The sequence below is a fragment of the Acinetobacter sp. 102 genome, assembly GCF_037028485.1.
In the GTDB taxonomy this organism is placed as follows: domain Bacteria; phylum Pseudomonadota; class Gammaproteobacteria; order Pseudomonadales; family Moraxellaceae; genus Acinetobacter; species Acinetobacter higginsii.
In genome coordinates, this window is record NZ_JAZEZK010000006.1 from 1 (window position 1) to 225,195 (window position 225,195).

Sequence of the window (225,195 nt, forward strand, 5' to 3'; positions counted from 1 at the left end):
AGGTTTTCAATCAGAATTATATAAAGGCGGGATTTTATAATTTTTAAAAATTTCTTTTTTATCATTCACATTATTTCATATTGATGAATATTGGCTGTTTTTAAATCAATTTTTAAAAATATTTTCAAAACATGATAAAAGGTCAAATAATGCCTCAAATTAGTGCATAAAAATCATAGGAACATGTGTCAACATGTATTGAACTTCAATTTATTTTTTAGTTAAAACTATTTCAAGAATCATTTAGATGAAAAAAACAGCTCAATGATAAACATTAAAATGAATATAGAAATGATCACACCACAACTAAAAAGAAGAGAAAAACTAACTAAAAAATAATAATCACTCATTTTATCAAAAATATAATTCAGAAAATATAAAAATAAAAAAGCATAACCAATATTGGAGTTCCACAAACACATAATCATCAAAAAAAATAAATTTTTTTTTAGATATTTTTTATTTGCATGAACTTCAATTTCTTTACTTAGCTTTCTGTAATCAGATACTGTAATTTTTTTATATACCACATCTACGCCTTGGCTATATAATTTAGGATAAAACATAAACCCTTTATTTATAAAATAATTAGCATTTAATACATGAAAACTATCCATTTCTTCAAAAAACCACACTTACACAAACTATTTTTTTAATTTTTTCAACTTAATATTCAACCACATACACGTAGAACAGCATAAGATTGACACACTATCTCAAGTTTACAAACAGACACTGAATCATTTCGTAAGAATGTAAAATAAAATTTATTTAAAGATAAAAGATCACATCTATTTAAAACAACAACCATACATAAAATTTTGATTAACTTTATTATATAAATAGCCCATAATTGCCCCTTATCAAGAATATATGGCTTATTGAATATTTTTAATGAGAAAGATAAAAAAGACCTAAAGCTATCTGATTCAATAGAGTGCAGATAGATTAGATCTTTATTTTCAGAAGAGATATTGAGGACTTAAATAATCTCAGCAATCCTTGTTTCTACCTGACAGGTCTCTCCCTGAGCTATAAGAATTTGAAGTTTCCCACTTCGATGCGCAACAACAGACACTTCCATTTTCATAGCTTCCATAATAGCGACCACTTGCCCTTCTGTGACTTGCTCACCATTTTCAACTTTCCAAGCACTCATCACACCATTAATCGGTGCCAATAAATGCTCTGTACTTACCTCAAGCTCAACAGTTTGTGTTTGGATTGCGGTTGCTGACCCTTGTGTAAACATGCCCGCAGGTAGACCTAAACGGTGTAACTTGCCATCAATTTCAATATAGCTCAGTAGCATTGGTTGTTGATGGTTTGGAATGCCACGTTTAGTTGGCTTCAACTCTTGTTTAAAGTCATTTTCGATCCAACGGGTATGGACCTTAAACTCATCACTAAAATCAGGTTCATTGAGTACTGCACGGTGGAAATCTAAAACTGATGCGATACCTTCAATTTTAAATTGCTTTAACGCACGTTTAGCACGGGCAATGGCAACTTCACGGGTTGGGCCCGTCACAATCAGTTTTGCCATCAGTGAGTCAAAATGACTGGAGACCAATGACCCAGTTCGGACCCCTGTATCGACACGTACACCATGACCAAATGGCGCTTCGAATAAGCTCAGCACACCAAATGCTGGAATAAACCCACGTGCTGGGTCCTCGGCATTGATACGAAACTCAATGGCATGACCTTGTGCTTTTGGAGTTTCTTGAATCGAAAGTACTTCACCTTGTGCGACACGGATTTGTTCTACCACCAAATCGACTTTTGAGGTTTCCTCAGTGACAGGATGCTCAACTTGCAAACGGGTGTTTACTTCTAAAAATGAAAGCTTGCCGTCACGACTGAGTAAGTATTCAACTGTTCCTGCACCCACATAGTTTGCAGCCTGACAAATGTTTTTTGCCGAGCGTAAAATTTGCTGATAAATCTCATCGCTAATAAATGGCGCTGGCGCTTCTTCAACTAACTTCTGGTTACGACGTTGCAAAGAGCAATCACGCGTTCCAAGTACCACAATATTGCCATGTTGGTCAGCAATCACCTGTGCTTCGACATGACGTGGTTGATCTAGATATTGCTCGACAAAACATTCACCACGACCAAAGGCAGCTTTGGACTCTCGTACAGCTGAATCATAAAGCTCTTTGACATCTTCAAGTTTCCACGCCACTTTTAAACCACGGCCACCACCACCAAATGCCGCTTTGATGGCAATTGGCAAACCAAATTGTTTGGCAAACGCTAAAGCTTCTTCTGCATTATTGAGTGGGTCTTGCGTCCCCTGAACCAATGGTGCACCGACTGAAGCGGCAATTTTTCGAGCTTCAATTTTATCGCCTAGTTTTTCAATCGCACTTGGAGATGGCCCGACCCATTTTAAACCTGCATCAATCACTGCTTGTGCAAATTCAGCACGTTCAGATAAAAAACCATAACCTGGATGCACCATGGTTGCTTTGGATTTCTTTGCAATCTCGATAATGGCAGCAATATTTAAATAAGTTTCGCTTGCGGTTGCACCAGCCAAACCCCATGCTTCATCTGCAAGTTCGACATGCATACTGCCAATGTCGTCATCAGCATATAACGCGACCGATGCAATTCCCATATCACGGCAAGCATGGATAATACGAACGGCAATTTCACCACGATTGGCAATCAGTAATTTTTCATTTTTCATCATTTATTCTCAAAATCTGTAAATTCGGCAATTTTTTTAAATTTAATCCAGCAACCCGCAGGAATCTGTGCCACCAAATCCCAATGATGTTTTGCAACAGCAGCAATGACGGGATATCCGCCCGTTAAAGGATGATCATTCATAAACAAAACTGGCTGTCCACTCGGTGGAATCTGCAACGCACCGATACACGTGCCTTCACTTTCCAATTCATGGATAATTTTGCGAGTTAGAGACTGCTCACCTGACAATCTGAGCCCAATGCGATTGCTTTCATTGGTCACCAACCATTCTTGCTGACAGAGCAGTTCAATACCGTCTTGTGCAAACCAGTCGGTACGTGGTCCCATCACAATATCGAGCTCAACCACGTCACCCACTTTGGGCAAATCGTTTTTGCCTACTTCATTGACACTAATGTTGGCTACCTTCACTTGCCCTTGGTAAATGGTATCTCCAAGCTTTAAAGGTTCTGGCCCTAACACCGCCAAGCTGTCAAACGAAGTACTATTCAGTACAGGTTGAACGTCGATGCCTCCACGAACTGCCAGATAGTTTCTTAAGCCTGCTGTGGGTTGCTGAATGTGAAATTCATCACCTTCGTCTAAATCAATCGGCTGATAGCTTGCAAAATCTGTGGTTTGACCATCAGCAAATTTCACACGAATATTTGAAATGGCACCTGCAATTGCAATAACACCCGCAGACTGCATTTTGGCTTTTAAGCCACCATTTAAAACTTCAATAACGGGTGTATCGGTTGGATTACCGACAATACGGTTAGCACTATGCATGGCAGATAAATCCATTGCACCTGCCATTCCAACACCAATCTTGGTCTGATTTAAACGCCCTTCATCTTGAATCAGCATTTGTAAGCTTGGTGCAGTGATCGTAAACAGCGGTACCGATTGTTGAGGTTCAACTGTGCGCGTGATCTGCTGTGGTACAGTCACAGTCGTTGGACGATGCGTGACATCTTCAAAATGTATGGTCATGCCTGGTAACAGCAAAGCAGGATTTTTACGCTCTAAATCCCACATTTTTTCCGATGTGGTACCAATCAGCTGCCAACCACCCGGACTGTCTTTTGGGTAAATACCAGAGTATTTTCCAGCCAAACCCAAAGAACCTAATGGTATCTTTTTACGTGGAACCGTTAAACGTGGAATATCGGTAAAAGGCTTATCAGGACTACTCATATAAGCAAAGCCCGGTGCAAAACCAATAAAAGCTACATTCCACACGCTTTGCTGATGCATTCTAATCACATCCGAGATCGATAACCCTTGCAACTCTGCCACCTGAGCAAGGTCTTCGCCATCGTAACGAATCGGCACAATCACTTCTTGGCTGCTACGCTCAAATCCAGCATCAACTTTAAGGCTTTGAATTGAAGCAAGCAGCGTTTTAAAGTTGGTTTCGATTTCGTTAAAAAAAACCAAAATTGTTTTTGCAGCAGGGACTAAGTCTTTAATTCCATTCAATTGCGTATGTTGCAATTTATTGTACAACGCCAATGTTTCTTCGAGGCTCGCAAGCTCAATCAGAAAACAATCGACGTTTACCGATAAAAAACGCATTTGCTTATCCTTATTAATTGTTCTTTAGTCCAATTAGCCCATCCAAGCGCGGTCAGGAATGTCGGTAATCAACATATGACCTGGTGCATGACTAATCGCAAAAGGAATTTTCGAGTTCATCACTGCCGCTTGCGGTGTTACTCCACATGCCCAAAACACGGGAATTTCACCCAACTCAATACGAGAAGCATCGCCAAAGTCAGGCTTATTTACATCTGAAATTCCTAAGCTTTCAGGGTGCCCGATATGTACAGGTGCACCATGTACACTTGGCATACGTGCGGTGATTTTTACCGCTTCACTAATTTGATGCGATGGAATGGGGCGCATGGAAACCACCATATTGCCTGAAATACGCCCTGCTGGCTGGCACTGAATATTACTGAGATACATCGGCACATTGGTGTTGTCATGAATATGACGAACTTCAATCCCCGCTTCTTGCAAAGCGGTTTCAAACGAAAAACTGCAACCAATCAAAAAAGTCACCAAATCAGGATGGGCGTTGTAAATCTCGCTCGCATCGGTCACTTCATCGACCATTTCACCCTCTTTCCAAATGCGATAGCGCGGGAAATCGGTGCGGATATCTGAGTCTGCTGCAAGCTTAGTTGCATAGATGCCTTCTTCGAGCACATCAAGCACTGGGCAGCTTTGTGGATTACGGTGTGCGTAGAGTAAAAAGTCATATGCCCACTCTTTTGGCACCGAAATCATATTGACCTGCGTCATACCCGCCGCCATCCCTGCTGTCGGTTTATCAAAACCTGCACGGATTTTTAAACGCGCATCTAACGCGGCTTCAAGTTGAGCTGGGTCGACTTTAATATCCTTATACATTGTGCTCATCCTTATGCATTGTTTACAAATGGGCAAATTTCAATATTGTTTTTTACAAGCTCGGCTTTAATGGCTGCCGACATCTCTAATGCACCGTCAGTGTCGCCATGTAAGCAAATGGTGTCAGCTTGAATTGGGGTAAATACGCCTTCAATTGACTCTACCCCACCATTTTTAAGCATTGAAACCACACGGCTCGCAACAAATGCCGAGTCATGTAAAACCGCACCTTCGAGACGACGAGACACCAGTGAACCATCACTGTTATATGCACGATCTGCAAATGCTTCTGACACAACTTTTAAACCAGCCACACGTGCCTGCTCGACCAAGCTTGACCCCGCCAAAGCCACTAAAACCAGTTCAGGGTTATACATTTTAATTGCATCAATCACTGCTGCTGCCTGAACTTGATCATGGGCAATGGTGTTATACAGTGCACCATGTGGTTTCACGTATTGCACTTTCGAACCTGCCACTTTTGCCAAACCGTCCAATGCTGAAATTTGATACAACACATCAGCAATCAGTTCGTCACGGGACACATCCATATTACGGCGGCCAAAACCAACCAAATCTGGATAAGAGACATGTGCCCCAATCGTGACGCCCAATTCAACGGCTTTACGAACTGTTTTTAAAATCCCCAAAGGATCACCTGCATGAAAACCACATGCGATATTGGCACTGGTCACGACAGGTAAAATCTGATCATCATTACCCATTTTCCATGAGCCAAAACTTTCACCCAAATCACTATTTAAATCTACAAACATGGCATTATTCCTTTATTACTTCACGCAGTCTGGCTTAAAGTTTGGTCAAATAGTTAAACACGGTCGTAAATGACATATAGCCCATCCACCACGTCAATACACATGTAAGTGCACCTAAAACAATTAACCATTTTGGATAGTTATAATGACCCATCAAATCTTTACGGCAAGCCGCAACATACACAAAAATTGTAAGACCAATTGGCAACACTAAACCGTTAAAACCACCGACAAAAATGAGTAGACCTGCTGGTGTTGCCCCCAATACCACATAAAGTAATAAGGCTAAGGCAATAAAAGTGATGGTGGTATAGTTACTTTGTTTTGGGGTTAAATTCTTTTTAAATGCACTAAAGAATGAAACCGAGGTATAGGCTGCACCAATGGTGCTACTAATACCCGCTGCCCAAAAGATCAGGCCAAATAATTTATAACCAAATGTGCCTGCAGCATACTGGAATGCTTGTGCCGCTGGATTGGCATTATGACTAGCGAGATCGATGCTTGCACCGCTCACCACCACACCCAAGAAGGCTAAAAATAAGACATAGCGCATGATGCCAACTACAACAATGCCCTTAGTCGCTGCTTTGGCCACTTCATCAATATTTTCAGGGCCAACCGCACCTTTATCGAGTAAACGGTGTGCACCTGCATAGCAGATATAACCACCCACCGTACCACCGACAATGGTGGTAATAATGGCAAAGTCGATCTGATCTGGCGCAAAGGTTTGCTGTACCGCCTGCCCAACAGGAGGCATCACAATGACAGCCACAATGATGATCAGGATGATTTTCAACAATCCTAACACAATCATGCTTTTATCCATGGCAAGCGTGGCTTTTCTAGAGGCAAAAATCAAAATCGCCAATGCACCGCTGAGGATACCACCCCATTTGGTATCCAGACCAAACAGTGCATTTAAACCTAATGCAGCACCCGCAATATTTCCGATACTAAAGAAGAAACCGCCTAGAATCACCAGAAAAGCAAGTAAATAGCCACTACCAGGTAAAGCCTTATTGGCAATATCGGATGCACGCATTTGCGTGAGCGTCACTACACGCCAAATATTTTGCTGCACCACATAATCAATCAAAATTGAAACTAAAATGGCAAAACCAAATGCGGCACCTAATTTCACTGTAAATACAGCAGTTTGGGTTAAAAATCCGGGTCCCATGGCAGAGGTTGCCATCATAAAGATCGAGGCGACAATGGCCCACTGGCGATCTGATAGCAAAGAAGATTTCAGTAAAGACATATTAATGCGTTCCTCATCCATTTGAGCTCAATAACGCTATTTTCAACTTGATCCAAGAGCATCATTTTGTTTATAAACGATCTTCTTTAATCCTTTTTAAATCACAAAGATTCCCTGTTCTCCCACTCAGCGATGGGTAATCAAATCTTCTCGTTCAAATAAAAACATATGCAAGCCAACTGAACAATACGACTTTTTAGATATAAAATTTAAGCCAATCCATTGAATTTAATTACTTTTTATTTATAATTGGTTTAAAGATAAATTTTACTTATCACTCCTGATAAGCTGCTTTTATAATTTTTTAACTCAGCAGCTGTTGGATTCGACATACAAGGTTCTCACAGAAGCTTACCTTAACCACTTCAATTTTTTATTTTCTCATTCAAGCTTTTCATCGCGCTTTCAGAAACCATCACGGCGACATCGGTTAATTTTTCTTTCAATGCAGCATCATTGCCTTGAATATAAATCGAGGTAAAGTGAAAGGTCTTTAACTTAATTGGCGTATTTAATATTTCCAATCGACCATCGGTAATTTCTTTTAAAGCAGTTAAGGTCGGTACCACAGCGATCCCCAAACCTTGCTCGGCAAGACGTAATAAGGTTGCCAAGGAATAACTGGTGATCGAAAGCGGCTCATCTAGCCCCTGTTCCTTCATTTTGGCTTTCAGCTCTTTATAGGGGTAGGTAATTTTTGGATAGGTTAAAATGGTATGTGACATTAAGGTCTTAAAGGACATTTGAGCAATTCCCCCTTTAAATGAAGGTGAAGCCAAAAAGCTGAGTTCAAAATCACACAGTGCCTGTTCAATACATTCAAAAGCCAGCGTCGGCCCGAGTAAAAAGGCCATATCGAGATCGCCTGTGCGTACGCCTTCTTGTAAATTCGGCGTCAAATCAACCACGATTTCTACAGAAACTTTAGGGAATTCCTGCTGAACTTTCTCGATATATTCCACCAACCATGTATAGACAATGGTTTCCGAAACGCCCAAACGAATTGTGCCAGTCAAATGCTGATTTTCAGTTAATTCTGCGATCAGTTCTGTTTCTAAACGCATCAACTTTTCAGCATATTTAAATAAAGTCATCCCTTTATGGGTCGGCTTGAGTTGGCGAAAACTTCGATCTAAAACTTTAAATCCAAGGTCATTTTCAATCGCGGTAATTTTCTGTGATACCGCAGGCTGGGTGGTTTGTAATTTTGTCGCTGCCTTATTAAAACTATTCAGCGTCACCACCCAGTAAAATGCTTCCAGATTCTTTAAATTCACGTTTAAATCTAAGCTCGCTATCCCTTTCTCGCTGTATAGTATGAGAGTGAAAAGCCTGATTAAGCTACCTATTTATTAATTTTTGTTGCAGTTATTTGCGAATTGACTCATTTCACTCTTACAAAAATAATATCCAAATCCTGCTTGGGAACGAAGTTACGCTTGTTCATCTGAAATTGAGTTGGACTGATTTTTTCGACTTTGCCATTCCAACAAAATGAAACCAATTCATTCTTATCACGCTCAATCGTCAATTTAAAATTTTCAATCGGTTTGGCCCAATTTGCCCCTGTGGTCAGAATATAGCTTAAAGCGTTAAACGGTGAATTTTCTGCTTTGGCTTTTTTTAAGCCCTGTTTAAATTGCGCATCCATACAAAAGTTCTGATTGTATTCATCAGGATATAGCGCAACAGAACCACCCACCAAAGGTTGATATTGATGCTGAATTTTGGTCAAAGCATTGGCTTTAAAGGTCTGCTTCCAACTATAGATCACTTGAGATGACCATGGAATTTCATCATCTTTTTTAAAGTTCGCCAATATCTTCTGTATTTGTGGCTGCTTACATCGCTTTAATTTATCGACAAAATAGCTATAGTCATCATTGTTACGCATCCAAGGATTAAGCATCTCTGTTTGGCTAAAACCACATTGTTTAAATACATCTGTTGCATCAATTAACGGTGACTTTTCATCTCTTTGGATAAAGGTGCGCACATGCATTTCTGGCTGAATATTTTGACCATCAACAATAATTTTAAAGCTTTTTAATAGTGCTTCGGTATGGGCAAAATCCGAATCAAAGAAGTTATCAATACGTGGTAAGGGAAACAAAATGGTTTCCGTCACATCTTTATTGCTTAAATTTTTATAAAGGTAATCCACTTTAATCAGCTTCTTACTAATAAATAAGTCTTCACTTTGCATCGCAACATGCGCATTTTTAAGATAGGCCACTCCGCCTGTACCCACATAGCCCGTTGAATCATTGGCTAGGCTATAGGTCGGTATTTGCAGCAAAATAGAACATGCCAAGATGATTTTTTTCATTTTTTTAGTGTCCAATTTAAGACTGTCATTATCAGGCTCAATCATAGCGGCTTAAAGGCGCATATGTTTACTTTTTTACTTATTGTACATTTAAAAAAGGAGCAGTCTGTTGATCACAAACTACTCCCATGATTCAGACTTTTATATTCAAGTTCAAAATTTTATCAAACCCTGAACGCTGCTTTTAGCAAGATGATTTACTTTAATCGAATCATTACCGTTTTAATCCGATTGCTCTCCATCTCGACCACGTCAAATTGTAAGTCTTGATAGTCCAGCATTGAGCCGACTTCCACTAGGCCATTACTTTTATCGAGAATAAGTCCCGACACGGTAATATAAGCGGTCTCTTCATCGACTAAATCGACACCTAGCTGTAATTCAAGTTGATACAAATCTAACGTGCCTGCAGCTTTCCAAGTGCTTTCATCGACTTGAATCAAATCAAGCTGTTCATCTGCATCTGGAAACTCACCTGCAATCGCTTCAAAAACATCCAGCGGTGAAATTAATCCCTGCACATTTCCAAACTCATCATTAACCAGTACCAATGAGCCTTTGGAAGTTCGCAACGTATTGATCACATCAATCACTTTCATTTTTTCAAAAATAAAGATCGGACGCTGTGCTTTGATCAACGATTTTAATTGTGCTTCATCATCCAGCACATCCAAAATTTCCTTGGCGCGAACCACACTCAGAACTTTATCTAAGCTGCCTCGGCAGACTGGAAATAAGCTATGCGGTACAGATAAAACCTGCTCTCGAATTTTCTCTGGCGTTTCATCAATGTTAATCCACGATATTTGACTACGTGGCGTCATAATTGATGCGACAGATCGTTCTGCCAGCATTAATACCCCACCAATCATATAACGTTCTTGATCATCAAATGTGTCTTGCGCTTCCAAATGCTGCAGCGGATTGGCCGCAGTGGTTTCAGACTTGCCACCCATGAGCTTTAAAATCGTGTCTGCAGTTCGATTACGTAGTGGAATCTTCGACTCATGCTTTGAACGATTACGTTGCGTAAACTGATTAAATGCCTCAATGACAATCGCAACACCAATACCCGAATAGATATAACCTTTAGGAATATGGAAACCAAAGCCTTCGGCAATTAAGCTAATACCAATTAACAGTAAGAAGCTTAAGCAGAGAATAATGACAGTTGGGTGTCGATTGACGAACTCCGTTAATGGTTTAGACGCAAGCAACATCACCAGCATGGCCACAACCATCGCCACCATCATGACGTAGATATTATCCACCATACCAATGGCAGTAATCACCGAGTCTAATGAGAACACGGCATCCAATACCACAATCTGGGCGACAACTGCAGTAAAGCTTGCATATACCACATTGGTGGTAATTTTGACTTCGGCTTTGCCTTCCATCCGTTCATGTAATTCACTTACCGCTTTATAGAGTAAGAATAAACCACCGAATAAAAGAATCAGATCTCGACCCGAAAAAGACCAATCAAAAATGAAAATAAGCGGTTTGGTTAAAGTGACTAACCAAGAAATGGCGAACAATAAGCCCAAACGCATGATCAATGCGAGAGACAAACCAATGACTCTGGCTTTATCACGTTGGGAAGGAGGAAGTTTATCTGCCAAAATGGCAATAAAGACGAGATTATCAATCCCTAAAACAATCTCTAAAACGATCAGAGTAAGCAAACCTACCCAAATCCCTGGATCTAATAAAAATTCCATTATTTACTCCTTAAACAAAAACAAGGAGTCATGAAATTGTATTTTAACTTTGTACCCGGCGAGGGATCCATTTATGTTGACCTTTTTGACAATAGTTGCTCCGATTATGCCTAATCTTTCAGGATTAAGTTTATTTTTTTAAGAATTATATACAACTTAAATAAAATTAAATAAATAATTTAAATATCAATATGATATATAGAATTAAAGTTTATCATTTAATTATTTTTTGAATAATTTGTTACATATTTTTAGCGCTGAGATTCACAATAAAACCCAGACAACCAAACAATTAAGGACATTATTTTTCAGCTTAAAAAGAGACCTAAGCAAACAATCTAAGCTATTTTTGCTTACCAATTTTAATGCTATAGCGACACTTGGCCGATTGCTCTAGTTCATCGAGTACCATTCTTTTGCTGTTTATTTCTTCACACATCGCGGATTCCTTTTTGTGAATCTTTCTCAATTTGTTAAGATGAGCGACTGAGGAAGTCATTCAATTTCTCATACCCTGTTGACTTAATTTTGACAGAAAAGAAGGCCTTAGAAAGGTATACTTTCTTGGCAATTAAGTCGAATTTTACAGTGGTTGTTAGAATTGGCGAGACAGCCAAACGTTCAAACTAAACTTATTTATTATTTAAATTTAAGGATTTAACATACATGAATAGCGCTGAAATCATGGCTGACCTTTCATCTCATACGCCGATGATGCATAAGTACCTTTATACTGATTTGTAAAATAATTTTCTATTAAATTCTTAAAACCTACACAATAACCTACACTTTTTCAAAATCATTAAAACAACCTATACCACCTTTTTTTATGTCTATCTAATAAGCGATCAGATTTAATAATCAGGATGAGTTGATTCAAAGATTTATTTGACTCATTTAGTGAGTCGAATATAGACTACAATCTACTCACTTCTCCATGTTCTCTAAAGGAATGACCATCATGTATGATGACTGGATTTGGAAACAGCCTAACTGGACAACCTTTATATGGAAAGATGAAAACATTCTTCCACTCACTAGACACATTCATCAGAAAATTGGAATCCTGCTTGGGCAAAGCCAGCATACCCCTGAAAAAGAATACCTTACCCTAGACAACCTAATTGCCAATCTTGTCTCATCATCAGCTATCGAAAATGAAACTCTCAATGTTTATTCGCTTCGTTCATCTCTGGCAAAACGTCTAGGTGTATCACTGGAGCAACCCTATCCAAGCTCAGAACGCTCAGATGGTCTAGCCAACATCATGCTCGATGCCTTAAATAATTTTGAGCAGGACTTAACTGTTGAAAGGTTGTTTCAATGGCATCAATGGTTGTTCAATGAAACTGACTGGACGATGCAGCGTATTCGTATTGGACAATTACGTGGACATGAACCCATGCAGGTTGTTTCAGGTCGCATGGACTATCCTACCGTGCATTTTGAAGCCCCCCCAAGAGATGGACTGGAACAACGCTTAAATGATTTTATCCAGTGGTTTAATCAGAGTAAAACCGATAACTTACTTGACCCGTTAATCCGAGCTGGTATTACTCACCTATGGTTTGTGACACTACATCCTTTTGATGATGGTAATGGACGTATTACACGTACACTGACAGACTTAGCTTTAGCTCAAATGGATCAGCAAAGTATTCGTCTATATGCGATGTCACCTATAATTTTAAATAAGCGTAAGGGCTATTATGAAATTCTTGAAGCTACTCAAAAAGGCGGTTCTGATATTACAGATTGGTTGCTTTGGTTTTTACACGCACTCTATGAAAGCCTTGAGCAGACATTAGAGCGTATTGAAAGGACTCTTTTAAAAAGTAAATTTTGGCAGTTTTTTTCAGAATTGGATTTGCATGAAGGACAGCGCAAGGTTTTAAATCGGCTGCTTGATGGTGGGGGGAATGATTTTGAGCATGGGATAAGTGCATCCCAGTATCAGAAAGTAGCGAAAGTCAGTCGAGCGACAGCAACTCGCCATCTCACTGATTTATTAGAAAAAGGCTGTATTGTGAAACTTGATGGTGGTGGAAGGAATACGAGATATCGTATCAAGAAATGATAAAACTAATTATCAGGAAATAAAAATGAATGAATTCAATGAATACTTGATAGAAAAAATTAAAAACCTAGCTGAAACTCTAACCACACTTACCAAGTTAATGCTTGGGTTTGGAGTTATTTGTTTAATATTCTATCTATTCAGAATTGGGTACTTCCCGACAGAAGTAACTATAGGTGATAGCTTAGTGTTTTTTATTATTGCCTTTTCATTTGGATTAATTTATTTCATTTTCATATTATCAAATTTCTCTCTAGGTTATTTAATTTTTTTAATTATAAAAATCATATTTACTTCTTTTTCAAAAAAGAATTTAATCAATTTTATAATAAGAAATTATAGCTATCTATTAATACAAATAAATCTAAATTTCTTTAAGAGCAATATTTTTTTTGATATTTTAGCAAAATTAGGCAACTTTCTCATACTCAGCTTTCTATCTCTATTTATTGTTTTCATATATGATTTCAACCCATTTAGCATTTTTGTAATTTTAATTTGTAGTCTAGCAACTTTTATTTTTTTAAAATTTTTCCATGAAGAATACACCAATAAAAGAAATGAAGATTTATACAATGGAGTACTTATACTACCAGAAAGTGAACTTGAAAAACTTAGAGCTACCAACTTGCTTAATAAAAAAAGACGAATGATGGCTTTCCTATGTATTGGTATTTTCACACCTTTGTGGGGTTATATATCAGATCAAGAAAATTTTAGTCTTTCTACTTTCTCTGTAAATTCTCTAGTTGTTAACAAAAAAAATAGCTCCGTATTTATTAAAAAAGAGTTTTCCGACCTTATTCCAGAGAATTTCATAAATAAAGATATTAAGTTAGAAAATTATATACAAGTTAAAAATACCACTATCCTACTTAAAGGACTTGGTAAAAATGCTCTGTTAAGTTTCACATTTGACAATGGCGATGAGATTAGACGAGAAGTCCCAAATGAAGCTATATCGACAGAAAAGCTTATTCTAAATAAAAAAAAAGCTAAGTAAGGATGTAAGCATCCGATGCTCCTCACTTGAACTCAAACAGGGTACCATTTATGTGGCAGTAAGGGTTAGTAATCTTGTAAGCACATCGTTTAAATAAACAATGGGAACCTGATGGGCTCGGCTGAAAATCATATACTACCGTCTGAGCTGCATTGTACTGTGGTAAGGCCCAATACCCTTTCTTGGGCTTCTTCGCGCCACTTTTCATCATGGTCTCAGGTGTTTCATCTGCATGAATCACCTGTTGCTGTAAATATGGTCTGCTCAAGTGCTTCAGCTAGGTGTCCACTTGTTTGTTAGTGGACACTATCGGAGGATTGAACCCCTAATGAAACTGGAGTTATCTGGGACTTAGTTATTATTTACAAATCATCACAACAATAAGACTAGCTAATTGATTAAATGATAATTTTTAAAAATTCAAGAATCAATCACCCTATATTTCTATAAAATAAACTAGGAAATTAACTTATTCATATCAATCTCATAGCCTAACATTCTGATCTCTTTAGCTAGGTCAATTTCCCAATTTCGTTCAGACATATATACGACCCCACTAATATCATTAGGTAGCTCAATACTATTATCTGTAACTAATGGGAATACTCTCTCACGACCTAATTTACCGATAAGTAAACCATGCTCAAATACTACATTTTGTCTAGCACGAGGTCTGAGGTCATTCTTTTTAATTTTTGTTTCACCGACATCATCTGGTGTATATAAGATAATACCAAAACCGACATCAGTATATTCTTCAAGTTTTTCAATAATGGTTTTCCCTTTACTTGCCTGTTCATGCAGAATAATAGCTTCAAAACCTAATTTTTCTAATAGTCGAGCAGTGCTAAGTTTAGCAGTATCATCATGCCCATGCACAATAAATACCTTTCTTAGTAACGGTATTAATTTTATATCTTTAACTTCATCAACGTTGTTTTCACCAAAATCAAATTCATCATTTTTCACATCTAGAATCAAAGAGTCTAAATAAGCCAATATCGGCGTCCGTTTAAAATGATCAAAGTCATGACCTTCATGGTAATCACCATCAAGCGACCATGCCATCCTATAACTAGGTTTATCTTGTAATCTTTCATAAATTTCAGGTGAAAAGGGATCTAGCTGTTTCTTTGCGAACCTCATCCATGAAGTTAATCTTTCCTCACCCGTACCATCATCTCGATAGTATGCTTGTCTAACATCATTATCCAATCTCTCTTTTAGCTTCTGCAATATACTTAAAAGTTGATCCTTATTCATCTTCAAAATGACCAATAGTATTAATAAATAATCAAGAATATTAGAAATATTCTCATAGATAGTTGCTAAAAAAGCCTTTAATATAAATATCTTATATTAAAATATAACAACATAAATTGACGCGCCCAACCAGAAATGTCAATAGAAAATTTCAATCAATGATAGTACCGAAAACAACATCAACTTTTATACTTACTTCATGAATAGCGTACTTGCAAATCTTGATCAGATTCACCAGCCATATCACACAAACTACTTACCAATATAAGGCTCAGGTTTTGTGATAACTTGCTAAATGCCCTAGCTATCTTTTTCAAGGGCTATTCTTATCCATAACTGGTATTAGACTATATAACTTTATTCATATCAACATTATAACCAGCAGCTTTCAATTCTTTAGCCAAATGAAACTTCCAAGCCTCAGTTCTATCCATTTCGGTCCAAACAACTCCAACATAATCACTAGGTATTTCTAGTTCAGCAGATTTTAATGCACAAACCCTATCTCTACCAAGCTTGCCAATAAAATAACCTAACTCTAAGATGACATTTTGCCTCGCCCTTGGACTATAATCATTAGCATCTTTAGCTTTACCAAGGTCATCAGGCGTTAAAAGAACTATTGCAAAGCCTACATCTGAATTTACTTCAATTTTCTCAATAATTGTGCGACCACTATTTGCTTGCTCATGTAAGATAATCGCTTCAAACTTATGTTTTTCAAGGTAACGAGCTACACTTTGTAATGCACCATGATCATGACCATGGACAATAAAAATTTTATTATTAGATACTGACATCTTTAACTCTACTTGAGTTTCTCCATGAGATTGAATATATATTTTATAATCCCTCACAAATGGAATAATAAGGTTTCTTACCATATTGTGAACATGATTAATGATCTTACCATTTGCATAGAAATAATAATGACTAAAAGTTGAAGCGTAGCCATCAACCGTACCTAGTTTTTGAATCAATAGGTATTGTAAAGCCAGATTTTTCTCATCATCGTTTGTCCACTCCAAACGAGCGCTTCCAAGCATTCCTCTTCCTGACTCTTCACTTTCTTGCAAAAATTGCTCAATATCCACATTTTGTACTAATTTTTCATTATAGACCTCTAAATCAGGATGATTTAACAGTCTAGCCAATTTTTGTAAGGATGCTTCATAGGTCTGAAAGTGTGATGCTTGCAAATCTAAAACTGTATTATCTATTTTTTTAAATAAATCATTCGCCATCTTGGGCATCCTTATCTTTTTCCATTCGCACCTCAGTAGCTCTATCAATTATCTGCTGGCGATAACTCTCTTTCATATTAGCAACTAGCTCAGTAATCATTGGATTTGAAGAATAACCATCAGCTTTCTGATCAATTAAATTTTCCATATTAACAATAGCAAGCTCAATACTTTCAGCATCAAAAGGGTCAAAACTAACATCACCAAATGACCCATCAATTTCTTTTGTAAATTTTTCAATTTGTTGAAGTTGTTTGGCTAACCGATCTAACCCACTATTTTTCATAATTATTCCAGTTTTAAATAATAAAATTTAAACTAAATTTGATAACTTTATAAATAAAATATCAAATACCATTAATTTTAAATGTAGTAATAAAAATAGCTGAATACAATAACTAACTTAAAGATTAGCGACATAAACTGACGTACTCAACCAAAAATACATATAGATCATTCTAATCAATGATAGACTACTCAAAACTGCATCGACTTTTAAACTCATTTCATGAATAGCGTACTTGCGAATATTGATCAGATTCGACAATCATACTCCACACAGACTACTTCCCAGCATAAAGCAAACTTGGGACAGTATTTTACGCCTACTGACATTGCTGTCTTCATGGCATCACTATTTGAGCTTAAAGACAAAGAACAGTACGAAATTTTAGATGCAGGTGCAGGTATCGGTTGTCTAAGTAGTGCTTTACTCCAAAGAATTCAGGACACCTACCCTAACAGCTCTTGTAATGTAACCGCAGTGGAGTTAGATAAACAACTCGTTGCTACACTTCAGCATAATTTAGAAATGTTTGAACCAGCAAAACTTGAAGTTTGTAATGAAAATTTTATAGATTTTGCTTTTCTAAACCTTTTAGAAAAAAGACTGCGTTATGATCTAATTATCCTTAACCCGCCCTATAAAAAAATTAATGCCCAATCTAAAGAGCGTTTATTATTACGGAAATTAGGCATTGAGGTCGTCAATCTCTATGCTGCTTTTGTTGCCTTGTCTCTGGAATTGCTGGCAGAGCAAGGTGAACTTGTTGTCATTCTACCCCGTAGCTTTTGTAATGGAACTTACTTTAGACCCTTTAGAGAATTCATTTTAGAACGTTCCGCAATTAAAGCCATTCATACATTTGAATCTCGACAAGATGTTTTCCAAGATGAGAGTATCTTGCAAGAAAATATCATTCTGCATTTACAAAAAGGATCTGGTCAAAATATTGACGTGTGCATAAGCCATTCTACTAATTCCAGTTTTAAAAACTTAAAGAAAGAATCTTATCCATTTTCTAAAATTATATACCCTGATGATAAGGATAAATTTATTCATATCCCCACCACAGTCCAACCTGATACTCAACTCAACCAGCTATTTTCTTCCAGTTTGGAAGAATTAGGTTTACAGGTCTCTACAGGTCCAGTTGTAGATTTCAGGGTTAAAGAGGAGTTATGTTTTGATCTTCCTAAAGATCAGCATGTGCCCCTATTTTACCCTAGCCACTTTGATGGTATTTCATCTCTGGTCTGGATAAATTCTCAACATAAAAAACCGAACGCACTTAGGCTCAATGAGCAAACAATGAAAATGGTTTACCAAGCTGGTGACTATTGTATTGTTAGACGTTTTTCACCAAAGGAACAAAAGCATCGTATTGTTGCTCATTTCCTTGATCAAAACCTCTTAACAGATTATTCACATTTCGCTTTTGAAAACCACCTCAACGTGTTTCATATCAAGAAATCGGGCTTAAATGCTAAAATTGCCCTAGGTCTAACTATTTACCTAAACAGCAATATCGTAGACCAATATTTCCGTCAGTTTAGCGGACATACACAAATTAATGTCGGTGATCTAAAAAAACTTCCCTATCCTAATCTTGAACAGTTAAAAACATTGGGATTGTGGGCACAAGAATACAAGCAGATACAGCAAGATCAAATTGATCAGAGAGTCATGGAGTTAGTTCAAAATGTCTGAAAGCCACCAATATATTTCTGATGCAATTTCCATTTTAAAACAATTGGGCTTTCCACCTAAACAGCAGCAAGAGCGTTCAGCTTTAACGCTCTTGGCTCTTTTAGATTTACAACCTGATGGAAAATGGCATGATTTAAAAGCTCCATTGATGGGTGTCACGCCTATCATGGACTGGATGAATTTGAACTATCAAAAGCAGTACGCACCTAATTCTAGGGAAACAGTAAGAAGACAAACTTTACATCAGTTCGTTAGTGCTGGATTAATTCTTTATAATCCAGATGAGCCTAATCGCCCTGTTAATAGTGGAAAAACAGTTTATCAAATTGAGCCTAGTGCCAAAGCATTATTGCAGAACTTTGGGACAGATCAGTGGGAAAACAACCTTGAAAAATATTTGGCAGATCGAGATACATTAGTTTCTAAATACGCAAAGGAAAGAGAACATTTATTAGTTCCTGTACAGATTGACAGCAGCACTGAAATTCTTCTTACACCTGGTGCTCATAGTGAGTTAATCAAAAACATTATTGAGGATTTCGCGCCTCGCTTTGCACCTAACTCAACGCTGATCTATGCTGGTGATACAGGCTCAAAAGTCGGGCATTTTAATGAAGCCTTATTAGCAGAGCTAGGAGTAACAATCAACAAACATGGTAAAATGCCAGATGTCGTTCTGTATTTTTCTGAAAAAGATTGGTTAATTCTCATTGAGTCAGTTACCAGTCATGGTCCTGTAGATGGCAAACGTCATGAGGAACTCGCTCAGTTATTTGCAAAATCATCTGCTGGTTTAGTGTATGTCACTGCCTTCCCTGACCGTGCTATTATGCGTAAATATTTAGGTGATATTGCGTGGGAAACGGAAGTCTGGGTCGCAGATGCCCCAACTCATTTGATTCATTTTAATGGTGTAAGGTTTTTAGGGCCTTATTAAATGAGCCTCTCAAAAACAGAATTTAAGCTCAGTTTCTTAAAATTTTTATTTATTTTTCAATATGGGACATCACCTGTCCTACTGACTCTGCATCATAACTCCATAAAAAAACAAAACATACTTGTTCAACGTGGAGTCAAACATGAAAGGTACAATTTTAGATTTTTCAGTTCAAACCAATACTGGGGTTATTTCAGGGGATGATGCTGCTCGATATCATTTCCTCGGTAGTGAGTGGAAAGAAGCAGCATTACCTCAACGTGGTATGAAAGTAGATTTCGATGTCAACAGTTTGAATCAAGCTACTGCCATTTATAAAGCTTTGGGAACAAATAACCCCACTAATTTAAGCACGTCTTACTCAGAAAAATCTGAAGAATGTTTTAATCTTTTTGACTGGTTTATAAAGTGTTTAAAAAATTATGCCAATTTTAATGGTCGTGCGAGACGAAAAGAATTTTGGTTTTTTTATCTGGGTTTAGTGATATGTAATGTTCTATCAATGATCATTGATGCTATTTTAGGAACAGAAATTTTATTTTATGTCATTACAACCCTAGCATTAACTATTCCATTTTTAGCCGTTTCTGCTCGTAGACTCCATGACACAAACCGCTCTGGATGGTGGTATCTTATTAGTCTAACAATTATTGGAATCATTCCTTTAATCATTTGGTGGGCTCAATCTGGGGAAAGCAATAATAATCAATATGGTGAACCAACAAAATAATCACAAATAACGCCAATTCTTTTCTATCAAGAGATATTGGCGTAAGGGCTATATCTTAAAGGTGAATCTATGGCTTTTATCATTTTATTGTTCTTTTCAGCACTGATTGCTTTGTATGCCAATAGTCAAGGTCGATCTTTTTTATTCTGGTTTTTGGTATCAGCAATATTTACACCTTTTATTGGTTTTATCGCCCTTTTAATCATTTCACGATTAGCCCCGTTACCTTTACGGCAACATAACGAACGTGTCATTAGAACCATTCACCCTCCAAAAAACTAAATATTTACCAATGACTTATATCACGATATTTTAAATGATATAGGTCATTTTAATGGAATCCTACATGAAGCCTTTAATTTTTACTCTGGTGCTACTCAGCAGCGCAACGCTCTTAACAGCATGTGACAATATTAAAAAAGTTCTGCCACAAGCTGAAAATGAACAATCAGTTAAAGTTCAAGCAGAAATGGCTATTCAGAATAAGTCCCCTCTTCAAGGCATTGAAACTTTGGTTGACAATAAGGTTACTGAATCTATCAAATTCCTAAATGAAGAATCCCGACGTTCTGCTTCTGACGATGATTATTATAAATATGCCTTAAACTCAAAAAATATTATCAAGTCTGATCTCAATCAGGATGGAAAGACTGATTACGTTGTTGAGGCTAGTTTTTGTGAGGAAACAAACTGCCATTCAACAACCATGACCTATGAAGTTTTTATTTTTACCACGAACCAACAAGATCAGATTAATTTTATTACTGATCTCAATCTGGGTTTGGATGCCAAAGTAACTAACATTAGTAAAGATGGTATTATTACAATTGAGAATCATGAATATGCAGAGGATGATCCCTCTTGCTGCCCATCAATTGTGAATACCCAATCCTATGCCTTGGTTGGTAAAAAGCTAGCTTTACTTGCCAATTCATAATTAAAAAAAGGGGGGAATGCCAATATTGGTATTCCCCCCTTTTTTATCTTTTGAATGTCCAGTTACCTAAATTTGTATTAATCTGAATTTCAATGATTTTATCCAAGCTACAGTTATTAATATAGCCTCGATAAGTATGACCAAAGCTCAAAGTAACAGGCATTTTAATTGAATTATCAATTGCACTACACTGTCCCCGATTGAGAATAACTTTGTCAATCACCACCTGATCTGTTGTGGACTGCACATCAATCATACCTAAGCCATATTCAGCCCATGCGGGATTTAATTGTAAGTCGATTCGTACAGGTGCTTCTTCGGGAATTTGTGGTATTTCCATTTCCTCTACACTTTCATTTTCATAACGGGTTAAGCCGTCTGCACTATATTGATCATCGGTATCATTAACAGGTTGTGTTTCCTGAATCACTTCAGCTTTTTCAGTGGATTCTACATTTGGCTTATTGTTTGAGGCATCCTGACACCCAGCGATAAGCAACAGACTCCCGATAAGATAGTATAATCTCATTGGATCACCTTTTATTTTTAAAGAGAATTAGAGTTCTTATTTCGAGAAAATGAAATAAGAACTCATAGAAAAATTAAAAAGGAATTACATTTCAGGACGAAGTTTGATGCCCTGAATTTTACTGGTTATTTTTTTATTAGCAGCACATTCTACGGTAGCAAGTAATTTGTCATTATTGCTGACTTCAACACCAGCAGTATATTCTCTCGTCATTTTATCCAGACTGTCATTAACCCGATATATAGTTTTTCCATTTGGGATATTAATTGCATAATTTTCATATCGCCCAATACCCTGCCATTGAAAAGTGGTGACGTTATTGCGAGGAACTGTGATCGCCAACTCAGGTTTAGTATTTGCTTTACCAAATGAATAGCTGATGGTATTGCCTGCATCACAGACCTGAATCACTTTGTTATTGGTCGTTGTACAGTTGAATACCATTTTGCTCTGGCTTGGACAAGCTGCAAATACTGAATGGCTACAGAAAGCAACGGCGAATCCAATGATTAATTTTTTCATGTCAAAAGTCCTTTTAGTTATTTATCGATAATGACAATATTTTTGTTCACCAAATGGTTCATCATCACCCAAGCTGAGTGCTGATACTTTCTGGCTTTTTAATTGCTTGGTTGTGATATCTCCACCCCAAGTATTAAAAATTAAATTGATTGAACCCTCTGGACCACTTCTCACTACATAGTCTGCAATTGCGCCCTCACCCCATCCCTCATGATAGCAACCATACTTAAGTTTTTTCTCAATGCTGTTGATGCTTTCTTTATTGAGGAAAACCTTAATGCCATCCGTATATAAATAATCAGTAGACACATTTCCACTTAATGTTGCATTGCTTAGACCATATTGGTCAAAACTAGCTGCAACTTTATTACCATTTTTTAGTTTCCAGATAATCAACCCTGCTGCTTTCTCTGAAGGTTTCCCTAGTTTGCTTGTAACTGTTTTTAGTGAATCACCTACTGTAAGCTTCACCCCATTGGCAGAAATAAACTCATCTGCAAGAACAGATGTAGTTGCAGCAAGTAAACTTGCGAACAAGACAGATTTTGATATTTTCATTGAATAAGCCCCTTATTGAATTATCATTTTGATAAGGCTTTATTATTGGGCATGGAGTGGACAGGTTGTGTCCTTTTATAAAAAAGAAGTAATGAATTTCATTTCATTACTTCTTTTAGCATAAGTTAAAATATAAAATTTAAAAATCAATACTTGCAAATGGTTTTAATTTCTCTTGTAACTCTGCTTGCTTTTGTTTTTCACGTTCAGCCTCGACACCGTCCTTAGAATAAGTGATGAAACGCTCAACCCAAGCTCCATTACGGAAAGTCTCTACATTAAATTCGCTATTACCGCTCCCACTAATATAATCGTCCGTATTCAGAATAACAGTACCATCATCTAATGTTATATCAATCCACTCATGGTAGCTGTGAGCACTCTTAACTTTGAGGTTAATCGTACATTTCTCCCACTTTTTTGTAGCTTCATTCATGTCTACATAGCTTCCCTCATTTATCCAATTTTTATTAATTGGCCGCCCATCCATTGCAATAATTAGAGCAGCATCATGCACTTTACGCGCTAATGCTTTAGCTTCAGCTTTTGCTTGTTCAAATTCTTGATCTGACACATTTAACTCCATAAAAAATTTTAAAGTATAAAATCCGTACTATCCATCATGAAATCATCAAACTTTTTTTCATTTTTAAATGGTATGGACTTTCCTAGATATTGATATAGCTCTTGATTGATGTGTGCTTCTTCCCAATAAGTTAATCTCTGTTGCACTTCATCTGACAATCTAATTAATATAAAAGTTAAAAATCAATATTTGAAAATGGCTCTAATTGCACCTGTAGCTCTGCTTTCTTTTTTCAAGTTAAGACTCAATACTTTTCAGTGGTTTAAGACTGATATAAGTATCCTTGGCTATTAAAATGATCAATCAATTTAGTCCGCTCGTTATAACGGATATAAACCGCACTTAATTTTTAGCAACCACACTAAACTGAATTTCAACTCTTCGATTTCGCCCATCAGTGGAGTCCATTCCTTGCAAAGGATGTGAATCTCCAAATCCAGCAACGATTAGCTTTCTTGACTGAGTCTCATCAAGCTGTGAAATTAACAATTTCCGTGCCTCTCTTGCCCTTGCGGCTGATAAAGTAAAGTTATCATCATAAACTGTACAAAAGCGAGCAAAGTCAGTTACTGGACGAGATACTGGAAGACTATCTGTATGTCCTTCAACATAAATTGCAGCATAAGGATTTTCTTTTAAAAATGTTGATATTTTTACATCAATATTCTTAAAAGCTTGTGCCGCTAAAGGGGTAATACAAGCACTGCCTTTTTCAAAAATGTTATCTTTCAAAGTTATGCGACCATCTGCAATATCAAATAAAATTAGATTGCTAGCACCATTTTCTTCAACAGATTTTTTGAGTTCATTTAACATTTCAGCAATACGTTTTTGTTGTGCTGCCCCACCCTGCTCAAGTTCTTGTTTGTGCTTTAACTCAGCATACGACTTTTGAAGCACCGACATAACGAGCAGTAACATCACTACTGCCATCACTCCAGCCATCAAATCGGATATAGAAATCCATTCATTAGGCTTATCCTTCACCATTTTCTCCTTTTATACCAAATAAGCTTTTAGTTATATTAGTAGAACGGTTAGATTTGTTTAAGGATTTATTTTTCTGATTAGCTAACGTTGAAAGAGCTGTATTATTGCCTAATCGTTGTAATACATCTTTTTGTATTTCTAGACTTTTCGCCAAATTATCCAAAGTTGGTTTTAATTCTGCAAGTACCTCAATACTTTCTATAGACTCTAAAATACTATCTGTTTTCTTTGCTAGACTAATCATATTACGATTACTTTCAGACACTGCTTTTAACCCGCCAGTAATATCACCTGAGAGTCTCTCGACAAGCTGAGTCATGCCGATGACATTTTCATTTAAATGCTCACTAGTTTCAATAAAAGTTGCATATGATTTTTTCTGAATATCCATCGATGTATTAATTGTGCTAGTTACATCCATCATAGTTTTATCAACACTAACCGACAAACTATCAACTGCCATTGAAATATCTTTAGTTGCTGTACTTAGCCCATTTGACATCTCCGCCATGTTTTTACTAAAACTCGTATTCATGCCTGCAATAGTTGCATTTAGGTCTTTTTTCATTAGGTCAACTACATCTTCCATATTAGTACGGAAAGAACTAATCACATCCTGTAGATGTGTTGCAGAAACGCCCATGTCTGATGCTGCCTTAGACATACCTGATGCTGCCAATCCCAACTTATCAACAGTCAATTCATTTTTTTCAATAAATCCCACCATAGCATCTCGAGTATCTTTACCTTGTTGAACTAAATCCTTAAAAAAGCATTTATTTTCGTGATGTTGTAAATCTATACTTTTAATCATTTGATCATATTTTTCAGATAAACTATTTAGAATTTTTTCAAATGATAATGCTTGATATTTAATAAGCTTAATATGTTCAATCTGATTGCTCTGAGTCTGATTAAGTAATTTTGATTGATCTTCATGGCTTAATCGAATAGCCGAAACAGTATCTTGGCTAAACTGTGATAACTGTTTCAGTTGCTCTTTATTGGAATCCTGATTAATTTCCACCGTTTTTTCAAATTGCATAGCAAGTGTTTGCATACAATCAATAATTTTTTGATTATTTGCCCTATCTTCTTGTACTTTTTGCTCACGAACAACGTCTAGTTCGCTTTTAACTTTTTCAATTGACCAGCGCAATCTGCGCTCTTCATAGCCATTTTTAGATAAGATGACTTTTAATAAAATAAAAGCTAACAGCCCCCATGTTGATGTTTTAAATTTTGTTCCCAGGCCTTCAAGCATACCCATCAACTGTGCCATTGATGCATCCATATTACTAATGGCATTAGCATTTGTTAAAATTGAAGATGCCTTATCAAGGGCTAAACCTAGACCTAAAAAAGTTCCAAGCAAACCAATAATTAAAATCATACCAGGCATAATATCAGCCAATTTTTCTGAAGAAGTCGCTACTGCTTCACTGATTTCCATTACCGAACTATGTTCAGCATCTAGTTTTTTCCCTTTATCACCTTTATTTCCGCCATACCAGTTATTTTCCCAGTTCTCAGGTTTAGCCTTTTTATAGACATGGAATACGGTCCAAATAAACAAAGACCAAATTATAATAAAAAATAAAATAGGTAAAGTTTCTACTTTTATTGGTGATACATGAATTGGTAATAAAAAATTTAAAATACTTAGAATATCCATTACGCAACCTCAGCTTCTATCAAATCTTGATTACGTTTTTTACTATCTTCTGCAAAAATATTAGCATAATCAGTAATTAGCATTTGCTCATCTTCTGTTAATTCATCCCACTGTTTATTATTTTGAGCACAGTCGATTAATAATTTACCTACCTCTGCAACATCTTCAACAATGTAATCCCTTCCTTCAGCTTCAAATTCCTCTGCTGATTTTTCTAAGACTTGTAGAAATCCTTCAGCAGCATGCACATAGCTTTGCATAGCACGGTTTTCTTGGGCTTGGTACTTTAAATTATTATTTGCTATTGCAAGTTCATTTTTAAAGTCAGTTAATTTAATTTCTTCTTCAGAAGTCAAAGGCTCAATTTTCAGTTTTACTTCTAATTGTTTCATTTCACGTTTTAAAGCAGCTGTATCCCTATTAAGTTTTTCCCATTTAGCTTCCATGTTTTGATATTTAGTTTCCCATGCACGAATTAACTCCTCAAATACAAAAGGAATTAATGACTTACCATTAAAACGTCGTTTAATAATCTTGTCTAGACGTTCTGCATTTGCATCTGATAATTGTGGATTATCTGCTAGAAGATCTGCCCCAACAGTCAGTAAGAATGAATCATCGGCTGTAATTTCACTCAAACTCTGCGCAGTACTTAGTGTTTTTTCCGCTGCTTTGAGTAATTTCTGGGTTGCACGTAAGCGTAGATAATGTTCAAAATCACTGATTTCATCTCGAGCTAAAATACCTTGGATGCGCGTTTGGACTAAAATATAGTCATTAATGACCGCAGCAAACCTAATAGACTGTCGTTGTTCTTCGTTAACCATTGCATCCATTGCTTCTTGCATATCACGTTTACGTTGTTCTGCTTCTTCAACTTCTTCTTTATCTAAGAATTTCTCACGAAAATTTTGAGCGGCCTTAGATGCCCATATGATCGCTTGTTCGACTTTTTTTAGAATTGGGCTATTTTCTAAAGCTAGTAAATCTTGAATGCCTTTTTCGACAGCCTTTGCAACACCTTCTGCCCAGGGAAAAGGTAACAAGGCAATCCCTTTAGCAATATAAGGTGCTAGCATTTCCACCCAAGGTTTTGCAGTTTTCCAGATATCTTTAACAGTACCAACGAAATTCTCTGCTTTATCAGCGAGCCAACCTACCGCACTACTAGCCGCACTTTTGGCTGTATCCCAAACCTTACCTGCAAGTGATGTCATGCCTCTTCCTACAGATGAAACTGCTGAACTAACACTTCTAGCCGCCGAAGAAAACGCTGAACCAACAGAACTCCAGAAACCCATAATTACCCCCTTCTAAAAATTAATTTTTAATACCAAGTAACGATTTTGCTGAACGTACTTCATCACTACTTATTGCATTATTTTTACTTGCAACTTCTGATTTGGCATGGTTAACACGATGGATGACTTCTTTTAACTGCTCCAGCTTTAACTTAGGCTCTTCTTGTCCAAGCTCTGCTTCCAACAGGGCTTTTGGTAATACCAATCGCATACAAGTGCGAATCTCACGTCCGGAAAAACCTTCTGATAATTCAGCTGCCCAACTAATAAGTTCTTCTCGTGTTTCATGTAATGGAATTTGTTCCACTAGCATTTTTGACCATAAATGTTTACGTGCATCCAAATCAGGTAAATCAAAATGTATATGATGACTAATTCTACTTCTGAAAGCTTCATCATAATTTTTAGCAAAGTTAGTAGCAAAAATAGCGATTCCGTTAAATTTTTCCAATTCAATTAATAAAGTTGAACGCATGGCATTCACCTCATTGTCAATCCCTTGCGTTACCGCAGATAACCGCTTTCCTAATAACGTATCAGCTTCATCAAAAAATAGAACCGCATTTGCTTCTGTTGCAGCCTTGAAAACAGCTTGAATATTTTTTGAAGTTTCGCCCATAAACTTACTTTCGAGTTCAGCTATTCCCAACTTAATAATATTTTGCTTTAAACTTCCAGCAAAGGCTTCTGCTGTTAAAGTTTTTCCTGTCCCTGGCGCACCAAAAAAGTTTAAAATAACACTGCGTCCTTGCTTATCAACTGAACCAAAGTTCCATTCTTCATATATAGTTTTATGAAATTTTAATTTAGCAATACCCTCATCCAACTGAACACGAGTTGTAGCCGATAAAATCACGTCATTATCTAAGGTTACAGTAGGTTCTGTTATTGCAAAAAAGTCTTGAATTTTATCTTCTGAGACAACATTTTCTATATTTTGATCCACCTTTTGCTCACGTTCAGATTGAAACTGTTGTAAACGCTGTCTAGCTTTTTCCAAATCTGTTTGTTCATCAACAACAGTCAATAGCTCAACTTTATTATTGCTCATTTTCCAGAATCCTTTAAAAAATCTGATCTTCATTAAAACCATCTCTTTATATTTTTAAATATGTCTAAAATATCCATAAATCCATCAACTTACATCTTTACTTATTGGAAAATATAGAATGTCATCCCTCTTAGTACAAAAACACAAACTTCGGTCTATCAGAATCGCCATAACACTTTCATCGTTTGTGGTCGTGCAGGCTTATTCTTCTTCTAATATTTAATATCTAAATATTCTTTGAGCCCCATTTCTATCTCATCCTGTAGCCCCTCTGGATTCACAATTTTAAGATGTGGAATCCAATAACGAACCAAAGGCAAAATTTGGGTAATATGCGTAATCCGACTAGACAACAATAATCCACCATCATCCAGTTTTTTAATGATCTGCTGTTCAGGCAAGAGTTGCCTTTGCTGAAAGTGCAAAGCGACATCAACATGAACAGTTAAAATAATTTCCTGCTTCTCCTGACCAAACCAAATACTTTCTTCATCCTCTAGTTGAGTCAAAATTTTTGCATTAGGTTCAAAGCCTAAAAGATCATGTGGATGTGCTGATAATTCAATGCGACTTAAACGATAGGCACGCAAAATATCTTTACGCACTGCTGCCAAATACCAACAACCGTGATGATGAACTAATTTATAAGGTTCAACGACACGAGGTTCACCTTTATAAATAAAACCTATTTGTTGATGCTTACGAATAGCTTCACCAAATACTTCAAATAAGGTTTTAAACTGTGAGGCATCTTCAACAAAATAACCTTTGGCATCATAAACACGACTATCCAAAAGCTCACGTATAAACGAAACATCAAGCTTAGGATATAGATGTCGAATCCCAGATATACGAGCAAAAGACTGAATATCTTTTAATTTCAACTTACCTAAATAAGTCGGGTCTAAATAAAAATATTTGCCCTCTTTTTGGATAGGTAAATTACAGCTTTCTAGGCGAACCAGATCACGTCGAATCGTTTTAGGATGCGCATCATAAATTTCTGCCAACATATTGATGGTCAGTTTTTCCCCTGAGTTTAGCCTTGTAAGAATATCGATCAAACGGTTGGCTAAAGTCTCATTTTTATTTTGCATGATTACTTGCATATATAAATCTATCTTTTCCTATCTTTTAATCATTATGTTGATCAAATAGACAGGTTATGTCCCTTTTTCATTTCAAAGTCTATTTTTTAGTTATTTGTATAACTGCACACAAATTAACATAAAATGAACATTTTACAAACACAACAAAAACAATACATCAATGTACCCAATTTGAGTACAAAGGTCAATGTATCATAAATAGGTACAATGACTAAAAGCATTCATACAGACGAAATGATTGCTTTACGAGACTGGCTCAAAAGCCAGCGTAAAGCGCAGAACCTAACAATGCGTAGCCTTGCTCACCGCATTAAAAAACCACATTCATTTATTCAACGGATTGAAGATGGTGAACGTCGATTAGATGTTGTTGAATTTGTCTGGTATTGCACTGAACTCGGCATTGATCCCCATTTAGGTATTGATTTAATTCTTAAACATTCTCTTGCAAACCAATCTCAAAAAAATTAGATTCCGCGATATCCTAACCTCTACTAGGGACAGGTCGTGTCCCTATTTCAAAATAACTTTAAAAATAATGCTTTTTCTCAACACTTAATAATTATAGATCAACTCAATGATTCAAGTACGTCAAACTATGACCTACTCAACACGTTATCCTATTAATCTTATTTAAAAAAATAATTACACTTAGTAAAAACTATTTGAGCAAATCATGAGCCAACAATCATCAAAGGTCATCACTCGGCAATGGAAAATTATTCAATTCCTATTAAGTAATACCTATGTCACTACTACCGAAGTTGAAGAACATTTATATCAACAAGGGATAGAAACTACACAACGTACTGTCCAACGTGATCTAAATTTACTAGAAAAATTATTTCCTTTAGAGTGCCGCCGTGACTGTATGCCACATAACTGGCGTTGGAAAAAAGTTGAAACCACCATAAAAGGTCTAAGCCTTCCCCAAGCAGTTATTCTACATCTGGTCAATAAAGAGCTTCGAGATGTCTTGCCAGAACATATACTGACTGAATTAAATCCTTTATTTGAAAAAGCAAAATTGATCACTGCCAATAAAACTATGCAGAACCCAGAAAAAAGTATTTTAGATATTTTCAATTCAGACGGTCATTTGGGCGCAATGCGTCCTTCAATTGTTGGGCAACTTATCAATCATATTGGTGATAGCGTCAATGAAATATATCGAGATGCGTTTAATCTAGATGAAAAAGAAGCACAATCTGTGTTGGAACAACTTGCTGTAATTTTAGAATCCCATGAATTGCCTGAACTTGCTCGAGCACTAAAAAACCAGAAACAATAACCATCGTGACTGACTATCTTTAAGTTGAGTGAGTATCATGCAAAAAATAAGGGGATCATTTTCCCCTTACTTTTCTCGCTGAGCGATTTTCAGCTCCAACCAATCGTAAATTTCCTGCGAAATCCAACCAATCCGATTCTGGGTCAAATGGAGAGGTTTAGGAAAACTTGGATCGTAATATTTGGATTTAGGATTGATCAGCTCATAAATCGTTGAACGACTTAAATCAATAATTTTACTCACTGTTTCGATCTTAAAAATCTGATATGGGTATTTATTGGATGACATTATTTTGTTACTCCCAGTTTGTGATTGAGAGGTCGTTCTCTCAATACAAAACCGAGCTCTGTATTTTTCTACCAATGACTCAGACCTAATTTACTGCCCGTACACTTTGTTTAAGCCCTTGTTTTATATCATTGGCAGTTTTAGCAATTGAGACGGTTGATTCCACATTGGGCTGTACCTCAACCGCATTTTGCTGATCATTATAAAACTCCTCAACAATATCCAATCCCTCTTCACCTCCCACCTCAAAGCTAGCATTACCATAACCCTGCCGCGCGACATGATCTAAAGCTTCTTGATAAAACCCTGCTGCCTTGCTTTGCTGATCAATCTGATGGGCTGAGGTAATGGCATCCTGCAAATTAGTACCATCACGTAAAGTTAAGTCCACGTAGTAGATAGGAGTTCGATAACTTTGTGTGGTGCTCTTGCCTCTCAGAGTGAGTTGCAAAGGCAAACATGACAGTAAATCACCTGATGCAGCATGGTAATAACTCAATCTTGCCGCCAAAGTACGAATACTATTAAAACCTGTGGTTCTAAAGATAAATGTGCCAAATTCATCGGATTCATCTAAGTTGACGTAGAGTCTGCCATAGGGTTTACATAGTCCGCCGTGTGCCAGTGGACATAAGTCAGGAGATGGGCATGGATGTTGCTCAATACCATTCTGCCCAAGTCGCTGACAAGTTTCACCGTTGCCTGTACACAATGGTCGTCCTGTCTGTCGGTCAAATAAAGTGTATTCTGCTCTTAGATTTAGATCGGGATCATTAAAGATCATGCGGACTGGAATGGTCCTCAATTTCTGGTTTTGATTGGGAGCTTTGGCACGAAGCTGTTCATCGAGAGGATGTTTAACCCAACCATCCTTATTTTGGATTTGGCTGGTAATGGTAAATTGATCATCCTTTTCAGGGAGTCGTTTGCCATTCTTTTCAACGATCTTGCCAATACTAATACGTCCAAGTACAGGCGGAGTGATTGCTAGACCTTTAATCATGAGGTGAATCCTTGTTTTGTTTAATATTTACGAAGTCACGGTATTTACCGTAAAGCACCGCCTCTTCACCTATTTCTGTTCAGCCTGATCAATCACCTTTCGTTATTCTTCGGTCATAAGAGATTGAGTGCATCAAAGATTTACGCAAAGCTGCTCCAACGCCCTTTCTCCGTTACATGGAGGGAGGGCAAGTGGGGTGGCTTTGCGCTTTTTTAGGTTTAAGGGGTTTTACTAGGGTTGTTTAGGGACGTGGATGAATGTTAAATCTGCGGCTACCAATACGAGATTGGGGGTACTGTTGTAGTAATTCGGGCTGCGCTTGGAGCAATGCTTTCTGGTCTAAAACCACACTATCCTTGGATTTCTTCCATGTCACACTGCCCTGACTAAATATGGCTTTTTCTGCATCCTTCATTAATATCTGAATACGATGTTTGAGATAGTCATATTTGGTTTGATGATGTGCCAGATGCTTTTCCTCAGTGAGTAGATCAGTAAATAGTTGATCTGCTCCCGACAAAGTAGACAGATCTACTGTTTGTAAAGGAATATGCTGCGGATATAAAAGCTGCAAGGCTTTTGCTGCTGAATCACTGGCATCGATATGCGGTGGTATATCGTTTTCTACACAGGACCAGAAGATTCTTTCTGAAGCAATCAGTCGATTGATCACAATTTCATTACGTTCAACTTTAAATATCTTGGCTTCATGTCCGCAGACTAAGGTACAGATATGTGCTGCTTGTTTACCTGTCACTGCCAATTGATGCTGTACCTGAATAATCACGTATAAAGGTACACCTTCACGCCAATGTTTGGTTCCCCACTCTCCTACAGATTTACATTCCAGAAGCTGCACTTCATCACTGCCCACTACTGCATAATCCAGATTGGCTAACATAAAGGCTTTGTCTTCATCAGGATGCTGTAATACAGCATTGACCCGACGAACCTTATTGCCTGTACGCTGCCGATAGTAATCCGCAATCAATGGTTCGAGCTTATTGCCCCAATACAGCGGTGAATAACGGTTTTTAAGCGGTTGATCTGGAGGGGCTTGCATTCGACCTGTTTTAATCATCCACAGTTCTAGCATCGACATATGAGGATTTAAACCACATGCTGCTGCGGCATCGCTACTTCCAATGCCTTGTTTTCTTATCTGTAACCATTGTTCTCGATTCATACCTTTGGTTTTAGCCAAACGTTTAGCTGAAGTTTGCTGTGATCTAGAAGTCAAAGCCGTTTGTGGTGGATTTATGGTTAAAGGTAAATGACCGATTGCATGACTTGACGGGGTTTGTGTATTTGGATTCATCATATTCTCCATATCTGTAAAAAATTAAAATTTGGGCATAAAAAAAGCCGCACCTGGGGGAGGTGCGGCAAAAGGAAAAATGACTCATTGAAATTGATTAATTTAGGAAAGTTCAACTTAGGCTATTTATTCACTCCCCCCTTACTTATGCTGAGTTAAATTTAAGCTACCATTCTTAACGCTTGTTCCAAGCCTCGTTGCTTAATCGCTGCCCCCATACCAAACCAAGCAGAATCCAGTCGATGGTCGGTACTCATCGCTCGTCGTTCGTGGTCACAGAACTCCGTAATGGCACAAAGTAAACCGTAAGCTGTATCTTTAGCTGAACTGAGTTCTGCCCCACGCCCATGTCCATTAAACATCGTCATGACTTTAGACATAGCTCGTCCATTCGGTTCGGTTTTACTGTCTGATCGAGATGAGTTAGTTTGATTGGGAACTGCAACATTGCGATAAAACTGAATAATGCTTTCATCCTGATCCGCAATACTAAGACTGGTATTATTAAACACAGCATCAAAGTAAGCTGCGGCCTCCTGCTGCGTCACTTTCCGTTGACTGAGCTGCTTCATCTCGTACATATGCTCATCCCATACACGAACAGATATACCCAGTTGCTGTTTAACTTTTTCTGCATCAAACTTGGTACTGTGTGGAACTTTAATAACGCCTGCGCTGCTCTGTCCTTTTAGAGCAATTGTCAAAGTATTATTACAGACCACTCGAATTGAAGTGAATTGAGCCGTTGTAGCAAGTGTTCCGTCACAGGCAGTTGCTAATAGGATATAACCATTACTGACATCCTTGCCCTTTAAGGCTGTGGTCTGCCCTGTTCGAGCCAATGCCCAGAATTTCTTGCCGCCTTTAAGTACACCTGCTGTTTCAAGCTCAAAGCCTGATTGTTCAGTTAAGTCTCTATAGAACTCCAAGATAGAACTCGGTTGTACTTCCTGAAAGCGTTGGCTAACCACAGATAACGGTGCATGGGTATCTGATCGATACAAAACCCGCTGCTCTTCAAAAGGCATAATAATACTCTGACCTTTCTCATTCTGAGCCATATAGCTAACATCAGATGATTCAATTCGCCAGTCCATACCTGCCTGTTGTGCCCAGACTTCGATTGGCTGATCTTGGGTAAGCTGATTACCTAGACCATGCCAAGGGGTTTCACCGACATACGCCATTTGTTCAAGTTGATGTGCCATGATGATTTCTCCTGTCCCTAGTTGAAATTGCATTGACAATTGTTGCAATGGAAATAGCCAGTGGGCTGCTGTGGTTGGGATGGTTGAACCAGACTATCTAGCAAACCACCCAACACTGCACCTGCCAATCCACCCAGTAATGGTGGAAATGGTGTAGGCAAACTTTTTGCAATGCTTGCACCAATGCCTGCACCTGCCATAGATGAAAAATTGTTAATGCCTGATGGCTGTGCGCTTGCACGGCTGACATTGTCTGAATAGCAATATGGACATGTAATATTCATAAGATCATCCTCATTAAATGAAAAAAGGCTTATCGATTAATAAGCCTATGTTTTTGAATGTAAGGAGAAAAGAAAACATTCAATCTTCATGTTAATGATGTATATCTATGATTTTTTGGGATCAGTGTTTGGATTTATGGCGAGCGGGTGGTTTGAACAGTGCTTTGCTAAACGCTCTCATCTTGTTCAGACGTACTCGTAGATATTGATGATTCTTTTCTGGCTCTGCCAAGTATCGAATGGCTTTCAGGGCATTAGTCAAGCGAACATTCCCTAGACCCTCTGCATCCTTGCGCTCAAGCTTGCCAATGCCCAACTTACCCTGTGATTCATAATATTTCTTGTGCGATTCTTGATTACCATTATAAAAATAACCACAACCCTGTGTAATGTGATCCTGCCATAATTCACCAATCGCCTGCCCATAATAACTATCCCGACGACGAATAGAACCATTATAAATAACCAATAAATGACAATGATATCCTTTGCTCTTGCCACCTTGCTCCAATCGATAGGCATAGCCAACTTGATCTTTAAAAATAGTATCTTTATTTTGGATACGATTGATCAGCTTTTTGATATCCCGATCAAACTCCCGAATAGATGGACTATGTTCAAATAAATAGTATAAATCTACCCGCACCAGTAATAGCTTACAATGTTTCTGAAACAGTTGATCAAAATAGGACGAGAACTGAGCTAAATTATCCTCAACCTTATCTGTAAAATCATTGAGGAAATACTGCTGACGCATTCTAAGACTTCCCTGAAAATTCTTGAAGGTACAACGATCATCAAAAATATCCTGATTACACCAATCTATCCGCTCAGGCATCAGATCAAAATAAGCTTGAATCAAAGGGCTATATTCAAGCTCATCATCATAAACAAACCGTGCATCATCTAGCCACTGTCCATAATCAGATGCAAAGTCTTTCCAGTGATAATTTCTTCTGCTTACTGATAACATGAAGTTTTCAATATCAAGTAAAGTTTGTGCTTCGTTCATGTGAGTACTCCTATGGTAACGTTCATAAGAGTGTTGGTTCTGTATTTTTATAATTCAGATCAATTCATAGGTTATTCTTTTCATGATAATCCATCATCATCTTGGGTATGATGATGGTGTATATAGATTTAAGTATTTAATAAATAATATATTATAAATTATTCCTAGTAAAAACCAGCTTACAAAACATCCATCACCATGCCTAAAAATCAGTAATCTCTACTTCTATAGCAAATGGGTAAAATCACACTGATCCGCATGATTTTATAGAGGAAAATGGAAGCTAAAGTTAAGTTATTTTTATTGCTGATTTTCTTGCTTTCGGTTTATTGGCTGTACCAGTTTTCTTGATTAACCATTTTGGCAATTGTTGATAAATCTCATCATCCAACAAATCTTGATAAACCATAAAGTTTGAGAAATGATGAATAATGTCTTTTACTAATTTCTTATCAGTTGTCTCAGCAAACAACTGCTCACAATTCAACCCCTCAATCGAATAGGCTAAAATATGCGGTTCTACATTCCCAACAATAGATTCCAATAAATTTGAGTCTCGTTCGTACTGTCTACAAGCAGTTCTCCAAGCATTAGCTATTTCACTTAATATGTCTGGGAAATCAATTAATACTTGAGCCTTAAACATGAACATGACATTTGCAGCGTAGTCTTTAATATGGTTACCATCAGAAGTTCTTCTGGCTCCCTCCCAGTAGCCTAAATAGGCAGTTATGGAAGAAAATGGTGCATTCTTTTTATTGGATTGCAGCATACTTGAGAAAATTCGACTAATTCCTCCATGTTCCAAAGTTTTAGAGGAATCACAAGAAAATATACAGCGTAGGATGACTACATCTGTTTTCATGGCATTTTTAAGCATCATTTGAACTTTTGTAAGCCGACTGCCATGACGTTGCATATGAATTAGTCTATAACCTTGATCATCAAAATTCCTAAGTGTTTCTTTTTTTTCAGGTAACTTAACAATATTCTGTTTATCCAATTGCTCAACAAATGAATCATCCTGATTTTCAATATTTAGCTTTTCTTCTGTAACATCTATCAATTGGTCAGATGAAATTCTTTCCAATACCTCACTTGATAAGTGAGTATCTTGAAACTCATCCATTGGCATTCTTTGATTTTTAGTTGTAAGTTTTTGTTTAAAAATATCTGAACCATAAAATATTGGTTCTTTAAATTTATACTCCCCTACAAGCTTGTCTAATTTATCTCTAAATCTTTCATTTTCAATATCTTGCCCAAGAAATAAATCTAGCGTTCCTGAAACACGATAATCCTGTTTTTGGCTTTGATAAATCCCTAGAAAGAAGTTCAGCGTTCGAGTTAGAGTGTGATTTTTTAGTTTCTGCTGTAAATTATCTAAGTCGATTCGATTTTTGAATATCTCACAAAATTGTAAAAGCTGGCGTGTAACGGTTCGTTCAAAATCTATCAACTGCCTAGCTCTTTTCCGTGTCACCTCAAGCATTGGACTAAAAGCATCATAAGGACTTTCTCGTAAAGACATAATAAAAATTTCAATTTGAATCGCCAAATCAAAATAATATTCCACACCCCACGCTGCAAAATGCTCTCGATATATCATTGCGACATGTTGAATATAGGTTTGAGTTTGTAAAGACAAATGGTCTATGTTCCAGATATGCTTTATTTTGATTGTTAGATCCATAGATAAGAGTGTTTGAAACCTATCATTCTTTGAGTCCAAAATATATGTTATTTCAAAAGAATTGCTTTTTGAACAACGTGGATCAACGTACAATTCAGCAAGCTTTTTAGGGGATATATGTTGATTTGATAAACATCCAAATCTTACTAATTGATATAGGAAATCAAAGAACCATTTTTTTACAATTTCATTTGAATCAGACAAAGCATTCACCAGAATAAAATTCTTTTCTTGAAATGGTGTCAAGGTAGTCTGTCTAAAGTTATCGTTTAAATTTTGACAGTCTACACCTAGCATCAAATTCTTTTTTTTAAGTAGAACAACCTCTTTTTCTAATTCGCTTTTTATTTGTCTTATAAAATATTTTTCATCAAGAGGTATTGGTGATTGAACCAAAAAAATCACAAAATATTCTGAATGACCATTTGCATTGTAGAATGGTAAGTAGAGTATCTGAACAATACTTTCTATATTTGCCAAATTTCCTATCAAAATATTTATTACTTCACTAAGCATCTTAAATTTTTCAGGATCACCTGTTAAATCTTTAAAGCTGACTTTGGCAGCTACAATATAAAGCATACCTGTAGCGGTAATTAGTGAAGCAGTATCTTGCTCAAATCTAAGCTTGAGTTTTTCAAGTTTCTTATCCTGTTCATCACTAAGTCTTTTTCTACTGCTGGACGAATTTGATACTTTTAGGCGATTTTTATACCGCTCATAAATATATGCTTTTAAAAATTCTTTTGCATAGTTTCCTTCCGAAAAATTCCAACAGTCCTTTGTTTCATCAAATAAAAGAATATTACCATTCGCTACTTTTATAGTTTTTTTGGAACGCACTTGAGAGGCAAATTCTAAAAAGGTTCGATATTCATAAAAATAATTTTGATTGATCTTATACAAATTTGTATTGGGGAAAAATTTTACATTTTTTATAGCACTGATCAGTTTCTCTACTCGTTCATTTTCAAAACATTTATCTAGGCTCTCATCACTTCCATCATAACTCGAAACCAGTAAAGGCATAGTGCCATCCAATAACTGATAAACATTCAGAGCGTCATGAAAAGTAAAAAATTGCTCACCATTGCTACCTAGTATACTAGTACCTACATAGAGATTTTTTAGTTGTTCAATAAAATTAGAATGTTCAATTCCTGTATTTTTATTAGATTCCATAACCAAAACTCAAATAAGTAATTGATTTAAATATATTACAATTATTTTTAAATACAAGTTTAGAACTTAAAATTTTTCCAAAAAAATCAAATTTAAAACATCTTTTTTATCCAATATTTAACAAATCAAAATGATCAATATTTTCCAAATTCATGCAAATTTATATAGCTTATTTTTAGGAATAAAAGCCCTTGTACAAATAAGGGCTCTGATAAATCTTTTGTGATTGGTGATAGTCAAACTGTAGTGAATAACTTCCTCTCAACAATTATTATTCATAATTCCATCCAAATAATCCGCCCACTTCTGCAACCACTCTGCACATTCCGCTTCATAATTATGCAGGTTGTATGTCCCCTCAATCCCTTTTTTAGAATGCCCCAAAACTGCTTCGGCAATATCTGTAGGACAACCTAATCTGGATAAACCTGTTCTAACCGTCCGCCGTAAATCATGTGGATTCCAGTCATCCATGTTTTCCAACCAAAGTTGCTCAGGACGATATTTGGTTTGAACTTTATCTGGATTTTTCAGTTGCCATTTCATTTCGCTCAAAGACTTCTGTTGAATAGGAAGACCTGTACGAGAAGATGTAAATAAATATTCCCTGTCTGATCGATATAAAGAACGTAAAAAATTGACACACTGCCTTGATAACTGCACATAACGCTCAGTACTATTTTTTGAAGCTTTTAGATGCCATGTACACTTATCTAAATCAAAATCTCTCCATTGAGCATCACACAATTCTCCAGTACGACAACCTGTCCATAACGTTAAATAAAGGATATGTTTTTGATGTGTTGTAAATCCTGATGTTGGTAACCAAGCCAATACACGTTTTAATTCCTGATCATTTAAAACTCGTGTGCCTTTTTTACAAGTTACTTTCAGCCTTGACTGCTTAATACTCATTTTGGCTAATAAGGCAGGATTGGCAAAATTGGCAGGGAATCGCTCTAGACCAATGGCATATTCATAAGCCAATGTCAACTCGGACAATACCCGTCCAGCCTGCACATTAGAACCTCGATCAATAATTTCCTTGGTTAAAGCCACCACATCTTTTCTGGTCACTTCCAAAGCAATACGATTTCCCAAAACTCGTACCGCATCGCCATACAGGGTGCGTCGTGTTTCAGATTGACCTTTGGGCTTACGCACCCCCATGACCTTTTTCCTTTCCCCTGTTCGAGGGTCAATAATCCAGTGATCTTCAATCACCTCAGTCAAATACATCTCTATCATTTGGTGTACAGTAAGTTGAGAAATATCTTTTTGTGCAAGCTCTTGCTCAATCTGTTGATGAAGCTTTCCCTGCTCTTTTTTATGTTTTGGACAAATCCCCTGATTTCTTTCAGCCTTTAAACGAGTGAGTTCTATCCTTGCCTCTGCCAATGTAACTTGGGGAAAATTTCCAATCTTATATTGTTTAATGGAATCATCCACAGGACTACGATAACGGTAGAAAAAAGTCTTCATTCCAGTTTTGCCACAATGTACCCGTAGCCCTACATATTCCCCAATATCTGCCTTGTCAGGATCACCAATTTTCATCTTCTCAATAGCTTTTGCTGAAAGTGCTTTTTTTATTGTCGTTTGTTGATCTATTGAACGAACCACTTTAAACCTCACAAGAAGATTGAATTATTTGTTATCCTTTCAAGCTGCCCATTTTCCAATATTGATAAGGAATGATGGCTAGTTTAAACTAAAACAACCTATACTAAAACCTATACTAATGTTTTGGCTTAGGCTGTATTTGCTTAGATTCCATCCAACACCCTCGGATACTCTGTTTATGTTACACACTATCAAACACATTGAAAGTAAAGGATTTAATACCAATGAAAGATAATAATAGCATAGCAGACTTTTCCAACCACACCCCTATGATGCAGCAGTATCTCAAAGTCAAAACAGACTATCAGCATGCATTGCTGTTCTACCGTATGGGTGACTTTTACGAGCTATTCTTTGAAGATGCGCATTTAGCAGCCAAACTTTTAGGTATTACCCTGACTCATCGTGGCAAAGCCAGTGGTCAACCTATCCCTATGGCTGGCGTTCCTTATCATGCAGCAGAAGGTTATCTCGCGCGTTTAGTCAAAGCAGGACGTACTGTCGCGATCTGTGAACAAGTCGGTGAAGTCACAGGCAAAGGTCCTGTAGAACGTAAAGTTGTCCGTATTTTAACGCCAGGAACCTTAACCGATGATGCGCTGCTCGGCAGTTACCAATCATCAAATCTGGTCGCACTGTGCATTCAACAAAATCAAATTGGTTTTGCTTTGCTCGACTTGAGCGCAGGTATTTTTAAAGTTCAACAACAAGACTATAAACCGGAACAACTTGCAATAGAGCTGGCGCGTTTAATGCCAAGCGAAATCCTCATTGACGAAGATCTTATTGATAAAAATATTATTGAACAGATTAAGAAAAATCTGGACTGTCCAATCACCAAACGTCCAAACGTTGATTTTAATTTAAATAACGCGCAAAAAACGTTGTGCGATCAGTTGAGTGTTTCAACGTTATCTGGGTTTGGATTAGATCCGATTCCACTCGCGAAAGCAGCAGCCGCGGCATTGATTCACTATGCGAAAGAAACCCAAAAAACAGCTTTACCGCATATTCGTTCAATTCAAATTGAACAAAGTACAGACTTCATTGCACTTGATCCAATTACGCGTCGTAATTTAGAAATTATTGAACCGTTGTTTGATCATGGTACATCGCTGTTCCAATTGATTAATGACTGCCAAACTGCCATGGGCGGACGCTTACTAAGCCGCACGTTAATGCAGCCTATCCGTGACACTGCGGTTTTAGATGCGCGTCTTGATGCAACTGAACAATTGTTAAAGGGCTATCATGAATCACCGCTTCGTCTAGTTTTAAAAGAAATTGGCGATATTGAACGTGTACTGAGTCGTGTTGCGCTAGGCAGCGCTCGTCCACGAGATTTGGTACAACTGCGTCAAGCTTGTGCACAAATCCCTTTCCTACGCCATGCCTTAGATCCTGTTTTAAAAACCCAGCAATCTAAGTTATTAGTTCAATTAGATGAAGAGCTTGGCGACTTTAAGAGCCTGCATCAACATTTGATGGCTGCAATTGTTGAAAGTCCACCCGTATTACTACGTGATGGCAATGTAATTGCAGAAGGTTATGATGATGAACTGGATGAGTTACGTAAAATCCGTGATCATGCGGGACAATTCCTGATTGACTTGGAAATAAAAGAGCGCGAACGTACTGGGATCAATACCCTTAAAATCGGATACAACCGTGTCAGCGGTTATTATATTGAACTCACCCGTGCGCAGGCAGAACAAGCTCCAGCGGACTATATTCGTCGTCAAACCCTCAAAAATGCAGAGCGTTATATCACGCCTGAACTGAAAGGCTTTGAAGATAAAGTTCTTTCTAGCGAATCACGTGCCCTCGCCCGTGAAAAGCTTTTGTTCGAATCATTACTCGATGAATTGCGTCAAAATATTGCGCATTTACAGATGATGAGTGCTGCAATTGCCTATATTGATGTGCTAGCAAACTTTGCACATCAAGCTCGACTCAACAATTGGGCTAGACCTGAATATACGCCTGAAACCAGTATCAAAATTCAGGCAGGTCGCCACCCTGTTGTTGAAGCTTTAAATAAGGCGCCTTTTACACCGAATGATACCTTCCTGGATAGCCAACATCGTATGGCGATTATTACAGGGCCAAACATGGGCGGTAAATCGACCTTTATGCGTCAGACTGCCTTGATTAGTCTGCTTGCGTATTGCGGTAGTTTTGTACCCGCTAAATCGGCAAAACTAGGTTCGATTGACCGTATCTTTACTCGTATTGGTTCTGCTGATGATTTATCAACAGGTAAATCTACCTTTATGGTGGAAATGACTGAAACTTCTCAGATCCTGCACCATGCCACCAGTCAGTCTTTAGTGCTAATGGATGAGGTTGGCCGTGGTACCAGTACCTATGACGGTCTCTCTTTGGCTTGGGCCTGTGTAGTTGATTTAACCAAACGGGTGAAATGTTTATGTCTCTTTGCTACGCATTATTTTGAATTGACAGAATTGGGTGGCGAAGCGGGCATTGATAACTATCATGTCACCGCACAAGAACTCAATGGCAATTTGATTTTGCTGCATAAAGTTCAACATGGCCCAGCTAGCCAAAGTCATGGTTTACAGGTTGCCAAATTAGCTGGTATCCCTGCTAACGTGATTAAAGAAGCACAAAAACGTTTGAAGATTCTGGAAAAACAACAGCATCAACATTTGCAAAGTAGCGTGCAGAATGATTTGTTTAGTGCTGTTGAACATGAGATCGAAACTCAAGTCATTGAGCGAGTTATTGAGGTTGAAAAACCATCACCTGCTTTAGAATTATTGCATCAAATTGATGTCGATGATTTAACACCACGTCAGGCATTAGAGCAGCTTTATTCTCTAAAAGCTGCTCTGAAATCTTAAATGTACTTTCTGGAACAAGTTGATCATTTCAGCTTGTTCCAAAACCATTTCCTGTTTATTTTTGACTGATATCACTCAACCTAAAAAGACTGAATAGATTTTTGTTCAGTATCCAACTTAAGGGAAAGCACAATTAATATTCTGTTTAAGCCACTAGAACACTCAGAAATTGATTTAATCTGGCAACAGATTAGTCGGCGTGAACTGATCACTCAAATGTATATACAGCAGAGTTTAAATTTACAATTAATTGATTGTTTTTATGATGAGCAAAATTGGGATGCCTATCATTTGGAAAATGATCCCCCTTTACTCAAAAATTTACATCAACAAGGAGCTTTATGCGTAGGTGGATTTGACGAATCTAATCGACTGATTGCTGTACAGGTCGTTTCCAATCAGCACATTGCTGATTATCCTGAAGCAAAGTTACTGCAATATTTTTATGTGGATGCCGATCACCAAGGTTTAGGTATCGGTACTCAGTTGATGCAAGCTGCTATCGCATCTGTAAAGCAACTCAATGCAAAACAACTCTATATTTCCGCTACCCCAAGTAAGCGCACTGTAGACTTTTATCTTAAACAAGGTGCTCAACTTTTAGCACAACCTGATCAACAGTTGTTTGAACGAGAACCAGAAGACATTCACTTGCTCTACACGCTTTAAGTTCTAACCAAGCAGAAATGAAAGCATGAAGATGGCTCAACCTCGTTAATTAGCTGTTTTAACTGAGAATAAAAATAAGATTCAGTTGCAATGATTAGGTCAATTAAGGTGACCATCACTTTATTTTTTAGTCAAAAAATCTTAGCACCCGAAAATATTTTATTTATTATCAATATATTAATTCATTTTTCATATGTATAAATAAACAATATCAATAAAAGCAATTGTTTGTTTACCCCTTTTTTGCCTACAATACCTCATTCCAAACAAAAAACCGTATTTTTAGGTAGCTGTCGCCATGACCTTTGTTGTCACTGAAAATTGTATTAAATGTAAATATCAAGATTGTGTTGAAGTTTGCCCTGTAGACTGTTTCTACGAAGGTCCTAACTTCCTTGTTATCAATCCAGATGAATGTATCGACTGTGCTCTATGTGAACCAGAATGCCCAGCAAATGCAATTTTCTCTGAAGATGAATTACCAGAAGGTCAAGAAGTCTTTATCGAACTCAATGCTGAATTATCAGAAAAATGGGTGGGTAATAACATCACGCAAATTGGTGAACAGCCAGCAGACCGTGAAGAATGGAATGGTAAGCCAGACAAGCTACAATATTTAGAAAAATAATTCAAAAGGCCAGTTTTACTGGTCTTTTTTATACCTGAACCACACATTTCTTTGCAATTACATCATTATTCATGCGCTATTTTGCATTAAAATAGTACGCCTACAGATTTTGAACTGCCTTTTTATGATGCGAAATAAATTACAGGGTCTATTATCATTATTTATCATCCCTGTGATGATGGCGGGCTGTACCAGCTCAACGACAAAAGTAAATCAGCAGCAAGGTAAAAGAATTTACATTCCCCAAGAACAAGTCACTTTTACCCGCCCCATCCCAAACAAAGTTGAACCTGCCTCTTATCGCCAATGGCTGAATCAAGGTGAAAACTATGCACGTGTTCGAGAATATGAACAATTTCTAACCCGTAATAATGTGGCACATATTATTCCAAGTTTTGAATTATTACGTACTGCCCGGGACTGGCAAAAATGCGGTCGTACTGAATATATGGTGCCTAACCGTGAATTGTGGAACAACTCCCTTTCGACCTTACGTGTCTTTAAATACTTAATTGCAGCCAAAATCTTGACCGATTTTGAGGTGACTTCTGTCTATCGAGACTTGCCACTCAATCAATGTGCAGGTGGTGCTGGCTCGTCGAAACACTTATTCAATTCAGCCATCGATTTCCGTATTGGACCTGAATATCCTCAACCGCAAGACTATGCCTATATTGAACAAACCAAGTTTAAGCTATGTCAGTTCTGGGCCCAGCATGGTCAAAGCCTAGATTTAGGCATTGGTTTATATAGTTCTGGTCAAATCCATATCGATACTCAAGGCTATCGGACATGGGGACCTGACTTGACCCGTAATAGTTCAATGTGTAATTTCTAAAACAGATATCTGAATAAAAAGAGATCAAAATGATCTCTTTTTTTGTTTCAATCATGCGGATTCATGCCGTAATAAAATTGCACTCTGAGCATAAACGTTTAAAATGCAGAGCTAACAAATTGGTAGGTAAACTTGATTATGCAACAGATGTGGACCGAGATTGATGACTATATCAATTCACATTTAATTCCCACAGACCCTAGACTTCAACATGCATTAGATAATACTGATACTCAAGGCTTTTCTAATCATTTGGCTGTTGCACCCAATCAAGGTATGTTTTTGCAAATGTTGATTCAGATGAATCAATGCAAACGCGTATTAGAACTCGGTACATTCGGTGCCTATAGTACCATTTGGCTAGCCAAGGCCCTTCCTGAGGATGGCTATCTACTGACGGTTGAAGGACGCGATACTCACGTGGTTATCGCTCAAGAAAATATTGATTATGCCAATATGCCGACCAATATCGAACTCAAAAAAGGTCGTGGTGCCGATATTATGAATCAGCTGATTGCTGAAGACAGCGAAGCATTTGATTTGATCTTTATTGATGCCGATAAGCAAAGCTACCGAGAGTATTTTGAACTCAGTCTAAAACTGTCTCATCCAGGCACCATCATTGTATTAGATAATGTGATTCGTGCAGGTGCGATCATTGATGAAAATAACAAGAAACCTAGTATTGAAGGAATTCGTGAAGCATTCACCGCTTTGAAAGACCATCCTCAGCTGCTTTCTTGCACGGCTTTGCAAACGGTTGGTTCAAAAGGCCACGATGGTTTTGCCATTGCAATCGTAAAATAGAGATTAAAAAACAACCTATTTAATTTAGTTGTGCAATATCAATAAATTATATTTATCTCCAGTGCTTTTCCATACAGTTATCCACAGGAATTGCGGATAACTATATGGAATAAAATGAATCACTTAGCAACTAATAGTGGAACATTGGCATTTCGGAAGATCGTCGTCGTGATACTGCCCAAGAAGAATTGATGAATTTTACTGTGGCTAAATGCACCTAATACAATCAATTGAATATCATGTTCTCTTTGATATTCAAGAATATTTTGTGCTACATCACCATAACGATAGACTGAAACCACTTCCAGACCTGCATCAGTGAGATACTTTTCAGGTTCGGTCAACATTTCCGGATGATCACCTACATAGAGCAAATGGCATTGCAATGTTTTCAACAAGTCACTCTGTGCTATGCGTTGCAACATCTTTTGGCAGGTCGGTGAATATTCATAAGCAAAGATAAAGCGTTTCGGTGACTGGAAATGTTCCCCAACGGTAATAACCGTACAATTTGCACCACGAATAAAGTTTTCAACATTACTTCCAATCGGCTTGTTCTTCTCAGCAGCTCTCTCACCCACTCGGCCGATAATCACCACATCATTTTCATTGAGAAGATTAAAGCTTTGCTCAAGAAAGTCGCCTTTTTCCTGAATTTTGGTACTGCTTAGACCGTATTGTTTTTCGATCAACTCAGAAATGTGATTCAGCAAATTATTACTATAATCGAGTGCTAACTCACTCTGTTTTTGTTCCAACTCTGCGAGTTCTTTAAGTAGCATGGCATTACTTTCAAAGCCAATCACGCCACTGATTTCACCTAAATGGTAACTAGCTGGGTAATAGTCCAAGATTTGCAACAATACCAACTCTCTTTGCGTTTGTTTCGCAACCCATACTGCTGCTTCTGCAACAGCATCAATGCAGGGTGAAGAATCAATACATGCAATTACACGGTTCATTTTCGCCTCTCTCTAGGTATGTACCTTAGGTCTTCTACTTATTTTTAACTTAACATAGATAAAAGCATGGTGGGTTAAATTTATGTATCGAATCTCATACACTTTTTTATTCGCTTCGGTAACGAATTAATTTTGCCGGGTTCCCTGCAACCACCGCATAATCCTCAACATTTTTGGTCACCATACTGTTCATACCTACCACAGCATGATCACCAATTTTGATTCCATCTTTGACCCCGACATGCGCTCCTAGCCACACATCTCGACCAATCTCAATACCTTTAGACGTAACGGGTTGTTGATAGATCGGACGATCCATTTCCATGCCATGATCAAATGCATATAGATGACTATAAGCCGCGATTCGAACTTGATCATGCAACTTAATCCCGGTACGACCGCCATCTAAAATACAATGATGGTTAATTGCCACTTCATTGCCAATTTCTAAAGGGCCATGCAAAGTACAATCTGCAGCAATAAAAGTATTATCTCCGATACTGATCTTGCGACCACGCTCAGCAAAGATATGAGCCAAGGGTGAAATAAAGCAGTTTTGACCGATTTCAACCGTTTCCATATCCATCAAATAGGCTTGGTACTCGGCTTGCCATGCTTCTGCCCATTCTCGATGTTTGGGTTTCAGTGTCCAATATAACCACGGCATATAATTTAGACGTTGTTTATGCTGCTCTCGGTATTTTAATAAAGGATCATTCATCTATCTTACTCCTCAACCAATACCAATTGCTTACATGCTGAGAGGTATCGCCTCGCGAGAGAGGATGGATAAATTTCAGTCATCGCATACATGTAATTTCTCACGTCCTCTACTCACGTCCTGAAGTTTTAGTCTTAAAGGTTCAATTTGATGCACTTGAACACGCGCCTCAATAATCACGCCTGTTTCAGTATATTGTTCTTGATATTCGATCTGCTGCTGCATCAGCTCATATTGAATAATCGCCCATTCATTGAATAAACAAGCAAAGCGAATTTCTTTCTTTTCAATCAACTCAATTTTTTCAGCCAAGACCAGACATTGTCCTGCACAGCCACCATAAGCACGAACTAATCCACCCGTGCCTAACTTAATCCCACCATACCAGCGATTCACTAATACAATAACATTGGTCAACTCATTGCCTTCAATGGTGGCAAGTATAGGGCGCCCTGCTGTGCCTGAGGGTTCACCATCATCATTAAATCGAACCTGATGTCCAATTTTCCACGCCCAACATTGATGCGTCGTCGACAGATCTTTATGCGTTTCTAAAAAGTTTTTAACCTGCTGTTCATTTTCAACAACAGCAGCAATCGCTTGAAAACGACTTTTTTTAATTTCTTCTTCAAAAGTAACTGTAGTAGCAATGGTGAATGGCATAAAACATAAATACAAATTTAAAGCGCGATTATAGCTTTTTAGCACCCAAATAAAAAACCTCGCACTAGGCAAGGTTTTTTATTAGCGGAAAATTAGCGTTCGCGTAAAGCTTCTTTGGCTTTATTAAACGGTTTCAACAAGTAATCCATAATGGTTTTTTGTCCAGTACGAATATCCACTGTCGCTACCATCCCTGGGGTAATACTGAATGCCTTACCCGCTTTGTTATATAAATGGTCAGAATCAGTACGAATGTATACACGATAATAGAACTGATCTTGCTTTACTTCATCACGAATGGTATCTGGTGAAATCACAGTCACTTTACCGTCTAAACCGCCATAAATTGAGTAATCATAGGCGGTAATTTTGACTAAAGCTTCTTGCCCCGGGCGAATAAACGCAATATCACGCGGTGAGATACGCGCTTCAATCAGCAATTTATCCTCTAAAGGAACAATAGTCATCAACTTACCATTCTGAGGAATGACACCACCTAGGGTCGTAACATCGATTTCTTTCACTACACCACGGACTGGTGCTTTAAATACCGCACGTTCTAAACTGTCATTTCGACCATTCACAATCTGCTGCTGAGTTTGAATATCTGTATTGGCCTTAGACAATTCTTCTCGTGCTTTGACATAGTACTGGTTGCGCGTATCATTGATTTTATTGTTTAAATCATTGGCCTCACGCTTTAAACGCAAGACTTCTACTTCACTGGCCGCACCTTTTGCCACCAATGGTTCTGTCATTGCCAGTTCTTGTCGTACCAGTTTTGCTGCTTGTTCATAGCCTTCAATGGACTGTTCCAAATTAGCACGTCGTGACAAATAGAGCGCTGTTTCTTCTTGCACCAATTTAGGACTCTTTTGCACGTCTTCAGGAAAACTTAATGGTGAACCCGTCACTTCAGCACGTAAACGTGCTGCAGTTGCCTGTGCTGAAGTCAGTAAAGACTTTGACTCTCCAACATTCGATGCAAATCGAGTTGGATCAAGTTGTGCAAGAATTTGCCCCTTTTCAACCACATCGCCTTCATTAACATCCAGTTTAGTTAAAATCCCTCCTTCAAGCGATTGAATAATCTGCTCTTTTGAAGAGGGAATCACTTTCCCCGTACCCGTTGAAACTTCTTCTAGATTAAATAACCATGCCCAGATTAAGAGTGAAAGTAAACCAATCCCAATCATCCAAACAACAAGCGTCGAACGAGGTAACTTTGGTTCATTATAAGTTACGTTCATGGGACGACTGCTGTTCTGTTGTTGTTCACTCATAAAATTTCCTCAAAGTATTAAACTATTTTTTGTTTTATTGATGATTGTTGTAAAACTTGATCTACAGGTCCATCCATGACGATCTTGCCTTCATTCATGACAATAATTCGGTCAACCAATTCCAAAACTGCACGTCGATGCGTTGCAACAACTAAAGTCCGATAGCCAAGCCAAGTCTTTAAGTGATCAATCAATTGCTTTTCGGCCACATCATCAATGGCAGCAGTTGGTTCATCTAGCAATAAGATATTCGGCTGACGAATCAATAAGCGCGCTAACAATAAAGCTTGTCTTTGTCCCCCAGAAAAACCAACGCCACCTTCTAATACCAAATGATCTAGGCCTTCTTTCTTTTCATGCACAAAACTCAGTGCACCAGTCACTTTTAGTACCTTTAATATATCCTCATCACGTGCTAAAGGTGCGCCAAGCGTCAGGTTTTCACGAATAGTGCCATAAAATAAATGTGCATTTTGATTAAGTAAGCCCATATCACGACGCACATCGGCAGGATCAATCAAACTAATATCCAGATCATCTAAATACACTGAGCCAGAATTCGGAAACTGCATCGCAGATAAAATCTGTAATAAGGTCGATTTGCCTGCACCGTTGCGTCCTAAGATCGCAATACGCTCACCTGCACGAATCTTAAGTTGTGGAATAACCAAACTTGGGCGTGGGTCATCTTCCGTATATTGGAACACCACTTTTTTCAACTCATAATCGCCATGCAACACTTCTTTATGTACCAAATGTGCTTGATCTGGTTGATCGACAGGTTTCTGCATTAACTCATCTAAGCTTTTCTTCGCCACTTTTGCCTGTTGCAAACGTCCCAAAATGCCCGTGATTTGTGAAATTGGTGCCAACATCCGTGAAGATAAAATCGAACACGCCACCAAAGCACCTGTGGTCATATCACCTTTCATCACCGCAAAACAACCGACTAGAATCACCGCTGCATAAGTCAGACCTTGAATCTTTTGCGTCCATGCAGTCAGCACGCCCACAATTTTGCGTTGCTGCATACTGATATCAGCAGACACTTCGTTCATATGGTTCCACTGGTTTTGGAAACGTGACTCCGCGCGTAATAATTTAATATCTTCAATACCCTGCACTGCTTCTACTAAAATTGCATTTCGAATCGAAGATTCACGCATCCCTTCTTGCGCAAGCTGTGCCAATTTATTCTGGGCTAAAATTGCAGGCAAAATCATTAAAGGAACCACCAGCAGCATCACCCAGAAGAGATTACCGCCAATAATTGCAAAAATGATCAGGAATAAGAAAAAGAAAGGTAAATCGGCAATGGCCCCCATTGTGGTTGACGTCACCAGATCACGAACACCTTCTAACTCACGGATCTGAGAAATAAAGGTTCCCGTTGACTTAGAGCGCTAACTATTCTTAATCCGAATTGCATGACCAAATACGCGATCAGAAATACGTAAATCTGCCCGTTTACCAATAATATCTGAGATATAAACCCGTGAAAGTCTTAATACAAACTCAAAAATCGCAGCAATGAGTACACCACTCGCAAGTACCCAAAGTGTTGGAATCGACTGTGATGGAACAACTCGGTCATAGACTTGCATTGAAAAAATAATCGTGGCCAAGGCCAAAATATTGGCAATCATTGAAGCCAACATGATATCGATATAGCGTTTCCAGTCTTGCAATACAATTGACCAAAACCAGCTTGCCTCGTACGGTTTGATATATTCATCAATACGCGCATCGGGTACTGATTGTTCAGGGCGGAGCACATATACATTTTTAATAATATGCTTCAATGCGCCAACAGCAAATTTTTGGGATAGACCTTGATCGCCACTTAGTTGAACACTGACATGGCCTGAACCATCTGCTTTATCAATAACACCAACCTGCCCGTCGGCTAATTCCACCAGTACAGGTAAACGCCAAGGGTTAATCACGTCGTCACTAAAGGCAACTCTTCTAAGGTTTAATCCAACCTGTCTGCTGATTAACACTAAAACTTCATCTAGATTCTGGTTTTGATTCCAGTCAAGCTGCAGGCGAATCCGTTCCTCAGAAGGTTCAATTCGATAATGCTTTGCAATGGTCAGTATGGCTTGTAACCAAGGCTGATAGTTTATTTTTGTAGTAATCATGGTTGTACCTCAAATCCTTGGATTTTTATATTATTGAGGTCATAGGCTTGGCGAGAACGTCCTGTTGCAGCAATATATTGAGCAATACTGCTGTAAATGTCATAACGTGCTGTTTCTGCCTCTGAATTCGCACTATGAATCGCCTGTTCTGCATTTAACAGATCAACCAGAGTCCGTGTTCCCAACTTATATTGTTCTTGATAAAGTTCTCTTGTTCGTATTGTTGTTGCTTGTTGTCCTGCTAAAACCTGCATTTGACGCTGTTTGTTTTCAATTTGTTCTCTGCTGGTTCGAATCTGATCCAACACTTTTAAATACACCGCATTGACTTGTGCTTTTGCTGCCTCTTCAGCAAAACTAGCCGCACGAGTTTTCGAGGATGTGGCCCCACCTTGATAGAACTGGCTACTAGCTTCCAACATAATCGCACTATCGAACCCACCCTCTTTATCATTTCCAGGGTTCCTACCATGTAAAGCTTGACTCAGTTCTCCTTTTACAGATAGTGTCGGATAATTACTAATCTGTGTCTGTAATTTTTGATTACGGGCAACCTCAATTCCAGCCTGAGCTGCGATCATTTGTGGAATGGTATTGAACTGCGGTGCAGCATATAAATCTGATTGTTTTACAAAATCTTCTGAAATCGCCCATTGTACATTTCGTGTATCAAAACCTAATAAGGTATACAAATGCTGCTGATATTGGCTCAGTAAAGATTGTTGCGCGATCATCGCTGATTGAGCGGATTGCAAATAAGATTGGGCCTGTATCGGATCAGCCTGACTACTAATTCCTGCATTAGCACGCAGATTAGCCATCTCTTGGATACGCTTAATTCCAGCAATCTGCTGATTCGCAATTTGGATGAGTTTTTGATAACGCTGAATATTAACAATTGTTTGTGCAACATCTAATGAAATATCATCAATTTTCACTAGAACATTCGCTTGCCCAACCACAACTTTGGCTTTTTCGACATCAACACCCGATTTAACTTTACCAAAGTCATAAAGCATTTGTGCAGCACTTAAAGTGAGTAACTGTTGGCCTCGAGTACTTTTTTTACCCAAGTCACCTGTGCTGACCCCACCACCTATCTGTGGATAGTAGCCAGATTTGGCAACATCAATATTGGCATTTTGTGAGGCTAATGATGAAATTCCTTGCGAAATTTCAGGGTTCCGCTGTACCGCAATCTGTACCGCATCTTTGAGTACTTTTCGCTGATTCTGCCAGAAAGCAGCCGGAACGGTATCGACTTGAGGACGGCCTGATCCAACCACAGGCAAATCACTTCCGAGTGAAGCATCAACAGAAAAATTACTTAATTTCTGCATTTGTGCCACTTTAAACTCATCACTACTTTTTGGGACAAAAAGCTGAGAAATATTGTTCTTTAAAGTGTGATACTGTTCACTTGGAGTTGTTGCATGTGTCATTGGCACAGACAAGGTTGCTACATAAAGTAACCACTTAAAATCCATACTTTTTTTCCATGATCCATTATTCACTTTTATATCGTTGTGCAAGTTCATATTTTTTTCGTATTGTTATCATTTCAGCATTTTCATTTTAAGCATTTTTTTATAAAAAACACTACGTTCCGCACATAATTTCATCGCTAGATATATGTATATTTTTGTAAAACAGTTCACATTTTAATAGATTATGCCTTTATAGTGGAATATATAAAATATATATTTATCAGTCAATTAGGCTAAAATATAAACCACCACTTCATCAACAACTCAATATTTAACCATTTATTATTTTATTTACCCAAAAAAAAGAACCATTCGGTTCTCTTTTAAAAGTGATAATCGGACGATTTAAACGACGAAATCATCACCTAAATATACTTTACGCACTTGTTCGTTATCTAGAATTTCTTGTGGTGTTCCCTCTGCAATCACTGAACCCTCACTCACAATGTAGGCTTTCTCACAAATGGCTAAAGTCTCACGTACGTTATGATCCGTGATCAGAACCCCAATACCACGATCCTTAAGTGTTTGAATAATATCTTTAATATCACCAACAGAAATTGGGTCGACACCAGCAAATGGTTCATCTAGAAGCATAAACTTAGGATCGGCAGCCAAAGCACGAGCAATTTCAGCACGGCGACGCTCACCACCAGACACACTCATCCCCAATGAATCCTTAATATGATTGATTTTAAAATCATTTAATAATTCATTAAGGCGTTGCTGACGTTGTTGCTTATTCAAATCTTTACGCGTTTCTAAAATTGCCATAATGTTTTCAGCAATCGTCAACTTTCTGAAGATTGAAGCTTCTTGAGGCAAATAACCAATACCTTTACGTGCACGCTCATGCATCGCCAGATCCGACAAGTCCAGATTATCTAAATGGATCTCGCCTTTATCCATACGAACCAAACCGACGACCATATAAAAGCTCGTCGTTTTACCTGCACCATTTGGTCCAAGCAGACCAACAATTTGTCCACTTTGCATAGTAAAAGAAACATCTTTTACCACCCAACGTTTATTGTAGTTCTTCGCTAAGTGCTTGATACAGAGTGTCTGTGGTTGCTGCATTGATTGTTCCATTAATCACGCGCCCCTGGGAAACTTTTTGAACTTGAAGGTGGAATAATAATTTGCACACGATTAGTTGAAGATCCTTGTGCCTCTACATCACCTTTATTCATGCTGTATTTTAAGCTATTACCACGAATGCTTGAGCCATCCTGATAAAGGTATGCTTTACCCGTTAAAGTAAGAATACCCGTATCTGCATTGTACACGATCGTCTGTGCTTCACCTCGGGCTAAGCCCTTATTGGTATCCATTTGCTGCTGGAACTTCGCTGGCTGACCTTTGGCGGTAATGATTTGAATTTCTTTTTTGCTATTTAAATTTGCAACAAGTGAATCAGCTTGAAGCTTCATGGTGCCTTGTTCGATCACAACATTGCCAGTATAGGTCGTTATACCTGTTTTATCATTATAGGTTGCACGATCCGCAACCAAAGAAAGCTGTTGGTTACGATCCGATGGCAAAGCAAAACTAGCTGCAGAAGAAAGTGCAACAACAGCAACGCAGCTTAGTTGTTTAAGGAAAGTAGAACGAGATTTGGAATTAAGAACTTGGCGCATACTTTCCTCGAATTTTATAAAACTCATATTGACCATTATTTAAATTAGCCTTGAGGCCCTGACTCACAAATTCAGCAGATGGTGATTGAACTATCACCTGATGTTGTGTTTCAAGCTCTCTTGTTTTTGGGTAACCAGTGAGTTCATCCGTATGAAACTCTAACTTGTTACCTTGATCGGACAGTTTCGTTGCAACAACATCTCCAAGCAAAATGACTTTAGTATTATCATCATAGCCATTTGCTTGTTTTGCATAGAATGTTGCATCAGGTTTGCCCTGTTTGTACATCACCGCATTCAGTTGATCAAGCTGGGAGGTTTTTTGTTGCATATTCTGTTGTAGCTGTTTAACTTCAGCTCGCATATACAAATTGCCCTGCTCGTCAGTTTGAGTTAAATGAACACCCTGAGCTGAATAGGTCATATTCTTGGCTGAATCAACATCCAACTTTTTTGCTTTGCCACTGTAGTAATAGTAGCCACCACTTATAGAAGCGACTACAACAGCAACAACATATAAAACTTTGGTATCCATAAACAGGGTTACCTAACCTTTGAGCGAATCAACACTATATTAATGTGGTACAGCAAGATATTTTTCAAGCAGTTCTTGGTAAACACCTTTTGCCATCAACAACATATCGCATACTTCTCGTACAGCACCACGACCACCCATCGCTTGGGTCACTAAATTAGCACGACGACGTACTTCTTCATGTCCATTAGGCACAGTAACTTTCATACCAGCGATAGCAAATGCAGATAGATCAGGCCAGTCATCACCCATATAAATACAATCTTCAGGCAATAGATCCAATTGAGCACAAGCTTCACGCAGTGCTAACCCCTTATCCTCGCGCCCTTGAAAGACGAGATCAACACCAAGATCAGACATACGTTTTTCAACAATCTGACTTTTTCGACCTGTGATAATAATTACTTTCATACCCGCTTGTTGAACCAGTTTCATTCCCAAGCCATCACGGATATCAAATGATTTAATCTCATCACCTGAATTGGTTAATGTAACAAAGCCATCGCTTAAAATCCCATCCACATCAAGTACCAGTGCTTTTAAATGACGTGCTTGTTCTTGTAAAGCATAAGATGCCATGGCTTAATTTACTCCTGCCTGAATGAGGTCATGCATACTAATCACACCAATCACTTTATTGGCATCATCAACAACTACAAATTGATTCACTTTTCTGTCATGCATTTTTTCTAAAGCTTTCACCGCACGCGCTTCTTGAGAAATCGTTAGTGGATTTTTAGTCATTACTTCAGAAACCGCTAAGTTCACATCGAAGCCTTGTTGCTGGTCAATCATACGACGTAAATCACCATCGGTAAAAATACCCAATAAGGTATCATTTTCATCGACAATCGTGGTTAAACCCAGACGCTTATCAGAAATTTCATATAACACTTTATTCATTGGTGTATCTGGGCGAACCTTTGGTAATTCTGAACCTGTATGCATCAAATGCTTCACATGCAAAAGCAACCGTTTACCTAGGGCTCCAGCTGGATGTGAACGTGCAAAATCATCTGCAGTAAAACCACGTGCTTCTAATAGCGCAACAGCTAATGCATCCCCCAACACTAATGTTGCTGTGGTGCTTGATGTTGGTGCTAAGCCTAAAGGACAAGCCTCGTCAGCTAAACCTAATGTCAATGCCACATCTGCATTTTGAGGCATTGGTCCTTTATTATCCCGGCTAATGGTAATTAAAGGCACAGCTAAATGCTTGATTAAAGGCATTAACATCATGATTTCATCACTCTTACCTGAGTTAGAAATTGCAATCAGTACATCACCACGCACTAACATTCCTAGATCACCATGGCCTGCTTCACCTGGATGCATAAAGAAAGATGGTGTTCCAGTCGATGCAAAGGTAGCTGCCATTTTACGACCGATATGACCAGACTTACCCATACCAGTTACAACAACACGTCCTTGGCATTGCAAAAGGATTTCGCATGCAATATCGAAGCGTTCATCAATTTGCGCAGTTAAGACATCTATGGCTTGTTGTTCGACACGCAACGTTTCTAATGCGCTTTTTTGGAAATCTATAGTGTGTGACATATGAGTTTGACTCAAAATAATACTCTATCCACCTGATGGTAGATGATTTTAATCAAAAGAATGGTGGCGATTCTAACATATCTGCAAATCATACACGTTTCTAAATGTATAAGTTTTCATGAAAAATGAAGAGATGAAGTATGAAATAGGACTCATAATATTTGGGCTATACACCCATATGTTGAATCCCAATTTAGTTAGGCATATGTACATTCATTCTTAATCGTAGATCCCTTCTATACTTCACAGGAAAACTTGCTTATTATTAGCTCAAGTTGTATATACATATATAAATAAGATCATACATGACCATACCTAAGCAACAATTAGGTATTTTTTATGACGAAAAGTGCTTCAAGGATACGGAGTAAAAAGATGACCTCAGTGGATGGGAAAGAAACACATCAATTTATTGAAAACCGCAGTATTGATTTCATTCCAGAACACGAAAGACATGGCAGTGTTTTTGGCCAATTTACCCTGTGGTTTGGTGCTAATTTACAAATCACAGCGATCGTTACAGGTGCTTTGGCCGTTGTACTGGGTGGTGATGTGTTTTGGTCGATTATTGGTTTATTGATTGGACAGTGCTTCGGTGCCATCGTCATGGCTTTGCATGCAGCACAAGGTCCCAAACTTGGCCTTCCTCAAATGATTTCAAGCCGCGTGCAATTTGGCGTATATGGTGCATGCATTCCGATTCTCTTAGTTTGCTTAATGTACATTGGGTTTACAGCCACTGGTGAAGTTCTCGCAGGTAAAGCGATCGCACAACTCATCAATGTCAGCAATAGCACTGGAATTTTAATCTATGCGGCTTTTATTGTGATCTTTGCCACCATTGGTTATCGCCTAATCCACTGGGTGGGAAAAGTTGCAAGCGTTATTGGCATAATTGCCTTTATTATTATTTTGACTCAAATTTTAACTCATTCAAACTTTTCAGAATTAATTGCCGTTCAAAAGTTTAGCTGGTCCTCATTTTTGTTAGCAATTTCGCTTTCGGCCTCTTGGCAAATTTCATTCGGTCCTTATGTAGCCGATTATTCCAGATACCTACCGTCAAACACCACCTCCACCCGTGTCTTTTTGGCTGTTGGTTTAGGTTCACTCCTCAGTTCGCAAATTTCCATGACTTTAGGTGTATTAATTGCACAGATTTCACAAGGCGGCTTTGTCGGAAATGAGGTGCAATATGTCGTGGGGATGAATGCCGTCGCACTGATCATTACTTTCTTATATTTCAGCATCGCCTTTGGTAAGGTCACTCTCTCCACGCTGAATGCTTATGGATGCTTCATGTGTATTGCAATCATTTGGAATAGCTTCAAACCGCACTATCAAATTTCAAGAATGACGCGTTTAGGTATTGTACTGGCTATGGTTGCCATTTCTACAATCATCGCAATTGCTGGTGAACATACTTTTTTAAACAGCTTTAAAGCATTCATTCTATTCCTCCTCACCTTCTTCATTCCTTGGAGTGCAATTAACCTCGTAGATTACTACTTCATTTCTAAAGAAGAATGTGATGTTGATGCGTTATACGATCCAGATGGGAAATATGGTCGATGGAACCGTATCGGCATTGGCTGTTATATCATGGGTGTGTTACTACAACTTCCATTTATTCATAGTAAAGTTTACACGGGTCACATCGCGACCATGTTAGGTGGTATTGATATCTCTTGGTTGGTCGGCATTCTGGCAACGGCTGTGATTTATTATTATTTCGCAAAAAAAGTTCAACTTCGGACAGCGAGTCAAATTGGTTTTGAATAAAGAAATATTGCAAATGAAAGCCATCTTTTTTCTGCTGATAACTTTATGAAATATGGTGCATACGTTATGATGAATAACGATTTTTGTAGAGTGTTTGAAAACCCTTATGCAACCTTTTGTTCTATATAACTCTGAGCAACGTAAAAAAGTTGAATTTGTCCCACGTAAAGAAGGTCAAATCGATATGTATGTCTGTGGTATGACGGTTTACGATTACTGTCATATCGGGCACGCTCGGGTTATGGTTGCATTTGACTACATCATTCGCTTTCTGCGCAGCCAAGGTTGGAAAGTTCGCTATATTCGCAACATTACCGATATTGATGACAAAATCATTGCGCGTGCCAATGAAAATGGTGAAAGCATCCAACAACTCACTGCTCGTTTTATTCAGGCAATGAATGAAGATGCGGCTAACTTAGGTTGTGCTGAACCAGATGAGGCGCCCAAAGCAACTGAATATATTGATCAAATGCAAAATATGATCGGTACATTGGTTGACAAAGGGGCTGCCTACCCTGCTAGCAATGGCGATGTTTATTTTGAGGTGAGCAAGTTCAATAAATACGGTCGTTTATCTGGTCGTAAATTGGATGATATGCAAGCTGGTGCATCTGAGCGTGTTGATGTCGAAGTTGAAAAGAAACATCCGTTTGACTTTGTACTGTGGAAACATGCCAAAGCAAATGAACCTGCTTGGGCTTCACCTTGGGGCAATGGCCGTCCTGGTTGGCATATTGAATGTTCTGCAATGTCGACTTGCTGCCTAGGCAATCATTTCGATATTCATGGTGGTGGTTCAGATCTAATGTTCCCGCATCATGAAAATGAAATCGCGCAAAGTGAAGCATCAACGGGTGAACAATATGTCAATTATTGGATGCATGTTGGTTTCATCAATGTTGATGGCGAGAAAATGTCTAAGTCTTTAGGCAACTTCTTTACTATTCGCGATGTCATGGAGAAATTCCATCCAGAAGTGATTCGCTACTTCATTGTGTCTTCGCATTACCGCAGCCCAGTTAACTTCTCTGATGTGGCTTTAAAAGAAGCAAAAACTGCTCTGAGCCGTTTTTATCATTCATTTAAAGCCTATCAACAGGTGTATGGTCAAAAAACGGTTGAGACATTAGAGCAAAACTTTGTTGAACGCTTTAACAATGCGATGTGTGATGATTTCAATACCGCTGAAGCAATGGCGGTATTGTTCGAACTGAATAAAGAACTTAATCGCGCGGTGAAAGAAGAGCAAGCGGAACAAGCAATGCTGCTTTACTCTAGTCTGCGTCATTTAACCAACATTCTTGGTCTGGTTCAGCATGATGTGGATGAATTCCTCAAATCAGATATTGGTCAGGAAGCACTTAGCCTTTCCGATGCTGAAATTGAAAGTTTTATTCAACAGCGTGTTGATGCGAAAAAGGCCAAAGACTTTGCTCAAGCTGATGGCATTCGCCAGTCTTTATTGGATCAAGGTGTGGTTTTGGAAGATACACGTCAAGGAACAATCTGGCGACGTGCTGATTAATTAAACACTTAGCATTATAAAGAGTTGACACTTGAATGAAACTCTCTATAATGCGTCCTATTGCGGGAATAGCTCAGTTGGTAGAGCATAACCTTGCCAAGGTTGGGGTCGGGAGTTCGAGTCTCCTTTCCCGCTCCAAGATTTTATTTATTAAAATCAATAAGCTGCACGGATTAATAGGTCTGTGCGGCTTGTTTTTTATTGTCGATGGGTCAGCTACAGTGGATCATTTTTACTGTATTTCACATTAAAAAACGCTTTATATTTCCGTAACGACACCAGAAAAGTTAAGGTCATTTGCCCTTTTCAAGTTTTTGGTGACGTTGCGACACCATGAAATTTGGAGTGTTCTTTCATGCAAAAACCCGTACAACGCGGCAACGCTTGGCGTATTACTTTACGCCACAATGGCCAACGATTCACAGCAACACGCGATACCGCTCAAGAATGCGAACAGTGGGCTGCTAAAAAATTATTAGAACTACAAGCAGGCGGTGACAAAACCCAAGAGCCTGATAAAATTCATCTCTCCTTTTACGCCCTTTTCGACATGTATTACAAAGAAGCCGGCAGAAATAAGAAAAGTAAAAATTTTATTGATCAACAATTAAAATTGCTGAAGAAACAATGGGGTCCAGCAGCTGATTTATCTATCCACGATTTATCCCCTCAGATTGTCAAAGAATGGCGCGATAAAAGATTGAAAGAAGTGAAGCCCGCAACTATTAGCAGACAATTCGCCGTATTCAGTGCTGCATTTAACTATGCACGAAAAGAGTTGTTTCTAACAAAAGAAAACCCTTTCAAAGAAGTGAATAGACCGCCCGAAGCTCAGCCCCGAAATCAACGAGTCAGTGATGAAGATATAGAAAAAATAATTACTGGTCTTGATTATCAACGCGGAATGGTTCCCACCAAACAGATGCACTATGTTGCCTGGGCTTTCCTATTTGCTTTGGAAACGGCAATGCGAAAAGGTGAGATATTAAGTATTGAAAAGAAGAATGTTTATGAAGATTTTATTCGTTTAGTAGATACAAAGAATGGTAAATCACGTGATGTGCCATTGACCAAACGAGCCAAAGAATTATTGACGGTACTTGACACCCCTTTCGATGACAGCCGCTTAATCCCTCATAATGCAAACTCGTTCCGTTTGATTTGGCAACGCAATCTCACCAAAACGGGTCTGGTTGGAAAGATCCGCTTCCATGACACGCGCCATGAAGCAATCACCCGCTTTGTACACAACTATAAATTACCTATCGAGATTCTATCTAAGATTACTGGACATGAGACCTTATCTATTTTAGTAAATACGTACTACAACCCGACAGCAACCGAAATTGCAAGAATGCTGGATGCTGCATAATTTCCGACCAAACACATCAAAAAGGGCGACATTATAAGTCGCCCTTTTGTTTATCCACAGATTTTTAAATTTGAATTCACAAAGGCACAGTTCTAACATTTAACTTGAATTTGTAACATTTTCAAGTTGACCATGAAAGACCGATTTTTTGCACTCGTTGACGTAAACAACTGCTACGTTTCCTGTGAACGCGTGTTTAATCCAAAGCTTAACAACCGCCCCGTCATAGTCCTTTCAAACAATGACGGTTGCGCCGTTGCACGTTCCCAAGAATCAAAAGATATCGGGATCAAAATGGGTGTACCACTTTTCCAAATTAGGGATATTGTTGAGCGCAATGACGTCGTTGTCATGTCGAGTAACTATGCCATGTACGAAGAAATGAGTAAGCGCTTTTACAACATCCTTTCAGGCTTTGTTGCTAACTCTGAGATAGAGCGATATTCAATTGATGAAGTATTTTTAGATTTAACGACATTTTCTAACTATATAGACTTTGTGCAGTACGGCCATGAAATGAAAAATACGCTTTGGCAATGGCTAGGTTTACCTGTCTGTGTAGGCATCGGTCGCAGTAAAACTGAAGCAAAAATTGCAAACCACATTGCTAAAAAGAATAAGCAATTTAATGGTGTGTGCGACTTAGCAAGAATGGATCTATGTAATAAAGAGGATTATTTAGCAAAGATCGATGTGTCAGAAGTTTGGGGCGTTGGTCGACAGCACACTAAAAAACTGCAATCCATGGGGATTAATTCAGTATTCGATTTAGCTTGTAGCAATCCTATTCAGATGAAAAAAATATTCAGTATCGTGATGGCTCGTACCGTTAGCGAATTGCAAGGAATATCATGCATTGAGATTGAGGACACCCCACCAAGTAAGAAGCAGATTATATCGAGCAGGTCTTTTGGGCAAAAAGTTACTGAACTTCAAGATTTGAAAGAAGCTATCGCCCTTCATGCCCAAGATGCATGCAAGAGATTACGTGTTGACAAATCACTTTGCGGGTGCCTCATTGTGTTCGCACAATCAAACCCATTTGATGGAAACACCCCTTTTTATAACAAGTCAGTATCTTTCGCATTTCCACAGCCTACAGATTGCGTTACTGATTTTGTTAAAGCTGCCACGATTATGATTACGCATGTGTTTAAACCGGGTATCAAGTTTAAAAAATGCGGTGTGATGTTTACATGTTTAGAGCCAAAATCATCACACATTTATGATCTATTAACAGATATGAATGAGATTGAAGAAAAAGAAAAGTTAATGAAAACCTATGAGGCGATTCAAGAAAAATTCGGTAAAAAGAAAATCGGTGTCGGGCCATGCTTTATGCCCAATAGGGCTTGGTCTATGAGTCGAGATAAACTGAGCAACAACCCTTTTACATGGGAAGGACTTTTGAGAGTTGGATAATTAGATTATTATATATCATCATTAAATACATTGAGTTATATCATAATGGATAAAGATATTAAAAAGTTTTTAGTGGGTATATGTGGCGGCTTAACCACAATAACAGTATGTTTTTTCTTTTTAGTATATTTTATTTTCTTTGAGCTGAAGAATACATCTGCATTTAAAGATGCAATGGATCTTAGTATTTCCTTCTTTTCAGCAATTGCTACCCTAGGCGCCGCAATTATAGCAGCTAAACTTTTTGAAACATGGAAAGATACACAATCTTCCTCTAATAGATCTGAACTTGCAAAAAATATTCAGATGTTACTTTTAAGACTCAAAAATTTATGTGATAAAAACTTCGAAACCGCCATGATATTTACAGAAATGAACGAGTATATTTGTAACCCTCCTGATAATACTCCTTTGAGCCCATCTCTTGTTACCAGACATGAAAATGAAAGACTAACACTACAGGAAAAAAATAATAATTTAAAACAAGAATATAAAGAGATATTGGATTTATTAAGAAATAACATAGAAATGTATAGAATCAACTATGAAGATCTAAATATAAATGATATTTCAATTTTTGAATTTAATGGATACCAAATGGCTATTTCAGGACTGCTTGCATACAATTTCAGTAATGAATCCCCCGAATCAATTAACACCTTAAAAATAAACCTAGAAAATAGAAGAAAGCACTTTATAAATGCCTTTTTTAATCCGATTTTAGATAAGACTTCCCCATATATTAACTTTAATAAAAATTAAATCTGATAGGCTATTTTAAAAACAAAATCAAGGCAACGCTCACAACTAATGAAGGCAATGAGCGTTTACAAGAATGGGTAGCCACTTCAGGGGCGCCTCAAAGCATATTCAAACGTATCTGCATAACCAGCAATTAGAATTGCCTTGTCAGAGCCATTGATAATGCGCCGTGCATTCACATAATCTTTTTTGCTTTGATAGATGTAGTCACTGAGTTTTTTACCAGTGAACCAACCTTCTTTCATACCCTCAAGCATAATTTTGATTGCATATTCTTTTTGGGTCGCAAGTTCAGGATTCTGAACTAAGTCAATGCCTATTTTCTTAGATGCCTTCTCATAGTTGGCATACCAAGTTAATTGCACATATCCACGACCATAATATAAATATGGACGGTCTTCACAAAGATACGCCGCCTGTTTACTGCTGTCTTTAAAACAATAGCGTTGATCTAAACTATTCAGATACCACGTGCCATATGTACGGTTTTTACCTTTTCCATACTCGATCACTGGAAGCATTGTTTTTGCCGTTTCATGCCACGTAGTAGCAAGAATATAAGCAGCTTGCGAATAGCTGATCAACTTGTCTTGGTTGATTGCTGAAACAATAAAATTGATTTCTTCAATCTGACTTTGGGTTAACTTCCCAAAAGCTTCACGAAGTACCGCAAAGCCTTTTGACGTCATTTTCATTGTATCTTCCCCCCGCTTATAACTGATTTCCAGATCAGCACAAAGGTGTCGATTGCTTTACCACCAAGATGCCCTGCGATACCTGCTAGCACCCCAATTAATACGAGCGGCATCTCCCAATAGATACACAACAAAACTGTGATAATTCCGGCAAATGCACTGATAATTAGTTCGCCAGTTAAACGCCAAAAAACAACACTGAGAGGTTGCGGCTCTTTGGCTTGATTGAGCCGTCTAATGAATGCTACTAGCCCCCCAAACATCGAAAGTGCAATTATCCAGCCGTATGTAATTAGGCCCGCTAAAACTTCTTTTATTGTTAATTTGTCCAAAGTAAGTACACCTTTAATGTTTTAGTTATTTTAAGAAAGTGCACTTGTGAAGTATCGAAATCTGTTGACAGCAAAAAGCCCCTTTAGGGGCTTATCTGACTTATTAACTAGGGGTTTAAATTGATTCTAAAAACGGCTTAATCTTATCAGCCATGACTCGTTGGCCTGCTGCGTTTGGGTGTTAAAGCAATCGTTCTATTGTTTGCATCAGCATATTGAATAATATCCTGCATTGCTTTGGTGCCAATGCCTTGGTTGCGTTGTGCCTCAGGAACTAGGATTTTATGCAACGACATAACAGAGCCTTTACCAGTTAAACCGAGCTCAATTCCATGGTTTTCGCGCATTGATTTTACAAAAGATTCAAGACTTTCTGATTGCTCTGGAATATCAGCTTGTTTAAAAGTAACTCCATTGTCTGTATTGGGTGTATCTGTAATTCGAATCGGATGAAGGTCAAACGCTTCTTTTGCACTTATACCTAATTTATCGCCTAAGGTTGAGTAAAATGCTGAAGCCAATTCGCCTGCAGCACGGTTGTACTTAGCATTAAAAGTTCCTGTTTTACCAAGTTGATTCTGGATCTCGGTTGCAACAATTTCCCGAGAATCTTCAGATACTTCGAACTTAGATTGTTCATCTAAGTATGTTTCAGCCTCTTGGCGCATTTGTTCTGTAGTTTTTGCCAGGTTCTCTTGGGCTTCTTTAAGTGTAGGCATATCTGGACGTGAACGAACATTTTCAACAAAAGCTGTTGCATCATCCAATGCAGACATGGACGACACAAACTCATCAATCGGGATCTGAACTGTGCCATCAAATTCTTGAGCATTGCCTAACTGGTCTTCGAGACTCGGAGCGCGTGAAAATAAATCCTCTGGTGCGATATCTCGATCACGCAACAATTGGTTAAAAGTCTGCCCATCGATATAGACTTCATCAATTGCGCCGTGTTCCTCAATTGCTTGGCGCAAAAAATCTTGGCTTGCAGATTCATCACGCTGATTGGTTTTGCTCTCTCGGTTACGATTTACCAGAGTGTTAAGAATTGCGGCAAGTGTGCTTGAACGTACTGCATCCTGTTGCTGATCTTGGCGTAACTGTTCCAAGGCAAATTCGGCTGTACGTTGGTTTTTAACCTTACCTGCTGACACTATGGCAACTTCAGGCGCAGCCATAATCATGCCCAACATGCCCTCTAATGCCATTTCAACCGGGTCCGCCTTTTCTCCTACTGCATCGGCTGCACCTTGCACAGAGTAAACCCCTGCGGCCGACTGGATAACCGCTTGCCCGCCTACCGTTCGCAATGCGCCTCCAAAGCTTACAGGCAGCAACAAACCGCCTAAAGCTGAATATTTAGCTGATCCCCATGTTTTAGCAGCTGCATAGTCAATTTGCTCTTGACGTGTTAGAAACTTTTCACGCGCTTCAGCCATATTTTGACCATAGGAAATTGCAACGTCCGCTGTGCCAGCACCAATGCCGCCCTGTATTGCACCTCCAACAAATGCTGCACCTCGGGTTAAGTTTTGAGCCTTCTCAATCGACATAAAAATGGGTGCATATTTAGCCGTGTTTCGGGTCAATGTTTGGCTTAATACACTTCCCGCACCTGCACCTATCCCGAAGCCGATCAAACTAGGCGGAAGCTGTTCAAGTGCTAATTCTGTTATTGTTCCGCCATCTGCTTTATTTATAAATTCTTGTGTAGCACCAAGCCAACCCGCCTCATTTGTTTTTGCGGCTTGCCCCATGTCATCCAAAAGGGTTACTAATTCTTGGGATTGAGGAAGGCGCTTTTTATAATTGGTGAATCGCTGCAGCATACTGTCATCACCAGTGGCTGCATATTTAGCTGCACCTATGGTTTGCCATAACGATGCGTAGCCACGCTTTGTTGCATCCCAATTTGTGCTGCCCTCACGTTCTTCTTGTGGCAGCAGTTGACCTTGACTATCCCAAAACTTACGATTTTCCATGTACTGATTGAAACGTGCGGCAGCATATGCGCCTTGTTCTTTTAGAATTTGGTCATGTACTTCTTTGATTTGTTGTTCAGGTGCTTTAGGAAAGAATGGTGCATTTAGTTGATCTGTTAATAAATTGCTAACTGTTGGCTTCACTGGATTAGGCTTTTGAAACACGCCGAGTTCTTGTAAGCGCTTTTGTTGTTCTGTAGAAGTTCCTTTTACAATCGCATTTTGCAAATCGTCATATGTGACTTGTTGACGAGGATCTGTGAGGCTTGAACCAAATAAAGAAACGCTGTCACTAATCTTTTTTAATGAACCGAAGTCATCAAGCGATACAGCTGCCTGATTCGGATTAATCGGTGAATACAAGCAAGTCCGTATGGTCATCCATCAACCACGCTTAGGCTATATGTCTGAGGCGGTTTGCCTATTGAGATTGCACAAGCCACAGAGCAAGTTGCGAATCACGAAAACACCAAGCTTGGGCAATTGTACGCAGCGATCCCCCTTCTTGAGTCGTGGATCAAAGCCATTGATTCAGCAGTTCACCAGAAGCTACATGCAGGTGAACAGGTTCAGGGCTTCAAGCTTGTAGCAGGTCGACAAGGATCTCGCACTTGGGCCGATGCTGAAGAAGCAGAAAAAATGCTTAAGAGCATGCGGCTCAAAACTGAGGAAATGTACGACCTCAAATTAATTAGTCCAACGACAGCCGAAAAACTCAAAAAAGCTGAAGTTATCGGCCCGCGCCAATGGACCAAAGTTGAAGCCCTTATTACACGTGCTGACGGTAAAGCTACTGTCGCACCGATTAGCGACAAACGTCCTGCACTGGATGTAAACCCACAAAACGATTTTGAAGACCTAACTGCTTAATGGAGCAATAACAATGAAATTAACTCTTAAAAATGTACGCCTTGCATTCCCTAACTTGTTCGAAGCAAAAACAGTTAATGGCGAAGGTGAACCGGCTTTTTCTGCATCTTTCTTACTTCCTGCGAATCATCCGCAGCTCAAAGAAATTAAAGACGCTATGGAAAAAGCAGGTTCAGAAAAATGGGGCGCAAAATGGCCTCAAGTTAAAAAGGAAATCGAAACCAAAGACCGCACGGCTTTGCACGATGGCGACACTAAATCTGACTATGAAGGATTTGCAGGCCACTACTTCATTTCTTCACGCAACAAAACACGTGTAACCGTAGTAGACCGTGACCGCACCCCGCTTGTTCAAGCAGACGGCAAACCTTATGCGGGTTGCTATGTGAATGCATCAATCGAACTTTGGTGCCAAGACAACAACTACGGCAAGCGCATTAACGCATCACTTCGTGGCGTTCAGTTCCTGAAAGATGGTGAAGCGTTTGCAGGTGGCGGTGTTGCCAATGCTGATGAATTTGACGACCTTGCGGCCGATGACATGGGCGAAGATCCACTTTTCGCATAACGACCGCAAAGACCAGTGTGTCACCAAATCCGACAAGCTATGAGTGTTGGAACTGGAAATAACCATAGCAGCTATTGATAAGGGTCCTCTATCTCCCCTTTAGGCAATAGCCGCCGCCACTGCGTCAGTGTGGCACTAATTCCGAATCAAAAGAAGGACAATTAAAAATGAGCCAAACCTCAACTGATGTACCAAATTTTTTTGGTGACCTAAACGCAGGTGTATTTGAAAAGCAATTAGGCGCTGTGCTCTCTGATGTTGCTGCAGGCGTAGTGCTTAACGGTAAACAAGGCGAAGTAACCATTAAGCTCAAGCTTAAGCAAATCTCAGATACATCACAGGTCAATATTAGCCACTCGATTGACTATAAAACCCCAACTGCAAAAGGCCATCGTACAGAGCTGTCAGAGGGTGCGACCCCAATGCACGTATTACGTGGCGGTGTGATTTCCCTTATGCCTGAAAAAGTACGCACTACGGACTATGCAGATTAATTCTGCATAGCTCTACACGAACTTTGATTTAAACAACACGAACCTAACCAAGAGTAAAAATCATGGAACAAACAGCAATCGAAAAAATCTCACAACTTGCAATTGCAGCGCAAGGAAAAATGCCAATCAACGTCGATGGTAGCGCTTCAATTGCAATCATCCCTGCCGATTTTAAAGTTCATTCGCTTGAACAATTTAATCAACAACGTGACCGTTTTCGCGGACGTTTTTCAACATTAGCAATTGCTGCATTTATTGCATATGTGTCTGATCGTGGTGTTAAAGGAATTAAATCATTTATCTCAACTAAAAACGGTTTATCTGCTGAAACCATTTTCAATATTGGTGATGAGGTTGCACCCGGTCATGGTGACGATACCGCACGCTTGAACTTGGAAAAGACTCCTGAATTTGAGGCGCTAATCAGTATTGACGGAAGCCGTTTCTCTCAACAAAACCTTATTGATTGGTTGGACGATTGGGCTGATTTCGTAAAGCCATATGCTGGCAATGAACAATTAACAGCAGAAAAGGCATTACGTGCAATTCGTAATGTGAAAATTGGCCGTAGCCGCGATGTTGATAGTGATGTACGTGATATGGGCCATAAGCTAAGCGTTACTGAAGCTGCTGAAGCGGAAGGCGTATCTGCTGACTTACCTACCCACTTTATTCTTACAACTGAAAGTTATAAAGGCTTGCCAGTTGAAGACATCAAAATTTCTTTCCGTATTTCAACAAAAGACGACGTACCAACGTTTGTATTGCGCTTTGTAGGTCGCGATGCACACAACCAACTTCGTGCAGATCAATTCACTGAAATTCTTGAAAGTGAATTAGCTGATTTAGGCAGTTTCTACCAAGGTTCATACCAAGCTTAAACCCATCATTGCATCCCGCACATAGCGGGTTGCTTTGGAAAGTGAATGTATTGCTGACCCTCTACGTTCACTTTACCAAAGCATAAATTGCTAAGGATTATAAAAATGAACTCTACCCTCTATCTCGATTTAGAAACATACAGCGAAACCCCTATTAAAAACGGCACACATATTTATGCTGAAAATGCAGAAATCATGGTTTTCGCATGGGCATTAGATGATGGTCCTGTTCATGTTTGGGATGTAACAGACGGTTCAAATATGCCAGTGCTTTTGATGAAGGCATTACTTGATAGTGATAAGAATATAAAAATTGTCGCGCACAATTCTGGTTTTGACAGAACGGTTCTACGTCACAGCAATCTAAAAAGCAACTTGGCCAACCAAGCCGCGCGAGATATTCATCGTTGGGAAGATACCATGGTTCAAGCCTTGAGCCATTCGTTACCAATTACCAACACGCCATTATCGAGCACATTCTTGATAATGAGCGTTGCGGTGTGTGGGCGGGCATGGGCACAGGCAAAACATCCTCTACCCTCACCGCTTTGGACATGCTTGATTTAATCGAACCTGGTGCAACTCTGGTTGTTGCCCCTTTGCGCGTTGCTGCTACCACATGGCCTGATGAGGCGAAGAAGTGGAAGCACTTAGAGCACTTCAAAGTGGTAGCGATAGTTGGTACTGCTGAAGAACGTGTACGTGCTTTAAAACAACAAGCCAATGTCTACACAATCAATTATGAAAATTTGCCTTGGCTTGTTGGCTACTTAAAAGAAAATTGGTTTTTCACCAAAGTGGTTGCTGATGAGAGCACAAAGCTTAAAGGTTTTCGCGTGAGCCAAGGTTCGGTACGCGCACGCGCATTAGGTAAGGTCGCTCATACTCGAGTTAAACGATTCATTGCTTTGACTGGAACGCCAAGCCCCAACGGGCTTAAGGACCTTTGGGGTCAAGTCTGGTTCATTGATCGCGGTCAAAGATTAGGTACAAGTTTTGGCGCATTTACTCAGCGTTGGTTTCAACAAATCCAAGTTGGTGCAGACCGTAATGCTGTGCAGCTTGTACCCTTTCCCCATAGTCAAAATGAAATCCAAACCAAGCTCAAAGATATTTGTTTGAGCATTGAGGCTAAAGATTATTTTGATATCAAAGATCCAATATTCAGAACAGTTGAAATCGAGCTCAAAGGCAAAGCGCGAAAACTTTATGACGAAATGGAAAAGGAGATGTTCATTGAACTTTCGGAAACCACAGAAGTCGAAGCATTCAATGCAGCATCAAAAACAATGAAGTGTCTGCAATTGGCAAGCGGATCTGTTTATACAGACGATCAAGGTAATTGGCAGGCGGTGCATGATTTAAAGCTACAGGTACTTGAATCAATTATTGAGGAAGCATGCGGGATGCCAGTACTCGTTGCATATCACTTTAAAAGTGACCTTGAGCGATTACAGAAGGCTTTCCCAAGCGGCAAGCATTTAGACAAAGACCCTAAAACAATTCACGACTGGAATGCAGGCAAAATCCCTGTGCTATTTGCTCACCCAGCAAGTGCAGGTCATGGACTGAATCTTCAGGATGGCGGGAATATTTTAGTTTTCTTTTCCCATTGGTGGGACTTAGAACAATACCAACAAATCATAGAACGTATTGGACCAACGCGCCAAGCGCAAGCGGGCCATGATCGTCCAGTTTACATTTACCACATCATTGCCAAAAACACGATTGATTCTGTTGTTATGGAGCGCAGAGACTCCAAGCGCGAAGTGCAGGATTTATTGATGGAAGCAATGAAACGCAGAGAGGTTTAATAAAATGGGTAAATATGTATTAACTTTTGAATCAGAAACGCCGCCACAAATATTTCTCAATCAAACCATTCCCAATATTGGAAAGGTTGTTGAAATGAAAGCGGAGGAATTGCCGCCGCGAGTGCCTGTATCTTTTTTAATGGAGCGGTTCAGTTTTTCACGTAAAACTATTATCGAAACCCTTCGACCTTTTAACCGTGGACGTGACGGTAAACACATGTACGATCCCAAAGAGGTCATGCCGATCTTAGAGAATCTAAATGCTCAAACTTTAGCAAGGCAATCACGACGTAAAAATTAGAAAAAGGCGCTATATGCGCCTTTAATTTTTATTTCTTTTTTAGAGCAGATTGCTGCATAACCGCCAATTCTTGTGGCAAATCAGTGCACAACTTTTCTACTATTTCCATAAAGAATCGGCTGCGTACATTGGCATTTATGTGTGCAAATACATTCACAAAATTTGTATAAGGATCGTATTCGTGAAATTTCCCATGAAAATCTATTATTTTCTGAGAATAGATAATTAAATTATCTTTATGTGTTTGAGTATTTACATCATCCGTTTCTTCCAAAAAAAATGTTGAATAAAAATGTAGGTTTTCGGACAGATCTTCTAAACAATTTAGCATATGCCCTTCAAGCCTCATGTACTCAGCAAAATATGGTCCTGCACTACTAGGTACGCCACCAGGGAAATTCAAAACATGAGAATTAAACTCATAAAAACTATTACGAAAACTCTTAGCTGTTACTCTTATAGCTGATCTCTCTTCATCAAGTTTTTGAGCGCTATATGGGTCTCTCCAATCGCTATAAAGCACCCATGCAATGAATGCCGCAAACAGAGTGACACCAGAACTTAAATAGTCACTGTCATAGCCAATTAGAACTTTTCCAAATATTGAGATTTCTAAGCATATAAGAATGCAACAAAGGAGTATTATAAAAATTTCATAATTTTTTAAATTTTTCATTTAAAATGTTTACTTAAAATATTAATTTGTAATTATTTTAAACTAAAAGCGCTTTAAGCGCCTTTAGTTATTTTAGGCCATTCAATAAATGTTTTCTAAAGTATTCAGCTGCCGCCTTTGCATGTAAATCGTTAAAACTTTCAAACTGAGTGTTATCACGAACAAACTTATCAATTTCCTCTTGAGGAATTGCTTCAAAATCTTCATGTGACTCTACTTTGAAACCCGCCGCCACAAATAAATCATCAATGGTTTGAAAATCTGTATGCGTTTGAAGAAAACCTTCGTTAAAAAGGGTGCCTAAAGACACATCGCGTTCCCCTTCTAAATTTTTTGCGTTTTCTAGAAGTTTATTTAAACCGTTAAAATCGTTTACCACTTCCTAACCCCTTATATAAAATGTAAGCTGAAAGAATAGATTTACCCGTTTTACTCAAAAAACGATACAAAATAAGCATTTTGTTACAATAATTTGGTTCGACACCACTTCGACACCACAAAAACGTAATTCATTGTTTTCTAAATAATTAAATAACCTTGCCAAGGTTGGGGTCGGGAGTTCGAGTCTCCTTTCCCGCTCCAGATTCAAAAAAGCCCTTATCGAAAGATAAGGGCTTTTTTATTATTAACATTTACTCCACCAAAGAATAAGACTAACTCTACATGCTCAAATAAGCGAAATATTATAACATAACACAAATTCATCAAGACCTAAAATGAAAGTCTGCTCATCCCTTAAAAGTGCAAAACGTCGTAGTGCTGACTGCCAGATTATTAAGCGTCGTGGCAAGCTATTTGTCATTTGCAAATCAAACCCTCGCTTCAAAGCAAGACAAGGTTAACTTGTCTTGCTTTACCAAAGGTTAAATAACCCTTACATTCCCTTACTACCATTTCTTTTTAAAATCTAATAACTTGGATATTAATGTTTTCACAAGGTTATATCTAAGATGAAAAAATCACTAATCGCAATTTCTTTGGCATCTATTTTTTTAGTTGCATGCAATAAAGCAGAAACCCCAAAAACTGATGAGCAAACACCCCCAGCAACCACAACAGAAGCAAGCTCTGAAGTCATCGCTGATAGTGCACATACCGCAGAAAATTCATTAGACTGGAATGGTACATATACAGGTGTACTTCCATGCGCAGATTGCGAAGGAATTAAGACTGAGCTTAAGCTCAACCTAGATAAAACTTACGAGATCAAAGAGACTTATTTAGGCAAAGGTGATGGCAAAGCATTTGAAAGCAAAGGTAGCTTCGCTTTTGACAGCAAGAACACTTCTATTATTGAACTCGACAAAGCAGGTGATAACCGCAAATACTTCGTTGCTGAAGGCTACTTAAAAGCCCTCTACACGGAAGGCAAAGAAATTACAGGCGAATTGGCTGACAAATACGAACTCAAGAAAGAAGCTGAATAAGTTATTTCTACCGATAAAAGCCCACTCAATATAGTGGGCTTTTTATACAGTCAATAAAAAACCCAGTCATAATGACTGGGTTTTTTTAGAAGATACGAATTACTTCGCAGCAGCTTGAGCAGCAGCAACTTCTTCTGCAAAACTCATTTCAGCTTTCTTCTCAATACCTTCACCCACTTCGAAACGAACGAATTGAGCTACAACTGTACCAGTCGCTTTTAATACATCAGCAACTTTCTTATCATTGTCGATAACATACATTTGACGATCAAGCGCAACTTCGTTCAAGTATTTTTCAACTGAACCAGTTACCATTTTCTCAACGATGTTCGCTGGCTTACCAGATTCTAATGCTTTCGCTTCAGCAATTTCTTTCTCTTTAGCGATCAAGTCAGCTGGAACAGCTTCAGCATTTACAGCAACTGGGTTGAACGCAGCAACGTGCATTGCAATACCTTTACCAGTGTCAGCATCACCTGTGTAAGAAACAACAACACCGATTTTTAAACCGTGTTTGTAAACAGCCAAGTTTTCGCCTTCAACGATTTGAGCACGACGAACTTGAATGTTCTCACCGATTTTTTGAACAAGTGCAACACGAGCTTCTTCTACAGTCGCGCCGTCTTCAAGCTTAAGTTCAGCAATTTTCGCAGCATCAGTTTCGTTTGCAGCAAGTGCAGCAGCAGCAACTTTATCAGAGAAGTTTTTGAAGTTTTCGTCTTTAGCAACGAAGTCAGTTTGACAGTTAACTTCAACAAGAATTGCTTTGTTACCGTTTTGAATAATAGTGATCGCGCCATCAGCAGCAATGTTACCTGCTTTTTTAGCAGCTTTTGCTTGACCTGATTTACGAAGGTTATCAATCGCAAGTTCGATGTCACCGCCTGCTTCTGTTAATGCTTTTTTGCATTCCATCATTGCAAGACCAGTACGGTCACGTAATTCTTTTACCATGCTCGCAGTAACTGCAGTCATGTTGATCTCCTAAAATCGGTAGAAAATAAATCTGTTCAACAAAAACGGCCCAAAGAAACTCTGGGCCGTTTGCACTCTCGACGCTTTAATTTGCCACCATTACATGTCGCAAAAATGACAAGCTTGCGTCAAAACGCATTAAGCCTCAGATGCGTCTTTCGCAGCATCGTCGCCTTTTGCTTGTGCATTAGCTTGTGATTGAGCGTATTCTTTACCAGCAAGAATCGCATCAGCCATAGCTGAAGCATACAAAGTTACTGCACGAATCGCATCGTCGTTACCCGGAATAACGTAATCAACGTTGTCTGGGTTAGAGTTTGTATCAACGATACCGATTACAGGAATACCTAAGTTTTTCGCTTCTTTGATTGCAATCGCTTCGTGATCAACGTCGATTACAAATAATGCGTCAGGTAAACCACCCATGTTCTTAACGCCGCCTAAAGCACGTTCAAGTTTTTCCATCTCACGAGTACGCTCTAAAGCTTCACGTTTAGTAAGCTTAGCAAAAGTACCGTCTTGAGATTGAGTTTGAAGGTCTTTTAAACGGTTGATAGATTGGCGAAGTGTTTTCCAGTTCGTCAACATACCACCTAACCAACGGTGATCTACATATGGTTGACCAGCGCGTTGAGCTTGTTCACGGATGATGTTAGAAGCAGCACGTTTAGTACCAACGAACAATACTTTGTTCTTTTTGCTTGCAAGATTGTTAACAAAGTTCAAAGCATCATTTAACGCAGGAACAGTGTGCTCAAGGTTGATGATGTGAATTTTGTTACGCGCGCCAAAAATGTATTGACGCATTTTTGGGTTCCAGAAACGAGTTTGGTGACCAAAGTGTGCGCCTGCTTGAAGAAGGTCGCGCATGCTTACGTTGTAATCTGCCATTTTCTTTACCTTAAAGTTTGGGTTAGGCCTCCATATATCCGCATTCTCCACCTATTGCTAGGCACCCAGAGTAATGTGTCGATATATGTGCGGATTTTTTACGACTATTGTTATCAGATATTTTCGTAAAATATATTCACGAAAAGCATTTGATAAAATAGGCGGCTATTTATACCATAGACACTTGCAAATTACCAAAAGTTTTTAGAGATCATGAATACAACTTATACAGCCCCACGCCGATTAATCAAAACACCTGAAGAAATTGAAAAGATGCGTGTTGCAGGGAAATTGGCGGCTGAAGTTCTAGACATGATTAAACCGCATATTAAAGCGGGTGTGAGCACACTAGAACTCGATACAATCTGTCGCAATCATATTGAAAATGTTCAACACGCGATTCCTGCCTGTGTAGGTTACGGTGCTGCACCTGGCCGCCCTGCTTTTCAACATTCTATTTGTACTTCGGTTAACCATGTAGTTTGTCACGGCATCCCTTCTGAAAATAAAACATTAAAGAACGGTGATATTCTTAATATTGATGTAACAGTGATTAAAGATGGTTATCACGGTGATACCAACATGATGTACATCGTGGGTGGTGAAACATCTATTCTTGCTAATCGTTTATGTTCAGTGGCACAGGAAGCGATGTATCGTGGTATGGCAACTGTTAAAGATGGTTCATATCTAGGTGATGTGGGCTATGCCATTCAGCAATATGTTGAATCTGAACGTTTCAGCGTTGTCCGTGAATATTGTGGCCATGGTATCGGCAATGTTTTCCACGACGAACCACAAGTTTTACACTATGGCCAAAAAGGTACGGGTATGCGTCTAGAGGCTGGCATGACCTTTACCATCGAACCAATGGTCAACGCAGGTGTTTGGCAAACCAAACTTTTAGGTGATAAGTGGACGGTTGTCACAAAAGATCACAAGTTATCTGCTCAATATGAACATACGATTTTGGTAACACAAACAGGGATCGAAGTACTCACTGCTCGACCTGAAGAAGATCTGTCTCGCTTTATGTAATTCATTCCCTTTGAATTATTTTTAAAAAGTCACTCCGGTGGCTTTTTTTACGCATCCACATTTTCTTCATCAATTTATTTAAATCAAACAAAAAAATTCATAAGCATAACAATTATAAAATTTAACTAAACAAAGCCTATTTAAAAATAGCGTTATGGTGGGCGCAAGAAAAATCCTAACAAACTTTTTGGACATGGAGTCCCACAATGATGAAGAAATCATTCGCTTGCCTGATTACAGGTGTATGTGCCCTACCTACACTTACTTTCGCAGACTCACCTTATTTCAGTCTGAAAGATGGAGATGGGTTTAAACGTTTTTCTGTTTCCGCAGGCTGGTTACATGCCATGCCGCAAGGATCTGCAAATCCAGTCAATATCAACACGAGTGTTGCTGAGGGTACTAAAGCCAAAGTTGGAGATGTCTCTAAACAAGCTGTACTTGCAGCAGCAGACCGAGACTCCAATAAGCTTCTTTATGATGCCATTAAAATACAACCCCTTGACCCAGTACCAGGCCTATTAACAGGCACTGCAACCGTCAACGATCTATCTAACTGGCAAAGCCAAGGAACAGGCTTAGAAGCTGATAATGTCGATACTGTTGGTATTATGGCTAATTACCATTTTACCGATAACATCTCTTTAGAGGTTAAGGCTGGTATTCCACCGAAAGTTGATATCAAAGGTAAAGGCGATATCTATGCACCCTTAACAGGTCAGGCAGAGACCGCTTTAGGAACAATTGGTTTAAAACAAGATATTCATATTACTGATCTAACCCAAGGTGACAAAGCTGCAACTGCACGTGCTTGGTTACCCGCTGTAGAACTACATTACCAGTTTGGTAAATCTGGGGTGAATAAGTTCCGTCCCTATGTTGGCGCAGGCGTCATGTATGCTTATTTTAATGATTTAAAAATCAACTCAGGGATCGAGTCAGATTTAATCAAAGCAGGTCATATGATTCAAAATATTCATGATGGAAAAGCAGGTGCAGCCTTAGATGGTAAAACATCCTCAGCAGACCCTGTAGTTAAACTCAAAGCAACGGACACCTTTGCCCCGATTGTGACTGTAGGTGCAACCTATGATTTTAATCCAAACTGGTTTGCTGTCGGTTCTGTTTCTTATTCCAAAATGAATAATGAGGCTAAAATCTCTGTGACTGACCGCAACACAGGTAAAGAACTCATCAAAGCAAATACTAAAATTGATATTGATCCATTGATTACCTATGTCGGTGTCGGTTACCGTTTCTAAATTCTACCAAATAAAAAAGCAGCACTCGCTGCTTTTTTATTATGCAATCTTTCAAAGCAGCATGATCAAAAATCACGCACCACGAGAACGCAATTTTCAGGAGATTGTCTAACATAGACACCTTCTATCTACTACCCCACATTTATACCAATATTCTTGGTTCACTTAATTCCCTTATAAATACCTTGATGATTAACATTTTAAATTGTTCATTTGGTTAATTTATTTTTCTGGCACGGCACTTGCTATATATCAAACACATTGAATCAACGACGATTCATAAACATATTTGATGACGGCCAACGACGTCCGTTCTGTTCGATTTGCTTAATCAGCGTAATGCCTAAGCAAAATAAATGACGTGCAGTTCAGGAGAAAGTTATGTCTTCACCAATGAATATTGATGCAAAAAAAGCCACCGAAATAAAATTATTTAGCTTTTCTACACCTGCTATGCGTGCGTTCCATATGACATGGTTGGCATTCTTCGTGTGTTTCTTCGCGTGGTTTGCCTGTGCTCCCCTCATGCCAGTCATCAAAGGCGAGTTCAATTTAACCAAAGACCAAATCGCCAATATCAATATTGCAGCAGTTGCGATTACCATTTTAATTCGACTCATCGTTGGCCCACTCTGTGATAAATACGGTCCACGTAAGACCTACACTGCTCTTTTACTGCTTGGTAGTATTCCTGTTTTTGGTGTTGCTGCTGCAAATACCTATGAATCCTTCTTATTCTTTCGCTTATTGATTGGTGCAATTGGCGCGAGCTTTGTGATTACCCAATACCATACCAGTGTGATGTTTGCACCCAATGTGGTGGGTACGGCCAATGCTGCTTCTGCAGGTTGGGGTAATGCAGGTGGCGGCGCAACCCAAGCCATCATGCCTTTGATTCTGGGTGCTATCGTTATGTTCGGTGTAGAACAAGCGATGGGATGGAGAATTGCGTTACTTGTACCTGGCATCATGATGCTAATCGTGGGTGTCCTGTATTGGAAACTTACTCAAGATTGCCCTCAAGGAAACTTTAAAGAGCTCCGTGAGCAAGGTATCGAAGTTGGTGCTGGCAAAAAAGGCGGTGTTGCGATTCTGATGCAAGCAGCCCGTAATTACCGTGTTTGGATTCTATTTGTCTCTTATGCTGCTTGCTTTGGTATTGAAATTTTCATTCATAACATTGCTGCGATGTACTATGTCGATCACTTCAATATGGGGCTCAAAGAAGCAGGTTTGACTGCGGGTATTTTCGGTCTGCTTGCCCTATTTGCCCGTGCACTGGGAGGTTATCTTTCAGATAAGGTTGCAATATCAAAAGGTTTAGATGGCCGAACAAAAGTATTGTTTATCATGATCCTATGTGAAGGCTTATTCCTCATACTTTTTTCTCAGATGAATACCGTAGCACTTGCAATTATCAGCATGACCGTTTTTGCCTTGTTTACCCATATGTCTTGTGGTGCAACTTACGCGCTTGTGCCATTTATTGATCGCAATGCTCTAGGTGGTGTTGCTGGTATCATCGGTGCAGGCGGTAATGTCGGTGCTGTTGCTGCAGGCTTCTTACTCAAAGGTTTACTCGACGTACAAACCTGCCTGATGATTTTAGGTGCTTTGGTGACCGTAGCCGCATTCAGTGTCATCCTCATTCGCTTCTCGGTCGAGCATAAAGCCAAAGAACAACAATTGTTCGAGCAAGCTGTATTAGAACGTAACTCTCTCGCTTAATCACCATACATTTTGTGTGGGATAAACCATCCCACACGATTTTCAAATTAAATACTTCAACACCATTTTTCAGGGGTCTCAATATGAAATTGAATCTTCTTGGCTTTGCCATGCTTGGATGCTTAACCACTACTACTTTTGCAGCACCTACACTTTATGGGGAAATTGATGCAAGTATCGATTACTTGCCAGAAAAAAATGCCCATAGTTCTGATAAAGATGTCTGGGAAGTGAGCTCTAATAGTTCCTATCTTGGTATTAAAGGAGATGAGAAACTAACTGAACGCCTAAGTGCGGTCTATGCAATTGAATGGGGATTAAGTGCTGACGGCGATGGAACAGACTGGACGCAACGAAACCGCTTTGTCGGATTAAAGGATAGTCAACTCGGCACCATCAAAGTGGGTAAACATGATACGCCTGTCAAACAGCTCTCAAGTACAGCTGATATTTTCAATAATTATGTGGCAAATAAAGCGGATATTGGTGGGATTCTGACTGGAGAAAACCGTATCGATAACGTCGTTCTCTATGAATCGCCAGTTATCCATCTCTCTGAAGGCGTGGTTAAACTCAATGCTCTGCTCGCCACGGGAGAATCATCTGGCATTAAAACATCCAGTGGCGGTGCAAAAGTCGCAGGTCGTGGTTTAGGTGATGCGTGGTCTGCCAGTCTGGTCTATGAACATCCATTTTTTGTGGCAGGTCTTGGCTATGACAAAGCCATTCCGAGTACCTTTGCAGGGCGTGGCTTTCTCAATGTTGCCACAGGACAGGCATACACAGCCGACACACAAGCTTTTGCCGCAGCAAATACCATACGTGCCATCGGGCGTTTAAATCCGATTGATGGTTTGGCGATTAAAAGCTTGTATCAACGCTCCAAAGTAGAACAAACCAGCTATGCAGACCCAGCTGAAGCGATAAAATGGGCTACAAAAGCCAATAATATTGATGATGCTCAAGGTTGGTTAGTGGGTGCCGAATATATTCTTCCAAATGCAAAAAAATGGATACTCAAAGCACAATATAGCCAGAATGATACTCGCTTTAAAAACACCACAGCTGATTTTAAAGCCAAACAAATCATGGCTGGGGCTGATTATGCCTTTAATAAGCAGGTGAAAAGCTATGGCTATGTAGGTTATTTAACGCTTGAACAAGCAGATAAAAAAGACAAACAACCTGTCGTCGGATTAGGCTTGGAACTCAAGTTCTAAATTATATCCTGCCATTTGAAACAAAACGGTCAACTTACAGTTGACTGTTTTGATGACGTTGCATCTTGTCACAATAATTTTTGCAGGGAATCGAAATATGGCGAGAAGTATTTTAGAATACTTTTCACTTATTCCAAGATTACAACAACAATGTCAAACCCTCAATTTTCCAAACAATTGGTCTATATGCTGATCGGAAGTGCGCTGATTCTTGCCCTTTCATTGGGTGTACGCCATGGCTTTGGTTTATATCTGGTACCCATGAGTGATAGTTTTGGTTGGGGTCATCATATTTTTAGTTTTGCGATTGCCATGCAAAACCTGATCTGGGGGGCTGCACAACCCTTTACCGGTGCGATTGCTGACAAGTACGGTACTAAAAAAGTCGTGATGGCGGGGGGTATACTCTATGCTATTGGCTTAGTCCTTATGGCATTTAGCTCTACGGGGCTATTACTTAACCTCAGCTTAGGACTCGTGATTGGACTCGCCTTATCTGCGACCTCTTTTACCGTATTGCTTTCTGCGGTTGGTCGCGCTGCGCCACCAGAGAAACGCAGTATGGTCATGGGGATTGCCAGTGCTGCGGGTTCATTTGGGCAGTTTATTATGCTGCCTTCAACCTTGTTACTCCTTAAAACCATCGGTTGGTCTTCTGCTTTACTGGTAAGTGCCTTTGCTATTGCATTCATTGTCCCACTGGCTTGGTTATTGAAATCCCCTTCATCTACAGCACCTAAAGCGCTGAATCAGCCCAACTTAAGCTTTAAACAGGTTTTACACATCGCAAGAAAACACAAACCTTTTTGGTGGTTATCGCTCGGCTTTCTGGTCTGTGGTTTCCAAGTGGTATTTCTAGGCGTACACCTACCTGGTTATTTAATAGATCATGGCTTTGATGCCACAACAGGTACGATATTCTTGGCACTGGTCGGACTATTTAATATTGTGGGAACCTATGGTGCTGGCTGGTTAGGTGATCGCTATTCAAAACCTAGGCTACTCATGCTGCTTTATGGTTTGCGCGGCATTGCCATTATTGCTTTTCTCTTGCTCCCACTGAGCACATTGACCGTTTATAGTTTTGGGATCATTATGGGACTACTCTGGCTTTCCACTGTTCCGCTCACCAACGGGATTGTGGCCAATATGTTTGGGGTCAAATATTTATCCATGCTCAGTGGTATTGTGTTCTTTACCCATCAAATCGGCTCATTCTTTGGTGGCTGGCTCGGTGGGGTCAATCATGATATCGCAGGCAACTACAATATGATCTGGCTCGCCTGTTTAGTGCTGAGTGCTTTTGGTGTTGTCATCCATCTTTTCGTGAATGAAGAGGCTGTGATTCATGACTAATATAGAACGTCATTTTAAGTTGCTATTGTTTGTCACGCTTCTGTGCTTGATGAGTCTTTCGATCTTGGTCTGGTTTCAAACCCCTGATTTATTTGAGTACTTCAATCAAGCATTTTGTGCACATTAAGGCAAATAGCACATATTTAATCTTTGTCATATAAACATCAAAGCGCTGTCATCAAACCATCAAATTTCGATGCTTTAATGAAAAATAAAAACGTCGATAAAATGCAAAAAGCGTGTTGATCAGTCGATCAACACGCTTTTTTTTATGACTTCAAATAAATAAAGGCTGCTCATTGGCAGCCCTTATTTATCATCTAAGCGACCCTACTGTTGTTGACGCTTAGGCAATGGAATATATTGCGATTGTGCATTTTGTTGCACTTTACGCTCTCCAACTTTAACCTGCAAAGTTTGTTGTTTGCCTTCACGCTCAATCACCACATCAATTAAACTTTCTGGTGCTTGTAACGCAACATAATTGATCAAGTGTGATGCAGATGAAATTTGCTCATTATTCACTTGAATAATCTTATCGCCACGCTTAATCCCTGCAGAATCAGATGGTCCGCCACGTAATACATCTGCAACAGTGACACCAACTGGTTTAGCAGTCAAAACATCTTCATCAATGTTATTTGGAATTAAGCTAATTCCTAACCAACCGCGTACCACACGCCCATCTTTCAAGATTGAATTAAGAACTTGCTGACACACTTTGGCAGGTATCGCAAAACCAATCCCGAGTGAACCACCCGATTGCGAGAAGATCGCCGTATTGACCCCAATCAAATTACCCGCAACATCAATCAATGCACCGCCCGAGTTACCTGGGTTAATTGCAGCATCGGTTTGAATAAAGTCTTCATAGGTATTAATACCCAAGTCAGAACGCCCAGTTGCAGAGATAATCCCTTGAGTCACAGTTTGACCGACACCAAATGGGTTACCAATCGCGAGCACAACATCACCCACTTCATTACCACTTAATTTAAATGGCAACACCGGTAATTTATCCAATTCAATTTTGATTACCGCCAAATCGGTGTCCGGATCAGTGCCAACCACGGTCGCTTCAGCACGGCGCCCATCTTGTAAAGCCACGACAATATGCTCAGCCTGCGCAATCACATGATTATTCGTTAAAATATAACCATCCGCACGTACAATTACGCCTGAACCCAAACTGTTTTCGTTTTGAGGTTGTTGTGGCATTTGATTGCCAAAAAACTCACGAAACACAGGATCATTCAATAATGGATGATTCATCTGTTTCACTTTCTGTGTGGTAAAGATATTCACCACAGCAGGTGCCGCCACTTTGACCGCAGCACTATACGAAACCACCCCACCTGTACGCGTGGTATCAATCAGTGGCTCAACCTTTTCTGCTGGCATTTTGACGCCATCAGCAGCCACCGTCGGCTTCGGTTGATGTGATTTCTGCCAAGCCAGAAAACTAAATATAACAAGAATGAGTAATACCCAAGGTAACCATGTAAATGCACGGCGCACGTCTATAATCCTCTAGGCGAAATTATGTGATGAACGTAATTTATTGAAGAACTGGAAGTTTCCACCATTGTAAAGTAAATTGCTTAAAATCAATGCAAAAGTTAAAAAAGTTTTGTCTAGCTTTAGTTACATTTGAAAATATGTTCTTATTGTTGCTGAGAAAAGATGTAAATCATTTGAGGAATCGCATGGCAAATTTGCATGAAATTGTGCAATGGTGTAATCAAACTTTAAAGGCCAACGAATTTAAAGACTATGCACCAAACGGCTTACAAATTGAAGGCAAGCTTGAAGTCAATAAAATTGTGTGTGCCGTCACTGCGTCTGAAGATGCAATTGATGCCGCGATTGCACAACAAGCCGATGCATTACTGGTCCATCATGGTTATTTCTGGAAAGGTGAACCCTACCCAATTACAGGCATGCGCGGCAATCGTATTAAGAAACTGATTCAAAATAATATTTCCCTGATCGCGTATCACCTGCCTTTGGATGCACATCCAACTTTGGGCAATAACATCGCCATTGCCGATTTGATCGGTCTAAAAGATTTAGAAGCTTTGGATCCAAGTGAAAAGCATCCAATTGGCAACATTGCCTATTTAGACAATCCACTAAGTCCAGAACAATTTAAGGCGAAATTACAGAGCATTTTTGACTTTAATGTGATTCATTTGCCAAGCGATAAAACGCTAATCAAAAAAGTTGGCTTCTGCACAGGCGGTGCACAAGATTTTATTGCCAAGGCAGCTCAAGCAGATTGTGATGCTTATATTTCTGGTGAAGTCAGCGAACGTACATTCTATGAAGCAAAAGAACTCGGCGTACATTATTTCGCATGTGGCCATCATGCTACTGAACGTTATGGAGTACAGCGTTTAGCACAAGCCATTGCCAAACAGTTTTCAATCGAAACTGAGTATTTTGAACTCAACAATCCGATCTAGTTCGAGTCAACCATTTGAAGGAGTGGAATTATTTGCACTCCTTCTCTTCATAATTTTTAATTGAATCCATTTTCAACTTAAGATTTGCGCTAGCACCACCAGCATTGCGACATCTTTACCTTTCCTTTGGGCTTATCAAGCCTAACTCAGACACATCCCCTTTCTTTCATTGGCAAGTCAATTCAATACCCAACAAAAACCAATGATAAATAAAATTTATTCTTTATCCCTTTTTATATAGATAAAAGCAAATTAAAAGATATTGATTCTCATTTGCTTTTAAATAAATAATGAAGACGCTTTAATTTATGCCAAAAAAATCATTTTGATTAAAAGGAATCAAACACATGGCTTATTCTTTACCGGCACTTCCTTATGCTTACGATGCACTTGAACCCAATATTGATACCAAAACAATGGAAATTCACCATAGCAAACACCATCAGACCTACATCAATAATATTAATGGTGCAATTGAAGGGACAGAATGGGAAAAACTCCCCGTAGAAGAATTGGTTACCAGAGTGAATGACGTCCCTGCTGGTCTTAAAAATATGGTGATTAACAATGGTGGCGGACACGCCAATCATTCACTTTTTTGGACGGTCATGAGCCCACAAGGCGGCGGACAACCAACAGGGCCTGTTGCAGAAGCAATTGATCAACAGCTGGGTGGTTTCGATGCTTTTAAAGATGCATTTACCAAAGCGGCAATCAGTCGTTTTGGCAGTGGCTGGGCATGGCTGAGTGTGACACCTAAACACAAATTAGTGGTCGAAAGTAGCGGCAATCAAGACTCACCCTTAATGCATGGCAATACGCCTATTTTAGGTTTGGATGTATGGGAACATGCCTACTACTTAAAATACCAAAACCGCCGCCCTGAATATATTGCTGCATTTTATAATGTCGTGGATTGGAATGAAGTCAATCGTCGTTATCACGATGCATTACAAGCCAAAACTCAGTAATTTTCATAGCAGTCCAAGTTAAATCAGCATCTCTTAAAATGAGTTAGAGTTTTTTTGCAACGTTCACCAAGCGAGCTAAAAACTCTAATCATTGTTGTATCGTATATGTCTCATAACGAAATTTTTTGCATATTTTGTGTATTAAAAGACTGCCCTATTGTCTATAGAATCATTTACAATAAAGGCACTTAATGTAAAACCCAGCAAATTTGCAAGGAATGAAACATGACAACCATTACTTTACCTGCACTTCCATATGGCTATGATGATTTAGCGCCACACATCACTCGCGAAACTTTAGAATACCATCACGACAAACACCACAATACTTATGTTGTTAACTTAAACAACCTAATTAAAGGTACTGACCTTGAAGGCAAAACTTTAGAAGAAATCATCAAAGCGTCTGCTGGTGATGCATCTAAAGCGGGTATCTTTAACAATGCTGCGCAAGTATGGAACCACACGTTCTACTGGAACAGCATGAAGCCAAATGGTGGTGGTAAACCTACAGGCGCGATTGCAGCGAAAATTGAAGAAGCTTTTGGTAGCTACGAAAAGTTTGCAGAGGAATTTACTGCTGCTGCAACAACTCAATTCGGTTCAGGTTGGGCTTGGTTAGTTGCTGATGAAGTAAACGGTAAATTATCGATTACTAAAACTGCCAATGCAGACACTCCACTTGCTCATGGCCAAGTTGCAGTATTAACCATCGACGTATGGGAACACGCTTACTACATCGACTTCCGTAACTTACGTCCTAAGTACATCGCAACTTTCTTAGAAAGCCTAGTAAACTGGGACTATGCAAATGCAAAACTTGCAGGCCAACCAGCGGGTGTTGAGAAATAATTTATTATTTCCCAAACTAAAAAAACTGCTCATTATGAGCAGTTTTTTTATGCTTATATTTTGATGGAATCATTCAACTCAGCCATTCAATTCAGTTGCTCTTTTTAAATAAAGTCTCTTTTACATCGTCCTTAGATTAATAAAAATAGACCTTAAATTCTTTCAATAGAAAGCGTCTCATCACTAATAATTAGAAAGGCCATAATGAGTTTTCTTGAAACAAAGAATCAGTCTTAAATATTTATTTTAAAGCAATAAAAAAACCCTGCTTTTGCAGGGTTTTCTTTTGAATCAGTTCAGTGCTTAGTGAGCAGCGAATTGGTTCATTGTGTTTTTAGCATCATCGTGTGCTTTAAGAGCGTTGTCACCAGAGAAGATTTCTTTGTGATCATCACCGATGTCAGAACCCGCCATTGCTTGGTGTTTAACACAAGCGATACCACCACGGATTTCTTTACGTTGTACGCCAGCAACATAAGCCAACATACCTTCAGAACCGAAGTAACCTTGTGCAAGCTCATGAGTAGAAAGCGCAGCAGTGTGGTAAGTCGGAAGTGTGATCAAGTGATGGAATACACCCGCTTCACGAGCAGCATCTGCTTGGAATGTACGGATCTTAGCGTCTGCATCAGCAGCTAATTCAGTAGCATCGTACTCAGCGCTCATTAATTTAGCACGGTCGTAAGCAGAAACGTCTTTACCTTCAGCAACCCAACGGTCGTAAGCTTGTTGACGGAAGTTTAAAGTCCAGTTGAACGATGGGCTGTTGTTATAAACAAGCTTCGCATTTGGAACAGTTTCACGTACACGGTTAACCATGTGAGCGATTTCTTCTACGTTTGGAGTCGCAGTTTCGATCCAAAGAAGGTCAGCACCATTTTGAAGGCTAGATACACAGTCAAGTACAACACGGTCAATTTGAGTGTCAGCACGGAACTGATACAAACCAGAAGCTAAACGCTTAGGACGGTGTAATTTACCATTACGTTTGATCAAGATTTCATCTTCTTGAGCATCAGCAATGTCAATTTCAGTTGTATCTAAATAGCTGATGTATTGAGAAGCGATGTCGCCTGGCTCTTTAACCACTGGGATTTTTTGAGTCAAGTCAGCGCCTTCAGAGTCAGTACGCGCAACGATGATACCGTCATCAAGACCCATTTCTAAGAATGCATAACGTAATGCATGGATTTTAGAGATGAAGTCTTCATGTGGAACAGTTACTTTACCAGCTTGGTGACCACATTGTTTCGCATCAGATACTTGGTTTTCGATTTGAAGTGCACAAGCACCCGCTTCGATCATCTTACGTGCAAGTAAGTAAGTCGCTTCTTCGTTACCGAAACCAGCGTCGATGTCCGCAATAATTGGTACAATGTGAGTTTGGAAACCGTCGATTTGAGCAGTGATTTCAGCAGCTTTAGCAGAATCACCAGCTTCGTTTGCTTTTTTAAGCGCACGGAATAAATCGTTAAGTTCTTTCGCATCAGCTTGACGTAAGAAAGTGTAGATTTCTTCGATCAAAGCAGGTACAGAAGTTTTTTCATGCATAGATTGGTCAGGAAGTGGACCAAATTCTGAACGAAGTGCAGCAACCATCCAACCAGAAAGGTAGATATAGCGACGTTCAGTTGTACCGAAGTATTTTTTGTTCGCAATCATTTTTTGTTGCGCGATAAAACCGTGCCAGCAACCTAATGATTGAGTATATTTGCTAGAATCAGCATCATAAGCAGCCATATCACGACGCATAATCGCAGCTGTATATTTAGCAATATCTAAACCAGTTTTGAATTGGTTTTGCATTTGCATACGCGCAGCATCTTCTGGGCTAATATCGCGCCAAGTGTCGCCGAATTTTGCTTTTAGTTCGCGGATTGCATCAATCGCTGTTTGATATGTAGACATGATATATTCCTTTTGCGGATTGGCATCGAATGATCGCTAATAAATCCTGATTTTAATTAGTCTAGATTTAAAGCACCTCATCAACATGTATCACAGCTTAGTCTTTGGCAAGTGTTTTATCCAATATTCTGGCTTAATCTTCAGTATTTTCTAAAAAAATATATGTATAAACATTTTTCAAAAATACAAAAAATACATAATAAATATTTGTTTTTATTACTTTTACAATATACACAACTTGAACCAACCATCAAATTTCGGCCCAATTTTCTAGACTCATCAGTTCAAAAAAAACTAAAATTGGGTTATTAAAACTACAGAAAATGACAATTTTTCTGTGTATTTTCCTTCAATTTGAATACAAAACCACAGCATAAAAAGCCGTCAAAATTAAATAAATCGACAGAATGTGCCAAGTTGAAGCATAAGCATTGAGGCTGTTGCTTTTATGTAGGATTAAGTTACACAAATCCCTTTGGATATGTCATAATTCAAGGCAATTCAAGGATTTTATTTTCGGTATTTTTTTTATGAATCTGGAGCGCGTCGATCTCAATTTATTAATTTATCTTGACGTACTTCTTCGTGAAAAAAATGTCACCCGCGCAGCAGAGCAATTGGGTGTCACCCAGCCTGCGATGAGTAATATTCTGCGTCGTTTACGTAATTTATTTAACGACCCCCTACTCATTCGTTCTTCTGAGGGCATGACACCAACAGAACGTGCACTAGAATTACAGCCACGTATTCGAGATGCACTAGCTGATCTGTCAATGATCCTTGAACCGCGTACTGAATTCCGTCCTTATACCAGTAATCGTGTATTCCGGATTATGACATCCGATTATGCCGAAGCGACTTTGGTTCCACGTTTAGTAAAAGCTTTACGCTCAGAAGCACCAAATGTGGTCTTGGATTTCTTAACTCCAAGTGACGTGTCCTATCGTGATATGGAACAAGGTAAAGTTGACTTAGCCATTAACCGCTTCAACGAAATCCCACAAAGCTTCCATCAGGTTTTGGTATGGCGTGACAGTTTTAGCTGCATTTTAAATGATAAGCACCCTGCAGTGACTCATCTCAATTTAAAAAGCTATTTAGATGCACAGCATATTTGGGTATCTAAAACAGGTATGGGTGTCGGCTTTGGTGTCAATCCAGAAAAACAAGCTGGATTAGGTTGGATTGATCAAGCTTTAGAGCGTATCGGTCAACGCCGTAAGATTTCTGTATTTACCCGTCATTATCAAATGCCAGCACTGTTGGCACAAAATGTAGATTTAATCGCGACCTTACCGACTCGTATGGCACGCTTACAAACCCAAAATCCACGACTGGTTATAAAGGACCCTCCGTTCTATATTCCAGAATTTGAACTTAAAATGGCTTGGTGTCCGTTGTTGCATCATCACCCTGCTCATCGTTGGCTCAGACAATTGATTCTATTTGTTGCACGTCAAATGATTGAGGAAGAAAATCGTGAGTATTTGTTGAATAATGGCAATTCACAATTACCACATAGCTTTTTCTAAACAGACACATTAACAAGATGAAATTTCAGCCATATCTTCTGTGTGGCTGATTGTTTTAATAATAATATCAATAAAATTTTATTTCTTTTACTTATTGATAGTTTATATTCTCTTAAAGAATAAGCGAGTGAAATAATTCGTTACAAACAATTATTTGCATAAGCGACTTTATAGGCTGTGTCCTATCAACATAGGTGATGTATGGATATTTTACAAAGCATGATGATTCTAGTTCTTCTAGTCGCATGTTCATTCTTTTTATCCTTATCTGAAATCGCGATTGCTGGATCACGAAAACTCAAACTCAAACTCATTGCTGAAAGCGGTGAGGATAGAGCAAATAAAGTCATCGAGTTACAAGAAAACTCAGCAGACTTTTTTGCATCCACCCAAGTCGGCGTGAATGCTGTTGCAATCCTGGGGGGTATTGTCGGTGAATCCTCATTGCGTCCTTACTTCCACAACTTGGCGACTGAGCTTTATCCAGGGCCTTGGGCAGATACCATCGGATTCAGCTTATCTTTTTTAACAGTCACTTCCCTATTTATCTTATTTGCTGATTTGATGCCAAAACGTTTGGCCATGATTTTCCCAGAAAAACTAGCCATTAAAGTCATCAATCCAATTACGATCTTTATCAAAATCTGCAGACCATTGGCTTGGTTTATTAATATCATTGCAAATTCAATTTTTAGAATCTTTAAAATTGATACTAAACGCGATGATAGTATGACTTTTGATGATATTTCTGCCATTGTAAATGCCGGTGCACAAGCTGGTGTCTTACAAAAACAAGAACATCATTTCATTGAAAATGTATTTGAGCTTGAAGAACGAACTGTCCCATCCAGCATGACGGCACGAGAAAATATTGTTTATTTCACCTTGAATGAACCTGAACAGAGTATTCGTCAAAAACTGGCTGAACATCCTTATTCAAAATTCTTAGTGTGCAGTGAACATATTGATCAAGTGATTGGTTATGTCGATGCCAAAGATATTCTGGTACGCATCTTAAACAATCAATCCTTTACCCAACTCAATGAATCAACCATCCGTAATGTCCTGATTATTCCAGACTCTTTAACCTTGTCTGAATTGCTGGATCGTTTCCGTTCAACCAAAGAAAAGTTTGCTGTTGTGATCAACGAGTATGCTTTGGTTGTTGGTGTTATCACGCTCAGCGATATTATGATCACGGTTATGGGCGACTGGGTTACACCAATGGATGAGGAAAAGCAGATTATCAAACGCGATAATCATTCTTGGCTGATTGATGGCAGTACACCAATTGAAGATGTAAAACACGCATTAACCATCGAAGAATTCCCTGAAAATGAGAATTACGAAACGATTGCAGGCTTTATCATGTATCGTTTACGCAAGATCCCACGTCCTGCCGATGCTGTTGAATATGCTGGTTTCAAATTTGAAGTTGTCGATATTGACCACTATAAAATTGACCAATTGCTGGTAACCCAAGTTTTACCAAATCTCGAAGGTGAATCTCCAGTATCCCAAGATGATTAATCTTGAAAGCTAAAAAAAGCCCATATATGGGCTTTTTTTATTTCATAACAAACCAGATCACGGCAGCCAATATCAGTAAAATTAAAATAACGACTTTTATTCCACCACGACTCCGCTGCACCAACTGCTCTTGAATCTGCGCCTGTTCTTGTGGATGATCCTGCAAATACTGATCAATTAAATCTTTAGATTCCTTAAGACCTAAACCTGTTTTTTCTCGCGTGATCTTAATTGCATCAATCAGCTGCCCTGCACGAAGCATGGCTAAAGCTTCTGCAGGAATCGTCGGTGGTAAATTCATAAAAGTAACAATCCTTGTTATTTTCTATTGGCAACCGCATTAATCAGAACAGGAGGTTTATAATTCCTTAATTCCCACCATACATGGAGATGAGCTCATCCAAGGTCGCTTGATAGTGAATAGCAATGTCTTCTGCCAAAATTTTATAGGCATTATCAAACTGAACCATTGGCCAACCTTCTTTCCAAAATGGGAAAATATTGTGTAGACCTTCTGTCACGATTGCATCTTCACGGCTAATCGCTTGAGCAACCTGAGCCAAGACCTGAGCGGTTTCTGCACCATCAATCGCTAAATAATCAATACCACGCACTTTTAAAATACGGATACGATCTTTTTTATAGCGAATTTTCTTCGCCTGACCGGCATTCAAACCTAATGCCAGCGTAACCGCTTCTACAAACTTTTCTTCAAAGCTTGTATTCAGTGCAACCAAAGCTTGTTTATGTGCTTCTTGACGTCCAGCTTTCCCCCCATTACGGATAATCTCATTTGCTTCCGTATCCAGCTTATCTTTTTTCATAGACTGTAAAATGTCTAAAATTTCGATATCGCTTAAAGATTCAGGAGATTGCTCAATCATGGGAGTCCTAATACACAAAAATAAAAAAGTATTGTCTCATAAAAGCGATATCAAAGCAGAATAAAATTGAAAATTGGCATTCTATCTGCATCATTTTTTATGTCAGATTTGAGAGCTAGCTAGCTCTCCAACTGAATCAGATCTTTTGAAGCTATATTTATTTGCATAATTATTTTTACCCTGATAATATTATTTTACCCGTATAAAACAATCCGAAGAAAATGAATACTCAAATAACAACCTATACTGCCTTTTCAGGGAGTACCTTCATCGCAACTGGGCAACCTACTGAGCTTGCAATTAAGATTAAACTTACGCCCAAGACAACTGAAAATATTTTAATTTTCAATGATCAAACTGGCCGACAGGTTGATCTTGATCTTTCTGGTTCTGAACAAGAAATTCATCAACGTTATAGCGAGCCTGAGCCGACAAAGAAAGTTGGGCGACCGAAACTTGGGGTCATCTCTCGTGAAATTACCTTACAGAAAAAACATTGGGATTGGTTAGATCAACAGAGTTCCAGTGCATCTGCTGTGATTCGGAAGTTGATTGATAAAGAGCTGAATGATCCAACTTCTGAAAGCAATATCATGCTCGCCAAACAATCCACCGACCGCTTTATGTCTGCCATGTTGGGTAATATGCCAAATTATGAAGAGGCAACCCGTGCTTTATATCAGGGTGATCAAGCGAATTTCTTAAAGATGATTCAAGATTATCCTAAAGATATAAAAAACTATTTAGTTTTTAAAACACATCATATTTTCTAAATATATTCTTTTTATTATTTGTTAAAATAACTTGCTCTATCCGTCTTAGATGGTAGAGCATTTTTACAACCATCGAGTGAAAACCATAGTTTAGTGATCATATAAAACTGATATTCAAAGACCTAAAAATATAGATATTAAAAAGGATAAGTAAAATGGTCAAACTTAAGAATGAGAATTTCCTTTATATTGGCCTATTTGTTTTGCTCTGGGGAAGTGCTGCTATTTTTACCAAATGGGGACTTCATCATGGTGCTGCAATTCCTTTTCTGTTTTTCCGTTTTTTGATTGCTACCGCATTAATTTTATCCTTCTGTGTGATTTCAAAACAGCCTTTTTACCCACAAAACACCTCTTTTAAATATGTCATATTGACGGGTTGCTTTTTAATTACGGGTTATACCCTATTTTATTTTTTATCCCTTGAATTTGGAATTTCACCAGGGCTCCTTTCCACCATCCTTGCATTACAACCTATTCTGACCTTTTTTATTACAGAGAAAAGTTTTTCCAAAGTTAAGCTCACAGGGTTATTGCTTAGTTTTTTTGGAATTATTTGTTTGGTTTATAACAATATGTTTGTCAATAAATTATCTTTATGGGCAACGCTTGCTTCAATTATGTGCCTGACATGTATTACGGCAGGTGTGATTCTACAGAGAAAAATTTCTGAAAAACCATGGCACGTTTTACCACTACAATATGCAATTTCTTTGATTTTCATGATCTTAATCGTCCCATTTCAATCATTTAATTTTGAGATGAATTGGGGCTTTTGGATTCCAGTTTTATATCAAGGCATCATTGTTTCTGTAATTGCCCAACTGATTTTTTATAAATTATTACAATCAGGCAATCTGGTGAATACAACCAGCTTATTCTATCTTGTGCCCCTTGTGACTTTGATACTCGACTTTATGATTTTTGATACCCAACTTTCTACTTTCGACTACGTTGGAATTACAGCAATCTTGAGTGGTGTTTATTTAGTGTATAGAAAAGCAGTTAAACCAAGTTGCACAACATAATATCAAAACTACAACTGCAAAGAATACAATGAGTAAATATCCCACAGAACCAATTCCAGCTTTTTTTAGCCCACTCAAATAAAAAAACCCGCTTTCGCGGGTTTCCAAAATCAATTCAGCCGATTAAAGACGAACTAACTCCACCACTTTCTCAGCGGCTTCTTCAACCGTTTCAGCAGCAATCTCGGTATCTGTACCTTCAACAATCGTAGTGATAATTACAACACCTGTTTCACGCAACAATGCAATTTGCTCAGCAGTTAAATTGGCTTTCGCAATCGCAACTACACCCTGCTGGATCAACAAGCTTTCTAAAGCTTGAGCTTTCTCGATCAACGATGCAGAAACACCAATCACCGCAGGCTTCTGACCTAAACGAGCTGCACGATCTTCCGCAGTCACAGGATTGCTGTGTGCTGTCCATTCAACAGCAGCTTCAACCATACCAGCACCGACAGTCACATTGCTTAGACGGTCAATAAAGATAAATGAACCGGTGTAACGGCTGTCTTGATATTGATCGAAGACCACTGGCGCATCAAACTCAACTACAACATCCGCAATTGCATTCAACTCAAGCTCTTCAACTTGCGTGTGTTCCAACGTATTCACATTGACACGGAAGTTAATTGCAGTGACCTTAGCTGGAACAGTTTGAGTACCAATTTTAACGTTGTACAGTTTGCCTTTTACCAGCGGGTGCTCATTCATCCAAACCACTGATGCACGCACACTACGTGAAATCAATGGTTGCTCGCCTGCACGAACCAAAACGTTACCACGAGAAATATCAATTTCATCGTTTAACGTTAAAGTGACTGCTTGACCAGCAACGGCGTGTTCTAGGTTGCCATCAAAAGTTACGATTTCTTTAACTGTTGATTTTTTGCCAGATGGCAAGGCAATAATTTCATCACCAACATTCACTTGACCAAGCGCAATCGTACCAGCGAAACCACGGAAATCGAGGTTTGGACGATTCACATATTGAACAGGGAAACGGAATTCACGTTTATTTGATTCACGTTTAATTTCCACTGATTCAAGTAGGCTCATCAAGGTTTGACCCTTGTACCATGGCGTACTTGCAGATGGATTAACAACGTTGTCGCCATTCAATGCTGAGATAGGGACGAACACAATATTTTCAGGGCGACGATCACCAAGTTGACTCACAAAGGCATCATATTCAACTTGGATTTCATTGAAACGTGCTTCAGAGAACTCAACCAAGTCCATCTTGTTAATCGCAACAACGATATTTTTAATACCGAGTAAGCTTGCGATAAATGAATGGCGACGAGTTTGAGTTTGCACACCATAACGTGCATCAATCAAGATAATCGCAAGATCGGCAGTGGATGCACCTGTTGCCATGTTACGCGTGTATTGTTCATGCCCAGGTGTATCGGCAATGATGAACTTACGCTTTTCTGTAGAGAAATAGCGATAAGCCACATCAATGGTAATGCCCTGCTCACGTTCAGCCTGTAGACCATCGACCAGCAAAGCAAGATCAGGTGCATCCCCTGTAGTACCCACTTTCTTACTGTCACGCGTTACTGCTTGCAATTGATCTTCATAAATCAATTTTGAATCGTAAAGTAAACGACCAATTAAGGTACTTTTACCATCATCGACATTACCGCATGTCAAAAAGCGTAATAAATCTTTTTGCTCATGCTGTTTTAAATATCCCAAGATGTCTTGGCTAATAAGATCTGATTGATGAGACATTGCTCAAAACTCCACATATTCTTTAGAAATCGGTTTTAATCTCCTTAAATCCCTCTTTAAAAAGAGAGACTTGCTTAAGGAAATTAGAAATAACCTTCTTGCTTTTTCTTTTCCATCGAACCAGCCTCATCATGGTCAATCATACGACCTTGACGCTCTGAGCTGGTGGCTAAAAGCATTTCTTGGATAATTTCAGGCAAGGTATCTGCTTCAGACTCAACTGCACCAGTTAACGGGTAACAACCAAGTGTACGGAAACGTACCGATTTCATTTGTGGAACTTCACCTTCTTTTAAGCGCATACGCTCATCATCGACCATGATTAACGTACCACTACGTTCAACCACAGGTCGAACTGCAGAGAAATAGAGAGGAACGAGTTGAATATTTTCCAAATAGATATATTGCCAGATGTCTAACTCAGTCCAGTTAGACAATGGGAATACACGAATACTTTCGCCTTTGTTCACTTTACCGTTGTAAAGGTTCCAAAGTTCCGGACGCTGGTTCTTTGGATCCCAACGATGTTTATTATCACGGAATGAATACACACGCTCTTTGGCACGAGATTTTTCTTCATCACGGCGTGCACCACCAAAAGCAGCATCAAACTGATACTTATCCAAGGCTTGTTTTAAACCTTGGGTTTTCATGATGTCCGTATATTTTGAACTGCCGTGATCAAACGGGTTAATCCCCGCCTCACGACCTTCTACATTTTGATGCACGATCAGATCGAAGCCATGGGTTTTTGCCATGTTATCACGGAAAGCAATCATGTCTTTAAACTTCCAGCCCGTATCTACATGCAGTAGCGGGAATGGGAGTTTCGCTGGATAGAATGCTTTGAGTGCCAAATGCAACATTACCGCTGAGTCTTTACCAATCGAGTAAAGCATCACAGGGTTTTCAAATTCAGCTGCAACTTCACGAATAATATGAATACTTTCTGCCTCAAGTTGCTTGAGGTGAGTTAATCTATTTTCAGTCATGTACAATTTCCTCCTTATCCATGCTATCCATAAAATCTATAAGTGGGATTAAACCACCACTTTGAAGACTGTGTGGAGGAACGAGTGCCATAACAACTCCAATTTTTCATGATATAGATATTCTTACTGGTGGCAAAAAACCACTCAATAGCGGTTATTCATTATAATAATTTAGATCCAGTTCTTTAGCTTGTTTTTTCATATCAATATGCAAAATTATGATATAAAAATAAGATTATGGAATATCAATACAATCTATTCCTCACCAAAAAATATAAAAAAAGAAGCCAAAAGGCTCCTTTTTTCAAAGATTTAAAACCTATCAGAAACCGAACATTTTCCGTTCTAATGGAATTTCAACACCAACAGAAACACCACCATCACTGCCATTCAAATCAGAATCACTGACCCAACCATTCACTTTTAATGGAATTGTTGGCTTCAAATAGTGTGTCCAAGTCAAATCAAGCGCTTTTATATTGTCTTCTTTTGGAAATGCAGTATTAACAACCACATTTGATTGATTCAATTTGGCATAAATTACACGCCCATTTAAACGGTTCATTGTATCAAAACGAATATCACCACCAACCGAATACATTTGACCATCACCACCCATTGCATGGCCTAAAGAAAAACCATGTTGGTAATAGCCTTCTTTATAAATATGGTGAGTATAAGAAACACCTTTTACCTCACCATTGGTACGTGTATCCGTCCATTCTGCATAGAGCTGATACGGCATATCCTTATAACTTGAAGAAAAATCTGCACCTGCTAGATACATCCATTTTGCTGGTAAATATCCGGCCTCATCCTCACCAATCATTTGACTATAGATACTAATCGGTTGATTCAATAATGGTTGTAAAGATAAACGCGCATCAAAGCCTGCTAATTGATTTCCACCTTCGTAATCATTATAAAAATTATCATTGCCTTTAATCGCATCCCATAACGAGCTCAGGCTTTCAGGACGACCTTTTCCACCCCACTGCATGACACGTGAAGCACCCAACTCCAAATAAGGCAATGGCTGAGCAGTCAAACGCATCCCAACAAGTTTTGCATCTGGAATAGAAGTATAATCATCTAACTGACCTCCAAATAGCTGATACTGCCAAGGGCCAATCCAAGACAACCACTTGCTCTCAAATGCATTTTGGACAGCACGCTGCACCGTAACACCATAAACGGGGCGGCTTGCATCACCACGAATCAAACTTCCATCATGTCCAGGTCCCCAATAGGTTGGAATCTGACCTGCGATCACCCATTGATTCCAAAGCTTACCAGCAAGATAAGAACCTTCTACATTGACATCATGCCCATTATCAACCAATGGATCTTTCTCTCCATTCACACGAAGTTTCGCATCCCAATTTTCACCACCTGCATTAAACTCAGCAGCGACCTGATATTGTGATTTTTGGTTGTCACCAAATGTTTGAGGGACAGTTTTAAGATCAGAGCCAGCATGTAAACCAAGTTTAACCGTTTCATTATCAGCTTTTATTGCATTAACAACTGAGTTCACCACCTTTTGCTGAGTATTATTGCTCACTTTGGCTTGAGATAAAGCACGTTGTATTTCATCGCCACTCATTGGCCAAGTTGACGTACTAATTTGAATAACGCCTTGTTGATTCAGCCAATTTAAATCTGTGCGTAGATTTGCATCATTTAAGATGAGACCTTGTGCAAAAGTTGCAGATGCAAGCGAAGCAAATAATGCGACATAAAGCGATTTTTTTAGAAACATGTCTAAACTGTTCTCAAATTTATTTATGTGCACATGATCGTTTTTTTACGATCTCTTTTCAATCATCAAATGCAATAATTATATTTTTTTAACCATGAATATAAAAAGCCACTTCATGGAAGTGGCTTTTGAATAAATGGTAAATTAATCTTTACGGCGCATATGCGGGAATAACAACACGTCACGAATACTCGCAGCATTGGCAAACAACATCACCAAACGGTCAATACCGATGCCTTGACCGGCTGTCGGTGGCAAGCCATATTCCAATGCTTCGATAAAGTCAGCATCGTAGTGCATTGCTTCATCATCACCTGCATCTTTTTCTGCAACCTGTGCTTGGAAGCGCTCAGCCTGATCAATTGGGTCATTTAACTCAGAGAAACCATTTGCCAATTCACGACCACCGATAAAGAACTCGAAACGATCGGTAATATGTGGATTATCATCATTACGACGAGCAAGTGGTGAAGTTTCAGCAGGATATTCAGTAATGAACGTCGGCTGACGCAGTTTAGTTTCTACGGTTTCTTCAAATACGATGGTTTGTAATTTGCCTAAACCAAAACCAGGCTTCACCTGCTCTTTTAGAACGTCTTTGGTAAATTTCGCCAAGAATTCGCGGTCATTCACATTTTCAGGCGTGAAGTCTGGATTATTCTCAAGAATTGCATCAAACATTGAGATTTTCTTGAATGGGCCCTTGAAGCTATAGACTTCTTCACCATAAGGCACATCGGTAGAACCCAAGATATCAACTGCCAATTTTTCAAGCATGTTTTCAGTCAATACCATCAAGTCTTTATAATCAGCATAGGCTTGATAGAACTCGATCATCGTGAATTCAGGGTTGTGGCGTGTTGAAACCCCTTCGTTACGGAAGTTACGGTTAATTTCAAACACACGCTCAAAACCACCCACCACAAGGCGTTTTAAATAGAGTTCCGGTGCAACACGTAAATACAGTTCCATGTCCAAAGCATTGTGATGCGTTACGAATGGCTTCGCAGATGCGCCACCCGGAATCACATGCATCATTGGCGTTTCCACTTCCATGAAGCGCTCATTGGTCAAGAATGCACGAATACCTGCAACCACTTGGGCACGAATTTCGAACGTTTTACGTGTTTCTTCATTTACGATCAAATCTAAATAACGTTTACGATATTTAGCTTCTGTATCGGTTAAACCATGGAATTTATCTGGAAGTGGACGAAGTGATTTGGTCAGTAATTCAAAACCTTCAAGGTGTACATATAAGTCACCTTTACCAGAACGGCCAATATAACCTTCAGCAGCGATGATATCACCAAGGTCTAAACTTTTAATCGTTTCCAAAATATCAGCTGGCAAACCTTTACGATCTACATAAAGTTGAATACGACCCGTCATATCTTGGATCACCATAAATGACCCACGGTTCAACATCACACGACCAGCAACTTTTACATAAACTTTTTCAGCACCTTCAATTTGCGCCTTGTCTTGATCTTTAAACTGTTCTTGCAAATCAGCTGCATAGTGTTCACGTTTAAACGTGTTTGGCCACGGGCTCTTACCCGTTTGTTTTGCAGTCTCTTGGATTTGCTTTAATTTGGCATGACGCTGTGCGATTAAATCGTTTTCGGAAAGTGTTTGTTCAGAAGTCGATTGAGCGTTTTGTTGCGTCATCTCTGCCTCGATTAAGTAAAAAATGAAGTGACATAGAATAGCAGATCACAACTCATTTTCGTATTGTTTCAACCAGACAATTCAAAAAAATCAAGATTGATCCATTTTTGAATCGAGATAACGCAGCAATTTTCCGCTAAAAAACCGATCGGCTGTCGCTTATTTCTCCGCTAAATGCTTGACCATGGCAAGTCCCTGATCAAAGCCTTTATTCATAAATTCTGCATGTTCTGGTTGAATATCGACCTCTACATGCAATTGCGTTTCACCATTAAAATCAAACAACATATATTTTTCCAAAGCACCTGCCCAAGACTTCACAGTCTCACTTTCCAGATCCTCCTTGCCGTTCTCGATCATCCCAAGATGCTTAAAAACAATCTCTTTAGGCTCATCAATACTTTCAATGGTAGAGATCATGCCATTGCCTTTACCATCTCCGAAATAGGTTTTACCACCCACTTTCCAATCCGTGGTCATGGTTGAATCGCAGGCAAAGAATTTTGTCCATGCCTGATAACTTTCTGGGGTCCACAAGACTTCCCAAACTTTCTCAGGGGTCGCATAAATTTTTATATTATAAGATAAGGTTTCCATGCTTTATTCTCCTTGATCATTGTTTTCATCATCATATCTTGATTCTGAATGTTTGTTTTTTATACACACTATATTTATACATTTCGGCTTTTTTTAATTGTATAAGCGTTATATTTTTACAAAAAATTAGAGTAATTGCTCAAATAACAAGACTTTCAGATAGAATTGCCATATCACTTTTTGAATAAATGATTAAACTCTTGCATTTACTTTACTTAAATGTCGTTCTGCGTAAAAATCTAACTCCCGATTAGCATAAGTTAGTTCCTATTGCAGCGATCATAGCGACATTACGGAATAGTTTTACTGAAAGGCAACTTGAACATACCTATCAGTTTGGAGAGTCACATGAAAAAATATCAATGTATCGTTTGTGGTTGGATTTACGACGAAGCAGAAGGTTGGCCACAAGACGGCATTGCAGCAGGGACCAAATGGGAAGATATCCCAGATGATTGGACTTGCCCAGATTGCGGCGTTTCAAAAGCTGATTTTGAAATGGTTGAAATCTAAATAGATCGAGAAGGCCGTGACAATGATCATGGTCTTTTTTTTGCTATCGTTTGTTTTTAAATAAGAAAATATTGGAGAATAGAATGCATCCTATCGTTATCATCGGATCGGGCATGGCAGGTTACACCGTAGCGCGAGAGTTTCGTAAACTAAGTCCTGAACAAGAACTGGTTATGATCTGTGCAGATGATGCGGTAAATTATGCAAAACCAACATTATCGAATGCCTTTGCAGGGAATAAAGCACCAGAACAAATTGCTTTAGGCGATGCGACAAAGATGGCAACCCAATTGAATATGCGCATTGATGCAGACACATGGGTGAAAGCAATCAATGCCGAAAACCATGAACTTACATTAGAAAAAAATGGGAAAACCATTACCCAACCTTATTCAAAGTTAGTATTGGCTGTCGGTGCAAACCCTATCCGCTTAGCGATTGCCGGTGATGGCAGTGATGACATCCATGTTGTGAACTCATTGGTCGACTATCGTATCTTCCGTGAAAACCTTGCAAAACGTAAAGACAAACGTGTGGTTATTCTTGGTGCGGGTCTGATTGGCTGTGAATTTGCCAATGACTTATTGCATAGCCAATATGATGTTACGGTAATTGACTTAGCTCCTCAGCCACTTGGTCGTCTATTGCCAAACCATGTCGCTGAAGCCTTTAAGACCAATTTAGAACAAGCAGGCATTAAATTTGCACTCTCCACCACCGTGGAAAAAGTCACCAAAATTAATAATGGTGAAGACTACGAAGTCACTTTAGCCAATGGTAAAACACTGGTCGCTGATATTGTTCTTTCTGCAATTGGCTTACAACCGAATATCTCTTTAGCAAAAGCAGCAGATATTCAAACCAGTCGTGGCATTATTACCAACACGCTTTTAGAAACCAATCAAGCGGATATCTATGCCGTTGGTGACTGTGCAGAAGTGAATGGCACTTTATTGCCATATGTGATGCCAATTATGCAGCAAGCACGTGCTTTAGCAAAAACACTTAGTGGTCAAAGCACAGCGGTACACTACCCTGCTATGCCAGTTGCAGTAAAAACACCTGCTGCGCCATTGACGGTTTTACCTGCACCGCTTAATGTGGATGTGAACTGGGAAACAGAAGAGTTTGATGACGGTATGCTTGCCAAAGCAGCTGATGGCGAAGGAACCTTGAGAGGTTTTGTACTGTTAGGCCCAACTGCAGGCAAACAACGTTTAACACTCACCAAGCTGGTTCCAGACTTGATTCCAGCGCAAGTTTAAGGTTTAAATACGAGAGTTTGTTGAGAAAAGAATTTCCTCCAAACTCTCTAAGCAATAAGAAGAATTCAATTTGGAACGAAGATCATGAACAGTGCCCTCCAATTTAACGTGTCACCATATGCGTCTTTTATGCAGGAAACCAAAGTTACTTTGGGCAATGGCATTGAACTACATGTTGAAATGGGCGGAAATCCTGAGCATCCAACCATCTTATTGATCATGGGTCTAGGTGCACAAATGCTGTTTTGGCCTGATTTCTTCTGTAAAGCCTTAATCGATCAAGGTTTCCGTGTAGTTCGCTTTGATAATCGCGATATTGGTTTATCTTCTAAAATTCGTAATAAAGGCAAACGACTCAATACCATGAAACTGATGAGTCGTTTCATGTTTGGGCTCCGCAATGAAGGCGCACCTTATACCTTATATGATATGGCGGATGATGTGGCGATGCTGATTGATCAGCTAGGCATCGAGAAAGCCTATATTATTGGTGCCTCAATGGGCGGAATGATTTCACAGATTGTTGCTGCGAAATATCCAGAAAAAGTAGAAAAAATAGGTTTACTCTTTACCAGTAATAATCAACCATTTTTACCTCCACCTTTTCCAAAGCAGCTTTTTAGCTTATTGGGTAAACCTGAAGGACATGATGAAGAAACAATTATTAATCATAGTTTAAATGTTTTCCGTATTATCGGTTCACCTGGTTATGTCAATCCAGTCGAATCAATTCAAACCATTCGCAAATTATATCGACGTAGTTTTTATCCAGCGGGTGTACTTCAACAATTTTTAGCAATATTATGTACAGGTTCTTTGTTACCATTGAACAAAACAATTACTCAGCCGACATTGGTTGTACACGGATCAAAAGATCGCCTGTTACCACCAAGTCACGGGAAAGCTGTTGCAAAAGCAATTTCTGGTGCTAAGTTTGAATTAATTCAAGGAATGGGGCATGATATTCCTGCACATTTCATTCCGCAACTTAGTGGTTTGTTTACTCACCACTTTAGATCATCACACTAGGACACTATGGCTGCATTACCCTCATTAAGACAGCTATCATATTTAGTTACGTTGTCAGAAACTTTACATTTTACTGAAGCAGCGCGTCGTTCCTTTGTTACCCAGTCAACATTGTCTGGTGGCATCATGGAATTGGAGCGTTTATTAGGTGGGGTCTTAGTTGAGCGTGATCGTCAAAACGTCCGTTTAACCCCATTAGGTGAGCAAGTAGTGGCGCGAGCGCGAGTGTTGCTTGCCGATGCGCAAGACCTGATGCGTTTAAGCCGAGAGATGAGTGAACCATTAACAGGTGATTTGCATCTCGGTATTATTCCAACCATTGCACCTTTTATTCTGACTCAACTCTTAGATGAAGTTCATCAGCAATTGCCAAAAATCCAACTACACTTACATGAAGCACAAAGTGAGAAAATTGTAGAGAAGTTGGAACATGGTAATTTAGACATGATTGTACTTGCGCTTCCGTTTGATACGCGCAGTCTAAAAGTTGCTGAAATTGCCAAAGAACACTTATTCCTTGTGTATAACAAGAAAGATACCAATGCAGCCAATGCAAATTCTCTAGATGATTTGGATCTATCTCGTTTAATGCTGCTTGAGGAAGGTCATTGCTTACGTGACCATGCTTTAAGTGCCTGCCCTGTTGGTGAACGCAAAAATGATCATCGCTTAAAAGCAAGCTCATTACCAACGCTGGTTGAAATGGTATCGTCTGATTTAGGCTTTACCCTTTTACCTGAGATCGCGCTTAAAAACAGTATGATTCATTTCAATGAAGATATTGATGTGAAAGCGATTGAAGCTGCACCAAGTCGCACATTGGCTTTAGTAACCCGTAAAAGTACACCATTACAAAGTGAGTTTGATGTGATCTTGCAAATTCTGCAAAAAATCACGGCTCATTTATCGTAATAAAAAAAGCCTGTAATTCGGATCGAATTACAGGCTTTTCAATACAATTAAAATAATTATTAAATATCCAATAAATTCACTTGTTCAACTTGCACATCACTCATACGTAGACCTTGATCAAGTAATTCATCGAAATACGATTCCACCACTTTGGCTTGATCAGCCGTATTTTCAACTTTATACATATTCTGACGAAACTCGTTACTTGAGCGTAAGCCTTTGGTATACCAAGCAATATGCTTACGGGCAATACGACAACCTGAGTATTCACCATAGAAATCATATAGCTCAGCCAGATGCCCCAATAATACCGCTTTGACTTCTGCAATATCAGGCGCAGCAAGATGCTCACCTGTTTTTAAATAATGGGCAATTTCTCGGAATATCCAAGGTCGGCCTTGGGCTGCACGGCCAATCATAATGGCATCTGCACCCGTATAATCCAGCACATATTTGGCTTTTTCGGGACTATCAATATCACCATTGGCAATCAATGGGATATCAATCAATTCTTTAACCTGCTTAATCAACTCATAACGTGCAGTATTCAAATACATATCTTCACGGGTACGACCATGCAAGGCTAAGGCTGCAATTCCAGATTCTTCGGCACGTTTGGCCACACGTAAAATATTTTCATGACCATTTAAAAAACCTAATCGGGTTTTTAAAGTGACTGGTACATCCACTGCAGAAACTACGGCATCGAGAATACGCGCAACGAGATCTTCGTCTTGTAATAAAGCCGAACCCGCGAGTTTGTTACATACTTTCTTGGCTGGGCAACCCATATTGATATCAACAATCTGCGCACCATTCGCCACTTGATAACGTGCTGCTTCAGCCAGTTGCTCTGGATCAGAACCTGCGATTTGTGCAGAGATTGGTGCAAGCTCACCATCAAAATTAGCCCGATAAAGACTCTTTTTACTCATACGAAGTGTCTTGTCTGCGGTCATCATTTCACTGACCGCATGTCCCGCACCAAAGTATTTGCACAGCGTTCTAAAAGGACGGTCCGTAACGCCTGCCATCGGGGCGACAAAAATAGGGGAATGCTTTGATTTATCAAACAATTCTGCAATTACGTTGTTTTTACTCAATTTTCACTTTCCCATATTCTCAAAGGTTTTACATCATTTTCAATCATTCTTAACTATTCTTTACGCCTTATTTGCGCCATAATCACCCTTGTGGCGTAAATCCAACTTTATGGCGTAAATATGGGAACAATTGCAGAACGAACTACAGCAGATGGTAAAACTCGATACAGAGCTCAAATACGAATAACTCGTAAAGGCTTACCACCATTTATTAAAACAAGAACTTTTGCAAAAGAGTCATTAGCCAAAGAATGGATTAAGCGACTTGAAGCAGAGATTCTGGTTAATCCTGCTATTCTAAATCCAGAAGCTAAGGTTGTGTCAAAAACTTTAGAACAATTCATCACTCAATATTTAGATGAAATTAGTGACGAATTTGCTGATACCAAAACTGCAGCACTAAAAAATATCTGTAATTATGATATTGCCCATAAAGATGCTTATACCCTTTCACGACAAGATTTCTCATCATTTGCCATTGAACGACGAAAAGGCAATCCAATTGAAATGATAGATGGAGTTGCCCCAGCAACTGCATTAAAGGATTTATCCCATATTTCATCGGTTCTAAACCATGCTGAACTTGTATGGGGTGAAGATGTTGCACATGCAAAAAATGAATTGTCACATTCGCTGATTGGTCTAAAAAAAGCTCGTATTGTTACTAAATCAAAGGAACGTGATCGTTTAATCACATCAGAAGAACTTCATATTCTGACCAATCATTTTTATAAAGGCTGGAAACGAGTTCGCAATGCTATTCCCATGCACCTGGTCATGTGGCTTGCGATCTATACAGGTCGTCGTGAAGGTGAACTATGTGAAATGCGTTTAGCTGATTTTGACAAAAAAAATAGTCAATGGAAGATCAGAGACGTTAAAAATCCAGATGGATCCAAAGGAAATCATAAGTTTGCCCATTTAGAGCCTAATGCCCTCCTCATTATTGAAGAATTACTCGAACCTTCTACTCGAAAAAGAATGCTGGAGCTGGGTTATAGTGATGAGCTTTTATTGCCTGTCAATGTACAGACGGTCAGTGATTATTTTCGTAGAGCATGTCGTTTAAATGGAATTGAAGATTTAAGGTTCCATGATTTACGCCATGAAGCTGCAACACGCTATGCAGAGGATGGCTTTACGATACCGCAACTTCAAACAATTACATTACATTCATCATGGAATAGTCTTAAACGGTATGTAAACCTAAGAAAACGTGGTGAACGTTTAGATTATCAGACAGCTATTCAATTTGCCCGACAACAATATGACGATAATTATTCTAAATTTGCTTTAAAACAAAGGTATGTATCAGCTGCTGATATTGCGGATGCAGAGGAAGCTTATTCTCAAGTTCAAACACCTGACGTTATAAATACTGAATTTTCTTTTATTAAAGAACAGTTGGAAAGATTTATGAAATCATTCCGCCCGACTAAAAGTGTTAAAGATATGTATAAAGAAAAATCCAATATACAGAACATATTTGCATGGAATGATGTGCAACAGTCTTTTGTGGTCCCATACATACAAAATGCTTGGGAAAATTGGTTTAATGATAATGGGGCTATTGATTGGGAACAGCTTCCAAATGATACGACTCACTTTAGCATCAAAGGGTTAGACGTATTAAAAATTGAAAATGAACGTGTGTATAAATGGGAAAAAGAAATAGAAAAATGGTTTGATATTACTAAATATTTTGATGTCGATATTTCAAATCTTATCAGAAAATGATTATTACAAATTTTATGCTTAATAGGAGGAAATATGGATATTGAAGATCGGCTTAACTTATACAAAACTGATTATCTATTTCAAATAGATATGAAAGAAAAAATATATACTAGAATGGCAATTTTCTCTGTATTTATAACAGCATGTGTTACTGCGAATTTCACAATGTTTGATGCTTTATTAAAATTATCACAAACCCAACTTGCGTTAGTTGTTGGCATGTGGATATTTTGTTTATTCTATTTAGTGGCGATTATTATAAATTTTTATGGTATTTCAAAACATAAATACGATAAATTAGTAAATTCTAATATTGAAATGGAACAATATAGAATAGTTTTAAAAGATCATTTCACAGCTAATAGTACCACTCCACCAAGTCAGCAAGAAATTGAAGAATATGTAAAGGAACAATTTAATCTATATCTTATAAAACAATATGCGGAATGCTCTTCAGCATATTATTTAAATAATGTAGATCGTCAAACAAAACTGACTAAGATTGCAAGCAGCTCCTACTCGATTTTAGTCTTAACTTTAATTGTTAGTTTATTTTATGTTGGTCACAAACTTGAAGGGAAATTCGATGAGCCAAAATCAAAACATTCCACCACCACCACCACCACCACCGGTAAGAGTAATTAAGGGAGATAAATTGATTCCTTCGAAACCCACCTATCCCCCTCAACCACAAATCAAAAAATAAAATAAAACCCTCAATTGAGGGTTTTATTTAGTTCTGGCCAACTTTCATTTAGTCGCCTGACATCAATGACGTGTCCATCAGCTTTTTCTGCCAAGCTTCGATATTCTGCTGTGCAACTTTCGAGTAGCTCTGAGTTGGCAATGGTGTAGTTAATGATGGTTTGCTTGGGAGCACTGGACAAACGTTTGTTGGCTTCACTGAGTTGCTTTGACAACCCACTAGCAGCCAAGTCAGCACTACGAGCGGCAGCATTCGCATCTTGTATTTTTTTAATCGCATTTTGTTCTACCTCTATAATTTTAGCTGACCATGTTTGCATAATGGCGGCTTTTTCCTCTTGAGCCTGATCAATTGCATCTTGATAAGGCTTAATAGCATCAGCTACTGCTTTAGTTTTAACTTTTTCAGCATTTGCTAATTTTCCAGCAAGAGAATTGGCATAAAAAACATAGCCAAAGATAAATATCATTAAGCCTAAAATAATGTATTTGTAAAATTTACCTAACACGGCATCAATCATTTAAGCCACCTTTAGAAATAATGATTTTTCTCGTGCTCGACGATTGACTAAGCCTTGGATACGCTTTCCATTATCAAACACCCAACGATCAAATTGACTTGCAGCTGAGGTCAAACTGTTTTGATTAATAAGAGTAAGCATTGTGCTTTTTACAAATGCTGTTTCGCCTATGTTGTAGACAAAAGAAGCCAATGCATCAAATTGGTTTTGATTAAGATTGACTTTGACATTTTTATCAAGACAAGCATCAACCCATACACAATCGTTTTTAAGCCATTGTTCAGCTTCATTTCTCGTGCAAGTATCGCCTTTTTTAACTGATGTGCCATTTGGGTATTTAATGGTACCAAAGCCAATAGTCCAAACACCTCCTGTATCTAAATAAGCTGTTGAACGAAACCCCTCAGCATCTCTAATAATTGCATAACCGTTATCAGAAATATCTAGCTGTCCATTTACTAAAGGTTTAGGTATTTCAAAGCCAATAAGTTTTGCAAAAACATTTAAGCCATTTTTCTCAATAATCTGATCACCAGCCATAACCTGAGATTGACTTAATTTGCCACCAGACATAGCACGAAGCCATGAATATACCTGAGCAACTTGTTGTGATTGATCTGCGCTCATTGTTTATCACCTTTACCATTACTAAGTATTGAAATAAAGGCAGCTTTGACCTCACTAATAACCTCAGATAAAGGTTTACCATGCATCAATGCAATAGACTGATAAAGAATACCAATCCCTAATAATCCAAAAACTGCAAACATAAGCATCACAAAGCCTTGAGCCATGTGAGAATATTTTGATAATTCGTAATATTCAATAAATGCTGAACCGCCATAAAGGCTGACTGAAACGCTGAATAAAAACTTGCCTATAACACCCAAAGAAATTTGAATTTTTCCGTTTTTATCAATATCACCACTTAATACCAGGGCAAGAATAGCCCCCACTACGGCAGGCACAACTTTGATGATCCATGGAATTGTGTTTTCTTGCATAACTTGCCCCGAAATAAAACTCTACTTTATTTCGTAGAGTTTTATTTAAAGGTGGTTATTTAGCGAACCTTACAGGGGGTTGATACTGCTCTAAAATTAATCTATCGTAATTTCATATAATTATTATCTTTGAGATGCGCATGAGTGTATTAAAAATTACAGCATTTATTTTACTGTGTATTCCAGTAAATCTATATGCAGGGGTTTACAAATGGGTTGATGCAAAAGGTAATGTTACCTATTCAAGTAAGCCACCACCTAAGGGTGCTAAGCAACAGAATATAGAAACTTTACGATCGTTGGGTACAACCAGTACACCAGCACCTAAACAAACTTATCGCTCTAATTCATCCATTCCTGACACGTATGTAAATCACTATCAGGGCACTCGTCAAAATACTTATACTGTGCCTCGTCAGCCTACACGCTCTGCTGAAGATGAAGCATTGCGTCAAAAAATTATTCAGGAAGCTAGTACGCCATATAAAGGTTCTCAAAATGGTCAGTTAACCGCAAACCAATTAAGAACCCTAGCAGCAATGAATGGTGTAAATGTTTCAAGTGGTGATAGTTATTCAAACTCAAATAACTCTTACTCTGCACCTATGCCACAACGTCAACCATCCACAATAACCAACTGTGATGGTGCAGGATGTTGGGGTTCAGATGGCACACGCTATAATCGTGGTGCAGGTGATACTTATTTCCCTTCTACTGGTGGAATATGTCAGGGTGTTGGTGGGCAAATGCAGTGTAACTAAGTTATAAAACATAGAAGATTAAAGAAGCCACCATAAGGTGGCTTTTCTATCACTAATTATTCACCAAAAGCAAAGTAACCAGCTTCACGTGCATCTTGACGATTCCGTGACAAATATATGCCATCTTCCGCACGATCTATACGACGTTGGCGATTACGATAACTTTGATTAAGGTTCATTCTAGTTATACGACGTGATGGATTTTTGTCATTGAAACCTTGAATTTGTTCCCAAATTTCATCCATCTCTTGTTGGTCATCCATCATTTTCGCTCGTGACCATAAAGCCATTAAACGACTACGACGCTCATTAAGCTTTCGGTTAAGCTGATAAATTGCTGTTTTGCCTTCACTGGCTGTACGAACATCAGATGGTGAGAACCCCATACCTTGGACAAGTAAATCCATTGAACTAACTTCATCCATGATAGATACACCAGTTTTGTCTTGGACACCCTCATCAGCATAACGATAGGTTTTAGCAAAGTTTTTAAGAAACACTGGCAGCATACTTTCCACTCCACGTAGATTATGCCCTTCTGAAATTTCCTGTGCACCTTTTGCGATATTTGCCCCAATCCCGCCAATAGGCCCCAAAGCTGCTGATGCTGCAGAATCCCACCATTTTTTACCTTCTAACCCTTCTTGTACGTCTGGTAATAAAAGATTATTAATACCAACACGACTAGAAATATCCACACCAATACCGCGTGGCGCACCTTTCATCAGCATATTTGAAATGGTTGGATTAAATGCTTCAGCAAGATAGTTACGCAGTGCCACTTCCGCATCCCAAGGTTCGTCGTCATCCCCGCCCATCCAAGATGCAACCGACAACAACATTCCAACCATAGGCAACCCAAGCGCACCAGCAAAAGTTGCGTGCATTGCCAAAATAGCCCCAAGTGATTTACGAGCTTCTTTTCGTTCAGCTTCCGTTTCACCTTTAATGGACTGATAGGTCTGACGAGCCAATGTGTAAAGCATGTTTTGACCAAACTGTTTAAACAGTAAAAGAACCTTGGCAACGTTGCCTTGCATGATACGTGGACGGTTGCCAGAACTGTAATCAAAGTGTCCTTTGTAGGTCGCATCTACAGCTTGATCAAATGCTGAATCGTGATTTTCACCTGATTGACGCGCTAGACGATATGCTGCAATAAAAGTAACTTCACGGTTAAATCTTTCAGCACTATGGAACATGACACTCGCTGCACGCATAATCGGGCGTGTCTTCCACATCACACCACTATCTTCACCCTGTGCAATTCCTGCTAAATCATGTGCCTGAGTGACATCAATCACGCCACGCGCCACAGCATCTTCATAAGCCTGTTTTTCATCTTTATTTAGAAATTTGGAAATATCAGAACTAACAGCCTTATAAAGATCAGTTTTCGTGCCTTCCCACTTCACTTTATGAAACTCTACACCCTTCCTAAAATCATTGGATGTTTTCAGTAACTCATTAGCTGCTTTGTCAAAACCCCATTTAGCACCCATGATCGGATATGCAACCAATGCTGTCTGCGATAAGTTGACCATCGCTGCTGCTGGCGATAACCCCAGGTAATAAATAAAGCCTAGACTGGTTAAAGCACTTGATAAAGGTGATGACACTGGATTCATTAAATTTTTATGACGTTCTTCCATTTCATCAATGACACTTTGAGCTGTCGGTTGGTCATACCCAATGCCCTTGTTAAATTGCTCTTTAGAATACTTTTTCATCTCATCAAGCTGCTGTGCTAATTGGTCGCCATAGCGTAACTTAGCAAGATAAGCAGCACCGTGAAACATATTCTGTGCAAATGCCCGTCGTGCATCTTGGCTAAACCCTGCTGTACCCTTACGGTGAATCCCATGTTTCGCCCAAGACAAATCAGGCATAGAAGATAAATAAAGCTGGCTTAGAGTATCTTCAAATTCAGCTTGTGTTTTTGCATCCAATCCTAGATTGCTCACTTCATCAAAAAGATTGGACATAAATCCACGACCAACGCTGTCACGGCTAGAATTGAACTTTGCACTTTTTTCTACATCATTAACGATAAAATCTGGGTATTTCTTCATTAATTCTGATCGTAGACTTTGTGCTTCTCCCATAGTTTCAGCACGGCTCACGCTCTCAACATCACCATTTTGGTTACGCATCAACACGATATATTTACCAAAACGAGCTAAAGGAAAATAAACACCTTTAATTTGACCGAAGAAGTTGTCATCCATCTGTTTAAGTAAATCAGCTTTTTTCTGATTGGATAATTCAGAACGTAAGATGCGCTCTTTAATTGCCTGATGTACTTCTGCATAGTGCTTTTTATAAGCATCCCGTGCTTTTAAATACATTGCCTGTGCTTCTGGTGATAGTGAATTATAGGCATCACGCAATTGCTTATATTTTGAAATGCTATCTCCCTTGACATGAGGCTTTGTCGGATCAATTTTTGCTAAGGTCGAATCGTGCATTACATCTGCTAAAGCTTCCTCATCCTTTAAATTCGCCCACTCTCGCACAATACTATCGGCTTTAGCACCTGCATCATTCTTATCAGAATCCATTTGAGCCGCAAGATCGTTGTACTTGTTTAGTTGTGGCAATAACTTACTGTAGATTTCAGTTAATTGGCGACGACCCAAGGCGGACAAACCAATACCCAACCAATCAATCTTTCTATCATCTGCTTTATCCTTAATAGACTTCACCGACAAATTCTTAATGCTCTCACTTAAATTATTGATTGTATTATCAAAAAACTGACGGCTATACAGAGGTGAAGTAGTATTTTCAGCATTATATGAGGATTTCTCAATCATTCGCTCAGCAAGTGCAACTATGTCATTTGGATTGAGGTTGAGATTTATTCCAAAATTATCAAATAGCGTTGCTTTAACATACGTCACTAAATTGTTTATAAGTTTTTGTAGTGCATTACGCTGTAATACATTACGTTGCTCCATTGTAGATGATAGTGTCAACAGATACGGTAAATACTCTAGATGTTGACGCTCAGAACCTTGTTCACGTTCTGCAAGCATCTTTGCAGCTAAAGCAACAGGATTACCCTGCTCAACCAATTTATTAAATTGATTCATCAATTCATTATATTGTTTTTGGTTCATCATGTTTTGGAACCCAGCATGACCACCCAACTCATGTAAGAATGTTGGCACTGTGCTTTCAGCAGTCAGATTCGATGCAACGAGTACCGCTTTACCGTTGTAATAGAAGCCCTCAACACCTTCAACCTGATAATCCTGAATAATCTCAAGCTTACCTTGTCGTTCAAGCTCATCAATGGTCTCTTTACCAAAACGATCAATCAACACGTCTCGTACTTGTTGAGTTGTAGAGCCTAAATTACTTTTAGTGCGACGGCTATAAAGTGGAGTATCAGAATTGTTCTTAGATGAAAATTCTTGATTTTTATATTTACCAAAATAGCTTCGATCAACTACAGCCTTACGAGCTTCTGACAAAAACATCATCAAATCGGCATCATTGTAACGTGAAAGGAATTTATCAAAGCCACGATCACGGAACCACTGACGAATATAGCCAATGACCTCTTTTAATTTTTGACGTACAAAAGGACGAGATTTAGCATTTTGAGCGACAAAGGCAAATAGCTCACTTACAGTTGCTTGTTGCGCATCTAATGGATCGTAATAGCCTTCCTCAACGCCATTTTTAAATGGCTTAATATAGGCATTATCGAATTGATTCATATCCACGCCATTATCTTTTGCTATTTTACGAATACCCTCAAGCTTACCCAGAGCATTAAATAGTTGTTGAAATTTGGTCTTATACTCATTTCCAAATAGCTTTTGAACACCAAAATGCCCAACAATTTCATGGGTTAATAATTCCTCATAAACATCAAATGTAGTAAGCTGTTTATTGCTATCCCCATAAACCTGATCAGCAACCACATAGAGCGTGCCATCATGCCAAACACCGCTTACATCATAATTTTGGGTTTTGCCATTTTCATCTTTGTAGGTTGCATCATTTTGTATGACTTTCGGAAGATCGCTAAAACTAGAAATGACCTGAACACTAAACCCATTGGAATTCACATTCCCGACTTTGTTGACCCCGATCCTATTATTAAGACTGACATTGATACGCCCCCTAGAAGACGCATCTTGTGTAGCGGACATTTTGAGATGTTGAAGAATAGAAAGGACTCTACGAGTAGCACTGACAACGGATAAGGGAGTAAAGGTCGTGTCTAATGGTGAAGCACCTCTACGCTCGTTATCAGGTTTTAATTTGTCACGACTATAAAGTTTAATCCCTGTTTCTGTTTCTTCTGTTTTTAGTGTATCAACCAAATCAGAAAACTTTGCATTGATTGCTTTTCGTTCTGTACCAGTAGGAAATGGTCGCTTAAAACCCCATGGGGTAAAAATCGCAGCACTCTCAGGGCCAAAATTCAGAAACGGACTGTAGCCACTATTTTGAGAAATTTTATCTTCTACATACCCTTGGAATGCACGTGCTGTCATTTCAGGAGTAGTAATCCAATAATCTGTACCGCGTCCCTGATCTAACTCTTTTGCGTTCATAGCAAAATCCGTTGGTATCATTTTCGCTTTCTCTGTACCATTTTGAGCTTCTGCCAATAGTTTGAGGCGTTGGGCATAGGTATTCATGTATTGACGTAATCGGTCTAGTACACCCTTTTGTTCAGCATTAAACCCTGATCTACCACGGACAGATTTATAAATCACACTTAATTTATCTAGGGCATCATTAGACCAACGTGCACCACTAAATATATTTCGACTATTCTTATTATTGTTGTGACGTATTTCCGTAGTAAGTGCCGTACCTGTAAGCAATAACTCAGCAACCGTATCAAACTCAGCCAGCTGTTCAGCTGAGGCAGCTTTGTTAAAGCGCTTGTAATATTTTGGATCAAGCTCACGATTAAGATCAGCACGTAACTTATCTAATTGATCTTTTAAGTTGTTTCTCGCAGAACTAACGAAGCTTTCAACCTTAACAGTATCATCAATATAGTTTTCAGATTTTCTAAAAATTGTCTGTACCAATTGTTTATAGGCTTCTTGCACATCTTCACGAACATTTGATTTATAAGAGAATCCAGAAGTGACGCTCATATCTTCAAAGTGTTTTGCAATCTTTAATGATCGACTGCCATCCGCGTTCGTTACCCATTCAGATGGGGCTTTGCCATCTTGTCGACCAAAATAGTGATCTAATGCATGCCACCATTCATGAGCTAATGAACCTGCGCCATTCAATTTGGTCAAGTTAATCACAGCACGTTCGGGTTCATAGTGCGCCTTTGCACCACTTAATCCTTGCCCTCTGGCACCAAACGCTAAAGCGAGTTCCCCATTTAGGCTAATTGCTGCAGGTGGGATATTTAAAATCTCAGCCAAGTCCATGAGACCATCAAAGGCATCATTTAATAGCTCTTGGCGTTCTGCCTGATTATTCCAGTTCCCAAATTCAACACCACGGAAACCAAACACACGAATAAAATCGGCATCTTTAGCATCACCTTTACGGCGATCTAGTCCTTTTCTTACCGTATTTTCAGGTCGAGGAAGATCAATTTCCCCAAAAGTTGTATTGGTTTCTAGAATTTCAATCGCATGGATTGCCATATATTTCATAGCATCTTCACGTGTTTGAAATTCTTGTTCGACAACTTTAACGCGCTTCCGATCACTAATTTCACGATAGATAGAAAAGCTATCTTTTCCAGCAGCCCACACACGATGCTTTTGAGCTACAGCTAGAATTGGTAGTGCAAGTTCAGCATCTTTTTGAGAATCAAAAAATTGTTTGCCTAGTTGCTTGGCATTCCCCTTCCAATCCTTTTTTCTTGTATCCGTGATAATCCATTTACCAACTTCATTTGGATTACTTGAGGCAGCAATTTCAGTAATCTCAAATCGCTTGGCCCAAGTTGGACGATTGTCCTTTGTAGTAGTGCCAGAGGTTTTGGGGCCAGTCTTCACTGAAGTATCTTTACGAGCACCACCAATTTTTTCACCAAAATCTTGAATCGTTTCTTTTTCAGATGTTGGAGCTGTCTTCTTTAAGGCTTTTGTAGGCTCTGATTGTTCTTGCGCTGTTTCACTTCTTGGGCCAGTTCCTCGTCCTGATCGTCCACCGCCAACTGTGCCAGCGTCTGGTTCATTAGATTGCGGGCTAGTGAAGATGTCTTGTTGCTTTTCGGCTTCGCTTTGTTTAAGTCTGTCATTTACTTGTCCTAAAATTTGTTCATTGCTTAAAGGCGCATCACCGAAAAGATTTGGAGATGCTTTTGCAGTCATAGCCAATTGCGCATACGACTTTAATGCGTCTGCAACTTTCTGGCTGCTTCGTGCTTTGTTGAGTTTATCACCACTATAAAAAATACTAATAAAGTCTTTCGTAACCTGGTCAATGCTGCCGTCAAATATATCGTCCTGATTCAACATTTCAGATAAAGATAAGTTTTGCTGACGTGCCTTACGTACCAGGTGGACCGCTTCAACCAAATTGGCTTCGACGTTCACGCCTTCAACCAAAATGCCATCTTGCACACCTTTACGGACTTGTGCCCATTGTGGTGCCGCTTCAATCAAGGCATTACCAATCGCCTTAATATCGCTGTCTTTAGATTCAATCACCTGACTAATAATTTGAGCATCATTAAAAGCAGCTGCAAGCAAGGCTGATTCAATACGGCGGTATCCGTCCTGAGTGAGTGATACCCCATCTTTATCAAGCATGGTGCCGCGTTCATTCTTAGATGCTACACCGGTTAAAAAGGCGTTCACAAAATCACGATTGGCTGTGTTGTTAAAGCTGCCCCCTTGTACCAGGTGCAAAATATCCATCACCTTTGGCGCATCCGACATAGCTTGTTCACTTGGACTCATATCCAGTGTGTCACGCTCATTGGATTCTGTTGTGTAGGCTACACGCTCGGCCATGTTCATTGGCGTGATACGTTCACGGACCAATACTGGCTGCTGCATGTTGTCCACATCATAGCCCTGTTCAGCTAACCATGCTTTGTATGCGTCTGCTTTGCCTATTTGGTAGGCTTTGCGAATCGCCAGGGTACGACCATTACCGCTTTCAACTTCATTACCAGGCGATACGATAGGCGCACCATTGGTAGAGCTTGCACTATCACCCAATAATTTAGGGTTAAGTTTGTTGGCAATGTCATTGACCTGGGTAACGGATTTTAAAGTGGTACGGTCACGTGGCTGCAGTGCTTGTGGGTATTCAGAATTAATCGCACCGCTGTCCAGGTTTGATGTGATCAAGTCGGCAGCTTCAACAACTTTATGCTGCACCTCAAATTCACGACCTGCAGGTGTAACAACCGTTTCGGTTTTGCCTGTCATGGTACCTTCATCTGTGAGGGTACCATCAACATCAAAGTTTTCGACTTCTGCTGCACTACTCATTCCATCAAAACCGGATGCGCGTGGGTCGTACTTCACGCCCATATACCAGGATTTTAGGAATGGTTTTGAACTATCACCCAAACTTTCCGTCATAGCTTTTGCATAAGCAGCAAAGGTACGCACACCACGTTCAATATGGTACAGCGCAAGTTCGGTACCAAGCACAATCAGTTCAGGATCAACACCACTGTTAAGCTGTGATAGTTTGGCTTTAATGCGTTTTTCTAATTCAGCACGACGTTCATCGGTCACAAATTTGTTTTCAGATACTTTGACTTTCGGTTGTTCTGGTTCAACCTTTGGCACTTCTGCTTTTGGCGCATCGGCTTTCTTCTCAATCTCACGCGCCTGGCGTAATGCCACAGCACGATCAGAAACAGAGCGTAATCCGTTCTTAGCACTAGCTTGTAGTTTTTTAAAAAGTGGATGCTCAGGATCGGCCTTTTCTAAAGCCTTGTTCATTTCCTCTTGCCACTTGTTTACCGGATGCTGTGATTCTGTTTTTTGCTCAGGAGCATTCACCGGCTTAGTGGTATCACCAGTCTTAATCCAGGTCTTAAACTCATCCATAGTCATGCGTTTAACCGGACCAGTTTTCCAACCTTTGTCGAAGTTGGACTGATACGCTGCTACAGCTGCTTCCTGGCTATCAAAACCAAGCATCACCTTATGCTCATCAAATCCACCGCTTGCCTGGTCGATCTGGTCCACCACAAACACCTGGTCTGAATCGGGATTTTCACCGACATAAGTATCGATGTGTTCCTGGTCTGCGCCTTTGGTCCCCTTGATATATCCATAATGGTTGCTCATGGTGTGTGACCACGGCTTGCCATCTGGATCGGTACCACTGCGCTCGGATCCTTGCGGATTCTCCACGGCAATATCCAGGTTATTTACTTTGATGTGACCTTTCTTGTAGTTGCCGGCTTCGATCTGTGCCTGTGTCGGTGCAGGTAAATCATTTTGCACACTGGTCGCGGCTTCATGTGCTGCATTATCTAAATCAGACTGTTCGTTATTCCCTACCCATTCACCGCTATGTGGGTCCTTAACCGCAGTCACCTTGCCCATGAAGTTACGCGCATCATAGTCAATCTTGTAATTCGGATTGTTCTTGATCTTCTCGTATTCACGATCAGATAATTCATAACTGCCCGATGTTTCAATTTCGTCGGCAATAGAAGTCACACGCGCATTGGTCAGGCCATGCGTTTCACGGACACGATCATTTTCAGCTGTGAAGATTTCAGGATTCGCTTCACGCATACGCTGACGTGCTGCATTAATTCGGGTAGTAGATTCTTCTATTTTTTTAAATTCGCCACTCAGGTTTTCTACAGTAGTCTTTTGTGGTTGATTCAAACTTACACTGCTTTGCGCCTGTTCTGTCAAACCATTTTGCAACTCTGTAATCTGTTTACGGATCTGTGCCTTTTTCGCTACACTTTTTTCATTTTTAAACTGTTTTTCAAGTTCAGTAAGCTGCAACGCACTTTGTACATTCTTCGGTGTGCCGTTCTTGTCATCTTGTGACAAGTGCCAAATTGCTTGCTGTAGGACTTCATCCTTAGTTGGGCGTTTTGGCCATGCATCGCCTGAAACAAAACTTGAATCACCTTTGAAACTTAGGCTTGAAAAATGCGTATTACCACGACGACCTGCCGATGTAATTTCAGCGGTTTTTGCAAGTTCTTCTGCTCGCTTATATAAATCAGGTAATTGCTCCTTTACCTTTTCATTTGAACGTGCCGATGCTGTGTTTCCTAAATTTGCAATGTATTTGCTGTCCTCTGCATTGTTGGCTTGAGCTTCTTTACTTGCCTGTAAACTCAAATCACGCACTTGAGCACGCAACTTATTTTCATTGTACGGATTTGGAACATCATCCTGATTTGAACTTTCTGTTTTTGGTAAAGTATCTACATTTTGCGACGCACTTTGTAATTTTTTAGGCTGAATCTCAAAACGCTTACCATCCTGAACCACCTGATAATCATTGCCTAAATTTTTCTTATCAATGAATGCTTGTGCTTTATCCTGTGTACCAAACCATTTATTTTTACCATCTTGGCCTAAGATTGGTTGAACAGTTTGCGCTGTTGTTGTTTTCGCTCTATCTGTTTCAATTCCTCCACCAATTGCATCCACTGCATTGAGGTCATACTGTTGAGAAATTGATTCGCCTGCATTGTCAGCCTGTGTATTACTTTGATCAGGCGTATATCCTAATTGTGGAGTAACAGGTGATGCCCCACTATCCACCGCCAAAGCTGCTGCAGATGACATAGGCCCATCATTGGGATTAATCCCCATTTGCTGTGAAGGTGTTTGGCTGGCTGGTGGTACAGAATTCAACAAATCATCAAAGGCTGCTTCACTGCCATAATCACCATCAAAATAATTACCATTCGGTGCTGGTGGTGTATCTGGGCTGACTGGATTACCAGTTGCTGCACTGCCATAATCAAAGCCATTATTGTTTAATAAATTATCAGCATCCATTGATGGCTGATCATAAACAAAAGCTGTGCGGCCTTGGTTACCCCCCTGTGACACATCTTCACGTGGGATATATTCGCCAGTTAAAGCATTATCTGGACTTGAGCCTAATTGTGGAGGTGCCGATGGTAGATTAGGTGAGCCTGATTGTTGTTGGTTATCTTGGGATTCTGTACCTGTGTTACGACCAGATAAGATATTGGCAGCACCACCCATTGCCATACCAGCCAAAGTCCCCATGACAGCCGCATCCTCAATGCCATCATGCCAAGGCTTATCCAGGGCTAAATTTTGTATGACTTGTTCTGAAACTGTTTGAGGTAATTCTTCTAAAAAGCCTTCTGAAATTGCACCTTCAATTACACGACGAGGTAAAGACTTCGCAGGCATTGATGCAATCTCACCAGCGATTTCAGCTGGACCAGCACGCCCTGTTACAAGCATGGTATCAACATCACCAATACCCATTTTCTGGGCAAGACGACCACCAGCAAAACCAATCAAGCCACCTAATGCGCCAGTGCCGACACCTGCTAAAGACTGGTCTGCTGTTAAGCGTCCATCTACCGTTTGTTGGCGAATTTGTTCAGCTTGGCTACCCGCCATAACTGCACCTTCACCAACTGCACCAGCTACAACGGGATTGGCTATACCCGAAGCACGACCTAATGCACCGCCAGCTAACATTGAAGGAACAGATTCAACTACGGTATTAGCAATTAATGAGGGATTTCTTAAGGCAACTTTTGTTTTATCAACGACTTTATCTACCCAATTTCCATCTTTACCAGCATCAGCAAATTCTTGTTGTTGGGCTTTATATTGGTCTGTATGTAAATTACCTAGGGCTTGTTTGGCTTCTTTAGGTCGAAAGCCAACAGTACCATTTTTATTCTCAAGTATTTTACCGGTAGCACCATCAGACATGACATCCATGATACCAACGGCCAATTCAGGTACAGCAACCGCACCTTTTAAAGCAGATAAGCCAGTATCTTTTAAGTGCCCAATTACACCTTTCTTTTCACCATCAAGTGCACCTGTAAATGGTTTTAATGCTGGCTGTTGATTTGTATCAATATTTTCGTCAAGTTTACCTGTAAATGGTTTTAGGGTAGATTCTGACATGATGCACTCCTATTGGTATGTGCATAGCATGTATAAAGGGTTAAAAAAGGTCTAACCTTAGAGGGGGATAGACATTGTTAGGTAGTTCGAAATTTTTTGACATGCGGTTGATTGGCAAATCAAGGAGTAAGTATGCACGATATAATTTATGGTATTGGGTATTTGAGTATTATTGCGATGTTCTATTATGCTTTACACTTATACATGGAAAAAGACAAACGTACTGAGTTTGAGGAACTACGTGACGCATATCATCGCTTGAAAAAACCAAGCATCAACATTTACGATGTATTCGGTAAAAGTTCAAAATGGTATATTGAATATAAAGAAGTTGGACAACATATTTATGTTTATTTTAAAGACTATAATCGCTATTCTGAAGAGCTAAAAGAATACTTAAAATCGAATAATGTGAAAGTAATATCACATGGCACTGTTAATAAAAGCGATTGGAAAAAATGGTAATAACATTATTTTTAAAAAATCGATATAAAAATAGCCACCCGAAAGTGGCTACCCCAATTAATTGCCTATAAAGCGATTACCTTGAGCATCCTCATAAACAGGCTTACCATTGCTTGTACCTACTTGACGTGTCATACCATTTGGTAGATTAGTCGATGATGCAGCTGGTGTATTAACGAACTGCTGTGTCTGAGTATCAAATAATTGTTGAGGTCTGTTTACCATAGTACCTGATTTGTCATTCCACTCCTGACCACCACCCACAGTCATATAACGATCTTTACCAGTATCTGCTTTATTACCTGCATAACGATTAATTTTTTCTTGAATGGATTTACGATCTTCATCCGATTTCGCAGCATCATATTGCTCGTACAATTTCTCTAATCGTGCTGAGTTACGAATGCCAAAACCTTTTTCAGTGGCGTTAAGATTAAATTCTCGATTAGCTAAATCATTGGTAGCTTGGAATTTTTGTGCATCAAAGCCTAAATTTGCATTAAATCGGTTATTGGTACCTTGCTCACCTAGTTCCGTACGATAGTTCTGTCCAGCTTGCCCCATGGCTTCACGCTGTAAAGCAGCAACGTTGTTCGCATCGGTGGTATAACGTTGATTGGCACGATTATCCTCACCTTGCTGTAAATCAGACAAAGTACGGACTTGATTAGCAGTTAATCCTCTTGCCCCTGCAATCGGTGTACTTGCTGCACGAATTACAGCTTGACGTTCAGCTTCCTGTGCATCATTACGTTGAGGTGCTTGTACAGGATTATTACCATAACCTCGCATACCCAAGCCTAAATTCATTTCACGTTGAGCAATTGCATTTTGAATCTGTTGTTCAGTCGGTCCCATTTCTTGAGTATTGGCAAATAAATTTGCTACCCCACGAGGGTCATTCACTGGTCTTACTTTGAATCCTAGTCCTTCGCCTTCTCTAATACCATCTGCTCGTGCTTGAGCTGCTGCACTAGGATTAGCATAGCTAAAGCTGTTTCCTTTTTGCTGAATAGCATAAGGATCAGAATTTTGTCCAGAGTTTGATGGAGTCTGAGCTTCAGGCTGTGTTTGTGTAGTAGGTGGTGTTTTATTATTACCAAATGGATTGTTTACAACAGTATTTGGCTTATTTTGTTTATTATTAAATTCAGGTTGAGCTGCTTTTGCTTCACTTGCAATACGTTGTTTATCTGCATAAAACCGACCAGCTTGTCCAAAAGTTAAGGCATTACCCAAATCTGATGCATAACCTAATCCTCTGATACCGAAGTCTTTAGCAAACCCTTTTACAGTACCCAAATCTTCAGGTGACTGATCACCAAAACCAAAACGTTCTCGATAATCCTCACTTGGTGTCGCAGCGTTTGCGAACAAAGATGATGCAGCACCTAAATAACCAACACCTTTTACAAGCTTGCTGTTATTGACAAAATTTCTTATACCTCCGCCAAAACCGCCACCTTGTGTTGGTGCTGGATTCGCTGGACTAGATGATGGTGTGGAGTTGGATGTCACGGTACTCGATGCAGTGTTATTAACATTCGTACTAGGCATAGGGCGATTAACATCACGAGTAATGCCTGAAACATCACGCATTTGTGGTCCACCAACTCTATTTTGTTGTGCACGACGAATATCATCTGCGCTTGGGTAGGCACTTGGTACGAGTCCGCCATTTGCAAAAAATAACTCAGGTTTATTTTGACCAGGCTTGAAACCCAATTGAGGTTGATCAACAGGTACATGTGTTTGATTTTTCATGGCATCAAGTGTTTGCACACCAACCGAATGAACTTGGTCAGGCGAGAGTTGGAACTCACCGTTACTGAGATTAACTGGCGTGGGACTCCCCATATTTTTTAAATTATTGGTACCAATCTGCTGAGTAGAATCAGCAGGCATAATATAGCTACCTGCTGGAACATTTTTTTTAACATCATCAGAAGTGCCAGTACCTGCACCTTGAATTAGTCCATTTTCATCTTGCTTTGAACGTTTTTTTAAGCCGTACATGACACTTATTCCAATATAAATATCATGTATGGTTAATCAATACAGGCTGTAAGCGTTAGCCTTACAGGGTTAGTAGCTATAGTTGTGGCTTTCACTCTTGGATTCAGATTCACTTGCGCTATAAGACAATGAACTTGAACCGCTGCCACTGATACTTGCCGACACGTGCATGGCTGACATGGCACCTGCTGCAAGTTGTGTATTGAACTGCGCAATACCTTTCATGCTTTCCGCTGCAAGTTCGGCTTTCTTGATAGCATTACTGAGATCGACTTCATATTTTTTGATCTGCATTTCAGCATACGCCAGGTTGGTGCGGATATTCATATCGGCATAACGTGCCTGGGTTTCTGCATTGGCGATGCCTGTACGCATTTTCATATCAGCAAATTTAGATTGAGTATCTGCATAGGCCAGATTTGTACGCAAATTTAAGTCAGCATATTTGGCCTGGGTATCGGCATTAGCTAAGGCAACACGTGTACGAGATTCGATATAGCGGTTATAAATATCACTATTGGCAATCGTTGTCCTTAACGCCAGATCTGCATAACGCGAATGTGCTTCTGATACAGCGATTGCAGTACGTGAGCGCATATCAGCAAAGCGTGACAAGGTATCCGAATTAGCAATACCGACACGGATTTTCATTTCAGCATACTTAGATAAAGCATCAGCTAAGGCAATTCGTGTACGTGAATTAGATTCCACAATATTGCTTTGCGTATTCATCTTTTCAATTGAAAGCTGAATCTGAGACTTCATGGCTTCCAGATTAGCCGTGTATGCTTCTGTTTCAAACTGCAATTTCTTCGACTGCGCATCCATTGATGCACGATACGATTCTGTATTGGCCTGAAACTCTGCAATTCTTACACGTGCCGCTTCCAGCTTCATATCACCTTCTTTCATCTTAATATTTGCTTTAGATGAAAGACCTTCGATAGTGGTGGCATAAGTACGTGCCATTGATTCATAGGCTTGAACCTTGGTACCTTCGGCCTTGATCTGTGAATCAAACATTTCAACCTTGATCCGTTCTGCACCGACCTGCTCACTGTATGCTTGCACTTCGGTTTTATAGGCATCAAAGTGACTTTTCACTAGGTCAGCACGTGCAGTTGCACCTTGGATCAGTGCTTTATACACATCCACATTCGACATAACCGCATCAATCTTGGCTTTAAAAATATCAACGGTCTGTTGATTAATCTGACCAATCGCTACCTGTGCATCCACCTGGGAGCGAAATGCCGTGATCTTGGCAATGGTGCCTTCAATTTTGGTCTTATATACGTCAATCATGGATTTAAACGCATCGGTACGTGCATTAAAAATCGAGATTTGTGCATTGAATAGACTAAGTTTACTCTCGACTTGGAACTTGGCTGCATCCATCACATTGCTAACATAGGCAAGCCATAGATCTTGCTTTAGCCGTTCCAGGGCAATGCCTTGTTCTGTCAAAAATCGGATATGTTCAAGCTGCTTTTCAAAAGACTGGATCATAATGTCACGGTTCAGATCCGCAGCTTTTAAACGTGCATCATCCCGGATGGCATCGATCTGCTTTTGGGTGGACCCCTGTGGCAAGCTATAACCGCGACTGGCCCACTGATCAATCACCTCTTGTACTGCGCGTTCGGTTTCACGACTATTGCGTTCACGTGCACGATTGAAAAGTGAATTTTCAATCTCTGCAGGTAAGCCGGTACCGGTAGCAGTGCCATTCATCCAGGCACGAATTTCAGCGACTAAAGGCTGAATTGCGCTGTCCTTGTTGTAACTTTGATAGTCCGTTGCGGCAATCGCCTGGGCCTGGTGCATAATGCTATCAATATCGCTAGGTAGCTCCACACTAAATTCAGGTGGCAATTCATCGAATACTGGTAAGGATTCTGGCTCATATACTGGTAATGTAATCGCTTGAAGCTCTCCAATTTCAGGCAACACAATTTCAGGTGCATCAGGGATTTCTACACTGCCAATATCAATATCTGGTCGCACTGGCAAATCAAAATTACCCAGGCTTGGTAATGTTGGAAAGTTTAAGATTGGGTTTTCAGGTGCTTCAGGTAAATTAAGATCAGATAAATCCAGGCCGCCTAAAAGCTCTGAAACATCAATATTGACTGCGTTACGACCAATATCCAGCCCACTTAAACTGAGTTGTGGCAGTGTGCCGATTTCAATATTGGTATCGATTTCAGGTAAAGCAAAATTGGTAAGCTCTGATGGAATCTCAATCTCATTCTGCATGATCGGTGCATCAGGCAAATTGATCTCAAGACTAGGGATTTCAGGAGATGTAAGTGCAGCCGGCTTTTCAATATCCAAATCTAATAAATGTGGTGTAGGTACAGTCACATTTAATTCAGGCGTATCTGGCATATCTATCGTTGGAAATTGCGCATTCTCAGGGCGTGGCAATTCTGGTGCACTACCCACCGGTTCGACCGTAACACTAGATAGCGTCGTCATGGCATTACTCATTTCTCCGAGTAACTGATTGCTACGCCCTTCAAAGTATTTCATCTTGTCCTGAACTTCGGAAATCGCCTGATCAACGACATTGAGTGTAGGGATAATCATGTTTAAATTCTCCGTTTTGTTTTAGTGATGTTCACAACCATGTCGTTAATGTAGGCTGTAGATCCCTCGATATTGACTGCAAATTCAAAGTGTCTGCCACGTAAACCGCGACCAAAGACCACACGGCCATTGGTTAAATATTCGCTTGGTTCTTTTTGTAGAACATAATTAAATTTCTGAAGATATCCGCTTTGTGTGGTAACCACATCAATGGATAAATTACCCTCCAGGCTATATTCCAGGATCATGCTTTCTGGATGGACTAAGCCACCATCTCCTAGATCTAATCTTGCTGTCTTGATCTGTGCAGCGACTATACTGGCACCTTGTTTAAGTTCTTTAATACCGGTATCTGTCACACCATAAAGCCGGCCATCAATCACAATCAATTCTTCATAAGGGAAATCATAGTAGCGGCTCATGTTCCAACCATCGGCCGTTGCGGTCCATGCTCCGATAATTTCTCTACCATCGTGGTATTCATCATCCAGGAATAACAACTCACTCACACTAGATGAAGCACGTTTAATGCCTTCAATGGATTCTGAAAAACTTAAACTGGATTCTGCCAGGCTTCGTACTTTCCGATGCCCCGATACCTGATCTGAAAACACCAGGCTTTCAACCACCAGTTCAACCGTATCGGATAATTTTTGAAACTCATCACCAAACCGGATCGTATCTTCAATCGTGTCACTGACAATTCTTACAGCATGGTCATGCAGTTTAAAACTTTCTGATACCTGGCTATGGACAAGGTTATGTTGTTCAACCTGATGACCAAGTCCTAAAGTTTCAACAATCAGGGTTTTTAATTTGTCACGTGTGCTATCTGACAGGACCAGGCTTTCTTCAATCAGATCACTGGAACGTGACAGGGCATGTAGGCTATCGCTTAATTTCAGCCGATCACTGATACTTTGGAGTGCAGTTTTATAGGTGAAATGTGCATCGGCTACTTTAAACGGCTCGATGTGCATAACCTTATAGCTAACTTGCTCCACTTCTCCAAGGCCAAGATCCTCAGTGATTAGTTCAGATTGTTTCACAAAACTATGGTCAGCCAGGATAAAGGTTTCTTCAATCAGTTGAAATTTACGAACAGCATGAAACACCTGGTCAGCAAAACCGAGTTCAGTATCTAATCGTCCGATACGACGTGACAAATCAGCATCGGCTAACTGGATGATTTCTTCTACATTGTGGCGAATCTTGCTCAGGATCGTGGTGGTAAAGCCAAAATTCTCTACATCCCCTGATGTAACTTTTCCGAAAGCATCGGATGAAAGCACAATCGTTTCCTGAGTATCATCCCGATAGTTACTCATTGATCACTCCGATAAAGTGGTTGACCCGGTTATGGTTGGCCAGGTTTGAATACCCGGTATATTTCCAGGCACCGGCATCATTGGTTTCGTTAATATTGGCATAAGTCACCTGTCCAAGAAAAACCTTACTGCCTGCACGTTGCATGGTTAAACCGTACTGGTCTGGTGAAGGGAGAAAGTAGTGGTTTTGCGGTGGCTTGGTTAATATTGTGATGATCAGATCATTGACCACCCAATTTAGATTCCCGGTAGTTTCAATAGGTGTCGTAACTGTATTGGAATATTCCCTAACCTTTGGAGGTCCACCACCACCAGACTGCAGCCACTCGTTATTATCAGGATGAATCAGCCATCCATAGTCTGTAGGCATGGTAGGAATCCATGGACCTTGATCCGCAAAATCAGAACAGGTTAATGGTGTGTAGTTCTGAATTTCCACCCATACCGGGTTGCCATTTTTGGGATAGGGCTTTCCAGTCTGTTTGCTTAACGGTGTGTTCCAGGCAAATACTGCATCATAGGTCCAGTATTTATAGGTGTACGGATCCTGCACATATTTAAGCTCAAGAGATTCGGTATTGGTTTTATTGCCACCTGTTACACGGTTGGCATGAACTACGCAATTGCGGTTAAACATCGGCACCAGAACAGCCAGTTCTATATTTTTATCCCGGATCGTTTCCGTTTTGGTGAGATGGGTAAAATACCGGTTTCGCCATAACTCCCCTTGCATGGAATAGAAATGGGTAAAGGAGAAATGCGGTTGGGTGTCATACCCTTTATCCACTCCTTTAATCGTGGTATGCGTTACCGTTGGTGAGATTTCATCCCGATCATCTATATCAGTCAGATAAAAATGCCCTGAAATTTTGGTCTTGCCAGTGGTTTCGGTGCGGTGCCAGGATCCTACCGTCATACACTGTTCATAATCCGTATCGACCTGCTTGGAAAAATCCCTGGGTGAATAGAAATATTTAACGACCTTCAATGTATCATCATCAAAATAGGCATACATGATGGTGTCACATTCCGCAGCCGGTGCATTCGTGTCCAAAGGGCTAAAGTCAAACGAATAACAGAAGCCCATCATCATGTCTGGAAGCTTAATTTGTGGCTGCAGATTGGGCTTGGCATGGTGGTAAAGTTTACCGTTGTACAGTTTGATCACCTTACCCTTGTGCATGGCAATGGGCTCACAGACATAGTTATCCCAATAATTCACTTCCGCACCCATATCATTTGAGATATTTGCAGCACGTGCCAGGATTTCGGATTGTGGGATATGTCGAATCTTGTAGCGTATAGCTCGGGATAGGTTGTTTTCAGCAGGCAGACTGGCCATAAGATTAGCCAGGTATCGGCCCAGGTCCGAGCGTTGTGCGTCCGTCAAATCACTACTACCCACGTTAACCTTGTCGGTGCCATAGTGTTTGTCTGTGGACTGCAGGTCCAGTTGCATTCTAAAAGTTGTGCACTCAATGATGCCTTTTTCGTTATATCTAAAGCCGGTGTTATAACCAATCCGGCCAGTGTTATTGAATGACCAACCACACGCAGTAAACATGGCTGTATGCGAAAGGAAATCTGCAGTATCACAGATTTCAATAATCACACCGGCACGAAGCCATTGCTGAAATTCGTCAGATTTTTCTGGAAAGCATTCACCCGATGGAAATGCACCAAAGGTTTCCAAAACCTCTAACAACTCAGGATCACCCAATTCCTCTTGAACATACTGGTGAAACTTAGGATCTGCAGTAATCGGGATGATCGGTAATGGCATTGCATATACTTTACTACTGACCTGGATCAGCCACGGCTTATGTTCATTGTCAAAAGCTACCGCATGGGTCTTGGACCATTTGTAGTCATACTGAAATTCGCCACGCTTATCTGGTAGCCCACTGTAGCCAGGCAAACGTACATCACGATATTTATCCTGAAATTCAAGCAGTAACTTTTCTGGTAATTTCATTTGCACACGTTCAATGGCATCATCAGGCAGGGATTCAAATTCCTGTATTCCATAACCGCCTACAAACTGATGCAGCTTGGCCATAGTACCGCTATACCAACCTGGGTTATGTGCCAGGTATTGAGTGCGTTTAAACACACTTTCACCCTGAATCATAAATTCAGGGAATCTATAGCTTTGCTCAATGGTAAAGCGTTCCAGTTCAAGTTCTTTGGCAATATTGCGCTCAAGCTGTGCTTCCAGGCGACCACGACATTGCTCAGTGAGTTTGATTTTGACTTTTTCACCTTGGCGAACGGTGGCCTTTTCAATCACACCACTAAAAAACATCGGGATAAATGTTTTGACCAATCCATCATTGATGAACTTGAACTTTTCCGGTTCTTGCTTGTCTGCCAAAACCTTAAATACACCGCCGACGTGCTGCACAATGAAGTACCCACCATAGGGTAAATCATAGACCTGTTTTAAGTTTTCGAGTTGGGCTGCGTCCTTAAAACTAAGAAAGCGGTGAATCTCTGAAATGATACGGTCCGTATCCTTATCAGTGAGTTCACCGCTGATTACATGCAGCCCATAAGGAATAGGGCCAGTCATGTTTTACACCGTCGCGCTTAATCGATAACCGATTTCGTAAATATCACCATTCTGGAAGGTACGCGCTACCGCATACTTGCTTGCAGAAATAAGCGTACCGGTTGTACCGCCTTTGGTTGAGTTGGTCAGTAGTGCAGCACCAGTCACCGTTAATGTTCCTGACGTTGCAATAGTCAGTTGTGCTGCAGCTGCCATGTTGTCAATCGAATTACCATTGGTGTCTACTGGCACCCATTCAGGACGTGTGGCATTGGTATAGCCTTCGGTACCGCTGACAATTTCACTGGCTACTGCTGCAAAATTGGCTGCTGTCCAGGTTGGAGCCGGTGCAGTAGCACCACCAAATAGTGCCAGGAAGTATTTTGCGGTTTTTGCTTTTGCACCCAAGGCTACATTTAGGATATGGGAAATCCCTTCATTGACCACCAGGTTTTCATTGCGCTGCCATTCACCACCATTGACACGATCAAAGTATTCACCCTTAAAACTGATGCCACCGAGCTTATTAAAGGTGATTTGATTGCCATCTTCGCTATATTCACCACGCGCTAATGCACCTAACAGTGCGTCTTTATTTAAATTTTCCATTGTCATGACCGGATAGTTAAACCAGTCTTTACTGTAGAACAGTGACAATCCGATCATCAAACCTTACAGACTGTCCACCTTTTGCGGTGATGCCTTTCAAAGTGTTGGCATGTACTTCAACCAGATTTCCAGATGGTGTACCAATGCAGTAACCATTTTCAGCCAACCACAATACCGATTCTAAACCTGCAGATAATTCCCCAAGCAAATCACTATTGACACGTAAAGCCGTACCAGGCACCGGAGCCTTTGCACCAGTCTGAACCAGGCGCAAATCTCTAACATCGGAACCACTTAAAAAAACCACACTATTAGATTGACCAACCCAAATACCGGATTCAACCGGTTCCACAAAGGTCACACGTTGCGGTAAAGCAATAAAGTCATAACGCTCATCACATAAATGAAAGTTTAACGCCTGGGAGAAAAGTAAAAGGTTTTTATCTGCGGTTAGCAACCGACCACGCCAGAGCTTTAAAAACTTACCGGTGCGCATAGGTGACAGGTTTTGAAACTGTGCGGCACGTGTCAGGTCCTTATCATTGGTGACGGTGAATGTTGCAGTAATAACAGGCAGTGCAATCACCTTCAACAATTCAGATCCGTTTCGTTCTGTCATGTAAATCGTTACCCGGTCAGCATCACCGCTGTAGTTGTACGGCAGTACCAGATGAATGCCGCCTTCACCTTCAAACGTCACTATATTGGACAAGGCAGATTCACGGCCATTTTTGGACCATGAGATTGCTAGGTTATAAGTACCTTCAGACAAGGAGCCATCTACAGCATTAAGCATCGGTGTTGGTGGCGTACCAATGGTCAACTTCTCCACACTCAAACCATCGTATTTATAGAGTGCTGTTGCATCCGAGATCACAATGAAATTATTAACAACCAGGTAATTCACAGCACCTTGCACTTGAATATTCAAAGCAAGGTGCGACCAATCAGAAGTATCTATTTTTACCAGTTCGCCATTTAGGGTGCCAAAGGTGTCACCGTGTAATGGGCTTTGCCATAAGTTCTTATATGGTGTTTCAGTCACAACTGCACCGGTGTCGCGTAATTCCATGCGCCCGGCAGAGGTGATATTGACGTTCACAGCATCTCGAAGTTTAACAAAAGGTGTTTTGCCAAAACTTGACATGCTTTCATCATCAGAAACATTATCCATGCCACGTAAGGGTGTTAATCGTTTCATGTTGGTCCACCTTTCCTGTATTGGTCAGAGTTGCCATCCGGTCGAATATAGTGGACCTTTAAGCGTATGTTAGGTACACCATAAGCCGTATGACTAAATGACAATGGTGTTACTTCTTTTTGTTCAATAATGACTGGTCGCTTAACCTTAGCGACCTTTAAGCGTTGGCCAAAGTTTGAAATATCCCAATCATTACTCAGGCTATCAAAACCATCAGCCGAAATATCACGTACCTTATTGCTGATCCAAGTAGTACCAAACAGCTCGGATGCAAAGCCTTTAGGAATCGTAGGCATTTGTGGCCCTATCCATAAGCCTTGTGGCTTATATGGTGTATCGCCTGATCGTCCTGCACCCATAGCTAGGGCATTAAATCCATTTGCTTTAACGGTACGGTGGAAATGCTCTACCCAGTTATTACCAAATGCAACGGCATTAAATCCACCAGGACGAATATAGCGCGGTCCAAAATAAGGCGATGTTACTGTGGGTCGTCCGTATAAAGCATTATTACTGCTATCGAATTGCTGAAGCTCACGTGGCGAACCATCAGATAAGAAATGCCATCCCATGCGGAACGACTGAATACCATTTGGTTGGATGTAGCGTCTTTTTAGGGCGACTGTTGGGCGTGCTACAGCGGATTGATTTATCCCAAACATACTCACTGTGCGATGACGTAGGGTGATAGTAGTCCAACCAAATACCTCACCTGGTTGTCTGTTACCACCATCACTGTTGACGTAATGTAAACGGCCATGCCTGTAATGGTTTTGGATTGCTTGTGCCGGTGCTTCCATCACTGCATATATGGTATGTGGATTTAATCGTGGCCGTCCAACTTCCGTATTTGGTGGTATAGCGGCAACCGCAACTGTGCGGTTTTTTAAGCCTACCGAGTGATCACCAATCGCAAACTGCTGTATCCCCGGCTCAACCAGAATGCCGTTTGATTGGGTGTGATGGCCCCCCATTTGTGTTGCTACAAAACCACTCGCAAAAATCACATTGGTTTTTAAGCTTGGATTAGATACTTGGTCACGTGGCACCCCAATACCCTGTCCTTCAAAATCTTCCGGCCGCGCATCTTCACCAGTCCAATCTAAAGTAATTGTTTGCAAGCTATAGGGTGGCGCACCGGTTTTCACGACACGATGCAGACCAAACGCCATGTAGTTATTGCCGTTCACTTTCATGGACCGATTACGGAAAGCGATAATTGTCTTACCCCAAAGCTCGGAGCCGTAACCATCTACCGGTAGGTATTGTTTATGCAAACGGATGCTAGGCTTACCCATTTCTTCTGTGACATTACCTCGTTGTTTTAACTCAGGTGTGACATTGTGTACACGTGGCTCACCAAAATAATCGCGGTGTGTCCATCGTGGGGTAAAGGTGTTCCACTTGATATATAAGGATGGACCACCAAAGGCTTCCAGTTCTGGTCCTACCGGCTCGATATAGCGTGTATGCAGATCAATTTTAGGTAAAGGCATGGAGGGCTGATAAATACTATATCGGCTTTCCAGGGATAATTTACGGATACGGAAAGCAATCATCGGCTGACCAAATACCATTGAATCAAATGCCCCAACCCATCGGTATTGTCTGCGCGTATTCACCATGGCAGCATTACCCCATTGATCATGCCTTCCGGACACCGGTGCAATCACAAACGCTGAGTTATGCACACGCCCCCATCCAGAGATATAATGGGGTTCCATACCTTCCAGACGTAAATAACGCACACGATCTGCAATCATTGGTTTACCAAAGACTGTCATCAACATAGCTTCTGGCTTTAACAGACGAGCATTGTTATTAATAGCACTGTAGCCATAACGTGTGGCTGTGAACCCTTGCGTACCAATAACACGGTTGCGATTAGCAATGGCAGTCCACTGACCAAACTCGCCAGGATTCAAGCCATCCCCTGAATCGTAGTTGTGCTGAATATACTGGCGTTTGTTCCAGGCTCTTGCTGTACCGTAACGGTCCGAAGTTTGGGTTCCGAATGTCAGAAAGCCTGTTGCACGTACCCAACGTGTATGCAGTTCAAATCTATGGTTCTCGGGAAATCCTTGTGCATTAAACCCTGTGCCATATATGCCCTGATTTTCAGGAACGATACGCTCACCAAATAATGAAGCAACATAGCCAGAAGGTTTAATAAACTGTGTTCCACCGATCAAATGTTTGCTTTCAAATTCACGGTATATACTGGACGGTATTAACTTTCTAACCTTGAACCATACAGTCGGTGAGCCAAAACGCAGATGCGAATCACCCCGACCAAGTATGAAACGCAATCCATGCTCGACTTTAGGTTGTGCAAATCCAGGGATGCCAATACCAGTAGCCGAAAGATGGCGATAGCGGAACCAGACTAACGGCTCACTAAAGCGCAAGGTATTCATGCCAGGTGGCGGAATTTCGCGTGTCTTGTTGCTGATCCACGGCTCACCAAAACGCATTGCGTTAAAGCCGGAAGGTTTAATTTCTGGCGGCTTGGTTATAACATGCTTGCCGAATCGCTGTGATTCTGGCCAGTCGATGCCACGTGCATTGATCCGACGAATACGCTCACTAATAAAAGTGTTACCAAACGTGGCACTATCCCATGCACCAGGAATAACCGAAGGTGTTTTATTGCGGATCTCCGTGGTACCAAAAATATTGGCATCAAAAGATTGCACACCGGCTGTACTCAGGTTGGAACGAATCTCTGACCAGTCACCATAAAGAGATTGATCACTCCCTGGAACATTGACAATGCGACGTGTATTTTTGATCGCAATATCACCAAAAATACCACCTGGGGTATGTGGACTTCCTTCGTGATAAATACGCTGCTTCGGATCAAATACTTTGGCATATCCAGAAAGGAATGCTTCAACCTTAAATGGTGTTAAATATCGTGGGCTATGCGATATCCAGGCGTTACCATAACTATCGGTAGTAAAACCTTTTGGAGATGGATTACGCTGTACACAGGCTGTACCGAATGCACCGGGTAAAATACCCATTGGGTACAGGATACGTGGTGATACATTTGGACGATCTATTGTAGGTGGCGCAATACCTCGTGATGGTGAGCGCAAGTCAACATACTGATCTGCACGTGTGTTGATCGCTTTCGGTGTTGGGAATGCTAAAACATTAAAACCTGTTGCACGAACATACTTAACCCCACCTTGCATATACGCTGTACCAAATACAGCCGTGTGCATCCCACCGAAGCGAAGGTATTGACGTAAGTTATAGATCGTTGGGCGACCATACAGTGAAGCATTAAAACCTGCGGCACCGCTTGTTTGATTCTTATTTTTAAGTTGTGCTGTGCCAAATAGCGATGCGTTTAAACCTGTTGCCCGTATTGATTGTGTCAGGTTGTGTATTTTTGGGTTCGGGATATTGAGTGAGCCAAAACCAGCTGTACGAACATGCTGAGTGAATACAAGATTGCCAATCCCAAATTCTTCGTTTAAAAATGACAATCCATTAATGTACTGTGTAACAGGTAGTTCAGTATCAGGAACACCTAAAAATGTCGCATGTAGATCGTAAGAAACCGTCAGTTGTGATGGTTCAGCGTCTTTTAAATAATGCGCTGTGAGCGAATACGGTTTATCGTGCTCAAAATTGTCGCTCATCTTTCTCTCGACTAAACTCTGCGTAAGGTTAATTTTCTAAGCGAAAAGCCACGCCCCACTCGTGGGATACCCGCCACATGTGTCGCTTTATGTGTGCCGTACAGCACCTCAACATCATTGATAAACACCCTAAACTGCCGACTACCAAGATAGTTCACCTGTAGCGTATGATATGTATTTCTGGCCAACACAGGTGTTGCCAAACTACCTGCACCATATATACCTACAAAAATTTTATTATACGAATCTCCATTTAGCGTGTTACCAAAACTAATTTGCAAACTACCTGAACGCCAGTCGCCGGAATTCCTTAATAACTCAAGATATCCAAGACTGCTCGTTATCGGAACCTTAAATTCACACTTAAACACCCAAGGCAAGGTAAAATCAAAAACTTTATCTGCAATCATTCCCGATGTTGCTGATATTAAATCAAGCTCAAGACCTTCTGAGTAAATTGCACCGACAGGTTGTGTCCAAATATATTGATCAAAACCAATATCACTGACAGAACTAGACCCTATTTTGAGGCTAATATTGTTGAGCATGTCTAACAATTGAGTTTTTACCGAAACCTCATCACTCACAAAGCTCGTCGCACCACGCCATACACGTACTCGGTAATAATAGGTCAAACCTTCAACCACGTCAGCATCCACGTAGTACATGGTCTTTAATCCACTGGCGATGGGTGAAGGTAAATCCTCATCAGCAACCGAAGCCATACTAACCATGGAACGGATCACATCAAAGGAATCGAAGTGACCGAATTGTGCAAACTCAAGTCGGATGCCAGACTCAGTTGTCATAATAAATTCCCGTAATAATCTTCGTTCTTCCAATAACCTTTCGCATCATGCCAGGTGCAATACTGATCAAAGAAAACTCGCTCACCTTCCATCAACTTGTCTTTCACAAAGCCACCGATCCACAACTCCACTTCGCCATGGTGACGGCGGCTGAGTTCGACACAGTACATCTGGAATTTTGGTTGTGCCATCAAGTGTGGCCAATCAATCTTTTTTTCATCTGCGGCATAAACGTCTGCCTGAAATCCACTTACACCAACGCCTTGGGTTGGTGGTTTTTCCGCAGTCGGTTGTTTTACTTCTTCACTTGTCGCCATGAGCATCACCTTTATATGGGTTCAGCCCCATAAAACATGAGGCTATCAACGGATAAGAAATTCAGGTAATTACACCTTGAAGATTTTATTTGTTCCGTTATCCCAGGTCACAATGATGTCACCACCGTTCGGTGTGATCGGTAGACCTGTCGCAGTATCAATATAGGCAATCAATGGACTGGTAGCTTCAACACCGGTGTCCGCATAAATGATGATAGATTCAATCGATGCGCCAGTAACAGAGGTAAAGGTCACATCGGCTGCATCAGATGCGCCACCTGTCGTAGCTTTTGATGTAAGTGTGACCGGACCTGCAATACGCGCAGAAGTCGGAATATCCGACAAGTATTGGTGTACACCTGTTTGTGGTGTATAGGCACCGTTATCCACCAGGATCACTTTAATTGTGTCAGTCATCCAGTTAATCTGTGCTTCTAAAAAACGCTGACGTGCAAAGTCATAGAGTGTGTTTGCCATGTGCTTGAGTCTCCGTAGCTGAATCGGAAGCACTCATGCGCTCATGTTTAATTTCAATGTGATTATCTGCTTCAACACAAATTCGAGCCAATTGTCCTGATTTTTTGATCAATTGAACTTTGGCACCGCCAATGTAAAGCGTATCTTCGGTCTTTAAATCAATTGTACGTTTGCCCATCTTTGTGCATGATTAAATAAAATAAGTAAGATCATTATGTAAAAAACCCCTGAAAAGCTTTAGCCTTACAGGGGTGCTTATATCACAAGCAAGTCATGGCATGAATGGAATAACGTTATGCGGTATATCCTCACGAGTAATGCGTCGCAAATCACTATCAGGACGAATACCGAAATAGTCTGTAAATTCCTGTTCTGCTAATGCTGACCGATTTGGATCAAAGAATTCTGCATCTGGTACCTTAAACGCTTGGTGTAGAACCCACTGAATCAATTGAACATGGTGAATTTGGTTAATTTCTGGAACATCGGTATCATTTTCCATTGGTAACAATGGCACACGATAGCCTTCTAATTGTAATTCACCATCTACATCAGGAATTGGAACAAGGCGAATACCTGTATCATCCTGAACAATGTGTTCAGGTTTACCCTGTTTCACTCGCCAATTCTCAACATCATAATAATGATCGAGTAATTCAGCTGACATTAAAGTCAAGTATTGCCCTTTTGTTCCATCACTCGGCTGGAACCACACTCGAGTCAATTCGTATAACGATTCATGTAACTGATAACGAGATGAACCAATCAATATATTAATCTTACAAACATCATTGTTTTGGGATTCATGCAATAAACGACCACGGATACACGCTTCACTTACGGCATCATTAAGCCAATCAATGACACTGGCATCATCAATAAAATATGGTTCTACTTTATCGTTGGCCAGTGTACGAAAACGGCTGATCAGGTCATTTAGCTGCATTACACAACCCCATATTGATGAATCATTTGAGTAACTGATTCTTTTAATTCATCAAGATTTTTTTGTGGGCTAAGTTTCTGCTCATACTTTTCTAAAGCATATTGAACCAAGCCAGCCTTTGTCATTTTTCCAATTGTTTCAATTTCATCAAGAACCTGATTTTCTTTATCAATTTCTTCTTGCTGTTTTTCTTTAGAGCGATTGAGAATACTTGACGTATCATCATCTAAGCCTTGCTCAGTAGATTCACCAGAAATGGATTCAGGCTCACCCTCATAACGAGTAAACTCAGGATGTTTTAAAAACTTGGTTGCCAAATCACTTGGAATTGATCGCACTTGACCTTGTTCAAAGGTTAAAGCTGATTCGTATAAGTGGTCGGTATATAGAGATTTATTTCCAATATACTGAATTGATACACCAGCAGATTTTTGAACAACATTGGTTGGGGTGATTGTCGCTGTATTAATTGCGACATTCTTTTGATGCTCAACCTTTTGGCGTAGATTCACAACTTCCGCACTCAATGCCAAGTAATCTTCAGGATCAGGCAAGTGCTTAACCAAATGCACCGTTGTACGGAATAAATAATCCTTTGCCTTTTGTTCATCTGGTAATTCTTCATAAGGTAAAAAACATGGATGTTCTTTTTTCTCCATATCTTTTACTTCACCATACTTCCAGCCCTCAGCTTCTTTGACCTTATACCAAGACTCATGAGACTGTTCAGGTGTGGCATCAGGATTTGCCAAATGCATTTCAACGCCAGCAATCAAACTTTGTTTATGTGATTCTGGTGTGTCATCCCAAGTAGGTTGACTATCATCACCCATTGATTGGCAATATGCAGCATTAATCGCATGACACATCATCGCTATTGCAATCGTTTTCATCTTATCACCGTAATAAGTTAAAAAATAAAAAGAATGGTGTAGGTCTGTCTAAAACCTACACCATCAAAACATTAACGAGGACCTGTCAATTCACCGCTGACAATAACCTTGATGTCGCTTGCCTTGGCATTCGCTGCACCACCAGTGGTTAAAATCAATCGTGCAGCCTTAGGCAAGGTTACCAATTTACCTGTATTAGCACGTAATCGACCTGCCGTTGCAAGATCACCAGCATTGATAAAATATGCTGCATCTTGTGGTACTTCTGTACTATCACCATCAACATATTTAAAGCCAAGTGAACCTGTAACGGTGGCTGTCATACCTGTTTTAATCAGGATTTGAGCATCATCAAGGCGCATACCTTCTGGTAGTTCACCTAAATCGATAACATCACCACTTGCTACTGCAACAGTTGTATCTGAATCAATTACGGCACCTGAAGCATTCGTGGCAAGAAAAAATGCTAACGCTGTAACATTGCCATATGGTGAGAATCCACCAAACTGACCATAACCACTAGGCTTCTTCTTAATTGTCGCCATTTTAAAATCTCCAAGGATTAGAATAAGATGAGGTATGCCCATAACTGGACATACCCAAAACAATTACTGATTAGCACCAATGATTGGCACAGCGGTATCAACAACAGTTACACCATAGTCGGTAAATTCTGTACGCTCACCAGTATCAACAGCGAAACGGATTTTTGATGTACCACGAATGGCACCGATCAATAATTCCCATTTATCGCCATGATCAAGGTCTTTTTCAGACCAGAAGAAAGGCACACCAGACTTATCACTTGCAGCCATTGCTTCCGCAATTGCTTGTCCACCCAAAATAATTGAACGGTCAACAGCGAAAGTGCTACCAAAACTTGATGGTACGATTAAATCTGATTCAGCTTCACTGTCATACGAAGCACAATATTTAATTGTGTCACCTGCATAGAAACGAATCGGACGTGGCATTTTTCGGATAATAAATCCGTTCCATAAACCCACATCACCTAAGAAAAGCGGATGTTGTTTTGCCTGACTTGCTCGCGCAAATGCAGATGATTGGAAAGAACGGAAACCTGGTTGGGCAGCAAATTTGTTGTACTGTGCTGGCGATACAAGCCATACACGTAATGGTGAATCTTCCGCAGCAACATCACCTTCAAACTTACAAATAGGTGGTGGTAAAGCAATTTGATCCAGAACAGTTTTCATTGAATCAACTGAATCCATTGTAAATAGATCAGTTGTTGCAATATCAAACTCACCTGCATTGCTTTTAACGCTCTGTACACCAGAACCATCAACAACATAGTGACGGTTTTTAGTTGGTGCTTTAACACGGTTTACCATGATTTCATTGAAGTTTTTATGATTATCTTTAGGAATAACCCATTCAATGTTGTTATGAGAACCACGTGCACCAGCCATATGCACAAGTAATGACTGATCACAATAGCGATCCATCAAGTTCTGAGCGACTGGACGACCAAGTTTGCGTAAATCAGCTGGGCTACGAATCTGTGACATCACGTTACCCAAATCAACAGGGAAACGAGCTTGGTTCACACGTAGGCGATCTTCATTCAAAGACATCCCCACACCACGACCTTCAGCATACGCACTACCCATAATTGGATATGCACCGACTGGATTTAGTAAGTGGAATGTCACTTCATCACCACGCCCTTTTCCTAAGTCCTGAACACGAACAATAGGCATATGGGATGTGGTTTGTTTACGGAGAGTCGCTTCCGCACCTGCTTCGCCCTTAGGCATTTTCCCAGCCAATAGGTTTAAGGTGCTGTTACGATTCATGTGTGTAGCGAACAGACCTACCGCTTGGGTAACTAAATTGGTCTTATCGCCATAACTTGCGTTAGTTTTAGTAGTCATGTTTCAAATACTCTCATCACGTATGTTTAAACACGTCTATTGAGAAATTGCTCCACTTGGTCGGGTGTCCATCCTTGCATTTCCTCTGCAAGTTGCGCTGGCGACATTGCTGCCAAACGCTCATCACGAGAAACACCAGCAGGACTACCAGCAGGCAAATCACTCAGACTGTTCGGTGGTGGTGTTTGAGCCTGACTCACAGCTTTTAGCGCTACTGCCTTTACTGCATCATTGGCAGGTTGAGCAGCTTGTTGACCTGATTGGGTATTCGACTTATACAATCCTAGAAGTTCTACCACCTGAGCAGCTGAACCTTTATCCAAAACTGTTTCATACGCATCTTTCAGAAAACTTGGTTGTGCATTCTTCCAATCATTAAATTCTTTCGATTCAACAATAGATTCTGCATCTGGGTGTGCTGTAAAGATTTCGTTAAAATGAGCTTGCTCTACACTGACCTGCTGTTGTTGCTGAATTGGAGCTAAAGCAGTTTGTAATTGCTGTTGCACCAAAGTTGAAACCTGTGAATTAACAAGTTTCTGAATACCAGCAGCCAAATCTTTCTCGCTAAAATCCCCAAAGATTGCAGGGTCTACACCCTGATCAATCGCTTGTTGTGCGATATTTGCTTGGTTGTCCTGTGTAGTTGGAGCCTGTCCGTTATCTTTACGTTCCTGTGCATCAGCTTGAAGTTGTGCCAACTGTTGTTGAGCTTCATCAAACTTTTGCTTCCATTCCTTTTCACCGTTACGTGCTTCCACTAACTTGTCATAGGGAATGGTATGTTTTCCGTCTTTCGCTAAGATCACAGCATTTAACTGGCTTTCATCGACCTGTTGTTGCTGTTGTGTATCAGCTGGTTGTTGCGTACCGTCTTGACCTTCAACTTTTGGGGTGTTTTCCTCTGTAACTTGGGTAGTTGCTGGCTGACTACCATTTTCCGCAGTTGCGGTATCGCCATTTAACGCTTGCTCTAAAAGCTGCGCTGCAAGTTCAGGTGATGCTTTACCACCGTTAGCTTCAATCAACTCATTTTGTTGCTCTGTAATATCCATGTCTGTCCTATCACTTATCGCTGTGACCGCAAAGGCGAATGGCTAGAGTTATCTAGCGTTTAGCTGTTGATTGCTCAACATGAGACAAGTGTCTAGGATTTAGATATGATGTCGTTAGCCTTACAGGGGGTAGGATTAATGGCAGAATATTGTGCTCAATGTTCCAAACAATATGGAATGAGTAATGGGTTTATCAATGAATGTAAACCTAACTATCTAGCAAATGTTATTTGTGAAGGTTGTGGTGTAATTCAGGTCAATCATAAAGGTGAATGTGTGAGCCATGATTGCGATAATGGGAATCATGCTATCAGATGGCCAATGAAATAATAAAAACCACTCAATCGAGTGGTTTAATACTTGAATTAGGATGCCATCCTACATATAGCCATTTTTTGGGCTTTGGCACCCACTCATAGACATTACCTTTTTCATCCTTTTTAAAGAAAAGCGGACCAGAAAAATGAGTGGCATCCAATGGAATTCCTGTCATTAAGTCTAATAATGTTTCACCTGCGAGATTTTTACTAGCAATATCGCTCCAGTATCTTTGCGTGTACCACTTGCCATCCTCCCAACAATAAACATCATCAAGTGACTTTGTTTTAATAGCATCTTTTAACTTATTAATACCACCAAACTTACTTATAATCTCTGTTTTATACATATTGCACCTCTGCAATACCTACAATGGTGTTGGCAAATGCGGTAGGTAAACGCATCTTTCGGGGATCAGCCTAGCCAACTTTTAAATAATATCAAATTAATTAAATAACCTTTTGACTTTAAACAAAAAGCCAACATCATAAATGTTGGCTGTCTATGAATAATTAAATCAATTGATCCAATAATGCAGTCATTTTGGTTTCAGCTTTTTCGCGTAAATCTTTATTGATATTTGGTAAGCTCAATAATTGAGTAAGCAAGTATGCATTTTCACGATTATTTAAAAGTTTAGTTCGATGAATGCACTCACCAACACTACCACTGGAACATGCTTGGTTATCATTTGTAGGATCGGTGGATTTAACAGCATCACTATATTTAATTTCTAATTCAGGCAATTCAGAAACTATAGGGCTGTCTTGCAACTTCCCAGCATCCACACCTTGGCTTGCAAAATGTTCTTAGATTTTAATTTGATGGTTTAATTTTTCTTTCAATAAATAACCCTCAAGCATCCATACTTTGTTGCGAGCATTTTCACGAGCAACCTTTTTGCCAATTTCAGGATCAAAGTTTTCAGGACTTGCGCACGCTGATTCACCTGTGACTGTAAATCCATTTTTAAGAACTAATACGCAAAATGTTAGCGTACCAAGTACACTATGAAACCCCATAGCATCATAACCATTACAATTGTTCCCAACGCCTTGCGCTGCTGTAAAGTAATATTCGTCAACAATAGTGGCATCAATATCAGCAGGCGTTAAGCGTGGCGCATTTAAGTTTTTAGATTGGATTTCTTGCTCAATTTGTTGTTCTAACGTTTTGTGGTCTTCCTGAACCAAAATCACGACTGCACCGTTCGGAATACGATCTGTTTTATGGCTATAAGTTTCATTATTTGTCACTCGATAATCAAGTAATGGATTTTCGACAACCAAGTAATCACCTGAAATATGCCACGCACTAACGCCAATCATTCGTGCAACCTGTTCAGCATTACCAGTAGTGTCAGTGGTTGGATCAAGTTGTAAAGTAATTTGAGCAGTCATAATAAATTCCAATAAAAAAGACAGCCGATTCGACTGCCTTAGTATCTGTGAACAATGAAAATTACTCTTGCCTTACAGGGGGCATGTTGTCATTGGTTCGTGGAGTCTCAATCCCCTGCATTCCTGTAGAACCTTGTTGTGGTACTGGTGGGTTCATTGGACTTGTATTCTGTTGTACCTCTGCCAGTCCTTCACTTCCTAACTGTGCTCCTTCACCTTCTAAATATGGTGAGCGTACATCACGTACTGCAGTCTGATCTGCGGTTGGAAAGTTAGGATCATCACCCATCGGATTAGGACGCTGATAACCTGCACCTTGCATAACCACATCAGCAATCGGTGCAATTTGTGGCATCTGCGCAACCTGTGCTCCAGCCTGCATTGCGCTATAAGCAGCTTGAACTCCAATTTGTACAGAACGTGCATCAATTTCCTTGATTTCACTACCTGCCTTACGTTCCTTGAGCTCAAGTTCACGACGTTTTAGATCAATACCAGCATCGGCAAGTGCTCTATCAACCGCTTCTTTGATTTGTTGCTCAACTTGTTCTGGTGTCGGTGCCTGTGTAGCTTGGCGAATAGATTCAATAATATCTTTCTTGAATGGAATGTCAGTCAAGGCCATCACATAAGGCAATACTGCAACTTGAACCTCTTGAGGTAAGGATTTAACAATCTCAGACAAGGCATTAAGTTGTTGTTCTCGGAAAGTGCTGGTACTTGGAACATCATCAAGTACAACTTTCAAGCGTGTACGTTGAACATCATTACTAACATAAGGATAACCATGTTCATCAACCTCAGGTTTATTGATAACAACTGTACGATCCTCACGTACCGCATCACCTTCAATAATGATAGTCTGCTGCTGAGTGCCCATATCCTCAACGATCATTGATAGTAGCATTTCTCCCATGAGGGTACGTCCCTCACGGAAATTATCCATCATCTTCATTAAAGTTTGATTGGATTGCTCAACTTGAATCTGCTCTTGTTTACCCGAAGTAGCATTACCTTTTTTACCTTGGAACCCAGAAGTAATATTGCTTACTTGCTCAATAGCAGCACGATTATCACTAATCAGTTGGAAATGTTGCTGTGATAATTCATAGTCACGTTTAACATCAAATCTTGCACCAGGTCTAGCCATGTGTGCTGCATCCAATACAATATCAGCATCAGGACGCGCAACTTGACGACGTAATTGTTCGTCTGTCATCGCCACTGCACCTTTGGTACGTTCAACACGTGTAACACTCATCCCCCAACGTAACTTTGAGATACCAGAGTTAATGCTGTCTTGACTGTACTTCATGCCACGAACAAAGCCATACGGTATGCCAGTATTATCTTCACGAAACCCAAAAAAAGGTACATAAGGGAAATAATGGTGTGAATATGGCGAAGGACTATCATGTAAAAGGTGTGGTCCAAGCCAATATGAACGACGCAATTTTGATATGGTAGCCTGCTCTACACGTGCAACACCTTGATAAATTGCCAAATCATGAGCCATGTTATTGATGTCATACTCAACGATGCGACCATCACTGAACTTTAAAACTGGTACACGCACCCAACGACGGTACCAAACCTCAGTGACGTTTATCTCTTTAGATGTCGGGTTATACCAGTAGTTTTCACTTATCGTCCATGAACGTGCATCAAGCCAAGCGTTTTGTAAGCCTGTACTTGCTCCACCATCGAGCACATCAGGTTGCTGCCACCATGAACCGCCATAACGACCAACTGTTTGGATTAGCTCCTTGTGTTCAGGGAAAGCACTCATCAATCGTTTAGGATGAACCCAGCGTGTACGGCGTAACCAGCGTGCATCAGATAAGTCTGGTTCTGTAGACTTCATATCCCAATGAATTTCATTACGATGAACTACAACACAACGATAAGGATATTTAAATGGGTCTTGCTCACGCTTTACCTCAACCCATCCTAAACCACATGAAATTTGAGGACGAAAAGCATCACTACATGCTTTATCAGCTTTAGATAAACGTTCAGCTTGATTTAACTTGTAGTTCAAGGCATCGGCAACATCATCACCGCCAGTTTCACCATTGGCTTTTACACGCCAATCAGTACGAGTCTGTAGCTCATAACCCATAATCGACAATAAAGCTGGACTAATTCTGTCCTCTACAGCAGGTGGAATACCGATCTGTTGCATACGGTTAAGCAAATCTGTATCTAATTGATTGCCATCTGCATAATCCATCTCTTTATCTGCGATGTGACGCCAATGAGGTTGTTCCTCAATTTCGTGCATGATCTCCGTTAATTCTTCCAGACTGAGCGCATCATCATCGCTAATCTGCTCACTTGTAGCTGTATCTTCTTGAGTAAACATAGCTTTTCCTTATAAACGCCAATCTGTCGGAGGTGCTTCGACATAACCATGTGGATTTTGTTGTGTTGTACCTTGATTCATGCCAGTAAGACTAGCCGTATAGACGTAATCACCAAGCAACCCTGCATCTTTAGCCTGTGCCCACTGTCTAAGTGCATCTGCACCTTCTGAGCAACCATTGGATTTATCAGGCTGATCAATAAACATATTGGCTTGTTGGTTAAACTTTTTCTTATAGCCTTCAATACGTTCGATACCCAATTTGCATCGTTCTTCATCAAACCAAGCATTCTTTAAATGTCTACGAGTCTGTTGAATACCAGTTGTGAGTAACGTAATACGTGGAATGACCACAAAATTATGACCAGGTAATAATTCCTCAAGCATTTCTAATACTGACTTGTTGTAATCGCCAAGCCTTTGATGTGCTGCATCGTGCGGTAAATAATGAGTATGATAGATATAAGGTTTATCTTTAATCAGTTTCACGTAATGACGTAAATCTTGAAAATGATCTTCTTCATAATCAATAAAGCGATCTTGCTGATTCATCATTTGATGAAACCAAATTGCACAACCATCATGGTTGCCAATATCCCAAAACGTACACGTAGGTACATCTAAAACTTCAATTTGAGCAATACCACTACGTTTACGCAACTCAAGCATATCTTTTGCGTAGTAGTTCCCTTCTGTACTGACCTGAAATGCTTCGTCAGGAAATGAGGGATACTCTTGCCACATCAAAGCTTGATCACCAGATAGATCATTATCACGTGTCGATACATACCAAGCACGTTGATCAGGATCAATTTTGATCTTCTTGCCTAAGTTTCTGGATACAACAATTTCAATGTGATCAAAAATATTATGATCTTTTTTAGAAATAATGACTTCAGTTGAGTCAATACGGTACTTAGGTTCTTCCCACCAACCATAAAAATGTAGTCTGAAATCTTTTGGCGTGAGTTTTTTGCGTGAAGCAAAGTTCTTCTGTGCAATCTGAACCTTATCAAAGAAGTCACCACCACGACCTTCAGCAGTAGATTCAATGACACAGATACCTGTTGTTGGAACTGTTGGTAATGAACCTGTACGAACTTCTTTCGCTTTACCTGGTGACTGAGCACAAATTTTACCGTATTCAGAAATCAGTAAGCGGTGCATGGTACCGCCACGGAATGATGTGGCCACTGAAATTTTAGAACCATTATGGGCGAACTCCATCTCAGTTCCATTATTGGTTTTGAGTGGAAAGCGTTCTAATATTTCAGGTGGTAAGTTATCGTACGCAAATTTAATCTTATCGCTAAAAATATCACCAACAGTTTCAAGGTTCTGTGCAATAACACCGCAATGCTGATTGGCGTTAAATAAAGCGTGATCAAGCCATAAAATACAAATCAATGTGGTGAAACCTAACTGACGTGCTTTTAAAATAATATTGCGGTACCACAACCGATTTAAGAATTTCTTCTGTGCATCATTAGGCTGGAATGGTAATTCAAATGTTGGAGCTTCTTCTACTTGCCCCAACTCATTTACAAAGTCATCACCTTTAATTTTAATCTTATATAAACAGCCACTAAAAATACGCCAAACAGGGTCTGCCAAGCAGCGTTCAAGCTCCTCGGCATTTGTCGGTAGTGGCTGTAAGTTAGTGTTATAAATCAATTTTTACTCCATTTTGCACAACATTGGTGCATTTTTGAAGCGTGTACGTGAATGAAATTGTTTTGGTGTGGGTGATTAGTCGTTCCATTCACGTACATGCACTAATATTCAGGATCATCGGCAATTGGTTTAAATGCAGAACTATTTCCAGTGCTCACTCGTTCAAGTAATGCAGTCAGTGCATCGACAGGTTTATTGTTCTCATCATCAAGTCCAAACGCTTGACGTTCTAAAGCAATCAATGTTTTGAGTGTGTCGCTTAAATCTTTCATAGACTTCACACGACCAGGCATTGAGATGATCTTCATGTAAAGGTCATTTACTTTGTCATTGCCTTTATCATCAGGTGACCACATAAGCTCACCCAACATTTCCAGCAATTTGACATTCTCTTGACCGACCATCATTTCAAGCTCATCAAAAAGACTCATAGCAATCTTGCGTGAACGTTGAATATCCTTACGATGTGCTAAACGAACTGACGCTACTTCATTGGCATTGGCATCAATAGTGTCTTTTTCTGAAATGGTCGTTTTCGTGCGCACACTGCTGCGCACACTCTCCTTGCGCACAATGTCATCTGCTTTAGCTTTAATTTTTTCAGATAGATCACGAACCCATTCGTATTGCTTTGCTCTACGTCTAATGCCTGATTCTGCAATATCATGCTCACCTGCAATTTGACGTAGAGACTTAATACCTGCTCGATAATCGAGTTCGATCTTTTCCCAATCAATTACTTTTTTTTCAGCCATGATCACCAAACCTCATATTGGTTTAATGATCAGGTATATGGGTGGTTTTGGTCTAACCTTAGAGGGGGTGTAGCAGGTTGTTATAAAATTCCTTATATTCTTTTCTAGTCATGACTTTATATTCATAAATGTTTTGAATAATGACAGGTAAACCGTATAAAAATGGAACTACTTTTTCTGTAGGTGAAGAATTATCAAAGGCTACAAGATGTTTTGACTTAATTAACATCTCAAATTTTTCCTGTGAAAGTAAGATTGCGTAAGGATCATCTTCACTTTCTTTAGGTTGTTGTATTTGAGCAACCATCTCCTTTAATTTATCTATGGTCAAATTATTAAAACGAGTTACAGGTTCTGAGGTGCCGACAAGTTGATCTAACATTGATTTCATAACAACTCACCTTGCTTGCCTATATCCAATAAATCCCCTACTTGCTTCGATAATTTACGTACTTGACCTGAAACTTCACTCTGAAGTATTGCCATATGATGACCCATTTCAATATTTGCATATTGCATTGCTTCAGCAACCATGAGATTGCCAAGGTTACGTGCTTCACGTGGCGTTAATGTCAAAATCTGATCATCACCAATTTCAATTTTAACGGTACCATCAGGTAAAACCATCTTGGACATAATACGAGATGGACGATGTTTAGGGGCTGGAATGAATACACCACGCTGTACACGGATAATCTGACCACTATCGACAAGATGGCTTAAACGATCATCAACGATAGATAATTTTAAGCCTGTCAATTGTGACAAAGTTTCTCTAGTAACGATCTGCTCTTGATTATGTAAATCCTCAATGGCTTCAAGGATTGTTTCAGCGTTAGACTTCATTGTCATACTCCCCTAAATCGTTCTTAAACTTCAACTACGTCGATATTGTGAATTAACTTCATCAATTTACGTTTGATGATGTAATCCGCAGTTTTATGACCTTTTGCATCTTCACAGATGAACTGATCATCTTTGGTCCAATAAACAAAGTCTGCTATGTAATCTGTGCCACGTACTTTCACACCACAAATTTTCTGTGCTGGTATCAGGTTGTATCGAACCTGAGTCTGTAAATCCTTGATCTCACCTACACGCTGTAAGACCTTTAAATCATTTAAACGACGATATTCATGCTGTGAATCAGCAACTTTTTCGCCATCAACAACGACCTTGTGATTGCCATACTTTGGTTGCTTAGGCTTGTTGTCACGTTGGTGAACAAGTCTTTTGATTTGAGATTGTGATAAATAATTTGTCATGCTCTACCTGCATTAGAATTTTTATTAATACCCTTCATCTGAGCCATCAATTCAGGTGGACAGGTGGTGATTCTTCTCTCATCTTCCTTAGGTGCTTTTAATGCTCCAACTGGATCAGTGAATGCTTGAACATCTCCCATCAATTTCGCATTTGAAACGATACGGACGTACATATCCTTGAATGCTTTTGACTGTGATTCAGCACGAGGGTTTAACTCATCAAAACCTTTCTTAAATTCTTTAAGGGTTTTGAGTACATGCAAACTGATTGATATGGTCTGATTCGATTTCTCGTATGCCAATGCTTGTTGCCATGCTTCATTTTCAGTGAGCCAATGTGCACCTTGTAAACACCAGATTTTAAAATCCTGTATGCATGGTGGCCATGGTTCATGGCGCATACGGTTATACCCATTTTCCAACTGCTGAAATGTCAATCCCGAAAAGTCCTCAATCATTGCCTGTTCAAGATCAGCTTCATCAACTGCTGCCCAAAAATCTGTAAATTTCTTACCGTAACGAATACGCATTTTGTCAATTAAACGACGTGCTTCAGTAATGGTGAACTCACGCATGACCCACCTCCTCAATCAGAAAGTTCTTTGGGGGTTCAGGTACCACATCAATGAATGATGATTCCTGATGTTGTTCTTCACGGACTTTTTGACCATAACGCAACCAACGATTTACATTTTCCTGTTTAGCTTGGTATGCAGATGGTGTTTGGATAGGCTTATTTCGTCCTGATTGCTCAGTGACGTTATTTTTCGCCTTTCGGTTGATAAGTTTATGCTTGTTGTTGTTTACCCATGTCAGAAACGCTACAGCCCACTTCTGTGCTGTCTTGAAAGATTGCTTACCGTAATCATTCGGTGATGCAAACCAATCTCCAAATTCATCAAACAAGTTTTCAAGATCGTGTTGATCAAGATCAGGGTGTCTAGGTTTAGACAATTCGATGAAATCAGATTTCAATGTTGAATATTTCTGACCAAGTTCGATCACTGAGATTTTTGCAAGATCAAAATTGTGGTACTGAACAAATTGAGCTGGCGGTTGTGAAATTTTTTCCTCATGCGTATTACTACTACGTTCTATTGGTTGTTCTATTGGTTGTTCTTGGTAGTTAGTATGACCCTGCGTCACTGCTTTTTGCACCAGAGTCACTGGTTGTTGCGTGAGAGTCACTGGTTCACTGTCGTCAGAGTCACTGGTATTGTTATCAGAGTCACTGCTTTCATTATCCGAGCTGTGACCCTGCGTCACTGCTTTTGAAAGAATTTCCACATCAAAACGATAATAAGATCGACGACCATTTGAACGATCTACAACCAATATTCCTAAATTTTCGATGTGTTTAATGTGTAAGCCCACTGCTCGATTTGATAGTCCAGTATCGTCCATGAGCGTTTGAATAGATGGATAACATTCACCAGTTTCATAATCAGCGTATGTAGCCAAAGTGATTGCAACTAACTTGGTTGTTGGTGGCATCGAGATTTGACGTACAGCTTTAACAAAGTTGAAACTGCTCATATGCTCACTCCTTTCGTTGAATTACACGATTTGCACATGGTTTGCAGATTTTCAATTGTGGTAGCCCCACCTTTTGACTCAGGAACAATATGGTCGCAAGTAAGGTTCAAATGAGTACCGCATGTAACACAGCGATATAAATCACGCTCATATACTTTAGTGCGTAATATTTTAGAAATTTTCTGCTTAATCAAAATACTGGTGGCTGGTTTAACTTTTCCACTATCAAAACTTTCAGGCGTTATTTTGTAGCGATTATGGCGACCATTTGAGCGATCAACCTGAATAATTTTTACTTCTTCAAGCAAATCTATAGCTGTTTTAATCGCACGTACTGAAAATTCAGTTTCATCAGAAAGTAATGAAATTGATGGAAAACACTCACCATAGTCATTGGCATAATCAGCAAGGCGAAGAAGTACCGCCTTTGCTGTCGGATTACCCACTTTTAATTTGCGAATCTGGTCAGTTATTGCGTAGCTCATACCACCTCACCACAAATCTTCACTACATAGCCCCATACGTGAAAATTTCTTTTCACCCAAAGCTATTAGCTCTAAGTCATTTTCTGTCCATTCTTGTTGGCCACATTCGATAGCGTGTAAAGCTGCTTGTGGGCGTGTATAGAACTTTCCTTGCTCACAATAAAAACCTTGGTGTAATGATTTACCCCATTGGTTTTGAATATCTGGTACCAAACCAAGTGACAAAATAATATTGATACAATCTGCATGGCGATTAGGTTTTGGTAGAGCAACCATAAGCTCACCTGCTTTAACAGCAACTCCGATAATCATGCTGCCACCCATAACCCATTACCAGTAAGGGAGATCTGCACGGCTTTAAATTCGCGCTGACATGCCATGTTCTTGAATGCAGAAAAGCAAGTCACAATGTATGGCTGCTTTACAATTTTGAATCCCGGTCCCGCAACTTCATGGAAATATTCATCCATTAACTTGTTGGCACCTTTCCAGCGAGTTTTGACACCACATTCAACGATGTAAATCGGCTCTTGATCTTCTTCACAACCATTCAAAAACTGTCCATATGTCATGCGTTCAGGTACAGCTATTTCAAAATCGAGCTGTATAGATCGGCCATCTGGATGATCTGCGTATATGTCACAACTGATATGGAAGCTTTGCTCGTTGTCGATTAAATCCTTACGCATGGCAATCACAAGTGTACCCTTGGTCAAAGTTAGCAAATGGGCTAACTCAGGCGCTTGATCCTCAGATTTCCCATTTGTTAATTGCCAAAGTTCGAGAATGCGATTTTCTTCAATCGCTTCACCAATAAGCTGAAACTTGCGTACAGGATTTAAAGCAGGTTTATTGGGGTTGTATTTTTTATTACGTTTTTTAATCACGCCACACCCCCTAATCGAATTAAGGCAGCCCCAAAGAGCATGAAAATGAACAGCAAAGTTTTGTGGAGTTCTTTCATGCTGCCACCTTCTTTTCATGACTTGAACGAACTTTATTCACACCTTTTACATGATGTGGTCTATAAACACGGTCATAGCAGCCTTTACATGCTGATTCTGGTCGAAATGTAATGGTTCCATCCTTTAACTTTGATTTAATCATGAACCAAAACTCTGAATCTGTAGGCCAGTATTCATCACAGTGCTTACAAAGTTTTTCTTTACCTAGTTCAGTAAAGATATACATAGGTTTTTTAGCTTCATTTGATTTCACGCTGCTACTCCCTTATGTTTCTTCACATGCTGTGCCCAGCCTTTACATGGTTTCATGCGCTTGCGATCTGTAGCAGACGGACTATGCAAATTTTCAATATCTTTATGGCAATAAAAAACTGCATCCGACTCCAAGGCATGAGCCAAGTCAGATTGAGTAGAAAGACAATGATTTGCTAAAGTACCGCAGCGATAAGCACATGATTCGCATAGCACCTCTTGATTAGGTGCTTTTTGCGCCAAGATCAGCCCATTCAAGGCACCATGAAAACTAGGTGAAATAAGCTTATCTATTGCGTATGGGTGCATATCGCCTGTAGTGACGAGATGTAAATACAATGTTTCATCACACGATTGGGCATAATTCACAGCAACATTTAAAACATTGCCAAGTAAATTAAGTAATTCATCATGTGATTTTGTTGAAAACTTATCCTTGATTGCATGTAAGCGTTCAGCTTCAGGCAATTGGATAATGTCTGTTAGAGCAAGAATGGAGGTGTTATCAATCATGATGTCACCTCCACATTAAAAGGAGGTTCAATTACTTGTTTAAGTTCCTGCAACTGACGTTCAAGGCTGCTCATCGTAGATTGAACCTTTTTGCGCATTTCTTGAACTGAGTTATCAGCTTCCAGCAGTGCTATCTTTTCTTTTAATGCATATTGAATGGACCAAATTGAAGCATGTTCCTCTACACCTAATAATTTGCACAGGTCATTTTTAAGTTCTTCAAAGGCTTTCTGTTTCTCTAACTGATGTTCTGCAAGTCGAAAAACATCTAACACATCGTATTTTTTCTGTAGATGCTCAACTCTGTATTGAAGTTTTTCTTCCGTACAATCTCTCTGAGAAAGCAATATCGCTAGTTGCTGACCGTACTTTTTTTCAATCTGATCATGAACATGACGTTTATTAAACTCTTCCATTTTGATACGTCTGGTTGAACGATCTACACCATCAATTACCAGCTTAATCCAGCAATCGGCAGGAAAATTATCTTTAATAGGAAGTAAAGTTGGCCCCTTGACCATACGCCAACCTTTTTCACTGCGAACGATAAGCCCACAGCCTTTAGGAATATCATCCTTATTGATCAAGCCTTGTGGTACAGCGAATATCACGCCCGATGCAAATTTAAGATAGTTTTGCCACTTGCCTTTCGTAATATCTGATCTAAAGTCGGCAACAGATACCTTACATTCATAAGCCAATGGCTTGAAATTTGCATAAGACTTAGGGATCGTGTAAACGTCTGGACGTGGCGAACCAGAAGATCCAAGCTGCATATCGGTCCAGATAATTCGATCATTCTGATGGCCTAAATATTCCGCCAGGTCGAACATGAGGCCATCATGGGACCACTTTTTTGTACTCATACCGCACCACCTTTCACTACATACTTAACTTCACCATTTAAAATGGCTTGAATTAATCGCTTATGCTGTGGTGCCCAGTAAAGTGATTTAACATAAACTCTTAATTTTCCATAATCGTGCTGTTTACGATTTATAAACCAATCTGCTTCTTGTCGAGTTAAGAAAACACCTACATCAAACCATTCAACTTTAAAGTTTGTTTTATGAAGATGTAGATCATTTGATTTTGAAAAATCTTTTAATACTTCCTCTTGGTCGCTTTCATCTAAGTCAGTGAAAAGCTCACTATGATCTTCAACTGCTAAAGCATTCAATGCATGTTTATCTTCAGCATCAAGTTCATTAAAATAATCAAGTGCTGTATCAAACTCGGTACCTTCTTCTCCATCTATCCAGCAACTTTTATCTGAATATTCAGAATTTAGTCCATAAACCTTTTTTTCTTCCTGAACATGAAAGATAGGACTTGCAGTACCAACATTAAATTCAGTTTGCGATGTTTTAAGGTCAGCAACCAATTGCAACCATTCATCAAGTGTAAATTGGCTCATGACACTTCCCTCTGTGCATTGATTGCACGTTGGTGGTATTTCTCCACATCACTTAGGTCAGAAACAAACAAAGCTACTACTGGAGCTGTCTCACCCTCAGCAATCAAACAGTGATGGCACTGTTCCCCTTTAAATTCTGGACATTTGCCAGCGCACTTATGTTCTGTTAAATTACTCATGTTCATTTACCTGAATGTTGATGAATACTAGAAGCTCGACCTGCAACGTCGGGCTTTTTTAATGCCTGCCAAAAACTTTTCAAATTTCTGCATACATTCATAAATACACTCGTAGACGTTGTATTCTTTGATTTTTCTATGTGCTCAGATGATGATTGACCTGTCTCCAGTTCGATCTTTTTATCTATGGCATCTCTTAACCACTTAGCACGATCACTACCTTGGCTTTCAGCCAAAGTATCAATGATCTCTTGGACTTCCAGCGGTACACGTGTTGACATGGGTGCCAACAGTTTTTTGCTGAATACAAACATTATTTTTGTTTCCATAGGTTCACCTATTGAATTCGTTCAGGCTCTCTTAGTTCAATCCAAATGTCCTGATAATCTTCTGGGAAAAGGTCTTTACGTGTGCAGATTCCACGATCTTCCGCAATCACAGCTAGGCGGATTTTTCTGTCAGTTGGAATAGCTTTCCAACCACTCACTGAAGGTCCTGTGATACCTAAAAGCCGTGCAACTGCATTACATCCACCAAGGGCTTCTATAAGTTGGTTGTCATTCATGTTGCTCTCCTATAACAAAAGCAATTATTAGGCATTCCTTATAAATAATCAATAGGCACACCTAATTTTATTCATGTTAGGATTTCCTAATGATTTGAGAGTTATTTATGAAGACACTTGCTGAAAGACTGAAATATGCAATGGAAGTTTTACCACCAAAAAAAATTAAGGGTGTAGAACTTGCTCGTGCTGTTGGTGTTAAGCCACCATCTGTAAGTGACTGGCTTTCTGGTAAATCAAAAACAATGGAAGGTGAAAATCTTCTACGTGCTGCACATCACTTAAATGTAAATCCTATTTGGCTCGCAACTGGCAAAGGTTCACCTAAACCAGATGGTGAAATTAATCCTCAATTCACCCAAGTAAATGAATGGGATAGTAATACTCCAGTAGATGATGACGAAGTAGAAATTCCATTTTTCAAAGATTTTTCTTTTGCATGTGGTGATGGTTCATTTAATGAAGCTATTGCTAATGAAAGACGTAAATTAAGAATGTCCAAAGCGACTTTGCGCAATTTAGCAATCACAGAATCTAATGCAGTTGCTGCAACTGCATCCGGCGACTCAATGACACCAACCATTAATGATGGCGATACAATCCACATTGATCTTGGTCGAAAAGAGGTTAAAGATGGTCGTATCTATGTGATTTGTATAGGTGGTCTTCATTACTGTAAACGTTTATATAATCTACCTTTTGGTGGAATCAGATTGTTATCTGATAACTCAGAAGAATATAAAGAAATTGAACTAACAGCGGAAGAAAGAATCTCTCAACAATTTGAAATTATTGGTTGGGTTTGGCAGATTGCGAAATTGGAAAAATGGTAACACCTAAAGGTATAGGTGTTTTAAGCCCCAAACGATTATAAAAAAGGTTAAATCATTATAATTTAGGTATTTAAGAATGCATGACTTTATATACAACTTGGGCATTATTGGTTTAATTATTATATTTTTTTATATCATTTTTTGGTTAGATCGTCGCAACAAACCAAGCGATTATGATTTGGTTAGAAATCACTTACAAAGAGTCACGCACCCTAATTTAACTGTTAAGGGGTTTGGTGATTATCACATTGAGTACGTGATAAGAGGTTATCATACTTTTGAATATTTTAAATATTGTAGCCAATATGAAAAAAACTTAGAAATAATGAAAAAAGACTCATCTATTAAAATTTTGAAGCATGGCTTAACTGGCTATCGTGACTGGGAAAAATGGGGAATTTAATATTACAAATTTGGTAACCCACCTATCTTAATGATCTAACGACATTCCAAAAAACCTCACTCAACCTGCTCTATGCAGGTTTTCTTTTATCAAAAACAAAAAATTAGGTAATCCTAAAAATAAATTAGGAATACCTATTGACTAAATAATTAGGTTTGCCTAATATTTATCTCACACACCAACCCAATGTGAGGTAAAAAATGTCTACCAAACCAACCAACGCACAGCAATTTGTTGCTGACTTAGGTGCAGGAACCTTTGCTAACCAACTCGGTGCAGCTATCAGCATGGTTTCTCAAGGTGCTGTTCAGCACAACAAAAAAGGGCAAATCAAAATCACACTTGATATTGCTCGTATCGGTGATTCAAGCCAGGTCGAAATTGCACACACACTCGCTTTTGTTGAACCAACAGCAAAAGGTAAACGTGCAGAGGACACCACCTCAAAAACTCCAATGCATTTGAATGCCGGTGGTGATGTCACGTTGTTCGCTAACCATACAAGCCAATTATTCACCGAAGACGCTTAAACAGCCCCCTTCTCATTACAACAATTTTACCAACCATCCATAAGGTACTGAAAATGGAAAACTCTGCTAAAGAAATCGTTGAACTTGCGTTACCAGTAAATGATTTATCTCGTGGTCAACTTGTTGCCATTCACGAAAATTTCAAAGTTCATGATTTAGAACAGTTTCAAGCTGGTCGTAACCGTGCACGTGGTGTTTTAAAAACCCCATCTTTTGAAGATTTCAAAAGTTATGTTTTAGGTAATACGCAGTCTGAAAATTCTGTTCCTGAAGTAAAAGTTTATGCCCCTGTATTTGTTGACCACAAAAATGTATCAGCAACGGCAATTTTAAACTTCAAAGTTGTTGGATTGGCTCAAGGTCATTGTGACCATAAAGCAGTGTTACAGCTTGAACCAACTGTAGTTTGGGAAAAGCTCAATCAGCTTAAAGATAACAAACTTAATCAAAAGCGTTTTGCAACATTACTTGAAGATTGGGCAGGTGTATTCGCTGCAACAAGTGAAACTGGTGAAACGATCCATATTGCGGAAGCAATTAATGCAGTTCGCAACATGAAAGTTGGCGCATCTTCAACTACTGACTCGTCAGTATCAAACATGCAAGAAACTCGCTCAGTCTTTGACAAAGTTGAAGCTTCAAGCACAGCAGGGAAATTACCAAGTTATTTTGAAATCATTGATCCAGCTTATGTCGGTCTTGATGACAAAACTATTCGCTTGCGTCTTGTAGTAAATAGCTCAGATGGTGAGCCATCGTTTGCATTGCAAATCGTTAAAGAAGAACTCTTGCGTAATGAAATTGTTCAAGAATTCAAGGAAAAAGTGATTGCCTTGCTTCCTGAAAACCCTGTCCGTATTGGTACCTTTTCCGCTTAAAACTAAAAATTAAGCAATAAAAAGCCCCGAAATTTTGATCGAGGACGGGGCTTCTTTAAGGGGTATAGCAATCGCTATAAGGAGATTATGAACATGGTTTCATTAAATTTCAAATCTATTTTGTTCGGTTTAGGTAGTGCAGTAGCAATGACAGCAGTTTTTGCGTCTGTGCAAATGTATCAACCAGCCAAGCTGCCTGTTGAAGAACAGCAGCAGATCACAGTGGCATCAGACATCTACAAGGTGGATGAGCTCGATTTAGGCCCATACAACGACTGTCAACATGACTGTCATGCAACCTTATTAACAGCAAATAACCAGTATTACATCGAAGTGAATTTTGACTATTCAGGTTTCGATGATGGTAACGGCTTTAATCGTGCTGTAGGCATTCAGATTGATCGCTTAGAACCTGAATTGGTCGGTGATGAAGATGGCGAAATCAATGCATATCTTGATCGTTATGAAATCGACAAGATCAATGATGCCCTTGAAGACTCTATAGCTGTGAAATTACAGCAATTGAGAGGTTAATATGCTTGATTTAATTGAAATTAAAACAGCTACAAGCGGAAAAAATAATCCGTCTGAAAGCCTTCAAGCTGATGTATACCGAGCTTTATTTGGTGAGCCTGTCAAATACAACGAATTTGAATTCGATGTTGGAAATAAAACTGTTATTTGCTTAATGCATGGCTTTCCCTGGCATGTGGTTTCTAAAGATGAACCATTTGATCAGCATAACGGTGAATTTTGGGGTTGGAACCCACTCAAAGTCAAAAGTTCTGGACGCTTCGGTGGTGGTTGGGCTTTCAAATTTGGCATCACTTCAAATGAAAATTTTCGTGAATTAGTTATTGACGTAGGAATTGGTTCAATTCGTTTGGAAATCATGAATTCACGTAGAGGATTTAGAGCATGAAAATCAAAAAAATTACTTCTCAAATCCGTCGTGATTTCACAGCAATTTATGAATGTGAGCACTGCGGAAATACCGAAACACGTGATGGCTACGATGATGAATATTTCCATCGTAACGTCATACCAGCAATGGTTTGTGTGAAATGTCAGTGTACTGCTGATGATAGCTACCGCCCTTTGGCTCCTAAATATTCTGAAAATCAGGTGGTGTGATATGAATACACAAGTTAATCGTGACCAATTTCTCGCTGGTCGTAAAAAAGGTATTGGTGGTTCAGACGTTGCTGCAATCCTTGGTTTTAGTCCGTACAAATCACCATATCAATTATGGTTAGACAAAACAGGTCGTAGTGAGCGTAAAGAATCACAAAATGAGTCTGCACATTTCGGCAACCTACTTGAAGATGTTGTTGCAAAAGAGTTCTCACGTCGCTCAGGAATGAAAGTTCAACGTGTTACTCAGCAATTATCTCTTGAAAACATCGGAGAGTCTTGGGCTATCGGTAACATTGACCGTGCTGTTATAAATCCTGAAATAGCAGGTCGTGTTTATTTCGATAAAGAAGGAAAGCTGACCACAGACCAAGGCTTGGAATGTAAAACAGCTTCTGAATATCTTTCTAAATTATTCGGTGAAGAAGGTTCAGACCAAATTCCAGACTATTACCTTACTCAGTGTCTTTGGTACATGAAACTTACAGGCTTCCAAGTATGGCACCTTGCCGTTCTTATTGGTGGCAATAAGTTCCGCATGTATCGCATTGAACGTGATGACGATTTAATTGAATCAATCTTTAAACAGGTTAAAGCATTTTGGTTCAACCATGTCATTGCTGATGTTCCACCAGATCCTACTTGTTTTGATGATGTTTTACATCGCTGGTCAAATCATGTTGTGGGTAAACAAGTCGAAGCTGATTTTGAACATATCAAACTCGCTGAAGAACTTATCACTGTTCAAGGTCGTCTAAAAGCAGATAAGGCTCGTGAAGATGAAATCAAATTAAAGATTGTCTCAACGATGCAAGATGCGGAAATGATGATTAGCCAAGGCAAGTCTATCTGCACCTACAAAGAACAATCCTCTACTCGTATCGACAGTACGCTGTTGAAGAAAGAAGAACCTGATTTATTTGCGAAATATAGCAAAACATCAAGCACACGTGTTTTCCGCATTTCAAACAAGTTTAAAGAAACAATTTAAGGAATTTTATTATGAACGCATTAACAACCCCACAAAATGGTCAGATTGCCCACTTAACTGCTTTTGACATCATGATGAATCCTGAAATTATGGATCGTTTTGAGCGTATTGCAAGTGTCATGGCTTCATCAAAATTTGCAGTGCCGAAACATCTTCAGGGCAATACTGGAGATTGTTTAGCCATCATTATGCAATCAGCACAGTGGCAAATGGACCCTTTTGCTGTAGCTCAAAAAACTCATCAAATTAATGGTGTATTAGGGTATGAAGCGCAACTTGTGAATGCTGTGATTACCAATCGTGCACCTATCACAGGTCGTTTGAATTTTGAATGGTATGGCGATTGGGCAAAAATCAACGGCAAAGAAGATAAGTCTTGGGATAAAGGAATTAAAGTTTGGGCAACATTAAAGGGTGAAACTTCTCCACGTGAAATTGATATTTCTATGGGACAAGTAGGCTCAGTACGCAATTCACCTTTATGGGTAAGTGATCCACGCCAACAACTTGCGTATCTTGCTATTAAACGTTGGTCACGCTTATATACACCCGATGTAATTCTAGGTGTTTATACCCCAGATGAAATTGCTGAACGTGAAGAACTTGATGTTACCCCAGTTCAATCAACGGTAAAAAAACATCAAGGTTCGAGTGGGCTTAAAGCTCAGATGGCTGAACGTGAACAATCACAAGAAACTGTCATAGATATGGCTCCTAATAACTTTGATGTTAAAGGACTCATTAATCAAATTAATGCTCTAAACACAATTGAGGAATTAAAGGCTTTAGCTAAAACAATTCCTGCCGATCTTGGCGAACCTGCAAAAACAGATATTTCTACTGCGTATGCCAACCGTAAAAATTATGTGCAATTACTGGTTGATTTGGATAGTGCCGATACCATCGAATTAATCAACTCAATTATGGCTGAACGTTTTGAACCCAATACAAGTTCAATGAGTGATGAACAAATTGATGAAGTTAGCGCACTATTTGAACGTAAATCAGCAGAACTTACACCTTAACTAATGGCATGTGGTGCCCTCACACATGAGGGCACCAGTAGTGAGATAGAAATATGAATCCAACTATTGAACAACAATATGCCATTGATATGGCATTACATGGTCAGTCTTGTAAAGTGACCGCATACGCCGGTGCTGGTAAGACCTCTACCCTTAAACTGATTGGTAATGCAAAGCATCATCAACATGGCATGTACTTGGCATTTAACAAAGCTATTGCAACAGAAGCACAGTCTAAATTTAACCATAATGTTAAGTGCAAAACATTTCACAGCCTAGCTTATAACTCTGTTCCACGCTGGCTGACCAATAAATTAAAAAATCGTCGCTTGATGTCAAACCAATTGGCATCTCGCCATGATCTTGAGAATTATCAAGTACCAGTGGCATTGGTTAAACAGCGTGGTGAGGATGACCAGAAGCGTTTATTTAATTCAAAACGTATGGCCACATCTATGATGAATGCCGTTGGTTATTTCTGCCGTTCTAATTACAGCGAAATTCAACTATCACAAGTTTATGCTGCTTTACCTGATTGGATGGATGACACATACCGTGCTGAATTGGCAAATATCCTTTTACCTAAGGCACATGATTACTGGAATGACATTTTAAATCCTGCCGGCATTAACCGTCTCGAACATGACCATTACCTAAAATATTGGGCATTGAGCAATCCAGTGATTAATGCTGACTTTATTTTATTTGATGAAGCACAAGATGCTGATCCTATTATGTTGAATGTTTTGAGTAAGCAACGTGCTCAGGTAATTTATGTGGGTGATCGTCACCAGCAAATCTATGCGTTTCGTGGTGCTGTCAATGCGATGCAATCCCTAGATATTGCTGAAACACGTTTAAGTCAATCATTCCGTTTTGGTGAAAACATTGCTGATCTTGCGAATAAAATTTTGTTCAATGTTTTGGATGAAGAAATTCCATTACGTGGTTTTGAACAAATTGACTCCAATGTTGGTGAAGTCACCGATATGGTTGCAGATGCATTTATCTATCGTACCAATGCTGCTGCCCTTTCCAACATGGTTGAGCTGGTAAAAATTGGACGTGAACCACGTTTGGAAGTTGATACAGGTTCTTTATTAAAAAACATTGAAGATGCCAAAAAAGTTAAATCTGGAATAAAAGTCCACGATGGAAGTGTATTTGAAGGCTTTAGCAATTGGGAAGAAGTCATTGAATACACAAATGAAGTCTCTGGAAATGACTTAAAAGCACTTGTTAGCCTAATCAATAAAGTGGGTGAAGAAGCTCTAATCAGCTCATTACTAAAAAGTAATTCTAGTGATTATGACTGCATTGTGACCACAGCTCATAAGTCTAAAGGCTTGGAGTTTAACAAGGTCAAACTTGGTGGTGATTTCTTTTATAAAGAAGCTGCTGCACCTGGTGAAAAAATCCTAACCGAAGATGAAGCTCGACTTTTATATGTTGCTGCTACTCGAGCTAAAAAGCAGTTAGATATTTCTGCATTGAACCCACTGTTTAAAGCTATCGGATATAACACCCAAGCTGAGGTAAATGCCTTATGCGTCCAGTAGTAAAACAGAAAAACTTCTTAGGCTTCAAAATCTGGTTAGAAAAACTGGGGTATGAGGTGAAGCAGTTAGATGGTGGTTTTGTGGCACGAGCAAAAAGTCGAGAAGCACAACGAGCATATAAAAAGTCACATCATTATGTGCGTGTTGGCTCAGACCTTTCAGGTAATCAAGCAGCTTATGAGCTTGGGGCTGAATTTGAAAACCATCTTCGTGCACCTGAACAGACTTGTACAGCAAAAGCAGAAAAGGAAATTCTGCATATTGTTAAAGGTGAATCACATGGAATGGGTTATCTGGTGGCTTGAAATTATGTTGGTAGTGAACGGATTTGTATTTATTAACTTTGAATTATGGTGGCTGTGATGCAAACAAATGTAAATTTTGATTTAGAAACTGAGCTTAAAGCACATCTTAATTATTTTATTCAGGCAAATAACTTGCCAGCCGACTTTATATTAAAACAAAACCCTCAAATAGATCGAGAGTTTGAAGTAAGCGAAAAATCTTGGATTGCACGTGCAACCCCAAAGGTACCAGCAAAAGTGATTGTAAAGGCATCTGTTCGATATTGGGAAGATTCTACAATTAATGGTGTTGAAGATACTGATAGTGGTGACAGCACACCTTGTAAAAATGGCGATTTATGGTGTCCAGTCATTAATGTGGCTACTGGAATTATTGAGAATTGGGAAATTGGGAAAACTGCAAGTATCCATTTTAAAGTAGCGGATGGCTGTGGTTGGGAGTTGGTAGATTCAATTGGTAATACAATTAAATCCCAAGAAGATGGATATGTCCCTAGAACTCTGTGCCCTGCTGAAAATGGTTATGGCGATTACATCATTATGAATATTGATGAAAAAGGTCAAATTGAAAAATGGCGTTTTGATATTGATGATTTTCTGGAGGATGAATAATGGGAGTAGCTATCAATCGAAATGACCAAATCGACACATCAATGATGTTGATTCTGCGTTATAAAAGACCTGTTGTTGCCTTAAAAGATATTGTTGAAGATTACATGCCACATTTAGATATGGCAGCTGCAAAACAACGAGCAGCAAAATGTAAACTACCTTTCCCAGCATTTAAGGTAGATGGTAATAAATCTGAATACTTTGTAAACTTAACGGATGTTGCAGTTTGGTTGGATTCACTGCAAAAAGAGTCTCAGAGAAATTGGAGTGAGGTGAATTGATTTCACCTCATTTTTTACGCCAATTCTACGCCATACGCCACGCAAAAAACACTAAGATATTGATTCTAAATTATTATTATAAATAGTCTAACCCACCGGCCATCGGAGCAACGATCAAATTATTTGACAGTTGATATGAACCAATATACATATATTTTCTTACAATTTCTGATCAACATAGTATACTTCATTCGCCCGTTCGGCTCATCTTTTTGTGCGGTGTTGTCTTCATTATGAACCAATCGTTTTCGACTCGTCCTCTATTCAAAACATTTAGCCTCTTGGCAATCAGCATAAGCTTAGTGGCTTGTGGTGATAATGCTTGGTGGTCAAATAATAAAGAACCCGAAATGAAGGCAGAACAAATTACCAAAGTACTGCCACCGCGTGTGAATGATCGCCAGTCTTGGTCGCAAGATATCTTTGATATCATGCAACAGCTTAGTATTCCTAAAACCAAGCAAAATGTATGCAGCATTGTGGCTGTGGTTGATCAAGAGTCTAACTTTGTCGCTGACCCTGCTGTACCTGGCTTGGGTGAGAAAGCAGTTCAGGAAATCAATACACGCCTCAAAGAGAAGTTTGAAGCTAAGTTAGGTGAAACGATTGGCGGCACTGTGGCAGGTTATTTTGAGGATGTACTCAAAAACCAACCTTCCCCAGAAAATAACTATATGAGCCAAATGCGCAAAGTCAGAACTGAGCGTGAACTCGATTTGCTTTATCGCGAAATTTTTGACTATATGTCAAAGCATTATCATGTCAGTGCTCTCACAGGCGCAGCGAAATTGGTTGGACAAGATATTGGCGAGAAAATGAACCCAATTACCACACTGGGTTCTATGCAAGTGCATATTAATTATGCCAAAGAGCATAAACGCCAAAGCGGAAATATTGCTGAACTACGTAATGATCTCTATACCCAATACGGCGGCCTATATTATGGCATCCATCGTTTGATGGAATATTCTGTTGATTATGACAAAGCCATCTATCGATTTGCCGATTACAATTCAGGCATGTATTCAAGCCGTAATGCAGCTTTTCAAAAGATGCTTGAAGTCATACAAGGTAAAGACCTTGATTTAGATGGCGATCTCTTACTTTATAATAAAGATGGGAATGTCCAATCTGCACTGAGCCAATCTGAAAAAGAAGTGATCTCAGCGTTTACCAACAATAAAATTCTGGTTACTCCACGTCAAATTCGTGCGGATTTAAAGAAAGAAAAAGAGAAGAAGTTCGAAGATACACAAACTTATTTAGCCGTTCAAAAGTTGTATCAAAGTAAAACCAATAAAGAACCTATTTATGCAATTATGCCCGAGGTCGTTATTTCGGGCCCTAAACTGAGCCGTGACTACAATACCAATTGGTTTGCCAGTCGCGTTAATGGACGATATGAAACATGCATGCAAAGAGCGAAACGCATAAAACTCTAAATCTTGCTTTATTTGATTTCGATGGAACACTCTATCCAAGAGACAGTTTCACAGGGTTTATTTTCTTTGCACTATCAAAACGTCATATTGTCAAAAGAGGCTTGAAAATCCTGCCATGGATTCAAGCCTATTATTTACGCCTCTACCCTGCGCATGCCATGCGACCACGTTTATTTCAAAGTATGTTTAAAGACATTTCTGTAGATGTGGTCGAACAACTGGCCCAAGAATATGCACAGAAACTGATTAAAAGATTAGATCCCGATTTATTCCAGCAACTTCAATTGCATCAGCAACGTGGTGATCACATTGTTCTGGTATCAGCATCGGTTGATCTTTATTTAACTCCAATTTGTGAGGTTCTCAATATTGAATTACTGTGCACCCAAACTGAAAGTAAAGATGGACGCTTAACAGGTCGCTATCGCTCAGAAGATTGCAGTTGTGAGCAAAAGAAATTGCGCATTTTACAAAGCTACAATTTAGCAAATTATCAAACGATTTATGCCTATGGCAATAGTGAAGAAGATCTCGAAATGCTCTCTTTGGCAGACCATCCCTATATGATGGGAGCAGAGCAAGCACTTCCCACCTTAGAGCTAAAAAAATTAAATCAAGCAGACATAAAAAAGCCCGCTTAATGCGAGCTTTTTTATTTCAAACAATTTAGTAGATTGCCATATGATCACGATGGATCATTTCTAGCGATCGTGCTTCACCGAGTACCTGATAGACTTTTTCCGATGATAAACCTTTAATCATTTCGGCAGAACGCGAACTAAAATTCACACGACCTACTGCGACACGACCACCGTTTTTATCAACACATTCAACTACATCACCACGATCAAAATGTCCTTCAATCGCTCTGACTCCGACAGGCAATAAACTACGATGTTTGAGCTTAATCGCTTCAACCGCACCATCGTCAATCACTAAACGACCCGCAGTTTGTAAATGCGCTGCCAACCATTGCTGATGTGCTGTCACACGATCATTGTCAGTAGTAAATAAGGTACCCAACATCTCACCCGCCATTAGGCGAGCCAGCACATTTTCGCTTTCCCCACTGGCAATCAAGGTAGGACAACCCGACTTTGCCGCTAGACGCGCAGCGCGAACCTTGGTGACCATACCACCACGACCAAGCACGCCACCGCCACCTGCCATTTCAAACAAACGATCGTCGAGTGCTCGAACAGCGGAGAACAATTTTGCATTTGGATTGCTACGTGGATCTGAATCAAACATACCTTGTTGATCCGTTAAGATAATCAACAATTCTGCCTGTACCTGCCCCGCAACCATTGCTGCCAACGTATCGTTATCACCAAACCGAATTTCATCAGTAGAGACAGTATCATTTTCATTAATGACTGGAATGACATGCCAATCAATCAAGTTCTGCAAAGCATCACAAGAGTTGAGATAACGACGACGATCAGCGAGATCATCATGCGTGAGTAACACTTGTGCAGTTTGGATACCATGTTGATCCAGTACGCTTGACCATGTATGGATTAAACCCATTTGGCCAATAGCAGCACAAGCTTGTAGACTGGGTAGATCAGTGGGTCGACTCGCAAGTTTCATGCGTACCATCCCTTCTGCAACTGCACCTGAGGACACAAGAATAATCTCATGTCCAGCATTGTGTAGATCTGCAATTTGTTTCGCCCAGTGCGAAATTGCATTTAAATCTAGACCTTGCCCATTTGCAGTGAGTAAAGATGATCCGATTTTAACAACGATTCGTTTACACGCATTGAGCTGACGTTGCCCATCGACCACTTCTATCATTTTTCCCTCGGTTTACTAGTCACGAATGTAGACGCTTTCTACATCGCCTTCGTCTTCATCGTCATCAAAGTCTTCATCATCGTCCAAACCAGCTTCACGCTGTGCTTTACGCATGGCACGATATGCTTCTTTCGCTGCGATGGTTTGTTCACGTGTCTCAGCTTCAAGCTGCTCACGGAATGCTTTCACTTCTGCTGCATACTCAGGATCTTCAACTTCGCGCTCACGTTGTTGCTCGATTTGATCCATTAAGTAATACACAACTTCTTTGGTTCCTTCCGACATAAGACCAGAAGTTTTAAATACAGGGCCTTTCCATTGCAATTCATCAAGAATGTGCTGACACCATTCTTCTCTTGATTCTTCTGCAATTTGATCCAGTTTATTTAATACCAAGACCACTGGCAGTTTTGCCAATGTTGGAGAGAATTTTTCTAACTCACCTAAAATCGCTCTTGCATTATGTGCTGGGTCAGAACCATCAATTGGCTGAACATCAACAATATGCAAAAGAATACGCGTACGCGCCAAATGCTTAAGGAAACGAATTCCTAGACCAGCACCTTCAGCAGCCCCTTCGATTAATCCTGGAATATCTGCCATTACAAATGAGCGATGACGATCCGCATCAACCACACCGAGGTTTGGTACCATCGTAGTAAACGGATAATCTGCAACTTTTGGTTTTGCTGCGCTGACTGCACGAATGAACGTTGACTTACCTGCATTTGGCATACCGAGTAAGCCAACATCTGCAAGTACTTTCAACTCTAAACGGACTTCACGATATTCACCTTTGATCCCGTGCGTACACTTACGTGGCGAACGGTTAGTCGATGACTTAAAGTGAGTATTACCTAAACCACCATCACCACCATGGGCAACTTTTACACGCTGACCATCAGCGACCAAGTCACCAATAATGTCACCAGATTCAGTATCTACAATGGTTGTACCGACTGGCACTTTCAAAATAACGTCTTCGCCGCCACGACCAGAACAGTTCGCACCCGAACCATTTTTACCACGCTCTGCACGATAGCGACGCGTATAACGGTAATCTACCAATGTGCTGGTATCATCATCGGCTTGAATATATACACTTCCGCCACGTCCCCCATCACCGCCATCTGGGCCACCAAAAGGGACAAATTTTTCACGGCGAAAACTGGCTACGCCATTGCCACCGTCGCCAGCCTCTACGATAATGACTGCTTCATCAACAAAGCGCATGTGCCAATCCTCAAATTCTTAAAAGCGGACTATTTTGCCACATTTTAAGAAAATTCTCGAATAGAAAATTGAATGTAACAACAGTTTTTATTTCAATCTTAACCACATTAAGCAAAAATTTTCGTATTCTATTAATTTTATCAGTATAATTAATCACTTAAAAAAATTACAGGATAAAAATAAGTGTCATCATTATTTTATATTTGGGATGCGAAACAACATCATCCTGAAGTCACAATTGACTCATTGGCACAAGCAGAATATTACGCAACCAATTCTCAATGTACAGGATTCACAGAAAAGTTTAAAAATTGGCTGCTTAATGTAGAGAATATCGTCACCAATCCTGAGCTTGCCGCAAATTTTGATGAGGAAATTATTGGTTCTTTTACCAATGTAACACGTTACTTTGATGCTGCTGACAATGTCTTTAAGATTGAACAAGGTTTATTGGTTAAAAGTAAATATCTCTATAAAATCTTGATTGAGACTTTACGCCAACATGACCTAGTTGCCTTTGATGCAAGGTCTTATCTCTTTTTTAGTCAGGAACAAATATTCCCAGACCAACACAATATTGAAAGAATGCTGGATGCGGTGAGTCCTGTAACTCAAGAGCAACTAGAGCAATTTAAGGCTATTCCACCAAACGAAGATGAATTAATTATCTTTGCTAAGCAATGGCTGAAAAGTCATCTTGAAACATTAAATTTTATTGATCAAAGAAAAATAAATCAATATAACGAATCTATTGGGCGGTACAGAGATGTTAGGGAGAGTATATATGAAAATATTTTAATTATAACTTCACCCAATCCATTTGGTTATAAACATATTTCTTTAACAAGCTATGTTCAAGTTAAACCCAATATCACTATTAGACTTCTTAGAGAACACCCTATAAATAATTATACATTGCAATACGACCCTGTTATACATGGTATAAATAGTAAATTACTACCAATTACGCAGCCAGAACAGCTAAAAAATATTTTTCAACAAATATATGATTTTCTTATTTATGATGCAGAAAAGCATCAAGATATAGAAACATTAAACCAATGGCTCAATCATGGTGATGAAAAAGAATATATTACAGGCTTAGGTGCAATATCACGACTTGTACTGGCGAAATATGTAAACGATCCTTTATATAATCAATTGGTGGCAGAAGCCCTACCTTATGTTAATAGAAATAGATTCTTCAAAAATATGACAGTAGAAAAATTCCATGAGAGACTGGAGCAGGAAATAAAAAATATTCTAGAAAACTAAACTATCTCAAGTCCCCTTCCTCATTATCATTCGACCTTGATCTATCTCAAGGTCTCACATTCTTCAAAGGCAGTTCCATTTGCATATCTAAATTGGCTTTGGTCTGTTGCACCGAGTTATACATGATTGCATCAAAGGAAGAAATCTTACTCATATTAATCGCATCATTCATATAAAAACTCGGCTTAAATTGGTGCTTCACTGGCAAATCAACAGTTTCATCAAAAGCAAAATACACAGGCCCATCAAAAACAATTTTTACAGGAACGGTATAAGTACGTTTCAATTGAAATGGAATATCCAACTTCACTGGAATATCTAAACTCAAAGGAAACTTGGGCAATAATTTATTCTGATAGATCAAATCGGTGCTGGTTTCAATCGGTACGACTTCATCTACTTTCAGCGTAGTTTCATAGTTGATATCAACCGTAATCGGTGTTTCAACTTCAAAACTCAAATCAGCCAAATACTTGCCTTTTAAAGGCAATTGTAGAGTCCGATCAATGTCCAATACCGTATTTAGCTGACCTTCAGATTTCACTCTTAAATGATCACCTACTTGGATCTTGGTTCCCAAGGATTCAGGTAAACGAATATCCGCCTGTTGCGCAGAAACAATCAAAGATGCCTGAATATTTAAATAAAACCAAAATAGGATTGCCACCAGAGTTGTCACAATCACAAAGCTAATCAGCAGGCTTTTCAGTGTTTTGGGCATCTCCATTACTCACCTGCTTTTATATCGTTTTGAGCTGCTTGTACTTCGACGGGTTGAGCTTTAACACGATCCAAATACATCGTGGATAACGGAATCTTTAATTCACCCTGTGCAATTTTGACAGGTAAAGTATTTTTAACATCGACAGTAGCATTAAGCTCAGAAGTGATCGGTACATTCAAATTGCCTTGAATTGGAATGTTCGCATTCAGCTGTGCTTTCAAAGGAATATTCAAGTTCTCTTTAAGTTCAGTACGAACCGGTGCATCAAATTTCAAATGTACTTTTTGCTGTAGCGGCACTTGAATATCAATCGGCACATCCAGCTGTAAAGGGATTGAACCTTTCAATGGTAAGGTGACGTCCTTACCTAAAATTTTAACCTGTACCTTGGTATCAATCGGCAGGCTTTGATTGACCTTAATCGTTTCCTTTACAGGAATCGTGGTACTGATTGGAACTAAATTATCAAAATAAACCCGTGGCGTCAGGGTTTGAGTCAGAGGAACATTCAGCTGTTCATTAATTGGAATCTTGGCATCGACACGACCATTCACATCCACATTGAGCGCATCTTTAACCTTCACACGAACCTGCAAAGGCTCTTGTAAGTCGATGGCGACATCTTGATTCTTTAATGGAATATAAATATTAAAATGCTTAAATACCCACATCGCGATATACACACCACACAAGTTGGCAACCACAATTAAAGCAAATACCACGAATAAACGTCTGAACTGCAACAATGAACGATTCCTTATTAATTATTTCCCTTTTCCATTATTCTCATCGATTTTTATGTTTTATTCAGCATATATTCTGTACAGTCAATAAAAAAGCCCAGTTTATTAACTGGGCTTTTTATCATTCTGCAAACAAATTATGCATTTGTTTCAGCAGGGATTTTTGTATAGCTTACGCCACACATTTGTTCAGCGATACGTAATACTTGGCAGCTATAACCCACTTCGTTATCGTACCAAACATAAGCAGTTAAACGTGTACCAGAAGCAATTGTTGCTTGCGCATCAAACACACCAGCTGTACGTGAACCAATAAAGTCACTCGATACAACTTCAGTTGAGTTAGTATAACCAATTTGACCTTGTAAACTAGAGTTGATTGAGATTTGACGAATGTATTCGTTCACTTCTTCACGATCAACTTCTTTCTCTAAGTTAAGGTTCAAGATTGCAAGAGATACGTTTGGTGTTGGTACGCGTACAGAGTTACCTGTCAACTTACCTTTAAGACCTGGTAACGCTTTTGCAACTGCTTTTGCAGCACCAGTTTCAGTAATTACCATGTTCAATGTTGCAGCACGGCCACGACGGTCTGCTTTATGATAGTTATCAATTAAGTTTTGATCGTTTGTGAATGAGTGAACTGTTTCAACATGACCATTCAATACTTTGTATTTGTCATCTAAAACTTTTAATACAGGTGTAATTGCGTTGGTTGTACAGCTTGCAGCAGAGATGATTTTATCTTCATCTAAGATGTCAGAGTTGTTCACGCCAAACACAACGTTCTTCATCTCACCTTTACTTGGTGCAGTTAATACCACACGAGCAACACCTGCACATTTCAAGTGTTGGCTTAGGCCTTCAGCATCACGCCATTTACCAGTGTTGTCGATAAGAAGTGCATTTTCAATACCATAAGCAGTGTAATCCACTTCGCTTGGGCTTGACGCATAAATCACTTTAATGAATTGACCATTTGCAATGATTGCTTCGTTTTCTTCGTCTACAGAAATCGTACCATCAAAAGTACCGTGAATAGAGTCACGACGTAATAACGAAGCACGTTTCGCCAAGTCACCATCAGATGATTTACGAACAACAATTGCTTTTAGGCTTAAACCACGACCCAAACCAGATTGGCTGATGATTAAACGCGCTAAGATACGACCGATACGACCAAAACCGTAAAGAACAACATCTTTAGGTGCAGCAGCAGTCACATTGCCTTGAATTGGAGCAACTGCTTGAGCAACGAAAGCATCAACATCGCCACCTTGGTTTTTATATTCAACAGCAAGTTTACCGATATCAACTTCAGCAGAACCGATGTTTTCCACTTTCATTAACGCTTCCAAAATTGGGAAGGTATTTACAACAGAAAGCTCAACATCAAGCATACGTGTACGACGATGCGTTTTTAAAATTTGAATAACTGAACGGTTAATTAAAGAACGGCCGTAAACAGAAACAACAATATTTTTCTCACGGTACAATTGACCAATTAAAGTAATCATACGTTCCGCGATTTCTTCACGGTTTTTCCAACGACCTTGGTGTTCTGCGTGTAGGGCAATGATAGTGTCTTTGCTCACTGATACGTCCTCTAATTTATATATACTGGGCGTGAATTTTTAAAACGCCATAATTGTAATAGAATTATCATCAAGATTGAATCAAAAGCTGCTAAACGAGCTAAGATTTTGTCCTAATTGACTATAAATTCATAAAATACCTATAATTATTTTTGTGAATTTTGGTGGAAATCCATTTTCATCATCAAAATAGCTGAAACTTAGTACATTTACATAACAGTTTTATTGATAGTTCAGCGTAATGGACAAGCACTTTTAGCATTTATCCTTCAAATTCACCCGTTGCGAATACTGTTTTAAGTTCAATTCTAGATGTTGCTTGCGCTTCCTCTGTTGATACAAATGTATTGCCCCTTCAATCACCAGTACCAACACCGCCAGCCAAATCGGAATATAGGTTAACCATTCATCTGCCCCGATTTTTTCTCCAATCAGCAAAGAGACCAAGGCCAACAAAACAGGTTCTAAATAACCCAGTAAACCGAAAATAATTAAGGGTAGATAGCGACTCGCAAGAATATAACTACCCAGACCAATGGCACTGAGCAAACCTAGCCCTATCACCACCAAGATCAAACTCGGATGTTCTAAAAACTTGAGATAAGGTGTATCCCCTGTTTGAGTAAAGAAAATCGCAACTGGAAGAATCAGTAAAAGATCCCACCAGAATCCACCTAAATTATCAGTTTGAATCTTTTTGCGAAGAATAAAATAAGCTGCGTAGCCCAAAGCAACAAAGGCAGTTTCCCAAGCAATACTGCCTAAACGCCATACCTCATGTCCGACACCAAATGCAGCGAGTAATACCGCAACGTACTGCAACTTTGAAAGCTTTTCACCATATAGGATACTTCCAGCCAATACCAAAACCAGAGGTAATAGGAAATATCCCAATGAGACTTGTAATCCACGACCATGCATAGGTGCCCACAAAAACAACCATAACTGCGCTGATGTCAGTACCGATGTAATGATTAAAAGTAGTAATAACGAGGGCTGCGCGACAATTCTTTTAAAGATGTGTTTGATATGACTCAAGTCACCGCTGAACCACATAAATAGCGTTAAAACGGGTAAGGTCGCAATGATGCGCCAACCAAAGGTTTGTTCACTATCAAATGCACCAAGCAATTGAGTATAAAAGTACAAAACCCCAAAAGTAACTGAAGCCAAAACTGAATAAGCAATTCCTTTAAACATTTTAGGCCTCTAATTTTTGGGAATCTTCCAAAATACGTGATTTATCCACTATTTGAAATTAAAAAAACCATGCAAGCATGGTTCTTATTCAGTATATCGTATTTATTTAATGATGTTCAGGGTAAATCACATCACTAATATCATAACCTAATGATTTAGCGTAATTTAAATATTCATGAATAATTTCTTTTTTGGGATTAGGTATCCGTGAAAGTACCCATAAATATTTACGGCGCGGTTCTCCAACCAGTACCGTTTGATAATCAGCATCGAGTTTTAAAATCCAGTAATCACCACGGATCACAGGAACCCAACGCACAACCTCAGGCAAAAAACTTACCCGCAATTTGGTATTAAATGGTGCATTGGCAACAAATGCCTCACCTACACTTTGCTGTACGTTGCCTTCACTGTCATAACACTTGTTATCAACAACAATATTGCCATTTTCATTTAAGGTATAAGTCGCGGTGACGTTATAAGCGCACTTACGCTCAAAAAACATCGGTTTTCGCGCGACTTCGTACCAAACTCCCAAATACTTATCGAGTTCAACTTTATCGACTGTCGGTAACGGTTTTGCTTGTGCATAAGCAATCGTTCCAACAGCTAACCCAGTTAAGACAGCCCCACCAATCGCAATCTTTGCAAGGCGCCAACTCGCTTTCGGGAAATTTTTAATAAAAGGCATGAGAAATCCTCAAAACAGTAATTTGTTATCAATAGTCATATAGTTAGCAATTTAAAATAGCTTACTTTGTGAACAAAAACTGTTGCGATATGTATCCCTTTTGAGGATTTCTCTGTTTGATTATGACTGCAACATATGCGCTTTAAGACGGACAATCTCATCGCGTAATCTTGCCGCTTGTTCAAACTGTAGCTCTTTCGAGGCTTTTAACATTTCCTTTTCCAGTTTGCCGATATGCTTTGCAAACAATTTTGGATCAGATAACAAATGCTGCTCATCTGCACTGATCGACTGCGCTTGCTCAAGCACTTTTTCATCAATTTCATCATCACTGAGTACTTCACCCGTATCAATTTCCTTGATGGTTTGGCGCACTGCACTACGAGGGGTAATACCATGTAATTCATTAAATTCAATTTGTTTATTACGGCGGCGATCTGTTTCATCCATCGCTTTCCGCATCGAATCCGTAATACGATCGGCATATAAAATTGCTTTACCTTTGACATTACGTGCCGCACGACCAATGGTTTGGATCAATGAACGTTCTGAACGCAAGAAACCTTCTTTATCTGCATCTAAGATTGCAACCAAAGACACTTCCGGCATATCCAGACCTTCACGCAGCAAGTTAATCCCGACCAATACATCGTGCACACCCGTACGTAGTTCGTGAATAATTTTGACGCGCTCAACCGTATCGATATCCGAGTGCAGATAGGCCACTTTAACGCCATACTCTTTAAGATATGAGGTTAAATCCTCAGCCATCCGTTTAGTTAAGGTCGTAACCAATACTCGCTCGTTGAGTTGCTTACGAATATTAATTTCAGAAAGCACATCATCCACTTGGGTTAATACTGGACGTACTTCAATTTCAGGATCAATCAAACCTGTTGGACGTACCACTTGCTCAACAATTTGCTCTGACTTTTCCAATTCATAATGTGCAGGCGTTGCGCTAACAAAGACCGTGGTTGGAACAATCCGCTCCCACTCTTCAAATTTCATTGGACGGTTATCCAAAGCACTTGGTAAGCGGAAACCATAATTCACCAAGTTTTCTTTACGTGAACGGTCGCCTTTATACATCGCTCCAATTTGAGGAACGGTCACATGCGATTCATCAATAATCAGCAAGGCATCTTCAGGAATATAATCAAACAAGGTTGGCGGCGCTTCACCAGCCCCACGACCTGAAAGATGACGCGAGTAATTTTCAATACCATTGGTATAACCCAATTGTTGCATCATCTCTAAATCATAACGCGTACGCTGTTCAATCCGCTGTGCTTCTAATAACTTGTCATGTTCTTTGAAAAATTTAAGCTGATCTTTCAACTCATCTCTAATTGTATCAATAGCACGAGTTAAATGGTCTTTCGGGGTCACATAATGACTCTTTGGATAAATGGTCACACGCGGCACTTTACGTACCAATTTTCCAGTCAACGGATCAAACCAACGAATCGAATCAACTTCATCGTCAAATAATTCGACCCGAATCGCGTCTTTATCCGATTCCGCAGGGAAAATATCAATGATTTCACCACGGATACGATAAGTACCCCGTAAGAACTCCAGTTCATTACGGGTATATTGCATCTCTACTAGACGACGAATGATCTCATCACGGCTGACACGATCACCTTGCACGATATGCAACAGCATTTGCATATAGGCATTTGGATCACCCAAACCGTAGATTGCAGAAACCGAAGCAACAATAATCGCATCACGCCGTTCTAACAATGCACGTGTTGCAGAAAGACGCATTTGATCAATGTGATCATTAATAGCCGAATCTTTTTCAATAAAGGTATCTGATGACGGCACATACGCTTCAGGCTGATAGTAATCGTAATAACTGACAAAATACTCAACTGCATTATTCGGGAAAAAAGCTTTAAATTCACCATACAACTGAGCCGCAAGGGTCTTGTTATGTGCCATGACAATTGTTGGACGTTGCGTCTGAGCAATCACATTGGCCATGGTATAGGTTTTACCCGACCCTGTTACCCCAAGCAGTAATTGATTACGAAAACCTTGGTCAATACCACTAACCAATTTCTCGATTGCCTGAGGTTGATCTCCCGCAGGTTGATAATTGGTGACTAACTCAAAAGGTTGGTTTTCGCTCATATAGAGATACTCAACTGATTGGATGGCTATTTTCACTTTCTAATGGGGGCAACAAACTGCTTTTTAAAGTCTAACGATACTTTTGAATTGTTATGCAATTTCCAACACAGTCAAATCAAGAGATTGCCCTAGTCTTTAAAAAAGCGCGCAATTTATACTTATAAACCTAAAAAACTTAACAGAATGGGGTTAAATTTCAATCTCGTTTTGATATCAATTGTTAACTATAACGCCTAGACAATACATCACAGTATCAAGGAATCTGCCAAGAAAGCCATGATATATATTTTAGTGCTTAGCCATACTTGACTCTCACCGTCATTGGAATAGCGTCACGCAGAAACATGTCTTGAATAAATTAATCTCAAGCAAGACTTGACCCGCTACGCAATCAACTGCAACATGGACTTATACTCGATTTCAATGATAAGAATATGACTTACCAATATCACGATGAAACAATCGTAACGGAACTCCCAGAAGATACGGTCTTTGTTTTTGGTAGTAATTTAGCAGGGATACATGACAGCGGTGCGGCCCGTGTCGCAGCACAACACTTTGCAGCAGTCAAAGGTGTTGGTCGTGGTTGGGCAGGACAAACCTTCGCAATTCCAACACTGAATGAACACTTACAACAAATGCCATTGGCTCAGATAAAGCATTATGTCGAGGACTTTAAAGTCTACGCAAAACACCACCCTAAAATGAAATATTTTTTAACGGCATTAGGCTGTGGTATTGCGGGTTATAAAGTATCTGAAATCGCCCCATTATTTAAAGGCATTCACTCCAATGTGATTTTTCCAGAATCTTTTCGTCCCTATATCGAAGAAGATGCTGTTTCACAATTTCCAGACCTAACTGCTGATGCGGTACATGCTTTTATTTCAGATAAGGTCATTTTCTATTTCGATCATGGCTACGAGTCTTTCGAAGAAGCACTCGATCAAACTCAGTTAACCGCAGCTGAAAAAGCCATTGCTTTGGTTGTTTTAAATGAAGAGTTGTACCCGCGTGATCGCTATGGGCGCGGTCGTGAACATGAAATCAACGATATTTTAGGCAAGCTCAATGGCAAAATTTTCAACTTTCATAACAACGCTGAAGGTGCCATGACCTTTGTCAGTGTGATTATTGCCTTGATGGAACTTTATGATATTGATGAGTACGATTTTCTCAAACTTTGGCGTGGTGAACTAAAAATACAACATCCATTAAACCGCTATTGATAAGAAAAAAAGCCAATCAGATTGATTGGCTTTTTTTCTTAACGCTTACCCATCGAACGACGTGTACCGCGTGGTGGCATCCAAGTGCGATCAGCATATTGTTCAGGTTTTGGACGAACCTGATTATGCGTTGCATCCTCAGCATCATCCTGAGCAGATGGCATTGGAAACGGCAATTTCACCAAAGCTTTTTTGGCTTTAGGTTGTTGGGTACTCATTGGAATTCTCTCGAAATCTAGATTTCTAGCCGCATATTGTAATAGATTTTTGCGCTTTTGATAAAAATAAAATATGTAAAAAAACACAATGATTCTAATGCTTAAAATTTAGTAACTTTTTATGCGATTCTGGCAAGTTTCAGCCACAAAGAAGTCGATTTAGGCTAAGATAACCTGCTTTTTATTTTTTAATCCCATAAGAAGGAATAATGCCGTGGACGTACGTCTCTCTGATCGTGTCAATGCCATCAAACCGTCCCCTACACTTGCAGTGACCAATAAAGCCGCTGAGCTTAAAGCTGCTGGTAAAAACGTGATTGGTTTAGGTGCAGGCGAACCAGACTTTGATACCCCTCAACACATCAAAGATGCTGCAATTGAAGCGATTAATAAAGGCTTTACAAAATATACAGCTGTAGACGGTACTCCAAGCTTAAAAAAAGCAATTATTGCGAAATTCAAACGCGATAATAATTTAGATTATCAAGCCAACCAGATTCTGGTGTCTTGTGGCGGTAAGCAAAGTTTCTTTAACTTGGCACTTGCTTTGTTAAACAAAGGTGATGAAGTGATCATCCCTGCACCTTTCTGGGTAAGCTATCCAGATATGGTGATTATTGCTGAAGGCACACCCGTAATCGTGAAATGTGGTGAAGAACAACGCTTCAAAATCACACCAGAACAGTTAGAAGCGGCAATCACACCAAATACTCGTCTAGTGGTATTAAACAGCCCTTCAAATCCAACAGGTATGATCTACACCAAAGCTGAGTTAGAGGCTTTGGCAGAAGTATTACGTCGTCATCCACAAGTATTTGTTGCATCTGATGACATGTATGAACCAATTCGTTGGGAAGATGAGTTCTACAATATCGCGACTGTTGCACCAGACTTATATGACCGTACCATTGTTTTAAATGGCGTATCTAAAGCCTATGCAATGACAGGCTGGCGTATCGGTTATGCAGCAGGCCCTGCAAAAATCATTGGTGCGATGAAAAAGATCCAATCACAATCGACTTCAAACCCAACTTCGATTTCACAAGTTGCAGCTGAAGCAGCATTGAATGGCCCACAAGACGTATTACAGCCAATGATTGAAGCATTCAAACGCCGTCATGACTTAGTGGTTAACGGCTTAAATGACATCAATGGTATTTCTTGCTTACCTGCTGATGGAGCGTTCTATGCCTATGCCAATATCCGCCCGTTAATTCGTGCCAAAGGTTTAAAATCTTGCACAGAATTCTCTGAATGGTTACTTGAAGAAACAGGTGTTGCTGTTGTTCCTGGCGATGCGTTTGGCTTAGGCGGATTTATGCGTATCTCTTATGCGACTGCTGATGAAGTTTTAGTTGATGCTTTAGCACGTATTAAAAAAGCGGCTGATTCAATTGAAGGCGTTGATGCCGCAATTGCATCGATTGCAGCAGAAAAAGCTGCGAAATAATTTTTCCGCAATACAAAAGAAGCTTCTCAATGAAGCTTCTTTTTTATCTCTTAAATTTATACCTTAACTAAAATTGGGATTCCTAAAACGAGTACTATTGAGCTGATTCATCACTAAAAAGTGCAACCACTTCTGCCTCGGTCATCTTCTTGGTCACATTTTGAAAAGCATAAAACTCAGGTTTACAATCGATATAGATTTCCAAATCAAGATTTAAATCTTGTGGCGACTCATTCAATGCAAATGCATTGATATTGCAATAATTCTGATCTTTAGTCCGCCAAAATAAATTAGTACCACAAGCATTACAGAATCCCCGCTCGCCCCAAGCCGATGAATTATAAACAGAGAGATGGTCTTGTTTTAAAAATTTTAAGCTGCCCTGTTTGACATCAATCGTCATAATCACGCCACTGGTCTGTCGACGACAAATCGAACAGTGACAGGCATGTACATCATGATTACTTAATTCAACTTCAAATGTGGTTTCACCACAAACACATTGTCCTTTCATTATAAATTTACCTTTTATTCAAACTTGTTATTTATGAATTATCGTTAGCATAAAACAAAGCACGCATGCTGCAATCAATAATTTGTAAAACATGATATGGATCGATGAACTGTATTGACAGTCTCTGATGGAAAGACTACGTTATACACAAGTTCCTTTTTAGAACTATATAGGAAAAAACATGAAACACCCGAAAGAAATGAATGGACTTGAGTTTTTAACCGCGATGTGTGAAGGGAAAATTCCACCTGCCAGTATTAGTGAAACTATTCCGATGCAACCAGTAGAAGTTGCAGAAGGATTTATCAAATTTGAAGTTCAAGCAGATCAACGTCACCTTAACCCGCTGGGTGGTGTACATGGTGGTTTTGCTGCAACCGTACTTGATTCAGTGACAGGCTGTGCTGTTCATACGCTTTTAGAAGCAGGCGTCGGTTATGGCACCATTGATCTAAATATTAAAATGTGTCGCCCTATCCCTAAGAATCAAAAACTCACAGCGATAGGCAGCATGATCAATATCAGTAAAAATTTAGGTATTTCTGAAGGTAAGATTGTCGATGCAGATGGTAAACTTTATGCGCATGCAACCGCAACCTGCATGATCATTCGCCCATAAGCACAGATTAAGCAAATGGGCTATTTCATCATAGCCCTATGCAATGGCCTTATGCGCTTGAAAGTTTTTTGGTCGAATACATAAATGACTGAACACTGCGTATTGCCAAATGCTTTTCACTTGTACTGAAACAACCTTTTGCTCTGCCACAGACCAAGCCAAAGCAGTGTTTGCACCTAAAAATAATTCACCACCAAGTTGAAATAAATATAAAGGTGCATGCTCGTCGACAGTCGATGTATTTTTTTGTGTGAGTAGATCTTTAGCCGTTTGAATTTTCCATTTATTACCAAACCATAATTGCAGTAAATCACCCAGATACAAGGCTTGTTGCTTAAACGGGAAAGTATTTATAAATGAATGTTCAACTGGCGTATAATACTGCGCAGCATCTTGAATAATCTCGAGATAATGCTCTTGATAAAAAGACAAATTTGAAAAAATAGATTGAATATTTAGAATAGTCATTTCGACCTCCAGTTTAGCCATTTTAGTGCTGGCAAGTAGGGTTAAATCCACACTGTTTAGATAAATATCTAAACGCTCTTTCTAATTCGAATCTAGCAATAGCCTGTTCAAAGTTCAAGTTATTTTTCCTACTTTATCGTAATTGTGCAAATAAAAAGCATACGATGCAAAAATGAAAGAAACATGACAGTTTTATCTTGACCAATTCTAAAAGCTGCCTATAATGGCACTCAGATTCTCCCATAGCTCAGTCGGTAGAGCGACGGACTGTTAATCCGCAGGTCCCTGGTTCGAGCCCAGGTGGGAGAGCCAAGATTCTAAAAAGCCCAGATCACTGATCTGGGCTTTTTATTTTAAATATACAAAATACCTTTATAACGACAATTACGATTATTTTGTTCATTTCATGTTGAGTATCGTATAAATTTCAACCTACCTATTATTTTGACTATAAAATAAAACTTAGCGATGATGTTATGGAAAACACATAATGAAAAAACTTCTATTCTGTTTAATCATCTTTTGCAGTCCAGCAATGGCCGCCCAAACCACTTGGTATGCTGGTTCCTCTTATAAAGGCACAGTGACTGTACCCATTGAAAATGGACCTAATGTGGTCTGGAAATGTAATGGTCGTGTCTGTAGCATGTCTGGCCCTTGGGGCAATGCTCTCTCCTTAGATTCTTGTCAGAGTCTAGTCTTACGTATTGGCAAGATTAGTTATTATAAAAACTCAGCAGGTGCAATCTGGAATACCCGCTCCACTGAATTGGCACAATGTAATCAAGTTGCACGTTAATATTCAATATTTTGGTTAAGCGTTTATTATTCATACTGATTTTACTTGACGGACTGCCATTTAGGCCCTAAAATTCGCTCCAGATTCTCCCATAGCTCAGTCGGTAGAGCGACGGACTGTTAATCCGCAGGTCCCTGGTTCGAGCCCAGGTGGGAGAGCCAAGATTCTAAAAACCCACTCTTAATTGAGTGGGTTTTTTATTTGCTTTTTGATAAATACATGTTTGAATCGAATCACCTCTTATTTCTAACGATTGGTTTTATTAGTACAGCTATCTTGCTCTTTAGCTGTATACGCCCTTTCTTTCCCAAACAAAAGTTCTTTGCTCGACCTGTCATCACATCATTTGAATCAAGAATGTTTGTACGATTACAACAGGCCTTTCCACAGCATCATGTACTTGCGCAGGTAGCCTTTAGTGCATTGATTACCAGTGATCACTATAAAATCCGCAGTAAATTCAACCGTAAAGTGACTGACTTTGTGGTTTTAGATCAAGAGATGAATGTACTGGCGATTATTGAGTTAGATGACCCCAGCCATATCGGAAAAGAATTAGAAGATAAAAAACGAGATCAGATGTTGCAAGAAGCAGGTTATGTCGTACAACGCTATACACAAATTCCATCTGTAAAACAATTACAGATGGATCTTCGATAGTCAGCTAATTTAAGAAAAATTATTCCGCCTTTGTCGCTTGTTCAGCATTTTTCTGCTGTTCAAATTTCTTTGCCATTTCAGCGCGTTGCTGGTCATATTTTTTCTTGGTTTGCGCATCACTTTTCGCAGCAACAAAGGCCATACCTACAATAAAAATTGGAATTAACAATCCCAAACTCATTAATAACCAAGGGATTGATTTTTTCTCAACAGGTGGCTGGCTCATAAGTGATTTAAACTCAAATTGCATGGCTTTAAACTGTGCAACAATATAACAAAAAAGAGCCCCTATAAAGAGACTCTTTTTAAAAGTAAATTTCTTCTAAATAAGCAAAGAAATCTTAGAATTTACCAGTACAGTGAGGGCTTTGGCTGGCATCCTTCTGCGCATCCGTCAATACGATACCTGTACCTGCTGACATATTGGCTTGGATAAAGCCATAAGCATCCGCATTCTTACAAACAATTGCTTGAGTATGACTCGCTCCAACAACTGGCAAGAATGTGACTTTAGTACCCAATGCAATCAATCCTTTTTGCAAGGAATCTGTCACTGGATAAGGCACTGCCATATCTAATGTCCCCTGAATAATCATCACTGGACTGTTTATTTTCTTGGTCGCAGGTTGATTATCTGTTAGGAATTTTTTCACAGTTGGATTTTCTTGGAAGTTACCCGCTAAGCCTGGATAGTCCAAAACAGTTTTAGTGGTATCTTTGCTGATAAAGTCACGAATATCTGCTGCAAACTTATTATGCAAATCATCTAAACAGATGCCATTTTCACCTGTCGTACCTTCGGCGAATTCAGCAATTGAGCGAGAACGTTCCTGAAAAATTTCCCGATAATTAAATTTAGGATCATAAGCTGTAATACCAACAGTCGTATATGCAGCATAAGCAAGCAACTCTGCATAGACTTCAACAGCTGTACCCACTGGTGCAAGACCAGCCTGTTCTTGCTTAAGAATATTTGCAATTGCCTGTGGTGCAACAACAGAGATGATATAACCAAGGCTCGATGCAGGAGCGCCCGCAACCGCACCTTTATAATTTGCATCATTATTTGCAAATTCAGCAGTACCCAATGAAGCATGACCACCTTGAGACTGACCAATAGACATCCATTGTCCATTGAGTTTCGCCCCATAATGATCTTTTGCTGCTTTTACCGCTGCAATCGCAGATTTAGCTTCACTACCCAAGTTTAGATATGGATGAATTCCTGGAGTCCCCAAGCCTTCATAATCTGGCGCAATCACCACATAACCCGCCGCCAATAAAGTATCAGCGAGGATTTTAAAGCGAGGATTCACAGTATTATTACTTGGTGCACAGCTATCACCCACCCCAACCGTACCATGCTCCCAGACCACCACTCTATAACCATCAGCGGGCTGAGCAACTTTAGGGAACATCACCAGTGCGGTTGCTTTGGCAGTGCGACCTTGAACATTCTCCATGTTATAAGTCATTACCTTGAGTGATGAGGCATTATCCACTTTATCCTTAGAATAAGTCGTTTCAGACAGATAGGTTTTATTCGAATCTACCCCGGTATAATCATCATCATTGTCATTACACGCTGTTAAAAATAATGCAGAAATCGAGAAAGTAACTGCTAAAGCAATGTTTGACCGTTTCATAAAATATCCTTTTAGTCCTTGTCTTATTTTTGTGCATGAATCTACATGCCGTATTATTAAGGCATAAAAAAAGTGCCCTGCATAGGACACTTTTCAACTATTTAGTCAGATTAAAATATTAATTCTAAAAAAATTCCAAGAAAAATAATCAGTCCTACCCAACGATTGTGACGAAATGCCCAAAAACAAATTTGTGGATCACGATCTTTGGTTTTGAAAGCTTGATAGGCAAAATCTACCGCAACGATCAACAACGCAATCAATCCAAACGGTAACAACAGATTTTCTAAATATAAAGCCCCACCGATCAGCAATAAACTGAGAATCTGGAGTAACCCGATAATTTGTATATCGTAACGACCGAATAAAATCGCTGTCGATTTCACTCCAATTTTTAAATCATATTCTCGATCGGTAATCGCATACTGAGTGTCATAAGCCACCGTCCATGCCAAATTACCAAAATATAAAAGCCAACAAGTTAAATCTAAGGGCTTACCCATCGCGGTAAAAGACATGGGAATTCCCCATGAAAAAGCCATACCTAACACCACTTGCGGCAAGTGTGTATAGCGCTTCATAAAAGGGTAAATGAATGCCAGTACTAGACCAGCTAGGGCGCAATAAAACGTTGCAATCGGTAGAAAAAATAAAGTACACGCACTTGCTGCAACTAATCCCAAAAAAACATAAACCGCTTCGCGTGGACGAATGATGCCAGTGGCTAATGGACGTGTCTTGGTACGCTCTACATGGGCATCGACTTTACGATCAGCAAAGTCATTGATCGCACAACCCGCTGCACGCATAAAAATCGTACCCAAAACCATCGCAATGAGAATCTGCAAAGGTGGTAAACCACCAGCAGCAATCCATAGTGCCCACATGGTTGGCCAAAAGACCAGTTCTGTACCTACAGGCTTATCAAAACGGCATAGATAGTAATAGGCTTCTAAACGTTGCCGCCATGTTGTGTGTTGCACTGTTTCCATGATGAATCCTTAGAGTCAATGCTGTCGAATAAACTGTTCAAATGCGGGAAGAAATGTTTCTTGCACAATAAATTTGCAGCCATGCCAAGTATAGCAACTTTGTCTGGTCCAACCTTCTTCAAGATAAATAACCCGCCTTTCGCAGGCTGGGTTGGTTCGTTGAAATAAAAACCAGCCAATTGGCTTATTACGAATATGCCGAAATAAACGCGCTTTCTTGTGTAAGCTTAAGATTGGAAAAATACTTTTCGCTTTGACCCAAGCTTCTGTTTCACTACCATAAAGATTGGTTTCTCGCACCCATGCAATATGGTGTGCTGGCATTTGCATCCACTGGCTATCGTTAAAGGTGAGTCGTTGAAAATGTTCTTTAAGACGTTCGACATGAAACTCCCCCTCACCCAGATCAGTCAATTGCTGAGTAAGGGAACCAGATGCATACAACCATTTTTTCAATTCAGTTGGGATCTCTCGTCCCTTAATTCTGTTTGGTCGTAAATTTCGCATGCTTGGCTCACTAAAAACATCGCGATTAGTGTACATGAATTTCTTTGGAAAAAGAGCATGACTTTCAATTGAATCAAAAACATAAAAAAAGCTCGCCGAAGCGAGCTTTTTCAATCTGTATCTATTACAGGCTGTAGTACATATCAAATTCAACTGGGTGAGTCGTCGTGTTAAGACGGCGTACATCTTCAGTTTTAAGTTCGATATATGCATCAAGCATTTCTTTAGTGAATACACCACCTTTCAACAAGAACTCATGATCCGCTTCAAGTGCAGCAATCGCCATTTCCAAGTTGTGAGCAACTGTTGGGATTTTTGCTTCTTCTTCAGGAGGAAGATCATACAAGTTTTTGTCAGCAGCTTCACCTGGGTGAATCTTGTTTTGAATACCATCAAGACCAGCCATTAACAATGCAGCAAAACCTAAGTATGGGTTCATTAATGGATCAGGGAAACGCGCTTCGATACGTTTGCCTTTAGGGCTAGAAACGTAAGGAATACGGATAGAAGCAGAACGGTTACGTGCTGAGTAAGCAAGCATAATTGGTGCTTCGTAGTGTGGAACCAAACGCTTATAAGAGTTTGTACCTGGGTTCGTAATCGCATTCAACGCACGCGCGTGCTTGATTACACCACCGATGAAGAACAATGCCATTTCTGATAAACCAGCATATTCATCACCAGCAAACAAATTCTTGCCATCTTTAGAGATTGACATGTGAACGTGCATACCAGAACCGTTATCACCAACCATTGGCTTAGGCATGAATGTCGCTGTTTTACCATATTGATGCGCAACGTTCCAAACTGCATATTTGAACTGTTGAACTTCGTCCGCTTTACGAACTAAGGTATTGAAGCTCACACCAATTTCTAATTGGCAAGATGCAACTTCGTGGTGATGTACTTCTACACGACCAGGCCCCATGATGTCTTCGATACGTGCACACATTTCAGCACGCATGTCTTGATGAGAGTCAACTGGAGGAACTGGGAAGTAACCGCCTTTAACACGTGGACGGTGACCTGAGTTACCTGCTTCGTAGTCTTTACCTGTAGACCAAGCAGCTTCTTCAGCGATCAATGTGTGGCGTGCGCCAGACATGTCGATGTCCCATTTCACTTCGTCAAAAACGAAGAATTCTGGTTCTGGACCGAAGAATGCTGTATCACCGATACCTGTAGATTTTAAATATTCTTCAGCACGACGAGCAATCGAACGTGGGTCACGCTCGTAACCTTGACCAGTTGAAGGCTCGATTACGTCACAAGTCACAACAACTGTAGGCTCAGCAAAGAACGGGTCAAGAAAACCTGTTTCAGCATCTGGACGTAAGATCATGTCAGAAGCTTCAATGCCTTTCCAACCAGCAATTGAAGAACCATCAAACATTTTACCGTCTTCAAATGTATCTTCATCAATGGTATCAGCTGGGTAAGTTACGTGCTGCTCTTTACCCTTAGTATCAGTAAAGCGAAAATCGACCCATTTTGCGCCACTTTCTTTGATGAGTTGAAGGACCTTGTTCGCCATGCTCATTTGCTCCAATGAAGTTTTTATGCACTTGTTAAGTGCGTGTTAGTTGTTGATGTATAATTAGCAATTATCATACCAACAATTTCAAAGCATACCTAAAACATTGAAATTCTTTGCAGAAAAAATGCTTTAGGCTCCCTGTCCTATGCTTACTTTAATGTCTGCATTTTTAAATGCACCATATTTAAACATTCCTATTTCAGTTCGTCCCTAAAAAAGACATAATGAACCAAAATGGTGCAATACATATAACAAAGAACCAATGTAGTGCCAATTACGCTTTTATTATTCGCGTAAATTGGCTTTTTATATCATTCTTTTCAACATCATTCCAATCAATTCATTTAGACTTTCGATTCACTTTCAGCTTTTTTCCTCAAGTGTTTCAATTACAAAAATTTATGATCAATTACTGGCTCATTTCAACAAATAAAATTAGCCTTTCATTCAACCTTTAGTGCTTTCAAAATTTCCCACATTAATGATCGGTTTTGTTATGATGATTTCCCGTTATCGCTAGAATAATCTTTTCTCTATTCAAGATAGATGAAAAAATACAGCGCTCAGATCGGTTTATCGAATTCAATAGCACAATTAAGTGCATATTTTTCAAAAGGTTATAATCATGCTTCTAATGATTGAAAGGAAGCACTGATATACGCTGACGTTCGTTGGTGTTCGGTTCATTTACAACAGCTACAATTCAAAAATATTTAATGTCCGTTGGTGTTCGTTCATGTTCGGTGACATTCACAACTTTTGTGAGTAAGATTGTGAGTATTCATTTTTATTTTCAAGTTACTCACAGATAGCTAATGCTCAACGACACCAAAATAAAACAACTCAAACCACAAGATAAAGCTTATCGTGTTGCTGATCAAGGTGGTCTGTGCATCGAAGTGCGCACGAATGGTTCTAAACTTTGGCGCTTTAGATACCGCTTTCTTGGTACTGCAAAGATGATTAGTTTAGGCGAGTACCCACTTGTTACTTTGGCTCAAGCTCGCCAAAAGACTTTGGAGCAGAAATTATTATTAGATCAAAATATTGATCCTTCACAAAACCGCCAAGAGGAAAAAGCAAGAGCGCTATTAAATCAAGCATGCACTTTAGAGAGTGTGGCCACAGAATGGTACGACAAGCGAAAAGATAAAAAATCTATAAGCTATAAGCGATCTGTAGAAAAGGCATTTGAAAAAGACATATTCCCTTCACTTGGCAAGAAGGATATTAAAAAGATTTCTGCATTTGATGTTTTACAGATGCAAGAAAAGACAATGAAGCGAGTATCTAAACAGGGTAACTATGGCACTGGTGAAAGCACAGCAATCTTTAACCGGCAATTAGTCAGTCAGGTTATTGACTATGCTATTGCAACTTCACGTTGTGAGTTCAATCCTGTATCTGCACTAAGAAACACAGTAGAACGCCCACCAAAGATTACTGCGCGGCCTATGACTGATGATGAAAAAGCAGTCTTCAACTCTCGGCTATCTTCATACAATGGTGCAACAACAACTAAGAACGCGATCAAAACTCTAATCTATTCTATGTTGCGTACAGTTGAAGTTATTCGCCTGCGCTGGGAGTGGGTTGATTTTGATACTGGTATTATCTGCATTCCTCCTGCCACAGCAGAACAAAGAAAAAAAGGTCAACGGAATATTAAAAAAGATCGGGAGCATTTAGTCCCTATATCTAAACAGCTAAAGCAAATTTTGCTTGATCAGTTTGAGCAAACAAAAAACAGTGACCTTGTATTTTCAAGTGTGTTTGATGTTACCAAGAAAATGAATAATACAACTGTGAACCGTGCATTGGGAAATATGGGCTTTGAAAGCCTAACTGCCCATGACTTCCGTGCTACTGCATCTACAATGCTGCATGGTCTTAGTTACCCTTCTGATCATGTGGAGATACAACTTGCCCATGTTGATAAGAATGTAGTTCGTGGCACTTATAACCATGCGAGCTACTTAGATGAGCGAAGAGCGATGATGCAAGACTGGGCTGATATTGTTGATAGTTGGGGTAAGAAATGAAGTACTTCTACATCAAGAAAGGCAAGCAATACTTGCACATTCAGCAATCGCTTTTTGAAGATTACCAAGATTATTCAGATATAAATGGAATGGTCACTCAACAATATGTCTTTTTAGATACAAAGGATAAGGCTATAAAGTTTTTGGAGAAAAGAGAAGTTGACAAATTTATGGTGACGCGAGGAAGGAAGCTGAAAGGCGTGGAGATTGTGAGGGAGTAAGCTTGCTAATGTTGAACACACTGCAAGCAAACCGAAATACTGACATTGGTTTTAATTGAATTTGCTGTGCATCCTGAGAATAAAAGACACAGCACTGTGACAAGCGAAGCAAGTTTGGATCTTTTGCATCGCTTCTTAATTATCTTCTGCCGCATAGATTAGATTCTCCGCAACACGATTAGTCCAACCTTTGCCGTATGTAGGCCATTTACTCAACGATGTATAGAACTTCAAGCGCTCTGCATTGAGCTTTAAAAGTACATCATTCACATCCATGGCTTTGACTGCAGCTATTGTTTTGGGTCCAATAATTCCGTCATCTGGAACACCAGCAACTTGTTGAAGCTCTTTGATTGCACGCGACTTTCCAGCATTAACTGCAAAATCCCAAAGCTGAAAGACAATAGCTGAATGCAAACTATCTGCTCCCAATTTATCCCACCAATCCTTTTTATAGATCTGCTTTGCCTGATCAATGGTTAGATTTTTGATGTCTAGATTTGGATAAGTGTTTGCTGCAATGCCAAACTTGGTGCCTTTTAGAACACCAGCACCAACCTTTCCACCAGTCCAGTTACCAGGATCACGCTTATCAATTGAATACCCTGCTTCATGCCCAATTAGTCGCTCAAATGCTTTATCAAAATTCATGTCTCACCGCCTGAAATATCGTTCTTTGCTTTCTTGATTTCTTTGATCACTTCTACAATCGTTTTGCCTTCTTGCTTGTCTATGAAATTGAATATCCACCGGACCAATGCCCAGCCAGGTAAACCACACATAAAGAACAAACCGCCAATTGCAAACCATCCCCATGTATCTGTGGCCCATGCATGTAAGGTGAATTTCATAATGATGAAAGACCCACCTGCAAGACTAGATACCACTGTGCAAATCAAACCCACCGCCCACTCCTGAGGTGATCTTGGCATTCGAGTCATCATCACTACAGCTGCAACCAAAGCGACTGCTAAAGTCACCATGATTGCTACCCCGTAAAATTTTATAATTGCTGCAAAACCGCCAGTTGAAACTGGTTCCATTCACTTTTCTCCAGATAATTAAAAAGCCCTAGCTAGTGCTAAGGCTTGTATTGCGTTTATTTACAGTGATTCTAAGAACACTTTCATGTGATCTGCCATTACACGCTGACCTGCATCATTTGGATGCAAGCCATCAGGACTTGGCTGTCCCGGTGCTGTGAAATAGTAGTTGTTAGCAGCTGGCACCCACACTGGCAAGTTACTTGTTTCATATTGGTTTAGAACAGGCAAAGAGTAATGCTTTGCATATTTAACTAACATGTCGCAAATATCCTTAAGTGTGAAACCAAGAGAGTTCGGAGTTGCATTGCTTCCCCACTGACTTAACGCAGGAATCGGGGTAAGAATTGCAAGCTTAGCTAATGGGTACTTAACCAACAAAGAATTGATTACATAGTTCATTCGCCCAGACAAGGTCTCAGTATCATTACTCAAGAATGGTCCCATTGGGTATGTTTTACTGAAATCATTCACTCCCCAGAACAGTGTAATAATGTCAGCTTCCTCTGTGAGAGTGTCTGCCACATTAAGACGATTCCAGAATCCAGATCCACTAATACCTTTATTGTAAACAGTCATTCCACCAACATCTTCTGAGATAAAGTCGTGGTAGTTTTTGTTTGCTCTAAAGTTTTTCTCAGTAATCGAATCACCAATTGCAATCCACTTCTTACCTGTCAGTTTATTGAGGGTAGAAGCTGCAAGCGAAATACCATTGAGCTTATTAACCTTCTTAAGAGTTGGAGCATCTGGATTGGTTGTAATCTGAATAGTTGATGAAATATCAAAGCTTTGAGACGGCAGTTTAACAGTCAGTAAAGCGTATTCTGCCAAGCTGTCAGATGGTATTGTGAAAGTTTTATATGTTGAAGAAACTGTATTTAATGTAGCTAACCCCAATGTCGATCCAATTGCCATGCTTGAATCAGCTCTAAGAGCTACTGCAAATATTCCTGCTCGCAAATCAGGTGCCTTTACATGATAGGTCGCCCCTTTCTTAACTTTGATCTGAGTTAAGATGGCACCTGTAGCAGCAGCAATATTTCCGCTTACATGTACATAAACATCAGGCTTGTTACTGATTGGATTATATAGATTTCCAATAGATTCCATCCCGTCAGTTGTAAGCGCAGTAAGTCTTAATTGTTGATCAATTACATCTGCACCGTTAATTTTCACAGCATGCTTGTTAATTGCATTTAGGTTATTGGTGACATGCAAAGTAGAAATGAAGTTGGTATTTGCTAATTTCAAATCAAATGCTAAATAGCCAGCCTCTGTAACATCTACTTTTAAAAGTCCAGTGCTGACAACTGTTCTAGTTAGAATTGTATAATTGGTAGCATTTGGGATCGTGGAAAAGCCCACTGGAAAGGAGCCAGCAACTAAGTCTGCCCCAAAGTTTTTGAAGTAATATGAACCAATGCTTACTGGTATTACTACATAAGCAGTTGCAGCTTGTGATGTCACAACTCCAGTTGAATTAACATACTTATCTGCAATTAAAGGGACACCTGCTATTAAATTGCTTTGATCATACCCAACTGAATTTCCAAATTTACTATCTGTATAATTTGAAGATGTATTAACTCCTTTAGCTACATCCTGAGTTATCCAAGGCGACCAAACGCCCGAATTTAATCGACGTAAGAAAGAATATTCATGTGTATCATAGCGCTGATATTTCTGATTGTTAGATGAATCAATTACAGTTAACCAACCACCTGAGACAATTGGAAAATTTCGCTCTAATGCCGCATAGCTTGAGGTTGGTGCGAACCAAACGCCAGCTGTTGTAAAGTTATTCAAATCAGAACTTAAATCAAAAATTACAGGCTTAAAATACTTATTAGCATTTGAATAATTCTTCGCTTGGTCTAATTCACTCAAACCTGTATCTGCCCAAGAACTACCACCCCAGTACCAGATCTTTTTGGTATCTAAAGCTTTAGCTGCTTTCTTTGGCACAGTTGGGACACTAGCAAGTAGCTCAGACTCTGTCTGAAATGGTTCAAATCCACCTGTTTGAATAACTTGGTAAAGAGCACGTGCCATGGTTGGGTATACACGCCCTAGTCTCGAAGTTACATTAGACTCAGCATCCCCACTAGTAACTTGCTCTAAAGTTTCTGCGTCAGTAGATGCATCAATTAATTGCTGTTCGGTAATGATTCCAGCCATACCTTTTCTCCAGGCATAAAAAAACCGCCTGTGAAGGCGGTCATAATTCCAAAGTTAATTAAATAAAGTCGTGATCGTTCTGATAGTAACGATCGTCGTAGTTGATACATGTAAGCTTATTGGTCATTTGATCATTAGGTGTCATCTCACTAAGCATAAATATGCTTTTGCTTGAGTCTGCACCTTTGATCACTGTGTAAAGTGTTTTGACGTATCGATCAGGGCTAACAACAAGCGCTTGCATTGGTGGTCTAGTTAAAATGATCTGGTTTGTCATTTCACCTGCTGTGCATTCAACAATATCTACTGTTGCATTCTGCATTTGTAGGTGAACGTAATAGGTCTCACCTGAAACAAAATCCACATCCTGAGAACAAGTTAAGATCAAACCATCTATAGCAACCACTTCTCCATCTTGAGTTTCTAAACTGGTGTTATCAGCAACAAGGATTCGGTCATTTCTAATTAATAGATCTGACTCATTCAAGGCAGTAAACTCACAGTTAACATTCTGAAACTTCAGCTTATTCCATTCTCGCCATGCTCTTGTCTTCGCAACGGCTTCATTTCTGATGCCTGTACTTTGGATCTTCAATGGATTGGTTAAAGGACTGCCGCTAGGGATTGAATAGGTAACTCGCTTGTCATCGAGAGGAGATGTGTACTCAAGCTCAACTCCGTCATAGTCTTTATCAATACCGAACTTAAAGGTGCGAGTTTCAGAACCCATAAGTTTATTTCGATGATTGAAAAGCAAAACAGAATTGGTTTGCGGCTTTTCAAACTTTAATCGCAGCTTATTACCAAAGCGCATGGCTTCGCAGAAACACGCGCTTGCAATCATGCCTGCCTGTTCTTCAAAGCTTAGGTTTTCGTCATCAAATGTGTAGCTGAACTCAGTCGCTACAGGCGAGCCAAAGTAATCTCTTACTGCTTGAATCTCTGTCTTGATTTGGTCGATATCTATTTCAGTCACAGAGCGTCGTCCGATGTATTGGTCGAGCCCCATATTGATCAAGGCTTGCCCTGCATCTTTTGTTGCAACCAATGGACCCGTGCCATCAACCTTTAATTTCCGTGTTACTCGACAATTTAGGACACGCTCTTTAACAGATAAGGCACCATCAGTTGCCACAGTTCTAGATCGAATCACTGTCACATCAGGATAGGAGTCCTTAGGAAATGGCTTTGTTAAGTAAACATCTTTAATCTTGCACTCGGTCACAGGGTTAGCGCCTGTTCCTGCCTTTGTTTTAGCTAAGCGGAAACGCTGATTTCCCATAGTACCTAACGCAACTTTAAAGGTACGCCCAAAAGAACTCTTGGATTTTGATTCAACAAAAAAATCTTGTGACTGAATCACACCAATAGGATTGCCCGTGTCGTCAATTGACTGATACTGAACAGTGATCGTTACATCATTGTAAGTCGTCTTACCATCTTTGTTGACGTTGTATAATCCTTGAGGGAAATATACATTCATCTGCAATGTGGTGGCTGCGTCATGATATAACTCAAACCAACCCACCCATTTATTAGCAATCAATTCTAAATAAATGGTTTCATCATTCAGTCCTTGAGTTGTGCCACCGAACAAAGTTGGAATTTTGTCCCAATCAGAATTCACAGTAGATGCATTTGATAGTGTTACAGTCGTTTCTGTCACAATACTAATCGAATAGTTATCATCTAAATCAGCACTGCCAATGTTGTTATTAAGCGTAATACCCGCTGTTAAGTCATAGTCAGCATCAACATAGTTCCAGTTGTAGTTGACTTGTTTTGGTGAATCCAATTGAACAACGTAAGTATAGATTGATCCAACCAGTGTTCTTGTCACTGATGACACAATGTATTGACCTGACAAATCGTAATTACTGCCAGCAATATCTACGTTTGCTCCATTCAGTAATAAGCCTTTAAAATCAGCATAAGCAGGCACATCAATATCTGTATCAATACTGACTTTAAAATCACTTGATACTGAACATGGCCCAGATAAAACCGCGTTATCAACACCGAACTGAGCGCCAGAGATTGCTATTCCATCGCCAGTGCTAAAGAAGTCCCGAAAGTCTATTGAGCTATCAGTGCTGTGTATTACCCCGCCAGTTGTGAAGTATATACTTGTTCCTGATACTACTACGTCATTGGGTGAAACAAGGCTCTGTCCGTTTATAGATGATGACTTTGCAACATCCAAAGGCAACTCAGTAAAATCATCACCGACTTTGTAAATTGTGGTATTACCTGTAATGCTGACATCAGGGTCATAAATACTGACACTTACCCCATCTATACCATTCACATCTGTGTCACCATCACGGCAATCATGGATTTGATAAAACCCACGACCAATACACATCAAGCTTTCTTCAACTTCGATGTCATTTTCATAACTGTTGTACAGCACAGCAATCAAGTCAGGGTATGCTCGGATATTCCCAAAGATATCGGCAACACGTCCTTTGACTCGCATTCTGTTTGCCCGATTAGCTAGCTCATTATTTGAGGAGCCAGGTTGCCCTCCATCAGGCTTGGGCATTGTCAAAATACTATAAACGCTATATGCAGCCATAATGGCCACAATGGCGTAATACACATACCAAATCCAACTTGGGTAGATCACAACATAAAATGTGCCTTCCAATGCCTGTAAATGCTTAATGCCCTCTACATTTAAAGGTGTGATGTCATTTTCTTCTGCAACGCTATTGTGATAAATTTTTGTATTCTGCGGAAACACTGTAAATTGCTGCTTTAGATATGCGCTTACATCATCAACATCAGCGGTAGACCAAGTACTTTGGTTATATGGATCAGGGCAAATAATTACTCTTTTCATTTGTAGTAGCTAACCTCTTTAAATCCAATCTTCACAACTTCTAATGGCATGTACTGAACACCACGACCAGTGAGGTGCAAAACCTTGTTATCAAAAAAAACCCCAACATGTGTTGAGGTCTGGAAATTGTGTTTGAAAAATACAATACAGGGCGATACGGGTACTTCAATTAATTCAAATCCACCCTTTCCATTCAGAAATCCGTTTAGTCTTTTTGAAAGATCTTCGCCAGTTAGTTGCTGCCATGTTTCACAAGCGAACTCATTGCACGTGTATTTTTGGGACCACATGCGATCTAGCAAGTTATCTATGCTCATTACGCTCTCCGCAGCAAAGGGTAATCTTCAATTGAGTAGGTTCGCCCAGTCTTAACACTGTTAAGCTGTGGTGCTTGTGCATCGAAGGTGACCAAACCACTACTATCTTTAGAGATTGTAGGTATTTCCAATGTTTGCAACTGAGTCATAGGTGAGGTTAGATCATCATCTCGGAATAGCTTAAATTTGCATTCAGGTTTTACAGTTGGATATATACTTTCTCTAATTGCAGATACAGCTAGTGCTAGCTCATCGTCCATGTCAGCAATGGTTAGCGATAAGGTTTGCTCCAAGTCGTTTGAAACGTTATTTCGCTTAATAGACATCGGCTGATAAACATAATTCTGACCTTCAGCTAAAATTCCATCTGAATCATTCTTCACATAACGAAAGACTTTTGAAAAACTTGGGTGGGAAATCTCAATACACTCCAATGGCACGACACCACTAGAGGCATTTAAATAAAAGGATGTGTAATCAGCCATTATACGTCTCCAATGCATCTGGAAGGTCTTCATTGACCAACTTCTCCAATGGATTCAATAAAGCAGCCAAATCACCACCTTCATTGCCAACTCCAATAATGATGTCATCCAAAGCTTCATTAACTGGTAGCGGCTTAACCTTCAGAGTTGCTGTAACTGTATAGACATCTGCCTCTTTACTTGAAAGTGTAGGCGCACCACTAAAGAAGCATTCATAGTCTTCAACAGGTGCGTTATCAACACATATCTTTGCCAAAAAAGGCTGACTAGGATTTCTTGCCCACACTCGATAAAAGGCCATAAGGTATTGATAACCAGACTCCTGCACCACCCATCTAGAACTAACAGTGTGAACCACACCTTTAAGTGATTTTCGATAGCGGTCTGCACCGCCATCTAGAATCTGAGACATAACACCATCACCAATGTTGGCTGAATATCCTTCCTGAGTTGAACAGTACATCATTCGATTAAGTGCCATAACTTTTCCTTAGGTAATAAAAAACCGACCTGTTGTAGGTCGGTTCTAAGATTTAATATCCTGATTTATCGTAGTAACCAAAGCACACCTCCTGCCGCTGTAATAAGAACAGACAGAGCGATAATTATTAATGCAATTGCTTGCAATATTCCGACACGATCAGCACCTGATTCGCTCATTTTGCCACCTATCTTTAACTGTGATTTTGATGTATGATTCTTCATATAGATTACTTTCTCCTATTTGCATGACCTTGCGGATTGGAAAAACAGAAACCCTCGACGGCAATCGAGGGTTTTGCTTTATGTAGAAATGAAAAAAGCCGCTCGAAAGCGACTCTGTTCATGTTATCTCTTATACGTGTGTATCTAAATCAACGCCTACGCCCTGCATTGGTATTCTGGCCTAGCGACTTAGAGATTGGACTGTTAGGATTAGACAATTGTGCAGTGACTAACTGTTCTGCCAGTTGCTGAATACGAATATCCAACGACCCATCTGCATTTGTAGAGACATCAGCAGACTGCCCTGGCAACGTATAAACATTTACTTTCGGTCCATTAGAGTCACCATTATTCAGCATCTTCCCTAAAGTTGAGTTAGCTGAAGTATCAAGCACTTTGGTATCTACAACCCCGCCATCAGCAAAGCCTTTGCCTGTTCGCATTGCCTCAACATTACCAACCCCACCCCAGCGAGCTACATCTGCTTGAGAGAAAACAACTTCTCCTTTGTGAACAATACCAGCGGGATCATATTTGCTACCAGGACCTGTGTATCCACCGTTTGCAAATCCTTGTGGTGTTAGAGCCTTTAAAGCTGCCTGAAGAAGACCTGTTTCGAGAGTTGCTGCACCAACCGCTGGCAAGTTTGCTGGAAAAGGAGCAGAAGCCCACGCTGCAGATATTGCAGTAAAACTATTGGCTGCTACTGAGAAAAGACTGAAAGCCTGTTGTGCTGCTGCCATTCCTCTGTAAATGCCAGATTGTTTACCTGCATAACCCTCTGCAAGCCCAGTAAGAGAACCAAAAAGGTCAGTCGCCATCCCTAATTGATAGCCAGCTGTCTTTGACCAATAGTCTTGATCAATCAAAGCCATTCTCTCATTATGAGCTTTCCAGATCGCCTCACGTTCGGCTGCGGTTTCAGCTAATGCCATTTGTGAATCAAATAAATCCTGTGATTCATCGTACCGATCAAAACGGTCACGCTCCAATTGAAAGCGCGCACCTGAACCAGTCATGTCTGCATAGTTCTGACCCCATGCCATAGAAGCTGATTTGAGATTCTTTCGTTTCTCATATTCTTCTTCAGCAAAGTTCATAGCGATTCGTGCATCACGTTCTTGTTGAGTCAATTGCATGTTCTTTGCAATTTCATCACGTTCTAATTGATAGCGCTCTTGCATGTATTCGGAATCTGACATGTAAAACTGGCGTGAATCAAGTAGGCGTTGTTGCTTTTCCAATTCAAGCCATGCTAATTCTTGCTCCGTTTGATCCTTCAGCGAATTAAGCTTTATCTGCTTAATTTCATCATTGTACCTGCCAGATTTTTCAATAATTTCCCTCTGAGTCGCATCAAAGTATCGAAGCTTGTACTCCTCTGACCATCTGAATGAATCATTCTCTTCTGTAATTTGGCGTAAATACATTTCAGTATTAAAATCATAACGCGTCTTTGCTGCCTCCAAATATCTACCTTGCTCTACACCAAATCCAGCCTTATTTATTTCCTCAATCTGCTTTTGATAGTCAAGATTCATACGCTCGAATTCATCAGCATATTCATATCCAATTTGATATCTTGATCTAGCTTGATCCTCCTTGATCTGTTCAAGCTTCTTCTGCTGCTTTTCATATTCAGAAGTTTGTTGCTTACTGGTTTTTAAAGAATTTTTCTCAGAATCATTAATCCCATCAATTAGTGATTTTCGTTTCTGATCAATTGCATATTGCTCTTGCGCAACTTTCAATAATTCAGGTGAAAGAGTTTGGTTAAATGGGATTTTGTTAGATTCACGGAAATTAGACATAAAGTTTGCAAATTCAACCGCATTCTTATTACTACCATTCCTTTGAATCGTATTGATTAAGTACTGGTTTTTCAGATTCTCAGATGATGCTGCCGATTGAGCTGCAACCAACTTTTCGTGTGCAATGCGTTTTTGATTAATCGCCTTTGTTTCAGCTTCGGTTGCTTGGGTTGATCGACCAGATTGAGTAATCATAGATTCCACAATCATTTTCTGCCTAGACAACTCATCTTTTAGCTTAGAAACCACCCCTGTTTGCTCGTCAATCTTGGTTTTAGCCTTTTCGCTTACACCGCTTAATGAATTTACCTGTGCAGCTAAAGTTTCCGCTGTTATCTGACCTTTATCAAACTGCAATGCCAGTGCGCCAATTTTTTCAGATGCTTCAGCAGACACATAGCCGTACTTCTCAATATTAACTGTGTACTTAAATAAAGTTTCGCTAGCATCTTTGTATTGCTTTGTTAAATCATCCTTAGCTGCATTTTCCGCACGTAATTGAGAACGCTTCTGAGCTTGATCAAGTTCATTAAACTTTACAGTTATTTCATCTACAGTTTTTCCATTTTCATTTAATGACTTGGTTGCTTTATCTGTATTGTCTCGAAGCAATAAATACGAAGCAGCCACACCAGCTACAGCCAAGCCCAAACCAACAGGACCACCCAAAGCAGCCAACAATCCAAAACTAGACCTTGTTGTTAACGCATTAGCAGCACTCAAAGCTGCTGTTGCTGTAGTTAATCGACCTGTTGCAGCAGTCTGAGCATTTCTTGCTGTAGTGTAAGCCGCAGATGATGCAACTGTAGTTGAAGCCAATCTTTGCTCTAATACAGTAAGTTCTGCTGTCATTAGTGCTTGGGTTTGTTGCAATGTTGCCATTCGACTGATAGATAGTGCTCGACCTTGATCAGTGATTTGCGACTTTAATCGCTGTGCTTCTTGTGCTTTCTCTGCATTTGTTGCGGCAATACTTGCTTGAATCCGCTGAACTTCAGACTGAATTACTGCTCGATTGGCATTAACCTCCATTTCTGCCGCAACAACAGCAGCACGCGCTGAAGATATTTCTGCTTGTGCAGCATTCATTTCAGCTTGAGCTTTCCGTTGTGTCTGCACAATTGCGGCATTTGTAGCCTGAATTTCTTCAAATAACGCTTTTACTTTTAATCCACTGGCAACGATAGATTTGTACATAACAGGGATTAGAGTACCAGCCCAATAAGCACCGCCAATCATTGCAACATTCGTTACTGTTTCTAAATTTGCTGCCAATCCACTGATTGACTTAGACAATAGTTGAGCTGAACCACTACCCTTGCCAACCTCTCCAACAAATTGTGTTACAGCGTTGTTAAGTTGGTTAATTGAGTTTGCAATTGTAAAATCAGTTTTTCCATACAAGTCATCTACAGAAGCTTTAGCTTTTTCCAATGATTTAATAACAACATCACCAGTTAGCTTACCTTCCGCTGCCATAGCCCGTAACTGACCAATATTTGTATCAAGACCTGTAGCAATAGCCTTAAGCAACCCAGGTGCTTGTTCAGAGATAGAGTTAAATTCTTCTCCACGAAGTACACCTGATGCTAATGCCTGACCAAATTGCACTAAAGCAGCTTCAGCACTTGCCGCACTTCCGCCTGATATAGCAATTGATTTTGCAACGGTATCTGTAAGGGTTGCTGTTTGTTGCAAAGTAATTCCAAGCCGTTTAGCGTTATCAGCAAAACGTTGATAAACCTGTGCTGTACTATCCCAAGATTGACCTGTAGCTTGAGCAATACTAAAGGTGTCTTTCATTGCTTGATTTAGCTCAGTCTGAGAAGTAGTAACAAGCTTTAATCTGTTTTGTAGTCCTGTGTATGCATCCATTTTTGAGATTGCAGCACCAATTGTTAAAGCTCCTGCGAAAGAAGCCATTAGAGTGCCCTGCAATTCTTTAAATGTTCTTCCAACTAGATTTAGTTCATTACTCATATTGCGCGCAGTTGAGCGAGTCTGTTGCTCTGCACGGTTTAAGCCTTGCGTAAATAATCCAGTTTGGGCAATTAGATTTAATGTTAATGTGCCAAGGTTTGTTGCCATAACTTTTCTCCGAGCAATAAAAAACCCGCATAAGCGGGTTTTTAAACTTCATTTAAAATCTTACTTCTCAGCCTCATACCACCCTTTAACAATGATACCTTTCGTTCCTGTGGCTTCTGTTTTGCACTGGAAATCCAGTTTCGTATTACCCTGATAACCAGAAATCTCACCTATTTTATCAATCACAATCTCTAATTTTTTCCCTGTTTTTTGTTCGATAGAGTTAAGGCAATTATCCATGCTAGAAAACTCGCCACTCATAATCTCAGTATTAGAGCATCCTACTAAAGAAAAAACCCCAACAAGCAAAAGAATCTTTTTCATATCTAATCAACCAATTCATTCAAGTTATTAATTCCAAGCTTAACACCATAACTTCCTTCGCTTTCTTCATCAAGCCATCCACCATTAATGACAGCTGGAACATTTTTATTTATTACTTTGCCTGCAAGATGCTTAGCATCTTCTCTGCTAAGGAATCCCACCAAAAACCCATTAATTTCTACTTTAACGGCATTCTTATCATATGCGTTGAATGGATCTGAAGAAACTTTAGCAACCACTTCAACAAATTTTGAATCTTCTTCTTTTTTACCTGCTATTTTTTGCAAGTTGTCTTGATAAGCTTGCTCCCCAACTATATTAAAAGCATAGCTCCGTGAGCTGGAATTAAATCCTATTTGTTCAGCGCTTTGCTCCGTGTTCTCACCCGCTCTTTTAACTAACAAATAAGCTCCAACACATATTGCAATTATTATTAATATAATCCACATAAAAAAAATACCCCTAATTAATAGAGGTATTTATAGCATAATTTAAAATAAAGGTTTAAGTGCTAAATAAATCTGGCAATTTGATTCCATAAACAGCATTCCATGCATCTTTATGGTAAATCTTCACTGTTCCATAATTGGCATCAGCAATATCTTTAATCTTCTTGCCATTTGCGACACACCATTTTTTTAATTCACGCCAGTTGTACTTTCCACCAACCTTGCTTTCAACAGCTTTAACAGATGCGTAGTTTTTAGATTCACCCAACTGTTCTTTTAACTTTTCTGCTTCTTTAGACTTAACTGAGGCTGTAGCCATAGCGGTTGCTGTTTTCTTGTCGCTGATATGGGCTTTAGTTTCAATCGCAAAGTCACGCTCTTTACAAGCCAAACGCTTTGCTTCAACCTGATCTGCCCATGCTCGAGCTGCTTCGACTGGATCTGCAAAGTTTGGTAGTGAAATTAAATCTCCCGCAATTTGCTTTTCTAATTCTGCCCAACGATCAACTAAACGAGCTGTGAATTCTGGACAAAGTTGCGCAACAACAATAATACTGTCTCGTTTGCCTTGATCACCTTTAAAAACATAAACAGTAGTATTTTGCTTACGACCGATTGAGTTAGAGAATGACGTTTCCTCAATTTGAGGGAGCGTTATAACTTGTTGATTAACTAAACTTTCAATCGTACGTTTAACGTTGTCATGACGCTTCTCAACAAGTTCGGCAATTTCGAGACTAGTCATTATTTGAATATTAGTATTAACAAGTGCATTCATGACATCAACCCTCCATTACCCTTAACTCCTTTATCACATGATAGAGTTTGTTCGCTCATCTCTTTAAGATTAGACAATGCAAACATTTGGCGACCTAGTGATTCAATCAGCCAGCCTATATTCTGTACTGCTTCTCTTGATACTTGTTCTGAACTATAAGCAAGTAATTCACCTATAGCAGCAATTCCCAATGGCAACGGAGTCATAGCATTTTCAGTTGCATTGTCAATCTTTTCTATCAACTCTGCCTCATCATGAGTTAAAGCTTGTTTCTTAAGAGTCTTTAAAATTATATTTTCAGGAATCACTGGAAGCAGATCCTCTAAATCCAAAACCTTGCTAGACTCTATCGTAAATGGTATATTCATCTTGTTCATATCTCACTGTTATGACTTCAATCAAGCCCGACCGTCCAAAGTTCTGGGCTTTTTTGTTGTCTATTGATTTCATGCTTTCGCACTCTCTATTTCTTGACGCAATTTTTTAATTGCTTGTGTGATTACATAATTTACTGGCCTTTCGTTTTCAATTGCCACCTCCTTTAGCCATTCATGTAACTCGTGATCAATACGCAAGTTGTACTGCATCTTGCGCTGTGGTTTTGTTAATGCCTCCATTTTATTCTCCTATCAATCAGGTATTATCAACTATAGAATTAATCAGGTAGCATTGTCAATACCTGAATAATAGAACTAATATGTATTGCAAATTTGTGGTATATGGTTTTCCGATGAGTAAAAATGGTGGTAACTTAACAATTCAGTACAATCTACGTTGGACTGAAGAGATGCGCGATAAGATTGCAGAAGCAGCTAAAGAAAATACTCGCTCTATGAATCAGGAAATTATTGCTCGCCTTGAACAAAGCTTTGAACAGGGGTTAAACCACGAAACTGAAATGTACATGATGGCTCAAGTTGTCAAAGAACAGCAAAAGCAAATTGACCAGTTACATGAAATGGTAAAACAACTAGTGTTTAGACCAAGACAAATGGATGATTAATTCATTCCCCTTGGGAACAGATATGTCTACTTTCCAACCCAACTCATCATGTAGTCCTCAACATTAAGCTCAACTGGCTTAGGCTTCTGCTCATGTGGCATGAAGTCAAATGGTGAAAAAGGTTTAGCACCCTTGCCTTTGTTTGAGTTGGCATAGAAGGCCATTAAGTTGCCAACCGCTTGTTCTACCCGGCGACCGATGTTTAGGGAGCCATACTTCAATCTGTAGGCTTTCCAGAAAGCCATTTCAGAAATACTTATTTTTTGTTCGGCTTCTTCGATGGTGCAGCCGCCGATTCCGTTGAGGACGAGTTCTCCAAGGAGTTCGTTTCGCTCGAATTCTTCTTGACTAACTTTCCCATGAAGTTATTCACTTCGTCTGCAATCTGGTACAACGCCGCAATGAAAGATGGATCAGAGTCATAAACATCTTGTGCTGATGTAAAGAAAGGTGTGCCTTTTGCATCTTCACAAATGGTGCCCAAAAGCTGTGTTGCTTGAAGTTGATCAGAATCTACAGACTTGAGTTTTGATTTCTCAACATCTTCGTAATCAATATCCCATTCAAATGCTTTTGATGCTTCACGACTTGCTTTAAAGCTCATGCGCTTAACAAAGACTTGACCTTCTAACTCGATCTGATCACCGACTTTTAATTCTTGGTTTTCAGAAACTGATTTTAACTGTTCAATGTTTTCGCTAGTTACTTCAACTACCCACTTAACATCACGCTCGACTGGCGCACCTGCTTTAGTAATATTCTTTGCTTTCTTAAAGTCTACTTTAGCCATTTTAATTCTCAAAAGTAAAAGCCCCTTTCGGGGCGTGAATTAGGTTTTAGGAGTGAATGCAACTGTTGTTTCACGCTCAAGCGTCACGGTGTAACCAACTAAAGCATCTGCTTCGAAAGATGGAACTGGTGTTGAGATACCGCCTTTAAATGCCCACCATGAACGCGTTGCAGGCAGAGTGACAACACTTCCTGTTGCAGTTGGCGGCGCAGTTCCCTCCGATGATCCGATGTAGAACTCTAGGCCATCCTTTTTAGATTCAGCCCACTCAATCATTTTGAGATGAGATTCGTTTTCAGTGTCTAAGTTAAAACCTAGAGAACCTTGCGCAGGATCGGCTAGGCCAGTTAAGTAAGACTTGCTTTTAGTTTCATCTAAACAGGTTTTTTCAATTCGAGTAGTGGAATCACCACCCAAATCAATGGCTGTTAGACAAGCCAGTTGTGTAATGGTTGTACCGTCGAATGCGAATACATTCGTACCTTGTACACGGACTTCTGCCATGAGTAGTGCTCCTCAAATTTTAGGCAATAAAAAAGCACCCGAGTGGGTGCCTATGGTTTTTTGGTTGATTAATCTGAAATTTCAGTTTTCACATTAACGCTTGTCAGAATGTATTTTTCTTTCTCACCTATTGCAGTTACATCAGCGAAATTAACTTGAACGTCTTGCACATTCACACCAGTTTCTTTCTCAAATATTCCGATCTGTTCAGCAATTTTCTCAGCAAGGTGTTTCTCTAGGTTTTCCTTACGAATTTTGAATTCATCTATAGAGATATCTGCCATTCTGTTTTCCTCCTTATCTGGATAAAAGCCAATTTGCATCAAAGCCACGGCTAAATAGTTTGGTATCTGGCTCATAATTGCTGATTCGTGGATTCAAGATATAGCTTTGATTTTCTAATGCTCTTCGGATTGCATCACGCCCTTCATAAGCGCGTTTTTGATTGGTGTCATACACAATCACCTGATACATGATGTGATCAGTCCTAGCGGGGCAATCAAGGCTATTCTCAGCATTGCCACCAACCTCTTGCCAGACTGCATATGGTACGGGTGTATTCAGTGGTGCGATGTCTTCATAGATTCGAAGGTTGTCACCAAAGATAGCTTTCACCGCAGCATCAGCATTCAGAGTTTTGTAAATCGGTAGATAAATCATAGGTTTGCCAATTCCTTATCTAGTTCAGCATCAAATACTTCTGCGAACTTGTTTGTAACCTGCTGAATATTGGTTGCTAATGCAGGCCGCATGAATGGAACCGCTGGCACGCCTGATCGGCCATATTCGATCCATCTCCAATGTCTCGTATCGCCACCACTGGTCGGCTTTGGATTTTTGTTTGAAAACGACGCACCGCCATCAACGCCAACCCGCATAATTACTACATCTTTGTTCTTACTTTTTCCGGGTGATACTTTTACGTTTTTCCATATCTTCTCTCTTGTATCTCGATCATCAATGGCTTTGGCATTCAATCGAGCAGCATCTCGAACAATGTTCATTGCTTGGCGTGCTGCTTTGCGAGCAATACTTCTAGCTTTACGAGGATTGGCAAGTCTTTGAAGTCGATTCTTGACATCATCAAGACCTGTAATCTCAACTTCTATTCCTGCCATGGTTTTCTCCAAGCGTAAAAAAACCACTCGTAAGTGGTTTATAGACTTTCAATGTATTCTGTTATCTGATCTTCTACCGATTTTAGTGCTTGGCTTGGTGTGTCGCCATGAGAATAAAACTTGGCGTGCTCTTTAATGTATTCCAGTGCTTGTGATGCATCAAAATCCCCTGCATCAAGATCATCAAAGGCTTCAGCCAGCTCATCACCGACATCGTTGTGCGATGCACCAACTAACCAACCACCACCATATCTCATGCGCCCAATGTAAAACTTATAATTGCTAAATGCTGTACTTTTCATTTATCTCTCCATTTATAAGCCACATTATGCACTACTTTGGTTTTTCCAAACCTTGCCCTAACAGGAAAGTGCAATAAATATTACCTGTTTCATTGTCATCAAGTGCTTGGCTTTGAATTGAGAAAGTACGACCCTTCCAGATGACTTGCATCTCTGTGGTGATGTCTTCTCGATAGCGGATTTTCATTCTAGCAACTACAACAGACTGATCAGCTTGTGCAGCCATCAAGTCTTTTGCTGAATGTGGTGTGACCTTGGCCCAAAGCTTTTTATATTCCTGCCATGAGCCTTCTATTTCAAATCCATCTTCGTCACGACCACCTGCAACATAGTGTTGGATGGTGACTCGGTGGCGTAGTTCGCCTGCATTCTGCCCCATAGTCACCTCACACAGCCGTTGGAGTTCGATAAGTGAATAAAAGAGCCTGTACAGGTTGCGGCATGAAATTACCGTTCACTGGTGCGTCAGATTCAGCGTTACGGTATTTATCAAAGTATCCTACATACAATAAGACTGCACTTCTAAACTCTTTTGGATAAGGCTCAACACGATGTTCTTCATCCACATAACGCAAAATTGTTGATTCAGCAGAATCTAGATAAATCTGCAACTCGGTGTCGTTGGAATCGTCATCATATCTAAGATGGCCTTTGGCTTCTTCCAGCGTAACTATGCTCATTCTGTCCACTCCTTCGCGCACAACTTAAAGTTCTTATGATCAAACTCACCTAAATGGTCATTCTGGACATGCCACAGGGAGCCACCCTTCGTGACGAACTGCCCCTCATGATACTGCACACCCTCTTTAAACACGCCCTTGTAAAGTGCTTTAAGAGAGTTATCAGGCTGAGAAGTTGTTTCGGATTTACCGAATGGATCTTCTTTTGCATCACGCTTGGCCAAAGCTGAAAGCGAGTAGTTCTGTTGTTGCATGTAGACGGTATCACCACCTTCAAGTGGTAACTTGCCAACTTTGGCTCGGCCTTCATTCGGCGTAAGAAGCGAACCCTTAACATCTTCACGCACCATTGTGTGGAAGCGTTCTGAATCCATGCGAATAAGCACATCAATATCTAAAAAGCATTCGACATTGAAAGACTGTAAATCCAAACCATCGTCAGTTAAGTTTTCCCGACCCTCAATGAGAGCTTGTAAGCAGTCTGAATAGTAAATTCCATTTGCTTTTTCAGGATCATCAGGAATTGTGCCAATACCGATCTTAAAGGGCGGCATATTAAAGACGCTACAAACTACACGACCTGACATCTCAAGAAGCTCAATCATTTGTGAGTCAGCGGCACTCATACCAAGTTGGGTATAGGTCATTCCATCGCCAATAACTGCTGTCTTTCCGAAATTGGCACCTGAATAATTTTGATTCCAGCGTGCTTGGATTTCTTCTGCCTTCTCTTTAGTGATTGAACCAGGTGCAACCAAGATTCCACCCGGTCTGCTTCCATTCCCAAAGAAGTTCGCAGCATTTTTGATGATCTTCACACCCATACCAGCTGAAACACCACAAGCCATAATTGGCGATAAGCCAACTAATGGGTGATAGAAGGCATTGATACGATCATGAATAATTTCAGAAGCAGGCACAATCACTGATTCTGTTTGCGTCAAGCGGTCAGTATTTAGCTGATAAAACACATTCCCGTAGTCATCAACGAGTGGGCAAACAAGATCAGGATTAAGCACTACCATTCGGTAGACTTCACCGAATACATCACGCAGTTTCCACACATAAGTATTGCCACGTAGCAATAAACTAGATGTCCATTGTTCTTGGAACTGCTGCCAAGTCTGGTAATTGTTCGGTTTCTTTAAAACACGCAGCTTGTCAGGGATGTCGACATTAACCAATACGCCTTCTTGCTTACGTTTCAAGAGAATTGGTAATTTACCAATATCCTTTGAAATAATACTTACACAAGAAAATACTGCATAAGAAGCAGTTATATCTTCTCGTGTCAGTTCATCATTTTTCTGCCAAGCACCTGAGTATGGCTCTTGCACAAACAAGCTTTTAAAAGTCGGCCCAGCATTATGGACACTTTGAAAGCTCTTTTTACCTCTAAACCAGTCAAAAATGCCCATTTTTACCGCCTTATTCGCTAGTTTTTACTTCTTTTTTAGGTTTAGTTGCTGCCTTTTTCGGTTCTTCATAAGGCTTTGCAACACCCGTTTTAATCAAGATATTTGCTTCTAAATCGGTTACTTCCAGCACATCACCAACATTGGCATTGTGCATAACCTGTAAATATTCAATTTTCATAGCTGCTCCCATAGCTCAACAATGAATTTTCATTGCTCAGATATGAAAACAGCCCCATTTAAGGAGCTGTTTTAGTCAAATTACCATTAAGGTGTTGGAGTTGAATAATCAATCCAAGCCGCAGCAATTGGTCGGCGTTTATTCCATGTAATAAACTTCTCTACACGTACGGCAAATTTGTTTTCTTGCCATAAGTTAATGATAGTTCCATCTGTGTTTTCTAAAGTTGCTTGGTCTGAGTAAGAAACATCAACACCACCATCTTGAGCTAATAGAATTTCAGATGTTTTAATCAGGATAATTTTATCTCCAACCGTTTGTGAAGTAATCACAGGTCGACCGTTAAGCTCCTTATTCACACCCTGCATACCTTCAAAGTAGCGGTTGCCAAGTGCATCGCGAATTCGACTCATGCGTGCTGCACGAGTTTCTGACATTAAGTAATACGAGCCATCTAAGGACAAGTTTGCTTCAATGAAGGTATCTTCAAGTTCAGTTAAATCGTTGTCATATGCCGCTGCTGTGGTGCCAGTTGATGGGATTGCAGGCACTCCATTGATAATACCTACAGGAACTTCATCAGTTGCTGGTTGTGCCCCCAAGAAAGTTTCATCAATAAGAATTTGCGAAGCTTCAATCAAGTCATCACGAACAAGAATGTCAACAGATGGATCTGAACGAAGAATCAACTCCTGTGTGTAAACGGTAATGGCAGCTAATTTGTGTTGCCCGATTTTCACATCACCAAACTCTGGATTGGTTAATGGTTTTTTCTTACCCTCACCTACCCAACTTGCTTTACCACGCTTCGTTTTAGAAGGAATTACAGAGTTAAATGGCACATTGCGCATGCCTTGTAACTTGTCAAATACAGTAGCTGCACGAAGCATATCTACAAATTCACCAACAAGGTGATTATCACGCACTAATGATGCTGCGAAGTTTGGATCAGTAGTTGTACCCACTGTTGCCTTTTGAACTAAATCCTGAACCTCATCACCAAAGCCCATTTGTTTAGCCATTTCATGCGGGGTAATATAGTTGCCATTCTTTGCTGCCAACTGAGAGCAGATTTTAGCTCGCGCATATTGGGCGAAACCAACACCTTTAGGCAGATTTGACTCCACCTGAATGCGTGGCACTTCTTTTTTACCTTCAGCGGTTGCCTTTGCTTGTGCCTCGGTTTGACCAGCAGCAGGCGTTGCTGTTTTAGCAGCTTCTTCAGCAGCAGCGATTTGTTTCTTAACGCGAGCAATATTCTTTTCAATTTGCTCAATTTCAGCTTCAACTGCTTGAATAGACTTTTCAGTTTCTTCGTCTGGTGTTTGTCCAGCATCTAAAGATTTGGTCATGTGGCCTTGAAGCTCTAAATTTTTAGCAGCAAGAGCATCAAGCAGCTGTTTTAAATATTTATTCATAATTTCACTCCACCCTTTGTTGGGCAATTCAATTTGACTACTACGTGTTTTTGTTCTGCCGAATCGCCAGCAGGGGTTTTTTCTACTTTCGGTTTTTGCGGCTCGTCACCAATCGCGGATTTTTCTTGCTGCTCGAAAGATTTAGAAATCGATTTAACTTCTGTGATGGATGCTTCTGCATTTGCCGGGATAGTTACGGCTGATAATTCAAACCACTCCCACTCTTTAAAATGCAGCCCCCATGAACGCGGAATGTCTTCAACTGTGAGACCGCGAAAGCCAATAGACAGGCCTTTGACCAGACCCGACTTAATGGACTGCCAAGCTTCATCAATGCGGTCCTTTAATTTTCCTTCTTCTTCAATCTTGGCAATCTGAACAGTCACCTCGATGCCTTTGTCTGTCACCACAGCTTCAGTGACTTCGCCAATTGGCTGTGAGTGCATGTGCTGCCAAAGGAAAGGAATAGGCAAAGCGAACTTGGCACCTTGCGGATCCACAATATCGTCTGCTCGATCCGGACTTGGAGTTGAAGCAATTCCCTTAATAATTCGTTGCTCAGCATCAAACGACTTGACCTGTAGCAAGCTGTAAGCTTTTTTCATTGGATACCCCAATAAAAAAGCCCGCGTAATGCGAGCTTTGGAAAGTGAATAAATTAAATAAAGAAGACGTTGTACTCTTTTTCGACCTGCTCAGGATTCATCGACATCAAGGCCACCGCGTTAAACGTAGCAATCAATGGGTCAATCTTCCCGACGCCCGATTCCTGTTTGCTGATCATCATGCCGTTGCCTTTCACGACGGCACGCGCATTCCCAACACACCAGGTCATTAAGCCTTGCCCTGCATGGTAAAGATTTCCTTCAGCTAGTTTGCGCTCGGTAGTAAGGATGTAGCCCATCAACTTAAAACCCTGAGCTACTGCAATGAGCTTATCTTCAGGAATACCTGCATCGAGTAAGCCATCTAAAAGACCACCTAAACCCAATGGATCAAGACCAATTTTGTCGAGCTTGCCTGAGTCAAAGCATTTCTTTGCAATAGCGGCCAGCTGGCCAATGTCATCACCGATACGCTCAACAATGGTCAGGCTGCCTTCTTTTTCATAGTCCGCATACTTTGGCGCATTCTCTTTACGTCTTTCGACTGCGGTTTTATTGCACCAAGCATGATTCCAGAGCCACCATTTACGGCTTTTGTTATGTCGACCAAGCACAGCGAAGCCAAGCAAATCATCAAGGCCCCCACCATCGATACCGCAGGTAATAACGTCTGATTGCTCAATCAGTTTATCCAGAGTGAACTCTTTGGATTGCTGTATCCAATATTCAGCACCAGCCCAGCGGTTAGCACGTAGGTTTAGGCCAATTGGTACGTTTAAGTGTTTTGCAAGAAAGTCACGCAGCGATTCTTCGCCTGCATCCTTAACTTTCTCAAATTCGTTAATCAGGTAATCCAGATCAACCGATGCACCCAAGTTTGGGTTGGTGACATAGAAGTTTTCAGGTTTTAAGTGTTCACCCGCTTCAAGCATCCATTCTGGAAACTCATAAATCAGCGGTAAGAACTGAGGATTGACCTTTACTCCATCCCGAATATCACGGGCATAATCTAGCAATTGCTTAAATACACCGCATGGCGTTTCATCTGACATTGTAGAGAGATAAATTACACATCCTTCTGGACGAGATGCTAGACCACCTTTTGCTTCACGGAACATAGATTCAGCGTTGGCACGTTTACCAAAAAGCCATACCTCATCGATCAAAATGATTGAAGCTTTTTTACCTGCTGCAGCATTAGATTCTGCAGCGATTACTTTAAGTGTTGCGCCTGTGCCCAAGTGAGTAACCGTTTTTGTATGCTCGGACACATTGATCATTGCACTAAGTTCTTCATCGGCGCGGATAAAGTCGCGAATTGGGTTAAAGCTATTGTCAGCAACTTCCTTTGTGGGTGCCAAGATAATCAGCTCAGCAGAAAGACGGTCATTCAACAGCAATGCAACAAGCATCACACCTGCAGCAATCGTGGACTTGGTATTCTTCTTGGAAATCAGTAAAAAGAATTCACGGATTAATCGACGCTTAGTGCTTGGATCGTATGCCCCAAAAATTGCACGAACAAACTCTATTACCCATTCCAAGGTGACATCACCCATCTTTGGGCTACCCATCACATCAACAAGGATCAATTCTTTAAATATGCGCTCAGCAACATCTGCAACTTGAGGGAAAAGTGGTGGGCAAGGAAGTAGTAATTTATTTTGTACAATACGCTCCTCCCAGTCTGGGCAAGCGGTTGTCCATTCTGGAAGCATTGCGGTCATTTATTCTGTCCAATAAAAAACCGCCTAAGTGGCGGCTTAATTATTCTTTCTCTAGTTTGATGTATGCCTGTCTTAATCGTTTTAATCTTTTGACTGTTTCCTTATCCCAACGATGTCTTTCAGACAATTCTTCTAGTGCCTCATCATCCCAACCAACAACTATCCCATAGACCCATGCATCGCGCTTACATGCTCCATAGTCTTTTGAACTAAATACAACTGCCGATCTCAAAGACTCAAGTGGATTCTCTGTGCTCATTTTCTATTCCTTCTTCTTAACCTATTTGATAGCCAACTGAGGGTGTGTCCATCCCTATGCTGCGCAACACTGTAGATATTACAATTGGCTATCAAATAAGAATCCGCCCGAAGGCGGAATAAATTGTCTGGCAGGTTGCGAACCCTGCATGTATGGCTGAGATAAGCTGATGTTTATGGCACATTCAAAAGCCTTGCTACGCATCCCCATACTGGTTCAGGACATTGCTTACTCTCGCACCGTGTCGCCCACGGATTCAGACAAAACTTTAACTAGGCAGTTGGTTATTCAAAGTACCAAACTTGCCTGACTTTGTAGCAGCCTTAGCAGCATCTTCTTTGGTTTCTTTCTTGCCCTTTTCAGCTACTTTGCCGTGGACGTATGGAAGGGCTGCTTGAGCTGCTCGTACACGTAAGGCCATATCTTCAACAGGATCAGAAAATACTGATTCCAGAAACTCCAAAGGATCAGACAGATTTTTTGATGCAGTGATTGTTGTGAAAGTTGTTAAAGGTTTAACCTCATGTTTAACAACTTGTTCGGGAGTAGCTTCATCAAGTCGTTCCAGATAAGCAATAACATCAGGATCTTTTGCTAAACGCGCACCTGCCGCAGACGCAGTCTTTTCAGGGCATCCAGCTAAAATAGCCGCTTCTTTATTATCTTTGCCTTTTCGTTTTGCGAGGGCAAATGCCTTCTTTTTTTCTGTTAAAGCCATATACCCTCCTTTAACATATTTTTGAAATCTGATTTTTTCTTATAAGTGAGGAGGGCGGCGGTCTAGAAAATAAAAACATTTTCGAGATTTCACTCCCCCCTACCTTTTCTCAAATTAATTGATAAATTTGATCACTTTTTTCTGCATTGCATTTTCTGCAAGCACATCTCAAGTTTGATTCAACATGCCCACCACCTTTACTCAATGGGATAATATGATCAACTTCTGGTGCATTATCTTTTATGGTTCCTCTTAATGATTTGGGGGTATCAATGCCACACAAGTAACACTTCCACTTATCACGCTCTAAAATCATTATTGGATCAATTGGTGCGGCTGTAATAGCCTTTCGCTTTCTAGCATCACGTCTAGCCCGTTTAGCTCTGTATCTTGGTGTAGTTCTTTCTAGCGCACTCTCACATTTAGATGAGCAATACTTCTTAAGGCGTCCTTGATATGGCGCTTCGCAAACTGAACTACAAACAACACAGAAAGAAACTCTAACAACCATCTTCATGTATTTAGTTTCTATTGCTCGAGCATCTATACCAACAGAAGCTATATGTTCAACTCTGCATGCATTTGAGCAATACTTAGATTGCCCTTGCTTCTTGGTATACAACGAGTTGCAATTAAGGCAAGAACTAGTCCTTAAAACCCTGTTCTTTAGATATTTAATCTTGTCTCTGCATTTGCTTGAGCATGCTGTAGAATCTGATCTCTTTGGGAAGAATAGTGTATTGCAAAGTACACAGTTCAGTGTAGGTTTACTTAAATTAGAAAAACATGCAGAATTATCTACAGTCATTTCAATCTCCTTTCAGATTGATTGATTAGAAAGCTCTATCGATGCCAGTCTTTAGAGCTTTTGTTTTGTCTAATTATTATACCACAAATTACTTAATTATTTGATTTTCTTCTTTTTGTTTAACGGATGAGTGACAAGATGCACATAACGATTGCCATTGGCTTTCATCCCAGAATATCTCCTGATCACCTCGGTGCGGGATAATATGATCCACAACTGTAGCAACTTCAACTTGACCCTTTGCTTTGCAGTAAACACACAATGGATTTGATCTCAAAAAGCGTTCTCTTGCCTTCTGCCATCTATACCCATAACCACGTTCAGTTGATGACTTATTAGAACGCCATGAGCTATCAATCTGCCTTGGAGTTCTCTGTGCCTGTAGTCTCGGCTTGAGTGTTTGTAGTTTCATGATCACCAACTATTCTTAATCGATCACCATCAACGATGAACTTAACGTTTAACTCAACATATCCATTTGGATTTGATTCGATCTTGAGTTCTTGTTGTGAGGAAAGCATCTCACCTGTGATTGCATCATGTAATGCTAATGGACCTTTAGAACCTTTGGTTCTTTTCAATACAATATTGCGTGACATAGCCACCTCTTAATCAAGAGTTCTCGACCTTGGTCTTTCCTCTTCCTGTTCGCTTAGTTGCAACAGAAGTTCGTTGTTCTGTTCCAGTGCTGCCAGAATTATCTGATCCTTGTTCGCTATCTGCTGAATCAGTGTTGTGTTCTGTTCCACTATCTTTGTCAGCAATTCCTCTAATGCGGTTGATTGCTTTGGCTGTTCTTTCTTTTGCTCGCTCATATTGAACTCTCATCCATTCACGACGTTCTTCACATGATTTACAGACCATATCTTTACTCCATCACATATTTAAGATCATCAGGACAAGTCAGCTTTACACCATCTTTCAAGCACCACATTTCAATATCATTCAGGTATTCAGCCATCTGCTTTGTTGTGGCTTCTGTGATGCTCATTCGATTCGACACAAACTGTCTTAGTAGTTCATAGCCTGAACTTCCTGATTTTTTAAGATTACGCATAACCTTAAACGTCTCTGGATATTCACCAACCTTGTCGCGGTTATAAATAATTGAAAGGTACTTGTATTTAAAGAATGCAGATGCTTCCTCTTTATCCAATCCGCGCTGTTTGCCGTACTCAGTCATCCAAAGCCAATACAATCGCCGCTGTGCATGTGAAAGTGTTTCTTCTTTCTGATCTATGCGAACAACCAACGGCTTACCATCATCGACTGAACGAGTATAGTTTGAGTGTAGATATGAGATTGTCTTAGTGATGTCAGAATGATCTTTGATTGTGAACACTGCTGGTTTCATGCTCACCTCTCAATAAAAAAGCCCATCAAATTAATGATAGGCTTTGCAGAAAAACACTACATACCGCATGTTATATCTGGCTGTCAGAAATAATAGCTTAAAACGCTTTCAGGTTAATTTCAAGCCATGCTTTGCCTGTGTAGGAACGTCTAATATCACCAGTTTTGGTAAAGTAAAAAATCCCGTTTGGCGCAACAATCCAATACGTCGGATACTCCACATCAACTCTGTAATGTGTTGCCCCTTTTGGTTTGTTTTTAATTATATCGCTACACACTTAAAAAACATCCTGATCTTTAAGATTCAACATCCTTTCAGTCTTTTCTAGCATCTTTGCGAACCATTCAATCGACTCTGATCTATTCATCTTTTGAAATTGGTCAAACTCTTGATGATGATTGCGACATAAAGGAATTGTTTTTGAGTCACAGGCTTTTAATCCCATGCCTTTGCCGTGATTTGATTGATTACTATGGGCAGCGTCCACTGGTGATCTACCGCAGACAACACAAGGCAGCTTTCTAATCGCTGCTAATCGCTTTGCATCACGCATACAGTTCATTTCGTAGGTTCTTTGCCCACAGTTTTAATTGAGCAATCTTCTTATCAATCACAACCATTTCATCTCTAGTCATTAATCCACGAGACAAGTTTTGATATTTATCAATCTCCGCTTCATAGCGTTTGAGATTCTTCTTCGCTTCGATTGTGTCCATAATTCACCAATAAAAAAGCCCCATTAATGATGAGGCTTCAAAATAAAGTTTTTATAAGAACCACTGTGATTATTCAATTGCACGATATCTCAAGAATGGTTCTACTGCAGCCCTCTCAAATTTAGTTTCATCTTCAAATGCGGCTAATATCTCACCCTTTGAATTCGTATATGTTGGCACACCTCTAGTTCTCTGTTGCCCATCAGATGTATTGTTGCTTTTAACATAAACTGTATCAAGCTTATCAGTCGGGTTGCCATTATCATCAAGCACTACTACTTTAATTTCCTTCATTTTTATCCCCTTAATTATTGGAGATAAATTTATACCATAGAAAACAAAAAAGCCCACCTTTTGATGAGCTTTTTTCATTTGGTCACATTACTGTGTAGTACGACCAGTGTATTAAAACTATACGCTAGTTTCCGAAATAATGGAATCCCTATGCTTTCATATCTTTGTAAGTATTTTTTCTATATTTTTCCACTGCTTTAGCTGCTTCATCAATTGCGGACTCAATAGACATTGTCATAAGGTTTTCGTAGCCCTTCCATGTCTTTCTATAACAATCCACACTCATTTGATTTGATCTAATGCCAGCATAAGCCAAACGACCTTTTGCAGTGTAGTTATCCTCTAAATCGGGGTCTAATGCGAAATCTAAAACCATTTTCGCCACCAACCACCCTAGATGATACATTGCAATGCCCTCAGGCTCTCGCTTCTTATCATTCACTGCATTCTTGATTAAGATATTAGCCAAGTGTTGGCGAACATACTCATAATCACTTTGAGATTTACCCTCAAACACAATCAAAGCTGTTACTGACTTTGCTAATTGAGTATCCATTGAAGCAATAGCACCCAAGCGGTCTTGATAATTCAATGGTTTCTCTCCTGTGCCACGAACACATGGTTCTAAACTTGGCGAACTCGCTGTTAAGCCATGAGTCAACCATTCAAACTGTTCAAACTTAGCTGCTACTGCATTCATACCGTCACCTCAAATATTCTTAATTGCCAATTGTTTTTCTAAAGCTTCAACCCTTTCAGTCAAAGCTTGGATTGCTGTCTTTTCTTTTTCCTTGAAGCATTCACCCTCGTAGTGACAGTATTGATCTTGACCACAAAGACCAAATGGGTGCTGACACTTCATCATTGCTTCAGCGAATTGCTCACCTGTTGCGCTATCTTTTAGCCAAGATTCTCTACCCATCACCCACCTCTCAACCGTTCAATAAGCTTCTCAATCCATTGGATGACTAATCCTTCTTTGATTTGTGCTGTGGTACCGCGAATCACAAACCAACCATTCACAGCTGCTGCTGAATACTTCTCACAGTCTTTTGTGTAGCCTTCGCCTCTTGTGTGACGACCATTGCTGAATACACCGCCTTCAACCTCAACCAATATAGGCATGTCATCAATTCTGAAATCTGCTAACCACCGTCGTTCTGGATGAAACCGATACTCTTTAGTAAATGGAATCTTTAGAGCATTGAGGTGATTCTCTAACAGAGCCTCACCCTTACTGACCGTCTTGCCAAACTTCCGTGACACGCTTGAGCGCGCCACAGGTTTTGATCTACTTCTTTGAGCCTCTTTGAATGTGGTCATTGGTCACCCCGCATTAAATGAAGCCAATAACACGCCTGACATACCTTCCAACGCTGTGCCTATTAGTGTTGCCGTGCTATCCTTAGAACTCATTCCAGTCATAGTATCTGCATGCTTTTTAGCTTCTTCCTCTGTTTCGCAAGCAATCACAAAAGAGTCATAAGTGTCGTACGAATTAAAAGGAACTATGTCTTCAACTAAATAGATATTCATCCTTCCCCCTTGAGCGCTTGCTCTAAATCATCCAAATTCAATCGTTGATCTAATAGCCCTTGCATAAGATCCTCATAAGACTCAATTTGTTCTAAAAGGTCTTGGTTTTTGTTTCTCAAATTCTTCTTAATGCTTAAATTGAGCTTCTGTCTCAACTCATGTCCTTGAATTAGACTTTTGAGGTTGTTATTTTCATGCTGCAGCTCATCCACCTCGGTCTGGCGGTGTTGCCAGCCGTAGTAACAGGAGTTCACATAGTCTTGATCTGAGAGAGATTGAAAATCCGTTGCATGCGTCCAATAAAAACCATTCTCTTGTAATTCCAAGTTTGAACGTTTAATTCTCTCAGCAACTACTGGCACATTTTCAAAATTAATCATTGTTGATCACCTTACAATTGTGGCTAATGTGGTTTTCTATGTGACTGTCGTCACCGAGATCGTTATCAATACGATGCCCTGCTGCGATTTCTTCTTTAGTTGCGTGTCTGAAATTTGATTCATGTGCAAACGAGTAATCCTGATCACCGTAATAAGCTCTAATAAATTCGTCGTTGTAGGCTTGAATCTTCATAACCTTGTTTTGACTGCTGTTCTTTAAAACCACAGATTCCCCAACCTTAAACATGCTCACCTCTATAAATGGATTCGTAGTCTGCGATGGCTTGTTTTAATTCATGTCTATAAAACTTGTTGTCGTATGTGTCACCTTTAAATACATAAGGTAGATCACCATCCATGTCGCCAAGCCAAGACTTTGCTTGATTCAGATCGTCGAAACAATTGACCAAATCCACGCTCTCAACGAGACGCTTGAGGTCTGAAAGTAAAATATAAGCACCTGCTGCGTTTTCACATATTCCATACATGAAGTGTTTAAAATCTAAAGATGGTTTAACTGTTGTAGCTCTATCAGGCGCACCCTCCACAACTTTCCTTGCTTTCTCAACACCGTGGTCTTTTATGAATTGGATCGCGTTCATTGGCTTTGCTCCTTGTCACGCTTGGTCACGTTCTTATTCATGCTGCCACCTCTAATTTTTCACGTGCTTTCAATAGCTTGTTGTACATATCAAGCGTGCAATTAATTCGACCAGCTATGATGTGACCTATGTTCCCTGGTGTGCATTCTGCTAGTTGAGCTAAGTGCTCTCTCTTACCTTCGTAACGTTTAAGCCAATCCTCCATCTCCTTGCGTTCTCTAGGATCAGGATATTGGCGAGTTCCATAAGGCTTTAATGGTTTGTCCTGCTCTTTCTGCTTAATCTCAAAGAAAGACAATTCAGCGATTAAGTGATGTTCAATCCCGTTATCCATTGCGTACTTAACTTGCTTAGCTGTGCAAAGCTCATAATCAGGTCGCCCTTTCTTCGCTGCTAGATTCTGCAAAGCTGCTCTAATTTGAGTGAGTGTTGGAGTCATTTAGCACCCCCGAACAATTCTTTGGTTTTTTTGCTTGCGCTGTACATAGCACACCCACTACGCATACTGCATTCAAGCCAACCACTCTCATGAAGTTGTCGAGCCGTTCTTTGAGCTGATCGCTGGGTTTGATTTATCAGCTTTCTGATTTCTTCTGTGTTAAGCGCTTTTTCTGCTTTCGAGAATTCTTCAAGCAATCGCATGGTTCTGTTGAAAATAGCTATGTTTTTACTCACGCTGCACCTCCAACTTCATCACTAATACCCACAAAGCGACAAATATCTAAACGGTCCATAACTCGAACCACGCCTCGTTTGCCATGTCGATTTTTAGCGACGATGATTTCTGTAATTCCACTAGGTAACTCATCTTCTGAGTTAAGGATTGGATGAGCTAAAATGATTTGATCTGCATCTTGCTCAATCTGACCTGATTCTTTGAGATCAGAGGCTTTAGGGCGTTTGCCTTTCTCTGATTCACGGTTTAATTGAGCTAATGCAATCACTGGGCAATTGAACTCTTTCGCTAGTGCTTTTAAATCACGGCTGATTGAACTGACTTCTTGATAGCGATCTTTCTTGCTCGGATCTCGCACAAGCTGCAAGTAATCGATGATGATGCAACCAAGCTGCTTGTATTTGCGCTTTGCTTTACGGGCGTATGAGTGGATTTCTGCTATCGTTGGCTTTTGCTTGTCTTCAATGTGAATAGGTAATTTCTCAAAGCGACTTTGAGCTTCTGCAAACTGCTGCAACATGCCATCAAACAATTGAGCATTGTGAATATTGTCGTAAGGAATATGCGTTAAAGCTGATACACAACGATTTGTGAATGTCTCTACATCCATTTCAGCCGAAACAACCAAAACAGCTTCTCTGTACTGAATAGCAGTCTGAATAGCGACCATTTGCGCCAGTGTTGATTTACCTGAGCCAGGTCTACCACCGATCACGCAAAAATGACCTTTCTGAATTAATCCAACCAAGTTATCCAAGTGGGTTAGATTAAATTTAACACCCGTGTATTGCTTGTTCGCTTTAGCTTCTGCTTTTTGAATCAATCGATCTACAGAACGCTTGATCGCTTCTTCAAAAGTAAAACTAGATTTTTCTGCATCAATTCCAGTTTTCTTTCCATCAAGCACAGCTTCAGCAGCAATGTGAATATCTGGAATGGTTAGGTCTTGAGAAATTTGAGTAATACTCTCACCCATCTTCTCAACTTCACGATGAGCTTTGAATTTGTTTAGTTCAGCAGTGTATGACTCAAGGTTGTAGAAACTCGAAGGCGCTTCACTACTCATTTGCAGTAGGTATTCAGAACCACCCATCAAATGAATTACGTTTTTCTGTTTGAGTTGCTGCTCAACCATTACGAAGTCATAAGGCTTGTTATCATTCGCCAGTTCTGCAATAGCTGTGAAGATTTGCTTATGTCTTTCAGGAAAGAAGCAATCTTCATCAAGATCATTGCTCACCACATCAAAAGAGTTCGCAACTGTCATGAGTGCTGTAAGTACAGCTTGTTCCATCGGGATATTATGGATATGACTCATTACCAATCCCCCATGTCAGCTTGATAGTTTTGAGGATTGATTGTTTGAGTGTTGTTTTGTTCTGCTTGCTTGAATAGTTTTTCAGTGAGGTTGAAATCACGCTTAATCCACTTCACAAAATTTGAATACATCTGAGTGTTGGTTACTGCACCAGTGTGAATTTTGCTTTCGTAGTGAGGATTGATTTCAAGCAAAATTTCTTCAGCTTGAGCTTGATTGATTTTTGGTAAACCTGATCTTTGCATCCAAGAATTGAGTTGATGTAAATCAGGTTGCCAAATTTTTAAAACTTCTTCGACTGGATTTTGTTGAGCGTCACTCTCTCTATAAATATTTCTATAAGTATTATCTATTGTGTCTTTACTAGGTAAAGTGCTAGTACTTTCCTTAGTAAAGTGGTCGTGCTTTACTAGGTAAAGTGCTGTACTAGGTGAAGTACTTTCCTTAGTAAAGTGGTCAGCTAGTGAAACTTCGTTAATTTTGTACTGATTTCCTAATTTTGGATGTGTAGAAATAACACTGATAACACCCAATGAAATTAACTCGTCAAGCCCTTTACTAACGGTTTTTGAGCTTGATTTTCTAGCTTTTGGATTATCTTTATGACGCTTTTCTTCTTGAAGCTGTGAGTAGCTAACATAGTCAGATTCTTTATTAAACCCATTGATATAGCCCTCAAGCATGAAATAGACATGTCGAGCTGCATCAGATAAGAATGGATATACATCACGTCTGTACTGCCAACTTGAGCGGACATGACCTTCCTCAAACTTATCTGTCATATTGCTCTTACCTTTTGAGATTGGGATGATCTCAGCTTGTTTTAACGCACTCATCAAACACCCCACGCATAACTAGCCAGCTCAGCCTTAGCTTTTGCCAAAGCAACTGAATTTTCGAGTGTCCGATTAAGCGTGTAAGCCTCAACCGCTTTCTGAAACAAACTAATCTTCCGATTTAGTTCAATGTCTGCTAATATTTGATGGTTCATAAGATTTATCTCCGATTGAACGCGACCGCTAAACCTGTTCCTGCAGGAAAGCGGTTTTTTATTGCCCTTGATTACCATTAATCCCTTCAAATCCCTCATCGATTTCGACTTCGGTGCTAAGTTCCCTTATTAAACCTGTCAATCCCAAGCGCTCCATGTTTTTTGCCTCTATATTAAGAATGTGCCACTCGCCAGCGATTTCTTTCTCAAGTAGCCAAGCGAGATACTGAGCCAAGTTCTTACCTTTGAAATTTGCTAAGACTTTTGCTCGTTGATGATTTTCAGGAGACAAACGCACATGCGTAGAATTTTTATCAAGACTCATTTGAGTTTCCTTAGGCTGTTGCTGTAGTTCGTTTTAGTGGCTCTTTGCCACCTGCTAGGTCTCTGATCTGATACTCACGGGCTAATGGGATCTTTTGTTCAGGCCATTGATAAATGGCTGACGGTGCAATCCCTAACATTCCAGCGAGTTCAACACCATTTACACCAAGCAATTTGAATGCTTCTTGTTTGGTCATTTCTCTCATCTCAAAAATAAGATTTCTTAGTATTAAAACAAAGATAACTTATTTTTGCAACATGTAAGATAACTTATATGAAAAAACTTGAAACAATGGGTCAGCGTATTCGCGCCCTACGACGTGAAAAGAATTTAACTCAAGGCGATTTAGCGAAAATCGTGGGGGTTAGTGCGCCTAATGTGACGGGATGGGAAAAGGATGCTTATGCACCTAAGGCTGATCCTTTGAGTAAAATGGCAGCTTATTTTGGAGTATCCACTTCATACATTACTCATGGTGATGAGAGTGGCCCTCAACTTGACAATAACGTTGTTCCAGTGAGCGCAAAACTCATTCCTGTGCTTTCTTGGGTGCAAGCTGGTGCTATGACTTCTGTAGAAGAAATTGATCCAAACAAAATTAATGAATGGCTACCACCCTTAAGTGCAGATGATCCAGATGGTTGTTTTTACCTAAGAGTAGTTGGTGTAAGTAACTTCCCAACTTATATGGAAGGTGATTACATTTTAGTTAACCCACACTTTCAAGTTTGTGACCTACTTTCAGAAGATTTGATTGTTGTTCGAAATAACTCAGATGCGACTTTTAAAAAACTTGTCATAGAAAGTGATGAACGTAAGTATTTACAAGCACTTAATCCTAACTTCAACCCCAATATCATCGAGTTTGAAGATGGCATGGAGCTAGTGGGGCTTGTCATAGATGCATTTAGACCATTAGGCGGATCACGTCCAAAACGTGTGAGAAAAAGCTAAAAGAATTTCAATACCAAAACACTACTAATTTAATGGGGAGTTTATGATTAATTGGTTGAAAGAATGGTGGCATGGTAAGTACATCGAGCCACCAAAATCTAATAGTCATGATACATGGATTGTGATGACAGGATGTTATGAAAAACACTGGACTTCTAGGTTAGCTCACTGTTTAGTACGCTTTTACCTTGATCATTGGAAATTCATATGGGGATCAATTGTTGCTATCTTTTGTGCGAGCATTAAGTTTCTTTGACACCTCATATACTCCTAACCCAAAAAGGAAGCCAGATATCCATACTCCATAAATCACTACTAAACTTACAGAGAATTGCTTTGAAATACTAATCAAAGAAAAAGCCACAAAAACCAAAAACAATATATGGATTAATTTCATAGACACCTCCCCCACCCTGTGTGGGTTTTCTTATGTCTATTAAAACATGGAAAATAAGTTTTCTTAAGAATAAATAAGATTTCTTATTGACAATAAAACTAAGTTTTCTTATATTTATCTCACACAGAAACAAAAAAGCACGCTAGACCATCTAAAACCTGCGT

Annotated in this window: 239 protein-coding genes, 3 tRNA genes and 3 pseudogenes; 78 read left to right on the top strand and 167 right to left on the bottom strand. The window is 39.7% G+C overall.

The annotated features are described in order from the left end of the window. Positions 1-239 precede the first annotated feature (239 nt). The 9 genes from WA352_RS07085 to WA352_RS07125 all read right to left on the bottom strand — a co-directional run bounded on the left by WA352_RS07085 (position 240) and on the right by WA352_RS07125 (position 11,220). Positions 240-617, bottom strand: coding sequence for a hypothetical protein (locus WA352_RS07085; protein ID WP_004808395.1), 378 nt, complete (start codon positions 615-617; stop codon positions 240-242). A gap of 365 nt (positions 618-982) precedes the next feature. Beyond that, on the bottom strand, positions 983-2,701 hold the full coding sequence (locus WA352_RS07090) for an acetyl/propionyl/methylcrotonyl-CoA carboxylase subunit alpha (protein ID WP_336142072.1): 1,719 nt from the start codon (positions 2,699-2,701) through the stop codon (positions 983-985). Beyond that, on the bottom strand, positions 2,701-4,284 hold the full coding sequence (locus tag WA352_RS07095; RefSeq protein ID WP_336141674.1) for an urea amidolyase family protein: 1,584 nt from the start codon (positions 4,282-4,284) through the stop codon (positions 2,701-2,703). Before WA352_RS07095 ends, WA352_RS07090 begins: the two co-directional genes overlap by 1 nt. A gap of 33 nt (positions 4,285-4,317) precedes the next feature. Further along, positions 4,318-5,133, bottom strand: a complete 816-nt coding sequence (locus WA352_RS07100) for a putative hydro-lyase (RefSeq protein ID WP_336141675.1) — start codon at positions 5,131-5,133, stop codon at positions 4,318-4,320. 2 nt (positions 5,134-5,135) lie between these two features. Then, positions 5,136-5,900, bottom strand: a complete 765-nt coding sequence (locus WA352_RS07105; RefSeq protein WP_171549768.1) for a LamB/YcsF family protein — start codon at positions 5,898-5,900, stop codon at positions 5,136-5,138. A gap of 34 nt (positions 5,901-5,934) precedes the next feature. Next, positions 5,935-7,188 carry an NRAMP family divalent metal transporter gene (locus WA352_RS07110; protein WP_336141678.1) on the bottom strand — a complete coding sequence of 418 codons (1,254 nt, stop codon included), beginning with the start codon at positions 7,186-7,188 and terminating at the stop codon, positions 5,935-5,937. 344 nt (positions 7,189-7,532) lie between these two features. Further along, complete coding sequence (gene mumR, locus WA352_RS07115) at positions 7,533-8,444, bottom strand: LysR family transcriptional regulator MumR (protein WP_336141680.1); 912 nt, start codon at positions 8,442-8,444, stop codon at positions 7,533-7,535. Positions 8,445-8,551: 107 nt separating this feature from the next. Next, entirely contained in the window at positions 8,552-9,496 is a 945-nt protein-coding gene (locus WA352_RS07120) for a DUF4424 family protein (protein WP_336141682.1), read from the bottom strand. A 197-nt stretch (positions 9,497-9,693) separates the two neighbouring features. After that, positions 9,694-11,220, bottom strand: a complete 1,527-nt coding sequence (locus WA352_RS07125; protein WP_336141684.1) for a TerC family protein — start codon at positions 11,218-11,220, stop codon at positions 9,694-9,696. A 961-nt stretch (positions 11,221-12,181) separates the two neighbouring features. Between WA352_RS07125 and WA352_RS07130 the strand changes: the two genes are divergently transcribed. Further along, positions 12,182-13,297 carry a Fic family protein gene (locus tag WA352_RS07130; RefSeq protein ID WP_336141686.1) on the top strand — a complete coding sequence of 372 codons (1,116 nt, stop codon included), beginning with the start codon at positions 12,182-12,184 and terminating at the stop codon, positions 13,295-13,297. 25 nt (positions 13,298-13,322) lie between these two features. After that, on the top strand, positions 13,323-14,300 hold the full coding sequence (locus WA352_RS07135; protein WP_336141688.1) for a hypothetical protein: 978 nt from the start codon (positions 13,323-13,325) through the stop codon (positions 14,298-14,300). A gap of 100 nt (positions 14,301-14,400) precedes the next feature. Here WA352_RS07135 and WA352_RS07140 read toward each other — a convergent pair. The 4 genes and pseudogenes from WA352_RS07140 to WA352_RS07155 all read right to left on the bottom strand — a co-directional run. Next, positions 14,401-14,568, bottom strand: a pseudogene (locus WA352_RS07140) (IS66 family transposase); the annotation flags it as partial. Positions 14,569-14,756: 188 nt separating this feature from the next. Next, positions 14,757-15,563, bottom strand: coding sequence for a TIR domain-containing protein (locus WA352_RS07145; RefSeq protein ID WP_241281617.1), 807 nt, complete (start codon positions 15,561-15,563; stop codon positions 14,757-14,759). Positions 15,564-15,910: 347 nt separating this feature from the next. Next, complete coding sequence (locus tag WA352_RS07150; RefSeq protein ID WP_336141689.1) at positions 15,911-16,807, bottom strand: nucleotide-binding protein; 897 nt, start codon at positions 16,805-16,807, stop codon at positions 15,911-15,913. After that, positions 16,797-17,093 (bottom strand): hypothetical protein, encoded by a 297-nt coding sequence (locus WA352_RS07155; RefSeq protein ID WP_336141691.1) that lies wholly within the window; start codon positions 17,091-17,093, stop codon positions 16,797-16,799. Before WA352_RS07155 ends, WA352_RS07150 begins: the two co-directional genes overlap by 11 nt. A 222-nt stretch (positions 17,094-17,315) precedes the next feature. On the opposite strand from WA352_RS07155, the gene WA352_RS07160 reads away from it, so the two are divergent. From WA352_RS07160 to WA352_RS07180, 5 genes are all read left to right on the top strand, one after another. Further along, positions 17,316-18,797 (top strand): Eco57I restriction-modification methylase domain-containing protein, encoded by a 1,482-nt coding sequence (locus tag WA352_RS07160; RefSeq protein WP_336141693.1) that lies wholly within the window; start codon positions 17,316-17,318, stop codon positions 18,795-18,797. After that, positions 18,790-19,734, top strand: coding sequence for a BsuBI/PstI family type II restriction endonuclease (locus WA352_RS07165; RefSeq protein ID WP_336141694.1), 945 nt, complete (start codon positions 18,790-18,792; stop codon positions 19,732-19,734). Before WA352_RS07160 ends, WA352_RS07165 begins: the two co-directional genes overlap by 8 nt. Before the next feature lie 142 nt (positions 19,735-19,876). Continuing rightward, positions 19,877-20,464, top strand: a complete 588-nt coding sequence (locus tag WA352_RS07170; RefSeq protein WP_336141695.1) for a DUF805 domain-containing protein — start codon at positions 19,877-19,879, stop codon at positions 20,462-20,464. Positions 20,465-20,533: 69 nt separating this feature from the next. Next, the gene (locus tag WA352_RS07175) at positions 20,534-20,746 is read left to right on the top strand and encodes a hypothetical protein (protein WP_336141697.1); all 213 of its coding nucleotides are present in this window, start codon (positions 20,534-20,536) and stop codon (positions 20,744-20,746) included. A 64-nt stretch (positions 20,747-20,810) separates the two neighbouring features. Then, on the top strand, positions 20,811-21,401 hold the full coding sequence (locus tag WA352_RS07180; RefSeq protein WP_336141699.1) for a hypothetical protein: 591 nt from the start codon (positions 20,811-20,813) through the stop codon (positions 21,399-21,401). 43 nt (positions 21,402-21,444) lie between these two features. Here the strand turns inward: WA352_RS07180 and WA352_RS07185 are convergent, their stop codons facing one another. The 9 genes from WA352_RS07185 to WA352_RS07225 form a co-directional block, all read right to left on the bottom strand. After that, the gene (locus WA352_RS07185) at positions 21,445-21,930 is read right to left on the bottom strand and encodes a hypothetical protein (protein ID WP_336141701.1); all 486 of its coding nucleotides are present in this window, start codon (positions 21,928-21,930) and stop codon (positions 21,445-21,447) included. 84 nt (positions 21,931-22,014) lie between these two features. Beyond that, on the bottom strand, positions 22,015-22,452 hold the full coding sequence (locus tag WA352_RS07190) for a hypothetical protein (protein ID WP_336141703.1): 438 nt from the start codon (positions 22,450-22,452) through the stop codon (positions 22,015-22,017). Between the two features lie 21 nt (positions 22,453-22,473). Next, positions 22,474-23,010: a hypothetical protein gene (locus tag WA352_RS07195; protein ID WP_336141704.1), complete on the bottom strand. Its 537-nt coding sequence runs from the start codon at positions 23,008-23,010 to the stop codon at positions 22,474-22,476. A gap of 139 nt (positions 23,011-23,149) precedes the next feature. Beyond that, positions 23,150-23,584 (bottom strand): hypothetical protein, encoded by a 435-nt coding sequence (locus WA352_RS07200; protein WP_336141707.1) that lies wholly within the window; start codon positions 23,582-23,584, stop codon positions 23,150-23,152. Positions 23,585-23,938: 354 nt separating this feature from the next. Further along, complete coding sequence (locus tag WA352_RS07205) at positions 23,939-24,586, bottom strand: OmpA/MotB family protein (protein WP_336141708.1); 648 nt, start codon at positions 24,584-24,586, stop codon at positions 23,939-23,941. Further along, the gene (locus WA352_RS07210; RefSeq protein ID WP_245107225.1) at positions 24,573-26,261 is read right to left on the bottom strand and encodes a hypothetical protein; all 1,689 of its coding nucleotides are present in this window, start codon (positions 26,259-26,261) and stop codon (positions 24,573-24,575) included. The genes WA352_RS07205 and WA352_RS07210 overlap by 14 nt, the downstream gene beginning before the upstream one ends. Next, positions 26,261-27,562, bottom strand: a complete 1,302-nt coding sequence (locus WA352_RS07215) for a hypothetical protein (protein ID WP_336141710.1) — start codon at positions 27,560-27,562, stop codon at positions 26,261-26,263. Before WA352_RS07215 ends, WA352_RS07210 begins: the two co-directional genes overlap by 1 nt. 19 nt (positions 27,563-27,581) lie before the next feature. Continuing rightward, positions 27,582-28,613, bottom strand: a complete 1,032-nt coding sequence (locus tag WA352_RS07220; protein ID WP_336141712.1) for an ATP-binding protein — start codon at positions 28,611-28,613, stop codon at positions 27,582-27,584. Between the two features lie 212 nt (positions 28,614-28,825). Continuing rightward, a complete protein-coding gene (locus WA352_RS07225) occupies positions 28,826-29,722 on the bottom strand; it encodes a helix-turn-helix transcriptional regulator (protein ID WP_336141714.1) in 897 nt (298 codons plus the stop codon). Between the two features lie 207 nt (positions 29,723-29,929). On the opposite strand from WA352_RS07225, the gene WA352_RS07230 reads away from it, so the two are divergent. Both WA352_RS07230 and WA352_RS07235 read left to right on the top strand, forming a co-directional pair. Continuing rightward, positions 29,930-30,193: a helix-turn-helix domain-containing protein gene (locus tag WA352_RS07230; protein ID WP_245107193.1), complete on the top strand. Its 264-nt coding sequence runs from the start codon at positions 29,930-29,932 to the stop codon at positions 30,191-30,193. Between the two features lie 205 nt (positions 30,194-30,398). Further along, positions 30,399-31,013 (top strand): hypothetical protein, encoded by a 615-nt coding sequence (locus WA352_RS07235; protein WP_245107190.1) that lies wholly within the window; start codon positions 30,399-30,401, stop codon positions 31,011-31,013. Positions 31,014-31,079: 66 nt separating this feature from the next. On the opposite strand, the gene WA352_RS07240 is transcribed toward WA352_RS07235, so the two are convergent. The 8 genes from WA352_RS07240 to WA352_RS07275 form a co-directional block, all read right to left on the bottom strand. Then, entirely contained in the window at positions 31,080-31,301 is a 222-nt protein-coding gene (locus WA352_RS07240) for a helix-turn-helix transcriptional regulator (protein WP_245107187.1), read from the bottom strand. Positions 31,302-31,386: 85 nt separating this feature from the next. Next, complete coding sequence (locus WA352_RS07245) at positions 31,387-32,304, bottom strand: recombination directionality factor (RefSeq protein WP_336141718.1); 918 nt, start codon at positions 32,302-32,304, stop codon at positions 31,387-31,389. Between the two features lie 241 nt (positions 32,305-32,545). Continuing rightward, positions 32,546-33,622, bottom strand: coding sequence for a YqaJ viral recombinase family nuclease (locus WA352_RS07250; RefSeq protein WP_336141720.1), 1,077 nt, complete (start codon positions 33,620-33,622; stop codon positions 32,546-32,548). A gap of 161 nt (positions 33,623-33,783) precedes the next feature. Beyond that, positions 33,784-34,830 carry a DUF932 domain-containing protein gene (locus WA352_RS07255; RefSeq protein ID WP_336141724.1) on the bottom strand — a complete coding sequence of 349 codons (1,047 nt, stop codon included), beginning with the start codon at positions 34,828-34,830 and terminating at the stop codon, positions 33,784-33,786. A 17-nt stretch (positions 34,831-34,847) separates the two neighbouring features. Then, on the bottom strand, positions 34,848-35,114 hold the full coding sequence (locus WA352_RS07260; RefSeq protein WP_336141725.1) for a hypothetical protein: 267 nt from the start codon (positions 35,112-35,114) through the stop codon (positions 34,848-34,850). A 121-nt stretch (positions 35,115-35,235) separates the two neighbouring features. After that, a complete protein-coding gene (locus tag WA352_RS07265; RefSeq protein ID WP_336141727.1) occupies positions 35,236-36,126 on the bottom strand; it encodes a hypothetical protein in 891 nt (296 codons plus the stop codon). 289 nt (positions 36,127-36,415) lie between these two features. Then, a complete protein-coding gene (locus WA352_RS07270; RefSeq protein WP_336141728.1) occupies positions 36,416-39,001 on the bottom strand; it encodes a hypothetical protein in 2,586 nt (861 codons plus the stop codon). Between the two features lie 261 nt (positions 39,002-39,262). Continuing rightward, positions 39,263-40,624 carry a tyrosine-type recombinase/integrase gene (locus tag WA352_RS07275; protein ID WP_336141730.1) on the bottom strand — a complete coding sequence of 454 codons (1,362 nt, stop codon included), beginning with the start codon at positions 40,622-40,624 and terminating at the stop codon, positions 39,263-39,265. A gap of 224 nt (positions 40,625-40,848) precedes the next feature. Here WA352_RS07275 and mutS point away from each other — a divergent pair, with 224 nt between their 5' ends. The 5 genes from mutS to WA352_RS07300 all read left to right on the top strand — a co-directional run bounded on the left by mutS (position 40,849) and on the right by WA352_RS07300 (position 46,430). Further along, positions 40,849-43,488 carry a DNA mismatch repair protein MutS gene (gene mutS, locus WA352_RS07280; protein WP_336141732.1) on the top strand — a complete coding sequence of 880 codons (2,640 nt, stop codon included), beginning with the start codon at positions 40,849-40,851 and terminating at the stop codon, positions 43,486-43,488. 93 nt (positions 43,489-43,581) lie between these two features. Continuing rightward, positions 43,582-44,157: a GNAT family N-acetyltransferase gene (locus WA352_RS07285; protein ID WP_336142073.1), complete on the top strand. Its 576-nt coding sequence runs from the start codon at positions 43,582-43,584 to the stop codon at positions 44,155-44,157. Positions 44,158-44,455: 298 nt separating this feature from the next. After that, complete coding sequence (gene fdxA / locus WA352_RS07290; protein ID WP_336141734.1) at positions 44,456-44,785, top strand: ferredoxin FdxA; 330 nt, start codon at positions 44,456-44,458, stop codon at positions 44,783-44,785. 124 nt (positions 44,786-44,909) lie between these two features. After that, positions 44,910-45,623 (top strand): D-Ala-D-Ala carboxypeptidase family metallohydrolase, encoded by a 714-nt coding sequence (locus tag WA352_RS07295; protein ID WP_004808415.1) that lies wholly within the window; start codon positions 44,910-44,912, stop codon positions 45,621-45,623. 138 nt (positions 45,624-45,761) lie between these two features. Continuing rightward, complete coding sequence (locus WA352_RS07300; protein WP_005202514.1) at positions 45,762-46,430, top strand: O-methyltransferase; 669 nt, start codon at positions 45,762-45,764, stop codon at positions 46,428-46,430. A gap of 119 nt (positions 46,431-46,549) precedes the next feature. On the opposite strand, the gene WA352_RS07305 is transcribed toward WA352_RS07300, so the two are convergent. The 11 genes and pseudogenes from WA352_RS07305 to WA352_RS07355 all read right to left on the bottom strand — a co-directional run bounded on the left by WA352_RS07305 (position 46,550) and on the right by WA352_RS07355 (position 57,425). Further along, positions 46,550-47,392 (bottom strand): universal stress protein, encoded by an 843-nt coding sequence (locus tag WA352_RS07305; RefSeq protein WP_336141739.1) that lies wholly within the window; start codon positions 47,390-47,392, stop codon positions 46,550-46,552. A 106-nt stretch (positions 47,393-47,498) separates the two neighbouring features. Further along, positions 47,499-48,113 (bottom strand): chloramphenicol acetyltransferase CAT, encoded by a 615-nt coding sequence (locus WA352_RS07310; protein WP_004808422.1) that lies wholly within the window; start codon positions 48,111-48,113, stop codon positions 47,499-47,501. Between the two features lie 75 nt (positions 48,114-48,188). After that, entirely contained in the window at positions 48,189-48,776 is a 588-nt protein-coding gene (locus WA352_RS07315) for an IMPACT family protein (RefSeq protein ID WP_171549762.1), read from the bottom strand. A gap of 92 nt (positions 48,777-48,868) precedes the next feature. Beyond that, positions 48,869-50,059 carry an HlyD family type I secretion periplasmic adaptor subunit gene (locus WA352_RS07320; RefSeq protein WP_336141742.1) on the bottom strand — a complete coding sequence of 397 codons (1,191 nt, stop codon included), beginning with the start codon at positions 50,057-50,059 and terminating at the stop codon, positions 48,869-48,871. Positions 50,060-50,076: 17 nt separating this feature from the next. Then, positions 50,077-52,200: pseudogene (locus WA352_RS07325) on the bottom strand (type I secretion system permease/ATPase). Continuing rightward, complete coding sequence (locus WA352_RS07330; protein ID WP_004808428.1) at positions 52,200-53,690, bottom strand: TolC family protein; 1,491 nt, start codon at positions 53,688-53,690, stop codon at positions 52,200-52,202. The pseudogene WA352_RS07325 and the gene WA352_RS07330 overlap by 1 nt, the downstream one beginning before the upstream one ends. A 345-nt stretch (positions 53,691-54,035) precedes the next feature. Further along, complete coding sequence (lptB, locus tag WA352_RS07335; protein WP_336141744.1) at positions 54,036-54,782, bottom strand: LPS export ABC transporter ATP-binding protein; 747 nt, start codon at positions 54,780-54,782, stop codon at positions 54,036-54,038. Further along, positions 54,782-55,330, bottom strand: a complete 549-nt coding sequence (lptA, locus tag WA352_RS07340) for a lipopolysaccharide transport periplasmic protein LptA (RefSeq protein WP_005202505.1) — start codon at positions 55,328-55,330, stop codon at positions 54,782-54,784. The genes lptB and lptA overlap by 1 nt, the downstream gene beginning before the upstream one ends. Next, on the bottom strand, positions 55,314-55,865 hold the full coding sequence (gene lptC, locus WA352_RS07345; protein ID WP_004808434.1) for an LPS export ABC transporter periplasmic protein LptC: 552 nt from the start codon (positions 55,863-55,865) through the stop codon (positions 55,314-55,316). Before lptC ends, lptA begins: the two co-directional genes overlap by 17 nt. A gap of 39 nt (positions 55,866-55,904) precedes the next feature. After that, complete coding sequence (locus tag WA352_RS07350; protein ID WP_004808435.1) at positions 55,905-56,444, bottom strand: KdsC family phosphatase; 540 nt, start codon at positions 56,442-56,444, stop codon at positions 55,905-55,907. 3 nt (positions 56,445-56,447) lie between these two features. Then, positions 56,448-57,425 (bottom strand): KpsF/GutQ family sugar-phosphate isomerase, encoded by a 978-nt coding sequence (locus WA352_RS07355; RefSeq protein WP_005202503.1) that lies wholly within the window; start codon positions 57,423-57,425, stop codon positions 56,448-56,450. 375 nt (positions 57,426-57,800) lie between these two features. Here WA352_RS07355 and WA352_RS07360 point away from each other — a divergent pair, with 375 nt between their 5' ends. The 6 genes from WA352_RS07360 (at position 57,801) to WA352_RS07385 (ending at position 64,291) form a co-directional block, all read left to right on the top strand. Then, the gene (locus tag WA352_RS07360) at positions 57,801-59,207 is read left to right on the top strand and encodes a purine-cytosine permease family protein (RefSeq protein WP_336141747.1); all 1,407 of its coding nucleotides are present in this window, start codon (positions 57,801-57,803) and stop codon (positions 59,205-59,207) included. 106 nt (positions 59,208-59,313) lie between these two features. After that, on the top strand, positions 59,314-60,735 hold the full coding sequence (gene cysS, locus WA352_RS07365; RefSeq protein ID WP_336141751.1) for a cysteine--tRNA ligase: 1,422 nt from the start codon (positions 59,314-59,316) through the stop codon (positions 60,733-60,735). A 62-nt stretch (positions 60,736-60,797) separates the two neighbouring features. Beyond that, positions 60,798-60,873 (top strand) — tRNA-Gly (locus WA352_RS07370). Positions 60,874-61,090: 217 nt separating this feature from the next. Continuing rightward, entirely contained in the window at positions 61,091-62,107 is a 1,017-nt protein-coding gene (locus WA352_RS07375; protein ID WP_336141753.1) for a tyrosine-type recombinase/integrase, read from the top strand. A gap of 132 nt (positions 62,108-62,239) precedes the next feature. Then, positions 62,240-63,529 carry a Y-family DNA polymerase gene (locus tag WA352_RS07380; RefSeq protein WP_336141755.1) on the top strand — a complete coding sequence of 430 codons (1,290 nt, stop codon included), beginning with the start codon at positions 62,240-62,242 and terminating at the stop codon, positions 63,527-63,529. A gap of 45 nt (positions 63,530-63,574) precedes the next feature. Beyond that, complete coding sequence (locus tag WA352_RS07385; protein ID WP_336141757.1) at positions 63,575-64,291, top strand: hypothetical protein; 717 nt, start codon at positions 63,575-63,577, stop codon at positions 64,289-64,291. Positions 64,292-64,377: 86 nt separating this feature from the next. Here WA352_RS07385 and WA352_RS07390 read toward each other — a convergent pair whose 3' ends face one another. The 3 genes and pseudogenes from WA352_RS07390 to WA352_RS07400 form a co-directional block, all read right to left on the bottom strand. Continuing rightward, a complete protein-coding gene (locus WA352_RS07390) occupies positions 64,378-64,986 on the bottom strand; it encodes a glycoside hydrolase family 19 protein (RefSeq protein ID WP_336141758.1) in 609 nt (202 codons plus the stop codon). Further along, positions 64,983-65,318 (bottom strand): phage holin family protein, encoded by a 336-nt coding sequence (locus WA352_RS07395; protein WP_336141759.1) that lies wholly within the window; start codon positions 65,316-65,318, stop codon positions 64,983-64,985. Before WA352_RS07395 ends, WA352_RS07390 begins: the two co-directional genes overlap by 4 nt. A gap of 176 nt (positions 65,319-65,494) precedes the next feature. Beyond that, positions 65,495-67,651: pseudogene (locus WA352_RS07400) on the bottom strand (GNAT family N-acetyltransferase); the annotation flags it as partial. A gap of 66 nt (positions 67,652-67,717) precedes the next feature. On the opposite strand from WA352_RS07400, the gene WA352_RS07405 reads away from it, so the two are divergent. The 7 genes from WA352_RS07405 (at position 67,718) to WA352_RS07435 (ending at position 72,228) form a co-directional block, all read left to right on the top strand. Then, positions 67,718-68,170, top strand: a complete 453-nt coding sequence (locus tag WA352_RS07405) for a DUF2800 domain-containing protein (protein WP_442892227.1) — start codon at positions 67,718-67,720, stop codon at positions 68,168-68,170. A 13-nt stretch (positions 68,171-68,183) separates the two neighbouring features. Beyond that, positions 68,184-68,738 (top strand): DUF2815 family protein, encoded by a 555-nt coding sequence (locus WA352_RS07410; RefSeq protein WP_005145498.1) that lies wholly within the window; start codon positions 68,184-68,186, stop codon positions 68,736-68,738. Positions 68,739-68,905: 167 nt separating this feature from the next. Next, positions 68,906-69,232, top strand: a complete 327-nt coding sequence (locus tag WA352_RS07415; RefSeq protein ID WP_336141761.1) for a hypothetical protein — start codon at positions 68,906-68,908, stop codon at positions 69,230-69,232. Positions 69,233-69,294: 62 nt separating this feature from the next. Continuing rightward, a complete protein-coding gene (locus WA352_RS07420; protein ID WP_336141762.1) occupies positions 69,295-70,113 on the top strand; it encodes a DUF2303 family protein in 819 nt (272 codons plus the stop codon). A 105-nt stretch (positions 70,114-70,218) separates the two neighbouring features. Next, positions 70,219-70,680, top strand: coding sequence for a hypothetical protein (locus tag WA352_RS07425; RefSeq protein WP_442892228.1), 462 nt, complete (start codon positions 70,219-70,221; stop codon positions 70,678-70,680). Further along, positions 70,578-71,927, top strand: a complete 1,350-nt coding sequence (locus WA352_RS07430) for an SNF2-related protein (protein WP_442892239.1) — start codon at positions 70,578-70,580, stop codon at positions 71,925-71,927. Before WA352_RS07425 ends, WA352_RS07430 begins: the two co-directional genes overlap by 103 nt. A gap of 4 nt (positions 71,928-71,931) precedes the next feature. Then, positions 71,932-72,228 (top strand): hypothetical protein, encoded by a 297-nt coding sequence (locus tag WA352_RS07435; RefSeq protein WP_336141765.1) that lies wholly within the window; start codon positions 71,932-71,934, stop codon positions 72,226-72,228. Positions 72,229-72,256: 28 nt separating this feature from the next. Here WA352_RS07435 and WA352_RS07440 read toward each other — a convergent pair whose 3' ends face one another. Continuing rightward, on the bottom strand, positions 72,257-72,904 hold the full coding sequence (locus WA352_RS07440) for a hypothetical protein (protein WP_336141766.1): 648 nt from the start codon (positions 72,902-72,904) through the stop codon (positions 72,257-72,259). A gap of 67 nt (positions 72,905-72,971) precedes the next feature. Continuing rightward, positions 72,972-73,283 (bottom strand): hypothetical protein, encoded by a 312-nt coding sequence (locus WA352_RS07445; RefSeq protein WP_336141767.1) that lies wholly within the window; start codon positions 73,281-73,283, stop codon positions 72,972-72,974. 337 nt (positions 73,284-73,620) lie between these two features. Between WA352_RS07445 and ykgO the strand changes: the two genes are divergently transcribed. Then, entirely contained in the window at positions 73,621-73,746 is a 126-nt protein-coding gene (gene ykgO / locus WA352_RS07450) for a type B 50S ribosomal protein L36 (RefSeq protein ID WP_081400817.1), read from the top strand. Positions 73,747-73,854: 108 nt separating this feature from the next. Next, a complete protein-coding gene (locus WA352_RS07455; protein ID WP_336141770.1) occupies positions 73,855-74,331 on the top strand; it encodes a copper resistance protein NlpE in 477 nt (158 codons plus the stop codon). Between the two features lie 99 nt (positions 74,332-74,430). On the opposite strand, the gene tsf is transcribed toward WA352_RS07455, so the two are convergent. Together tsf and rpsB are read right to left on the bottom strand one after the other, a co-directional pair. Beyond that, complete coding sequence (gene tsf, locus WA352_RS07460) at positions 74,431-75,306, bottom strand: translation elongation factor Ts (RefSeq protein WP_004652724.1); 876 nt, start codon at positions 75,304-75,306, stop codon at positions 74,431-74,433. Positions 75,307-75,444: 138 nt separating this feature from the next. Further along, complete coding sequence (rpsB, locus tag WA352_RS07465; protein ID WP_004652723.1) at positions 75,445-76,197, bottom strand: 30S ribosomal protein S2; 753 nt, start codon at positions 76,195-76,197, stop codon at positions 75,445-75,447. A 213-nt stretch (positions 76,198-76,410) separates the two neighbouring features. Here rpsB and map point away from each other — a divergent pair, with 213 nt between their 5' ends. The 6 genes from map (at position 76,411) to WA352_RS07495 (ending at position 82,928) form a co-directional block, all read left to right on the top strand. Next, complete coding sequence (gene map, locus WA352_RS07470) at positions 76,411-77,235, top strand: type I methionyl aminopeptidase (protein WP_005202497.1); 825 nt, start codon at positions 76,411-76,413, stop codon at positions 77,233-77,235. Between the two features lie 206 nt (positions 77,236-77,441). Continuing rightward, on the top strand, positions 77,442-78,497 hold the full coding sequence (locus WA352_RS07475; RefSeq protein ID WP_336141772.1) for an OmpW/AlkL family protein: 1,056 nt from the start codon (positions 77,442-77,444) through the stop codon (positions 78,495-78,497). Positions 78,498-78,878: 381 nt separating this feature from the next. Beyond that, positions 78,879-80,225, top strand: coding sequence for an MFS transporter (locus WA352_RS07480; RefSeq protein ID WP_005202492.1), 1,347 nt, complete (start codon positions 78,879-78,881; stop codon positions 80,223-80,225). 83 nt (positions 80,226-80,308) lie between these two features. Beyond that, entirely contained in the window at positions 80,309-81,445 is a 1,137-nt protein-coding gene (locus tag WA352_RS07485; protein ID WP_336141774.1) for a porin, read from the top strand. Between the two features lie 150 nt (positions 81,446-81,595). Next, entirely contained in the window at positions 81,596-82,801 is a 1,206-nt protein-coding gene (locus WA352_RS07490; protein WP_336141775.1) for an MFS transporter, read from the top strand. Beyond that, positions 82,794-82,928, top strand: a complete 135-nt coding sequence (locus WA352_RS07495) for a hypothetical protein (RefSeq protein ID WP_336141778.1) — start codon at positions 82,794-82,796, stop codon at positions 82,926-82,928. The genes WA352_RS07490 and WA352_RS07495 overlap by 8 nt, the downstream gene beginning before the upstream one ends. Before the next feature lie 203 nt (positions 82,929-83,131). On the opposite strand, the gene WA352_RS07500 is transcribed toward WA352_RS07495, so the two are convergent. Beyond that, a complete protein-coding gene (locus WA352_RS07500; RefSeq protein WP_004808459.1) occupies positions 83,132-84,319 on the bottom strand; it encodes a trypsin-like peptidase domain-containing protein in 1,188 nt (395 codons plus the stop codon). 188 nt (positions 84,320-84,507) lie between these two features. Here WA352_RS07500 and WA352_RS07505 point away from each other — a divergent pair, with 188 nt between their 5' ends. The 3 genes from WA352_RS07505 (at position 84,508) to WA352_RS07515 (ending at position 87,089) form a co-directional block, all read left to right on the top strand. Further along, positions 84,508-85,266, top strand: a complete 759-nt coding sequence (locus WA352_RS07505) for a Nif3-like dinuclear metal center hexameric protein (RefSeq protein WP_336141781.1) — start codon at positions 84,508-84,510, stop codon at positions 85,264-85,266. Between the two features lie 347 nt (positions 85,267-85,613). Next, on the top strand, positions 85,614-86,237 hold the full coding sequence (locus WA352_RS07510) for a superoxide dismutase (RefSeq protein ID WP_336141783.1): 624 nt from the start codon (positions 85,614-85,616) through the stop codon (positions 86,235-86,237). Positions 86,238-86,462: 225 nt separating this feature from the next. After that, complete coding sequence (locus WA352_RS07515; RefSeq protein ID WP_004652711.1) at positions 86,463-87,089, top strand: superoxide dismutase; 627 nt, start codon at positions 86,463-86,465, stop codon at positions 87,087-87,089. 303 nt (positions 87,090-87,392) lie between these two features. Here WA352_RS07515 and WA352_RS07520 read toward each other — a convergent pair whose 3' ends face one another. After that, a complete protein-coding gene (locus WA352_RS07520) occupies positions 87,393-88,997 on the bottom strand; it encodes an isocitrate lyase (RefSeq protein ID WP_336141786.1) in 1,605 nt (534 codons plus the stop codon). A gap of 530 nt (positions 88,998-89,527) precedes the next feature. On the opposite strand from WA352_RS07520, the gene WA352_RS07525 reads away from it, so the two are divergent. Continuing rightward, positions 89,528-90,529, top strand: coding sequence for a LysR family transcriptional regulator (locus WA352_RS07525; protein ID WP_004808464.1), 1,002 nt, complete (start codon positions 89,528-89,530; stop codon positions 90,527-90,529). Positions 90,530-90,730: 201 nt separating this feature from the next. Then, entirely contained in the window at positions 90,731-92,059 is a 1,329-nt protein-coding gene (locus WA352_RS07530) for a hemolysin family protein (RefSeq protein ID WP_336141790.1), read from the top strand. 37 nt (positions 92,060-92,096) lie between these two features. Here the strand turns inward: WA352_RS07530 and WA352_RS07535 are convergent, their stop codons facing one another. Further along, complete coding sequence (locus tag WA352_RS07535; RefSeq protein WP_302924236.1) at positions 92,097-92,360, bottom strand: 50S ribosomal protein L7/L12; 264 nt, start codon at positions 92,358-92,360, stop codon at positions 92,097-92,099. A 67-nt stretch (positions 92,361-92,427) separates the two neighbouring features. Then, positions 92,428-92,943, bottom strand: a complete 516-nt coding sequence (locus WA352_RS07540) for a hypothetical protein (protein WP_241271822.1) — start codon at positions 92,941-92,943, stop codon at positions 92,428-92,430. Positions 92,944-93,164: 221 nt separating this feature from the next. On the opposite strand from WA352_RS07540, the gene WA352_RS07545 reads away from it, so the two are divergent. Next, a complete protein-coding gene (locus tag WA352_RS07545; RefSeq protein ID WP_336141793.1) occupies positions 93,165-93,716 on the top strand; it encodes a DUF2239 family protein in 552 nt (183 codons plus the stop codon). 155 nt (positions 93,717-93,871) lie between these two features. Next, positions 93,872-94,744 carry a DMT family transporter gene (locus tag WA352_RS07550; RefSeq protein WP_336141795.1) on the top strand — a complete coding sequence of 291 codons (873 nt, stop codon included), beginning with the start codon at positions 93,872-93,874 and terminating at the stop codon, positions 94,742-94,744. A 123-nt stretch (positions 94,745-94,867) separates the two neighbouring features. Here WA352_RS07550 and cysN read toward each other — a convergent pair whose 3' ends face one another. From cysN to WA352_RS07575, 5 genes are all read right to left on the bottom strand, one after another. Then, the gene (gene cysN, locus WA352_RS07555) at positions 94,868-96,481 is read right to left on the bottom strand and encodes a sulfate adenylyltransferase subunit CysN (protein ID WP_336141799.1); all 1,614 of its coding nucleotides are present in this window, start codon (positions 96,479-96,481) and stop codon (positions 94,868-94,870) included. 83 nt (positions 96,482-96,564) lie between these two features. After that, positions 96,565-97,473, bottom strand: coding sequence for a sulfate adenylyltransferase subunit CysD (gene cysD, locus WA352_RS07560; protein WP_004808480.1), 909 nt, complete (start codon positions 97,471-97,473; stop codon positions 96,565-96,567). Between the two features lie 322 nt (positions 97,474-97,795). Then, complete coding sequence (locus WA352_RS07565) at positions 97,796-99,235, bottom strand: capsule assembly Wzi family protein (RefSeq protein WP_336141802.1); 1,440 nt, start codon at positions 99,233-99,235, stop codon at positions 97,796-97,798. Positions 99,236-99,379: 144 nt separating this feature from the next. Continuing rightward, positions 99,380-100,906 (bottom strand): lysine--tRNA ligase, encoded by a 1,527-nt coding sequence (gene lysS / locus WA352_RS07570; protein ID WP_004808486.1) that lies wholly within the window; start codon positions 100,904-100,906, stop codon positions 99,380-99,382. 159 nt (positions 100,907-101,065) lie between these two features. Next, on the bottom strand, positions 101,066-101,503 hold the full coding sequence (locus tag WA352_RS07575) for an SRPBCC family protein (protein ID WP_004808488.1): 438 nt from the start codon (positions 101,501-101,503) through the stop codon (positions 101,066-101,068). Between the two features lie 348 nt (positions 101,504-101,851). On the opposite strand from WA352_RS07575, the gene rubA reads away from it, so the two are divergent. The 4 genes from rubA (at position 101,852) to oxyR (ending at position 105,222) form a co-directional block, all read left to right on the top strand. Then, positions 101,852-102,016, top strand: a complete 165-nt coding sequence (gene rubA, locus WA352_RS07580; RefSeq protein WP_004678010.1) for a rubredoxin RubA — start codon at positions 101,852-101,854, stop codon at positions 102,014-102,016. Positions 102,017-102,099: 83 nt separating this feature from the next. Continuing rightward, positions 102,100-103,281: a rubredoxin reductase RubB gene (gene rubB / locus WA352_RS07585; protein ID WP_004808492.1), complete on the top strand. Its 1,182-nt coding sequence runs from the start codon at positions 102,100-102,102 to the stop codon at positions 103,279-103,281. 84 nt (positions 103,282-103,365) lie between these two features. Further along, on the top strand, positions 103,366-104,310 hold the full coding sequence (estB, locus tag WA352_RS07590; RefSeq protein ID WP_004808493.1) for an esterase EstB: 945 nt from the start codon (positions 103,366-103,368) through the stop codon (positions 104,308-104,310). A gap of 6 nt (positions 104,311-104,316) precedes the next feature. Continuing rightward, the gene (gene oxyR / locus WA352_RS07595; RefSeq protein ID WP_004808494.1) at positions 104,317-105,222 is read left to right on the top strand and encodes a LysR family transcriptional regulator OxyR; all 906 of its coding nucleotides are present in this window, start codon (positions 104,317-104,319) and stop codon (positions 105,220-105,222) included. 59 nt (positions 105,223-105,281) lie between these two features. Here oxyR and dusB read toward each other — a convergent pair whose 3' ends face one another. Beyond that, positions 105,282-106,298 (bottom strand): tRNA dihydrouridine synthase DusB, encoded by a 1,017-nt coding sequence (gene dusB, locus WA352_RS07600; RefSeq protein WP_291345762.1) that lies wholly within the window; start codon positions 106,296-106,298, stop codon positions 105,282-105,284. Between the two features lie 147 nt (positions 106,299-106,445). Here dusB and WA352_RS07605 point away from each other — a divergent pair, with 147 nt between their 5' ends. Together WA352_RS07605 and WA352_RS07610 are read left to right on the top strand one after the other, a co-directional pair. Beyond that, complete coding sequence (locus WA352_RS07605) at positions 106,446-108,062, top strand: tyrosine-type recombinase/integrase (RefSeq protein WP_336141808.1); 1,617 nt, start codon at positions 106,446-106,448, stop codon at positions 108,060-108,062. A gap of 33 nt (positions 108,063-108,095) precedes the next feature. Continuing rightward, on the top strand, positions 108,096-108,707 hold the full coding sequence (locus WA352_RS07610; RefSeq protein ID WP_336141810.1) for a hypothetical protein: 612 nt from the start codon (positions 108,096-108,098) through the stop codon (positions 108,705-108,707). A gap of 71 nt (positions 108,708-108,778) precedes the next feature. Here the strand turns inward: WA352_RS07610 and WA352_RS07615 are convergent, their stop codons facing one another. The 3 genes from WA352_RS07615 to WA352_RS07625 are packed head-to-tail and all read right to left on the bottom strand — an operon-like array spanning position 108,779 to position 110,292. Continuing rightward, positions 108,779-109,288 carry a hypothetical protein gene (locus WA352_RS07615; RefSeq protein WP_336141813.1) on the bottom strand — a complete coding sequence of 170 codons (510 nt, stop codon included), beginning with the start codon at positions 109,286-109,288 and terminating at the stop codon, positions 108,779-108,781. Continuing rightward, a complete protein-coding gene (locus WA352_RS07620; RefSeq protein WP_336141815.1) occupies positions 109,289-109,915 on the bottom strand; it encodes a lysozyme in 627 nt (208 codons plus the stop codon). It abuts the gene before it with no gap. Then, complete coding sequence (locus WA352_RS07625) at positions 109,912-110,292, bottom strand: hypothetical protein (protein ID WP_336141818.1); 381 nt, start codon at positions 110,290-110,292, stop codon at positions 109,912-109,914. Before WA352_RS07625 ends, WA352_RS07620 begins: the two co-directional genes overlap by 4 nt. A gap of 140 nt (positions 110,293-110,432) precedes the next feature. Here WA352_RS07625 and WA352_RS07630 point away from each other — a divergent pair, with 140 nt between their 5' ends. Beyond that, positions 110,433-111,053 carry a DUF4124 domain-containing protein gene (locus WA352_RS07630; RefSeq protein ID WP_279185991.1) on the top strand — a complete coding sequence of 207 codons (621 nt, stop codon included), beginning with the start codon at positions 110,433-110,435 and terminating at the stop codon, positions 111,051-111,053. A gap of 56 nt (positions 111,054-111,109) precedes the next feature. On the opposite strand, the gene WA352_RS07635 is transcribed toward WA352_RS07630, so the two are convergent. Beyond that, positions 111,110-122,134, bottom strand: coding sequence for a PLxRFG domain-containing protein (locus tag WA352_RS07635; RefSeq protein WP_336141823.1), 11,025 nt, complete (start codon positions 122,132-122,134; stop codon positions 111,110-111,112). Between the two features lie 132 nt (positions 122,135-122,266). Between WA352_RS07635 and WA352_RS07640 the strand changes: the two genes are divergently transcribed. Then, positions 122,267-122,599 (top strand): hypothetical protein, encoded by a 333-nt coding sequence (locus tag WA352_RS07640; protein WP_336141826.1) that lies wholly within the window; start codon positions 122,267-122,269, stop codon positions 122,597-122,599. Positions 122,600-122,656: 57 nt separating this feature from the next. Here the strand turns inward: WA352_RS07640 and WA352_RS07645 are convergent, their stop codons facing one another. The 16 genes from WA352_RS07645 to WA352_RS07720 form a co-directional block, all read right to left on the bottom strand. Then, the gene (locus tag WA352_RS07645; protein WP_336141828.1) at positions 122,657-124,615 is read right to left on the bottom strand and encodes a hypothetical protein; all 1,959 of its coding nucleotides are present in this window, start codon (positions 124,613-124,615) and stop codon (positions 122,657-122,659) included. A 69-nt stretch (positions 124,616-124,684) separates the two neighbouring features. Beyond that, entirely contained in the window at positions 124,685-127,207 is a 2,523-nt protein-coding gene (locus tag WA352_RS07650) for a hypothetical protein (protein ID WP_336141830.1), read from the bottom strand. Positions 127,208-127,209: 2 nt separating this feature from the next. Next, positions 127,210-128,535 (bottom strand): hypothetical protein, encoded by a 1,326-nt coding sequence (locus WA352_RS07655; RefSeq protein WP_336141832.1) that lies wholly within the window; start codon positions 128,533-128,535, stop codon positions 127,210-127,212. After that, positions 128,528-131,107 carry a hypothetical protein gene (locus tag WA352_RS07660; RefSeq protein WP_336141834.1) on the bottom strand — a complete coding sequence of 860 codons (2,580 nt, stop codon included), beginning with the start codon at positions 131,105-131,107 and terminating at the stop codon, positions 128,528-128,530. The genes WA352_RS07655 and WA352_RS07660 overlap by 8 nt, the downstream gene beginning before the upstream one ends. A gap of 3 nt (positions 131,108-131,110) precedes the next feature. Beyond that, complete coding sequence (locus tag WA352_RS07665; RefSeq protein WP_442892231.1) at positions 131,111-131,695, bottom strand: hypothetical protein; 585 nt, start codon at positions 131,693-131,695, stop codon at positions 131,111-131,113. Positions 131,696-131,723: 28 nt separating this feature from the next. Further along, positions 131,724-132,896 (bottom strand): hypothetical protein, encoded by a 1,173-nt coding sequence (locus WA352_RS07670; RefSeq protein ID WP_336141838.1) that lies wholly within the window; start codon positions 132,894-132,896, stop codon positions 131,724-131,726. Next, positions 132,893-136,549, bottom strand: coding sequence for a hypothetical protein (locus WA352_RS07675; protein WP_336141841.1), 3,657 nt, complete (start codon positions 136,547-136,549; stop codon positions 132,893-132,895). The genes WA352_RS07670 and WA352_RS07675 overlap by 4 nt, the downstream gene beginning before the upstream one ends. 11 nt (positions 136,550-136,560) lie before the next feature. Then, positions 136,561-137,358, bottom strand: a complete 798-nt coding sequence (locus tag WA352_RS07680) for a hypothetical protein (RefSeq protein ID WP_336141843.1) — start codon at positions 137,356-137,358, stop codon at positions 136,561-136,563. After that, positions 137,355-137,675 carry a hypothetical protein gene (locus WA352_RS07685; protein WP_336141845.1) on the bottom strand — a complete coding sequence of 107 codons (321 nt, stop codon included), beginning with the start codon at positions 137,673-137,675 and terminating at the stop codon, positions 137,355-137,357. The genes WA352_RS07680 and WA352_RS07685 overlap by 4 nt, the downstream gene beginning before the upstream one ends. Positions 137,676-137,744: 69 nt before the next feature. Continuing rightward, the gene (locus tag WA352_RS07690; protein ID WP_336141846.1) at positions 137,745-138,152 is read right to left on the bottom strand and encodes a hypothetical protein; all 408 of its coding nucleotides are present in this window, start codon (positions 138,150-138,152) and stop codon (positions 137,745-137,747) included. Further along, complete coding sequence (locus WA352_RS07695; RefSeq protein ID WP_061517827.1) at positions 138,133-138,330, bottom strand: hypothetical protein; 198 nt, start codon at positions 138,328-138,330, stop codon at positions 138,133-138,135. The genes WA352_RS07690 and WA352_RS07695 overlap by 20 nt, the downstream gene beginning before the upstream one ends. A 93-nt stretch (positions 138,331-138,423) precedes the next feature. Then, entirely contained in the window at positions 138,424-139,098 is a 675-nt protein-coding gene (locus tag WA352_RS07700; protein ID WP_336141851.1) for a phage adaptor protein, read from the bottom strand. After that, positions 139,098-139,991, bottom strand: coding sequence for a RyR domain-containing protein (locus WA352_RS07705; RefSeq protein WP_248130184.1), 894 nt, complete (start codon positions 139,989-139,991; stop codon positions 139,098-139,100). The genes WA352_RS07700 and WA352_RS07705 overlap by 1 nt, the downstream gene beginning before the upstream one ends. A 71-nt stretch (positions 139,992-140,062) precedes the next feature. Then, complete coding sequence (locus WA352_RS07710) at positions 140,063-140,536, bottom strand: hypothetical protein (RefSeq protein ID WP_010112813.1); 474 nt, start codon at positions 140,534-140,536, stop codon at positions 140,063-140,065. 63 nt (positions 140,537-140,599) lie between these two features. Continuing rightward, complete coding sequence (locus WA352_RS07715) at positions 140,600-141,889, bottom strand: phage capsid family protein (RefSeq protein ID WP_061517831.1); 1,290 nt, start codon at positions 141,887-141,889, stop codon at positions 140,600-140,602. Between the two features lie 26 nt (positions 141,890-141,915). Continuing rightward, on the bottom strand, positions 141,916-142,944 hold the full coding sequence (locus WA352_RS07720) for a hypothetical protein (RefSeq protein WP_336141860.1): 1,029 nt from the start codon (positions 142,942-142,944) through the stop codon (positions 141,916-141,918). A gap of 105 nt (positions 142,945-143,049) precedes the next feature. Between WA352_RS07720 and WA352_RS07725 the strand changes: the two genes are divergently transcribed. Further along, positions 143,050-143,274 carry a hypothetical protein gene (locus WA352_RS07725; RefSeq protein ID WP_336141863.1) on the top strand — a complete coding sequence of 75 codons (225 nt, stop codon included), beginning with the start codon at positions 143,050-143,052 and terminating at the stop codon, positions 143,272-143,274. A 10-nt stretch (positions 143,275-143,284) separates the two neighbouring features. On the opposite strand, the gene WA352_RS07730 is transcribed toward WA352_RS07725, so the two are convergent. From WA352_RS07730 to WA352_RS07830, 21 genes are all read right to left on the bottom strand, one after another. Continuing rightward, positions 143,285-143,611, bottom strand: coding sequence for a hypothetical protein (locus tag WA352_RS07730; protein WP_336141864.1), 327 nt, complete (start codon positions 143,609-143,611; stop codon positions 143,285-143,287). A 163-nt stretch (positions 143,612-143,774) separates the two neighbouring features. Next, a complete protein-coding gene (locus WA352_RS07735; RefSeq protein ID WP_336141867.1) occupies positions 143,775-144,050 on the bottom strand; it encodes a hypothetical protein in 276 nt (91 codons plus the stop codon). A gap of 21 nt (positions 144,051-144,071) precedes the next feature. Further along, positions 144,072-144,455 (bottom strand): Gp49 family protein, encoded by a 384-nt coding sequence (locus WA352_RS21845; RefSeq protein ID WP_442892240.1) that lies wholly within the window; start codon positions 144,453-144,455, stop codon positions 144,072-144,074. A gap of 268 nt (positions 144,456-144,723) precedes the next feature. Then, entirely contained in the window at positions 144,724-147,027 is a 2,304-nt protein-coding gene (locus WA352_RS07745) for a portal protein (RefSeq protein WP_336141871.1), read from the bottom strand. Between the two features lie 9 nt (positions 147,028-147,036). After that, positions 147,037-148,701: a terminase gene (locus WA352_RS07750; protein ID WP_336141874.1), complete on the bottom strand. Its 1,665-nt coding sequence runs from the start codon at positions 148,699-148,701 to the stop codon at positions 147,037-147,039. 101 nt (positions 148,702-148,802) lie between these two features. Continuing rightward, positions 148,803-149,456, bottom strand: a complete 654-nt coding sequence (locus tag WA352_RS07755) for a hypothetical protein (RefSeq protein ID WP_174498774.1) — start codon at positions 149,454-149,456, stop codon at positions 148,803-148,805. A gap of 58 nt (positions 149,457-149,514) precedes the next feature. After that, the gene (locus WA352_RS07760; protein WP_336141880.1) at positions 149,515-149,847 is read right to left on the bottom strand and encodes a hypothetical protein; all 333 of its coding nucleotides are present in this window, start codon (positions 149,845-149,847) and stop codon (positions 149,515-149,517) included. Next, positions 149,844-150,302, bottom strand: coding sequence for a hypothetical protein (locus WA352_RS07765; protein WP_151803707.1), 459 nt, complete (start codon positions 150,300-150,302; stop codon positions 149,844-149,846). The genes WA352_RS07760 and WA352_RS07765 overlap by 4 nt, the downstream gene beginning before the upstream one ends. A gap of 23 nt (positions 150,303-150,325) precedes the next feature. Then, positions 150,326-150,721, bottom strand: a complete 396-nt coding sequence (locus WA352_RS07770; RefSeq protein ID WP_336141884.1) for a DUF1064 domain-containing protein — start codon at positions 150,719-150,721, stop codon at positions 150,326-150,328. After that, positions 150,718-151,296 carry a hypothetical protein gene (locus WA352_RS07775; RefSeq protein ID WP_336141885.1) on the bottom strand — a complete coding sequence of 193 codons (579 nt, stop codon included), beginning with the start codon at positions 151,294-151,296 and terminating at the stop codon, positions 150,718-150,720. Before WA352_RS07775 ends, WA352_RS07770 begins: the two co-directional genes overlap by 4 nt. Then, entirely contained in the window at positions 151,289-152,257 is a 969-nt protein-coding gene (locus WA352_RS07780) for a helix-turn-helix domain-containing protein (protein WP_336141886.1), read from the bottom strand. The genes WA352_RS07775 and WA352_RS07780 overlap by 8 nt, the downstream gene beginning before the upstream one ends. After that, positions 152,254-152,742: an HNH endonuclease gene (locus WA352_RS07785; protein WP_336141887.1), complete on the bottom strand. Its 489-nt coding sequence runs from the start codon at positions 152,740-152,742 to the stop codon at positions 152,254-152,256. Before WA352_RS07785 ends, WA352_RS07780 begins: the two co-directional genes overlap by 4 nt. 6 nt (positions 152,743-152,748) lie before the next feature. Next, complete coding sequence (locus WA352_RS07790) at positions 152,749-153,054, bottom strand: hypothetical protein (protein ID WP_111883832.1); 306 nt, start codon at positions 153,052-153,054, stop codon at positions 152,749-152,751. Further along, positions 153,051-153,629, bottom strand: coding sequence for a hypothetical protein (locus tag WA352_RS07795; RefSeq protein ID WP_336141891.1), 579 nt, complete (start codon positions 153,627-153,629; stop codon positions 153,051-153,053). Before WA352_RS07795 ends, WA352_RS07790 begins: the two co-directional genes overlap by 4 nt. A gap of 73 nt (positions 153,630-153,702) precedes the next feature. Then, positions 153,703-153,960: a hypothetical protein gene (locus WA352_RS07800; RefSeq protein WP_061517846.1), complete on the bottom strand. Its 258-nt coding sequence runs from the start codon at positions 153,958-153,960 to the stop codon at positions 153,703-153,705. Further along, complete coding sequence (locus WA352_RS07805) at positions 153,957-154,472, bottom strand: hypothetical protein (RefSeq protein ID WP_336141895.1); 516 nt, start codon at positions 154,470-154,472, stop codon at positions 153,957-153,959. The genes WA352_RS07800 and WA352_RS07805 overlap by 4 nt, the downstream gene beginning before the upstream one ends. Then, positions 154,469-155,338: an MmcB family DNA repair protein gene (locus tag WA352_RS07810; RefSeq protein WP_052417807.1), complete on the bottom strand. Its 870-nt coding sequence runs from the start codon at positions 155,336-155,338 to the stop codon at positions 154,469-154,471. Before WA352_RS07810 ends, WA352_RS07805 begins: the two co-directional genes overlap by 4 nt. Next, on the bottom strand, positions 155,335-155,889 hold the full coding sequence (locus WA352_RS07815) for a hypothetical protein (protein WP_336141900.1): 555 nt from the start codon (positions 155,887-155,889) through the stop codon (positions 155,335-155,337). The genes WA352_RS07810 and WA352_RS07815 overlap by 4 nt, the downstream gene beginning before the upstream one ends. After that, a complete protein-coding gene (locus WA352_RS07820; RefSeq protein WP_336141902.1) occupies positions 155,886-156,068 on the bottom strand; it encodes a hypothetical protein in 183 nt (60 codons plus the stop codon). The genes WA352_RS07815 and WA352_RS07820 overlap by 4 nt, the downstream gene beginning before the upstream one ends. Positions 156,069-156,070: 2 nt before the next feature. Further along, entirely contained in the window at positions 156,071-156,397 is a 327-nt protein-coding gene (locus WA352_RS07825; protein ID WP_049044693.1) for a hypothetical protein, read from the bottom strand. 8 nt (positions 156,398-156,405) lie between these two features. Further along, positions 156,406-156,633, bottom strand: coding sequence for a Cro/CI family transcriptional regulator (locus WA352_RS07830; RefSeq protein ID WP_065992517.1), 228 nt, complete (start codon positions 156,631-156,633; stop codon positions 156,406-156,408). 107 nt (positions 156,634-156,740) lie between these two features. Here WA352_RS07830 and WA352_RS07835 point away from each other — a divergent pair, with 107 nt between their 5' ends. From WA352_RS07835 to WA352_RS07905, 15 genes are all read left to right on the top strand, one after another. After that, positions 156,741-157,466 (top strand): XRE family transcriptional regulator, encoded by a 726-nt coding sequence (locus WA352_RS07835; protein WP_336141905.1) that lies wholly within the window; start codon positions 156,741-156,743, stop codon positions 157,464-157,466. A gap of 76 nt (positions 157,467-157,542) precedes the next feature. Beyond that, positions 157,543-157,869: a hypothetical protein gene (locus tag WA352_RS07840; protein ID WP_042890571.1), complete on the top strand. Its 327-nt coding sequence runs from the start codon at positions 157,543-157,545 to the stop codon at positions 157,867-157,869. 200 nt (positions 157,870-158,069) lie between these two features. After that, positions 158,070-158,399 (top strand): hypothetical protein, encoded by a 330-nt coding sequence (locus WA352_RS07845; protein WP_010112842.1) that lies wholly within the window; start codon positions 158,070-158,072, stop codon positions 158,397-158,399. Positions 158,400-158,452: 53 nt separating this feature from the next. Further along, the gene (locus tag WA352_RS07850) at positions 158,453-159,277 is read left to right on the top strand and encodes a DUF2303 family protein (RefSeq protein ID WP_336141909.1); all 825 of its coding nucleotides are present in this window, start codon (positions 158,453-158,455) and stop codon (positions 159,275-159,277) included. 93 nt (positions 159,278-159,370) lie between these two features. Next, positions 159,371-159,811, top strand: a complete 441-nt coding sequence (locus tag WA352_RS07855) for a hypothetical protein (protein ID WP_336141912.1) — start codon at positions 159,371-159,373, stop codon at positions 159,809-159,811. Between the two features lies 1 nt (position 159,812). Further along, entirely contained in the window at positions 159,813-160,199 is a 387-nt protein-coding gene (locus tag WA352_RS07860; RefSeq protein ID WP_180175458.1) for a hypothetical protein, read from the top strand. Further along, on the top strand, positions 160,196-160,411 hold the full coding sequence (locus WA352_RS07865) for a hypothetical protein (RefSeq protein WP_279185751.1): 216 nt from the start codon (positions 160,196-160,198) through the stop codon (positions 160,409-160,411). The genes WA352_RS07860 and WA352_RS07865 overlap by 4 nt, the downstream gene beginning before the upstream one ends. Before the next feature lies 1 nt (position 160,412). Then, on the top strand, positions 160,413-161,402 hold the full coding sequence (locus tag WA352_RS07870) for a YqaJ viral recombinase family nuclease (RefSeq protein ID WP_336141919.1): 990 nt from the start codon (positions 160,413-160,415) through the stop codon (positions 161,400-161,402). Between the two features lie 11 nt (positions 161,403-161,413). Then, positions 161,414-162,427 (top strand): RecT family recombinase, encoded by a 1,014-nt coding sequence (locus WA352_RS07875; RefSeq protein ID WP_061517857.1) that lies wholly within the window; start codon positions 161,414-161,416, stop codon positions 162,425-162,427. A 53-nt stretch (positions 162,428-162,480) separates the two neighbouring features. Beyond that, a complete protein-coding gene (locus tag WA352_RS07880) occupies positions 162,481-163,986 on the top strand; it encodes a 3'-5' exonuclease (RefSeq protein WP_336141922.1) in 1,506 nt (501 codons plus the stop codon). Continuing rightward, positions 163,974-164,291 carry a hypothetical protein gene (locus tag WA352_RS07885; protein WP_004761418.1) on the top strand — a complete coding sequence of 106 codons (318 nt, stop codon included), beginning with the start codon at positions 163,974-163,976 and terminating at the stop codon, positions 164,289-164,291. Before WA352_RS07880 ends, WA352_RS07885 begins: the two co-directional genes overlap by 13 nt. A gap of 57 nt (positions 164,292-164,348) precedes the next feature. After that, positions 164,349-164,903 carry a hypothetical protein gene (locus WA352_RS07890; RefSeq protein WP_336141925.1) on the top strand — a complete coding sequence of 185 codons (555 nt, stop codon included), beginning with the start codon at positions 164,349-164,351 and terminating at the stop codon, positions 164,901-164,903. Beyond that, positions 164,903-165,184 (top strand): pyocin activator PrtN family protein, encoded by a 282-nt coding sequence (locus WA352_RS07895; protein WP_009586842.1) that lies wholly within the window; start codon positions 164,903-164,905, stop codon positions 165,182-165,184. The genes WA352_RS07890 and WA352_RS07895 overlap by 1 nt, the downstream gene beginning before the upstream one ends. A 233-nt stretch (positions 165,185-165,417) precedes the next feature. After that, complete coding sequence (locus WA352_RS07900) at positions 165,418-166,626, top strand: DUF1615 family protein (RefSeq protein WP_336141927.1); 1,209 nt, start codon at positions 165,418-165,420, stop codon at positions 166,624-166,626. Continuing rightward, complete coding sequence (locus WA352_RS07905) at positions 166,593-167,267, top strand: HAD-IB family hydrolase (RefSeq protein ID WP_336141931.1); 675 nt, start codon at positions 166,593-166,595, stop codon at positions 167,265-167,267. Before WA352_RS07900 ends, WA352_RS07905 begins: the two co-directional genes overlap by 34 nt. Positions 167,268-167,292: 25 nt before the next feature. On the opposite strand, the gene proB is transcribed toward WA352_RS07905, so the two are convergent. Beyond that, positions 167,293-168,426, bottom strand: a complete 1,134-nt coding sequence (proB, locus tag WA352_RS07910; RefSeq protein WP_005202457.1) for a glutamate 5-kinase — start codon at positions 168,424-168,426, stop codon at positions 167,293-167,295. A gap of 15 nt (positions 168,427-168,441) precedes the next feature. Further along, the gene (gene cgtA / locus WA352_RS07915; RefSeq protein ID WP_004808499.1) at positions 168,442-169,659 is read right to left on the bottom strand and encodes an Obg family GTPase CgtA; all 1,218 of its coding nucleotides are present in this window, start codon (positions 169,657-169,659) and stop codon (positions 168,442-168,444) included. A gap of 183 nt (positions 169,660-169,842) precedes the next feature. On the opposite strand from cgtA, the gene WA352_RS07920 reads away from it, so the two are divergent. Then, positions 169,843-170,934 carry a hypothetical protein gene (locus WA352_RS07920; protein WP_336141934.1) on the top strand — a complete coding sequence of 364 codons (1,092 nt, stop codon included), beginning with the start codon at positions 169,843-169,845 and terminating at the stop codon, positions 170,932-170,934. A 46-nt stretch (positions 170,935-170,980) separates the two neighbouring features. Here the strand turns inward: WA352_RS07920 and WA352_RS07925 are convergent, their stop codons facing one another. The 6 genes from WA352_RS07925 to uvrB all read right to left on the bottom strand — a co-directional run bounded on the left by WA352_RS07925 (position 170,981) and on the right by uvrB (position 178,032). Then, the gene (locus tag WA352_RS07925; protein ID WP_005213513.1) at positions 170,981-171,661 is read right to left on the bottom strand and encodes a hypothetical protein; all 681 of its coding nucleotides are present in this window, start codon (positions 171,659-171,661) and stop codon (positions 170,981-170,983) included. After that, the gene (locus WA352_RS07930) at positions 171,661-172,404 is read right to left on the bottom strand and encodes an MFS transporter (protein WP_336141935.1); all 744 of its coding nucleotides are present in this window, start codon (positions 172,402-172,404) and stop codon (positions 171,661-171,663) included. Before WA352_RS07930 ends, WA352_RS07925 begins: the two co-directional genes overlap by 1 nt. A 134-nt stretch (positions 172,405-172,538) precedes the next feature. Next, positions 172,539-173,996: a glyceraldehyde-3-phosphate dehydrogenase gene (locus tag WA352_RS07935; RefSeq protein WP_004808502.1), complete on the bottom strand. Its 1,458-nt coding sequence runs from the start codon at positions 173,994-173,996 to the stop codon at positions 172,539-172,541. A 255-nt stretch (positions 173,997-174,251) separates the two neighbouring features. Next, entirely contained in the window at positions 174,252-175,196 is a 945-nt protein-coding gene (rarD, locus tag WA352_RS07940) for an EamA family transporter RarD (protein ID WP_336141938.1), read from the bottom strand. A 106-nt stretch (positions 175,197-175,302) separates the two neighbouring features. After that, positions 175,303-175,887 carry a lipocalin family protein gene (locus WA352_RS07945; RefSeq protein WP_151716243.1) on the bottom strand — a complete coding sequence of 195 codons (585 nt, stop codon included), beginning with the start codon at positions 175,885-175,887 and terminating at the stop codon, positions 175,303-175,305. A gap of 120 nt (positions 175,888-176,007) precedes the next feature. After that, positions 176,008-178,032, bottom strand: a complete 2,025-nt coding sequence (gene uvrB / locus WA352_RS07950; RefSeq protein ID WP_336141939.1) for an excinuclease ABC subunit UvrB — start codon at positions 178,030-178,032, stop codon at positions 176,008-176,010. Positions 178,033-178,466: 434 nt separating this feature from the next. Between uvrB and WA352_RS07955 the strand changes: the two genes are divergently transcribed. Next, the gene (locus tag WA352_RS07955) at positions 178,467-179,261 is read left to right on the top strand and encodes an A1S_2505 family phage non-structural protein (RefSeq protein WP_171549739.1); all 795 of its coding nucleotides are present in this window, start codon (positions 178,467-178,469) and stop codon (positions 179,259-179,261) included. Positions 179,262-179,299: 38 nt separating this feature from the next. Here the strand turns inward: WA352_RS07955 and WA352_RS07960 are convergent, their stop codons facing one another. Beyond that, a complete protein-coding gene (locus WA352_RS07960; RefSeq protein ID WP_004652676.1) occupies positions 179,300-179,479 on the bottom strand; it encodes a hypothetical protein in 180 nt (59 codons plus the stop codon). Between the two features lie 214 nt (positions 179,480-179,693). Here WA352_RS07960 and WA352_RS07965 point away from each other — a divergent pair, with 214 nt between their 5' ends. Next, positions 179,694-180,929, top strand: a complete 1,236-nt coding sequence (locus tag WA352_RS07965; protein ID WP_336141944.1) for a pyridoxal phosphate-dependent aminotransferase — start codon at positions 179,694-179,696, stop codon at positions 180,927-180,929. Positions 180,930-181,023: 94 nt separating this feature from the next. Here WA352_RS07965 and WA352_RS07970 read toward each other — a convergent pair whose 3' ends face one another. Further along, positions 181,024-181,443, bottom strand: coding sequence for a GFA family protein (locus WA352_RS07970; protein WP_336141947.1), 420 nt, complete (start codon positions 181,441-181,443; stop codon positions 181,024-181,026). Between the two features lie 181 nt (positions 181,444-181,624). Here WA352_RS07970 and WA352_RS07975 point away from each other — a divergent pair, with 181 nt between their 5' ends. Then, positions 181,625-182,062, top strand: a complete 438-nt coding sequence (locus WA352_RS07975; RefSeq protein WP_005202437.1) for a PaaI family thioesterase — start codon at positions 181,625-181,627, stop codon at positions 182,060-182,062. 36 nt (positions 182,063-182,098) lie between these two features. Here WA352_RS07975 and WA352_RS07980 read toward each other — a convergent pair whose 3' ends face one another. Then, positions 182,099-182,530, bottom strand: coding sequence for a hypothetical protein (locus WA352_RS07980; protein ID WP_336141949.1), 432 nt, complete (start codon positions 182,528-182,530; stop codon positions 182,099-182,101). A 236-nt stretch (positions 182,531-182,766) separates the two neighbouring features. Here WA352_RS07980 and WA352_RS07985 point away from each other — a divergent pair. The 4 genes from WA352_RS07985 (at position 182,767) to WA352_RS08000 (ending at position 183,989) form a co-directional block, all read left to right on the top strand. Next, positions 182,767-182,842 (top strand) — tRNA-Asn (locus WA352_RS07985). A gap of 178 nt (positions 182,843-183,020) precedes the next feature. After that, positions 183,021-183,329, top strand: coding sequence for a hypothetical protein (locus WA352_RS07990; protein WP_004808514.1), 309 nt, complete (start codon positions 183,021-183,023; stop codon positions 183,327-183,329). 85 nt (positions 183,330-183,414) lie between these two features. Then, positions 183,415-183,490 (top strand) — tRNA-Asn (locus tag WA352_RS07995). A 58-nt stretch (positions 183,491-183,548) separates the two neighbouring features. Next, on the top strand, positions 183,549-183,989 hold the full coding sequence (locus WA352_RS08000) for a DUF2726 domain-containing protein (RefSeq protein WP_032865200.1): 441 nt from the start codon (positions 183,549-183,551) through the stop codon (positions 183,987-183,989). Positions 183,990-184,008: 19 nt separating this feature from the next. Here WA352_RS08000 and WA352_RS08005 read toward each other — a convergent pair whose 3' ends face one another. The 5 genes from WA352_RS08005 to glnA all read right to left on the bottom strand — a co-directional run bounded on the left by WA352_RS08005 (position 184,009) and on the right by glnA (position 188,674). Next, the gene (locus WA352_RS08005; RefSeq protein WP_005202434.1) at positions 184,009-184,215 is read right to left on the bottom strand and encodes a hypothetical protein; all 207 of its coding nucleotides are present in this window, start codon (positions 184,213-184,215) and stop codon (positions 184,009-184,011) included. Positions 184,216-184,330: 115 nt separating this feature from the next. Continuing rightward, positions 184,331-185,635 (bottom strand): alpha/beta hydrolase, encoded by a 1,305-nt coding sequence (locus tag WA352_RS08010; RefSeq protein ID WP_336141954.1) that lies wholly within the window; start codon positions 185,633-185,635, stop codon positions 184,331-184,333. 110 nt (positions 185,636-185,745) lie between these two features. Further along, positions 185,746-186,627: a 4-hydroxybenzoate octaprenyltransferase gene (ubiA, locus tag WA352_RS08015; RefSeq protein ID WP_171549734.1), complete on the bottom strand. Its 882-nt coding sequence runs from the start codon at positions 186,625-186,627 to the stop codon at positions 185,746-185,748. Positions 186,628-186,642: 15 nt separating this feature from the next. After that, positions 186,643-187,134, bottom strand: coding sequence for a chorismate--pyruvate lyase family protein (locus WA352_RS08020; RefSeq protein ID WP_171549733.1), 492 nt, complete (start codon positions 187,132-187,134; stop codon positions 186,643-186,645). 124 nt (positions 187,135-187,258) lie between these two features. Then, positions 187,259-188,674 (bottom strand): type I glutamate--ammonia ligase, encoded by a 1,416-nt coding sequence (gene glnA, locus WA352_RS08025; RefSeq protein ID WP_171057879.1) that lies wholly within the window; start codon positions 188,672-188,674, stop codon positions 187,259-187,261. An 812-nt stretch (positions 188,675-189,486) separates the two neighbouring features. Between glnA and WA352_RS08030 the strand changes: the two genes are divergently transcribed. Then, on the top strand, positions 189,487-190,713 hold the full coding sequence (locus WA352_RS08030; RefSeq protein ID WP_336141958.1) for a tyrosine-type recombinase/integrase: 1,227 nt from the start codon (positions 189,487-189,489) through the stop codon (positions 190,711-190,713). Then, a complete protein-coding gene (locus tag WA352_RS08035; protein ID WP_336141961.1) occupies positions 190,710-190,934 on the top strand; it encodes a hypothetical protein in 225 nt (74 codons plus the stop codon). Before WA352_RS08030 ends, WA352_RS08035 begins: the two co-directional genes overlap by 4 nt. 135 nt (positions 190,935-191,069) lie before the next feature. Here the strand turns inward: WA352_RS08035 and WA352_RS08040 are convergent, their stop codons facing one another. The 14 genes from WA352_RS08040 to WA352_RS08105 all read right to left on the bottom strand — a co-directional run bounded on the left by WA352_RS08040 (position 191,070) and on the right by WA352_RS08105 (position 204,577). Next, positions 191,070-191,585 (bottom strand): glycoside hydrolase family 108 protein, encoded by a 516-nt coding sequence (locus WA352_RS08040; protein WP_336141964.1) that lies wholly within the window; start codon positions 191,583-191,585, stop codon positions 191,070-191,072. Next, a complete protein-coding gene (locus WA352_RS08045) occupies positions 191,582-191,977 on the bottom strand; it encodes a hypothetical protein (RefSeq protein WP_336141966.1) in 396 nt (131 codons plus the stop codon). Before WA352_RS08045 ends, WA352_RS08040 begins: the two co-directional genes overlap by 4 nt. A 60-nt stretch (positions 191,978-192,037) precedes the next feature. Then, positions 192,038-194,158, bottom strand: a complete 2,121-nt coding sequence (locus WA352_RS08050) for a GDSL-type esterase/lipase family protein (protein WP_336141969.1) — start codon at positions 194,156-194,158, stop codon at positions 192,038-192,040. 58 nt (positions 194,159-194,216) lie between these two features. Then, positions 194,217-197,003: a host specificity factor TipJ family phage tail protein gene (locus WA352_RS08055; RefSeq protein WP_336141970.1), complete on the bottom strand. Its 2,787-nt coding sequence runs from the start codon at positions 197,001-197,003 to the stop codon at positions 194,217-194,219. Continuing rightward, positions 197,000-197,320 (bottom strand): hypothetical protein, encoded by a 321-nt coding sequence (locus WA352_RS08060; RefSeq protein WP_336141973.1) that lies wholly within the window; start codon positions 197,318-197,320, stop codon positions 197,000-197,002. The genes WA352_RS08055 and WA352_RS08060 overlap by 4 nt, the downstream gene beginning before the upstream one ends. After that, complete coding sequence (locus tag WA352_RS08065; RefSeq protein ID WP_336141974.1) at positions 197,320-197,805, bottom strand: hypothetical protein; 486 nt, start codon at positions 197,803-197,805, stop codon at positions 197,320-197,322. The genes WA352_RS08060 and WA352_RS08065 overlap by 1 nt, the downstream gene beginning before the upstream one ends. Continuing rightward, the gene (locus WA352_RS08070) at positions 197,798-198,286 is read right to left on the bottom strand and encodes a hypothetical protein (RefSeq protein WP_336141976.1); all 489 of its coding nucleotides are present in this window, start codon (positions 198,284-198,286) and stop codon (positions 197,798-197,800) included. The genes WA352_RS08065 and WA352_RS08070 overlap by 8 nt, the downstream gene beginning before the upstream one ends. Before the next feature lie 65 nt (positions 198,287-198,351). Further along, positions 198,352-198,510: a hypothetical protein gene (locus WA352_RS08075; RefSeq protein ID WP_336141978.1), complete on the bottom strand. Its 159-nt coding sequence runs from the start codon at positions 198,508-198,510 to the stop codon at positions 198,352-198,354. Positions 198,511-198,659: 149 nt separating this feature from the next. Next, on the bottom strand, positions 198,660-202,409 hold the full coding sequence (locus WA352_RS08080; protein WP_336141980.1) for a tape measure protein: 3,750 nt from the start codon (positions 202,407-202,409) through the stop codon (positions 198,660-198,662). 60 nt (positions 202,410-202,469) lie between these two features. Then, entirely contained in the window at positions 202,470-202,733 is a 264-nt protein-coding gene (locus tag WA352_RS08085) for a hypothetical protein (RefSeq protein ID WP_336141983.1), read from the bottom strand. Between the two features lie 2 nt (positions 202,734-202,735). Beyond that, entirely contained in the window at positions 202,736-203,182 is a 447-nt protein-coding gene (locus tag WA352_RS08090) for a hypothetical protein (RefSeq protein ID WP_336141985.1), read from the bottom strand. Positions 203,183-203,237: 55 nt separating this feature from the next. Then, the gene (locus WA352_RS08095; RefSeq protein WP_336141987.1) at positions 203,238-203,960 is read right to left on the bottom strand and encodes a Rha family transcriptional regulator; all 723 of its coding nucleotides are present in this window, start codon (positions 203,958-203,960) and stop codon (positions 203,238-203,240) included. Beyond that, complete coding sequence (locus tag WA352_RS08100; RefSeq protein ID WP_336141989.1) at positions 203,957-204,337, bottom strand: hypothetical protein; 381 nt, start codon at positions 204,335-204,337, stop codon at positions 203,957-203,959. The genes WA352_RS08095 and WA352_RS08100 overlap by 4 nt, the downstream gene beginning before the upstream one ends. A 69-nt stretch (positions 204,338-204,406) precedes the next feature. Further along, on the bottom strand, positions 204,407-204,577 hold the full coding sequence (locus WA352_RS08105; RefSeq protein WP_243307334.1) for an Arc family DNA-binding protein: 171 nt from the start codon (positions 204,575-204,577) through the stop codon (positions 204,407-204,409). 113 nt (positions 204,578-204,690) lie between these two features. Between WA352_RS08105 and WA352_RS08110 the strand changes: the two genes are divergently transcribed. Then, the gene (locus tag WA352_RS08110) at positions 204,691-204,963 is read left to right on the top strand and encodes an Arc family DNA-binding protein (protein ID WP_336141992.1); all 273 of its coding nucleotides are present in this window, start codon (positions 204,691-204,693) and stop codon (positions 204,961-204,963) included. A gap of 26 nt (positions 204,964-204,989) precedes the next feature. On the opposite strand, the gene WA352_RS08115 is transcribed toward WA352_RS08110, so the two are convergent. From WA352_RS08115 to WA352_RS08300, 38 genes are all read right to left on the bottom strand, one after another. Next, positions 204,990-205,208 (bottom strand): hypothetical protein, encoded by a 219-nt coding sequence (locus WA352_RS08115; RefSeq protein WP_336141995.1) that lies wholly within the window; start codon positions 205,206-205,208, stop codon positions 204,990-204,992. Between the two features lie 11 nt (positions 205,209-205,219). After that, positions 205,220-205,753, bottom strand: coding sequence for a phage tail assembly chaperone family protein, TAC (locus WA352_RS08120; protein WP_336141999.1), 534 nt, complete (start codon positions 205,751-205,753; stop codon positions 205,220-205,222). Between the two features lie 39 nt (positions 205,754-205,792). After that, positions 205,793-206,257, bottom strand: a complete 465-nt coding sequence (locus WA352_RS08125; RefSeq protein WP_336142002.1) for a phage tail tube protein — start codon at positions 206,255-206,257, stop codon at positions 205,793-205,795. A gap of 68 nt (positions 206,258-206,325) precedes the next feature. Continuing rightward, positions 206,326-206,541, bottom strand: coding sequence for a hypothetical protein (locus tag WA352_RS08130; RefSeq protein ID WP_291349457.1), 216 nt, complete (start codon positions 206,539-206,541; stop codon positions 206,326-206,328). A 13-nt stretch (positions 206,542-206,554) separates the two neighbouring features. Next, complete coding sequence (locus tag WA352_RS08135) at positions 206,555-206,917, bottom strand: DUF3168 domain-containing protein (RefSeq protein ID WP_336142007.1); 363 nt, start codon at positions 206,915-206,917, stop codon at positions 206,555-206,557. Next, the gene (locus tag WA352_RS08140; RefSeq protein WP_336142009.1) at positions 206,914-207,375 is read right to left on the bottom strand and encodes an HK97-gp10 family putative phage morphogenesis protein; all 462 of its coding nucleotides are present in this window, start codon (positions 207,373-207,375) and stop codon (positions 206,914-206,916) included. The genes WA352_RS08135 and WA352_RS08140 overlap by 4 nt, the downstream gene beginning before the upstream one ends. Positions 207,376-207,413: 38 nt before the next feature. Next, positions 207,414-207,677 carry a hypothetical protein gene (locus WA352_RS08145; RefSeq protein WP_336142011.1) on the bottom strand — a complete coding sequence of 88 codons (264 nt, stop codon included), beginning with the start codon at positions 207,675-207,677 and terminating at the stop codon, positions 207,414-207,416. A gap of 31 nt (positions 207,678-207,708) precedes the next feature. Next, positions 207,709-208,056: a phage head closure protein gene (locus WA352_RS08150; RefSeq protein ID WP_336142012.1), complete on the bottom strand. Its 348-nt coding sequence runs from the start codon at positions 208,054-208,056 to the stop codon at positions 207,709-207,711. 7 nt (positions 208,057-208,063) lie between these two features. After that, on the bottom strand, positions 208,064-208,357 hold the full coding sequence (locus tag WA352_RS08155) for a head-tail connector protein (RefSeq protein ID WP_243307318.1): 294 nt from the start codon (positions 208,355-208,357) through the stop codon (positions 208,064-208,066). Further along, positions 208,354-209,775 (bottom strand): phage portal protein, encoded by a 1,422-nt coding sequence (locus WA352_RS08160; RefSeq protein ID WP_336142016.1) that lies wholly within the window; start codon positions 209,773-209,775, stop codon positions 208,354-208,356. The genes WA352_RS08155 and WA352_RS08160 overlap by 4 nt, the downstream gene beginning before the upstream one ends. Before the next feature lie 10 nt (positions 209,776-209,785). After that, positions 209,786-209,953: a hypothetical protein gene (locus WA352_RS08165; protein WP_243307314.1), complete on the bottom strand. Its 168-nt coding sequence runs from the start codon at positions 209,951-209,953 to the stop codon at positions 209,786-209,788. 86 nt (positions 209,954-210,039) lie between these two features. Then, positions 210,040-211,371 carry a phage major capsid protein gene (locus tag WA352_RS08170; RefSeq protein WP_336142019.1) on the bottom strand — a complete coding sequence of 444 codons (1,332 nt, stop codon included), beginning with the start codon at positions 211,369-211,371 and terminating at the stop codon, positions 210,040-210,042. Continuing rightward, positions 211,368-211,976: an HK97 family phage prohead protease gene (locus tag WA352_RS08175; RefSeq protein ID WP_179992026.1), complete on the bottom strand. Its 609-nt coding sequence runs from the start codon at positions 211,974-211,976 to the stop codon at positions 211,368-211,370. The genes WA352_RS08170 and WA352_RS08175 overlap by 4 nt, the downstream gene beginning before the upstream one ends. A gap of 53 nt (positions 211,977-212,029) precedes the next feature. After that, complete coding sequence (locus WA352_RS08180) at positions 212,030-213,703, bottom strand: terminase large subunit (RefSeq protein WP_336142022.1); 1,674 nt, start codon at positions 213,701-213,703, stop codon at positions 212,030-212,032. 40 nt (positions 213,704-213,743) lie between these two features. Next, a complete protein-coding gene (locus WA352_RS08185) occupies positions 213,744-213,962 on the bottom strand; it encodes a hypothetical protein (RefSeq protein WP_336142023.1) in 219 nt (72 codons plus the stop codon). A 268-nt stretch (positions 213,963-214,230) separates the two neighbouring features. Further along, the gene (locus tag WA352_RS08190; RefSeq protein WP_336142027.1) at positions 214,231-214,680 is read right to left on the bottom strand and encodes a terminase small subunit; all 450 of its coding nucleotides are present in this window, start codon (positions 214,678-214,680) and stop codon (positions 214,231-214,233) included. A gap of 109 nt (positions 214,681-214,789) precedes the next feature. Next, positions 214,790-215,488: an HNH endonuclease gene (locus WA352_RS08195; RefSeq protein WP_336142030.1), complete on the bottom strand. Its 699-nt coding sequence runs from the start codon at positions 215,486-215,488 to the stop codon at positions 214,790-214,792. An 88-nt stretch (positions 215,489-215,576) separates the two neighbouring features. After that, complete coding sequence (locus WA352_RS08200) at positions 215,577-215,900, bottom strand: HNH endonuclease (protein WP_241345171.1); 324 nt, start codon at positions 215,898-215,900, stop codon at positions 215,577-215,579. Continuing rightward, positions 215,842-216,087 (bottom strand): hypothetical protein, encoded by a 246-nt coding sequence (locus WA352_RS08205; protein ID WP_241345172.1) that lies wholly within the window; start codon positions 216,085-216,087, stop codon positions 215,842-215,844. The genes WA352_RS08200 and WA352_RS08205 overlap by 59 nt, the downstream gene beginning before the upstream one ends. A gap of 13 nt (positions 216,088-216,100) precedes the next feature. After that, entirely contained in the window at positions 216,101-216,352 is a 252-nt protein-coding gene (locus WA352_RS08210) for a hypothetical protein (RefSeq protein WP_336142033.1), read from the bottom strand. Positions 216,353-216,356: 4 nt separating this feature from the next. Further along, a complete protein-coding gene (locus WA352_RS08215) occupies positions 216,357-216,842 on the bottom strand; it encodes a hypothetical protein (protein WP_336142034.1) in 486 nt (161 codons plus the stop codon). Between the two features lie 277 nt (positions 216,843-217,119). Continuing rightward, positions 217,120-217,395 (bottom strand): Ref family recombination enhancement nuclease, encoded by a 276-nt coding sequence (locus WA352_RS08220; protein WP_336142037.1) that lies wholly within the window; start codon positions 217,393-217,395, stop codon positions 217,120-217,122. Continuing rightward, positions 217,388-217,558: a hypothetical protein gene (locus WA352_RS08225; RefSeq protein ID WP_164467930.1), complete on the bottom strand. Its 171-nt coding sequence runs from the start codon at positions 217,556-217,558 to the stop codon at positions 217,388-217,390. The genes WA352_RS08220 and WA352_RS08225 overlap by 8 nt, the downstream gene beginning before the upstream one ends. Positions 217,559-217,627: 69 nt before the next feature. Then, positions 217,628-217,930 carry a hypothetical protein gene (locus tag WA352_RS08230; protein ID WP_336142040.1) on the bottom strand — a complete coding sequence of 101 codons (303 nt, stop codon included), beginning with the start codon at positions 217,928-217,930 and terminating at the stop codon, positions 217,628-217,630. A gap of 70 nt (positions 217,931-218,000) precedes the next feature. Beyond that, positions 218,001-218,552, bottom strand: a complete 552-nt coding sequence (locus tag WA352_RS08235) for a hypothetical protein (protein WP_336142043.1) — start codon at positions 218,550-218,552, stop codon at positions 218,001-218,003. A 9-nt stretch (positions 218,553-218,561) separates the two neighbouring features. Further along, positions 218,562-218,774: a hypothetical protein gene (locus tag WA352_RS08240; protein ID WP_336142045.1), complete on the bottom strand. Its 213-nt coding sequence runs from the start codon at positions 218,772-218,774 to the stop codon at positions 218,562-218,564. Further along, complete coding sequence (locus tag WA352_RS08245) at positions 218,774-219,175, bottom strand: hypothetical protein (RefSeq protein WP_202741502.1); 402 nt, start codon at positions 219,173-219,175, stop codon at positions 218,774-218,776. Before WA352_RS08245 ends, WA352_RS08240 begins: the two co-directional genes overlap by 1 nt. Positions 219,176-219,178: 3 nt before the next feature. Further along, positions 219,179-219,388 carry a hypothetical protein gene (locus WA352_RS08250; protein ID WP_336142049.1) on the bottom strand — a complete coding sequence of 70 codons (210 nt, stop codon included), beginning with the start codon at positions 219,386-219,388 and terminating at the stop codon, positions 219,179-219,181. Continuing rightward, positions 219,385-219,768: a hypothetical protein gene (locus tag WA352_RS08255; protein WP_336142051.1), complete on the bottom strand. Its 384-nt coding sequence runs from the start codon at positions 219,766-219,768 to the stop codon at positions 219,385-219,387. The genes WA352_RS08250 and WA352_RS08255 overlap by 4 nt, the downstream gene beginning before the upstream one ends. Then, on the bottom strand, positions 219,761-220,015 hold the full coding sequence (locus WA352_RS08260; protein ID WP_442892237.1) for a hypothetical protein: 255 nt from the start codon (positions 220,013-220,015) through the stop codon (positions 219,761-219,763). The genes WA352_RS08255 and WA352_RS08260 overlap by 8 nt, the downstream gene beginning before the upstream one ends. Continuing rightward, on the bottom strand, positions 220,008-220,370 hold the full coding sequence (locus tag WA352_RS08265; protein ID WP_336142053.1) for a hypothetical protein: 363 nt from the start codon (positions 220,368-220,370) through the stop codon (positions 220,008-220,010). The genes WA352_RS08260 and WA352_RS08265 overlap by 8 nt, the downstream gene beginning before the upstream one ends. Positions 220,371-220,407: 37 nt before the next feature. Continuing rightward, entirely contained in the window at positions 220,408-220,809 is a 402-nt protein-coding gene (locus tag WA352_RS08270; RefSeq protein ID WP_336142056.1) for a hypothetical protein, read from the bottom strand. Beyond that, positions 220,806-221,045, bottom strand: a complete 240-nt coding sequence (locus WA352_RS08275) for a hypothetical protein (RefSeq protein WP_336142059.1) — start codon at positions 221,043-221,045, stop codon at positions 220,806-220,808. Before WA352_RS08275 ends, WA352_RS08270 begins: the two co-directional genes overlap by 4 nt. Then, positions 221,042-222,364 carry a replicative DNA helicase gene (locus WA352_RS08280; protein WP_336142061.1) on the bottom strand — a complete coding sequence of 441 codons (1,323 nt, stop codon included), beginning with the start codon at positions 222,362-222,364 and terminating at the stop codon, positions 221,042-221,044. Before WA352_RS08280 ends, WA352_RS08275 begins: the two co-directional genes overlap by 4 nt. Then, the gene (locus WA352_RS08285) at positions 222,364-223,200 is read right to left on the bottom strand and encodes a hypothetical protein (protein ID WP_336142063.1); all 837 of its coding nucleotides are present in this window, start codon (positions 223,198-223,200) and stop codon (positions 222,364-222,366) included. The genes WA352_RS08280 and WA352_RS08285 overlap by 1 nt, the downstream gene beginning before the upstream one ends. Continuing rightward, positions 223,200-223,355: a hypothetical protein gene (locus tag WA352_RS08290; protein ID WP_286942319.1), complete on the bottom strand. Its 156-nt coding sequence runs from the start codon at positions 223,353-223,355 to the stop codon at positions 223,200-223,202. Before WA352_RS08290 ends, WA352_RS08285 begins: the two co-directional genes overlap by 1 nt. A 58-nt stretch (positions 223,356-223,413) precedes the next feature. Then, positions 223,414-223,680 carry a hypothetical protein gene (locus WA352_RS08295; protein ID WP_336142067.1) on the bottom strand — a complete coding sequence of 89 codons (267 nt, stop codon included), beginning with the start codon at positions 223,678-223,680 and terminating at the stop codon, positions 223,414-223,416. Positions 223,681-223,690: 10 nt separating this feature from the next. Next, complete coding sequence (locus tag WA352_RS08300; protein WP_332605451.1) at positions 223,691-223,876, bottom strand: Cro/CI family transcriptional regulator; 186 nt, start codon at positions 223,874-223,876, stop codon at positions 223,691-223,693. A gap of 77 nt (positions 223,877-223,953) precedes the next feature. Here WA352_RS08300 and WA352_RS08305 point away from each other — a divergent pair, with 77 nt between their 5' ends. Next, positions 223,954-224,634, top strand: a complete 681-nt coding sequence (locus WA352_RS08305; RefSeq protein ID WP_336142070.1) for a LexA family protein — start codon at positions 223,954-223,956, stop codon at positions 224,632-224,634. Positions 224,635-225,195: the final 561 nt, after the last annotated feature.

Bases quoted from the DNA above. Each gene is read 5' to 3' on its own strand.
- WA352_RS07955 (WP_171549739.1), top strand. From the start codon at position 178,467: ATGACTTACCAATATCACGATGAAACAATCGTAACGGAACTCCCAGAA.
- WA352_RS07675 (WP_336141841.1), bottom strand. From the start codon at position 136,549: ATGAGCGACAATTTTGAGCACGATAAACCGTATTCGCTCACAGCGCAT.
- WA352_RS07180 (WP_336141699.1), top strand. From the start codon at position 20,811: ATGAAGCCTTTAATTTTTACTCTGGTGCTACTCAGCAGCGCAACGCTC.
- WA352_RS07150 (WP_336141689.1), bottom strand. From the start codon at position 16,807: ATGGCGAATGATTTATTTAAAAAAATAGATAATACAGTTTTAGATTTG.
- WA352_RS08105 (WP_243307334.1), bottom strand. From the start codon at position 204,577: ATGGAGGCATTAACAAAACCACAGCGCAAGATGCAGTACAACTTGCGT.
- WA352_RS07350 (WP_004808435.1), bottom strand. From the start codon at position 56,444: ATGGCATCTTATGCTTTACAAGAACAAGCACGTCATTTAAAAGCACTG.
- fdxA (WP_336141734.1), top strand. From the start codon at position 44,456: ATGACCTTTGTTGTCACTGAAAATTGTATTAAATGTAAATATCAAGAT.
- WA352_RS07165 (WP_336141694.1), top strand. From the start codon at position 18,790: ATGTCTGAAAGCCACCAATATATTTCTGATGCAATTTCCATTTTAAAA.
- WA352_RS07300 (WP_005202514.1), top strand. From the start codon at position 45,762: ATGCAACAGATGTGGACCGAGATTGATGACTATATCAATTCACATTTA.
- WA352_RS07210 (WP_245107225.1), bottom strand. From the start codon at position 26,261: ATGGATATTCTAAGTATTTTAAATTTTTTATTACCAATTCATGTATCA.
- WA352_RS07645 (WP_336141828.1), bottom strand. From the start codon at position 124,615: ATGTACGGCTTAAAAAAACGTTCAAAGCAAGATGAAAATGGACTAATT.
- WA352_RS07855 (WP_336141912.1), top strand. From the start codon at position 159,371: ATGGTTTCATTAAATTTCAAATCTATTTTGTTCGGTTTAGGTAGTGCA.
- WA352_RS08210 (WP_336142033.1), bottom strand. From the start codon at position 216,352: ATGGTCTGTAAATCATGTGAAGAACGTCGTGAATGGATGAGAGTTCAA.
- WA352_RS07575 (WP_004808488.1), bottom strand. From the start codon at position 101,503: ATGGAAACCTTATCTTATAATATAAAAATTTATGCGACCCCTGAGAAA.
- WA352_RS07700 (WP_336141851.1), bottom strand. From the start codon at position 139,098: ATGCAGCTAAATGACCTGATCAGCCGTTTTCGTACACTGGCCAACGAT.
- WA352_RS08300 (WP_332605451.1), bottom strand. From the start codon at position 223,876: ATGACCAAACAAGAAGCATTCAAATTGCTTGGTGTAAATGGTGTTGAA.
- WA352_RS07860 (WP_180175458.1), top strand. From the start codon at position 159,813: ATGCTTGATTTAATTGAAATTAAAACAGCTACAAGCGGAAAAAATAAT.
- rubA (WP_004678010.1), top strand. From the start codon at position 101,852: ATGAAAAAATATCAATGTATCGTTTGTGGTTGGATTTACGACGAAGCA.
- WA352_RS07695 (WP_061517827.1), bottom strand. From the start codon at position 138,330: ATGGGCAAACGTACAATTGATTTAAAGACCGAAGATACGCTTTACATT.
- cgtA (WP_004808499.1), bottom strand. From the start codon at position 169,659: ATGCGCTTTGTTGATGAAGCAGTCATTATCGTAGAGGCTGGCGACGGT.
- WA352_RS07205 (WP_336141708.1), bottom strand. From the start codon at position 24,586: ATGGTGAAGGATAAGCCTAATGAATGGATTTCTATATCCGATTTGATG.
- WA352_RS07270 (WP_336141728.1), bottom strand. From the start codon at position 39,001: ATGGAATCTAATAAAAATACAGGAATTGAACATTCTAATTTTATTGAA.
- WA352_RS08265 (WP_336142053.1), bottom strand. From the start codon at position 220,370: ATGAACGCGATCCAATTCATAAAAGACCACGGTGTTGAGAAAGCAAGG.
- WA352_RS07710 (WP_010112813.1), bottom strand. From the start codon at position 140,536: ATGGCGACAATTAAGAAGAAGCCTAGTGGTTATGGTCAGTTTGGTGGA.
- WA352_RS08290 (WP_286942319.1), bottom strand. From the start codon at position 223,355: ATGAACCATCAAATATTAGCAGACATTGAACTAAATCGGAAGATTAGT.
- WA352_RS08250 (WP_336142049.1), bottom strand. From the start codon at position 219,388: ATGAATATCTATTTAGTTGAAGACATAGTTCCTTTTAATTCGTACGAC.
- WA352_RS07320 (WP_336141742.1), bottom strand. From the start codon at position 50,059: ATGAGTGAACAACAACAGAACAGCAGTCGTCCCATGAACGTAACTTAT.
- WA352_RS08255 (WP_336142051.1), bottom strand. From the start codon at position 219,768: ATGATTAATTTTGAAAATGTGCCAGTAGTTGCTGAGAGAATTAAACGT.
- WA352_RS07215 (WP_336141710.1), bottom strand. From the start codon at position 27,562: ATGGGTTTCTGGAGTTCTGTTGGTTCAGCGTTTTCTTCGGCGGCTAGA.
- WA352_RS07250 (WP_336141720.1), bottom strand. From the start codon at position 33,622: ATGAATCCAAATACACAAACCCCGTCAAGTCATGCAATCGGTCATTTA.
- WA352_RS07895 (WP_009586842.1), top strand. From the start codon at position 164,903: ATGGGAGTAGCTATCAATCGAAATGACCAAATCGACACATCAATGATG.
- WA352_RS08240 (WP_336142045.1), bottom strand. From the start codon at position 218,774: ATGGGTAGAGAATCTTGGCTAAAAGATAGCGCAACAGGTGAGCAATTC.
- WA352_RS07240 (WP_245107187.1), bottom strand. From the start codon at position 31,301: ATGTCATCCAATAAATACCCATATCAGATTTTTAAGATCGAAACAGTG.
- WA352_RS07155 (WP_336141691.1), bottom strand. From the start codon at position 17,093: ATGAAAAATAGTGGGTTAGATCGGTTAGCCAAACAACTTCAACAAATT.
- WA352_RS07805 (WP_336141895.1), bottom strand. From the start codon at position 154,472: ATGATTGATAACACCTCCATTCTTGCTCTAACAGACATTATCCAATTG.
- WA352_RS08070 (WP_336141976.1), bottom strand. From the start codon at position 198,286: ATGGCACTTAATCGAATGATGTACTGTTCAACTCAGGAAGGATATTCA.
- WA352_RS07490 (WP_336141775.1), top strand. From the start codon at position 81,596: ATGTCAAACCCTCAATTTTCCAAACAATTGGTCTATATGCTGATCGGA.
- WA352_RS07755 (WP_174498774.1), bottom strand. From the start codon at position 149,456: ATGGCTGAAAAAAAAGTAATTGATTGGGAAAAGATCGAACTCGATTAT.
- WA352_RS07975 (WP_005202437.1), top strand. From the start codon at position 181,625: ATGAAACACCCGAAAGAAATGAATGGACTTGAGTTTTTAACCGCGATG.
- WA352_RS07550 (WP_336141795.1), top strand. From the start codon at position 93,872: ATGGTCAAACTTAAGAATGAGAATTTCCTTTATATTGGCCTATTTGTT.
- WA352_RS07415 (WP_336141761.1), top strand. From the start codon at position 68,906: ATGAGCCAAACCTCAACTGATGTACCAAATTTTTTTGGTGACCTAAAC.
- proB (WP_005202457.1), bottom strand. From the start codon at position 168,426: ATGATAGAAGTGGTCGATGGGCAACGTCAGCTCAATGCGTGTAAACGA.
- WA352_RS07440 (WP_336141766.1), bottom strand. From the start codon at position 72,904: ATGAAAAATTTAAAAAATTATGAAATTTTTATAATACTCCTTTGTTGC.
- WA352_RS07160 (WP_336141693.1), top strand. From the start codon at position 17,316: ATGAATAGCGTACTTGCGAATATTGATCAGATTCGACAATCATACTCC.
- WA352_RS08295 (WP_336142067.1), bottom strand. From the start codon at position 223,680: ATGAGTCTTGATAAAAATTCTACGCATGTGCGTTTGTCTCCTGAAAAT.
- WA352_RS08145 (WP_336142011.1), bottom strand. From the start codon at position 207,677: ATGAAAAGTACAGCATTTAGCAATTATAAGTTTTACATTGGGCGCATG.
- WA352_RS08235 (WP_336142043.1), bottom strand. From the start codon at position 218,552: ATGAATGCAGTAGCAGCTAAGTTTGAACAGTTTGAATGGTTGACTCAT.
- WA352_RS08205 (WP_241345172.1), bottom strand. From the start codon at position 216,087: ATGTCACGCAATATTGTATTGAAAAGAACCAAAGGTTCTAAAGGTCCA.
- ubiA (WP_171549734.1), bottom strand. From the start codon at position 186,627: ATGGAAACAGTGCAACACACAACATGGCGGCAACGTTTAGAAGCCTAT.
- WA352_RS07775 (WP_336141885.1), bottom strand. From the start codon at position 151,296: ATGCGTGAGTTCACCATTACTGAAGCACGTCGTTTAATTGACAAAATG.
- WA352_RS08065 (WP_336141974.1), bottom strand. From the start codon at position 197,805: ATGGCTGATTACACATCCTTTTATTTAAATGCCTCTAGTGGTGTCGTG.
- WA352_RS07330 (WP_004808428.1), bottom strand. From the start codon at position 53,690: ATGGATTTTAAGTGGTTACTTTATGTAGCAACCTTGTCTGTGCCAATG.
- WA352_RS07190 (WP_336141703.1), bottom strand. From the start codon at position 22,452: ATGAAAAAATTAATCATTGGATTCGCCGTTGCTTTCTGTAGCCATTCA.
- WA352_RS08305 (WP_336142070.1), top strand. From the start codon at position 223,954: ATGAAAAAACTTGAAACAATGGGTCAGCGTATTCGCGCCCTACGACGT.
- WA352_RS07530 (WP_336141790.1), top strand. From the start codon at position 90,731: ATGGATATTTTACAAAGCATGATGATTCTAGTTCTTCTAGTCGCATGT.
- WA352_RS07730 (WP_336141864.1), bottom strand. From the start codon at position 143,611: ATGTATAAAACAGAGATTATAAGTAAGTTTGGTGGTATTAATAAGTTA.
- WA352_RS08120 (WP_336141999.1), bottom strand. From the start codon at position 205,753: ATGGCTAAAGTAGACTTTAAGAAAGCAAAGAATATTACTAAAGCAGGT.
- WA352_RS07615 (WP_336141813.1), bottom strand. From the start codon at position 109,288: ATGATTGATGCCGTGTTAGGTAAATTTTACAAATACATTATTTTAGGC.
- WA352_RS08100 (WP_336141989.1), bottom strand. From the start codon at position 204,337: ATGAACAAGATGAATATACCATTTACGATAGAGTCTAGCAAGGTTTTG.
- WA352_RS07680 (WP_336141843.1), bottom strand. From the start codon at position 137,358: ATGACAACTGAGTCTGGCATCCGACTTGAGTTTGCACAATTCGGTCAC.
- WA352_RS07245 (WP_336141718.1), bottom strand. From the start codon at position 32,304: ATGATTAAAGGTCTAGCAATCACTCCGCCTGTACTTGGACGTATTAGT.
- WA352_RS08130 (WP_291349457.1), bottom strand. From the start codon at position 206,541: ATGGCAGATATCTCTATAGATGAATTCAAAATTCGTAAGGAAAACCTA.
- WA352_RS08150 (WP_336142012.1), bottom strand. From the start codon at position 208,056: ATGGGGCAGAATGCAGGCGAACTACGCCACCGAGTCACCATCCAACAC.
- WA352_RS07810 (WP_052417807.1), bottom strand. From the start codon at position 155,338: ATGAGTACAAAAAAGTGGTCCCATGATGGCCTCATGTTCGACCTGGCG.
- WA352_RS07110 (WP_336141678.1), bottom strand. From the start codon at position 7,188: ATGGATGAGGAACGCATTAATATGTCTTTACTGAAATCTTCTTTGCTA.
- WA352_RS07655 (WP_336141832.1), bottom strand. From the start codon at position 128,535: ATGAGTAACTATCGGGATGATACTCAGGAAACGATTGTGCTTTCATCC.
- WA352_RS07865 (WP_279185751.1), top strand. From the start codon at position 160,196: ATGAAAATCAAAAAAATTACTTCTCAAATCCGTCGTGATTTCACAGCA.
- WA352_RS07255 (WP_336141724.1), bottom strand. From the start codon at position 34,830: ATGGCACATCAACTTGAACAAATGGCGTATGTCGGTGAAACCCCTTGG.
- WA352_RS07090 (WP_336142072.1), bottom strand. From the start codon at position 2,701: ATGAAAAATGAAAAATTACTGATTGCCAATCGTGGTGAAATTGCCGTT.
- WA352_RS08050 (WP_336141969.1), bottom strand. From the start codon at position 194,158: ATGGCTGGAATCATTACCGAACAGCAATTAATTGATGCATCTACTGAC.
- WA352_RS07100 (WP_336141675.1), bottom strand. From the start codon at position 5,133: ATGAGCACAATGTATAAGGATATTAAAGTCGACCCAGCTCAACTTGAA.
- WA352_RS07375 (WP_336141753.1), top strand. From the start codon at position 61,091: ATGCAAAAACCCGTACAACGCGGCAACGCTTGGCGTATTACTTTACGC.
- WA352_RS08215 (WP_336142034.1), bottom strand. From the start codon at position 216,842: ATGAAACCAGCAGTGTTCACAATCAAAGATCATTCTGACATCACTAAG.
- WA352_RS07725 (WP_336141863.1), top strand. From the start codon at position 143,050: ATGATGTCGTTAGCCTTACAGGGGGTAGGATTAATGGCAGAATATTGT.
- WA352_RS08055 (WP_336141970.1), bottom strand. From the start codon at position 197,003: ATGAAAAGAGTAATTATTTGCCCTGATCCATATAACCAAAGTACTTGG.
- WA352_RS08115 (WP_336141995.1), bottom strand. From the start codon at position 205,208: ATGGCTTTCTGGAAAGCCTACAGATTGAAGTATGGCTCCCTAAACATC.
- WA352_RS08185 (WP_336142023.1), bottom strand. From the start codon at position 213,962: ATGAGCACAGAGAATCCACTTGAGTCTTTGAGATCGGCAGTTGTATTT.
- WA352_RS07435 (WP_336141765.1), top strand. From the start codon at position 71,932: ATGGGTAAATATGTATTAACTTTTGAATCAGAAACGCCGCCACAAATA.
- WA352_RS07455 (WP_336141770.1), top strand. From the start codon at position 73,855: ATGAAAAAATCACTAATCGCAATTTCTTTGGCATCTATTTTTTTAGTT.
- WA352_RS07640 (WP_336141826.1), top strand. From the start codon at position 122,267: ATGCACGATATAATTTATGGTATTGGGTATTTGAGTATTATTGCGATG.
- WA352_RS07105 (WP_171549768.1), bottom strand. From the start codon at position 5,900: ATGTTTGTAGATTTAAATAGTGATTTGGGTGAAAGTTTTGGCTCATGG.
- WA352_RS07785 (WP_336141887.1), bottom strand. From the start codon at position 152,742: ATGAGCTACGCAATAACTGACCAGATTCGCAAATTAAAAGTGGGTAAT.
- WA352_RS08270 (WP_336142056.1), bottom strand. From the start codon at position 220,809: ATGACTCCAACACTCACTCAAATTAGAGCAGCTTTGCAGAATCTAGCA.
- WA352_RS08045 (WP_336141966.1), bottom strand. From the start codon at position 191,977: ATGGAACCAGTTTCAACTGGCGGTTTTGCAGCAATTATAAAATTTTAC.
- WA352_RS08085 (WP_336141983.1), bottom strand. From the start codon at position 202,733: ATGAAAAAGATTCTTTTGCTTGTTGGGGTTTTTTCTTTAGTAGGATGC.
- WA352_RS07125 (WP_336141684.1), bottom strand. From the start codon at position 11,220: ATGGAATTTTTATTAGATCCAGGGATTTGGGTAGGTTTGCTTACTCTG.
- WA352_RS07880 (WP_336141922.1), top strand. From the start codon at position 162,481: ATGAATCCAACTATTGAACAACAATATGCCATTGATATGGCATTACAT.
- WA352_RS07625 (WP_336141818.1), bottom strand. From the start codon at position 110,292: ATGCAAGAAAACACAATTCCATGGATCATCAAAGTTGTGCCTGCCGTA.
- WA352_RS07720 (WP_336141860.1), bottom strand. From the start codon at position 142,944: ATGGATATTACAGAGCAACAAAATGAGTTGATTGAAGCTAACGGTGGT.
- WA352_RS07535 (WP_302924236.1), bottom strand. From the start codon at position 92,360: ATGAATTTACCACCGACGATTCCTGCAGAAGCTTTAGCCATGCTTCGT.
- WA352_RS07230 (WP_245107193.1), top strand. From the start codon at position 29,930: ATGACTAAAAGCATTCATACAGACGAAATGATTGCTTTACGAGACTGG.
- WA352_RS07620 (WP_336141815.1), bottom strand. From the start codon at position 109,915: ATGAGCGCAGATCAATCACAACAAGTTGCTCAGGTATATTCATGGCTT.
- WA352_RS07225 (WP_336141714.1), bottom strand. From the start codon at position 29,722: ATGCAAGTAATCATGCAAAATAAAAATGAGACTTTAGCCAACCGTTTG.
- WA352_RS07900 (WP_336141927.1), top strand. From the start codon at position 165,418: ATGAACCAATCGTTTTCGACTCGTCCTCTATTCAAAACATTTAGCCTC.
- WA352_RS07670 (WP_336141838.1), bottom strand. From the start codon at position 132,896: ATGAAACGATTAACACCCTTACGTGGCATGGATAATGTTTCTGATGAT.
- WA352_RS08155 (WP_243307318.1), bottom strand. From the start codon at position 208,357: ATGAGCATAGTTACGCTGGAAGAAGCCAAAGGCCATCTTAGATATGAT.
- WA352_RS07220 (WP_336141712.1), bottom strand. From the start codon at position 28,613: ATGAGCAATAATAAAGTTGAGCTATTGACTGTTGTTGATGAACAAACA.
- estB (WP_004808493.1), top strand. From the start codon at position 103,366: ATGAACAGTGCCCTCCAATTTAACGTGTCACCATATGCGTCTTTTATG.
- WA352_RS08075 (WP_336141978.1), bottom strand. From the start codon at position 198,510: ATGAAGAATCATACATCAAAATCACAGTTAAAGATAGGTGGCAAAATG.
- WA352_RS08195 (WP_336142030.1), bottom strand. From the start codon at position 215,488: ATGACTGTAGATAATTCTGCATGTTTTTCTAATTTAAGTAAACCTACA.
- mutS (WP_336141732.1), top strand. From the start codon at position 40,849: ATGAAAGATAATAATAGCATAGCAGACTTTTCCAACCACACCCCTATG.
- WA352_RS07385 (WP_336141757.1), top strand. From the start codon at position 63,575: ATGGATAAAGATATTAAAAAGTTTTTAGTGGGTATATGTGGCGGCTTA.
- WA352_RS08090 (WP_336141985.1), bottom strand. From the start codon at position 203,182: ATGTGGATTATATTAATAATAATTGCAATATGTGTTGGAGCTTATTTG.
- WA352_RS07295 (WP_004808415.1), top strand. From the start codon at position 44,910: ATGATGCGAAATAAATTACAGGGTCTATTATCATTATTTATCATCCCT.
- WA352_RS08040 (WP_336141964.1), bottom strand. From the start codon at position 191,585: ATGAATTTTGATAAAGCATTTGAGCGACTAATTGGGCATGAAGCAGGG.
- WA352_RS08190 (WP_336142027.1), bottom strand. From the start codon at position 214,680: ATGGCTTTAACAGAAAAAAAGAAGGCATTTGCCCTCGCAAAACGAAAA.
- WA352_RS07650 (WP_336141830.1), bottom strand. From the start codon at position 127,207: ATGATTATCCCTACACTCAATGTCGTTGATCAGGCGATTTCCGAAGTT.
- WA352_RS08170 (WP_336142019.1), bottom strand. From the start codon at position 211,371: ATGAATAAATATTTAAAACAGCTGCTTGATGCTCTTGCTGCTAAAAAT.
- WA352_RS08160 (WP_336142016.1), bottom strand. From the start codon at position 209,775: ATGGGCATTTTTGACTGGTTTAGAGGTAAAAAGAGCTTTCAAAGTGTC.
- WA352_RS07120 (WP_336141682.1), bottom strand. From the start codon at position 9,496: ATGAAAAAAATCATCTTGGCATGTTCTATTTTGCTGCAAATACCGACC.
- WA352_RS07310 (WP_004808422.1), bottom strand. From the start codon at position 48,113: ATGAATGATCCTTTATTAAAATACCGAGAGCAGCATAAACAACGTCTA.
- WA352_RS07425 (WP_442892228.1), top strand. From the start codon at position 70,219: ATGAACTCTACCCTCTATCTCGATTTAGAAACATACAGCGAAACCCCT.
- WA352_RS07890 (WP_336141925.1), top strand. From the start codon at position 164,349: ATGCAAACAAATGTAAATTTTGATTTAGAAACTGAGCTTAAAGCACAT.
- WA352_RS07355 (WP_005202503.1), bottom strand. From the start codon at position 57,425: ATGTCACACACTATAGATTTCCAAAAAAGCGCATTAGAAACGTTGCGT.
- WA352_RS07820 (WP_336141902.1), bottom strand. From the start codon at position 156,068: ATGAGTAATTTAACAGAACATAAGTGCGCTGGCAAATGTCCAGAATTT.
- WA352_RS07870 (WP_336141919.1), top strand. From the start codon at position 160,413: ATGAATACACAAGTTAATCGTGACCAATTTCTCGCTGGTCGTAAAAAA.
- WA352_RS07170 (WP_336141695.1), top strand. From the start codon at position 19,877: ATGAAAGGTACAATTTTAGATTTTTCAGTTCAAACCAATACTGGGGTT.
- WA352_RS07315 (WP_171549762.1), bottom strand. From the start codon at position 48,776: ATGCCATTCACCATTGCTACTACAGTTACTTTTGAAGAAGAAATTAAA.
- WA352_RS07545 (WP_336141793.1), top strand. From the start codon at position 93,165: ATGAATACTCAAATAACAACCTATACTGCCTTTTCAGGGAGTACCTTC.
- WA352_RS07145 (WP_241281617.1), bottom strand. From the start codon at position 15,563: ATGAATAAGGATCAACTTTTAAGTATATTGCAGAAGCTAAAAGAGAGA.
- lptA (WP_005202505.1), bottom strand. From the start codon at position 55,330: ATGCGCCAAGTTCTTAATTCCAAATCTCGTTCTACTTTCCTTAAACAA.
- WA352_RS07475 (WP_336141772.1), top strand. From the start codon at position 77,442: ATGATGAAGAAATCATTCGCTTGCCTGATTACAGGTGTATGTGCCCTA.
- WA352_RS08110 (WP_336141992.1), top strand. From the start codon at position 204,691: ATGAGTAAAAATGGTGGTAACTTAACAATTCAGTACAATCTACGTTGG.
- WA352_RS08200 (WP_241345171.1), bottom strand. From the start codon at position 215,900: ATGAAACTACAAACACTCAAGCCGAGACTACAGGCACAGAGAACTCCA.
- WA352_RS07505 (WP_336141781.1), top strand. From the start codon at position 84,508: ATGGCAAATTTGCATGAAATTGTGCAATGGTGTAATCAAACTTTAAAG.
- WA352_RS08285 (WP_336142063.1), bottom strand. From the start codon at position 223,200: ATGAGTGCGTTAAAACAAGCTGAGATCATCCCAATCTCAAAAGGTAAG.
- cysD (WP_004808480.1), bottom strand. From the start codon at position 97,473: ATGACTGAAAATAGATTAACTCACCTCAAGCAACTTGAGGCAGAAAGT.
- WA352_RS08010 (WP_336141954.1), bottom strand. From the start codon at position 185,635: ATGAAACGGTCAAACATTGCTTTAGCAGTTACTTTCTCGATTTCTGCA.
- WA352_RS07825 (WP_049044693.1), bottom strand. From the start codon at position 156,397: ATGGAAACAAAAATAATGTTTGTATTCAGCAAAAAACTGTTGGCACCC.
- lptC (WP_004808434.1), bottom strand. From the start codon at position 55,865: ATGGATACCAAAGTTTTATATGTTGTTGCTGTTGTAGTCGCTTCTATA.
- glnA (WP_171057879.1), bottom strand. From the start codon at position 188,674: ATGAGCATGGCGAACAAGGTCCTTCAACTCATCAAAGAAAGTGGCGCA.
- WA352_RS08020 (WP_171549733.1), bottom strand. From the start codon at position 187,134: ATGCGAAATTTACGACCAAACAGAATTAAGGGACGAGAGATCCCAACT.
- WA352_RS08230 (WP_336142040.1), bottom strand. From the start codon at position 217,930: ATGAAAAAAGCTCATCAAAAGGTGGGCTTTTTTGTTTTCTATGGTATA.
- rubB (WP_004808492.1), top strand. From the start codon at position 102,100: ATGCATCCTATCGTTATCATCGGATCGGGCATGGCAGGTTACACCGTA.
- WA352_RS07780 (WP_336141886.1), bottom strand. From the start codon at position 152,257: ATGAGCAGTTTCAACTTTGTTAAAGCTGTACGTCAAATCTCGATGCCA.
- map (WP_005202497.1), top strand. From the start codon at position 76,411: ATGAATACAACTTATACAGCCCCACGCCGATTAATCAAAACACCTGAA.
- WA352_RS07830 (WP_065992517.1), bottom strand. From the start codon at position 156,633: ATGAATGACAACCAACTTATAGAAGCCCTTGGTGGATGTAATGCAGTT.
- WA352_RS08060 (WP_336141973.1), bottom strand. From the start codon at position 197,320: ATGAGCATAGATAACTTGCTAGATCGCATGTGGTCCCAAAAATACACG.
- WA352_RS07185 (WP_336141701.1), bottom strand. From the start codon at position 21,930: ATGAGATTATACTATCTTATCGGGAGTCTGTTGCTTATCGCTGGGTGT.
- WA352_RS07605 (WP_336141808.1), top strand. From the start codon at position 106,446: ATGGGAACAATTGCAGAACGAACTACAGCAGATGGTAAAACTCGATAC.
- WA352_RS07610 (WP_336141810.1), top strand. From the start codon at position 108,096: ATGGATATTGAAGATCGGCTTAACTTATACAAAACTGATTATCTATTT.
- WA352_RS08000 (WP_032865200.1), top strand. From the start codon at position 183,549: ATGTTTGAATCGAATCACCTCTTATTTCTAACGATTGGTTTTATTAGT.
- WA352_RS07960 (WP_004652676.1), bottom strand. From the start codon at position 179,479: ATGAGTACCCAACAACCTAAAGCCAAAAAAGCTTTGGTGAAATTGCCG.
- WA352_RS07770 (WP_336141884.1), bottom strand. From the start codon at position 150,721: ATGACAAATTATTTATCACAATCTCAAATCAAAAGACTTGTTCACCAA.
- WA352_RS08220 (WP_336142037.1), bottom strand. From the start codon at position 217,395: ATGCGTGATGCAAAGCGATTAGCAGCGATTAGAAAGCTGCCTTGTGTT.
- WA352_RS08180 (WP_336142022.1), bottom strand. From the start codon at position 213,703: ATGACCGCAATGCTTCCAGAATGGACAACCGCTTGCCCAGACTGGGAG.
- WA352_RS07925 (WP_005213513.1), bottom strand. From the start codon at position 171,661: ATGGAGATGCCCAAAACACTGAAAAGCCTGCTGATTAGCTTTGTGATT.
- WA352_RS07515 (WP_004652711.1), top strand. From the start codon at position 86,463: ATGACAACCATTACTTTACCTGCACTTCCATATGGCTATGATGATTTA.
- WA352_RS08125 (WP_336142002.1), bottom strand. From the start codon at position 206,257: ATGGCAGAAGTCCGTGTACAAGGTACGAATGTATTCGCATTCGACGGT.
- WA352_RS07525 (WP_004808464.1), top strand. From the start codon at position 89,528: ATGAATCTGGAGCGCGTCGATCTCAATTTATTAATTTATCTTGACGTA.
- WA352_RS07705 (WP_248130184.1), bottom strand. From the start codon at position 139,991: ATGAAAACGATTGCAATAGCGATGATGTGTCATGCGATTAATGCTGCA.
- WA352_RS07665 (WP_442892231.1), bottom strand. From the start codon at position 131,695: ATGGAAAATTTAAATAAAGACGCACTGTTAGGTGCATTAGCGCGTGGT.
- WA352_RS07095 (WP_336141674.1), bottom strand. From the start codon at position 4,284: ATGCGTTTTTTATCGGTAAACGTCGATTGTTTTCTGATTGAGCTTGCG.
- WA352_RS08095 (WP_336141987.1), bottom strand. From the start codon at position 203,960: ATGAATGCACTTGTTAATACTAATATTCAAATAATGACTAGTCTCGAA.
- WA352_RS07660 (WP_336141834.1), bottom strand. From the start codon at position 131,107: ATGACTGGCCCTATTCCTTATGGGCTGCATGTAATCAGCGGTGAACTC.
- WA352_RS08280 (WP_336142061.1), bottom strand. From the start codon at position 222,364: ATGAGTCATATCCATAATATCCCGATGGAACAAGCTGTACTTACAGCA.
- WA352_RS07635 (WP_336141823.1), bottom strand. From the start codon at position 122,134: ATGTCAGAATCTACCCTAAAACCATTTACAGGTAAACTTGACGAAAAT.
- ykgO (WP_081400817.1), top strand. From the start codon at position 73,621: ATGAAAGTCTGCTCATCCCTTAAAAGTGCAAAACGTCGTAGTGCTGAC.
- WA352_RS07690 (WP_336141846.1), bottom strand. From the start codon at position 138,152: ATGGCAAACACACTCTATGACTTTGCACGTCAGCGTTTTTTAGAAGCA.
- WA352_RS07840 (WP_042890571.1), top strand. From the start codon at position 157,543: ATGCATGACTTTATATACAACTTGGGCATTATTGGTTTAATTATTATA.
- WA352_RS08080 (WP_336141980.1), bottom strand. From the start codon at position 202,409: ATGGCAACAAACCTTGGCACATTAACATTAAATCTAATTGCCCAAACT.
- WA352_RS07390 (WP_336141758.1), bottom strand. From the start codon at position 64,986: ATGAAAATGACGTCAAAAGGCTTTGCGGTACTTCGTGAAGCTTTTGGG.
- oxyR (WP_004808494.1), top strand. From the start codon at position 104,317: ATGGCTGCATTACCCTCATTAAGACAGCTATCATATTTAGTTACGTTG.
- WA352_RS07945 (WP_151716243.1), bottom strand. From the start codon at position 175,887: ATGCCTTTTATTAAAAATTTCCCGAAAGCGAGTTGGCGCCTTGCAAAG.
- WA352_RS07420 (WP_336141762.1), top strand. From the start codon at position 69,295: ATGGAACAAACAGCAATCGAAAAAATCTCACAACTTGCAATTGCAGCG.
- WA352_RS07790 (WP_111883832.1), bottom strand. From the start codon at position 153,054: ATGATTATCGGAGTTGCTGTTAAAGCAGGTGAGCTTATGGTTGCTCTA.
- WA352_RS07260 (WP_336141725.1), bottom strand. From the start codon at position 35,114: ATGAATATTACATGTCCATATTGCTATTCAGACAATGTCAGCCGTGCA.
- WA352_RS08260 (WP_442892237.1), bottom strand. From the start codon at position 220,015: ATGTTTAAGGTTGGGGAATCTGTGGTTTTAAAGAACAGCAGTCAAAAC.
- WA352_RS07815 (WP_336141900.1), bottom strand. From the start codon at position 155,889: ATGAGCCAATTTACACTTGATGAATGGTTGCAATTGGTTGCTGACCTT.
- WA352_RS07195 (WP_336141704.1), bottom strand. From the start codon at position 23,010: ATGAAAATATCAAAATCTGTCTTGTTCGCAAGTTTACTTGCTGCAACT.
- WA352_RS07990 (WP_004808514.1), top strand. From the start codon at position 183,021: ATGAAAAAACTTCTATTCTGTTTAATCATCTTTTGCAGTCCAGCAATG.
- WA352_RS07485 (WP_336141774.1), top strand. From the start codon at position 80,309: ATGAAATTGAATCTTCTTGGCTTTGCCATGCTTGGATGCTTAACCACT.
- WA352_RS08135 (WP_336142007.1), bottom strand. From the start codon at position 206,917: ATGATTTATCTACCGATTTACAAAACTCTGAATGCTGATGCTGCGGTG.
- WA352_RS07875 (WP_061517857.1), top strand. From the start codon at position 161,414: ATGAACGCATTAACAACCCCACAAAATGGTCAGATTGCCCACTTAACT.
- WA352_RS07565 (WP_336141802.1), bottom strand. From the start codon at position 99,235: ATGTTTCTAAAAAAATCGCTTTATGTCGCATTATTTGCTTCGCTTGCA.
- WA352_RS07135 (WP_336141688.1), top strand. From the start codon at position 13,323: ATGAATGAATTCAATGAATACTTGATAGAAAAAATTAAAAACCTAGCT.
- rpsB (WP_004652723.1), bottom strand. From the start codon at position 76,197: ATGGCAGATTACAACGTAAGCATGCGCGACCTTCTTCAAGCAGGCGCA.
- WA352_RS07495 (WP_336141778.1), top strand. From the start codon at position 82,794: ATGACTAATATAGAACGTCATTTTAAGTTGCTATTGTTTGTCACGCTT.
- WA352_RS07520 (WP_336141786.1), bottom strand. From the start codon at position 88,997: ATGTCTACATATCAAACAGCGATTGATGCAATCCGCGAACTAAAAGCA.
- WA352_RS07850 (WP_336141909.1), top strand. From the start codon at position 158,453: ATGGAAAACTCTGCTAAAGAAATCGTTGAACTTGCGTTACCAGTAAAT.
- WA352_RS07085 (WP_004808395.1), bottom strand. From the start codon at position 617: ATGGATAGTTTTCATGTATTAAATGCTAATTATTTTATAAATAAAGGG.
- WA352_RS07175 (WP_336141697.1), top strand. From the start codon at position 20,534: ATGGCTTTTATCATTTTATTGTTCTTTTCAGCACTGATTGCTTTGTAT.
- WA352_RS07685 (WP_336141845.1), bottom strand. From the start codon at position 137,675: ATGGCGACAAGTGAAGAAGTAAAACAACCGACTGCGGAAAAACCACCA.
- WA352_RS07845 (WP_010112842.1), top strand. From the start codon at position 158,070: ATGTCTACCAAACCAACCAACGCACAGCAATTTGTTGCTGACTTAGGT.
- WA352_RS07885 (WP_004761418.1), top strand. From the start codon at position 163,974: ATGCGTCCAGTAGTAAAACAGAAAAACTTCTTAGGCTTCAAAATCTGG.
- lptB (WP_336141744.1), bottom strand. From the start codon at position 54,782: ATGGAACAATCAATGCAGCAACCACAGACACTCTGTATCAAGCACTTA.
- lysS (WP_004808486.1), bottom strand. From the start codon at position 100,906: ATGACGCAACAAAACGCTCAATCGACTTCTGAACAAACACTTTCCGAA.
- WA352_RS08175 (WP_179992026.1), bottom strand. From the start codon at position 211,976: ATGAAAAAAGCTTACAGCTTGCTACAGGTCAAGTCGTTTGATGCTGAG.
- WA352_RS07510 (WP_336141783.1), top strand. From the start codon at position 85,614: ATGGCTTATTCTTTACCGGCACTTCCTTATGCTTACGATGCACTTGAA.
- WA352_RS07265 (WP_336141727.1), bottom strand. From the start codon at position 36,126: ATGAACGAAGCACAAACTTTACTTGATATTGAAAACTTCATGTTATCA.
- WA352_RS07410 (WP_005145498.1), top strand. From the start codon at position 68,184: ATGAAATTAACTCTTAAAAATGTACGCCTTGCATTCCCTAACTTGTTC.
- WA352_RS07765 (WP_151803707.1), bottom strand. From the start codon at position 150,302: ATGAAGTCTAACGCTGAAACAATCCTTGAAGCCATTGAGGATTTACAT.
- WA352_RS08245 (WP_202741502.1), bottom strand. From the start codon at position 219,175: ATGACCACATTCAAAGAGGCTCAAAGAAGTAGATCAAAACCTGTGGCG.
- WA352_RS07970 (WP_336141947.1), bottom strand. From the start codon at position 181,443: ATGAAAGGACAATGTGTTTGTGGTGAAACCACATTTGAAGTTGAATTA.
- WA352_RS08225 (WP_164467930.1), bottom strand. From the start codon at position 217,558: ATGGACACAATCGAAGCGAAGAAGAATCTCAAACGCTATGAAGCGGAG.
- WA352_RS07540 (WP_241271822.1), bottom strand. From the start codon at position 92,943: ATGATTGAGCAATCTCCTGAATCTTTAAGCGATATCGAAATTTTAGAC.
- WA352_RS07715 (WP_061517831.1), bottom strand. From the start codon at position 141,889: ATGACTACTAAAACTAACGCAAGTTATGGCGATAAGACCAATTTAGTT.
- WA352_RS07835 (WP_336141905.1), top strand. From the start codon at position 156,741: ATGAAGACACTTGCTGAAAGACTGAAATATGCAATGGAAGTTTTACCA.
- WA352_RS07235 (WP_245107190.1), top strand. From the start codon at position 30,399: ATGAGCCAACAATCATCAAAGGTCATCACTCGGCAATGGAAAATTATT.
- cysN (WP_336141799.1), bottom strand. From the start codon at position 96,481: ATGTCTCATCAATCAGATCTTATTAGCCAAGACATCTTGGGATATTTA.
- WA352_RS08035 (WP_336141961.1), top strand. From the start codon at position 190,710: ATGAAGTACTTCTACATCAAGAAAGGCAAGCAATACTTGCACATTCAG.
- WA352_RS07480 (WP_005202492.1), top strand. From the start codon at position 78,879: ATGTCTTCACCAATGAATATTGATGCAAAAAAAGCCACCGAAATAAAA.
- WA352_RS07360 (WP_336141747.1), top strand. From the start codon at position 57,801: ATGACCTCAGTGGATGGGAAAGAAACACATCAATTTATTGAAAACCGC.
- WA352_RS07905 (WP_336141931.1), top strand. From the start codon at position 166,593: ATGCATGCAAAGAGCGAAACGCATAAAACTCTAAATCTTGCTTTATTT.
- cysS (WP_336141751.1), top strand. From the start codon at position 59,314: ATGCAACCTTTTGTTCTATATAACTCTGAGCAACGTAAAAAAGTTGAA.
- WA352_RS07380 (WP_336141755.1), top strand. From the start codon at position 62,240: ATGAAAGACCGATTTTTTGCACTCGTTGACGTAAACAACTGCTACGTT.
- WA352_RS08005 (WP_005202434.1), bottom strand. From the start codon at position 184,215: ATGAGCCAGCCACCTGTTGAGAAAAAATCAATCCCTTGGTTATTAATG.
- tsf (WP_004652724.1), bottom strand. From the start codon at position 75,306: ATGACTGCAGTTACTGCGAGCATGGTAAAAGAATTACGTGACCGTACT.
- WA352_RS07760 (WP_336141880.1), bottom strand. From the start codon at position 149,847: ATGAAATCAATGTTAGATCAACTTGTCGGCACCTCAGAACCTGTAACT.
- WA352_RS08140 (WP_336142009.1), bottom strand. From the start codon at position 207,375: ATGGCAGGAATAGAAGTTGAGATTACAGGTCTTGATGATGTCAAGAAT.
- WA352_RS08165 (WP_243307314.1), bottom strand. From the start codon at position 209,953: ATGAAAATTGAATATTTACAGGTTATGCACAATGCCAATGTTGGTGAT.
- uvrB (WP_336141939.1), bottom strand. From the start codon at position 178,032: ATGAGCGAAAACCAACCTTTTGAGTTAGTCACCAATTATCAACCTGCG.
- WA352_RS07980 (WP_336141949.1), bottom strand. From the start codon at position 182,530: ATGACTATTCTAAATATTCAATCTATTTTTTCAAATTTGTCTTTTTAT.
- rarD (WP_336141938.1), bottom strand. From the start codon at position 175,196: ATGTTTAAAGGAATTGCTTATTCAGTTTTGGCTTCAGTTACTTTTGGG.
- WA352_RS07130 (WP_336141686.1), top strand. From the start codon at position 12,182: ATGTATGATGACTGGATTTGGAAACAGCCTAACTGGACAACCTTTATA.
- WA352_RS07745 (WP_336141871.1), bottom strand. From the start codon at position 147,027: ATGTTTACTCAAGAAGATACAGCTACAAGTGAGCAGATTAGCGATGAT.
- WA352_RS08030 (WP_336141958.1), top strand. From the start codon at position 189,487: ATGCTCAACGACACCAAAATAAAACAACTCAAACCACAAGATAAAGCT.
- WA352_RS07305 (WP_336141739.1), bottom strand. From the start codon at position 47,392: ATGAACCGTGTAATTGCATGTATTGATTCTTCACCCTGCATTGATGCT.
- WA352_RS07630 (WP_279185991.1), top strand. From the start codon at position 110,433: ATGAGTGTATTAAAAATTACAGCATTTATTTTACTGTGTATTCCAGTA.